At 62.8% G+C, this 230686-nt stretch carries 203 protein-coding genes (1 of these 203 cut by a window edge); 101 read left to right on the top strand and 102 right to left on the bottom strand.

Annotated features, from left to right (window positions below; genetic code table 11):
- Positions 1 to 448 carry the 3' portion of an enoyl-CoA hydratase-related protein gene (locus N6L25_RS10375; RefSeq protein ID WP_271979920.1) on the top strand. Its footprint begins 332 nt before the window's first position, so only the last 448 of its 780 coding nucleotides appear in the window; the start codon falls outside the window, past its left edge; its stop codon occupies positions 446 to 448.
- Between the two features lie 49 nt (positions 449 to 497).
- On the opposite strand, the gene N6L25_RS10370 is transcribed toward N6L25_RS10375, so the two are convergent.
- The 14 genes from N6L25_RS10370 to N6L25_RS10305 form a co-directional block, all read right to left on the bottom strand.
- Positions 498 to 2051 carry an acyl-CoA synthetase gene (locus N6L25_RS10370; protein ID WP_271979918.1) on the bottom strand — a complete coding sequence of 518 codons (1554 nt, stop codon included), beginning with the start codon at positions 2049 to 2051 and terminating at the stop codon, positions 498 to 500.
- 46 nt (positions 2052 to 2097) lie between these two features.
- On the bottom strand, positions 2098 to 2892 hold the full coding sequence (locus tag N6L25_RS10365; protein WP_271979916.1) for an enoyl-CoA hydratase/isomerase family protein: 795 nt from the start codon (positions 2890 to 2892) through the stop codon (positions 2098 to 2100).
- Positions 2893 to 2937: 45 nt separating this feature from the next.
- Positions 2938 to 4068, bottom strand: a complete 1131-nt coding sequence (locus N6L25_RS10360; RefSeq protein ID WP_271979914.1) for a CaiB/BaiF CoA transferase family protein — start codon at positions 4066 to 4068, stop codon at positions 2938 to 2940.
- A 49-nt stretch (positions 4069 to 4117) separates the two neighbouring features.
- Positions 4118 to 5347, bottom strand: a complete 1230-nt coding sequence (locus N6L25_RS10355; protein ID WP_271979912.1) for a CoA transferase — start codon at positions 5345 to 5347, stop codon at positions 4118 to 4120.
- Between the two features lie 13 nt (positions 5348 to 5360).
- Positions 5361 to 6218 carry a MaoC/PaaZ C-terminal domain-containing protein gene (locus N6L25_RS10350; protein WP_271979910.1) on the bottom strand — a complete coding sequence of 286 codons (858 nt, stop codon included), beginning with the start codon at positions 6216 to 6218 and terminating at the stop codon, positions 5361 to 5363.
- Positions 6219 to 6292: 74 nt separating this feature from the next.
- Positions 6293 to 7213, bottom strand: a complete 921-nt coding sequence (locus N6L25_RS10345) for an SDR family NAD(P)-dependent oxidoreductase (protein WP_271979908.1) — start codon at positions 7211 to 7213, stop codon at positions 6293 to 6295.
- A 69-nt stretch (positions 7214 to 7282) separates the two neighbouring features.
- Positions 7283 to 8995 carry an acyl-CoA dehydrogenase family protein gene (locus N6L25_RS10340; protein ID WP_271979906.1) on the bottom strand — a complete coding sequence of 571 codons (1713 nt, stop codon included), beginning with the start codon at positions 8993 to 8995 and terminating at the stop codon, positions 7283 to 7285.
- 60 nt (positions 8996 to 9055) lie between these two features.
- The gene (locus tag N6L25_RS10335; protein ID WP_271979904.1) at positions 9056 to 10255 is read right to left on the bottom strand and encodes an acetyl-CoA acetyltransferase; all 1200 of its coding nucleotides are present in this window, start codon (positions 10253 to 10255) and stop codon (positions 9056 to 9058) included.
- A gap of 29 nt (positions 10256 to 10284) precedes the next feature.
- Positions 10285 to 11730 (bottom strand): hydroxymethylglutaryl-CoA synthase family protein, encoded by a 1446-nt coding sequence (locus tag N6L25_RS10330; protein ID WP_271979902.1) that lies wholly within the window; start codon positions 11728 to 11730, stop codon positions 10285 to 10287.
- A gap of 31 nt (positions 11731 to 11761) precedes the next feature.
- The gene (locus tag N6L25_RS10325) at positions 11762 to 12901 is read right to left on the bottom strand and encodes an acyl-CoA dehydrogenase family protein (RefSeq protein WP_271979900.1); all 1140 of its coding nucleotides are present in this window, start codon (positions 12899 to 12901) and stop codon (positions 11762 to 11764) included.
- 5 nt (positions 12902 to 12906) lie between these two features.
- Positions 12907 to 13788: an HpcH/HpaI aldolase/citrate lyase family protein gene (locus N6L25_RS10320; RefSeq protein WP_271979898.1), complete on the bottom strand. Its 882-nt coding sequence runs from the start codon at positions 13786 to 13788 to the stop codon at positions 12907 to 12909.
- The gene (locus N6L25_RS10315; RefSeq protein WP_271979896.1) at positions 13785 to 14687 is read right to left on the bottom strand and encodes an FAS1-like dehydratase domain-containing protein; all 903 of its coding nucleotides are present in this window, start codon (positions 14685 to 14687) and stop codon (positions 13785 to 13787) included. The genes N6L25_RS10320 and N6L25_RS10315 overlap by 4 nt, the downstream gene beginning before the upstream one ends.
- Positions 14684 to 15820 (bottom strand): CaiB/BaiF CoA transferase family protein, encoded by a 1137-nt coding sequence (locus tag N6L25_RS10310; protein ID WP_271979894.1) that lies wholly within the window; start codon positions 15818 to 15820, stop codon positions 14684 to 14686. Before N6L25_RS10310 ends, N6L25_RS10315 begins: the two co-directional genes overlap by 4 nt.
- Entirely contained in the window at positions 15820 to 16977 is a 1158-nt protein-coding gene (locus N6L25_RS10305) for an acyl-CoA dehydrogenase family protein (protein WP_271979892.1), read from the bottom strand. The genes N6L25_RS10310 and N6L25_RS10305 overlap by 1 nt, the downstream gene beginning before the upstream one ends.
- A gap of 243 nt (positions 16978 to 17220) precedes the next feature.
- Here N6L25_RS10305 and N6L25_RS10300 point away from each other — a divergent pair, with 243 nt between their 5' ends.
- The 3 genes from N6L25_RS10300 (at position 17221) to N6L25_RS10290 (ending at position 21194) form a co-directional block, all read left to right on the top strand.
- Positions 17221 to 18198 carry a LysR family transcriptional regulator gene (locus N6L25_RS10300; RefSeq protein ID WP_271979889.1) on the top strand — a complete coding sequence of 326 codons (978 nt, stop codon included), beginning with the start codon at positions 17221 to 17223 and terminating at the stop codon, positions 18196 to 18198.
- A 195-nt stretch (positions 18199 to 18393) separates the two neighbouring features.
- On the top strand, positions 18394 to 19539 hold the full coding sequence (locus tag N6L25_RS10295; protein WP_271979887.1) for a DcaP family trimeric outer membrane transporter: 1146 nt from the start codon (positions 18394 to 18396) through the stop codon (positions 19537 to 19539).
- Positions 19540 to 19736: 197 nt separating this feature from the next.
- Positions 19737 to 21194: a tetratricopeptide repeat protein gene (locus N6L25_RS10290; protein WP_271979885.1), complete on the top strand. Its 1458-nt coding sequence runs from the start codon at positions 19737 to 19739 to the stop codon at positions 21192 to 21194.
- Positions 21195 to 21274: 80 nt separating this feature from the next.
- On the opposite strand, the gene N6L25_RS10285 is transcribed toward N6L25_RS10290, so the two are convergent.
- The gene (locus tag N6L25_RS10285) at positions 21275 to 22723 is read right to left on the bottom strand and encodes a rhomboid family intramembrane serine protease (RefSeq protein WP_271979883.1); all 1449 of its coding nucleotides are present in this window, start codon (positions 22721 to 22723) and stop codon (positions 21275 to 21277) included.
- 404 nt (positions 22724 to 23127) lie between these two features.
- Between N6L25_RS10285 and N6L25_RS10280 the strand changes: the two genes are divergently transcribed.
- Positions 23128 to 23577: an OmpA family protein gene (locus N6L25_RS10280; RefSeq protein WP_271979881.1), complete on the top strand. Its 450-nt coding sequence runs from the start codon at positions 23128 to 23130 to the stop codon at positions 23575 to 23577.
- 151 nt (positions 23578 to 23728) lie between these two features.
- Here N6L25_RS10280 and N6L25_RS10275 read toward each other — a convergent pair whose 3' ends face one another.
- From N6L25_RS10275 to N6L25_RS10255, 5 genes are all read right to left on the bottom strand, one after another.
- The gene (locus N6L25_RS10275) at positions 23729 to 24130 is read right to left on the bottom strand and encodes an MAPEG family protein (protein ID WP_271979879.1); all 402 of its coding nucleotides are present in this window, start codon (positions 24128 to 24130) and stop codon (positions 23729 to 23731) included.
- A 2-nt stretch (positions 24131 to 24132) separates the two neighbouring features.
- Positions 24133 to 24375 carry a GlsB/YeaQ/YmgE family stress response membrane protein gene (locus tag N6L25_RS10270; RefSeq protein WP_271979877.1) on the bottom strand — a complete coding sequence of 81 codons (243 nt, stop codon included), beginning with the start codon at positions 24373 to 24375 and terminating at the stop codon, positions 24133 to 24135.
- A 95-nt stretch (positions 24376 to 24470) separates the two neighbouring features.
- A complete protein-coding gene (locus tag N6L25_RS10265) occupies positions 24471 to 25175 on the bottom strand; it encodes a lysophospholipid acyltransferase family protein (RefSeq protein WP_271979874.1) in 705 nt (234 codons plus the stop codon).
- A 52-nt stretch (positions 25176 to 25227) separates the two neighbouring features.
- Positions 25228 to 25833 (bottom strand): class GN sortase, encoded by a 606-nt coding sequence (locus N6L25_RS10260; protein ID WP_271979872.1) that lies wholly within the window; start codon positions 25831 to 25833, stop codon positions 25228 to 25230.
- Complete coding sequence (locus tag N6L25_RS10255; protein WP_271979870.1) at positions 25830 to 27965, bottom strand: marine proteobacterial sortase target protein; 2136 nt, start codon at positions 27963 to 27965, stop codon at positions 25830 to 25832. Before N6L25_RS10255 ends, N6L25_RS10260 begins: the two co-directional genes overlap by 4 nt.
- A gap of 187 nt (positions 27966 to 28152) precedes the next feature.
- Between N6L25_RS10255 and pdsR the strand changes: the two genes are divergently transcribed.
- The 13 genes from pdsR to N6L25_RS10190 all read left to right on the top strand — a co-directional run bounded on the left by pdsR (position 28153) and on the right by N6L25_RS10190 (position 53340).
- Entirely contained in the window at positions 28153 to 28854 is a 702-nt protein-coding gene (gene pdsR, locus N6L25_RS10250; protein WP_271979868.1) for a proteobacterial dedicated sortase system response regulator, read from the top strand.
- A 3-nt stretch (positions 28855 to 28857) separates the two neighbouring features.
- Entirely contained in the window at positions 28858 to 30825 is a 1968-nt protein-coding gene (locus tag N6L25_RS10245) for an ATP-binding protein (RefSeq protein ID WP_271979866.1), read from the top strand.
- A 156-nt stretch (positions 30826 to 30981) separates the two neighbouring features.
- Positions 30982 to 32316 (top strand): DUF3422 family protein, encoded by a 1335-nt coding sequence (locus N6L25_RS10240; RefSeq protein WP_271979864.1) that lies wholly within the window; start codon positions 30982 to 30984, stop codon positions 32314 to 32316.
- A gap of 92 nt (positions 32317 to 32408) precedes the next feature.
- Positions 32409 to 32849 (top strand): methylglyoxal synthase, encoded by a 441-nt coding sequence (locus tag N6L25_RS10235; RefSeq protein ID WP_271979861.1) that lies wholly within the window; start codon positions 32409 to 32411, stop codon positions 32847 to 32849.
- A gap of 57 nt (positions 32850 to 32906) precedes the next feature.
- Positions 32907 to 33359 carry a DUF4124 domain-containing protein gene (locus tag N6L25_RS10230; protein WP_271979859.1) on the top strand — a complete coding sequence of 151 codons (453 nt, stop codon included), beginning with the start codon at positions 32907 to 32909 and terminating at the stop codon, positions 33357 to 33359.
- A 215-nt stretch (positions 33360 to 33574) separates the two neighbouring features.
- Entirely contained in the window at positions 33575 to 34546 is a 972-nt protein-coding gene (gene cysK, locus N6L25_RS10225; protein WP_271979857.1) for a cysteine synthase A, read from the top strand.
- Positions 34547 to 34600: 54 nt separating this feature from the next.
- Positions 34601 to 37318 (top strand): hypothetical protein, encoded by a 2718-nt coding sequence (locus N6L25_RS10220; RefSeq protein ID WP_271979855.1) that lies wholly within the window; start codon positions 34601 to 34603, stop codon positions 37316 to 37318.
- Positions 37319 to 37358: 40 nt separating this feature from the next.
- Positions 37359 to 37763: a response regulator gene (locus N6L25_RS10215; protein ID WP_271979853.1), complete on the top strand. Its 405-nt coding sequence runs from the start codon at positions 37359 to 37361 to the stop codon at positions 37761 to 37763.
- The gene (locus N6L25_RS10210; protein ID WP_271979851.1) at positions 37756 to 41004 is read left to right on the top strand and encodes a poly-gamma-glutamate biosynthesis protein PgsC/CapC; all 3249 of its coding nucleotides are present in this window, start codon (positions 37756 to 37758) and stop codon (positions 41002 to 41004) included. Before N6L25_RS10215 ends, N6L25_RS10210 begins: the two co-directional genes overlap by 8 nt.
- Positions 41001 to 43436, top strand: coding sequence for a hypothetical protein (locus N6L25_RS10205; RefSeq protein WP_271979849.1), 2436 nt, complete (start codon positions 41001 to 41003; stop codon positions 43434 to 43436). The genes N6L25_RS10210 and N6L25_RS10205 overlap by 4 nt, the downstream gene beginning before the upstream one ends.
- The gene (locus tag N6L25_RS10200; protein WP_271979847.1) at positions 43426 to 44319 is read left to right on the top strand and encodes a hypothetical protein; all 894 of its coding nucleotides are present in this window, start codon (positions 43426 to 43428) and stop codon (positions 44317 to 44319) included. Before N6L25_RS10205 ends, N6L25_RS10200 begins: the two co-directional genes overlap by 11 nt.
- Positions 44316 to 49223, top strand: coding sequence for a hypothetical protein (locus N6L25_RS10195; protein WP_271979845.1), 4908 nt, complete (start codon positions 44316 to 44318; stop codon positions 49221 to 49223). The genes N6L25_RS10200 and N6L25_RS10195 overlap by 4 nt, the downstream gene beginning before the upstream one ends.
- Positions 49213 to 53340: a hypothetical protein gene (locus tag N6L25_RS10190; RefSeq protein WP_271979843.1), complete on the top strand. Its 4128-nt coding sequence runs from the start codon at positions 49213 to 49215 to the stop codon at positions 53338 to 53340. The genes N6L25_RS10195 and N6L25_RS10190 overlap by 11 nt, the downstream gene beginning before the upstream one ends.
- Before the next feature lie 12 nt (positions 53341 to 53352).
- On the opposite strand, the gene N6L25_RS10185 is transcribed toward N6L25_RS10190, so the two are convergent.
- On the bottom strand, positions 53353 to 54633 hold the full coding sequence (locus tag N6L25_RS10185) for a peptidoglycan DD-metalloendopeptidase family protein (protein WP_271980007.1): 1281 nt from the start codon (positions 54631 to 54633) through the stop codon (positions 53353 to 53355).
- A gap of 334 nt (positions 54634 to 54967) precedes the next feature.
- On the opposite strand from N6L25_RS10185, the gene N6L25_RS10180 reads away from it, so the two are divergent.
- Positions 54968 to 55219 carry a thiamine-binding protein gene (locus N6L25_RS10180; protein WP_271979841.1) on the top strand — a complete coding sequence of 84 codons (252 nt, stop codon included), beginning with the start codon at positions 54968 to 54970 and terminating at the stop codon, positions 55217 to 55219.
- A 253-nt stretch (positions 55220 to 55472) separates the two neighbouring features.
- Positions 55473 to 55877: a DUF4332 domain-containing protein gene (locus N6L25_RS10175; RefSeq protein WP_271979839.1), complete on the top strand. Its 405-nt coding sequence runs from the start codon at positions 55473 to 55475 to the stop codon at positions 55875 to 55877.
- Positions 55878 to 55925: 48 nt separating this feature from the next.
- Here the strand turns inward: N6L25_RS10175 and N6L25_RS10170 are convergent, their stop codons facing one another.
- The 4 genes from N6L25_RS10170 to N6L25_RS10155 all read right to left on the bottom strand — a co-directional run bounded on the left by N6L25_RS10170 (position 55926) and on the right by N6L25_RS10155 (position 60687).
- Positions 55926 to 56207: a hypothetical protein gene (locus tag N6L25_RS10170; RefSeq protein WP_271979837.1), complete on the bottom strand. Its 282-nt coding sequence runs from the start codon at positions 56205 to 56207 to the stop codon at positions 55926 to 55928.
- Positions 56204 to 57112 carry an esterase/lipase family protein gene (locus N6L25_RS10165; RefSeq protein ID WP_271979835.1) on the bottom strand — a complete coding sequence of 303 codons (909 nt, stop codon included), beginning with the start codon at positions 57110 to 57112 and terminating at the stop codon, positions 56204 to 56206. Before N6L25_RS10165 ends, N6L25_RS10170 begins: the two co-directional genes overlap by 4 nt.
- Positions 57113 to 57289: 177 nt before the next feature.
- Complete coding sequence (locus N6L25_RS10160) at positions 57290 to 57898, bottom strand: DVUA0089 family protein (RefSeq protein ID WP_271979833.1); 609 nt, start codon at positions 57896 to 57898, stop codon at positions 57290 to 57292.
- A gap of 191 nt (positions 57899 to 58089) precedes the next feature.
- The gene (locus tag N6L25_RS10155; RefSeq protein WP_271979831.1) at positions 58090 to 60687 is read right to left on the bottom strand and encodes a mechanosensitive ion channel domain-containing protein; all 2598 of its coding nucleotides are present in this window, start codon (positions 60685 to 60687) and stop codon (positions 58090 to 58092) included.
- 283 nt (positions 60688 to 60970) lie between these two features.
- On the opposite strand from N6L25_RS10155, the gene N6L25_RS10150 reads away from it, so the two are divergent.
- The 10 genes from N6L25_RS10150 (at position 60971) to N6L25_RS10105 (ending at position 70879) form a co-directional block, all read left to right on the top strand.
- Positions 60971 to 61594: a LemA family protein gene (locus N6L25_RS10150; protein ID WP_271979830.1), complete on the top strand. Its 624-nt coding sequence runs from the start codon at positions 60971 to 60973 to the stop codon at positions 61592 to 61594.
- Positions 61587 to 62621 carry a TPM domain-containing protein gene (locus tag N6L25_RS10145; RefSeq protein ID WP_271979828.1) on the top strand — a complete coding sequence of 345 codons (1035 nt, stop codon included), beginning with the start codon at positions 61587 to 61589 and terminating at the stop codon, positions 62619 to 62621. Before N6L25_RS10150 ends, N6L25_RS10145 begins: the two co-directional genes overlap by 8 nt.
- A 246-nt stretch (positions 62622 to 62867) precedes the next feature.
- Entirely contained in the window at positions 62868 to 63440 is a 573-nt protein-coding gene (locus N6L25_RS10140; protein ID WP_271979827.1) for a hypothetical protein, read from the top strand.
- A 168-nt stretch (positions 63441 to 63608) separates the two neighbouring features.
- Positions 63609 to 65357: an ABC transporter substrate-binding protein gene (locus tag N6L25_RS10135; RefSeq protein ID WP_271979824.1), complete on the top strand. Its 1749-nt coding sequence runs from the start codon at positions 63609 to 63611 to the stop codon at positions 65355 to 65357.
- A 31-nt stretch (positions 65358 to 65388) separates the two neighbouring features.
- Positions 65389 to 66240, top strand: a complete 852-nt coding sequence (locus N6L25_RS10130; RefSeq protein WP_271979822.1) for a vWA domain-containing protein — start codon at positions 65389 to 65391, stop codon at positions 66238 to 66240.
- Position 66241: 1 nt separating this feature from the next.
- Positions 66242 to 67783 carry a phosphate ABC transporter substrate-binding/OmpA family protein gene (locus N6L25_RS10125; RefSeq protein ID WP_271979818.1) on the top strand — a complete coding sequence of 514 codons (1542 nt, stop codon included), beginning with the start codon at positions 66242 to 66244 and terminating at the stop codon, positions 67781 to 67783.
- 18 nt (positions 67784 to 67801) lie between these two features.
- Positions 67802 to 68608 (top strand): hypothetical protein, encoded by an 807-nt coding sequence (locus N6L25_RS10120; protein ID WP_271979815.1) that lies wholly within the window; start codon positions 67802 to 67804, stop codon positions 68606 to 68608.
- 81 nt (positions 68609 to 68689) lie between these two features.
- On the top strand, positions 68690 to 69871 hold the full coding sequence (locus N6L25_RS10115; RefSeq protein ID WP_271979813.1) for a toxic anion resistance protein: 1182 nt from the start codon (positions 68690 to 68692) through the stop codon (positions 69869 to 69871).
- 280 nt (positions 69872 to 70151) lie between these two features.
- Positions 70152 to 70637, top strand: coding sequence for a hypothetical protein (locus tag N6L25_RS10110; protein ID WP_271979811.1), 486 nt, complete (start codon positions 70152 to 70154; stop codon positions 70635 to 70637).
- A gap of 77 nt (positions 70638 to 70714) precedes the next feature.
- Positions 70715 to 70879, top strand: a complete 165-nt coding sequence (locus N6L25_RS10105) for a hypothetical protein (RefSeq protein WP_271979809.1) — start codon at positions 70715 to 70717, stop codon at positions 70877 to 70879.
- Between the two features lie 14 nt (positions 70880 to 70893).
- Here the strand turns inward: N6L25_RS10105 and N6L25_RS10100 are convergent, their stop codons facing one another.
- The 23 genes from N6L25_RS10100 to N6L25_RS09990 form a co-directional block, all read right to left on the bottom strand.
- Complete coding sequence (locus tag N6L25_RS10100; protein WP_271979807.1) at positions 70894 to 71760, bottom strand: DNA ligase; 867 nt, start codon at positions 71758 to 71760, stop codon at positions 70894 to 70896.
- An 86-nt stretch (positions 71761 to 71846) separates the two neighbouring features.
- Positions 71847 to 72512 carry a hypothetical protein gene (locus N6L25_RS10095; protein WP_271979805.1) on the bottom strand — a complete coding sequence of 222 codons (666 nt, stop codon included), beginning with the start codon at positions 72510 to 72512 and terminating at the stop codon, positions 71847 to 71849.
- 546 nt (positions 72513 to 73058) lie between these two features.
- Complete coding sequence (locus N6L25_RS10090; protein WP_271979803.1) at positions 73059 to 74222, bottom strand: hypothetical protein; 1164 nt, start codon at positions 74220 to 74222, stop codon at positions 73059 to 73061.
- Between the two features lie 14 nt (positions 74223 to 74236).
- Complete coding sequence (locus N6L25_RS10085; protein WP_271979801.1) at positions 74237 to 75235, bottom strand: hypothetical protein; 999 nt, start codon at positions 75233 to 75235, stop codon at positions 74237 to 74239.
- Between the two features lie 6 nt (positions 75236 to 75241).
- Positions 75242 to 78970 (bottom strand): hypothetical protein, encoded by a 3729-nt coding sequence (locus N6L25_RS10080; protein ID WP_271979799.1) that lies wholly within the window; start codon positions 78968 to 78970, stop codon positions 75242 to 75244.
- Positions 78967 to 79581, bottom strand: coding sequence for a DUF4123 domain-containing protein (locus tag N6L25_RS10075; RefSeq protein ID WP_271979796.1), 615 nt, complete (start codon positions 79579 to 79581; stop codon positions 78967 to 78969). The genes N6L25_RS10080 and N6L25_RS10075 overlap by 4 nt, the downstream gene beginning before the upstream one ends.
- Positions 79581 to 81800: a type VI secretion system Vgr family protein gene (locus N6L25_RS10070; RefSeq protein WP_271979794.1), complete on the bottom strand. Its 2220-nt coding sequence runs from the start codon at positions 81798 to 81800 to the stop codon at positions 79581 to 79583. Before N6L25_RS10070 ends, N6L25_RS10075 begins: the two co-directional genes overlap by 1 nt.
- Positions 81801 to 82113: 313 nt before the next feature.
- Positions 82114 to 82401 (bottom strand): type VI secretion system PAAR protein, encoded by a 288-nt coding sequence (locus N6L25_RS10065; protein ID WP_271979791.1) that lies wholly within the window; start codon positions 82399 to 82401, stop codon positions 82114 to 82116.
- Between the two features lie 72 nt (positions 82402 to 82473).
- Positions 82474 to 86064 carry a type VI secretion system membrane subunit TssM gene (gene tssM, locus N6L25_RS10060; protein ID WP_271979789.1) on the bottom strand — a complete coding sequence of 1197 codons (3591 nt, stop codon included), beginning with the start codon at positions 86062 to 86064 and terminating at the stop codon, positions 82474 to 82476.
- 36 nt (positions 86065 to 86100) lie between these two features.
- On the bottom strand, positions 86101 to 87522 hold the full coding sequence (gene tssA / locus N6L25_RS10055; RefSeq protein WP_271979787.1) for a type VI secretion system protein TssA: 1422 nt from the start codon (positions 87520 to 87522) through the stop codon (positions 86101 to 86103).
- Positions 87523 to 87549: 27 nt separating this feature from the next.
- Entirely contained in the window at positions 87550 to 88191 is a 642-nt protein-coding gene (gene vasI / locus N6L25_RS10050; protein WP_271979785.1) for a type VI secretion system-associated protein VasI, read from the bottom strand.
- A gap of 5 nt (positions 88192 to 88196) precedes the next feature.
- Positions 88197 to 89771, bottom strand: a complete 1575-nt coding sequence (locus N6L25_RS10045) for a sigma-54 interaction domain-containing protein (RefSeq protein ID WP_271980005.1) — start codon at positions 89769 to 89771, stop codon at positions 88197 to 88199.
- A 21-nt stretch (positions 89772 to 89792) separates the two neighbouring features.
- The gene (gene tssH / locus N6L25_RS10040; RefSeq protein WP_271979783.1) at positions 89793 to 92399 is read right to left on the bottom strand and encodes a type VI secretion system ATPase TssH; all 2607 of its coding nucleotides are present in this window, start codon (positions 92397 to 92399) and stop codon (positions 89793 to 89795) included.
- Between the two features lie 15 nt (positions 92400 to 92414).
- Positions 92415 to 93230, bottom strand: coding sequence for a type IVB secretion system protein IcmH/DotU (gene icmH / locus N6L25_RS10035; protein WP_271979781.1), 816 nt, complete (start codon positions 93228 to 93230; stop codon positions 92415 to 92417).
- A 3-nt stretch (positions 93231 to 93233) separates the two neighbouring features.
- Positions 93234 to 94568 (bottom strand): type VI secretion system baseplate subunit TssK, encoded by a 1335-nt coding sequence (gene tssK / locus N6L25_RS10030; RefSeq protein WP_271979778.1) that lies wholly within the window; start codon positions 94566 to 94568, stop codon positions 93234 to 93236.
- Positions 94568 to 95101, bottom strand: coding sequence for a type VI secretion system lipoprotein TssJ (tssJ, locus tag N6L25_RS10025; protein WP_271979776.1), 534 nt, complete (start codon positions 95099 to 95101; stop codon positions 94568 to 94570). Before tssJ ends, tssK begins: the two co-directional genes overlap by 1 nt.
- The gene (tagH, locus tag N6L25_RS10020) at positions 95098 to 96453 is read right to left on the bottom strand and encodes a type VI secretion system-associated FHA domain protein TagH (protein ID WP_271979773.1); all 1356 of its coding nucleotides are present in this window, start codon (positions 96451 to 96453) and stop codon (positions 95098 to 95100) included. The genes tssJ and tagH overlap by 4 nt, the downstream gene beginning before the upstream one ends.
- Before the next feature lie 27 nt (positions 96454 to 96480).
- Positions 96481 to 97503 carry a type VI secretion system baseplate subunit TssG gene (gene tssG, locus N6L25_RS10015; RefSeq protein WP_271979771.1) on the bottom strand — a complete coding sequence of 341 codons (1023 nt, stop codon included), beginning with the start codon at positions 97501 to 97503 and terminating at the stop codon, positions 96481 to 96483.
- Positions 97467 to 99239, bottom strand: coding sequence for a type VI secretion system baseplate subunit TssF (gene tssF / locus N6L25_RS10010; protein ID WP_271979769.1), 1773 nt, complete (start codon positions 99237 to 99239; stop codon positions 97467 to 97469). Before tssF ends, tssG begins: the two co-directional genes overlap by 37 nt.
- Positions 99240 to 99243: 4 nt before the next feature.
- On the bottom strand, positions 99244 to 99684 hold the full coding sequence (tssE, locus tag N6L25_RS10005) for a type VI secretion system baseplate subunit TssE (RefSeq protein WP_271979767.1): 441 nt from the start codon (positions 99682 to 99684) through the stop codon (positions 99244 to 99246).
- Between the two features lie 3 nt (positions 99685 to 99687).
- Complete coding sequence (gene tssC / locus N6L25_RS10000) at positions 99688 to 101169, bottom strand: type VI secretion system contractile sheath large subunit (RefSeq protein ID WP_271979765.1); 1482 nt, start codon at positions 101167 to 101169, stop codon at positions 99688 to 99690.
- A gap of 97 nt (positions 101170 to 101266) precedes the next feature.
- Positions 101267 to 101761: a type VI secretion system contractile sheath small subunit gene (tssB, locus tag N6L25_RS09995; RefSeq protein WP_271979762.1), complete on the bottom strand. Its 495-nt coding sequence runs from the start codon at positions 101759 to 101761 to the stop codon at positions 101267 to 101269.
- A 181-nt stretch (positions 101762 to 101942) separates the two neighbouring features.
- Positions 101943 to 102434 (bottom strand): DUF4442 domain-containing protein, encoded by a 492-nt coding sequence (locus N6L25_RS09990; protein WP_271979761.1) that lies wholly within the window; start codon positions 102432 to 102434, stop codon positions 101943 to 101945.
- Between the two features lie 209 nt (positions 102435 to 102643).
- Between N6L25_RS09990 and N6L25_RS09985 the strand changes: the two genes are divergently transcribed.
- The gene (locus N6L25_RS09985; RefSeq protein ID WP_271979758.1) at positions 102644 to 102907 is read left to right on the top strand and encodes an acyl-CoA-binding protein; all 264 of its coding nucleotides are present in this window, start codon (positions 102644 to 102646) and stop codon (positions 102905 to 102907) included.
- 137 nt (positions 102908 to 103044) lie between these two features.
- The gene (locus N6L25_RS09980; RefSeq protein WP_271979757.1) at positions 103045 to 103359 is read left to right on the top strand and encodes a site-specific integrase; all 315 of its coding nucleotides are present in this window, start codon (positions 103045 to 103047) and stop codon (positions 103357 to 103359) included.
- Positions 103360 to 103366: 7 nt separating this feature from the next.
- On the opposite strand, the gene N6L25_RS09975 is transcribed toward N6L25_RS09980, so the two are convergent.
- Positions 103367 to 103813 (bottom strand): hypothetical protein, encoded by a 447-nt coding sequence (locus N6L25_RS09975; RefSeq protein WP_334312394.1) that lies wholly within the window; start codon positions 103811 to 103813, stop codon positions 103367 to 103369.
- Positions 103814 to 104062: 249 nt separating this feature from the next.
- On the opposite strand from N6L25_RS09975, the gene greB reads away from it, so the two are divergent.
- Complete coding sequence (gene greB, locus N6L25_RS09970; RefSeq protein ID WP_271979754.1) at positions 104063 to 104539, top strand: transcription elongation factor GreB; 477 nt, start codon at positions 104063 to 104065, stop codon at positions 104537 to 104539.
- A 256-nt stretch (positions 104540 to 104795) separates the two neighbouring features.
- Positions 104796 to 105083, top strand: coding sequence for a hypothetical protein (locus N6L25_RS09965; RefSeq protein ID WP_271979752.1), 288 nt, complete (start codon positions 104796 to 104798; stop codon positions 105081 to 105083).
- On the opposite strand, the gene N6L25_RS09960 is transcribed toward N6L25_RS09965, so the two are convergent.
- From N6L25_RS09960 to ftsY, 8 genes are all read right to left on the bottom strand, one after another.
- Positions 105084 to 106568, bottom strand: a complete 1485-nt coding sequence (locus N6L25_RS09960; protein WP_271979750.1) for a HAMP domain-containing sensor histidine kinase — start codon at positions 106566 to 106568, stop codon at positions 105084 to 105086.
- The gene (locus tag N6L25_RS09955; protein WP_271979748.1) at positions 106555 to 107235 is read right to left on the bottom strand and encodes a winged helix-turn-helix domain-containing protein; all 681 of its coding nucleotides are present in this window, start codon (positions 107233 to 107235) and stop codon (positions 106555 to 106557) included. Before N6L25_RS09955 ends, N6L25_RS09960 begins: the two co-directional genes overlap by 14 nt.
- 89 nt (positions 107236 to 107324) lie before the next feature.
- Positions 107325 to 108125: a hydroxypyruvate isomerase gene (gene hyi / locus N6L25_RS09950; RefSeq protein WP_271979746.1), complete on the bottom strand. Its 801-nt coding sequence runs from the start codon at positions 108123 to 108125 to the stop codon at positions 107325 to 107327.
- A 3-nt stretch (positions 108126 to 108128) separates the two neighbouring features.
- On the bottom strand, positions 108129 to 109040 hold the full coding sequence (locus tag N6L25_RS09945; protein ID WP_271979743.1) for an NAD(P)-dependent oxidoreductase: 912 nt from the start codon (positions 109038 to 109040) through the stop codon (positions 108129 to 108131).
- Between the two features lie 127 nt (positions 109041 to 109167).
- Entirely contained in the window at positions 109168 to 110028 is an 861-nt protein-coding gene (gene rpoH, locus N6L25_RS09940; RefSeq protein WP_271979741.1) for an RNA polymerase sigma factor RpoH, read from the bottom strand.
- Positions 110029 to 110220: 192 nt separating this feature from the next.
- Positions 110221 to 111213: a permease-like cell division protein FtsX gene (ftsX, locus tag N6L25_RS09935; protein ID WP_271979739.1), complete on the bottom strand. Its 993-nt coding sequence runs from the start codon at positions 111211 to 111213 to the stop codon at positions 110221 to 110223.
- On the bottom strand, positions 111203 to 111895 hold the full coding sequence (gene ftsE / locus N6L25_RS09930; protein WP_271979737.1) for a cell division ATP-binding protein FtsE: 693 nt from the start codon (positions 111893 to 111895) through the stop codon (positions 111203 to 111205). The genes ftsX and ftsE overlap by 11 nt, the downstream gene beginning before the upstream one ends.
- 8 nt (positions 111896 to 111903) lie before the next feature.
- Positions 111904 to 113091, bottom strand: coding sequence for a signal recognition particle-docking protein FtsY (gene ftsY / locus N6L25_RS09925; RefSeq protein ID WP_271979735.1), 1188 nt, complete (start codon positions 113089 to 113091; stop codon positions 111904 to 111906).
- Positions 113092 to 113282: 191 nt separating this feature from the next.
- On the opposite strand from ftsY, the gene rsmD reads away from it, so the two are divergent.
- Complete coding sequence (gene rsmD / locus N6L25_RS09920) at positions 113283 to 113891, top strand: 16S rRNA (guanine(966)-N(2))-methyltransferase RsmD (protein ID WP_271979733.1); 609 nt, start codon at positions 113283 to 113285, stop codon at positions 113889 to 113891.
- 60 nt (positions 113892 to 113951) lie between these two features.
- On the opposite strand, the gene N6L25_RS09915 is transcribed toward rsmD, so the two are convergent.
- The gene (locus tag N6L25_RS09915; protein WP_271979731.1) at positions 113952 to 115133 is read right to left on the bottom strand and encodes a DesA family fatty acid desaturase; all 1182 of its coding nucleotides are present in this window, start codon (positions 115131 to 115133) and stop codon (positions 113952 to 113954) included.
- A gap of 298 nt (positions 115134 to 115431) precedes the next feature.
- Here N6L25_RS09915 and mutM point away from each other — a divergent pair, with 298 nt between their 5' ends.
- The 9 genes from mutM to N6L25_RS09870 all read left to right on the top strand — a co-directional run bounded on the left by mutM (position 115432) and on the right by N6L25_RS09870 (position 122681).
- Complete coding sequence (mutM, locus tag N6L25_RS09910) at positions 115432 to 116244, top strand: bifunctional DNA-formamidopyrimidine glycosylase/DNA-(apurinic or apyrimidinic site) lyase (RefSeq protein ID WP_271979729.1); 813 nt, start codon at positions 115432 to 115434, stop codon at positions 116242 to 116244.
- 160 nt (positions 116245 to 116404) lie between these two features.
- Positions 116405 to 116737: a hypothetical protein gene (locus N6L25_RS09905; RefSeq protein WP_271979727.1), complete on the top strand. Its 333-nt coding sequence runs from the start codon at positions 116405 to 116407 to the stop codon at positions 116735 to 116737.
- Between the two features lie 105 nt (positions 116738 to 116842).
- Positions 116843 to 117532: a GMP/IMP nucleotidase gene (yrfG, locus tag N6L25_RS09900; RefSeq protein WP_271979725.1), complete on the top strand. Its 690-nt coding sequence runs from the start codon at positions 116843 to 116845 to the stop codon at positions 117530 to 117532.
- A gap of 40 nt (positions 117533 to 117572) precedes the next feature.
- Positions 117573 to 117980, top strand: coding sequence for a ribosome-associated heat shock protein Hsp15 (hslR, locus tag N6L25_RS09895; RefSeq protein WP_271979723.1), 408 nt, complete (start codon positions 117573 to 117575; stop codon positions 117978 to 117980).
- A gap of 53 nt (positions 117981 to 118033) precedes the next feature.
- Positions 118034 to 118888 carry an Hsp33 family molecular chaperone HslO gene (hslO, locus tag N6L25_RS09890; RefSeq protein WP_271979721.1) on the top strand — a complete coding sequence of 285 codons (855 nt, stop codon included), beginning with the start codon at positions 118034 to 118036 and terminating at the stop codon, positions 118886 to 118888.
- 198 nt (positions 118889 to 119086) lie between these two features.
- Positions 119087 to 120622, top strand: coding sequence for a phosphoenolpyruvate carboxykinase (locus N6L25_RS09885; RefSeq protein WP_271979719.1), 1536 nt, complete (start codon positions 119087 to 119089; stop codon positions 120620 to 120622).
- A 334-nt stretch (positions 120623 to 120956) separates the two neighbouring features.
- Positions 120957 to 121532 (top strand): hypothetical protein, encoded by a 576-nt coding sequence (locus tag N6L25_RS09880; RefSeq protein ID WP_271979717.1) that lies wholly within the window; start codon positions 120957 to 120959, stop codon positions 121530 to 121532.
- A gap of 90 nt (positions 121533 to 121622) precedes the next feature.
- Positions 121623 to 122021, top strand: a complete 399-nt coding sequence (locus N6L25_RS09875; protein ID WP_271979715.1) for a VOC family protein — start codon at positions 121623 to 121625, stop codon at positions 122019 to 122021.
- Between the two features lie 294 nt (positions 122022 to 122315).
- Positions 122316 to 122681, top strand: coding sequence for a hypothetical protein (locus N6L25_RS09870; RefSeq protein ID WP_271979713.1), 366 nt, complete (start codon positions 122316 to 122318; stop codon positions 122679 to 122681).
- Positions 122682 to 122824: 143 nt separating this feature from the next.
- Here the strand turns inward: N6L25_RS09870 and N6L25_RS09865 are convergent, their stop codons facing one another.
- The gene (locus tag N6L25_RS09865; RefSeq protein WP_271979711.1) at positions 122825 to 124927 is read right to left on the bottom strand and encodes a TRAP transporter large permease subunit; all 2103 of its coding nucleotides are present in this window, start codon (positions 124925 to 124927) and stop codon (positions 122825 to 122827) included.
- Positions 124924 to 125985, bottom strand: coding sequence for a hypothetical protein (locus N6L25_RS09860; RefSeq protein WP_334312393.1), 1062 nt, complete (start codon positions 125983 to 125985; stop codon positions 124924 to 124926). The genes N6L25_RS09865 and N6L25_RS09860 overlap by 4 nt, the downstream gene beginning before the upstream one ends.
- A gap of 274 nt (positions 125986 to 126259) precedes the next feature.
- On the opposite strand from N6L25_RS09860, the gene N6L25_RS09855 reads away from it, so the two are divergent.
- Positions 126260 to 126532, top strand: a complete 273-nt coding sequence (locus N6L25_RS09855; RefSeq protein WP_271979709.1) for an HU family DNA-binding protein — start codon at positions 126260 to 126262, stop codon at positions 126530 to 126532.
- Between the two features lie 43 nt (positions 126533 to 126575).
- Here N6L25_RS09855 and N6L25_RS09850 read toward each other — a convergent pair whose 3' ends face one another.
- From N6L25_RS09850 to gshB, 8 genes are all read right to left on the bottom strand, one after another.
- Positions 126576 to 127595, bottom strand: coding sequence for a putative solute-binding protein (locus tag N6L25_RS09850; protein ID WP_442915229.1), 1020 nt, complete (start codon positions 127593 to 127595; stop codon positions 126576 to 126578).
- 242 nt (positions 127596 to 127837) lie between these two features.
- Entirely contained in the window at positions 127838 to 129130 is a 1293-nt protein-coding gene (locus N6L25_RS09845) for a dihydroorotase (protein WP_271979707.1), read from the bottom strand.
- Positions 129130 to 130143: an aspartate carbamoyltransferase catalytic subunit gene (locus N6L25_RS09840; RefSeq protein ID WP_271979705.1), complete on the bottom strand. Its 1014-nt coding sequence runs from the start codon at positions 130141 to 130143 to the stop codon at positions 129130 to 129132. Before N6L25_RS09840 ends, N6L25_RS09845 begins: the two co-directional genes overlap by 1 nt.
- Positions 130144 to 130175: 32 nt before the next feature.
- Positions 130176 to 130685 carry a bifunctional pyr operon transcriptional regulator/uracil phosphoribosyltransferase PyrR gene (pyrR, locus tag N6L25_RS09835; protein ID WP_271979703.1) on the bottom strand — a complete coding sequence of 170 codons (510 nt, stop codon included), beginning with the start codon at positions 130683 to 130685 and terminating at the stop codon, positions 130176 to 130178.
- A 58-nt stretch (positions 130686 to 130743) separates the two neighbouring features.
- A complete protein-coding gene (ruvX, locus tag N6L25_RS09830) occupies positions 130744 to 131196 on the bottom strand; it encodes a Holliday junction resolvase RuvX (protein WP_271979701.1) in 453 nt (150 codons plus the stop codon).
- Positions 131189 to 131740: a YqgE/AlgH family protein gene (locus N6L25_RS09825; protein WP_271979699.1), complete on the bottom strand. Its 552-nt coding sequence runs from the start codon at positions 131738 to 131740 to the stop codon at positions 131189 to 131191. The genes ruvX and N6L25_RS09825 overlap by 8 nt, the downstream gene beginning before the upstream one ends.
- Positions 131741 to 131751: 11 nt before the next feature.
- Entirely contained in the window at positions 131752 to 132615 is an 864-nt protein-coding gene (locus N6L25_RS09820) for an energy transducer TonB (protein ID WP_271979696.1), read from the bottom strand.
- A 49-nt stretch (positions 132616 to 132664) separates the two neighbouring features.
- A complete protein-coding gene (gshB, locus tag N6L25_RS09815; RefSeq protein ID WP_271979694.1) occupies positions 132665 to 133612 on the bottom strand; it encodes a glutathione synthase in 948 nt (315 codons plus the stop codon).
- A gap of 294 nt (positions 133613 to 133906) precedes the next feature.
- On the opposite strand from gshB, the gene pilG reads away from it, so the two are divergent.
- The 12 genes from pilG to N6L25_RS09755 all read left to right on the top strand — a co-directional run bounded on the left by pilG (position 133907) and on the right by N6L25_RS09755 (position 151425).
- The gene (gene pilG, locus N6L25_RS09810) at positions 133907 to 134299 is read left to right on the top strand and encodes a twitching motility response regulator PilG (protein WP_271979691.1); all 393 of its coding nucleotides are present in this window, start codon (positions 133907 to 133909) and stop codon (positions 134297 to 134299) included.
- Between the two features lie 33 nt (positions 134300 to 134332).
- The gene (gene pilH, locus N6L25_RS09805) at positions 134333 to 134695 is read left to right on the top strand and encodes a twitching motility response regulator PilH (RefSeq protein WP_271979689.1); all 363 of its coding nucleotides are present in this window, start codon (positions 134333 to 134335) and stop codon (positions 134693 to 134695) included.
- A gap of 20 nt (positions 134696 to 134715) precedes the next feature.
- On the top strand, positions 134716 to 135261 hold the full coding sequence (locus N6L25_RS09800) for a chemotaxis protein CheW (protein ID WP_271979687.1): 546 nt from the start codon (positions 134716 to 134718) through the stop codon (positions 135259 to 135261).
- Between the two features lie 81 nt (positions 135262 to 135342).
- On the top strand, positions 135343 to 137418 hold the full coding sequence (locus tag N6L25_RS09795; protein WP_271979685.1) for a methyl-accepting chemotaxis protein: 2076 nt from the start codon (positions 135343 to 135345) through the stop codon (positions 137416 to 137418).
- Between the two features lie 27 nt (positions 137419 to 137445).
- The gene (locus N6L25_RS09790; RefSeq protein ID WP_271979683.1) at positions 137446 to 138345 is read left to right on the top strand and encodes a CheR family methyltransferase; all 900 of its coding nucleotides are present in this window, start codon (positions 137446 to 137448) and stop codon (positions 138343 to 138345) included.
- 11 nt (positions 138346 to 138356) lie between these two features.
- Positions 138357 to 146258, top strand: coding sequence for an Hpt domain-containing protein (locus N6L25_RS09785; protein ID WP_271979681.1), 7902 nt, complete (start codon positions 138357 to 138359; stop codon positions 146256 to 146258).
- On the top strand, positions 146258 to 147310 hold the full coding sequence (locus N6L25_RS09780) for a chemotaxis protein CheB (RefSeq protein WP_271979679.1): 1053 nt from the start codon (positions 146258 to 146260) through the stop codon (positions 147308 to 147310). Before N6L25_RS09785 ends, N6L25_RS09780 begins: the two co-directional genes overlap by 1 nt.
- A gap of 11 nt (positions 147311 to 147321) precedes the next feature.
- Positions 147322 to 147792: a chemotaxis protein CheW gene (locus N6L25_RS09775; protein ID WP_271979677.1), complete on the top strand. Its 471-nt coding sequence runs from the start codon at positions 147322 to 147324 to the stop codon at positions 147790 to 147792.
- Between the two features lie 55 nt (positions 147793 to 147847).
- Positions 147848 to 148327: a Fur family transcriptional regulator gene (locus N6L25_RS09770; RefSeq protein WP_271979675.1), complete on the top strand. Its 480-nt coding sequence runs from the start codon at positions 147848 to 147850 to the stop codon at positions 148325 to 148327.
- A complete protein-coding gene (gene znuC / locus N6L25_RS09765; protein WP_271979673.1) occupies positions 148320 to 149105 on the top strand; it encodes a zinc ABC transporter ATP-binding protein ZnuC in 786 nt (261 codons plus the stop codon). The genes N6L25_RS09770 and znuC overlap by 8 nt, the downstream gene beginning before the upstream one ends.
- Entirely contained in the window at positions 149092 to 149904 is an 813-nt protein-coding gene (gene znuB, locus N6L25_RS09760; protein ID WP_271979671.1) for a zinc ABC transporter permease subunit ZnuB, read from the top strand. The genes znuC and znuB overlap by 14 nt, the downstream gene beginning before the upstream one ends.
- A gap of 87 nt (positions 149905 to 149991) precedes the next feature.
- Positions 149992 to 151425, top strand: a complete 1434-nt coding sequence (locus tag N6L25_RS09755; protein ID WP_271979669.1) for a PAS domain-containing protein — start codon at positions 149992 to 149994, stop codon at positions 151423 to 151425.
- A 6-nt stretch (positions 151426 to 151431) separates the two neighbouring features.
- On the opposite strand, the gene N6L25_RS09750 is transcribed toward N6L25_RS09755, so the two are convergent.
- Positions 151432 to 151692 (bottom strand): CDGSH iron-sulfur domain-containing protein, encoded by a 261-nt coding sequence (locus N6L25_RS09750; protein ID WP_271979667.1) that lies wholly within the window; start codon positions 151690 to 151692, stop codon positions 151432 to 151434.
- 147 nt (positions 151693 to 151839) lie between these two features.
- On the opposite strand from N6L25_RS09750, the gene N6L25_RS09745 reads away from it, so the two are divergent.
- From N6L25_RS09745 to arsJ, 3 genes are read left to right on the top strand one after another with little or no spacing between them, the layout of a single operon-like run.
- Entirely contained in the window at positions 151840 to 152622 is a 783-nt protein-coding gene (locus tag N6L25_RS09745; RefSeq protein WP_271979666.1) for a metalloregulator ArsR/SmtB family transcription factor, read from the top strand.
- The gene (locus N6L25_RS09740; RefSeq protein ID WP_271979664.1) at positions 152619 to 153629 is read left to right on the top strand and encodes an ArsJ-associated glyceraldehyde-3-phosphate dehydrogenase; all 1011 of its coding nucleotides are present in this window, start codon (positions 152619 to 152621) and stop codon (positions 153627 to 153629) included. The genes N6L25_RS09745 and N6L25_RS09740 overlap by 4 nt, the downstream gene beginning before the upstream one ends.
- Positions 153626 to 154834, top strand: coding sequence for an organoarsenical effux MFS transporter ArsJ (gene arsJ, locus N6L25_RS09735; protein WP_271979662.1), 1209 nt, complete (start codon positions 153626 to 153628; stop codon positions 154832 to 154834). Before N6L25_RS09740 ends, arsJ begins: the two co-directional genes overlap by 4 nt.
- Positions 154835 to 155193: 359 nt before the next feature.
- On the opposite strand, the gene N6L25_RS09730 is transcribed toward arsJ, so the two are convergent.
- Positions 155194 to 156276 carry a patatin-like phospholipase family protein gene (locus tag N6L25_RS09730; protein ID WP_271979660.1) on the bottom strand — a complete coding sequence of 361 codons (1083 nt, stop codon included), beginning with the start codon at positions 156274 to 156276 and terminating at the stop codon, positions 155194 to 155196.
- A 109-nt stretch (positions 156277 to 156385) separates the two neighbouring features.
- Here N6L25_RS09730 and N6L25_RS09725 point away from each other — a divergent pair, with 109 nt between their 5' ends.
- Positions 156386 to 157030, top strand: coding sequence for a TetR/AcrR family transcriptional regulator (locus tag N6L25_RS09725; RefSeq protein WP_271979657.1), 645 nt, complete (start codon positions 156386 to 156388; stop codon positions 157028 to 157030).
- Between the two features lie 59 nt (positions 157031 to 157089).
- Positions 157090 to 158115 carry a GGDEF domain-containing protein gene (locus tag N6L25_RS09720; RefSeq protein WP_271979655.1) on the top strand — a complete coding sequence of 342 codons (1026 nt, stop codon included), beginning with the start codon at positions 157090 to 157092 and terminating at the stop codon, positions 158113 to 158115.
- Positions 158116 to 158139: 24 nt separating this feature from the next.
- On the opposite strand, the gene N6L25_RS09715 is transcribed toward N6L25_RS09720, so the two are convergent.
- On the bottom strand, positions 158140 to 159060 hold the full coding sequence (locus N6L25_RS09715) for an alpha/beta fold hydrolase (RefSeq protein ID WP_271979653.1): 921 nt from the start codon (positions 159058 to 159060) through the stop codon (positions 158140 to 158142).
- A gap of 239 nt (positions 159061 to 159299) precedes the next feature.
- Between N6L25_RS09715 and folE the strand changes: the two genes are divergently transcribed.
- The 11 genes from folE to N6L25_RS09660 all read left to right on the top strand — a co-directional run bounded on the left by folE (position 159300) and on the right by N6L25_RS09660 (position 169633).
- On the top strand, positions 159300 to 159866 hold the full coding sequence (gene folE, locus N6L25_RS09710; RefSeq protein WP_271979651.1) for a GTP cyclohydrolase I FolE: 567 nt from the start codon (positions 159300 to 159302) through the stop codon (positions 159864 to 159866).
- 13 nt (positions 159867 to 159879) lie between these two features.
- Positions 159880 to 160260: a dihydroneopterin triphosphate 2'-epimerase gene (folX, locus tag N6L25_RS09705; protein ID WP_271979649.1), complete on the top strand. Its 381-nt coding sequence runs from the start codon at positions 159880 to 159882 to the stop codon at positions 160258 to 160260.
- 4 nt (positions 160261 to 160264) lie between these two features.
- Positions 160265 to 160714 carry a CoA-binding protein gene (locus N6L25_RS09700; RefSeq protein ID WP_271979647.1) on the top strand — a complete coding sequence of 150 codons (450 nt, stop codon included), beginning with the start codon at positions 160265 to 160267 and terminating at the stop codon, positions 160712 to 160714.
- Between the two features lie 105 nt (positions 160715 to 160819).
- Positions 160820 to 163072: a putative bifunctional diguanylate cyclase/phosphodiesterase gene (locus N6L25_RS09695; protein ID WP_271979645.1), complete on the top strand. Its 2253-nt coding sequence runs from the start codon at positions 160820 to 160822 to the stop codon at positions 163070 to 163072.
- An 85-nt stretch (positions 163073 to 163157) separates the two neighbouring features.
- Positions 163158 to 163493: a hypothetical protein gene (locus tag N6L25_RS09690; RefSeq protein WP_271979644.1), complete on the top strand. Its 336-nt coding sequence runs from the start codon at positions 163158 to 163160 to the stop codon at positions 163491 to 163493.
- Positions 163494 to 163593: 100 nt separating this feature from the next.
- Complete coding sequence (locus N6L25_RS09685) at positions 163594 to 164034, top strand: MerR family transcriptional regulator (protein WP_271979643.1); 441 nt, start codon at positions 163594 to 163596, stop codon at positions 164032 to 164034.
- The gene (locus N6L25_RS09680) at positions 164031 to 166553 is read left to right on the top strand and encodes a heavy metal translocating P-type ATPase (RefSeq protein WP_271979642.1); all 2523 of its coding nucleotides are present in this window, start codon (positions 164031 to 164033) and stop codon (positions 166551 to 166553) included. Before N6L25_RS09685 ends, N6L25_RS09680 begins: the two co-directional genes overlap by 4 nt.
- The gene (locus N6L25_RS09675; RefSeq protein WP_271979641.1) at positions 166550 to 166681 is read left to right on the top strand and encodes a hypothetical protein; all 132 of its coding nucleotides are present in this window, start codon (positions 166550 to 166552) and stop codon (positions 166679 to 166681) included. The genes N6L25_RS09680 and N6L25_RS09675 overlap by 4 nt, the downstream gene beginning before the upstream one ends.
- Entirely contained in the window at positions 166678 to 167124 is a 447-nt protein-coding gene (locus tag N6L25_RS09670) for a DUF411 domain-containing protein (RefSeq protein WP_271979640.1), read from the top strand. The genes N6L25_RS09675 and N6L25_RS09670 overlap by 4 nt, the downstream gene beginning before the upstream one ends.
- A 199-nt stretch (positions 167125 to 167323) precedes the next feature.
- Positions 167324 to 169321, top strand: a complete 1998-nt coding sequence (locus N6L25_RS09665; protein ID WP_271979639.1) for a ribonuclease R family protein — start codon at positions 167324 to 167326, stop codon at positions 169319 to 169321.
- A gap of 102 nt (positions 169322 to 169423) precedes the next feature.
- The gene (locus N6L25_RS09660) at positions 169424 to 169633 is read left to right on the top strand and encodes a hypothetical protein (protein ID WP_271979638.1); all 210 of its coding nucleotides are present in this window, start codon (positions 169424 to 169426) and stop codon (positions 169631 to 169633) included.
- A gap of 12 nt (positions 169634 to 169645) precedes the next feature.
- Here the strand turns inward: N6L25_RS09660 and N6L25_RS09655 are convergent, their stop codons facing one another.
- Entirely contained in the window at positions 169646 to 170551 is a 906-nt protein-coding gene (locus N6L25_RS09655) for an acyltransferase (protein WP_271979637.1), read from the bottom strand.
- A gap of 200 nt (positions 170552 to 170751) precedes the next feature.
- On the opposite strand from N6L25_RS09655, the gene N6L25_RS09650 reads away from it, so the two are divergent.
- From N6L25_RS09650 to N6L25_RS09620, 7 genes are all read left to right on the top strand, one after another.
- A complete protein-coding gene (locus tag N6L25_RS09650; protein WP_271979636.1) occupies positions 170752 to 171903 on the top strand; it encodes an alpha/beta fold hydrolase in 1152 nt (383 codons plus the stop codon).
- 52 nt (positions 171904 to 171955) lie between these two features.
- Positions 171956 to 172858 (top strand): LysR family transcriptional regulator, encoded by a 903-nt coding sequence (locus N6L25_RS09645; RefSeq protein WP_271979635.1) that lies wholly within the window; start codon positions 171956 to 171958, stop codon positions 172856 to 172858.
- Between the two features lie 138 nt (positions 172859 to 172996).
- On the top strand, positions 172997 to 174226 hold the full coding sequence (locus N6L25_RS09640) for a multidrug effflux MFS transporter (RefSeq protein WP_271979634.1): 1230 nt from the start codon (positions 172997 to 172999) through the stop codon (positions 174224 to 174226).
- A gap of 101 nt (positions 174227 to 174327) precedes the next feature.
- The gene (gene tpx, locus N6L25_RS09635) at positions 174328 to 174825 is read left to right on the top strand and encodes a thiol peroxidase (RefSeq protein ID WP_271979633.1); all 498 of its coding nucleotides are present in this window, start codon (positions 174328 to 174330) and stop codon (positions 174823 to 174825) included.
- A 178-nt stretch (positions 174826 to 175003) separates the two neighbouring features.
- Positions 175004 to 176296 carry an MATE family efflux transporter gene (locus tag N6L25_RS09630; protein ID WP_271979631.1) on the top strand — a complete coding sequence of 431 codons (1293 nt, stop codon included), beginning with the start codon at positions 175004 to 175006 and terminating at the stop codon, positions 176294 to 176296.
- A 140-nt stretch (positions 176297 to 176436) separates the two neighbouring features.
- On the top strand, positions 176437 to 178080 hold the full coding sequence (locus N6L25_RS09625; RefSeq protein ID WP_271979630.1) for an MBL fold metallo-hydrolase: 1644 nt from the start codon (positions 176437 to 176439) through the stop codon (positions 178078 to 178080).
- Positions 178081 to 178190: 110 nt separating this feature from the next.
- On the top strand, positions 178191 to 179642 hold the full coding sequence (locus N6L25_RS09620; RefSeq protein ID WP_271979629.1) for a succinylglutamate desuccinylase/aspartoacylase domain-containing protein: 1452 nt from the start codon (positions 178191 to 178193) through the stop codon (positions 179640 to 179642).
- Between the two features lie 30 nt (positions 179643 to 179672).
- On the opposite strand, the gene N6L25_RS09615 is transcribed toward N6L25_RS09620, so the two are convergent.
- A complete protein-coding gene (locus tag N6L25_RS09615) occupies positions 179673 to 180854 on the bottom strand; it encodes a MalY/PatB family protein (protein WP_271979628.1) in 1182 nt (393 codons plus the stop codon).
- Between the two features lie 169 nt (positions 180855 to 181023).
- On the opposite strand from N6L25_RS09615, the gene N6L25_RS09610 reads away from it, so the two are divergent.
- The 4 genes from N6L25_RS09610 (at position 181024) to N6L25_RS09595 (ending at position 185912) form a co-directional block, all read left to right on the top strand.
- A complete protein-coding gene (locus N6L25_RS09610; RefSeq protein ID WP_271979627.1) occupies positions 181024 to 181911 on the top strand; it encodes an AEC family transporter in 888 nt (295 codons plus the stop codon).
- 170 nt (positions 181912 to 182081) lie between these two features.
- Positions 182082 to 182459, top strand: a complete 378-nt coding sequence (locus N6L25_RS09605; protein ID WP_271979626.1) for a DUF4398 domain-containing protein — start codon at positions 182082 to 182084, stop codon at positions 182457 to 182459.
- A 23-nt stretch (positions 182460 to 182482) separates the two neighbouring features.
- On the top strand, positions 182483 to 183271 hold the full coding sequence (locus tag N6L25_RS09600) for an OmpA family protein (protein WP_271979625.1): 789 nt from the start codon (positions 182483 to 182485) through the stop codon (positions 183269 to 183271).
- Positions 183272 to 183401: 130 nt separating this feature from the next.
- On the top strand, positions 183402 to 185912 hold the full coding sequence (locus N6L25_RS09595) for an acyl-CoA dehydrogenase (protein WP_271979624.1): 2511 nt from the start codon (positions 183402 to 183404) through the stop codon (positions 185910 to 185912).
- A gap of 45 nt (positions 185913 to 185957) precedes the next feature.
- On the opposite strand, the gene N6L25_RS09590 is transcribed toward N6L25_RS09595, so the two are convergent.
- Both N6L25_RS09590 and N6L25_RS09585 read right to left on the bottom strand, forming a co-directional pair.
- On the bottom strand, positions 185958 to 186263 hold the full coding sequence (locus N6L25_RS09590; RefSeq protein ID WP_271979623.1) for a hypothetical protein: 306 nt from the start codon (positions 186261 to 186263) through the stop codon (positions 185958 to 185960).
- Between the two features lie 160 nt (positions 186264 to 186423).
- Positions 186424 to 187362, bottom strand: coding sequence for a LysR substrate-binding domain-containing protein (locus N6L25_RS09585; protein WP_271979622.1), 939 nt, complete (start codon positions 187360 to 187362; stop codon positions 186424 to 186426).
- A gap of 105 nt (positions 187363 to 187467) precedes the next feature.
- Here N6L25_RS09585 and N6L25_RS09580 point away from each other — a divergent pair, with 105 nt between their 5' ends.
- The gene (locus N6L25_RS09580) at positions 187468 to 188367 is read left to right on the top strand and encodes a DMT family transporter (protein ID WP_271979621.1); all 900 of its coding nucleotides are present in this window, start codon (positions 187468 to 187470) and stop codon (positions 188365 to 188367) included.
- A gap of 9 nt (positions 188368 to 188376) precedes the next feature.
- Here N6L25_RS09580 and N6L25_RS09575 read toward each other — a convergent pair whose 3' ends face one another.
- Together N6L25_RS09575 and N6L25_RS09570 are read right to left on the bottom strand one after the other, a co-directional pair.
- Positions 188377 to 189009, bottom strand: coding sequence for a MarC family protein (locus tag N6L25_RS09575; RefSeq protein WP_271979620.1), 633 nt, complete (start codon positions 189007 to 189009; stop codon positions 188377 to 188379).
- A 49-nt stretch (positions 189010 to 189058) separates the two neighbouring features.
- Positions 189059 to 189967 (bottom strand): DMT family transporter, encoded by a 909-nt coding sequence (locus tag N6L25_RS09570; protein ID WP_271979619.1) that lies wholly within the window; start codon positions 189965 to 189967, stop codon positions 189059 to 189061.
- A 109-nt stretch (positions 189968 to 190076) separates the two neighbouring features.
- Here N6L25_RS09570 and N6L25_RS09565 point away from each other — a divergent pair, with 109 nt between their 5' ends.
- Complete coding sequence (locus tag N6L25_RS09565; protein WP_271979618.1) at positions 190077 to 190985, top strand: helix-turn-helix domain-containing protein; 909 nt, start codon at positions 190077 to 190079, stop codon at positions 190983 to 190985.
- A 3-nt stretch (positions 190986 to 190988) separates the two neighbouring features.
- Here the strand turns inward: N6L25_RS09565 and N6L25_RS09560 are convergent, their stop codons facing one another.
- Positions 190989 to 191591 (bottom strand): gamma-glutamylcyclotransferase, encoded by a 603-nt coding sequence (locus tag N6L25_RS09560; protein WP_271979617.1) that lies wholly within the window; start codon positions 191589 to 191591, stop codon positions 190989 to 190991.
- Between the two features lie 468 nt (positions 191592 to 192059).
- Positions 192060 to 193640: a flavin-containing monooxygenase gene (locus tag N6L25_RS09555; protein WP_271979616.1), complete on the bottom strand. Its 1581-nt coding sequence runs from the start codon at positions 193638 to 193640 to the stop codon at positions 192060 to 192062.
- A 193-nt stretch (positions 193641 to 193833) separates the two neighbouring features.
- On the opposite strand from N6L25_RS09555, the gene N6L25_RS09550 reads away from it, so the two are divergent.
- A complete protein-coding gene (locus N6L25_RS09550) occupies positions 193834 to 194481 on the top strand; it encodes a TetR/AcrR family transcriptional regulator (RefSeq protein ID WP_271979615.1) in 648 nt (215 codons plus the stop codon).
- A 26-nt stretch (positions 194482 to 194507) separates the two neighbouring features.
- Here the strand turns inward: N6L25_RS09550 and bamE are convergent, their stop codons facing one another.
- The 3 genes from bamE to N6L25_RS09535 all read right to left on the bottom strand — a co-directional run bounded on the left by bamE (position 194508) and on the right by N6L25_RS09535 (position 197386).
- Positions 194508 to 194819, bottom strand: a complete 312-nt coding sequence (gene bamE, locus N6L25_RS09545) for an outer membrane protein assembly factor BamE domain-containing protein (RefSeq protein ID WP_271979614.1) — start codon at positions 194817 to 194819, stop codon at positions 194508 to 194510.
- Positions 194820 to 194877: 58 nt separating this feature from the next.
- Positions 194878 to 195771, bottom strand: a complete 894-nt coding sequence (locus N6L25_RS09540) for a DMT family transporter (RefSeq protein ID WP_271979613.1) — start codon at positions 195769 to 195771, stop codon at positions 194878 to 194880.
- A gap of 502 nt (positions 195772 to 196273) precedes the next feature.
- Positions 196274 to 197386, bottom strand: coding sequence for an NADH:flavin oxidoreductase (locus tag N6L25_RS09535; RefSeq protein ID WP_271979612.1), 1113 nt, complete (start codon positions 197384 to 197386; stop codon positions 196274 to 196276).
- 84 nt (positions 197387 to 197470) lie between these two features.
- Here N6L25_RS09535 and N6L25_RS09530 point away from each other — a divergent pair, with 84 nt between their 5' ends.
- Positions 197471 to 197926, top strand: a complete 456-nt coding sequence (locus N6L25_RS09530; protein WP_271979611.1) for a winged helix-turn-helix transcriptional regulator — start codon at positions 197471 to 197473, stop codon at positions 197924 to 197926.
- Between the two features lie 66 nt (positions 197927 to 197992).
- Here the strand turns inward: N6L25_RS09530 and N6L25_RS09525 are convergent, their stop codons facing one another.
- Positions 197993 to 199309, bottom strand: a complete 1317-nt coding sequence (locus N6L25_RS09525; protein WP_271979610.1) for a DEAD/DEAH box helicase — start codon at positions 199307 to 199309, stop codon at positions 197993 to 197995.
- 570 nt (positions 199310 to 199879) lie between these two features.
- Here N6L25_RS09525 and N6L25_RS09520 point away from each other — a divergent pair.
- The 3 genes from N6L25_RS09520 to N6L25_RS09510 all read left to right on the top strand — a co-directional run bounded on the left by N6L25_RS09520 (position 199880) and on the right by N6L25_RS09510 (position 202193).
- Positions 199880 to 200119 (top strand): hypothetical protein, encoded by a 240-nt coding sequence (locus tag N6L25_RS09520; RefSeq protein ID WP_271979609.1) that lies wholly within the window; start codon positions 199880 to 199882, stop codon positions 200117 to 200119.
- Between the two features lie 126 nt (positions 200120 to 200245).
- Positions 200246 to 200683, top strand: a complete 438-nt coding sequence (locus tag N6L25_RS09515) for a hypothetical protein (RefSeq protein ID WP_271979608.1) — start codon at positions 200246 to 200248, stop codon at positions 200681 to 200683.
- 619 nt (positions 200684 to 201302) lie between these two features.
- Positions 201303 to 202193, top strand: coding sequence for a hypothetical protein (locus tag N6L25_RS09510; protein ID WP_271979607.1), 891 nt, complete (start codon positions 201303 to 201305; stop codon positions 202191 to 202193).
- A gap of 8 nt (positions 202194 to 202201) precedes the next feature.
- Here N6L25_RS09510 and arfB read toward each other — a convergent pair whose 3' ends face one another.
- The 8 genes from arfB to N6L25_RS09470 form a co-directional block, all read right to left on the bottom strand.
- Positions 202202 to 202612, bottom strand: a complete 411-nt coding sequence (arfB, locus tag N6L25_RS09505) for an alternative ribosome rescue aminoacyl-tRNA hydrolase ArfB (RefSeq protein ID WP_271979606.1) — start codon at positions 202610 to 202612, stop codon at positions 202202 to 202204.
- Positions 202613 to 202627: 15 nt separating this feature from the next.
- On the bottom strand, positions 202628 to 203275 hold the full coding sequence (bluB, locus tag N6L25_RS09500; protein ID WP_271979605.1) for a 5,6-dimethylbenzimidazole synthase: 648 nt from the start codon (positions 203273 to 203275) through the stop codon (positions 202628 to 202630).
- A 23-nt stretch (positions 203276 to 203298) separates the two neighbouring features.
- A complete protein-coding gene (locus N6L25_RS09495) occupies positions 203299 to 203466 on the bottom strand; it encodes a DUF3012 domain-containing protein (protein ID WP_271979604.1) in 168 nt (55 codons plus the stop codon).
- 102 nt (positions 203467 to 203568) lie between these two features.
- Positions 203569 to 205602 (bottom strand): hypothetical protein, encoded by a 2034-nt coding sequence (locus N6L25_RS09490; protein ID WP_271979603.1) that lies wholly within the window; start codon positions 205600 to 205602, stop codon positions 203569 to 203571.
- Between the two features lie 78 nt (positions 205603 to 205680).
- Positions 205681 to 206955 carry an ATP-grasp domain-containing protein gene (locus N6L25_RS09485; RefSeq protein ID WP_271979602.1) on the bottom strand — a complete coding sequence of 425 codons (1275 nt, stop codon included), beginning with the start codon at positions 206953 to 206955 and terminating at the stop codon, positions 205681 to 205683.
- Positions 206956 to 207114: 159 nt separating this feature from the next.
- Positions 207115 to 207483, bottom strand: coding sequence for a thiol-disulfide oxidoreductase DCC family protein (locus N6L25_RS09480; RefSeq protein ID WP_271979601.1), 369 nt, complete (start codon positions 207481 to 207483; stop codon positions 207115 to 207117).
- Positions 207484 to 207555: 72 nt separating this feature from the next.
- Entirely contained in the window at positions 207556 to 207981 is a 426-nt protein-coding gene (locus N6L25_RS09475; protein WP_271979600.1) for an MAPEG family protein, read from the bottom strand.
- Positions 207982 to 208084: 103 nt separating this feature from the next.
- Positions 208085 to 208477: an acyl-CoA thioesterase gene (locus tag N6L25_RS09470; RefSeq protein ID WP_271979599.1), complete on the bottom strand. Its 393-nt coding sequence runs from the start codon at positions 208475 to 208477 to the stop codon at positions 208085 to 208087.
- Between the two features lie 541 nt (positions 208478 to 209018).
- Here N6L25_RS09470 and N6L25_RS09465 point away from each other — a divergent pair.
- From N6L25_RS09465 to N6L25_RS09450, 4 genes are all read left to right on the top strand, one after another.
- Entirely contained in the window at positions 209019 to 209420 is a 402-nt protein-coding gene (locus N6L25_RS09465) for a PA2779 family protein (protein ID WP_271979598.1), read from the top strand.
- Between the two features lie 6 nt (positions 209421 to 209426).
- Entirely contained in the window at positions 209427 to 210395 is a 969-nt protein-coding gene (locus N6L25_RS09460; RefSeq protein ID WP_271979597.1) for a PA2778 family cysteine peptidase, read from the top strand.
- Between the two features lie 418 nt (positions 210396 to 210813).
- Positions 210814 to 211449: a DUF1326 domain-containing protein gene (locus N6L25_RS09455; protein WP_271979596.1), complete on the top strand. Its 636-nt coding sequence runs from the start codon at positions 210814 to 210816 to the stop codon at positions 211447 to 211449.
- 10 nt (positions 211450 to 211459) lie between these two features.
- Positions 211460 to 212233: a DUF2182 domain-containing protein gene (locus tag N6L25_RS09450; protein ID WP_271979595.1), complete on the top strand. Its 774-nt coding sequence runs from the start codon at positions 211460 to 211462 to the stop codon at positions 212231 to 212233.
- On the opposite strand, the gene N6L25_RS09445 is transcribed toward N6L25_RS09450, so the two are convergent.
- From N6L25_RS09445 to N6L25_RS09435, 3 genes are all read right to left on the bottom strand, one after another.
- Positions 212230 to 212868 (bottom strand): MBL fold metallo-hydrolase, encoded by a 639-nt coding sequence (locus N6L25_RS09445; protein ID WP_271979594.1) that lies wholly within the window; start codon positions 212866 to 212868, stop codon positions 212230 to 212232. The two genes, N6L25_RS09450 and N6L25_RS09445, sit on opposite strands and share 4 nt — an antisense overlap.
- A 144-nt stretch (positions 212869 to 213012) precedes the next feature.
- Positions 213013 to 214806 carry a DUF4153 domain-containing protein gene (locus N6L25_RS09440; protein WP_271979593.1) on the bottom strand — a complete coding sequence of 598 codons (1794 nt, stop codon included), beginning with the start codon at positions 214804 to 214806 and terminating at the stop codon, positions 213013 to 213015.
- A gap of 148 nt (positions 214807 to 214954) precedes the next feature.
- Positions 214955 to 215986: a GlxA family transcriptional regulator gene (locus tag N6L25_RS09435; protein WP_271979592.1), complete on the bottom strand. Its 1032-nt coding sequence runs from the start codon at positions 215984 to 215986 to the stop codon at positions 214955 to 214957.
- Positions 215987 to 216109: 123 nt separating this feature from the next.
- Between N6L25_RS09435 and N6L25_RS09430 the strand changes: the two genes are divergently transcribed.
- Positions 216110 to 217009: an alpha/beta hydrolase gene (locus N6L25_RS09430; protein ID WP_271979591.1), complete on the top strand. Its 900-nt coding sequence runs from the start codon at positions 216110 to 216112 to the stop codon at positions 217007 to 217009.
- 90 nt (positions 217010 to 217099) lie between these two features.
- Here the strand turns inward: N6L25_RS09430 and N6L25_RS09425 are convergent, their stop codons facing one another.
- The 4 genes from N6L25_RS09425 to N6L25_RS09410 all read right to left on the bottom strand — a co-directional run bounded on the left by N6L25_RS09425 (position 217100) and on the right by N6L25_RS09410 (position 220351).
- The gene (locus tag N6L25_RS09425; protein WP_271979589.1) at positions 217100 to 218722 is read right to left on the bottom strand and encodes a hypothetical protein; all 1623 of its coding nucleotides are present in this window, start codon (positions 218720 to 218722) and stop codon (positions 217100 to 217102) included.
- A gap of 158 nt (positions 218723 to 218880) precedes the next feature.
- Positions 218881 to 219492, bottom strand: a complete 612-nt coding sequence (locus N6L25_RS09420) for a hypothetical protein (RefSeq protein ID WP_271979588.1) — start codon at positions 219490 to 219492, stop codon at positions 218881 to 218883.
- 41 nt (positions 219493 to 219533) lie between these two features.
- A complete protein-coding gene (locus N6L25_RS09415) occupies positions 219534 to 219977 on the bottom strand; it encodes a YtoQ family protein (protein ID WP_271979587.1) in 444 nt (147 codons plus the stop codon).
- Positions 219978 to 220195: 218 nt separating this feature from the next.
- A complete protein-coding gene (locus N6L25_RS09410; RefSeq protein ID WP_271979586.1) occupies positions 220196 to 220351 on the bottom strand; it encodes a hypothetical protein in 156 nt (51 codons plus the stop codon).
- Between the two features lie 1195 nt (positions 220352 to 221546).
- Between N6L25_RS09410 and N6L25_RS09405 the strand changes: the two genes are divergently transcribed.
- Entirely contained in the window at positions 221547 to 222416 is an 870-nt protein-coding gene (locus N6L25_RS09405; protein ID WP_271979585.1) for a PEP-CTERM sorting domain-containing protein, read from the top strand.
- Between the two features lie 228 nt (positions 222417 to 222644).
- Here N6L25_RS09405 and N6L25_RS09400 read toward each other — a convergent pair whose 3' ends face one another.
- Both N6L25_RS09400 and N6L25_RS09395 read right to left on the bottom strand, forming a co-directional pair.
- Positions 222645 to 223211: a protease inhibitor I9 family protein gene (locus tag N6L25_RS09400; RefSeq protein ID WP_271979584.1), complete on the bottom strand. Its 567-nt coding sequence runs from the start codon at positions 223209 to 223211 to the stop codon at positions 222645 to 222647.
- 299 nt (positions 223212 to 223510) lie between these two features.
- A complete protein-coding gene (locus tag N6L25_RS09395) occupies positions 223511 to 224071 on the bottom strand; it encodes a TetR/AcrR family transcriptional regulator (protein WP_271979583.1) in 561 nt (186 codons plus the stop codon).
- A gap of 126 nt (positions 224072 to 224197) precedes the next feature.
- Between N6L25_RS09395 and N6L25_RS09390 the strand changes: the two genes are divergently transcribed.
- Positions 224198 to 225439 carry a serine hydrolase domain-containing protein gene (locus N6L25_RS09390; RefSeq protein WP_271979582.1) on the top strand — a complete coding sequence of 414 codons (1242 nt, stop codon included), beginning with the start codon at positions 224198 to 224200 and terminating at the stop codon, positions 225437 to 225439.
- Between the two features lie 139 nt (positions 225440 to 225578).
- Here N6L25_RS09390 and N6L25_RS09385 read toward each other — a convergent pair whose 3' ends face one another.
- Positions 225579 to 226346, bottom strand: a complete 768-nt coding sequence (locus N6L25_RS09385) for an NYN domain-containing protein (RefSeq protein ID WP_271979580.1) — start codon at positions 226344 to 226346, stop codon at positions 225579 to 225581.
- Positions 226347 to 226813: 467 nt separating this feature from the next.
- On the opposite strand from N6L25_RS09385, the gene bla (N6L25_RS09380) reads away from it, so the two are divergent.
- The 3 genes from bla (N6L25_RS09380) (at position 226814) to bla (N6L25_RS09370) (ending at position 229123) form a co-directional block, all read left to right on the top strand.
- On the top strand, positions 226814 to 227794 hold the full coding sequence (gene bla / locus N6L25_RS09380) for a class A beta-lactamase (RefSeq protein WP_271979579.1): 981 nt from the start codon (positions 226814 to 226816) through the stop codon (positions 227792 to 227794).
- Between the two features lie 65 nt (positions 227795 to 227859).
- Positions 227860 to 228579 (top strand): transposase, encoded by a 720-nt coding sequence (locus N6L25_RS09375; RefSeq protein ID WP_271979578.1) that lies wholly within the window; start codon positions 227860 to 227862, stop codon positions 228577 to 228579.
- Positions 228464 to 229123, top strand: a complete 660-nt coding sequence (gene bla / locus N6L25_RS09370; RefSeq protein WP_271979577.1) for a class A beta-lactamase — start codon at positions 228464 to 228466, stop codon at positions 229121 to 229123. Before N6L25_RS09375 ends, bla (N6L25_RS09370) begins: the two co-directional genes overlap by 116 nt.
- Positions 229124 to 229275: 152 nt before the next feature.
- Here the strand turns inward: bla (N6L25_RS09370) and N6L25_RS09365 are convergent, their stop codons facing one another.
- Positions 229276 to 230109, bottom strand: a complete 834-nt coding sequence (locus tag N6L25_RS09365) for a hypothetical protein (protein WP_271979576.1) — start codon at positions 230107 to 230109, stop codon at positions 229276 to 229278.
- Positions 230110 to 230686 lie beyond the last annotated feature (577 nt).

Here is a 230686-nt window from a genome sequence, read left to right as displayed (position 1 = left end):
TTTCAGCCTGGCGCTGGCCGCGGATATGGTGGTCGCGGCGGAATCTGCGACCTTTCGGCTGGCGTTTTCACGGATCGGTGCCGTGCTCGATGGCGGCGCGTCCCATTTCCTGACACGTCGGCTGGGGACCAGCAGGGCCATGGCATTGGCCATGTTGGGGGAATCGCTGTCCGCCGCCGAGGCTCACGACCTGGGCCTGGTTTACCGGATCACCGCCGACGATGAGCTGGCACGCACCGCTGGGGAACTGGCGCAGACACTGGCCCGGGGCCCGAGCGTCGCGCTGGGGCTGATCAAGCAACAGCTGAACACCGCCGAAGCCCACTCCCTTGAGGATTCGCTGGCGTTCGAGGCCGTCTGCCAGGGTAAGGCCTTCCTGACCCAGGACTTCGAGGAGGGGGTGAGCGCCTTCCTGGCAAAACGCCCCCCTCGTTTTGCCGGCAAATAGCGCGGCCTAACCGGCTGCCGGCGTAGCGCCGGCAGTGCCCCCGGCCGGATCAGATATTGCGTCCGGCCTCCTGCCAGAACTTGTCCCGCAGGCGGCGCTTGAAGATCTTGCCGGAATCCTCCCGCGGCAAATCGACCCCCACCTCGATGTGTCGTGGCACCTTGAAGCCCGCCAGGTGCTGACGCAGGTAGAGCTGAATGCCGTCGGGGTTGAAATCGCTGTCGTTGTCGGCTTCCACCACCGCCATCAGCGCTTCACCAAATTCCCGGTCGGGGATGCCGAACACCGCACAGTCCTTGATGCCGGGGTACTTGTGCAGTACCTCCTCGATCTCGGCCGGATAGATGTTGACGCCACCGGAGATCACCATGTCTTTGATCCGGTCGGCGATGAACAGGAAGCCGTCTTCGTCCAGGTAGCCCATGTCGCCGGAGGTGATGTAGCCATCAATATCGATCTCCGCGCGGGCCTCGGGTTTGCGGTTGTAGGTGAAATCCATCACCTCGAAGCGGGAATAGATTTCACCGATCTGTCCCGGCGGCAGTGGCTGACCCTGCGCATCGAGAATCCGCACCTCGGCTTCCGGCACCACCTGGCCGACGCTGCCCGGCTTGGCCAGGGCCTGGCCGGAGTTGCAGGCGACTACCGCGCCGGACTCGGTGGAGCCATAGAACTCGTTGATCACCGGGCCGAACCAGTCGATCATCTGCTTTTTGACGTCGGCTGGGCACGGCGCCGCGGCATGGATGATGAACTCCAGGCTGGACAGGTCGTAGCGGGCACGAACCGGATCGGCAAGCTTCAGCAGGCGAATGAACATGATCGGCACCATGATGGCCCCGGTAAGGGCGTACTCCTCGATCAATGCCAGGAACTGCTCCGCCTCGAATCGCGGCATGAGCACCAGCAGATCGCCAATCTTCGACACCTGCATGCCGTAGCCGTTGGGGGCGCTGTGATACAGCGGTCCGGGCACCACACAGCGGCTGTGGGGCCGACAGCCGTAGACGCGGGAGCGGAAATCCATAAGTTCCTGGGACTGCTCCGGGGTCAGCGGGCTGCGGCGCACCCCCTTGGGATGGCCGGTGGTGCCGGAGGTATACAGCATCGACGACGGCCCCTGTTGCGGCGGCTCCGTGGTGGGCTCGGCGGCGGCGAGCCAGTCCGCCCAGTCCACCATGCCGGCGGGGACGGTGCAGCGTTGGGGGTCCAGTCCGTAGGCGTCGCGGAGATCGTCATGGGTCGCCACCACCAGCACCCGCACGCCCTCGGGGATGGCGTCCCGCACCTGGTGCCAGAGATCGGCGTGAATCACCAGCACCCGGGCGTCACAATCGTCCAGAATGTAGGTCAGCTCCGCCCCGGCCAGGTGCCAGTTCACCGGCACCGCATAGGCGCCCACATAGGCAGCGGCATGGGAGGCGGTCAGGAACGGGATATCGTTGCGCAGGAAGATGGCGACGCAATCGCCGGCGCCCACCCCCAGCCGTGTCAGTCCGGTGGCGGCGCGCCTGATGTCCTGCTGGAATGCCTCGTGGGAGAGATGGCGGCTACCGCAGACAATGCCGGTCAGGTCTCGTTGGTTCGCTGTTGTTGTACTCAACGTGTTATCTCCTATGAGGTCTACCTGTAAGGTTAGACTCTTGTTGTTAGTGCCCGTTGAATTCGGGGGTCCGCTTCTCATTGAACGCCCGCACCCCTTCGACCCAGTCATCGCTGGTGGCGCTGTCGCCGAACAGTTCCGCCTCGGCCTGGAGCTGTGCCTCCAGCGGGGTGTTGAGGGATTGCTGGAGCAGTCGCTTGGTATTGGCAAAGGCCCGGGTCGGTCCACGGGCGAGCCGTTCCGCCAGTTCCCGGGTGCGCGCCTTGAGTTCCGCGTTCGGCACCACCCAGTTGATCATGCCCAGTTCCCGGGCCTCGCTGGCACTGTAACGATCCGCCAGCAGGGCCATTTCCATGGCCTTTTTCGCGCCCACCACCCGCGGCAGGTAATAGGAGGCGGAGCCGTCCGGACTGGCGCCAATTTTCGAGTAGGCCAAGGTAAAGAAAGCGTCCTCGGCGGCAATCACCAGGTCGCAGCACAGAGCCAGGCTGACCCCGGCACCGGCAGCCGCGCCCTGCACGCTGGCGATCACCGGCTTGGCCAACCGCCGCATGGCGAACATGATCAGGTGCAGTTGGTGGATGCGGTGGGTGAAGGTGCGGCGCCGCTCCTCCGCCGTCAGTTGGGTAAACTCCATAAACGCGCGCACGTCCCCGCCCGCCAGGAAATGTTCACCAGCGCCACGCAGCACCACGCAACGCACCGAGTCATCGGCCTCCAGCTGCTCCAGCCGCTGGCACAGCTCGGTGCGCATATCCAGGGACAGGGCGTTGCGCGCCTCCGGCCGGTTCATGGTCAGGTAGGCTACGCCGTTTTCCACTTCGTACAATAACTGGCTCATGGTTGTTGTTCTCTCAACTGGCTTGCTAATGATTGGTGTGTGGTTTTAGCCACAGGCCCGCTCGGCTCGCATGTGCGCGATTGCCTGCTCGGAGTAGCCGATCGCCTGCAGTACCGCCTCGGTATCGGCGCCGTACGGGCGACCGGCAAACGCCACCCCGGCCTCGGTACGGCTGAATCGCGGCGCCGGGGCCGGTTGCCGAATGCCCCCCAGCTCGACGTACGTACCCCGGGCGACATTGTGGGGATGATGTTGGGCCTCTTGCATATCGAGCACCGGCGCAAAGCAGATGTCGGTGCCCTCCATCAGCTCACACCACTGATCCCGGGTCTTCTGACGGATCACGTCTGCCAGGGCCTCGCTGAGCTCCGGCCACTTGGCTCGGTCCAGCTGGTCGGCAAACCGCTCCGGCGACAGACCGGCCACCTCGATGAGCTGGGCGTAGAACTGAGGCTCGATGGAACCCAGCGAGATGTACTTGCCGTCCCGGGTTTCGTAAACGTCATAGAAATGGGCACCGGAATCGAGCCGGTTCGCCCCCCGTTCCAGGGTATGGCTGCCCCGCGCCAGCGCAGTGTGAAACATCGACATCAGCACGGCCGAGCCATCGGTCATGGCGGCGTCGATCACCTGCCCCTTGCCGGAGCTCTGCCGCTCCACCAGGGCACAGGCGATGCCAAAAGCCAGCATCATGCCGCCACCGCCAAAATCCCCCACCAGGTTCAGTGGCGGCACCGGCTTCTCACCCTTGCGGCCGATGGCGTGGAGCGCGCCGGTCAGCGAGATGTAGTTGATGTCGTGACCGGCGGCCTGGGCCAGCGGCCCGCTCTGGCCCCAGCCGGTCATGCGGCCGTAGACCAGGCGGGGATTGCGCGCCAGACAGGGCTCCGGGCCGACGCCCAGCTTTTCCGCCACTCCGGGGCGAAAGCCTTCCAGCAGCACATCCGCACCCTCCACCAGACTCAGCAGTGCGCCTAGCCCGGCCTCGGTCTTGAGGTTGAGGGCGATGGAGCGTTTGCCACGACGACTGCAATCCACTTCCGGCTGCGCCACCTCGGTGCCCACCCGCTCGACGCAGATCACCTCCGCGCCCAGGTCGGCCAGCATCATGCCGCAAAACGGCCCCGGGCCGATGCCTGCCAGTTCTATCACTCGAATGCCCTGTAAAGGCCCCATAGCTCACTCCCGCCTGATGGTTCCGCTCGCCGCCCCGGCCGGTGCGGGGTCAGATTTCCTGGTTGCTGGCGACAATGCCCTGATCGAACAGCCGGCCAATCTGGTGACTGTCCAGATTCAGGCAATCCGCCAGAATCTCTTCGGTGTGCTCCCCCAGCACCGGTGCCCGCCGTACCGGCTCCCGCGCCACCGAGGTGAACCGCAATGGGTGGTCCGGCATCAGGTAGCGACCGATACCGGGCTGCTCCACCAGATCGAACAGCGGGTTATCCAGCGAACATTCGGGATCGCCGGTCACCGCCTCGTGCACGGTCTGGTACTTGCCCCAGCACACCCCGCCACCATCCAGACTGGCGCGAACCTGGTCAAAGGTGCGGGCACCGAACCAGGGTTGTAACACCTCGGTGATCTGGTCCCGGCCCCGGTAGCGGTCACCCTCGTTGCTGAAATCCAGCCCAAGGCGCTGGGCCAACTCGGCCATGCGCCGCTCGGTGCCAGTGACCGTCAGGATCGCGCGCCACTGATTGCCGCTGACGCCAACAATCATCACCCGCTCGCCATCGGCGCACTGGAAGTCATGGCCGTAGCTGCCGTAGATGTGATTGCCCACGGCCTCACGCTGGTGATCGTTGATCATCGCCTCGGCGACGTAGCCAAGATTGCCCAGGGTGGCCCAAGCCACATCCGCCAGGGCAATTTTCACCAACTGGCCATGGCCGGTGCGGCCGCGGTGACGTTCCGCCGCCAGCAGGCCCAGCGCGATCTGCTGGCCGGTGATTACGTCCCAGGCCGGCAGCGGGTTGTTCAGCGGGCCCGCGTCCGGTTCGCCGGCCCGCCGGGTCAACGACGGGAACCCCACCCGACAGTTGACGGTGTAGTCCAGGGCGCTGCCGCCGTGGCGGTCACCGGTCAGGTTGAGGTAGATCAGGTCTTCCCGCAGCGCCTTCAGCCGCTCGTAATCCAACCAACCCTTGGCCGGGAAATTGGTCAGGAACAGCCCGTTCTGCGGGCCCGGTGCGGTGATCAGCCGGCTCAGCAACTCCTGCCCCTCCGGCCGGCGGATATCCACCGCGATCGACCGCTTGCCCTTATTGAGGCTGTGCCAGTACAGGCTGTGGTCAGCGTCGGTCACCGGCCAGCGGCGGTAATCGATGCCGCCACCGATGGGGTCGAAACGGATCACGTCGGCTCCCAGCTGCGCCAGGGTCATGCCGCCGGACGGTGCGGCGACGAAGGCGCTGCCTTCCACCACCCGCAGGCCCGATAACAGATTCTGCATAGCCTTCTCCCGTTTAGCCGACCTCGGCGTAACCGTTGTTGATCACCACCACATCCCGTTCCACAACACGGCAGCGGAACGCCACCTCGTTGCCGTTGCGCCAGATTTCGGTGCGGATGGTTTCGCCCGGATAGACCGGCGACGAGAATCGCACCCGCAGCCGCTGCAGCCGCGTCGGGTCGTAGTCGCACAGGGTCTTCAGCAGGGCATGGGTGGCCACACCGAACGTGCACAGGCCGTGCAGGATCGGCGCCTTGAAGCCGGCATCCCGCGCCACCGCCGGCGAGGCGTGCAACGGGTTGAAGTCGCCGGACAGGCGGTAGATCAGCGCCGCCTGGGCCAGGGTAGGCAGATCGCAGAGCAGATCCGGCTCGCGCTCGGGAATCGGGTCCGGTTTCGGCGAGGCCACGGCGGGACCTCCAAAGCCGCCATCGCCCCGGGCCATGGCAGTGGTAATCAGGGTACACAGCGCTTCACCGCTGTCCTGGTCTCGCACCACCCGTTCGGAGATGATCAGGGCGCCCTTGCCTTCGCCCTTGTCGACAATGTCGGTGATGCGGGTGGTCGCTTCCACCCGGCCGGTGGCCGGCAACGGCTTGTGCAGGATCACCTCCTGGCCGGCATGCAACAATTTGACCCAGTCGATGCCGGTGTCCGGTTCTTTGGCCCAGAAGCCGGGATAGGCCAACACCACGGCCATGCTGGGAAAGGCCTTCAGGCCATCCTCGTAGACGAACGGCAGACAGTCCTCGTCCAGCGGATCGATGCCCAGGCCCACGCCGAGGGCATACAGCATCGAATCCTTCTCGCTGTAGTGGTGTTCGATGGGTTCAAACTTGCGGTTCAGCAACTGCTGATAATTAATGGTCACGGTGGCTCTCCTGTTCCGATGTTCGCGCAGTGGTCTCCGGCCCCGGTGTCGAGGCCGGAATCGTCGTCAGGGGATCAGAACGGGTCCCAGCTGAAGACGTCGCCCGAGCGCTCAAGGGCAAAGAAATCCTGCTCGAAGGCCGGGATCACCCGACTGAGCACGGTTTCCGGGGTCCAGCCCTCGGCGGTGTGGGCCGAGCGGATCGGACGCGGCTGGCTGAACAGGAAGATCTCGTTGTTGCGCACCCCGAAGATCTGGCCGGTGACGTGCTTGGCGTCGTCGCTGCACAGGGTCACCGCCAGGGTGGCGATCTTGTCCGGGGTCATCTGCTGAATGCGGGCGACCCGTGCCTTCTCCTCCTCGGTGTCGGCCGGGATGGTGCCAATCAGCCGGCTCCAGGCGAAGGGCGCGATGCAGTTGGAGGTCACCCCGAAACGCTGCATGTCCAGCGCCATCGACTTGGACAGGCCGACGATGCCGAGCTTGGCGGCGGCGTAGTTGGCCTGGCCGAAGTTGCCGATCAGACCGGAGGTGGAGGTCATGTTGACGAAGGTGCCACTGCCCTGCTCACGGAAGTGGGGGGCGGCGGCACGGCTGACGTTGAAGCTGCCCTTCAGGTGCACCGCCAGCACCGAATCGAAGTCGGCCTCGGTCATCTTGTGGAAGATGCAGTCCCGCAGGTTACCGGCGTTGTTGATGACACCGTCGATGCGGCCGAAGCTGTCGATGGCGGTCTGGATGATCTGCTGGCCACCCTCCCACTCGGTAACGCTGGCGTAGGAGCTGACCGCCTCACCGCCGGCGTTGCGGATCTCCGCCACCACCTCGTCGGCCGGGCCCTGGCTGTTACCGGAACCATCGGCGGCGCCACCGATATCGTTGACTACCACCTTGGCACCGTGCTCCGCCAGCATCATCGCGGTGGCGCGGCCAATGCCCCGGCCAGCGCCGGTAATCACAAAGACTTTTCCGTCCAACAGTTTTTTCGTGCTCATAACGTTCTCCAAGAATTGTTGTTGCTTGCATCGGTTCTGCAGTGGGCTGGTTGCCACCACCGTTGGTACTCATTCGTCGCCGGCATTCCGGCCCGCACGGGCCACCAGTTCGCGGGCAATGACTTTCAGCGCCAGGGTTTCCTCGGCGCCCTCGAAGATCGACAGCACCCGGGCGTCGGCGAAGTAGCGGCTGACGGCACTCTCCTCCGCATAGCCCATGCCACCATGAATCTGCATGGCCTCCCGGGTGACCCATTCCGCGGCCCGGCAGGCGAACAGTTTGACCAGGCTTGCCTCCATCTGGCCGTCGCCCTGGTCCATCTGGCGGGCCACCGCATAGCTGAACTGCCTCGCCGCCGTCAGAGTGGCGAACATTCTGGCCAGCTTGATACGGGTGAGCTGGTAGCTGCCCACCGCCTGGCCGAACACTTGGCGTTCGCCGGCGTAGCTTAGGGCCTGATCGAACGCCGCCTGCATCACGCCGGTGGCACGGGCGGCGGTTTGGATGCGACCGCCGGCAAAGCCAGCCATGGTGAAGTAGAAGCCCTTGCCCCGGCCGGCGTCACCACCGATCAGGTTGTCCGCAGGCACGAAGTAGTCCTCGAAGAAGACATCGAAGGAGTGCATGCCGCGATAGCCCAGGGTGGCAATGGCCTTGCCGGACACGGTGCCGCCGCCCGGCTGGGTGTGGCTGAAGCGGTGGCCTTCGGCGGCCGGCTTCTCCACCAGGAACAGGCTCAGGCCCTTGTGCCCGAGCGCCGGGTCCGGCTCGGTGCGGGCCATGGTCACCAGCAGCCCGGCCTTGCCGGCAAAGGTGCACCAGGTCTTGCTGCCGTTGAGCAGCCAGCCACCCTCGGTGGGCGTAGCCCGCAGGCCCAGGGAGGCCACATCGGAGCCGTAGTTGGGTTCGGTGATGGCGATGGCGCACAGCGGGTCGCCGGCTGCCAGCCGAGGCAGCCAGGTTTGCTGCTGGGCCTCGGTGCCGCCGGTGAGCAACGCCTTGGCGGCGATCTCGGGGCGGGTGATCAGACTGCCGGCGGCCCCCAGCGAGGCCCGGGACAGCTCCTCGGTCACCACGATCATGCCCAGGCTGTCGGCGTGATCGTCCGGCTGCAGCCCACCGAAACGCTCGGGAATGCTGATACCGAAGCAACCCAGTTCCCTGGCCGGCGCCAGGATGGAGTCCGGGATATCCAGATCCTCGCGGTGGATGGTCTCCGCCTGCGGCCGCACCACGTCGTCACCGAAGCGGGCGAAGGTTGCCCGCACCAGATCCTTGTCGTCGCCCAGCAGGGCCGGCAAGTAACCGTTGCCCCGCTCCCGCAGCCGGTCACCGATGGCTGCCAGGCTGTCGGCGCTGCCCCAACCGTCCAGCAAGCGCACCATGTCGGGCCGGGCAAAACAGCCGTTGACCCGGTCACGACCCAGCTCCAGATCCGCGGCCCGGCTCAGCAGGCGCTGACCGACCGAATTGAGCGCGTCGGCGGTGAAGACCAGCGCTACCTCTATCGCCAGCTCATCCTGAGCACCGGCATCGGCGGCGTAACGGCACACCGACTCCGCGGCGGAGAGCTCAGCGACGCAGAACGCCAATTCGTAACAGACCAGCTGATGCTCGTCGAGCAGGCCGGCGCTCAGGCGCCCGTGTGCCAGACAGCGCCGATGCAACCGGCTCAGCGCCTGGTCCACCAGCGTGCGGGCCTGGCCCAGACAGCCCAGCGCCACCTCGAGATCGTTGACTTCAGCCGCGGTGACCGGCTGGGCGAGAGTATTGACAGTCATGATTCCGCTATCCTTTGTCCAAGCTGTGGGCGGCGCCCGATCGGCCGCCGCCCCGGCCCGCTACTCGTAGCGACCGATGATGGAAATACTGCAGATGTTCTGGTGCGGGAAGCCGCCCAGGTTGTGATTGAGCGCCAGCCTCGGGTCTGCCATCTGGCGATCCCCCGCCCGGCCCAGGAACTGCAGGTAGTTCTCGTAGATCATCCGCAGGCCGGAGGCGCCGATGGGGTGGCCGAAACATTTGAGGCCGCCGTCGATCTGGCAGGGAATACGGCCGCCGGCGTCGAAATCGCCGTTGAGCACGTCCCGCACCGCCTGACCTTCGTCCGCCAGCTGCAGGTCTTCCATGGTGACCAGCTCGGTGATCGAGAAGCAGTCGTGCACCTCGGTCATGCTGATCTCGGCCCGCGGGTGCTTGATACCCGCCTCGTTGTAGGCGCGCTGGGCGGCGATGCGGGTGGTCTTGAGGTAGGATCCGTCCCAGTCGCCAAAGCTGGCTTCGTTGCCGTTGGAGGCCGCCAGCTGCAGCGCCTTCACCGACACCAGGTCGCTCTTGCCCAGCTGCCGGGCGATTTCCGGCGTGGTGACGATGGCACAGGCGGAGCCATCGCTGACGCCACAGCAGTCAAACAGGCCGATGGGTTCGGCGATATAGGGCGCGTTCATGGCCTGCTCTTCGGTGATTTCCCGCCGCAGGTGCGCCTTGGGGTTCTTGGCGCCGTTGGCATGACTCTTCACCGAAATATGGGCCATGGCCCGTTTCAGGTCGCCCTTGTCGACCCCGTGCTTGGCGCGATAGCCGGACGCCAGCTGGGCGAAGGAGCCCGGTGCCGACAGATTGGGCCAGTACATGTCATTCTCCACGCCCCGGGTACGCTGGGGCAGGCCGCCGTAGCCGACGTCCTTGAGTTTCTCCACTCCCAGCGCGAGGGCGATGTCGCAGGCGCCGGAAGCGACGGCGTAAACCGCGCCACGGAAGGCCTCGGTGCCGGTGGCGCACATGTTCTCCACCTTGGTCACCGGGATGTTGGGCAGCCGCAGGGCCACCGACAGCGGCAGCGCGGAGGGGCCAACGTTGAAGGCGTCGATACCGGCGCCAAACCAGGCCGCCTCGATGCGGTCCTTGCCGATGCCGGCATCGGCGATGCATTCCTCGAAGGCTTCGCTCATCAGGTCGGCGGGGCTGGCGTCCCAGCGCTCGCCGAACCGGCTGCAGCCCATTCCGAGGATAACGACTTTATCTTTGATTCCACTGGCCATGATCTTTCACCTTGTCCTAGCTGGGTGCGTTACTGTTGCGCCGGAATGGCTTTCCAGAAGTACTTCCGGAATCCACGCTGGTTGTCGAACTGCTTGATGCGGAAATGGGTGGTGACCGCTACGCCGGACTCGATGGCGCCCTCTTCCACCTCGGTGAAATCCATCATCAGGCGACCGCCGCCCTCGAACTCCACCATCCCGAAGTAGGCCGGCGGGTTCCAGTCGAAGGTCAGCCGGTCGGCGGTCCAGGTTTTGACCCGGCCCGGCTTCGACGCCATGGGGTAGTCGTCCTGGCTGTCGAGGGCACCGCAGTCCGGATTCACGCAGTAGTTTTCGCGGGGAATCTGAATGGTGCCGCAGCTGCGACACTGACCACCGACAAAGCCGGTGAGAAAATCCTTGTGGCGGTGCATCGCCGGCAGGTAACTCTGCTTGTCCAGCTCGCCGCGCTTGCCAATCTCCCGATCCACCAGGTTGTTGAAGCTGAGGAAGCGGTTGTAGTTCTGCTCCACCCGCCGCCGCGCCAGCGCGCCGTTAAAGCCCAGTCCGGGCCGGCGTTGCGCCAGCGCATCGGTGACCCGCAGCAGGATGGCATCGGCGCCCTGGCCGAAGCCGGCCAGCAGCACCAGCTCTCCCGAGTTGGCCTGATCCAGTACCGAAGCCAGCAGCAACAGGGCGTGGGCGGTACCGGCAACGCCGCAGTCCTGAAGGTGGCTGTCCACCACCGCCTCGGCGTTGATGCCCAGTGCCTTGGCCACCACAGCCGGGGTACGGGCCTGATCCGACGGCAGCACGAAATGGTTGATGTCCGCGGCCTGGGTACCGGTCTGCTCCAGCAGCTCGTTCACCGCCGCCGGCACGCTCTTCAGGTAACCTTCGTCGCGGACCCAGCGCTCTTCCCAGTCGTAGTCGAGGGTAGCGTCTTCACCCCGATAGTGGTCAACGAAGTCGGTGACGTAGCTGGCGCTGCCCAGGTATTCGGCGATAACGCCATCGCTGCCGACACCCAGTGCCGCGGCGCCATCGCCCCAGAGCATTTCCTGACGCGAGCCGCATTTTGTGCGGCGGTGCTCGGAGGCGATCAACAACGCCGCCTCGCCTGCTTTTTCAGCGTCCAAAAGATTGATCAGGGCCGAGGTGGACGAGCGCTGGGAGGCGCTGATGTCCATGGTGCGCAGCCGGCTGCCCAGATTGAGCGCCTGGCTCACCACCACCGAATTCTGACGATCCAGGAACGGCAGGGTGGTGGAGGCCAGATACAACTGCTTGACGCTGCCCGGGTCCAGCACTGACAAACAGTCCTGACCGGCCTCAACGGCCATGGTGATGGTGTCCTCGTCCCAGTTGCAGACGCTGCGCTCCCCCTTGGCCAGGCCGCGCAGGCTGGCGTCAAACCAGGCATTGGCGTCGGCGATGGCGGACTTTTGCAGGCGACTGCGGGGGATGTAGGCGCCGTAGGCGGTGATTCCGAACATGTGCATTCCTTCCTTTAGGCAGAGACCGGCGTTACAGGGTCCGGCTGATGACCAATTTCATGATTTCGCTGGTGCCGCCGTAGATCCGGCGCACCCGGGCGTCGACAAAGGCACGGGAAATCGGGTATTCGCGCATGTAGCCGTAGCCACCAAAGAACTGCAGGCACTTGTCCACCACCTTGCCCTCGTTCTCGGTGGTCCAAAGCTTGGCCATGGCGCCTTCTTCCGGGGTCAGGGTGCCCTCGTCGATTTTCTTCAGGCACTGATCCAGGTAGGCCCAGCCCACTTCCAGGTCGGTCTTGAGTTCGGCCAGGGTGAATTGAGTGTTCTGGAAGTCGAGCACGGCGTGCCCAAATGCCTTGCGCTCCTTGACGTAATCCACCGTCATCTCGAACGCACGCTGGGCCTCGGCCTGGGCCCGGCAGGCGATGGTGATGCGCTCCCGCGGCAGCTCCTTCATCATGATGGCGAAGCCGTCACCTTCGTTACCCACCAGGTTGGTCACCGGTACCCGCACGTCGGAGAAAAACATCTCCGAGGTGTCGGCACCCTTCTGGCCAATCTTGTCCAGGTTGCGACCGCGTTCGAAGCCCGGGCGATCGGTTTCCACGATGATCATGCTGATGCCCTTGGCGCCCTTGCTGGGATCGGTGGTGCAGGCCAGCAATACGAAATCGCAGTTCTGGCCGTTGGTGATGAAGGTCTTCTGGCCGTTGATGACGTACTCGTTACCGTCCCGAACCGCGGTGGTGCGCAGCGCCTTGAGGTCGCTGCCGCAACCCGGCTCGGTCATGCCGATGGCGGCGATGCTCTCGCCGCTGACCATCCGCGGCAGCCAGTAGCGTTTCTGGTCTTCGTTGGCGGAGTTCAGCAGGTAGTAGGCGACGATGTCCGCCTGTACCGAGAAGCCGACGCTGGCACCGCCGATGGCGTAACCGGTCTCTTCCGACAGCACCATGTTGTAGAGGAAATCGGCACCGGGGCCGCCGTATTCTTCCGGCACTCCGCAGCACAGGAAGCCGTTCTCGGCGGCCTTGCGCCAGAATTCACGGGGCACCACGCCGTCGTTCTCCCATTGCTCGATGTTGGGTTCCAGTTCGGTCCGGAAGAAGCGCCGGACGTTGTCCCGGAACAGTTCGTGGTCGCTCGAATAGATGGCTCTGTTACGCATAGTGGTTACCTTCTCTCCTGTAACTGGTTGAGCAGTTGCTCGGCCCGGTCCACAACCGGCTTGTCGATCATTTGACCGTTGAGTGAGAACACCGCGGCGCCCTCACGCTGACTGACGCGGTAGCCATCCACGATGGCCCGTGCCTGTTGGATCTGCTGCGGCGATGGCAGGAAACCCTGGTTCATCAGGGTGACCTGGTTGGGATGCACCGCCAGCGCCCCGCGCAGCCCCAGTGCGCGGGCCTGGGCAAGGGTGGCGGCGAAGCGGTCCGGGTCGCTGTAGTCGGCGATGGAACCGGCGAAGCCGTAAGGGATGACACCCTGGCGACGGGCGGCAAAGACGATGGCCTGGCAGGGGGCCAGCAACCCTTGGGCGGTCGGTTCCATGCCCGCCTCGGCACTGAAATCCTCACTGCCCAGGGCCAACCCGATCACCCGGGGCACCGCGGCAATGGCATCCAGCCGGGGCAGCGCCCGCGGCGACTCGATCAATGCCAGCAGGGCCACGCTGCCCACCGCCAGGCCGCGCTCGAGTTCCAGCTCGGTGACGGTGTCCGCCAACTGGCGCAGGGCACCGGCGCTTTCCACCTTGGGCACCACCAGGGCGCGAACCCCTTCGATCACCGCCGCTTCCAGATCCGCTACCGCCAGCCGCAGGGGCTGATTGATGCGCACCAGCAGGTCGGCACCGGACTGGGTCAATGGCGCCACCAGCTCCGGCAATTGGCTGCGGGCCGCGACCTTGTCCGCCAGCGGCACGCTGTCTTCCAGGTCGACAATGAGGGCGTCGGCACCACGACGATGGGCCTGGTCAAGGAACCGACGGTTGTTGGCGGGCACAAACAGCAGTGATCGCCACACCGGGGGCGGCAGCTGACTCGACATCATGACCGGCCTCCTTGATCAGCCACCGGCGCCAGGGTCACCTCCATCGACATGGCCAGCTGGCGGCCGGCGGTCAGCGCCCACAGCGATACGGTGTCGCCGTCGCGGCGGCCGTGCAGGCTGAAGGCTTCGGTATCGAACAGCGGGTTGACGCCCCGGAAACGGATAACGTTGATGGCCACCGAGCCCAGTTGGCGATACATCAGGTCCAGCAACAGCGTGGCCGTCAGGGGGCCGTGGACCACCAGCCCGGGGTAGCCTTCCTGCTGCACCGCCCAGTCGCGGTCGTAGTGAATGCGGTGACCGTTGTAGGTCAGCGCCGAATAGCGAAACAGCATCACCGGATCCGGCCGCACCGTTCGATGCCACTGGGCCGATAGCTCCGGTTGGTGAACCGGCGCCACCGGGGCCGGGCCGGTCGGCAGATTGCGGTAGACGATGTCCTGGGTTTCGGTCACCGCCAGCTCATGGCGACTGGTGTAGATGCGATGTTCCACCGTCACGAACACCAGCGCTCCCTGCCGCCCCTGCTTGGGCGTCACCGAGGCCACCCGGGACTCGCAACGAAGGCGGTCGCCCACGGTGAGGGGAGCCTGGCAGCTCAGCTGACTGCCGGCCCACATGCGCCGCGGCAGCGGCACCGGCGGTAAAAAATCACCGGTGCGGGGGTGACCATCGGCGCCGGTCTCACTGGCTTGCGGGGTCGGGGTAAAGCACAGCCAGTGCCACGGCCAGGGCAAGGCCTGCCCGTCACGGCGGCTCGCGCCTCGGTCGTGATCCAGTACTGCCGCCAACTTCGCCACCAACCCCGCACTGACGGTATCGGTCAGCACCCGGGTTTTACCGACCCATTGCTGCAGGTGATCCAGACGGGTTTCCAGCGGTTGTTCGCGAATGCTCATGGCAGGGTCTCCGTGAAGGTGCGGCCAAATTCCTGGCGCAGAGCCAGATCGTGTTCACCCAGCGCCGGGACCGGCCGCAGGCTGGCTGCCGGCGCCGCCGGCGGCGCCACCAGACGCACCGGACCGGAGGGAGTGGCAACGCTGACCCGGCGTAACTGGGGGTGCTCGCCCAATCCGCCCACGGTCTTGACCTCACCGTAGGCAATGGCGGCCTGTTTCAACCGCTGCACCAACTCATCCCTGGAAACCCGGCCAATGACCGCCTCAATGATGCGGTTGAGTTCGGCCCGGTTGCCGCAGCGGGCGGCGTTGTCCCGATAACGGGCATCCTCGGTCAATTCCGGTCGTGCCAGTACCAGACCACAAAACCGCTGCCATTCCCGCTGATTCTGAATCGACACCACCACCTGGTGACCGTCCTCGCAGCGATAAGCCTGATAAGGGGTAATGGAAGGGTGGCGCAGGCCCGCCCGGGCGGGCTCCTGCTGCTGATGTTCGTACTGCAGCAGCGGTACCGTCATCCAGTCGGCAATCGCGTCAAACAGGGACACCTCGATGCCCTGCCCGCGCCCGGTCTGCTGACGTTCAATCAACGCCCTCAGCACCTCGGCGTGGGCGTACATGCCGCAGGCGATGTCGCACACCGAAACCCCCACCCGGACTGGCGCCTCGTCGCCGGTAATGGCCGCCAAGCCGGCCTCGCATTGCACCAACAGGTCGTACCCTTTCATCTCACGGTAGGGACCCTCGCTGCCATAGCCGGTGATATCGACGGTAATCAGGCGCGGATGCTCGGCCCGCAACAGGACCGAATCCAAGCCGGCGCGGGCACTGGCACCGGGCGCCAGGTTCTGGATGAAGACATCCGCCTGGCCGATCATCCTGAGCAGCAGTGCCAGGTCTTGCTGGTCCTTGATGTCCAGGCGCACGGATTCCTTGCCCCGGTTGAGCCAGACGAAGTAGGCGCTCTCGCCACCGGCGGCCTGATCGTAGTGACGGGCGAAATCGCCGTCGGGACGCTCCACCTTGATCACGCGGGCACCGGCATCCGCCAACCGGGAGGAGCAGTAAGGTGCGGCCACGGCCTGCTCCAACGCCACCACCAGGAGGTTATTGAGTGCTTGCTGAGCCATCAGAATGACCTCGGCAGGCCCAGGTCGTGGGTGGCCACATGGGACAGGATCAGATTGGTGGAGATCGGCGCCACCTGGTACAGCCGGGTTTCACGGAACTTGCGTTCGATGTCGTATTCCTCGGCAAAGCCGTAACCGCCATGGGTCTGGATACAGGTGTCGCCCGCCTGCCAGGACGCCTCCGAGGCGAGCAACTTGGCCATGTTGGCCTCGGAGCCACAGCGCTCGCCGGCCTCAAACCTGGCAATGGCCTGACGGACCATGGCGGCGGCCGCCTCGGTCTGGACGTGGGCCCGGGCAATGGGGAATTGCACGCCCTGGTTCTGACCGATCGGGCGCCCGAAGACACTCCGTTCGTTGGCGTAAGCGGTGGCCTTGTCAATGAAGTAACGGGCATCGCCGATACACTCGGCAGCGATCAGGATGCGCTCCGCATTCATGCCGTCGAGGATATAGCGGAACCCCGCTCCCTCCTCGCCGATCAGATTGGCCACCGGCACCCGCAGCTGATCGAAGAACAGCTCGGTGGTGGCGTGGTTCATCATGGTCTTGATGGGGCGGATGGTGAGGCCATTGCCAAGCGCATCCTGCAAATCCACCAGCAGCACCGACATGCCGTCGGTGCGCTTGGCGCAGGCCTCCCGGGGGCTGGTGCGCACCAGCAGCACCATCAGATCGGAATGCTGAGTACGGGAAATGAACACTTTCTGGCCGGTGATCACATAGTGATCGCCGTCACGCTCGGCGCGGGTGGTAATGCGCGTGGTGTCGGTGCCGCTGGACGGCTCGGTGACGCCGAACGCCTGCAATCGCAGCTCGCCGCTGGCAATCCGCGGCAGGTACTGCTGCTTCTGCGCCTCACTGCCGTGACGCAACAGGGTACCCATGGTGTACATCTGGGCGTGGCAGGCCCCGCCATTTCCGCCGGCCCGCTGGATCTCCTCCAGCACGGCACAGGCAGCGCCCAGCGGCAATCCGGCACCGCCGTATGCCTCGGGAATCATCACGGACAGGTAACCGGCCTGGGTCAGGGCCTGGACGAACTCCGTCGGATAACCGTCCTGCCGATCCAGTGCTCGCCAATAGTCCCCGGGAAACTGGGCACACAACTTGGCGACGGCGTTCCGGATATCGGAATACGAAGTCGTTGAGTACATGAAGCTCTCCTGCGTATAGGGCTGAAACTGATCTGCCGGCGATCACTGCAAGCGCCAGCCAATTCACCCTAACAGCAGGGAAATACTGCAACAATTATATAGTTTATATACAGCCGATACCTTTATGGCATAGATCGATAAAAGCGTCTTCCTCTTGCCACCCTCTACTTTTTGTATAAAGTCAGAAAACTGGATAACTTATTTATATATCTTGAATCGACTCACTTACCCAGGAGCAGCAGCATGGCCACCAACCTGAATGTGGACTTACGTCAGCTCAACACGTTTATTACGGTCGCGGACACCGGCAGTTTCAGTCGCGCCTCGGAGAAGCTGTTTGTGGCGCAACCGGCGTTGAGCCGGCAAATCCGCATGCTGGAAAGCGCCCTCAATGTGGAGGTGTTCGTACGCCACGGCCGCGGCGTGGTGCTGACGGCAGCGGGCGAGCTGCTGTACGAGCGCACCCGCGCCCTGTTCCAGGACCTGGAACGGACCCAGGCCGACGTCTCCGCGGTGGCCGGGGAAGTCACCGGCCAGGTGGTGCTGGGGCTGCTGCCCACCGCGGCCCACAACTTTTCCGGCGCCATCATCGAGAACTACCACCAGCTGTACCCCCAGGTGAAGCTGGCGGTGAAATCCGCCATGAGCGGCACCTTGCAGCAAATGGTGGTACAGCACCGACTCGACGTGGCCATCACCTACAACCCCAACTCCCAGCGCAACCTGCGCTACAAGCCACTGCTGGAGGAACCGCTCTACCTGATCGGTCCCGCCGGCAACCCCTTTGCCGAACGCGAGAACGTCAGCCTTTCGGAGGTGGTGACTCTGCCCCTGGTACTGCCGGAGGAGAAGCACGGTCTGCGCAAAATGATGGAACAGGAAGCCAGTAAGCTGGGCCGGGAAATCAACCTGGCCCTGGAAGTGAGCGCCTGGCCCATGCTCACCGACATGGTCCGTCGCGGCCTTGGCTACGCCGTGCTGCCGTCAGCCTCGGTGCATGACATGGTGGCCCGGGGCGAACTCACCACCACCCCCATCGTCGCCCCGGAAATGACCCGGACCCTGGTGCTGGTGACCCCTGCGGACCTGCCTGCGTCCGTGGCAACCCGCAAACTGTCCGATCTGATCATGCGTCAGGTCGCCGAACAGGTAAATCAGGGCGCCTGGAAAGGCCGCCTGCTGTTCGACCCCGCAGACCTTGAGCTGGAAAGTGGTGACTAGCGCCCCGGAGGTCGTCTGCAATCCATATAATTTCAGCATATATTCTATTTAATATAGATAATTGTTGGCACTCCTCGCCGCTGTTAGGGTGAATTCCGTCCATCCATGGCAACGCAGGCAGTCCTACGGCCCTGAGCCAGCAACTGCTCCGCCCGACCCATGCACAGTCCAATAACAATAGACGGAGTTTCATCTATGTCTCATGGTAAGTTCTCCACCCCGGGAAAGGTTGCCGCCTCGGTGCTGGCCTTGGGCCTGGTCAGCCAGGCCAGCGCCTTTGAGTTCCAGGCTGGCGATGTCAACGCCAAGGTTTACGGTTACGCGCGCCTCAACGCCACTTACGATATCGACGAAGACATCAGCACCTCCCGCGGCACCCGCTCAGGCGACTTCAGCAAGGTCAACACCGGCGACGCGGAGGACAGCGAAGTAAGCGGTCACTTCGGTGCCGACGCCTTCCAGTCAAGGATTGGCGTTCGAGCCACCACGCCAGAAGGGGTCGCGGTCACGATCGAAGGCGACTTCCGAAGCTTCAGCGGCAGCCCGGGCAACCTGCGCCTTCGCCACGCCTACGGTGAGTACAACGGCGTGCTGATGGGCCGGACCTGGTCCAACTTCAACAGCTTTATTGGCCTGGTACCGAACCTGGAATTCGATCCCCTCGCCGGCAGTGCCGGCTACACCAACCGAATTTCCCAGGTGCGCTACAGCACCGGCCCGGTCTCGATTGCCCTGGAAGACACCGTCAGCCGGATCGACGGTACCGATGCCGAGCAAGACCGCCTGCCCACCCTGACTGCCCGCTATGAAAGCCGCAGCGGGGGTTCCGGCTTTGCCGCCGCCGCCCTGGTGCACCAAGTGGGCTACGACGACAGCGTGAACGACGACACAGCGGTGGGTTATGCGGTGTTTGGAGCCGCCAAGCTGGCGCTGACCGATACCCTCTCGGTGATGGGCTCCATCAACTACACCGACGGCGCCAACGGCTACCTGTGGCGCTCCGGCAGCAACTTTTACGGCCAGGATGCCTACCTCAACGGCGACAGTGTCGAAACCATTGTCGGCTACGGCGGCACCCTGGGCGCCAGCCTGAAAGTGGGGCCCGGAGCCATCACCGCCGGTGTCGGCAGTGTCACCATGGACTGGGACGATGCCGAAGACGATGGCCTGGCAGTCGGCGACCAGCACGAGCGCAACAGCCACGCCATTCTCAACTATCAGTGGAGCCCGGTGAAGAACGTCAAACTGGGCGTTCAGTACAGCCACTACCGGGTGAAGCTGGTGAACGGCGACGATGGCGATGCCAACCGCCTGCACTTTGCCGGCCAGTACAACTTCTGACCTTGCCTGCCCCCAGGGCGCTCGCGCCCTGGGTTGCCCCAGCCATCCTTCCATCCTGCGATTTCTCTATCCCGCCACCCGCCCCAGCTCGCATTTTTGCGCGCCAACGCTGGCGACCCTGCAGCCCTTCTGCAATGATGAAAGCCATCATCGGCGTAGCGCCGTTCACCGACTGACCCAACGATCCCAACGCCACCGTGAAACACGACTGTCATTACCACCCCGCCGAGCCGGCCAAGTGGCACTGTAACGAGTGCCAAATCCATTATTGCGGCCGCTGCATGCCGAACGCCGACAGCCACCGCAAACACGGCCTCTGCCCCAAGTGCAACCGGGTCATGCGTTATCTGGGCGCGGCCACGGAAGCCGTGCCGTTCTGGAACCGGTTGGGGGCGTTTTTCCGGTACCCGTTTCATCTCGACCCGCTGCTGGTGATCGCCATCTGCACCCTGGTGCCGCTGGTGCTGTCGGCCAATCTGATCGGCCTGGCGATCAGTCTGGTGCTGTTCCTGGCCCTGCTCAAGTACACCTATGCGGTGATCAACCACACCGCCGAAGGCCATATGCGGCCGCCGCCATTGGCGGTGGCGTTTTCCGGCGAGGGCTTCGCCATTGCGCTGCAGCAGCTGCTGGTGTTCGTCCTGCTGGGCGCCTTGATCGGTGCCGCCGGCTTTGTTGGCGGGCCCTTGTTGGCGTTCGTGGCGATGGCGCTGGTGGTGTTAACGCTGCCCGCCAGCATCATGGTGCTGGCGATGGAACGGTCGGTGGGGGCCGCCGTCAATCCGCTCAATCTGATGACGCTGATTTCCCGCATCGGCTGGCCCTATTTCCTGCTCTACGGTTACCTGGTACTGCTGACGCTGGCGTCGGGAGCCGCCCAGGAGTTCGCCCTGCAGCACTTCGACACCTGGATTTCCCTGCCGCTGGCGGGCTTCCTCAACAGCACCTTCACCCTCATTCTCTTTCACATGCTGGGCTATCTGCTGTTCCAGTATCAGGAGGAGCTCGGCTTTGCCAGCGATCTCCAGGAAACCGGACTTGAAGCCGGGGAGGATGCGGCTCGCAACCGGGGCGACCGACTGGACGCCGATCTCGACATGGACCTCAAGGACGGCAACTACGACCGGGCCGAGAGCCTGATCAAGACCGCACTGAAGCAGGACCCCAACAGCCCGCTCCGACTCGAGCAACTGTACCGGCTGCTGAGCGCCCGCGGCAAGCACCGCGAGCTGCACCGCCACAGCCCCCAACTGCTCACCTGGCTGGCGGATCGCCACGACGCCGCCGGCATCACCGAGCTGCTGGACGCCATCGAATCGGTCGAGCCCAACTTCCGGCTCGACGATCCCGAGCTGGCGGTGCGCTGCGCCCGCTGCCTGTATGCCCGGGGCGAGTATCGCAAGGCGCTGATGCTGCTGAAGGAGTTCCACAAGCGTTATCCCGACAGCGAGCAGCTGGCCCCCGCCTACCTCCTGGCGGCCCAGGTCATGGCCAACGGCCTGGCTCAGTGGGAAAAGGCGACCGCGTTCCTGACCTTCGTCCAACGGCGCTGCACCGATCACCCGCTGCATCGACACGTGGCCGGCTACTTGCAACAGGCCGCCAGGCAGGAGCCCCTCAAGGAACCACGAGCCAGCTTCTCATTGGGTGATTAAGAGGGGGTGATTAAGAGGGGCTGATCACAAAGGCTGACTAAGAGGAGCTGAATAACGCCGCCGAGCGCACCACCCCAGGGTCAGTGCGCTTCCAGTAGCTCACGGTAATGACGGGCTTTCGGACCCATCTGCCGTTTCTCGAATTCCTCGATGATCAGATGGCCGGCCTCCTCCAGCAGCACCCGGTCGTCGCTGCTGCGGAGCCGTTCGAACGCTTTCTCCGCGGCCTTCAGATCCCCGGAGCGCAGACAGGCAAACAGAATCCGGCTGTGATCGTCCGCCGCCAGCGGGTGGTGGGTCTCGCCTTCCGCCAGATATTCCTGCCAAACCGCAACCATGCGCTCCGGCTGCCTGGCACTGAGGGCCGCCGCCATCAATTGCCGCGCCTGGTCACGATAATCCTCCTGATCGGGTCGGAGCTTGGCCAACTGGTATAGATGCTCCTGCAGAATAAGCCGGTCTGGGTAGCGCTGCTGCAGGACCTGGAACTGACGCCGGGCGACGGCGAAGTCCATGCGGCCGAGGCTCGTCATCGCCTGGGCATAGTCGCTGGTGAACTGCTCATCCTGCACGTCCACTTCCGGCTCGAAAAACGATTCCCGTACCTGTAGCCAGCTGCGGCCCAGCGCCAGGATGATCGCCGCTCCCGCCACCAGGCCACCGGCATGGGCCATGTAGGCAATGCCGGTGGCACCGGCGAACCAGTAGTCGTAGATTTCCTTGGCCAGCCATACCGGCAGCAGCGCCAGCGCCGGCGCCCGAAAGTAGTTGAAGTAGACCCCCACGAAGTAGAAGAACCGGATGCGCTGCGCGCCATAGATGGCGACGTACATGCCCATCAGCCCGGAAATGGCACTGGAGGCGCCCACCAGCGGCACCCGGCTGCCCAGCGAAAAGAGGCAAAACACCAGGCCAGAGACCACCCCGCACACCAGATACGCCAACAGGTAGCGCCCCGGCCCCAGGGCCTTTTCCACGGTGAAGCCGAGCAGGAACAGGATCACCAGGTTGCCGATCAGGTGCCCCCAACCGCCGTGGAGGAACTGGTAGGCAATCAGGGTGGCGGGGGATAGCTCTGCCGGCACCAGCCCCAGTTCGAACGCACTGAGCCGGGCGATCAACTCGTCCTGGATCGGCCTGCGCTGTTCCAGCCAGTGCTGGCGCGCGGCGCTGGGCCAGAGGATGGCCCGGTTCTCTTGTTGGTAATGATAGAACTCCGGATCGCTGAGCAGGGTCACGGCCATGACGAAGTGCTCGCCCCCCGCCCTGGCCTGCTGAAAGGCCTGCAAGTCATACACCCGGGCCGACTCGCCGTGCAGGCGCACTTCCCGCTGCAGGTAGTCCTCATAGACCGGCGCCTCCAGCTCAAGCAGATCCGCTGCCAGATAGCGCTCCACGGCCTGGGTCATCAATCGGGTGTCGCCGCTCTGGTAGAACACAAAGACCAGCAGGCAGGCCAGCATCAGGCCCAGGGTCATCCAGGGCGGCTGCTTCCAGTTAATGGCGTTTTCGGCGGGAATGATCAGCATCGGGGATCACAATTCATCACAATCGGTCAGGGTCAGTGAGTTTTTTAGCACAGTAAGGCCAACTTTTCGCGCTGAAATAGGTTCTGAGACTCACCCAGGTGAGCGCCATCACAGAACCGGAGTACTCAGTTATGGACCCACTGTCATACAATGTTCACAGCAATCACGTTCAATCAGTCCCGCCCCGTTGGCTTACCCTGTGCAGCGGATTGCTACTCGGGGGACTGGTCGGCTGCAGCAGTCAAACGCTAACGCCGGCGGTGGAGGTCTCCCAGACCCGAACCGAAACTACGACCGAAGTCACCCCGACTATCGACCAATCGCCTATTGCCTACGCTCCAGCGACCACCAATAGTGTGAGGCAACAACAAGAATTAGCGGAACCCCTGACGGAGGAAGCAGCAATGACCATTCTCGTACTGGACAATCCGGAATTGCAGGCCAAGGCGGCGCTGCTGGAAAGCCACCCCGTGCTGTCGGTCGAGACCATGGCGGAGGCCACTCGCCGCCCCCATCGACTGCGCTTTCACTACGGTTTCGACAAACATCAGCTAAATGAGGAAGACACCGCCATTCTGCGCCAGCACGCCGCCTACCTGATGGCGCATCCGGAAGTCACGGTGCGGATTCACGGCCACACCGACCGTTTTGGACCGCAGGACTACAACACCTTCCTGTCCCGGCTGCGGGCCAGCGCGACGGCGAAGCTGTTAAAGGCGGAGGGTGTGCGGGAGTCGCAGATTCAGGTTACCGGCTGGGGCAGCAGCCGGCCGTTGGCGCGCCCCGAGGATCACGCCGCCAACCGGCGCCTGGAGCTGGAATACCTCAGCGCCCAGATGGCCAAGGCGCAGTAACACCACCAGAGGCACCGGCCGCGGAGTGGGACTGCTCTCCGCGGCACCGGTTCGGACGCTGCCCCCCCAAGTCTTGGCCGTTCCCGAGAAGGCGCTCAGCCGTTACCGTAGAAGGGGCTTGGCAATTGCGTAGAAGTTGCGTGGCAGGTTCCTAGACGTTACTCAGAACGACATTCAGCAGCACCGCCACCGCCAGCGACAACAGCGCCAGCCAGCTCAGGATGGTGCCGTAAAATCGGCCCATGTGGGCGCCACCGCGACCTTGCACCATGCCCCAGGCATGCAGGATTCGCCCCAGCACGAACATCAGTCCCAGCCCATGAATCCAGCCCACGGCCACGCCGTTGAGCTCACCCAGGGCCAGCAGGATCAGCGCCATCGGGGCATATTCGGTAAAGTTGGCCTGAGTGCGCACCGCCGCCTCGAAATCCCGGTCCTCGTTCACCCCCAGACCCTGCTTATAGCGCCGCCGGAAGCTGGTCACCCGGTAGGACAAGATAATCAGCAAGATGGCGCAGACACTGGCATACACCGCAGTTACCGGCAGAATCATGGTTAACCCTTCTTCAGCTTACCGACAATGGCCAACAGCAACACCGCGCCGACGGTGGCAGTCACCAGTTCCCCCACCGCACCCTGGGAGGCCAGTCCTAGCAGGCGAAACAGAATACCGCCAATGAAGGAGCCAACAATGCCGATGCCGACATTGGCCAGCACGCCGAAGCCCCGGCCCTTCATGATCAGGCCTGCCAGCCAGCCGGCAACACCGCCAATGATCAAAAACAGAATCAGGTTCATTATCCTTATCCTCCACTCTATTCAACGGCCCGTGGCCAAATGCATTTCACCAGACGCGGTCACGACGCCACCGCGAGGGCTGCACTAACCGACTATCAATACGATAACGCCTCGATGGTCTCCTCCATCTGCTGACGGCACTGTTCCATCAGACGGGGGATATCGTCGATGCCAAGACCTTTGGTTTCAACCGGCGGCAGGACGCGCACGGCCACCGGCTCATGGCGACCGGCCGGGCCGTTGCACAGGCCACGGTAGACGCCGGCGCAGATCATGGTGATGGGGGCGCCGGAGGTGACCGCGGCGTGAAAGGCCCCCTTCTTGAACCGGCCCAGCTCCAGGCCATGACTGCGGGTGCCCTCAGGGAAGATCCACAAGCCCTTGTTTTCACGAGTAATGGCATCGCTGGTGGTCTGCATCACCGCCACCGCCTTGTGGGAGCGGGCACGATTGATCAGCACGTTGCCCGCCAACCAGTACACCTGGCCGAACACCGGCGCCCAGATCAGCGCCGACTTGCCGATGGTGACCGTACGCGGCGGCACCAGGTCACCAAAGACGAACAGGTCTTCATTATGCTGGTGGTTGGCGATGATGACCGTACGCCGGTCCCAGGGCAGGTTGTCACGGCCGGACAACGGCCGCTCCATACCCAGTACCCAGCGCCCGACCACAGCCAGCATGCGCCCGACGATGCGAGTGTTATCCGGATTGAACGGCCGGGCCAGACAGATAACCAGGCCGACCAGACAAAGCACCGGCACCATCAGCCAGGCCAGAAATTTGCGAAGGAATCCCATGGCGATAACCTGTTTCAACAACTCTGGGCGCCCAAGTGTACGCCAAATTGTCTCAGGTGTCCGTTGGCTTGTGCGCGCCCTTGGGCGGGCTCGGCGCCCACTGCGCAGCTACCCGTTCGGCCTCGACGACGTAGCGCAGCGGGCCATTGCTGTTGAGGCTGTCAAACGGGTAGCAGGTCACCAGCAAGAGTCGATCCGCTGGTAACCTGGCCAGGTCGATGCCCTCGCGGCGACTGTCCACCACCCGGATGCCGGAGACCCGGTACTGCTGCCATTGGCCATCTCGACCCTGCAGGTCCACCCGGGTGCCGGTGTCGATCCGTTCCAGGGCGCGGAAATGGGTATCCCGGTGGCCGGCGATCATCACCGGCCCCGATGCCGGGTCGGTCCCGGCCATCCGGCCGGGCCCGAAGGCGAGGCTCTCGCCGTGTACACCGTCCATCACGATCCAGCTATGCCCGGTCTCCGGCAGCGCCAGCCGCGCCACCGGCCAGGTATCGGCCCAGGGCCAAGGCCGGGCGGCGGATTGCCGCGCCTGGCTCTCGGCCCAGGCCAGTTCCAGCAGCTCCTGGGCCAACAACGCCTTGGCGGGAATCCACAGCCCCGTGGCCAGGGTCAACAGCGACGCCATTAAGGCCAGTCCGATCAACCGGTTCACCCCCGCGCCCTCCGCTGCCACAGCTGCGCCACCGCCGAGCCCATCAGCCCCAACAGCCCCAGCGCCAGTAGCAGCGGCGACCAGGTGGCGGTTTGCGGATAGCGCAGCATACCGGCGGTGGTGCCATGGGGCTTCAGTGTCGGCACCTGTTCTGTCGCCAGAGCCTCGTCCGGTGCTCGCACCGGGGTCTTGTCCACGGCGACGAAACTGGTGTAGGGGGTGACCAGTTGATGCCGCAGGCCCAATTCGATCACCGCCGCCCGGGTCGATTCGCCGGTCTGGCCAGACAGGCTCTCATCCAGCAGACTGTCGATCTTCTGCCGCGCCCAGTAACGGTGCAGTCCCCGGCCCGGCGCCGCCTGGGACAGCGCCAGGGTCTGCTGCCACTGGCTGCCATCCGCCAGCCGACCCGAGGCGGTGACGTCACCCTCCGCGCCCTGGCCACGGATCACCTGAATCAACGGCTCGCCCAGGAACAGGTCCCCGGGGCGTTGCGGCAGCACCGCCTGGGCTTCGGTGCCGGCCGGCCATTGGCTCTGGATCGCCGTCATCACCGGCGACTCCATCTTGCCGAACAGCTGGTCCAGCGGCTCCGACAGGGCGCCCAGGTCATTGATGGCGGTATAGCTGCCGCGACCGTAGCGGGCCGCTTCACGCATGAAATGCATATTGGGGGCGGAGCCGATGCCAACGGTAAACAGGCGGCTGTCGCCTAGCTGGTCACTGATCTGAGCAAACAACCGCTGCTCGTTGCCCACCGCCCCGTCGGTGATGAACACCACCTGACGCACCAGCTCCTGCGAGAGGTCACCGTGGTGAGTGGCCACCAGGGCCGCGGCCAGGGCCGGCGCCATTTCGGTGCCGCCGTTGGCCTCCAATGCCTGCACATAGCGCCGGGCCCGAGCCAGGTTGACCGCGTCCGCCGGTTTGGCCGAGGGGAACAGGGCCTGGGTCTGGCTGTTGAACTGGATGACGTTGAAGCGGTCGGCGGCGGTCAGAGTATCGAGGCCGCGCAGCAATGACGCCTGGGCCTGACGAATGGAGGTGCCGGCCATGGAGCCGGAGGTGTCGATCACGAACACCAGCTCCCGCGGCAGCGATTGTCGTGGCGCCTGCCCTGGCACCAGCATCGCCAGCAGGTAGTCCTCGCCATCAAAGCGCTCGTGAAACAGCGCCGCCGACGGCGCCTGCCCCCGCTGCGGGGACCAGCGCACCACCAGGTCTCGGTCCATCACCAAGGCCCCCTGTGCCGGCGTGACCAGGACGGTGTCGCCCTCCCAAGTACTGAGCAGACGGTGACTGGGGCTGGTGACCTGGGCGATGGGCAGACCCGCGTTCAGGGTCAGGGCAACCTGGGCCAGGTGACTGCCGGCACCGACCTCCTGCGGGCGCACCGTGAACGGACTGATCTTGTCGGCATCGGGCACCTCGGTGGTTGGCGTGGCCCAGCCGCCCTGCCAGCTTGTGGCGCGATTGGCCAGCGGCTGGCCCGGCATGTAACGGGGCGTCAGCGTGGTGGGCAGACGTAGCTCAAATTGCCCGGACTGATAACGCACCGCCTGCTGGTAGCGCAGCTCCACGGTCACCGCCTCGCCCGGCGGGATGTTGGCCAGGTACGTGGTGAACAGGTTGGCACGTTGCTGCTCCACCCTGGCGGCCTGGCGGCCTTCCGCCCGGGCCTGCTCGTATTGCCGGGTGGCGTCCTGGCGGGTGTGGATCTGCCCTTCGATCACCCGCTCGCCGGCGATCATGGTCAGACCATAGACACTGGCGTCTGCCGGCAGCGGAAACACAAACACCCCCTCCCGCCATTGCTGGCCGGTGTTGGCGAAGCGCTGGCGCAGCACGGTATCGGCGATCAACCCGCTGACCGTGACCCGGTAGTCGGTGGTCAACAGGGTGGCGGGCTCCTGCCATTGGCCATCGGCGCCGACAAAGTGGAAGGCGCCGGTGCCTTCCGTTTCCAGTTCCATCGCCTCCGCATACAGCGGATGAACAAACAGTAGCAGCAACACCGCCAGCCACAGGCTGATGCTCTCCAGCCATCGATGGACAGCCCGGTGCACCAAGCGGCGGGGGCTGGGGCGGGGATCGCGAGAGGGCACCGCAGACAAGCACATTGTGGGTATCATGGTCCGGTTCCTTGGGTTGAGATGGGATCTCCTCCCATTTCACCGCCCGGAAACGGCGTTGCAGTGACATAATCTGGCAACCCGCTCGCCAGAAAGTGATCAATTGTGGCAAATCGGCCCTCATTGCTTGTGGTGTCCGGCCGGCGTGGTTAAATAGAAGCCATTGAATTCAACGGGAAACCCGCTTATGAAGCGACACCTTGCCCTCATCGAAGACGAAGTGGCGATCCGCGAAAATTACCGCGATGCCTTCGAGCGTCGAGGCTACCGGGTCTCCGCCTACGGCGACCGCCAGCAGGCCTTTCGCGCCCTGCGTACCGGGCTGCCGGAGCTGGCCATCATCGACGTTGGCCTGGGCGAGGAAGCCGATGGCGGCTTCCAGCTGTGCCAGGACCTGAGACAGCTGTCGCCCACCCTGCCCATCATCTTCCTCACCGCCCGGGACAGCGATGTGGACACGGTCCACGGTTTGCGCCTGGGGGCCGACGACTACGTCAGCAAGGACATGAGCCTGGACCACCTGCTGGCCCGCATCACCGCCTTGCTGCGGCGGGCCGACGCCTGGACCGAGTCGTTACAGCAACCGGACGAGCTGCTGCAACGGGGCCGCCTGGTGATGAACGTCGACCGCATGACCGCCGCCTGGGACGGTCAGCCGGTGGAACTCACAGTGACCGAGTTCTGGATGCTGCACGCGCTGGCCAGACACCCCGGCCATGTGCGCAATCGGGACCAGCTGATGTCTGCCGCCAGTACGGTACTGGACGACAATACGGTGACCTCCCACATCAAGCGCATTCGCCGCAAGTTCCAGCACCTCGATCCCGCCTTCGACGGCATTCAGACCGCCTACGGCATGGGTTACCGCTGGAACGCCCATGAGGCCTGACCGTTGAACCTGAGACGCCAACTGCTCATCGCCAGCCTGTTGACTCTGCTGATCCCCTGGCTGGGCCTGCAGTTCGTACTGGAGCTGGACGCGGCCCTGCGCCAGCAGGCCCAGGGCCAGCTGCAGAACCAGGCACAGCGCATGGCCGGCGCTGCCCGCCCGTTGCTGTATGAGGTCATGGCACCGGGACCTGACACCGCCACCGTCTACGCCGGCAACCTGAGCCAGCGCCTGAACCTGGACGGCTACGCCGACGATTGGCCCGGTTACGAGGACGCCAGCAGCGACCGCGCCGCGCCTGCGGAACCGGTTAGCTGGCAAGCCGCGGTGGATCAGGATCACCTGTACCTGTTGCTTCAGGTCCAGCGTCACGCCCCCCGCTACTTCGATCCAAGCCGCCCCGATCATCGCCACGAGCAGGTGCGGCTGGCCTGGGACAACAACGGCCAACGGGTCGAGCGCATCATTCGCACCCCCGCGCCCGGGCCGGTGGTGGGCTGGCTGCCCACGCTCGCCCCCCAACCAGACTACCGCATCAGTGGCGTCTGGCAGGCCCACGGCCGTGGCTACCAGCTGGAACTTCGCCTGCCCCGACCCGAAGCTGGCGGCCGCTTCGGCTTCGCCGTGGAAACCGGCGAGACCGACGTACCCGCCAGCGGTCCCGGACTCGAACCGTTACCTATGCTGGTGACCCGGCTGCCCGCCGTGGAGCACCGGCTGACGCCCTACCTCGCCCCCGGCCAGCGTTTCGTGGTGCTCAATCCGGCCGGTTGGGTGGAAGCCAGCGCGCTGGTCGCCTCCACCGAGGCCGATCTGGATTTCGCCCGGCTGAGCCCACTGCAGATCGTCGAGCAGATCAGTCTCAACGGCCTGCGCTCCCTGGTGCGGTTTTACCAGCCCCCACCCCGGCCTTGGCCCATCGACGCCAGCCAGCAGCCGGTGGACAGGCTTCCCGAGGGCGGCCTGGTGCGAACCGGCGCCGGCTCGGGTCTGTTGGTGTCCGCACCGCTGCCGGATGGCCGCACGCTGCTGTTGCACCAATCCCTCGATCAGCTGCTCACCCTGGCGGGCTCGGCCCTGGGCACCGTCATCGCCCGCAGCACCTTGCTGGTGGTGATGTTGATGCTGGTATTGCTGGGTTATTCGAGCTGGCTGTCCTGGCGCATCACCCGGCTGCAACGGGCGGTCGACGCCAGTGTCGATGACGACGGCCGCATCGTCGCCGCGCTGCCGCTGTCCCGCGCCGGTGACGAGCTCGGCGATTTGTCCCGGCGCTTCAGCCAGATGATTGAACAACTTCAGGGCTATACCCAATACCTGGAGAGCTTCTCCCGCCGGCTGTCCCATGAACTCAAGACCCCTATCGCCATCGCCCGGTCATCGCTCGACAACCTCCGCCACAGCCAACCCAACGATGCCCAACAGGCCTATCTGGAGCGCATCCGCCAGGCCACCGACCGGCTCAGCCAGATCCTCCAGGGCATGAGCGAAGCGGCACGGCTGGAGCAGAGCTTCGATCGCGCCGAACACGAACGTTTCGATCTGGCGGACGTCGCCGCCCAGGCCGCCGGCGCCTATCAGGCGCTCGACCCGGACCACCGTATCGGCTATCGTGGCCCCGCCGCCGGCTGCCCGCTGGACGGTGCGCCGGAAATGCTGGTGCAGCTGCTGGACAAGCTGGTGGACAATGCCCGCGACTTCACCCCGAGCGGGGGACGAATCGAGGTGCAATTGGATGACCTGGGCAGCGCCTGGTCACTGTCGGTCTACAACGAGGGTTCCCAACTGCCTGACCACCTCAGTAGCGAACTGTTCAGCCCGTTTGTGTCCCTGCGGGCCGGCAGCGGCGAGGGCCATCTGGGTCAGGGGCTGTTGATCGTGCGACTGATTGCCGAACACCACCAGGGTCGCGCCCAGGCCCGAAACACCGACGATGGCGTGGTTTTCAGTGTGCGACTGCCCAAGACCTGAACCGGTGTTGGCGCTTGTCAGTCAGGAGGCATTGCCCTAGGGAGCCTCTGATCAACTCCGCCCTTGCCATAAAGTCTTACGACGGTGGTCGTCTTCAGGCCGCCACCGGGATCGCTTATGGTCGAAAGGATCACAACCAGCACAGGCCGTACCCCTATGTCCGACCTCAAGGAAGCCGGCATTTGCTCGCCGTCGCTACCGCCGACGATTCATCCATTACGCGACGAGCTCTATAACGAACTGCACTCGCGGCCGTTCCAGGTGCTGCCCTGCCCGGCCAAGGTGACCCACATCGCCCTGCTGACCACCACCGAGCAGAGTCGGGAACAGTTCCGCCACCTGCAGGAGCTGCACCTGTTGCTGGGTTTCCCGGCGCCGGAGGAGGAAGTCAGCTGTTTCGAGAAGACCTTCGGCAACCTGCGGGTGCGCCGCGAGTTGCACATGGAGTTCGCCTCCTACACCTTCATTGACCTGGCGCAGGGTAACGACCACCGCCCCTTCGAGCACACTGGCATCTCACCGCTGCCCGCGGGTTGGCTGGAGCGCCTGGCGGGCACCGTGGTGGCGGCGTTCCATCTGGACCTGCAGCGGGTGGACAACGGCCCGGACACCGATCTGGCGCTGGTGCGGCCCTGGTTTGAGGGCCAGCGTCTGGTGGGCAGCAGTCCGCAGGAAGGCAAGGCCCGGGTGTGGGGCAGTTTCAGGCTGCACAGCGACGGCTGCGGCCGTTTCATGGTGTTGAATCGCAGCCTGTCCGACAGTCAGCTGGGCCGGCTGACCCAGCGCCTGATCGAAATCGAGACCTACCGCTTGATGTCGCTGCTGGCCCTGCCCCGGGCGCGGGAGATCACCCCCAACCTGAACGACATGGATCAGCAGCTGGCGGTCATCACCCAGGCCCTGGCGGACAACCAGCAGCTCGACGAACAGCAGATCCTCGCCGAGCTGACCAACATCGCCGCCCGCATCGAGGCCTTCCGCGCCCATGCCAGCTTCCGTTTCTCCGCCACCCGCGCCTACCACCGGCTGGTGCTGACCCGATTGGAGGAGCTGCGGGAAGACGAACTCTCCGGCCACCTCACCATCACCGAGTTCATGACCCGGCGGCTGACCCCGGCGGTAAAGACCTGCGAGTCGGTGAGCGACCGCCTGGAAGACCTGTCCCGGCGGGTGGACCGCGCCTCCGACATGATGCGCACCCGGGTCGAGCTGGCAATCCAGAGCCAGAACCAGCAACTGCTCAGCTCCATGGATCGGCGCTCCAAGATCCAGCTGATGATGCAGCACACCGTGGAAGGCTTTTCGGTGGTGGCCATCAGCTACTACCTGATCAGCCTGCTCAAGCTGGTGATGGAGACCGCCCATGACGCCGGATTCCACTTCAACAAGTCACTGGTGCTGGGCATCGCCATTCCGCTGATCGTGATCGCCGTGTTCGTCGGTATCCGCGCCATCCATCACCGCTTCCTCAAGATGGCGCGACGGGAATAGCGCGGCGGCTGTTTCACCCCCCGGCCAGTTGTGAAACACTGGACTACCTGACTCAATCATGCATCGTCACCAATCGGGAGACTGTACCCTACATGGCCGTCAAGACCGTCGCCCTCGTGGCCCACGATAACAAGAAAAAGGAACTGGTGGACTGGGTTTGCGAGAACAACACCCGTTTTGCCCCGCTCACGCTCTACGCCACCGGCACCACCGGCCGCCTGCTCACCGAACGGCTGGGCCGGGATGATATCCAGTGCCTGCTGAGCGGACCGCTCGGCGGCGACCAGCAGATCGGCGCCAAGATCGCCGAGGGCGAAATCGACCTGCTGGTATTCTTCTGGGATCCCCTGGAACCCCAACCCCACGACCCTGACATCAAGGCGCTGCTGCGCATTGCCGCGCTGTGGAACATCCCGGTGGCCTGCAATCGCGCCACCGCCGAGTTCCTGCTGACCTCGGCCTACATGACCGACGACCAGCACCGCCCCAGAAAACCGGATTTTGCCGACTACACCGGCCGCAAGGTAAGCTAACGCCGCCTTAACTCATTTCTTTTCCCTTGCGCCCAAGGATTGGGCAGGAGACGCAGGATGCGCACTCATACTCCGGGCACCGCCGTCGCGGTGATTTGTGCCCTACTGATGTTACCCACCGTTTCGTCCGCCACCATCTACCGCTGCCAGCAGGACGGCCACACCGTCTTTGCCGACCACCCCTGCGGAGCCGACGCCGCCACGGTGACCGTGACGCCGGTGGTCACCGGCGGCCGGCTCGATACCGGCACCCAGGTCGAGTTCTACCAGCCGCCGCCGGCCACCGGCAACCGCAGCGCCACCGGCTGCCCGGCCGGCTACATCCAGTCTTCGGAGCTGCGTCGCCTGCGGGTACGCCGACAGGTTCGGAGCGGGCTGTCGGCCGATCAGGTCCGCTATATCCTGGGGGATCCGGATCATCACGACGGCCAGTGGTGGGTGTACCGGCGCCAGGGCCGGGAAACCGGGCGCTTTCTGCTCCTTGACGGTTGCCTTAGCCGCTGGCGCTGATACCACCGGCCGCGCCCTCGGCCGGCCGGCTCATCCATTTCCCGCTCCGCCACGTATACCTTCCGCTCGCCTTCGCTATTAACACGCTGACGGCATGGCCAAATTTGCCCGGCGCGCTAGATTTAAGTAGGCTCAGGACCGTTCCCTGCCGTACGCTGTGCCAACATCGGCCAACGCAAACCGCGCATCCGCCGCCACAACATTAGGAGACTTCGATGCCACGGATCTATGACGACAACTCCCTGTCTATTGGCAACACCCCATTGGTGAAACTCAACCGAGTGAACAACGGCGCCACCATCTGGGCCAAAATTGAAGGCCGCAATCCGGCCTACTCGGTGAAATGCCGGATCGGCGCGTCCATGATCTGGGCGGCGGAGAAAAGTGGCGAGCTCAAGCCGGGCATGACCATCATCGAGCCCACCAGCGGCAACACCGGCATCGCCCTGGCCTATGTGGCCGCCGCCCGCGGCTACTCGCTGGTGTTGACCATGCCGGCGTCCATGAGCCTGGAACGTCGCAAGGTGCTGAAGGCGTTGGGCGCGGAGCTGGTGCTGACCGAACCGGCCAAGGGCATGCCCGGGGCCATCGCCAAGGCCGAGGAGATCGCCGCGGCCGAACCGGGCAAGTACTTCCTGCCGCAGCAGTTCGACAACCCCGCCAATCCGCAGATCCATGAGCAGACCACCGGCCCGGAGATCTGGAACGACACCGATGGCGCCATCGATGTCTTCGTCGCCGGCGTCGGTACCGGCGGCACCCTGACCGGGGTATCCCGCTACATCAAACACACCCAGGGCAAGGCGATCACCTCGGTGGCGGTGGAGCCGGTGGAATCGCCCATCATCACACAGACCCTCCAGGGTGAAACACCCAAACCGGCTCCCCACAAGATTCAGGGCATTGGCGCCGGTTTCGTGCCCAATAACCTGGACCTGACACTGGTAGATCAGGTTGAAACAGTGAGCGCGGAAGACGCCATGGCCATGGCACACCGGCTGATGCAGGAAGAAGGCATCCTGTGCGGCATGTCCTGCGGCGCCGCGGTGGTGGCGGCGGTCAAGGTGGCCGAGCAGCCCCGGCATCAAGGCAAAAACATCGTGGTGGTGCTGCCGGATTCGGCGGAGCGCTACCTGTCATCACCGCTGTTCGCCGACCGTTTCGGTGATCAGGAAAACGTGCAGTGAGTCAGCCCCGCCCTGGCCCAGCCAGGGCGATTCATTACGGATGTAAACTGAGCCATGACCTATGTCCACAGCAGACGCATCATCACCCTGAGCCTCCTGATGCTACTGCTGCTGGTGGCGGCTTCCGCCACCGGCCTTTGGCGCACCGGCAACCTGTTGTACAGCGACTGGCTGTTTAACATCGGCGCCATCAGCGCCGAGCCGGTCGAGCAGGTGCTGCTGGTCACCACCGCGTCAGCGCCGCTCTCCGAGGAGCGGCGTCACGCCTTGGCGGCGGAACTCAACCGTCTCGGCGCCCACGAGGTCGTTCTGCTCCCCCCGTCGCCAGCAGCGGCGGCGTCTGACAACGGACGCAGCCGGACAGCCGGCGACCGGCTCATGGTGACCCACCCCGTCCAGGTCACCGGCCCGACCACCTTCAGCGCCAGCGCGCCGCTGGCTGATCCGGGCCGAACCCACTGGGTACTGCCGCCGAGCTTCGAAGCCGGTTATTTCCGGTCGGTGCCGACTCGGGCCACCCTGACACTGGGCGGTGAGCGCCACGAAATCCGGCCCTGGTTTGCCGAGCTGGCCGGCCTGCCCACTGCCGGCGCAGAGCCGCTGTACATCCACTTTGGATTTTTCTTCAACCGCTTACCTTCGGTATCGGAGCAGCAGGTGCTGGCCGGCGAGGTCGTCCGTGAGCTGGTGGAGCAGCGGGTGGTACTACTGGGCTCGCCGGAGTCGCAGAGCCAGCCCGGTTACCCGGTACCGGGCAACGCACGGCCGCTCAACCAGCTGGAGATGCAGGGCCTGATCTGGACCACCGCCGCCAACCAGGCCGGCCTCCAACTACCGTCCGGTGTCCTGCCGCTGCTGGCGGTCATCCTGGCGTTCACGATTAACCTGCTGATTTTTCAATGGCTGTCGCCGGCCTACGGGGCGGCCTATCTGCTGGCCAGCACGTTACTGATCGCAGCCATTGGCTGGGTATTGTTGCAATACGGGGCGCGGGTGATGCCGGTGGTGGACCTGGCGGTCACCCAGCTGGCGTCGCTGCTGTTTTTCTACCAGGCCAAGCGACAGAAGGAAGACCAAGCCATCTCCCGCATGTTGGCAGAAACCAATGCCACGCTCTTTGAACGCTACATTCCCGAAGCTTTTAATGACGCCGAATCACCCTGGCCCAAACTGGTGGTGTTCATCAATCAGCAGCTCAACCTTAATCGCTCCATCCTGCTGGAGCGGGTTGAAAAGGATCACCGGGTTCGGGAGATTCAGGCCCTCAACTGCAGCATCGACGACATTGGTGAGCAACGCCGGGACTACGAACGATCCCCCTACAGCGATGCGTTGCAGCGTCGCGGTCCCCTGCGGCCGCAACGACCGTTTTTCAACGCAACCGGCGAGCAGGAGCGGGAGTACCTGACGCCGCTGATCTACGCCGGCGACATTCTCGGGTTCTGGGCCTTAACGGTGACCCCCGAAGGCCAGTGGAGTCAGGAGGCGTTTGAGGCCAACGTGGCAAGTTTCGCTGCCCAGATCAGCGAACTGCTCTATCATCGCCAGCAGCTGCAAGAGCAGGAATTGCGCCAGAATCGCCTGGGGCGCCGGATGCTGGCGCTGGAAGCCGGGCGGGATCACCACGACCAGCTACGCTCGGCGCTGGATTTGCTGGATAACCGTTTGCTGACACTGGAAGCGGTGTTTGACAACCTCAATGCCGGCGCCATCCTGTACGATCTGTTTGGCCAGATCTTGCAGGCCAATGAACGGGCAAGGGACATCGTGGCGCAGAGCGGCCTGTCCCTCTACAATGTGACCGCCGTCGACCTGATTCGTGATCTGTGCGAACTGCCGCTGGAAGATGCCCGCAGCCAGCTGCGTCACGCAACCCTGAAACGCGCCGAGGTACGCCTGCCCATCAGGCCACTGGCGGGCTATCACAGTCTGCTTCTATACATTCGCCCGATCAAATCCGCGGACAGTGAGCTGGAGACCGCCGTGTCCCCCAGCCGGGTTACCCCCTTCAAGCTCCTGGGTCTGGCTTTCGAGTTCACCGATATCAGCCAGACCCGCAACGCACTCGGCTTCCGCGACGACCTGTTCGGCCAGCTGTTCAAGAATGTGCGCAACCAGATCTCCCGCATCACCCTAACCGCCCGGTTGACCGCCAACGAGGTCCAGGGGACTGCCGGTGGAGAACGCCTGCTGGACACTCTGGAGCAGACCGTGACCGGCATGGACAGCGCCATAAACCACATCGAGGACCAGTTGGGTGAAACCCACACCACCCTGGCGCTGAAATCGTCGGTGCCCATTAACCTGGTCAGATTGGTCGACGACGCCATCACCGACCTCGACAAGACATTGAATGAAAAGCGCCTCAAGGTGACACGGGACTGGCCGTTCATCGCCTCGTTGATTTGGGCCGACCCCGACGTGTTGCGCCTGCTGATCAGCCGGATGCTCACCCTGTTGAGCAACGATGCCATGCCCGGCAGCGAGATCCAGATCACTCTGGGTGAGTTCGCCGAGCCCAGGCACCTGATCGCATTGAGTGTGGAAAACGCTGGCTACGGCTTGCCCCAGGCAACGCTGGAGTCCATCCAGAGTAAGCCTGCCAGCGAACTGCTCAACAGTGACGATCCGGTGGAGGAAACCCTGGGCCTGCTCAAGGCGCTGGAACACTGGGGTGGTACCGGCTCGGTGTCCGCCGCCGTGGGCAAGGGTTTTAGCTTCCATCTGGAATTCATGCCACTGACGTTCAAGGATCACAAACCGGCGCCATAACGGTATCCTCTCTTTTTAACTCTGATCTTCGAAGGCCGATATGCACACAGATGAATACCGCAGAGCCCCTTCCGGCCAGCCCACCGTACTGGTGGTGGAGGATGACGAGCTGATCCGGGCGCTGTTGGAAGAGCTGGTGGCCACCACCGGCGCCAGAGTGGTCAGCGCAGCCGATGGCCTGCAGGCCAAGGCCGCCGTCAAAGCCCACCCGGACATCGACCTGGTGATCGTTGACCTGTTCATGCCGGTCATGGATGGCAGCAAGCTCATCGCTTGGCTGAACGCACATCGCCCCCAGTTACCGATAGTGGTGATCAGCGCCCTGCGTGAGGAGGAGATCCGCAAGGTACTCGGAGACCTCAAGTTCTCGGCAATGATTCACAAGCCGCTGACGCAGCAGGAACTCGACCGATTGCTCAGGATGCTGACCGCGCTGCATGATTGAGTCCCTGTTTCCACTGCAACTGTTTCCTACCGGAGGACTGTCCAGCTCGGTCATCACCACCGTCTGGGTCGGGGTCTGCGTGGTGGCCTTTCTCAACCTGCGCTTTGGTACCACCCTGTCCGGCCTGGTGGTGCCGGGCTATCTGATCCCGCTGCTGATCGTTCGCCCCATCAGCGGCTTCGTGGTGCTGTTCGAGGGGCTGGTGACTTACCTGCTGGCCCGGTTGTTGGCGCAGCAGCTGCCCAAGGCCCTGGGCTATGCCGAACTGTTCGGTCGCGACCGTTTCTTCGCCCTGGTGCTGCTCAGCATCATTGTCCGGCTGGCCTTCGACGGTGCGGCGTTTCCCTGGCTGGAGGAGCTGCTTGCCGAGCGGGGCTACGACTACAGCGTCCGCAATAACCTGCACAGCTTCGGGCTGATCGTGGTGGCGCTGATCGCCAACCAGTTCTGGAACGGCGGCTTGCGTTTCGGTGCCAGCGCCCTGGTCCTGTATCTGGGCATCACCTATGTGCTGGTGCGATTTGTGTTGATGGAGTTCACCAACTTCAACATCAACACCCTGAGCTACATGTACGAGGATCTGGCCAGCTCGATACTGGCGAGCCCCAAGGCCTACATCATCCTGCTGACCTCGGCCTTCCTCGCCTCCCGCATGAACCTGCGTTATGGCTGGGAATACAATGGCATTCTGGTGCCGTCACTGCTGGCCCTGCAGTGGTACCAGCCGGCCAAGCTGCTGGCCACCTTCGTGGAAACCTTCGTTATCTACTTCCTGGCCCGCCTGCTGCTCACCACACCGGCCCTGCGCCACCGGAACATCGAAGGTGCCCGCCTGCTGCTGCTGTTTTTCACCATCAGCTTTATCTACAAGATCGTACTGGGCTTCGCCCTGATCGAGTGGCAACCGGAACACAAGATCACCGATTACTATGGTTTTGGTTACCTGCTGGCGACCTTGATGGCGCTGAAAATGCACCAGAAAGACGTTGCCGCACTGGTCACCCGCGCCTCACTGCAAACCTCCCTGGTGGCGGTGTTGGCTGCCAGTGCCATCGGCTTTGCCTTGACCCTGCTCCCCTCAGGCCACGCCCTGATCGGCACCGATAACCTGGAACCCACCGTCACCCGGGTTCGCGTCGAACAACCGCTGAACTACGTCCATCAGCGCTACGCCGATTTGTACGATTCCGAACAAAACCGGGTGTTCAAGGCACCGTCCCCCATCGAGTTGGACCAGATCGAAACCGGGTTCAGAGCCTTGCGCGCGTTTACCCAACAGGGAACGGAGGCGGAGCTGCAGCGTGCCGCGTCCCTGCTCAACCCGCTTCAGTTCCATCTGGAAAGAGTCAACGAGCAGCTGCTGGCGGTTTACGACGCACAGCCTGAACGGGGCTGGGGTGCCTATTTCCTCCATTTGGAGCCCGACAGCCAGTTGCTGCTGCAAGTGCCCGCGCCGTTGGATGAGGGCACCGCCGCCGAAGCCGGCATCTGGATGTTCCTGCAGGATCGCACCCGCGCCCTCGCGATGCCGGGCACCAGGCGCTTCCTCAGTCCGGATGGCGCCGGCGATGCGCTGCTGAATCCGGCCACGGTGTTCCAGGCCTTCCATCGGGTGTTCGCCGAGGACAACGTGCTGCAGCTGAGGGGCTACACACCGGCGACCGCCCGACCGCTGTTCGGCCTGCGGGATACCAGCCTGGCCCTGGACGCACAGATTACCCTGTCCACGCTCTGGGTCACCCGGAGTCTACCCTCCGACCTCAATCTGAAAGGCATCAAACAACGCACCGAGCAGCTGGAAATCCACTGGCAACCGTCGCCACTGAATAATCGCCAGCGAGACGCCGTGCAGGGCGGTTTCGCCGAGCTATTCATCAGCGCGCAGGATCTACGCAGCTGGATCGCCTATGGCGATGTCTTCGAACTGACCACCCAGCGTCAGCAGGAACGGATTGACGGCTACCTCCAGCGTTGGCTCGGCGACAACAAGGCGCTGATTGCCGGAGCTGGCACCAATCGCTACGTCGCGCCAGATATCGGCACCCTGGTCTTTTTCGACCAACTGGTGCTGTCGCCTCTGTTCGAGCTGATTCACGCCGATTTGCCACAAGGCTGGGACGACCGCTTCGAACGGCGGCTGATTCGGCTTTCAATATTGGCTCGCAGCCAGGGCTATCGAATTTCGCGCTATCAGCACATCGAAACCGGCGCCAATTACCTGATCCTGGAGCCCGAACAAACTCCTGGCAAGCCAGCCCGCTACTGGGGTATCTACGTGTTCCGGCTCGGTCCGGCATCGCCGTTGATGGTGCAGGTCCCGCATCCGCTGTACGAACTCAATACCTTTGAATTCGGCTCCACCTTCTTCGAAGACAGTGGCGCGGGCGTGCTGATGATTTCCGGCACTCACCCCCATGCCAATGCCGATGGCAGCGCCGATGTCTCCCATCCCGCCAACCAGCAGAGCCTGTTCAACCTGGTCAGTCAGGTGTGGCAGCGGGAGCTGCGTGCGCAACCGATGGAAGTGGCACAGATCCGGGCATTGGGCAGTAGCTGGGTAATGGATCAGAGCTCCGCCGATGTGCTGGTATCCTCATATTACGGCCTGCACAATCAGCAGCGGCGCTCGTTGATTGAGTCCAGCTTGCGCCAGCTCGGACTGACGGTGGCGCCAGTGGAAGGCAAGCCCGAAACACTGGGTTATGAAACCTCGCTCAATGCCCAGAGCCTGTATCTCAGGGTGGCGGAAAACAAGGACGTTACCAGCCTTTGGCTGACACCGGATACCCGCCGCCTGTTCCGTTCCCAGGAAAACGATCGCCAGCAACTCGCCAAGTTCCGCGCCGCGAACATTGCCAGCCAGCAGGGTTCCCTGCCGGCCTTCGTCGAGCGCCACGGCTCAGGCCAGGCGTCGAGGCCCGCTCTAGACAGCCTGATGGCCACAATCCGGGCGTACCAGCACAGCGAAAACATTAGCTTCCTCCACACCCTCGGCAAGCAACACCCGGATTTCGAGTTTACCCGGCTGGTGGACCTCAATACCCAACAGGCCTTCATTACCGTGCACGGGCACCAGAAACGGGTAGTGCTGATCGCCAACCTGAGACCCAGCAGCCCGCAGATCCGCCACCTGCCAACCGCCACCGAGGCCGCAGCCGGCGACACGGTGCGGCAGGCTACCCGCGACTTCATCGGCGCGCGGGACGCCTTCCTGGTCACGCAAGAGGAGAAGCAGAAATGAGGGCCCTTGGCAGAGTACTGGCGCTGCTCCTGTTGCTGCTGGTTGGCTGGCCGCTGTATCAGGAGCATCTGGCGGCGTCGATCGGCCGCCTGACCCAAAACGGCAATGCCAATGCTTTGCTGCCGCACGAGGCCGAGCGCAGCACCGTGTTCTGGCTGGATTCCGAGCGCTGGCTGCGATTCTCCCTCACCGAGAACACACCAACCCTGCGGATTCTGTCCCATTTGCAAATGCGCCCGGAGCAAACCGGTGAAGGCGCGCTGAACCGCTTTGCGCTGGCCTATCGGCTGGTCGACGCCGATGGCAGCACGCTGAAAGACGGCAGCTATCATTACAAGGCGGTGGTCCTGCCGCACCGCGAGCTTCCCGACGGTGGCGAGTTTCCGCCCCGCTTTTACGACCAAACCGGGTTGATCGCCAGCGCGGCGGAAAACCTGTTCCTGGATCTCACCCAAACGCCGGCCGCCGCCACGCTGGAGCTGCGGGCCGAGTATCTCCCGGACTCGGACAACCGTATCGGGGTGCAGGTCAGCGCCCGGGAAATCCGGCCACGGGAGGCCGCCAGCCGACACTGGCAGCGGCTGTCCAAACCCACCAAAGAGCGCATGTTGCGTGGCCACATTTACCCCACGCACCTCATCAGCCCCTACGAGATCGAGAACGCCCTGATGGCACGCTGGTTACCCCTGGGACCCGACGGCATCAGCGGCGATGATTTTACCAGTGATACCCTCTACACCCTGAGTGTGCCACCCGCCCCGCCCCGGGATGCCAGCCTGGCCTTGCCCCCAGGTCTGTACGCGGACCCCCACAACTGGGTGACACTGGCGATCCCGGACGAGAACCCCGGCCGCTATCGGCTCGAGGTGGAACCGGTTGACCACGCAGCGTCCCGGATCACCGTCAATTTCAGCCATCAACGCAACTCGGATTTGCAGATTGAACAGCGACTGCTCAGCGCAGAAACGTCGACCCTGACCTGGTCGGGCACCCTCGATCCGGGCCTGGTGCAGATCGTCCCCAGTGCGCCGGTTAGCGTCCGTCTGCTCGATGACGAGACCGGCGCGGAGCTGACGCCACCGCAGAACTACCTGCGGGCAGACATCGCCGCGCCGCAGCAGCCGTTGCATTTCCAGCTCAATGCCGACAGTGCCGAGGTCCAACCGGTGCGTTTCGATTTTCGCACCCACCTGCACCCAGAGCTGGGTGATTCCGCCCCCGCCGCCGAAATCCAGATCACCGTCGAAAACCGCCAGGGCGAGGTGTTGGCACATTACCGGCAGCCGATCGACGCTCCGCCAAGTCACTACGTGCGATTCAGTGACCTGCCGTCGCAAAGCCGGGTTTCCGATCGCCAGAGCGTTTACCTGGATGCACCGGCACAGGCCCACCGGCTCCGGATCAGCAGTAACACATCGGTGCTGGTGACCGCTTATTCACGGCTGGACCAGCTGGCGCTGGAACGCAGACTTCCCGATGAACGCCGGCCGTGGCAGGACTACGAGGCACGCTTGCCCAGCTGGTTTTTGATGCAATCGCTCCGGCAACCGCAGGATCGGCAGCGGCAGGCGTCACTGCAGTGGTTTTTCCGGCCCATTGAGCGCAATCCCGCCCTGCTCAGTGGCGACTACGAGTGGCAGGCGCTGGCTACCGCAGAGCCAGCGCTGCAGCGGGAAGTACTGTTCCCACACCAGGTGCGGGGTCCCTTGCGCCAGACCGCGGTCGGCACCGTCTTCCGGGCACTGCCCAGCGGGCCGACGACGTTGACCTTGCAAGCCCCGGAGCCGGGCATTGGGTTCACCCCGGAGCTGATCTATCGGCGCGCCAGTGCCGAGCCGGAAACCGTCACCGTGTTCCGCGACGGGCAGATCTGGCTGCGGCGCGGCATCGCCGGCCGTTCCGGCCGGTTCTCCCTGCCCATGACCTCCGCAGGACGCCATACCCTAACCATCCAGGCATCCGGCCAGTGGTACATCAACCACAATCGTCCTGACCAAGGCTCTGGCTACCTGCAGCGCACCAGCTACCGCTTGCCGCCCTCTGGCCTGAGTTTCGTGATTGATAAGACCGACGAACGGGAAGTGGTGAACCTGGATCTGATCGCCCCACCCGGGGCAGCTCGTTACCCGGTGCAGGTTCGTCTTGACCGGGTACGGCGCAGCAACGCCGTACTGTCCGACTACACCATCCTCAACCGCCGCTTCGAACTCGCCATAGCGCAGCAGGAAACGCTTTTGCTGGGCACTCGCTCTGCGCTCTGGGGCACGCCGGTCACGGTGGCGGTGCCGCTCGGCGAAGATCTGCCCGCCGGTCGTTACCAGATCACGGTACGGCCGGAAACCGAGCAACCCGGACTCGTCGCGGCCTACACCATTCGCGAAGGCCAGCGCCAAAGCTATCGTTTCTTCCGGAGGTCCCTCGATGGCTATTAAGCCAATACCGCTCCTGGCCCTGCTGTTGGGGCTGTGGATAACGCCTGTCGGCGCCACCTCGCTCGACGTCGAGACCATCGCCACCAGCCTGCGGCAACCGGCGCAGCACTACCGGCCACTCAGCGCCAGCCAGCTGGCCCAACTGGAACAGGGCTTCGACGCGTTGCTGCGCGCGGACGCCGACTCCGATACCGCGGCGGTCCGCCAGAGCCTCGAAGCACTGGGCTTGCGCTGGCATGCGCTGGATGACGGGGTGCTGTTGCTCAGCGATGCCGAGGGCAACGGTATCGGTCATTACCTGATTCGACGCAACGCCAGCTCGTCATTGCTGCTGCAAGCGCCCCATCAGTTTTACGACCGTCACACCGGCGAGCTGGCCATTGAGCTGTTCCGCAATGGCGACATGGCGGTGCTCGCACTGAACAGTGCCCATCGCCGAACCGCCATCGACGGCCGCAGCGGCCACGCCGATATCGCCCACCTCAACGACACCCCGTTCGCCGCGCTGACCCGGGCGTTCGTGCGCCATCACCCCCAGGGCAGCGTGGTTCAGCTGCACGGCTTCGCGGCCGACAAACGGACCTCGGCGGCCGGCCGGTCGGCGGACATCATCGTCAGTAGCGGCCAGCGCTGGCTGCTGCCCGCGGCCCAGGAAGTGGCCAGCTGTCTGATGGAAAACGGGCCCTGGCAGGTGCGCCGCTACCCGCTGGAGGTGGGCGAACTCGGCGGCACCACCAACACCCAGGGTGCGTTGCTGCGACAACTGGGCCATGGCCGCTTTGTCCACCTGGAGCTGGCGCGGGAGGTTCGGGAACGGCTGCGGTCGGACCCGCAAACCCGGTCTCTATTCAATACCTGCTTGCACAGACTGGAAGGCCCATGAATCCAATGAGTCGCTGGCTCCTGACTGCCGCAGTCCTGCTGGTCACCGCTCCCAGCGCGGCCATCGTACCCGCTCACCAGAGCGGGGCGCCGTTCCCGCCGCCACCGCTGGTTTGGGAATGGGTGTCCGACCTTGCCGGTGATGACATCTCCACACATCCGGACACTTACCCCGGCCCCATCGTTACCCTGGAGCGGGGAAAAGGTATCCGCTTCCCGCTGGCGGCCGGCCGCTTTATCCGACTTCAGTCCGATCACGCGGTCAAAGCCTCACTTGCCGAGCTGGAGATACTGCAATCCGCCGATCGCGGCTGGTTCTATCCCCTCGCCCTGAGTCGACCGAACGCCGACGGCACCGCCGTGAGCCTGGTGCCCCTGGCCGGCGATCGGGACATCCTGATCCGCAATCAGGGCGAGCGGGCGCTGACCTTTGCCGTGGCCAGCGGCCACTATCAGACCACGCCGGAAGCGCTCGAATGGCACCCGATAGCCATCGACACGCTGCCTGCCGTCCACCTGCGCCAACACCCCCAGGCCCGGTTGCAGTCTTATCACCGCCTGCCCCATACCCTGCCACAGTCCTTCGAGGTGGAGGGCCCAGCCCTATACAGCCTGGCCTTTCGCCAAACCCGCAACACCCTGTCCAACACTCGACGCAACCGGGTGTCGGTGCGGCTGAACAATCAGCCGGCGGAGCGCCACTACCTGCACTTCACCAGTGACACTCGCCACCGCTACAGCGACGGCCAGGATCGACTGCTGCTGAGTCTGGAGGAGCAACGCTATCTATGGGTGCCCCAGGGTCGCCATCGCGTGACCCTGCGTAGTGACAGCGAGCTCTGGTTCCGCTTGCTGGAAGCCCGTCACGGCCGCAGCAGTTCCGTCAGCGGTGACCGGCGTGACTGGCCCCAGGCCCTGGCCCAGCTCCGCGACGGCCTGTTGTTGCTGCAACAGCAGCGCCAGTCGGCGGTGCAGGCGGTTCTGGACGGTCACCAAGGCGCCGCTCAGCTGGCGGCCGCCAGCTTCGACACCGCGGGCATTAGCCGCTGGCAGCAGGGCTTGGAGGACAACCTGTTCCGCCGACAGTATACCCAGGAGCGAAGCCTGTGGCCGGCCGGCGGCGCGCCGGAACGCCAGTTGCTGGGACTGGAGACCGAGCTGGCGCTGACGCCACGGGACGACACCCGGTTCCTGGCCGCCGACACCGGCCAGGCCGGCGCCGAACCATTCTTTGAGGTGGCGGAGGAGCCAGTCGATCTGGCCATGCCCGAGACCCAGGGTCCGACCGAGCTGGAACTCACGCTGTCCCGGCCGGAACGAGCGACGCACCTCTTCGTTGATTACGGCACCCAGCAACAGGTCCTGCGTTTTCAACCGGACCAGGCCCTCGGCCGCGGCGACTGGCGCTTTACGCCGCAGAGCCAGCAAGTCCTCCACCAGCCTGGGCGACCTGACCGGGCCCTGGTCAACCAGATCCGACTGCCACTGCCAGAGGGCGTCCGTAGCGTGCGGATCACCGCCAAAACCGGCAGTGCCTGGCTCAGGGCCTCGCTGCGGGAAGCGCGGCGGGCCCGGTTTACCGAGCAGGAGTTCTGGGACCATCTGCGGGAACTGGGCCCCGCCGCGTTTGAACGGAGCTGGCGGCAACCCGCCGACGACGATGCCGCTACGTTGCTGAGACAGGACAGCCAGTTCTTCCGGGATTGGCTGCACCTGCGTTACCGCAGTTTTATCGATGATCTGTCGCCGCCCCTCGGCCAGCTGGCCCCCGAGCAGGCACTGCAACGCCTCGACCAGCTGCAGCGGGAAAACGTTGGTCACCTGGCCCAAAACTACGCCCAGGGCCTGTATGTCTACGCCCGCGACGCGCGGGTTCGGCGTCAGGCCTTCGACTATCTGGTGCAGACCCTGGCCCACGCCGACAGCCCCTACCCGCTGCAGACCCTGCTGGCGACCGCCTATGTTCGCCACGGTGACCGCTCGGTGCTGCCGCAATTGGCGGATACCCTGTATCGGCTGGGCTACGACCGCGAAGCGCTCAAGATCGCCCTGGTGCTGCGGCAGTCGCCAGCCTCGCCCGAGCAAGCCGGCGCCATGACGGAGCTGGCCCTCAAGGCCGCCATCCAGGCCCGTTGGCCGCTCACCTTCAGTGAGCTGAGCGAACGTCTCGACGATCCCCAGCGTGAGGCCTGGCGGGCGCTCTACCGGAGCGAGGCCAACCAGGCAGAACCCCCGCAGGCCGACGAACCTGCGGCGGGACAGCCAGCGGCGCTGACCCGGCCGCAGCCGTCCCAGGCAACCGTCACGCCGTCGGCCTGGCTGACCAGTTTCAATGCCAGCTACGCCGGTCTCTGGCGTTGGCAGGACTGGCGCGCCGGCTTTACTGGCGAGGTCGACCGGGTTCAGGTCTACAACCCGGATCTTGACCGGTTCTACCAGCGCCAACGGGTACGCCCCGACGCCCCGTTGACGGTGACGGTCACCGGTCCGGTCCAGTTGGAGGTCAAGGTTGCGCCGTTGCATCGGCTGCGGGACCAGCGTCTGGATGACTGGCTCAACATCCACCACCATGGCCAGCGCTATCAGTTTCCGATCATCAACAACGGGGTATTCAACCGGCACGCGGTGATCGGTGCGGAGGAATACCCTGGCAGCGTGGAAACGGTGCGGATTACCCTGGGTCCCGGTCGCCACCAACTCGCCCTCAATACGCAACAGCACCCTGCCCTGGTGCAGCTCCAGCTCGCCACGCCGGAATGGTTCAGCGCGCCCTACTGGGCGGCACAGCACGCCCCGGCGCAGTGCCATACCCCGCTCCCACCGGCAGGGCCCAAACAACGGGCGTTACCCGAAGTGATCGCGCCACTCGCCCCGGCCTGGGCGCGGCCACTCACCGCCATCAGCGTTCCATGCGTCGACTTTGCCATCGAAGCCGACGGCGACACCGCGACCGTCACCGACGCCGACATCGGCTTCTCGCCGGCGCCGGCCCCCGGCGACATGGCCGGGCCCGCTCTCGAACAGCCCCTCCACCAGCCGCTCGAAGGTTCGGCGGCGGCGGTATCGGCGTTTCTGGCCCAGGTGTTGATGACGGAGGAGTTCGCCTCGCGGCCGGAACTGATCGCCCAGAGCAACGCGCTCGGCGCCCGCTATCCGGGGCAGCCCACCATTCAGCGGCGGCTGGCCAGGATCAACCACAGCCAATTTTGGGTCCGCGAAGAGTTGATCCTGGAGAGCGCCGGCACCCAACGCTTCGATGCCTCACTCTGGCCGCCGACCTCGCCGTTCCTGCGCCAGCGCTTCGACCTGCTGGGCCAGCCACCGGCTCCGAGCGAGCATCTACTGTCCGGCCTGGAACCGCTCACCATTTCGGTCAACAACGACAGCAGCCGTCAGTACCGGTTGCAACTGCGGCTGGATAAACCCGGCTTTCAGCGAGTGTCGCCGGTGGCGGTCGATGTCCGGGTCGATGGCCACCCACAGCTAAGCCGTCGCCTCAGCGAACACACACCGCTGCAGGAGACGCAATTCACCCTGCCCGCGGGCTCATCGCAGCTGGAACTGCAACTGGCGGACCCGACCAGCCGCCACTGGGTCTATTTCCGGCTCTGGGAGCGCCGCGATTCGCAAGGCGCCTGGCAACCGGTCAACCGACCGCAAACCCGCAGCTACTACGCGGTCACCCCGCAGCAGCCGCTCACGCTGTTCCTCGACCGGCCCGCCTGGCTGCGGCTTGAAAGCTACGACGGTCGGAGCTGGCGTCACCGCTATCATTATCAGCCGGCCGCCGGCTACCTCACCCTGCGGGCCGGGGACCTGGACGGCCCCTACGTGCGGATCTATTCGTTGCGCCATCAGCCCGACCGCCTGACCGCGCCAGCGCCCCACTCTACGCCAAGGCTGGCCCCCGCCATTGCGACACCGCAGCAGCGGGCCAACGCCAGCACGCCGGCGGCCTTCGTCTCCGACAGCCTGCAGGGCCAGACCCGGGATGCCGGTACCCAAGGCGCCTTCATCGAGTTGGTCCAGCGGCGCAACTTCGACAACCCCGATGACCGGGAGAGCGAGCGCTACCTCGAGCTGGGCTGGCGCTACCAGCAGCATCCGCTGTTCTCGCGGTTGTTCTGGCAGTCCGATGTCCTGGCTCGCCACCACAGCGATAGTCACCGCCAGGTGCTCGCCAGCCGGCAGTGGCTGACCTGGCGGCCGGACCGGCAACACTGGCGGCTCGGTCTGTATGGCGATGGCTACTGGCAACCGTCCCAGGACGCCGCAAGCGTCAGCGGTCGCGTGCAGCTGGCGGGCTACATGCCGCTGGGCCATCACCTGACCTGGGATCACGAACTGACCGCCTTTGGCCGCTGGCTGTCGGCGGACCGGCCCTCTCGGGATGGCGCCTTCGATGACGACGTGTTCACCAATTACAAGGATCAGCATCGCTACGGCTTGGCATGGCAGGAGTCGCTGGTGTATCGGCCCTGGCGGGACAGCCGCTGGCGCTGGGATGCCGGCGTGCGGACCAATGAAGACCTCAGTCCCGACCGGTTCAGCCTGGCCATGGGCTGGGACCAGTTCTGGCGTCGCGACACCCGCACCTTCCTGGGCCTGGAGCAACGTTGGCTGCTGGCGGATGACCACCGCCGCTCCGCGGACTCCCAGCAACTGCTGAGTGCCGGCATCGACTGGCGCTGGTGGAGTCCTCAGGGCCGGCGCTGGGAGGCGGGCCTGGGTCTGGGCATGGATCTGGACACCTCCGAGCCCTCGGTGAAACTGTCGCTGGAAATGGATCTGCCCGGTGCCAAACGATTTGCCGACTACCGCAGCGAGCGCTACCCGTTTTTTGATCTGCAACAAATCGATGCGGCGCACACCGTGACCAACAACGAGCTGAATTATGTCGAGTAATCCCACTGCATTATCCAGTCTGCAACACCTGCTGTTGGAACTGAGCGACGAATGGCGCGGCGTTTACCAGACCTTGGCGGAGCAACTTGACCGGGAATTCAAGTCATGGCATTCGAGTCGCAATCGGCCGGAGTCGATGAGTGCGCCACGCTGGCTGTCCCAGCAGATCTGTAATTTCCTGGAGTACCGCGCCGGTCAATCACTGACCTTGCTGGAGCAGCTCAATCAAGGCTACCGGGCCTTCAGCCAGCGCTACCAGAACGCCAGCAGCGAACAGGAACGACACCAGCACCAACTGGCTTATGCCAAGGAGCTGGGCCAGAGTCGCCGCGGCCTGAGGGCGGATCGTCAGGCCCTGGTGCGCTGGTTTGACGCCTCGGCCCTGCGAGATCGCTATCAGCGCCGCGCCAGCGAAGAGGAGCGCCTGATTGTCTTTATCGTAGACCGGCTCGGCGCCAACCTCTGCCATTACCTCCGTCACCACACCCCGGACCCGACGCCACGATCGGCGCTGAATGCGATCAGCCAGCAAACCTTGATCGAGCGGCTGATTTCCCGTCACCTCGACCACCGCATCACCGTGGCAACGATGACGTTGCTGGCTCGGCTGCTGGAGGTGACCAACGGCGCCATGGGCGCGTTCATCGAGCCGCAAGTCATTCACTACTGCTACCGACTCGGCAACGACCCCAACCAACCGGTCTGGCTCCAGTGCCACGCCCTTCAGATTTCCCTGCAGCTGGATACCGAGGCCTCGCTGCAGGGGTTACAGCAACGGTTCGAGCGTCAGGAAACGGGAGATCAGATCTTCTTCCGGGGACGGGCGCTGACGATGATGGTACCGGTACAACAGCACCCGCTTGCGCGCCGGTTGTACCGGCAGAGTTGTGCCGATAGCAGCGAACACGTACGCCAGTGCCTGGTGCAGGCGTTGCCACAGCTTGCTGCCGACCTGCGCACGACGATCGTCTCGAGCTTGATCCACGACGACCCTTGCGACCGGGTCAAGGCCCGGTTACTGCGTACCCTGCCACTGCTCGCCGGGGCCGAACCCCAGGACCCCAACCAGGCCTGGCCCCTGCTGCAACCCAGCCTGAGCCGGCAAACCCCGGCCCTGGTGGTCAAGGCGGCGCTGGCCGCAGTGACCGACATCTGGCTGACCGGCCCGGAGCCGGAGCCGGACACCAGCCGGGCCCTTGCACAGGCCCTGGCAGCGCTGCATACCGGCCATCAAGCCACGGCGGTGCGGCGGGCGGCGGCCCAGACCCGCGAGCGCATCTGGGCCAATCGACATCCTCTGGCCCGTACCGCCTCGATGTTCCGGCCGCTGACCCAAGCCCATTGGCAACAGCGAGCCCGCATCACCCTCGACCAGCCGGTCAGCAATGAGGAGCTCGGCCGTTTTTTTGCCAGTCTGGCCCGTGACAGCTACGGCTACGATATTGTTCGCCGTCGAAACCGGCTTACGGTCACCGCCGGCTCCCGGTACCAGTTTCGCAGTTGGCGATTCCTGCACGAGCTGAGAACCAGTGCCAGCGACAAGCGCCAGAATTACAATCACACCAAGGGTCGGGTCTACCACGGCACGCTCCAGGCCCCCGCCTGGCACCTCGCCGAGTTGAGCCAAACCACCGTGCCCGGCGAACCGCTCCATTTCGCCGACGACGGTGACTGGCGCCCCTACCTGCCCTTGCCTGACCAACTGCTGTCCGCCCTCGATCAGGGTTGGCCGACTCGCCCGGTCGAGCTGTTCACCGCAGAAGGGATCACCCGCATACATCCGCCCAGCGGGCTCTGGCCCCGTCTGCGCGCCCGGCTGGCACTGACCCTTCGGTTCGCCACCCTGAGCCGGCTACGCAACTGGCAGTCCTCCCACCAGCAGGGGCCGGAGGCGTACCTGGCGAGCCTGCAGCAGCTGGGCTTTCGCTTTGAACTGCTCGGCCATCAGGACGACAACGGCGAACGCCACCCGACCGACCCCCGGGTCACACGGTTTTTCCCCGGCTTTGCCAGCCTCGCCCCGCTGCCGGTGTTCTGGCAGGAATTCAAACACTATTTCTACTCGGTGTACGAGAACAACCTGCAACACCTGCTGATCTTCTTCACCGCCGCCATCACGCTGTTTTTCGGGCGCCATGCCTACCTGGGCCAGCAAATGAAAAAGGCCCGGGCGAGCCTGCCGCTGGTTATCGGAGGCTGGGGTACCCGCGGCAAATCCGGTACCGAGCGCCTCAAAGCCGCCCTGTTCAACGCCCTGGGCCTGAGCGTGGTGTCCAAAACCACCGGTTGCGAGGCGATGTTCCTGTACAGCCCGGCCCACGGCCAACTGCGGGAAATGTTTCTGTTCCGGCCTTACGACAAGGCTTCGATCTGGGAGCAGGTGGATCTGGTCCGGCTGGCCGCGCGCTTCAACAGCGACGTGTTCCTGTGGGAATGCATGGGGCTTACCCCCCGTTACGTGCAGATTCTGCAGGAACAGTGGATGCGCGACGACTTGGCTACCATCACCAACTGTTACCCCGACCATGAGGACATCCAGGGCCCGTCCGGTATCGAGATACCCCAGGTGATGCAAAAATTCGTCCCCAAGCGCAGCAAGCTGATCACCACCGAGCACAACATGTTCCCGTTCCTGCGTTCAGCGGCCCACGCCAAACGCTCTGAAATCCTCAAGGTGGAGGATTGGGAAGCGGAGCTGCTGCCGGCGGACATTCTGGCGCGATTCCCCTACGAGGAACATCCCGCCAATATTGCCCTGGTGGTGCGCATGGCCCGCGAGCTGGGCCTGGAGGCCGATTTCGCGCTCAAGGAAATGGCCGACCGTGTTGTACCGGACCTGGGCGTGCTCAAGATCTATCCGCGGGTCGAGGTGGAAGGGCGAGGCATCACCTTCATCAACGGCATGTCGGCCAACGAACGCCACGCCGCCCTGGCCAACTGGAAGCGGCTGCAGTTCGATAGCTACACCCTGGCGGACACGCCGCAGCATTGGGTGGCCACCGTCATTAACAACCGGGCCGACCGGGTACCCCGGTCACAGGTGTTCGCCCGGATGCTGGCACAGGAATTGAGTGCCGACCACCATTTTCTTATCGGCACCAACCTCGATGGCCTGCAATCCTATATCGATGGCGCCTGGCAAGCGCGACTCGATGAAGAGGGCCTCGGCAACCTAAGCGCCGACGAACTGCTGGACACCCTGGCCCGCTACGCCCGCCAGCTGAAAGTGGCGACGACCACCAGCGACGCCAGCGCCCGCACCACCGCCATGCTAGGCGGGTTGGGCCTGAATCCGGAAGGCCATTTCGCCAGTGCAGACGCCCTGCGGACGTTCTGTGCCGAAGCGGAGCTGGTCACCGCACAGACTGAGGCGGTGGTCCAGCGCTGGCAGGCGGATCATCAGGAACTCCAGGAATATGAGCGACAGGCTACGGCGCTGCGCGACCGAACCGACACCCGCGAGTCCCTGCGAACAACCCTGGACCGTTGGTTTGCCCGCCGCTTTACCGTGATCCTGGACAGCCATGCCCGCGGCGATGAAGTCCTGCGCACCATCATCGACCACACCCCGCCGGGGCTCGACGCCCATGTCATGGGGATGCAGAACATCAAAGGAACCGGGCTGGATTTTATCTACCGCTGGCAGGCTTGGGATCAGCATTACCATGACGGCCAGAAACTGTTGGCGGACGAACCGGAGCAAGCACTCATCGGCGCCCGAGGCCTGGCCGCAGTGGAAGACTTCGGCTGGCTGGACTTCGACTATCTCGCGCGGATTCTGGATCAGGCTGCCGACAGACCATCCAACCAGACCCAGGCGATCCAGGCTGAGCTGACCATCGTTCGCAGCCGGCTGGCGCAGGCGCGCGAGGCAATGGGACAAGCCGACGATCAGGCTGGCGCATCTTCCCGCCACTGGGACCGGCTACTGGACGCCGTGGAATCCTTACTGGACGCAGGTGCGGCGGTACGCAGGCGTAAACGAGCCAACCAGATCTACCGTGACCTGGCAGGACAACGCATCAGCCATGAGCGTGCTGCGCTGGAACTGAAAGACCTCAACCGTTCCCAGAAGGGCGGCTGGCTGAAGGCGCGTTTCCGCTCGGCCAAGCGGTGACGCGGTCCGCGACTACAGGGTCGACAGCAGCGATTGCAGCGGCAGCTGACTGACCAGCCCGCTGGCACAGTCGCCCCAGTGGCCACTGCGCACATTGCCCTGCACATCCGTCACCGAAGCGGTCAGGCAGACGCCCGCGAGCCCCCCCGCGCCAACCGCCACCGAGTCGACGGTGAAATCAAAGCGATAATGGCTGTCGCGCGCACTGAAGGGATGCGGGGCCAGGCGCTGGCCATTGAACAGCCCCACCGAGACATCCTCCTCGGTGGCGTGATCGAGGTGGACATTGGCATCGTAACTGGAACCGTGCTGATCGCCATGGGGGCAGTCGGCAAAAGATTCCCATGGATAAGTCGCCGAATCCTTGTGGGAGTAGGCAAAATTGTTGGTATCAAAATCGATGAACGTTGGGTTAACGTAATAGCCCCCGGCGGTCGGCGCATTGCCGGCCTGCGATACCGGCTCATAGTCGCCGGACAGCGGATCGTAGCGCGTCGCGCTCACTTCAATGCGCTTGACGTCCAGCCGCTGTTCCACCGTCGCCTGTTCCACTCGAACCGTCACCGTCAAGGTCTCTGCATCCACCGGTTGCACGTCAATGATGTTGGCCGTCAGGGAAGTCGGAGCGCCTTGGTCATAGGGCAAGACATGCAACGGATGAATGGCATCTCGCTGCCAGCGCGAGTAGATGTCCGCAGCATTGGCATTACGGATTTCAAAGTGCAGGTGTTCAAAACCGGACTCGCTGGCACCGGTATAGCCAAGCAGCTGTCCGCGACTGACCTCATCACCCGGCGCCACCACCCAATCGGACAGGTGCATATAATTACTGTAGTAGCAGCCGCCGCCGGATTTGCAGCCGTTCGCCCCCGGCCGCACGTGAGCCAGCTGCACCAGCGGATCGGAGTAGGCACTGTGATTGCCGGCAATCTTCACCTCGCCATCGGTCACCGCAAAGACCGGAGTCCCCGCTGCGGTGGGTATGTCGATACCACGGTGGTAATCGTAACGGAAGTTTTGCGATGCTTTCTGGCGGGGGCCAAAGGCTGACGACAACGGATAATCGCTATAGGCTGGATCGCCGTGACGCTGGGAGGGGCAGCCCTGGGTACTGTCCCAGCCGGCTGGGGGCGCTTCGCTGATACGGCCGCACAGCGGCCAGACGGCGCTTTCGTCGAACTCCGCTGCCATTGCCGCTGACGTCTGCAGGGCGAGGAGTACCACCGCGCCAAGGAACCAGCTGGGGAGTCTCTGAATGGCTCCGGAGTCGCGCTGGCTGCCAAAACCCTGCACAATCAAGGCGCGACTGTTAAGTCGTTCCGGGCTGGGACGGAACGCCAGGAGCTTGCAGAAAGTCGCAGCGAGGCGCGTGGCTGGCTCTGAATGCCCCGCAGGCCATGCTCTGAAGGCTGCACCTGCGGCGTTGCCGCGCCTGGCCGCGACAGCCTTCAGAGCGCGCAGAGACGATTCGGAGTGATTCAGAGGCACCCTGGGCTTCATACTTGTTTGTCCTGTGCTATGGATTTCTAGATCGGGGCCATGACCGATCTGGCGCGGTTAATGGCCTGCAAATGGTACATATGTGCAATTTATACCAGTGATTAGACGAATTCCAGGAGGTTACGCCATGTACCTGTCCGTCCAGCTCAGTTACTACCCGTTCAACGGCGACTTCAAGCCACCAATTAAAGAGGTGATTGCCCGCCTCCAGAGCAGCGGCCTTGAGGTATACCCCAATCGCATGAGTACTCAGGTGTTCGGTGAGTTCGATGCGGTGATGCAGGCACTGTCGGACACCATGAAATGGTCGTTCGAGCGATTTGGCAAGGCCGTGTTTGTCGCCAATTTCCTCGAAGGTGACCGCCGTCCGAAAGACTAAGCAGCGCGCAGAGATGAGTCAGTGTTATTCAGCGGCTGCCCAGGTTTCCGGTTGGCCCGACGTCGGCTAAATTAAAGGTATGCGGCAGTAGGCTGAGTGTGGTGCGCATCACCGGGCCGGGTTCGCAGTCTTGCCCAAGTGTGGTACTCGCTTCGCAGCGCCCTGAGCAGGGGGCGTGGCTCCCGTTGTGCCTAGGGCGGGCCTCCTCCCTCTGTAGCCGGGCGATCTCATTATTCGCTGGGAGGACACGACCATGACAAAACTGTCGCGCATCGAAGGCATTGGCGATGCCTACGCCGGCAAGCTGAATCAGGCAGGCATTAGCTCACTGGAATCACTGCTGAAGACCTGTTGCAACAAGAAGGGCCGCAAGCTGGCGGCGGCAAAATGCGGCCTGCCGGAATCACGCCTGCTGGAATGGGTCAACCGCGCCGACCTGACTCGTATCAAGGGCGTCAGCACCCAATACGCAGACCTGCTGGAGTGCGCCGGTGTGGATAGCGTACCGGAACTCGCCCATCGCAAGGCGGCCAATCTCCGTGCCAAGATGTTCCAGGTCAACCAGAGCCGTCACCTGGTGCGCCGGGTACCGTCGGAGATGTCGATCGCGGGTTGGGTCAGCCAAGCCAAAAACCTGCCCAAAGTGGTGACGCACTGAGCCCGGTCGACAGAAAATACGGACGCCACAGCCACCCCTCGGCACCGGTCAGGAACGGCCGGTGCTCCCCTCCTGCTCACACACCAGCGCCAGGCCGGTGGCCAGCGTCGCCACGACTCCGTAGGACAACCCGGCTATGCCGTGATGCACACTGCGCACGGGCTCGCTGACCGGTCGGGTCAACGGAATACGGGCCAGGATATTGAAAGTTTCATCGGCGATGGAGATATGGGCCCTTTGGGCCTTCCTGGCGCCATGGGCCAGCCCATGGGCCAACAGCTCGGCGACACCCCGCCACCAGTCCACTTGCGTTTGTTCCGTCGAGGTCATGACAGCCACTCCTCCAACTGTTGCGCCACCGCCTCATGGTGGGCGAGACGAATGTGATCGATCCCGGAAAAGGTCGCTGATCCCGTCAACGCCCAGTCGCCCTGACCTTGGCCCTGGGCGCTGGTTTCGTGGACCAACGCATCGCCGAACAGAAGATTCACCGGATTACCGGCCTTTCCGGCCAACAGCCCGCACACCACATAGTGCCGGGCATCCGGAACCAGCGCCGCCAGCTGCCCGTCACCGGCCAACACGTCGCCCCTGGACAAGTTGCGGATGCCTTCGCTGCGCAGGTCGATGACCTCTCCCACCACCCGCAGGTAATCCCGCGGCAAGGCGTTCAGCACACCCGCCGACGCTTGCGCCCCCTTTGCCAGCCAGGAGCCGTCGTGCGGGGAACCGATGTAGACACAGTCGCGCAAGGATTTCATCCAGCGATGGCTTTGGCTCAGGCCGTAGTGGCAGGCGCTGCGGATCAGCAGCCCGCCCATGCTGTGCCCCACCAGGATCAGCCGGTGTACCGGGACTGGCCAGGCCGCCACCAGGCGCTCCAGCTCTGCGGCCAGCTGCTGACCATTGCGGTGGATGGGGCGCCCGGTGTTGTAGCGCAGACTCAACGTGGTTGCGCCGCCGTCGAGCGCCTGATCGAGCCGGCTGCCGTAGTCTTCGTCGGGCTGGCCGGGAAAACTCCAGATCGACTCAAGTTCCATCAGTCCGTGGATCAGCACCACCATGGTGGATGCCGGTGCGGCGACCGCTGGCGCTGCCGGTGAAACGATCTGACCACGGTGGTGAAACTGCATCGGCACAGCCAGCGGATTGCGTCGGGCTTCCAGCCAATCACCGAGGAAACCGCTGGCGATGGCGGACAGCCGGTGCTGCCAATTTACATGGGCGGTGTTCATAACCGGGCTCCTGTCCGGGGAGAGTGCTCTGAACAGTGTATCCGGCTATGGGGTGGGAGAATTGGCCAGATCTGGCGGCAGCGACGGCGCTGCAATCAACTGCGGCCGCGTGGGGACAGAAACACCGCCGGTTGATCCGAAACCGCCGCAGGCCCCGGGGCCTGCGGCGTTGGGGGACTAACTCACGACTTTGCGGCGACGGCCACGCTGCAGCCCCAGGCCCAGCAGGCCCAGACCGAACAGGGCCGCGGTCCCCGGCTCGGGGACATCGACCGAATCATCCGGATTGGAGGCCGAATCCACACCGTCCAGCCAGACACTCCAGTTAGGACCCATGTCGCGGCCATTAGCCGGCTGATTCCAGTCGGCCAGGGCAATGGGGTCCTGACCATCGAAGGTGAACCCGTCGCTCAGCAGATTGCCCAGCGCCCAGTTGTTATAGGTGGCGACGGTGAACACGTAATCTCCGGCAGCCAGGAAATCGAAGGCGAAACCGGAGTCGTAGATGGTCTGGGTGGCGGGATTGATGGAGTCATCGTCGTCATTCTCAGCCAGCAGACTGCCGTCCGAGTGGTTCCACAACGCGGTGATGGGATCGAAGTTGGTACCGTCCTGGAAGGAGTCGGTCCAAACCCTGACGTTGGTGGCATCCTGCTCCAGGCTGAAGTAGGTATAGATCACGTCGTTGTGGTACTCGATGGATCCGGTGAAGTTGATCAGCGCGGCATTGGCCGTGGTACTGGCGGCCAGGGCGGCACCGGCTGCGAACATCAGTGCTTTGTTCATGTTTGCTCCCTGCGTATTGGTAGGCGAAGGCTTCCGTGTCGGAAAGCCTTGCCCGCCAGAGCAAAAATGGCACCAACCCTGTAACCACGGCCATCACAGCGATTTCCCGCTCGCCGAAAGAACAAAAGCGATAAATTTGCTGACGCATCAAGCGGATAATGTGATGGCCCGCACAAAAAAATCCGACACAATCACTCCACCCTGAGTTCCGCTGGCTCACTTCGGATATGAATATCCCGCTGCGGAAACGGAATCTCGATGCCTTCGCTATGGAAGCGCCGGGTAATACTGGCATGCAACTCATGGGACAACGGCATGATGTCGAGAATACTGCGCACAAACACCCGCAGCTCAAAGTTGATGCTGCTGTCCCCGAGCCCGACACAGAACACCGCCGGCACCGGGTCGTCCACCACCCGCTCGTTGTCGGCGACAATGTCCATTAGCAGAGCCTGCACCCGGTCCACATCCGAACCATAGGCGACACCCACGCGCACAATGACCCGGGTGATGGAGTCGGACAAGGTCCAGTTGGTCAAATCCTGGGTGACGAGGGTTTTGTTGGGAATGATCTGCTCCTTGCGGTCCCAGTCCACCAGGGTGGTGGCGCGGATGCGGATCTGCGAGACCTTGCCGGTAATGCCACCGATGGTGACGGTGTCGCCCACCCGGATCGGGCGCTCAAACAACAGGATGATGCCCGAAACGAAATTGGCGACGATTTCCTGCAGGCCAAACCCCAGCCCTACCCCCAGCGCCGCCACCAGCCACTGCAACTTGGACCACTGCGCCCCCAGGATATTGAAGGCGGCAATGACGCCGACGATCACCACCAGGTAATTCACCACGGTGGTGATGGCATAGCCGGTTCCGGGCGCCAGGTGCATGCGGCTGAGCAGGGCAACTTCCAGGGTTCCGGGCAGGTTGCGCGCGGCAAAGACGGTGGCCATGGCGATCAGCGCCGCCAAGGCAAAATCTGCCAGGGTGATATCGATGGATTCGGCCCCCTCCAGCACCGACCAGACAATGATTTCATCGAATACCCGCAAGGCCGGAATGACCGGCGTCCACAATAGCCACAGGCCGGCAACGGCCAACGCCAGGGTGATGACCCGCAGCGAGGCCTTGCTCTGGCTGCTGATGTTGTGCAGGTTCACCTCCGGCAGGTCCAGGGTGGCGGAACGCCCCTCACCGGACGAGCCTGCGGCCTCCAGAACCGCCTCCATTTCGTGCTCCAGCGCCCGCTGCTCCCGCAGACGTTCCAATCTGAGTCGGCGCTCCCGTACCGACAGTGCCCGCAATCCGAGGTAGCGCATCAACACCAGAACCACCAGCCAGCACATGGTGACAAACAGCGTCTCCCCCAGCTGCACTGCGGTGTAGTGGTAACCAAATAACGACAAGACGGCCAGGGCCAACGGCGCGGACACCAGCAGAAACTGCATCAGCTTGAGGCTCTTGGACGCCCGCCGTTTGTCGGTACAGTCGCGGAAGGCCTGAAACAGGTAATGGACGAAGTAGGCCAGGGCCAGCGAGGCCACCAGAAAGATCAAGCGCCCCAGACTCGACTCAAAGTCCGCGCCCACCGGCGACACCGTCAGTGGCGCCAGCACGGTGGCCGGCACCAGCACCGTCAATAACCGGGGAATCGCCTTGCGGGTGGCCAGCAGGGTCTGGGGCCGCCATTTGAAGTGGCGCTCCGCCAGCCCACCCGCACGACACACCTGGCGCACCAGCCCCAGCATGAACAGCAGCATTGCGCCATCGACAAAGCCCCGGGCCAAGGCCGCCCCCAGCGTCCCGGCATTGGCGACGGTGATCGCCAACAATACCAGCACGGTGGCCCCGGTGAGTGCCAACAGCGCGCTGTACCCCAACGCCTGAACGGTTAAACCGATGCGATCCAGGTTGACCTTGCCTATGGGCTCGCCGGTCGCCATCAGCCGCTGCCGGATGCCCCCTCGCGCCTGAACCAGCGCCACCAGAATCAGCATCAGGAACACCAGCAACGGGAATCTGGCCAGCAACGACTCCGGCACCCCTTGCACCAACTTGCCCCATCGCGCCGGGTCAAGAATGGCGGACACCGCTGCCACCAGCTCGGTCGGGGTCTCCCGCCCCACCGGCTGAGTGCTGGGCAGCCAGAACAGGCGGCGCCGGACCAGATTCTGGTAGGCCTTGATGCGCTCTTTAAGGGTGCGAATGGTGCGGAAGTACTTGTTCAGCAGGTCAATATGACCGCCCACGGCCTCCCGCAGCTGCGCCAGCAACTGGGCGCGCCGTTCCAGCAGGAAGTCGCTGGAGCCCTCGTCCGGGTCCAGGACCGCGCCGAACTCCTCCAGCTGGAACTGCTCCACCCGCGCCGCCTCCAGCTGCTCCTTGATGGCCGGCTCCAGGTCCTTGGCCAGATGCTGCTGTTGCAGTCGTTCCAGCCGGCGCCGCAGCTGGTTGGCATAGTTCTCGGTCAGGCCCAGGCCGGCAGTTTCCAGCCGCTGCTCGAGACTGCGGAATTCGCTGTCCAGGCGACTGAGCAGGGATTCGGCGAAGGCCTGACGCTCGCGGGTCTGGCTCAGGGCCGCCCGGCGCTGCTCCAGGGCGTTGGACAGATCGCGAACCTCCTGGCGGATGCCGATGTCGGATTCTGAGGGCAGGACGATGGGAAGGGGCGCCGGGGTTTCCGACTCGGGCGGCGCCTCAATGATCGGCTCGGCGGGTTGCTCCTCAATAGCCTCCGCGGGCTGCTCCGCTTCCCGAACCTGAACCTGGGCCTGGGCCGCCAGCAGTGGCAAAGACCAACCCACCAGCCACAGACAGACCGTGTATCCCCTATGTCTGAATCGTTGCCGCATTTTGCTGCGCCCCGGAAACCCGCAAACCTGAGTATGGTCCATCGCCACAGGATCTGCTGGCTGCCCCCGGAAAAACACCCTGGCTCGCCCAGCAACGCTTCTGATCGCCCTCCAGCCCTCAGCCGGTCGGGTGGCGATCGAATCTGGGAGCAAGGCCGTGGAAAACCCGGGGGAATTCTTCCAATATGATTCAATCCCTTGACCTGTTAAGGATCCAATCGCCATGTACACCCCATCGCCATCGGTACCGTCAAACAGCGGCAACGCCCACCTGGGGCTAATCGCCCTCGTTGTTGCCGTCGCCATTGCCGTTCCCTGGTACACCCACAACAGCCTCACCGGCAAAGACGAATCTGTGGCATCGGCGTGGGCCAATGTACAAAGCAATCTGCAACGCCGGGCGGACCTGATTCCCAACCTGCTGCAAACCGTAAGCCAGGCCATGGCGTACGAGAGTGAGACGCTCGAGGCGCTGGTCGAGAAGCAAACCGAAATGCTTGCCCGTCATCCGCAGCCACCAGCGGATGGCGCCGCGCTGCAAGATATTGCCAACCTGGACAAGCATCTGTCGGTCAGCACCCAGCACCTCCTCACCCGGGCGGCGGCGTTGCCGGAGCTGAAGGCGACCGACCAGTTCCTGCAACTGCAAGCGCAGCTGGAAGGCACGGAAAACCGCATCAACGTTGCCCGAATTCGCTATAACCAAGCCGTTCGCGACTACAACAGCGCCATTCGCGGCTTTATCGGCCGCCATCTGGCGGAACCCCTGGGGATGGCCCCGCGCGTCTACTTCGAGGCCAGCGACGGCGCCGAGCAGCCGGTCAAGGTGGTGTTTGGCGATGGCTGACGGCCGCTTGGACAAGCGGCTGGCCTGGCTGTTCGCCATCGTATGGATCAACCTGACCGCCGCGCTATTGCTGAGACCGCTGATCCAGTCAGCGCCACCACTGGTCGCCGACCGGGTCGGGCTGCTCTCGGACGATGATCAGGCAAAAATAGCCGAGGTCCATCACTTCCTGCTCCAAGACCTTGACCTGGACTATCGGGTGGTCATCGATCGCGACCTCGGCGATATCGACCTGTTTGCGGCCGACTATTTCCGAGACCAGGACGTCGGCACACCCAGCCACAGCGGCCGGGGCCTATTGCTGGTGCTCGATGTGAGTGCCAATCAGCTGCGGCTGGAAGTCAGCCACGCCCTCGAACCGGTGTATACCGACGCCTTTACCGCTTACATCGAACACCGCCAACTGACCGAGTTCTTCGCGGCCAACCGCATTGCCGACGGCGTTCTGGCGACCACGGAGTTATTGGTGACCCGGGCCACCAACGCCGCAGCCGGACTCGATCCCAGCACCGAAGGCTGGAGCGCCGGCAGTGGCGGAGGTGGTGCCCGAATGGCCGCACGCCTTGGCGAGGGTCAGGCGGAACGCAGCACCGAACACCTGGAGCATGGCAGTGCCGCCTCGCTCCAGGACACCCTGGAGCGCTACCGGACGACCATGGTCAACCGCAACAACAACCCGGCACTGGCGATCTATTCCCGCGTTACCCGCGACTTGCTGGCCCAGCGGGTGATGACCCCGGCGCAGATGGACAACGTCGCCCGCAGCCTGCGGGAATGCGGAATCGACAGCTCCTTCCGGAGCGGTAACCGGGCCGTGCTGCGCTCACCCATTGCCGAGCGCACCTGCCCACCGTATTTTTTCGTGCGGGAAGACAACCAGTGGCGACTGGACTTCACGGTGATGATCGAGGCCATCCGCTTCGGGCGGAACAACCAATGGCGGCTGGTGCCGGACTATGCCGGCCCCTACCAGTTTGGTTTCCTCGACCTGAGGTTCGACCAGAACGGCTACCCCTATCCGCCCTAGCCATCCCACAAGTGCTAGGGCGCCGTGGGCTCAGTGCCATGGATACGCAGGCGTCACTACCCCAGAGGATGGGTACGCTGCCGGGTTTCCCCAGATCGGATAGCCCTTGGCAAGAGCCGTAACGCCGCAGATGTAGCATTCAGAGGCTCCTTAAAACCGAATTCCATGCAAGGGGGACAATTAAGCTATTCAACGCTTTAGTATTGCAGTACGTTAATTCGACGATTTGATCGAAAGGAATCGATAATGGCACTCCCCGACCACGTTCGGAACTGGAACATCCCCCTCACCGATGACCAGATAACCCTGGGCTATGCCTTCGCGAAAATGCAGGACATCGCCCTGGAGCAGGAAGACATTCCGCTCATTATCCAGTTGGTGGAAAATCCCCGCTATGACCTGCCGGGCATCGATCTCTTCCGAGGCGCCACGGACCTGAAGACTCACGACTACATCCACCTGCTGCTGGGACGGGGTGTAATGCCCAAGGACGAAGCGTTCGTGTTGGGTTTTACCATGGGCAGCACCAATCGGGTGACGACCACTGAGAAACGCCTCTACGCGTTCGTGGCCAAGTATTTGTATCCCAAGGTCTATCGCATGAGCGATCAGGATATCGAGGTCTATAAGGACGCGGTCAAGCTTGGTTATGTGTCCGACTGCCAGCAACTCGATAAAGTGAAGTTTGAGGACTACAACCACCTGACGCTCGCGGAAGCTCGCAAGGCGATCGGTATCGAGGTGGATCTGCTGAAGGCCTACTACGCCATTGAAAAGAATCGCTATCCAGAGTCGCCGGAATCCCAACGGTTGATCTAGGGAGCCCCCGATTAACTCCGGATCACAGGTGCCCGTCCACCGCGGACTGCATCCCGCCTTGCCGGCATCAACGCCCAACGTCGGGCCCGGCAAGGCCAGCTCTCTAGGCTGTCGCCTATGAGCCACCGTTGCTTTATCTACGCGTCAACCGACAAGGACTTTAACAACATGGCGAACCATCCCACTTTCTACTCCTCAAGCCGAGCGCGCTGGTGGTGCCTGCCGATGATTCTGTGGTGCTTTGCTGCCCTCGGCACTGCCCAGGCGGAGCCTCAGTACATTGATTATGAGCCGCTCGATCAGGTGCTTTCCCTCAATATCGGTGAAGTAAACACTCGCAACCTCAAGGTCCCGATGATTACCTGGGGGGGCGACATTGCCACTGTGCTGGCTAATGGCAATCAATTGCGCACCACACCGGATTCCATCTTCGGTCGTAAAGGCCTCGACTACACTCTGTATCGTGAAGATATCTTCACCCGCCAAGTGAAAAGCTACATTAGCGGGGAAACGCCCTATCTCCGCGGCACCGTAGGCATGGTGAGCGCGGCAGCGGAACTGCTGAACCGGGACCCGCGCACCGCACCGGTGGTTATCTACCAGATGACCTGGTCCGCTGGCGGCGATGCCCTGGTGGTCAAACCATCAATCCGAAGCGCCGCCGACCTGAGGGGCAAGACCATCGCCCTGCAAGCCTACGGCCCCCATGTAGACTACGCCGTACGGATCCTCAAGGACGCAGGCCTCAGCTTCAGTGACGTTAACATCCGCTGGCTGCCAGATCTAACGGGCACCGACAACAGCCCTGCCGCCGCACTGCACCAGTCGGATGTGGACGCCGCCTTCGTCATCATTCCCGATGCCCTCGCCCTTACCTCCGGTGGAGCCGTCGGCACCGGTTCGGAAGACTCGGTAAATGGCGCACGGATTTTGCTCTCGACGCGTACCGCCAACAAGGTGATAGCCGATGTCTATGCCGTCCGGAAAGATTTTTACGACAACCATCGCGAACAGGTAGCAGTTTTTGTGGAGGGGCTGCTGGAAGCGGAAACCGCATTACGGGAACTGACCGCCGACAGAGCCAGCCAGGCCCGCACCTATGACCGCCTGCTGAGCGCCGCCGCCGAAGCCTTGTTCGACAGCGAACATGCCACCGCCGATGTTGAAGGCCTCTACGGTGATGCGCAGTTTGTTGGTGTGGTGGGTAACCAGCGGTTCTTCACCGATGCCAACTACCCTCGCCGCCTGGATGCCCTCAGTCGTGAGATCAATACAGGGCTTCGACAAGCCGGCATTATCCAGCACAGCGTCATTCTGACCAAAGCCGGTCTGGATTATGGCCGCCTGGCCAACAGCGGTGGAATCACCGCGGAAGCCTCCAGACCCCGGTTCAATGAAAACCAGGTTGCCCAACTCATGAGCCAGCGCCAACAGCAACAGAACCTTCAGGAGGGCGAGCTGTTTTCCTTTGAAGTGTTTTTCGCCCCCAACCAACGGTCCTTTGCCCAGGAGCACTACCAGGATGCGTTTAGTCGGGTGGTAGAGCTGGCCAACACCTACGGCGGCGCCATCATTACCGTCGAGGGCAATTCCGATCCGATGGAGTACCTGCGGGCCAACAAGGCCGGGCAGCCGCCGGTAGTGCTGGGCCGGATCAAACAGTCAGCGCGAAACCTTAGCCTGTCCCGTGCCCAGGAAGTGCGCGACAGCTTGATTCGATACGCCTCCGCCGAACAGATCAGCCTCGATCCTTCGCAATTCGCCGTGGTGGGGAACGGCATCGCCAATCCTAAGACCGGCATTTGTGGCCACGAACCGTGCGCCCCTACCACCGAACAGGAATGGCGCTCCAATATGCGTGTTGAATTTCGCGTCATCCAGGTGGAAGCCGAATCTAACGTGTTTACTCCTCTTTAAGTCGGCCTATCAAGCATAAGGAGCATGATTCATGAGCAATCGCAATCGGAATGCGTCCGCAGACCATCCGAGGGCTTCAGGCAAAGTCTGGCTGATTCTGCTCGCCCTCATCGTAGTCGCAGTGCTGGAATTTGGTGACCTGTTTTCAGATCCGGCTGGCACGCCAGCTACGACACACCAGCCCAGCACCGATCTCACCTCTGACTGGACGACATCAAACGCCAATGCGCACTCACCGTACTACGCGTTGCAATCGGCCAACTACAGTTGGCCGCCGAACAAGGCAGGCGAAATCAGCGCCAATCTCATGGCAAAGAATTACTACCTGGTATTCGACGGCTCCGGCAGTATGGGATTGAGGGATTGCGGCGGCCAGGACAAGCTCGTGGTCGCGAAATCCGCCGTATTGCAGTTTATCGATCGTCTTCATGCAGACGCCAACATCGGGCTTTTTGTATTTGATCGTCAGGGCGCTAGACAACGGGTCTCGCTGACCACTGGCAACCGGGCCCAACTCCAAAATGCCGTGCAAAACGTGATCGCCGGGGGGGATACCCCTCTGTCAAAGAGCATAGAGCACGGTTTCATCGCGTTGACCAACCAGGCGGAAAAACAGCTGGGTTATGGCGAATACCATCTGGTGATCATTACCGATGGTGAAGCCTCCTCCGGATTCCAACCCACTCTCAAGGTGGCGAAAATTCTCGAATCCAGCCCTGTGAACATTCACACCATTGGCTTCTGTATCGATGAGAATCACTCCCTCAACCAACCCGGCCTAACCTTCTACCGAGCAGCAGATGACCAGGAAGCGCTGACAGCGGGACTGAATGAAGTTCTGGCAGAAGCACCGGATTTTGCCGTGCTGGAGTTTGCCAACTGACATGAACACCCATACCCGAATTGCCACGGCGCTGTTGATCTTCGGTCTGATCAGCCTTGGCGGTTACAAGACTTATCTCGCCTGGTCTGAGGAGAGTCGCCAGCTGCAGGCCACTGATGCTCGCAACACCAAGGGCATGATCACCGTTGCCCGAGACAGTTGGGTTGGCTACTTTCCCCTGTGTTCGCCGGAAATGACCAACCGCTTGCGGCGTCAGGGCTATCTGCTCGAATGTGTGGACGATCAGGCCAACTATGAAGAGCGCTTTCGCAAGTTGGCCCGCGGCGACTACAGTTTTGTTGTGGCCACCGTGGACAGTTATCTACAGAACGGAGCGGCGCATAATTTTCCCGGTCCCATCGTGACGGTGATCGACGAATCCAAGGGCGGTGACGCCATTGTTGCGCGTGCGGACAAGTGGGCCTCGATCGATGCCCTGAAAAACTCCGATGAAATTCGGATTGCCTTTACGCCGGACTCCCCCAGCGAACACCTTCTGCGAGCATTACGCAGCCACTTCGATCTGACCACTCTGAACCAGAACGGACACTGGCGGGTTCCGGTCCAAGGCTCCCGCGAAGCGCTTGACGAGTTACTGCAACAGCGGGTTGATATAGCCGTGCTTTGGGAACCCGAGGTGACCATGGCCCTGGCGCAACCTGGCATGATCCGTCTGTTGGGCACCGAGGATACCCAAAAGCTGATTGTGGACGTACTCATTGCCAACCCGCGTGTGCTTCAGGATCAACCTGACCTGGCCAAGGCCTTTCTCAAGACATATTTCCAGGTCCAGCAGCATTATCGCCGCCACCCCCAGGAGTTGATCCAGGCGCTGCGGAATGAGTACCAGCTGACTCCGGAGCAATTGGAAAACCTGCTCGACGGCGTTTCCTGGAAAACCCTCACCGACAACGTCCACGACTGGTTCGGCGGTAGCCAGACCGGCGCTGCAGGGCACCAGCATCTGGTGGACGCCATCGACTCGGCCATTCATATCCTAACGGACGACGGTGTGTTCGACCGCTCCCCACTGCCCGGCAATGACCCGTACCGTCTGATCAATTCGTCGCTGACCAAGGCCCTGTATCACAGCTTGGCAACGGGAAATCTTTCAGGAAGCAGCCAAAACCCGAACCGTTTCAGGCCACTGGACAACGAAGAATGGGCGCAACTGAGGCCAGTGGGCTTATTAAAGGTCGAGCCCATCGCCTTCGCCAGCGGCACCGCGGAGCCCACTGCTGCGGGCCAACGGGAGATCGATAATCTGATGCAAAGCTTGCAGCACTACCCCAACTTTCGCGTCGAGATCCGTGGCCATACCGGCACCCGGGGTGACCAGGAGGCCAACCAGGCACTGTCGCAGGCTCGTGCCGATGCTGTGCTTCGTTATATCGACGCCAGCCGAGGTGCCGAGCCCCACCGCTTCCGTTCTGTCGGTTTCGGCGGCAGCCGCCCACTCGCACAGCTGCCAAACGAATCCTCTCGCGCTTATAGCTACCGCCTGCCCAGAGTAGAAATCGCACTGCTCAGCGGCGATCTATGACGAACAACGGAAACCCGCATGAAATTCGACACCCGCGCCATCAGACCCGACCAAATCAAAAAAGAGACGCTGAGAACCTCCCTGCAACAACCGGCCGCCGTTTACCCAACGGTCATGGGTATTCTCGGTGGCGCGGGGGTCACTCTGTTTGGCAGCTCCCCTGTAATGATGGCAGCTCTGGCGGGTTGCGCACTGCTGGCTGGCGTTGGCTGGGCGTGGGAATTTTTCGGCCGAGGCGACACCCATGCCAATCGTTACCTGGAGCGCTATCGAAAGGGCCTGGAAACCCAGCGCAAGGAGGCCATCAACCGTCTAAGACAGGAATTCATCAACCTTCAGGTTGACGAAGGCAGCGTGCAACTCACCCTGTTCCAACGCAAGTTCGAAAATTTTAACCACATTCTGAATCGCAAGTTACAACCTGGCGAACTGACCTACAATCGCTACCTGGCCACTGCCGAGCAGGTGTATCTCAACGGTCTGGATAACCTGGAAAAGGCCGCCTTGGCCCTGCAGTCCGTGGCCGCCATCGACAGCGGCATGCTGAACAACAAATTGCAGGCGCTACAGGCCCGACCGCACGAAGAAGTCCAGGAAACCAGGGACCAGATCGAGGAGCGCCTCATGCTTCACCAAACACAACATCAACGGGTTCGCCAGTTACTTGAGCAGAATGAGGCCGCCCTGACCCGACTGGATCAGGTCAGCACACAGCTGGCCAATACCGACCTGAACAGCGGCAAGGCTGCCATGGATATGGAACAGGCCATGGGTGAACTGACCCGGCTGATCGAAAATGCCCAGCAGTATGCATACAAGCAATAGCTTTACCGGCCACCGCTGGAATAGACCACCCACCGAAAGTCACGTCTTACAACAGCAACCACAGGGACGTAAGGAGCAACCATGAACCAGCTAGTCCTGGCCGATAAGGCCACACTCGAAACCGAACTGATGATCCCCACCGATAACACGGCTGTCGACCCAAAGCTCAAAGCCCAGGCCGATGATCTGGTCAAAAACCTGGTCGCTCTCGATATCCGGGATCTCGACAAACGCGAGCGCCAGGCCCGGTCAGTCACCACCCTCGGGAGCACGGTGGCACGGCAGCTGGCGCAACAGAGCGCAATACTCAAACAGCCGGTCACCAACCTGGTCAGGGATGCCGAGGATGGCGGCCCAGTCGCCAACGGCCTGTTGTCACTGCAGGAACAGGTCAGCGAGATCAATCCCAACCGGGTGGATTTCACCATGGGCTCAATGCGCCGCATCCTGGCCCGCATTCCCGGCGTGGGCACCCCGGTCAGCCGATGGTTCGCCCGCTACCAGTCGGTCGATGGCGTGATCCAGGACATCGTCACCAGCCTCAAAGATGGCAGGGCGCAACTGGAGCGTGACAACGTGACCCTGCGCAGCGACCAAAAGCGCATGCGTGAACTGACCTTTCAGCTGCAGGATTACGTCAAGCTCGGCCAGCTGATGGACCAGGCCTTAACCGAGCAAGTAGACCAAGCCACGGACGACGAACGCCGGGCATTTCTTGAGGAGGAAGTGCTGTTTCCGTTACGTCAGCGCATCATGGACCTGCAACAGATGCTGGCCGTCAATCAACAGGGCACCCTCTCGACGGAAATCATAATCCGCAACAATCAGGAACTGGTACGGGGCGTGGATCGCGCCGTCAACGTCACCGTTACCGCCCTGTCTACCGCCTCCACCCTGGCTCTGGCGCTGCAAGCCCAGAAACGGGTGCTGAAGGGCGTGCAGTCCGTCACCAACACCACCAACGATCTGATTGCCGGTACCGCACAAACGCTGCGAACCCAGGGTGTTGAGATCCAGAAGCAGGCCAGCCAAACCCAGCTGGACATGGATACCCTGAAACAGGCCTTCCTGGACGTCGAAGCCGCATTGCAGGACCTCGGCAGCTTCCGTCGCGAAGCCTTGCCCCAAATGGCCCATTCGATTGAGGAAATGGATAACCTGACCCAAAGCCTGGAGTCCTCCATTCAAAGCATGGAAGGGGCAGAACAGGCTCGGGGCGCATTGAAGGGTGCCATTGAGGTCATTGAAGTGCGCAACGACTAAAGCGACGGCGCAAGCCCTCGAGGCCGTTTCAAATCCAGCCCAAGATTTGTGCAATGCACTGGCGACTGGGGAGGAGCGGCCGCGGGGGAAAGTTCCTCGCAGCCCTAGCCCTGCCCTGATCCCAGGCCGATCGCTCTATTCCTACACGAAAGAACCGTCTCAGATGCACAGTTTCAGCCTGGTCACCGCCATTCGCAACCGGCTTAGCCCAATGTTCAGGTGCATGACGATGCTCTTGGCCAACATTGCGCCGCTGTCTCTCACAGGGTGCGCTCTGACCATGACGAATACGTTGAATGTGATTGGTGAGCGCGGGCAATCGGGCGAAGCCACGGTACCCTCGAATCGTGGTCTCGTCGCCGTCCCCATCACCGAATTTCATTATGATATGGAGAACAACTTTTTCTACACCCTGGAATTGGAATCGAGAGTCAATGAAGCCGGTCACACTGACGCGGGACACGCCATAATGACGCTTGACGGCCTCACAGGACGATGGCAGCCCGCCATAGCCATCATTCGCGGGGAGCCGGTCGAGGTCGAAGCCAATTTGAACACCTTGCCCGAAGGTGACTATAAGGTGCAGATTCGACGAGATTACAGCAGGTGGTATGCGCATCCGGCAGATGCCGCTGCCATCCTTGTTGCCCCAGTTGATTTGGCCAAGAACATCACCATTAATGCCGGGCTGTTATCCCTGCTCATGGTAGCCAGTCTGTTCATGGATGTTGGTTTCATTGCACCGACCGGGAGTGCAGGACTCTAACGACCGCGGGTAGCGTTCCAATACTGCTTTGACAGCTGAATCCCATTGCCGAACGCACCTGCCCACCGTACTTTTTCGTGCGGGAAGACAATCAGTGGCGACTGGACTTCACGGTGATGATCGAGGCCATCCGCTTCGGGCGGAACAACCAATGGCGGCTGGCACCGGGTTATGCCGGACCCTATAAGTTCGGGTTCCTCGACCTGAGCTTCGACCAGAACGGCTACCCCTATCCGCCCTAGCCAACCCTCACGCGCTAAGGCGTGTTGGGCTCGTCATCGCGAACGCGGAGGAAACTGGCGAACCGTGGCAGGCCGGTCGAAGTCAGACCGAAATACTTGTAGGTCACTATGATACCGAGGGCGGGCGGCGTCTCCCGCTCGGCGTCCGAAAAGCCGGTACCGATGCGAAACCGCCGCCCATCCTGCCGTTCTACCAGCAATGCGCCCAACCGCCCTTCATGACGCCCCTCCCCGGGTACATGGCCAATCACCACCGCTTCCGCATCCTGGTGGCGCTTCACCTTCAGCAAATCGTCCGAGCGCCCGGCGCGATAGAGGCTGTCACCATGGTGCAGCATCAGGCCCTCGCCACCGCCGGCCACCACACGGTCCAGCCTGGTCATCAACGCCTCGTGGGACGAGGCGGGATGCTGTGCCGTCAGGGCCAGATAGGGCGAGGGTGACGGCTCCAGCAGGCTGCGCAGTTGCCTGACTCGCTCACTGAAAGGGCTATGACTCGCCGGCAAATCAAACACCATAAAACGAATCTGCCGCCATTCTTGTGGATCGGGCAAATACCGCCGCACGGCGGCGGACAGCTCGGAGAACCGCTGCCGCCCCATCCACAACTCACCGTCCAGCGGTTGATCTGGAAACCCCGCTATAAACCAAGCCGGGGCGTTGAATACATGGCCCTGGCGGGACTGCAGCTGTTCGCCATCCCAGAAGGCGCGGACACCGTCCAGTTTTTCGCTGATCCAATAGCCTTCGAGCGACATGCCCTGTTGGTAGGTTTCGGCGAGGAGGAGTGGGGGTGGGGTTTGAGCAAATACTGTGCTGCCGAGGACAATCATCATCGCAGCGGCAAACAGGTGTGGCGACAATCCGTATCGTTTGAACATCCGTGTGCGTCCCTTGCGATGACGTTCAGGTCTGCCAAATCGGGATATTGTGGCTCCGTGATCAAGCGCCTGAATGTATGAATCTATTAAACCAGACGAACACTTTCCCCTGACTTAGCCCGACTCTGGCGACTATCACAACGTCCACGGCCATAGGCGAGCATGTCTTCGGGCGTCATGTGCGCATAGCGAACCTTCTTTGCCATCAGGTTCGGGCGTTGTTCGGTGTTGATACGCAGGACCCGGTTATACATCTCGTCTTCTTTTTGCTTGAACGTTGCGTCGTCCATATCCCGCCAGTAGCGTTCCGGCCGGCCGGTCTTGCGGTCGTGTTCGGCGGTCACCGGATCCTTGTGCCGGTGGGGTTCCAGCACGGGAAACTCCGGCAGGGGCCGGGTCACGTCCATGTAGTTCTGGAGGAAATCCCAGAAGGCGTAGCAGGGACGGGATACATGGTGCCAACCCAACATGACATCCCCCAGATGCACCTCCAGCTTGCTGTAGCGGTGGCACAATATGAAATCGAACCTCGGCCCATACTGGGTCGCACCACTCGCCACCCAGCCGTCGAACTCGTAAAAGGGGGCCTCGATGACCGTCGCTTTACGCCGCCCAAGGAACGGGATCGTCCGGCGGTAGCGCCACACCCGGACCAGACCGGTACGGCGGTTGAGTTCCCATTCAGGCCCCCGTCCAGCCTTTACGCACCATCGCGGGAAGAATTTGAAAACGATCGTGGAGGACAGCCACATAAGGCCTGGAACCCCTGCGATCACGAAAAGTACCGGCCAAACTTCAAATAATACAGTCAGCCAGGTTTCGTCAGGCCCAACCCAAGACACACCTATCAAATACATAACCAGCGCAACTGGTAACCCGATACAGAAGAACCCTTTGCCATACATTCCAAATCCGTTGATCAACCTGGATCGCAAGGCTAACGGTGCGAAACAAATGCATTCATGGTCCTGTTGCCCCTGATCTCCTGTTCCAGCGAGCAGGTCCCCTCGCTTTTCAATTCTTCGAAGAGCCTCCGGTCGCCAGCGAGCAAAGAGGTTAGACGGCATCAATTCTTGCGTGCCGCCCCAGGGCAACCGGAAACCGGCTGAGCGTCCTAGTTTTGAGTGACTGAAATCCTGGCTCTGGATGGGTTGGTCGGGTATCGAGTCAGGGCGGTAGGCACCGAGGCCATAGTAGTTCATGCCGTCAGGCGGAGTCAGGCTGGTCATTCAGGCTTACCTTGTCGTCGAACCAGAAAGGCCGGTTTTCCTCGCTCAGATGGGCTTGTTTTTATCTCCTCAAGCATTACCAATTGGCTGTCTACGTGCTCCGGACCTGGAGCGACCTTGACGAGACTCCCGTGAACCACGGCCATAGGCGAGCATGTCCTCTGGCGTCATGTGCGCATAGCGTACCTTCTTTGCCATCAGGTTCGGGCGTTGCTCGGTGTTGATGCGCAGGACCTGGTTGTACAGCTCGTTTTCCTTTTGCTTGAACGTTTCGTCGTCCATATCCCGCCAGTAGCGTTCCGGCCGGCCGGTCTTGCGGTCGTGTTCGGCGGTCACCGGATCCTTGTGCCGGTGGGGTTCCAGCACGGGAAACTCCGGCAGGGGCCGGGTTACGTCCATGTAGTTCTGGAGGAAATCCCAGAGCGCGTAGCAGGGACGGGAAACGTGGTGCCAACCCAACAGGATATCCCCTATGTGAACCTCCAGCTTGCTGTAGCGGTGGCACAATATGAAATCGAACCTCGGCCCATACTGGGTGGCACCACCTGCCACCCAGCCGTCGAACTCATAAAAGGGGGCCTCGATGACCGTCGCTTTACGCCTCCAAAGGAAAGGGATCGTCCGGCGGTAGCGCCACACCCGGACCAGACCGGTACGGCGGTTGAGTTCCCATTCAGGCCCCCGTCCAGCCTTTACGCACCATCGAGGGAAGAGTTCGAATACGAGCAAGGACGATAACCACATGAAAGCCGGTGTGCCTGATATCACCAAGAAAAATGGCCAGACTTCTTTTAGGGCAATTAACAAAGTTGAGCCAGTAAGGTAGGCATGCATCAAATAAGTAACAAGCCCAAGAGGTAAACTAACCCAGAAGAAACCTTTGCCGTATACCTCAAACACATTGATCAACTTCGACCGGAAAGCCAGCGGCGCATAACAAATACTTTCATGATCCAGTTGCCCCTGGTCTCCCGTTTCAGCCAGCAGATCCCCGCGCTTTTCAATTCTTCGAAGCGCCTCAGGTCGCCAGCGAGCAAACAGGTTGGATGGCATCAGTTCTTGCGTGCCGCCCCAGGGCAGCCGGAAACCGGCTGAGCGTCCCAGTTTTGAGTGATTGAAATCCTGGCTCTGGGCGGGTTGCTCGGGTATCGAGTCAGGGCGATAGGCGCCGGTGCCATAGTAGCCGCCGGAAGTGGTAACCAGTTTTGGTGGGATTTCGACAGAGGAGTGCATCACAACCTACCCAATCACGCCAACATAGCCCCTCGTGGTTCGTCCGGCAGCGGCAGCCCCCTTCCCTGGATGCGGGCATCCAGAATGCAAGGGTGGTGGAAGTTCGTCTCCTGTAGACGGTTTTTCCAGCGTAGTTCGTGGTCCTTACGCCAGGACTCCCGGGTGACCTTGCGCCACTTGAACGGGTCCCGCCCGGTGTGTTCATCGTATGCGGCGGTTACCGGGTCCCGGGCACGGAAAGGCTCGAAGATAGGTACGTCCGGCAGGGGGCCGCTCACGTCCATGAACTGCTGAATCATGTCCCAGTAGGCATACACTTCCTTCTGGTTCATAGCATCGGTAAGCAAGCCTTTCATCCACAGTTGGTGTTTGCTGTAGCGATGCTGCAACACCAGGTTGAAGTAGCGGCCGCCCCGGCCGGAAGGGGTGTGTACCAGGTAGGCGTCGAACTCGATGAAGGGGGCCTCGAAGACGGTCTTGCCTTCCTTGACCCGAACCAGCCCTTCCCGGCGATACAGGCCCGTGGGATTGGCTCGCTGACGCTTGTCGGTGAGGTAAATCAGGAGTAGGCGGCCGTACTTGCCTCCGAAGTAGCCTATAGCTATGAGTAAGTAAATGACCTTAAAAGTATCATATATCCACAGCACACCTTTGATGGATGGTTCTGTAAATAAGACTTTAAGAATTAAAAGGCCCAAGGGGAAAAAAGAGATAAAGAAAGCGAGCCAAGAACACATATACAGCATGTACAAGAAGCCCTGCAACCCACTCAGGAAACCCTTGCTGATAGAGAACACCGCCCCCCCCCAGGGATAACCGTCCTCCACATCGTTTTCACTCTCAAACAAGCCAGCGTAAGCTAATTGCGCCTCCATGGTGTTGGGCACTATTGGATTCTGGTTGTGCCCCCAGGGCAGACGCTGAAAAGCCTTGTCCATGTCCGCGTGCCCTCCCGGTGGCAAGGCCGGGATGGCGTCGGAACGGTAGGCGGTGGTTTGATAGACATCATTCATAACGGGTCAACTCGTTATCGTGAGCCAGCGGGGGTTATCCCCGGTGCATTCCGGTTCGCCCACTGTCGGTACCAGCGGCTGGTCCAGGTCACTGGTCGGCAACAGGCCGCCGTTGCCCAAGGCAACCTGTACCTTGGCTTTTAGCTTTTCCAGGGAACGGAACCGGCCCATGCCCCGCCATTGAGGTTTGGGCACATGGAAGCGCAACATCTGGCGTTCGGCGTCGTAGTACACAAATTCAGGTGTGAGGGGCTTCACCGTGCCACCAAGATTCCAGGTCATCCAGAAATGGGCCTTGAACTGCTCTTCGGGCCTGTCCACCAACAGGAAGGCAGCGGAGCTGATGGCAATCACATGCCCTTCGGTGCGCTGGTTGTCCTGCAGCCAGTCCTTTTCCTCATTGGACAGCAGGCCCTGGTCATTAAACTCCGCCAGGTTACCGCTGGCCCCGGTTAGCGGGAACAGGGCGCCCACCAGGAACTGGAAGGCGTCCTCAGGTGCGTCGTAGAGATGCTGGAACTGGCTGGCAGGGTCCACCTTGCCAAAAGGTCCGTTCTTGAGCCAGGTCTCCAGGGTGTCGTCGGTGCGGACAATGGCCCAGACCAACGCCGCCAGGGCTACAATCAGGGCGACGGCCGCCAGGGCCGCCGCGAAGCTAATACCCAAGATCGGCACCAAACTCGTCCCTGCCAGATGGGAGAACATGAACACACCGAAACCGGTCGCCGCCACAAAGTACCCCGCCGCAGCATCATGGTCGTTGGCCTGTACCCGCTGTATTCCTTCCCATAGAGCCAGGACCACCTCCAGAGCCGCGCCTGCGACACCTGCGAACTTAGCAATGGACAGCACTTTATCAGTAAATAGCCTCCCGGCGGCCCACTTTAGCTTCTGGTTGGGGATTTTATCTATCTCTAGCAACGGCCTGGTGAGCCAGGACAAACGAGTTTCCCTCGCCAGGTTCTCGGCCTCAACGATATGCCCAAGCCAATATAGGAGATTGGCTACCCCATAAAAAATCGAGGTTACTTCTTTTACTGGAATACCCTTATCAAAGTCTGAAGAAAGGAACGCGTGGGCGCTATTGATGACGTTAAACCCAAACACCCCCAACATCCCCGGCGGTGCCCAACGCATCAAGGCATTGCTGGCCCGGCTCGTCAAACCCTGTGACATTCTGGCGGCCACGCTATCCTTATGGGCCATGAGAATCTCCACCTGCACGGCCGCGGTCGGAGTACCGCCTTGGATACCCGCCACCGAGGCGGTATTGGCGATCATCTTGCCATTGCCATTGCGGATAACGGCGTAATTCCCCTCCATGTCGGGCCCTACCCGGTTGACCACACCGCCCTTGGGGCGAACAATCTGGCTACCACTGGCCTGACGCAGGGCGTCGTTGATGGCCTCGGTTGAGAAGCGGGCAAGGCCGGCTTCCTGATTACCGAAGCGGATGCCCAAAGCCACCATCTCCGGATTGGGGTTGGCCAGCAGGGGGTTGGCATGGCCCACCACAAGTCCCCGCAAGAACGGGTTGCCCAGCTTCATGTAGCGGGTCGGTATCTGCAGGGTGTCGGCGACCTGGTAGATCGGGCCATCACCGATCTTGCGCAGCAGCGCCCGCTGGACGGTGAGGTAGAACTCGCTGCTGAGGTCGGCCATGAGCTGGCCCAGGGTGGTGTAGGACACCTGGGCCCATTGCAGTAGGGCCGGATCCGACATACGGGCGATGTTGTCGACGACAGCCTGGCGTTCCTGCTGGCTCAATTCGTACTGCTCCCGCAAGGGTTCCGGCAAGTCGCCAACCTCCGGCCGCTGGGCCTGGAGCCATTGCAAGAGTCCCGGCCGGGGCTTGCCGGAACCGTCGTTTGGTTCAACCTGGCATTCACTGATGTCGTCACCCAACGCTTTGTCGAGGGGCGCCTTATCCGCGTCTGCGCTCAGGTAGGTAGCCAGCCCGGTTTGTCCCCGCGCCAGTTTCTCGATAAAGGCGGCACCAGCCTGGTCTCGGTATGCCTCCCGATCCCTGGTAACCTTGCCCGCCAGGGGATCGAACTGGAATACCGACGTCTCCAGGTGGGCGAGCAGTGGATTCAGGGTTTGCAAGGCAATGGGGTAGCACAAGCCATTGAGGGCAAAAAGATCGTTGAACACGGGAATGGCGTTGTTTTCCAGAAGCTCGATTCGGCGCTGGATCAACTCGTAGCAGGTAGCACGGCAGGACTCACGCTCCTCCTTGCGAAGTGCCTGGTCCAGTTTCTCTGTATCCACAGCGTGGCGGTAATCATCAAAGGGGCCACGCTCATAGCCATTGTGGTCAAACATGGCCGAGTGCACCAGCATGGCACTCTTGAAATGAGGGTGATCCTGACTAGCCTCTGCGACTGTCTTCAGGTGAATAAGGTGCAGTCCGGTCTGGCTGGTGAGCCATTCCAGTTCAAACAGTACATCCGGCAACGGTACAGCGGGGATGTGACGTTGCCTCAATGGTGCAAGCTGATCCTCTTCCCCAATAGCGGACGCCAGACGCTTGCGGACTTCATCCAATAGCTCCTTGCGGGCGACCTCGGCCTTGTCTGCCAGCAGCTCATCGCCGACGCCCGCTTGACCATCAGTTTGGGCCCGCCAGTCTTCCCCAACCAAATCATCCATCCAGCGATTCAGGCCACTGGCGACGTCAACAGCCTCCGCCGCCTTGCAGACGTAGCCTTCCTGTCGTTCCAGCTCGCCCTGAATGTGGTGAAGCACCGTGTTGTCCCGGTCCAGACCACCACCGTCCAGGGACTGGGTCACCCGGAATGGGTTGGAAGCGTCCTTTTCCCGTCCCGGATCGCGACGGCGGCAGGGGACGGTCTGGTCTAGCGGCATCCAGCCGAAGCCGGCATGGGCTTCAGGACCAAACCGGCGCCGGTGCTCATACCCGTCCAGCCCTCCCAGGTTCTCACAGCGCGTCTGTCGACGGGCATCAATGGCGCGGGCCCCTTCCTTGCCATAGGCGGGGATACCTGTCAGTTCCCGGTAGCTGGCAGGCAGGTGAATGATATCCTGGCCGGATTCCAGTGACTCAATGTAGTCCCAGCTCCACTGCTGTTCTGACCAGGCCAGTTCGACGTCGCCAATGGTCCATTCGGCCCTGGCAACGCCCTGGAAGCGGGCCGGCACCCAAAGCGTGTCCAGGGCGACACTCACGGAAGGTCTATCATCCAGACTGACCCGGTCCTCGGGCGCGGTAGCCAGCTTGGCCCGCTCTCGCCAATGGGCCAGGTCGACATCCCTGAGCTTGCCATTTTCGTCGGTTTGGAGTTCCCGCCAGAGGATGCCTCTCCAGAACACGTACAGGTAACCGGGACGCAGCAGTGCGTGGCCCCTCTCTCCGCCCACCCAGGGCAGGCTTGCCAGCGGGTACACCGGAAATAACAGGTTTGGCTGGGTACGGGCTGCAAGCCGTGTTGGCTGCACATCGTCAAGCAGGGGCAGTCGCAGTTGTCCTCCCTGCTCCGTATCAATCGTCATCGTCAGCGTGTGATCAAAACGCTCGGCACGGCCCACTGCGTAGTCGCATTCGTAACGCTGGTGCCATTGCTTCTGCGCCATGGTGAGCGCATTAACAACTTCGCCGTTCTTCTCCAGTACAAGTCCGTGACCTGGGTGAACGTCCGTGCCCGCCACTTCCACATAGAGCCGCTCAGGCTCCTTGCAGGGGGCCGCAGCAGTAATGTCGCCGGTGTCTGTCATGCGTGAGTATCCTTCCAATTCCGTTTGGCCGCCAAACCTTCCCGAATGGCATCCAGTTTTACTGTATCCAGGTGCAACCAGCCTTCCTCCAGCTGCTCGTCATCAGATGAATGGTCCATCCCTGATTCACCGAGGACAGCTTTATCATCAAGGAGCCATAACCACTTGGTTATAGGCCCATGGAGCTTGGTACGTTCGGAAACCTCTAAAGTGGGGTACAGGGCTCTCATGATCCAGGCGTCATAAAACCGGAACAGCGCATCTGCTCCGTCCCGGACACGGGCCGACACCAGTGTACGCATGTGGCAACCGACGCCAGCCAGATCCTGCTCCGATCCAACCAACGATCCTGCCAGGCGAGGAAAGTCTGTCCGCCAATGCCTTATCCAGCTACCTGGCTGATCAAGCTTGAGCAAGATCGGGCCCACCTTCGCCAATTCAGTATAGGAACCGCACTGGTAGAGGGATAACCACTCCGGATTCGGAATCGACGCGTATATCAGTTGAAGGGTGTCATAGCCAGGATCGGCCCCTTCAAGAACGGCGTACCAGTTCAGGCTATCGGTAAGGGCATGGCCACTGGTGACCTCATTCAGAGCAAATTGACGCATCAAGCGCTCTCCCGACAGTGGCAGTTCTCAAGTGGGCAGCTGCCATCGGGCTGTTCCATACATTTCTCGACCAGGGCGAGGTCTTCCACGGCCGCCACTTCCAGGGCGGCAATCATGTCATCGGGCTTGCCAATTGATCTGAGACCAACCGTTGCCAAAGCCACCGGCGCCACCGCCCCGCCATTGGCATCCACCAACCCCGGCAGCCCCGGTACCTGCACGCTTTGCCCTGATCCGCTGCCCGGCGAGCCGCCGCCGTTAAGTTTGACGGTGGGTCCACTCAGGGCGACGCCGCTGGGGTCGATTTTGACGAAGCTGCCACCGGCTTTGAGGGTGATTTCGGCGCCGGCTTCGATGATGGCTTTCTGGCCGGCCTTGATGTGGAGTTCGGTGCCGGACTCGCTGAGCCAGGCGGTGCCGGCTTTGAGGTGGAGGGTGCCGGTGACATTAAAGCTGTGGTCCTGGCCGATCTGTTCACGGCGCTCGCCATTCACCGTCAGGTGATCGTTGGCTTTGATATGACCGATGCGATCGTTTTCCACCGTCAGGTGGCTGTCGTGTTTGATCACTTCGGTGCGGTCGTGTTCGGTGAGCAGATCCAGGTCCCTCTGGGCGTGGAGGTAGATCTGCTCCTGGCCCGCTTCGTCCTCGAAGCGCAGCTCGTTGCTGCCCTCGCCCTTGTGACTCTGGGTCTTCAGCACGGTGCGGGTCTTGTGTTCCGGCAAGGCGTAGGGCGGCGTGTTGGTGGCGTGGTAGTTGCGGCCGGTGATGATGGGCTGGTCCGGGTCGCCATCGAGGAAGCTGACGATGACCTCATGGCCAATGCGCGGCACTGCCATGAAGCCGTACTGGCCGCCGGCCCAGCCCTGGCTGACTCTGAGCCAGGCACTGCTGTGCTCGTCATCCTTGGAACTCTCTACCTCGCCTGACAGCAGGCGCCGATCCCAGGGAAAACGCACTTTCACCCGGCCGAGTTCGTCGCAGTGGATCTCCTCGCCCGCCGGGCCGGTAACGATGGCGATCTGCGGGCCGTCCATCAATGGGCGGTGTTGAACCTGAGGGCGCCAGGTCCTATCCGCCGGGATGGCCTCGAAGGTGTTGTGGTAGGTGGTGGGATCGCTACTACCCTCCTCTTCCAGCGCCTGGGGCTGCTTGCCGGTGTGGACGATGCCGGTCAGCAGCCAGTCCCGGTTGAGCGTGTCCTGGCTGTGGCCACTCAGGGGCAGCTTGGCACCGGCGGCGAAGTCCGGGCGGTTGCTGCTGCCGCGGGCGACGCTGGCGTCGTTGCGCAGGGCGTCCAATCTGGTCTGGCTGAAGGCACTGCCGCTGGCGTCGGTCTTGAAGCGGCCGGGGTAGTCGTAATATTGATAATCGTCGCGCTGGTGGTCGATGCCGGAGGCGGCCTGCTCATGCATCAGGGCGTAGGCCGGGTTACGGAAGGTGTAGTCCTTCATCGCCACCGAGGCAACGCGGACCCGCTCCCGGTACTCAAATCTAAAGACCGCCGGCTGCCGGCTGCTGCCGCCGGCGCTGGCGTTGTAGGTGGCCTCGGGCAGCGTCACAGTGTCGCCGTGGTGGTCGGAGAGCACCAGCGGCTGGTTAACCGCTTCCGCATCAAACCGCCCGTCAACGTCAAATCGAAAGTGCCAGCCTTCCTCGGCGGCGAGCCGCTGCAGGAAGTCGAGGTCGCTCTCCCGGTGCTGAACGCAATACTCCCGTTCCTGCGGGGCGCGCTTGAGGTCGAACACCGTGTCGGCGATGCCGCGCTCGTCCAGCAGGGTCTTGAGGATGGTGTCTGGGCTCTGGGCCTGGAAAATGCGGCTGTTGTGCATCAGCCCCAGCCGCCACAGCGCCGGCTCCACCACCAGCTGGTAGCGGGTGCGGCGGTGGCCGCTGTCGCCGCGGGCGAATTCGGAGACAACGCCGGTGAAGCGGCGCAGCAGCTGGCCATCCTGCCATACCGCCAGTTCCACGGGTTGTTCAAGGACTTGATCCAGGGAGGGAGACACACTCAAGGAGGGGGACAGACTTAAAGTCTGTCCCCCGGAGACCATGCCGATACCCGGATCGCTGCTGGCCAGCTCCAAGGTGCCATGGAACAGCTCGGACAGGGCTTCGGTGAAATCGAAGCCGACCACCACAAACAGGTCGGCGGGGAGAGTGCCCACGCGGGCGGTAAACTGCAGTCCCCTCGCGAGGGAAACGGAGGCCTGGGGCATGTCTTCGATCCTTGAAGAAACAGGTTCCTCTACCGGGAACAATAAGTTGGGCTCATCCTGAGCTCACGCTTGATTATAACCACCACTCTCCAGAAGGAAACCCTGAGGCCAATGCGAAGCACTGGAACTGAGAGGTTGACCAAATAAATTCTCCGGCCCGCCAAGCTGATTTCATCAGACAACTGGTGAGAGTGAACGAACACCAAGGGAGCCATACTCAAGAAATTATCGCCACCCGGAGGGTATCCCGCCATCGGCCACGGAGTGGAACGGCCCCCAACGTGCGGTGAATCACTCCGCCTGGAAGTGGTCTTCAATCGCTGACGCCGGTTCCACTGCCGATCAGGGTACCGCCGCAGGTGACCGCGTCGCCGGTCAACGCCACCGGTTTGCCGTCGACCAGCACCGTCGGGTTGCCGGCCGCGACGAACCGGGGATGGGGCGGATGCTTGGGTTTGGAGTGAATGGCCAGCGGATCGCCCAAGCGAGCGATGGGCTTGCCGTCCAGCAGCACCGTGGTGCTGCCGGCAATGACCGGCGTCGGCGGGAAACCTTCGTGATCGGTGCCCAGGTCGCCTAGCAGAACCAGTTTCTTGGCCATAAATTACCTCCTTATGTGTGACAGGGCCCCGCACCATCCCGGTCGGGGCGCCTTGGCTTTGTGGTGGGCGGTCTAGTACAGGCTGCGGGGTATCCGGTACCCGGCCAGTAACTGCTGGGTAAACGGGTTGGTGTTGCTGCCGGCATGCAGGCGGTACCGCATCTCGCCGCCGTCCAGGTTGAACCTGACGTCCACTGCGCTGGCACTGACACCGGTGATATCGGCCTGGTCCAGCAGTCGGAACAGCGCCCAGGGCCCGGAGGCCGACAGGCTGCGGGGCGAGCGGTTAACCTGGGTCGGCACCAGGGTGATCCGGCTTTCCACGGTCTCCCGCAGGGTATTGGGCCAGACCAGGGGAATGCTCTGACGCGGGCCATGGCTGAACTCCACCAACTGACCGTCGACATTCACCACACTGCGTCGCTTGTTCGATGACAGGTTCAGCGGCTCCATCGAGAACTCCACATCCAGGGTGCCGCCACGAGTGAAGAACGCCTGCCGAATCAGATCCGCACCTTCCAGCGCCGCCAGCACGTCGCGACGAACCAGCGACGCCCGCCGGGACACCAGCACATGCTCAGGATGATCTTCCAGGAACAACTTCAGGTTGTCCTGGTAGAAGCGATTGAGCAGCCCTTCCGGTCCGAAGAATCGCTCGAAGTCCTGCAGCGCCGCATCCCTGCCGGCGTCCGGATTGAACGGATAGTGCCGGGCGAGGGTCTGCTGGAACGGCTGATACACGTCCCGGTACCACTGCCGCTCCAGCTGGGCCACCGCCTGGTCGAGGATGACGCGCCAGCTCTCGGTGGCCAGCTTTTCCAGCATGCGATTGAGGGGTGCCGGCTGGTGGTCGGCCAGCCGTTGCAGGGTAAAGATCGGGTCCGCCCCCTGCAGCGCCATGCGGGCACGAGCTGCCGACAGGGCCGCCTTGCCACGGTCGGGCGCTTCCTGAATTCCCCGCAGGTAGCTGTGCAGGTTGCTGACCACCTCCGTGATCTGTTCCAGACCGCTCGTTTGATCCTCCCCTTTCGCCAACAGCTGATTGAGATCGGCAAACTGGCGCTCAATCTCCTGCGCCATGCGGTCATGGGACGACGGTGCCAGTGCCTGTTGCGCCAGCGCTGCACCCGCCGCCGGCCGGGGCAGCAAGACGGTGTTGTGGTGCACCCTGCGCAATAGCTGGGCCAGTGGTTCGTGGCCGCTGGTAAGACTCTCCAGAATCCGCACGCCGTGATTCAGGTCCTGGAATCGCTGGATATCCAGATGACTGAGGGCCTGGCGCCAGGCGGCCACGTACTCGTCGGCATAGCGATCCTGCAGCTGGGTTCGCAGCCGTTCTTCGTCCGCCTCACTGAAGTCCACATTATCCCGGCGTCCCAACACCCAGGCGTCGATCAACGCCAGCTCTGTCACGGCTCCGGACCGACTCATGAAATAGCCTTCCAGGCCCTCCCGGGTCAGCATGCCGGGGATGACCAGCGGATCGTCCTCCCCCCGCAACTCCATGGGCAGTGGCTGGCCATGGCGGTCCAGACGGCTGAATACCACACCAAAGGCTGGGCCCGATTCTCGTCCAAGATCCAGCGGAGCGCGGAAGGATTCGCCCGCGGCTTGCTGCAGATCCTGGTACACCCGCTCCGAGGTGGGCACCCGGCCCAACTCGTCCTGGGCCCACTGTACGCTGCTGCGGAACGGTGTCAGGGTCAAATCGGCGGTGCGATCTCCGGCGGCAACCATCGCCGCCAGATCCGTGTGCGCCAGGCTGTAATCGAGGTGACGCAGCAACCGCTCCTGCACGCTACGCTGACCGGGGAAGTACCTTTGCCAGTAAGCGCTCATGTAATCGGTCACGATGTCTTCCCGGCGGCCACTGCCGTCGTAGAGCATGCGCAGTACCCGCAGATGATGCAGCCGCTCGGAGCCGTGGTCCGCCGCCCGGCTCATCTCCTCCATGACCCCCAGCATCAGCGCCGGCATGAACTGGTAGGCCAGCATGTCGAGATAGGAGGCTTCCACTTTCGGTCCCACCCGGTCACCCTGGTACAGGCCCATGTCGGAAATCAGCGGCCATCGGTCCCGGTAATCCCCAAACGCCAGGGTGGCGTCCCGCAGTTGGTCCAAGGGGCCCAACAGCTTACGACCGGTGGTGTCAGGCTCATACCCCAACGGCCGCCAATTGGCGATGAAATGTTCAACCCCGGCGTCCACCCGGGACGCCGCCTCTGCGTTCTTGATAAAGTAATGTTGCCAACCGGCCGTCATACCCAGGCCCGCCGCCAGGAAAACCACCGCCGCAACCGCCATCCGGCGGCGACGGGAACGAACCACCCGGCGGTTGTCCCCCGCCAGCCCAGCCTCTGGGTACACCACACTGGGAAACAGTGCTTCACTGAAATAGCTGATGGACTGGCCCTGTCGCTGCGCCGACTGAATAGGCGCGGCCAGGCCGTAGCCGGCGGCGGCGGCGGTCACGAAGGCATCCTCCGGCACCCCCTCCTGGTACACCGAAGTAAAGAACGCACCACGAACCAGGGCCGGGGTGGAAAACGCATCGGCACAGAGAAAATCCGTCAGGAACTGAGACAATGCCGGCCCTATGCCGGCCATCTGACGGGTAAAGGAGTAGATCGCAGCCCGTTCCTCGCCATCCCGGGTTTGCGCCAGGGTATGGGGCAAACGCTGGTTAAGCCGTTCCAGCATGGCCCGATACTGGGCGTCGAACTCATCCAGCCATTCATCCGGGTCGCGGGCACCGTCCACCCGGAACGTGAAACCGAACGGCTGCTGGCGCTCGGCCTTGCTGAGCTGGCGAAAGCACGGGGCAAATCCGTAGAGCAGGTCCATCTTGGTGAAGCTGACGTACACCGGTAACCGGCAGCCCAGCTGCTCCATCAGTTCGCGCAGCCGGGCCCGCAGAGTAATGGCCTGGGACCGTCGCTGCTCCGCCGAGGCGGTAGTGAGCTGGGCCAGATCCACCGTGACCACCACGCCATTGAGCGGCCGCCTAGGGCGGTTCTGCTCCAGCCAGCCCACGAAGTGCTGCCACAACCGCTGCGGCATCTCGCCGCGACCGTCAGCGCCGGCCTGGCTCAGCAGCTCGCCGTCCGGGTCAATCAGCACGCCGTTGTCCCCGATCCACCACTCGAAACCGAGGGGGTTGCGTTCGGTACGGGCATTGCGGGTGACGTTGCTGAGCGTGTAGCTCTGGCCGGCCCGCTGGATCAGGCTCGACTTGCCCGCGTTCTCCAGGCCGATGACCAGATACCAGGGCAGCCGGTAAAGGCCGTTGCGTCCCGTCACGCTTTCCTTCAGCGCCTTAAGCTGACGGTCCAGCAGCCGCTGCTGACGTCGTTCGAACACCAATATGGGGTCTTCTTGCTGACGTTGCTGATCCGCCTTGTCCCGATTGACCCGCCCCAACCGGCGGGCCATCACCCAGCCCCACACCATGACCACCAACAGCACCACCGCCAGGGTAACCAGCGCCCGCATCTGCCAGGCCGCAAGCGGATACTCGTGGTTGATTTGCCAGCGTGGCCCCAGCCACCAGGTGACCACCAGAACTGCGATCACCGCCAGCATCAAGGTGACAGGCGCGGCATTGCGCAGATAGGGCCATAGCCATCGACCAACCAGTAACGCATTTCTCCACATGGTTTCCATTCCTGTATGTCCTGTTGTTCCGTGCGTGCGCCGTTGTCAGGCGAGTCGTTCCAATCGGGCCGTCAATCCCGGCTCCCAGTGGTCCAGGTTGAGTTCTCGGGTTTGTTCCCGCAGATCATGAACCTGCTGATTGGCCAGGGTGCTCAGACCGCTTTCCCGCAGCAGTTCGGCCGCCATCAGTCGCCAATAGAACCGCGTCCGGGGCTCGTTGGCGGCGGCTAGGCCCGCTTCCATCCGTTGCATGGCCGGGCCTAGCCCCTCCTTGGCCAATTGTTCCCGAGCCTGTTCATAGGCCTGTTCCCAGGATTCCGCACCACCGCCCCGGCTTTTGCCTGGCGCGGTCAATAACCAGTCCGCCACGGCCTTGGGCAAAAACGGTGTACCGTCATTGAAGGTGAGGGATTCCAACACCGGCAGGCGCTCGATAAAGCCTCGCAGGGCCGACCGTATGGCGTCACTGCATTCGCAGTGGCCCAGAGATTCGGCCACCTGGGCGCTGAGCGAATGCCCCTCCAGCCAGAACGGACTGACCGACAGGCTCTGTTCGATGCGTTGCCACAGCGCCCGGTCCGGCGCCTTGGCCAGGGCCTCCCGGTAATCCGAGACCCGATCGGCACTGACCGCCGCCAGGTCGGTTCGGCCGCCATCCCGGCTCGGCGGCGCGGCGGTAATGCTGTACCAGATGGCGTACCGGCGCAGTTGGTAGCCCAGTGGATCGGAGGGCGTCAGCTCGGTCAGCAGCTCCGCCACTTTCAGCAGGCTCTGACGGGTTGCCCGTTCGTCGCCGGCATCCAGGGTCAGGCTGCCCAGGCTCGGCGCAGGTCGGGACGCGGCCGTGTCGCTGGTGTCGGCGGACACTGGCGACGCGGGTTCCGGAGTCAGGGTCGGCGCCGGTGCCTGGCTGGCGGCGGGTAACCGCTCGATATGCCCCTTCAGCTCGTACAGCAACTCCTCCGGCAACTGCTGCTCTCCGGCCAGCACCAGCAACTTGGCCAACAGATCGAGGCTGTAGCTACGTCCGTCACCGACTCCGGCATCGAAACTGAGTTGCTGCACCTCGCCCAGGGCCCGCTGCAATATCTGCTGAAACAGCCGCTTGCGAGCCCGTTGACCCCGATCCCCGGGATAGGGCCAGGCCTGCGACCACCAACTGGTCAGCGCCCGCTGCAGCAGAAACAACGACAGCGCGAAACGCTCGCCATTGCCGCCCCGTTGCAGGCACAGCAGCAGGAAGCCCAGCAGCTTGAGGTCTTTGCTGCGATCCGCCAGCAACTGCAGCGAGTCACGCTCGATTCGGGGCCAGTCGATACCGGTGTGTGCCAGCGAGCCCACCTTCATGATCTCGTCGTCCAACCAGGCCAGGGTGGCGTCTTCCTGCAGCGACTCGCCCATGGCCGAATGTCCGGGCAGCGGGTCGAGCACCTGATCGGTATAGGGGTGCTGTTCTACGGCTTGCATGTCATCTCCTTCCCTGCTGTTCCAGAATTACCAGCCACAGGCTTCCCGCAGCGGACGGAGTCCGGCTGCCAGGCCGGCCAGGTCGAACATCAGCCCGTCGACTTCGGCTTCACTGGAATGCAGCTGAGTCTGAGACTGGCGGGCCAACGCCTTCAGGGTGCGAATGGCGGGCAACCCTCGTCCCGCGCTAACCACATAGCCATTGTCCCGCACCCGCCAGAGCTGAGAGTCGCCGGACGCGAAGGTCAACTCCACCCGCTCTCGAGCCAACGGCTCCGCCAACATCAGCGCCAGTTCGGTGATGTTGTTATGGCACTGCACCGTGAGTAACGGCCTGGGGGGCACCGCACCCAAGGCGGCGAGCGTCAGCAGGTGCCCGGCGGCGGCACCGGTGTCCCGGTAGATGACGGCATCCTCTGGAGTCCGCGCCTGTTCCTGGGCGTAGGCCGCCAGCCAACGGAGCGGTTGTGGCGAGGCCTGAACCGGCCGTTGTGACGTTGGCAGGGGAGTGCCGAACACGGCGTCAAAGCAGGCCAGACGGGCCAGACGCTGCGGTTCCTCGGTGCAGCTGCGGGCTGCCTGCAGGGCATCATCCCCGGCTTGGGCACAGGCCGCGACCAGCATCCACACCAGCCCCAGCAGGGCTCGCCATTCCATTCGCTTGATCATGGGCATCAAGCCTCCGATACGTTGTATTTCTGGCACTTGTGGGCCAGGGTGCGCTTCGGTAAACCCAGGCTGTCCGCCGCCAGGGCCCGATTACCGCCAAACGCCCGCAAGCGGTCGGCAATCACCGCCGCCTCGAACGCCTGGGCGGCTTCGCGCAGGTTGTCGATGTCCCGAAGCATTGGTACGCCCGTCGGCGTATCCGTAATCCCTTGAAAGCCAATGGCGCCCTCGTCCGGTTCCGGCGCGCAGAGCAGATCCAGCCACAGCGCCTCCGGCTGGATGTCGTCTCCCGGTGGCGTCTGCAAGCAGGCGTACTCGATGACGTTACGCAGCTCCCGGACATTGCCGGGAAAGCGGTAATCCGCCAGCTGGCGCAGCGCCTGGCTGCTGATGCCCATGGGTCCCTGTCCCTCCCGCTGCTGGTAGAGCCGGATGAAATGTCGGCACAGCGGCTCCAGATCGGCGATCCGTTGCCGCAGCGGGATGACCTTGAGCGGCACCTGGCTGAGGCGGTAGAACAGGTCGCGGCGGAAATGCCCCTCGCCGATCCGTGCCTGCAGGGGCTGGTGGGTGGCCGCCACCAGACGAAAATCGGAACGCTCCTCCTGTTGGGCGCCCAGCGGCCGGAACTGGCGGGTTTCCAGCACCCGCAACAGCTTGGACTGCAACGCCAGCGGCATGTCGCCAATCTCATCGAGGAACAGGGTGCCGCCATTGGCCTGGGCCAGCAGCCCCTGCTTGCTGCGGTCGGCGCCCGAGAAGGCGCCCTTGGCATGTCCGAACAGCTCGCTCTCCAGCAAGCTATCGGGAATGGCCGCACAGTTGACCACCACGAAGGGGCCACTGGCACGAGCGGAATAGTCGTGCAGGCCACGGGCCACCAGATCCTTGCCACAGCCGGTTTCGCCCTGGACCAGCACCGACAGTTGACTGCCGGCGGCGCGGACGATCTGCGCCCGCAGCTCGCTCATCGGCTCGGAGGGCCCCACCAGGGTAGCGGCCAACTGCTCGCTACGGCTGCGGACCGCCTCGCTGTTGTGGAGCTGGTCCAGTGAGCGTTTGAGATAGCGGCGTTGCCAAGCCTGGTCGCTCTGCTCCAACGCCTGCTGCCAGCGGCATCCCAACAGGTTCAACAACCCCCGGAACAGGGGGCGGGCCAACACCGATCGCCAGTGGGTAGGGTCGCTGGCGCACAGCATGGCGACACCCAGCAGTCGCTCGCCATCCCCGAACACCGGCTGCAACCAGATCGAGCGCGGACGCCGGCTCACCTCCAGCAGGGCCTGAAACTCCGGCTGATCCAGGCGGTAACAGGCGTCCCGGGACAACTCACGCCCCTGCCCCTGTTGCAGAACATGAGCGAAGGGATGACTGAAGTCATCGCAAGCAAAGCTTCGGTCGACCGCGTCCCCCACACCGTTCAATGCCCGGCCGCTGGGCTCCAGCGCAAACAACCAGCAACGACTGACGCCAAAGGCCTGTTCGATTTGTTTCGCAGCCGTTGCCAGCAGCGCCCCCAGGTCCGCCTGGCGTACCAGTTCTAGCGCCAGTTCGATGTCGGAATGCAGTTCCGTCTGCATCTGTCCCATGGTGATGTCCCGTTAGCTGACCTGGCCCGAAAACTGTCCGTCCGTCACACCCAGGCGCACCTCTGTCACTGCCTCGCGACGGGCCAGCTTCTCCAGCAATCCCTGCGAGACCGGCGGCAACAATTCGCCCTCAATGATGGACTCCAGCATCCGGGCGCCGTTTTCACTGCGCTTGGCCCGGCGGCGAATCGCCTCCACCAGGCCATCTTCAAGCACCACCTCGGTGTGGTAGCGGCGCTGGATTTGCTCCGCCAGGTGCGCCAGTTTGTCGGACACGATGCGATTCAACGTGTCCTCGCCCAAGGGCAGGTACGGCACCACTTCCATGCGGGCCAGTAGGGCCGGCTTGAAGAAGTTCGCCAGTTCCGGGTACAGAGCATCCGCCAGCGTCTCCGGCGCGTCGGCCCGGTCCACGATGGTCTGGTAGCCGAGGTTTGAGGTCAGGAAGAACACCACGTTTTTGCAATCGATCAGGCGGCCTTCGCCATCGGCCAGTTCACCCTTGTCAAAGGCCTGATAAAACAGGTTGAGCACGTCCGGGTGTGCCTTCTCCACCTCGTCCAGCAATACCACCGAATAAGGCTTCTGGCGGATCGCCTCGGTCAGGAGGCCGCCTTCGCCAAAGCCGACGTAGCCCGGGGGCGAACCTATCAGCCGGGAGACGGTGTGCTTTTCCTGATATTCGGACATGTTGATGGTGGTGAGGAACTGGCGCCCGCCATAAAGCAGCTCGGCCAGCTGCACCACGGTTTCGGTCTTGCCGACCCCGCTCGGCCCCACCAGCAGGAAGGCCCCCAGCGGGCGGCCAGGGCGGCGCAGGTCGGCACGGGCGGTCAACAGATGCCGGTGCAGGCTGTGGATCGCCAGATCCTGGCCTTTGATGTGGCGATTCAGGTGATCCGGCAGGTGGGTAATCTTCTCCAGTTCATCGGCGGTCATGCGGTTGACCGGGATTCCGGTCCAGTCGGCGATCACCTCCGCCACCTGGCGGGCATCGACTCCGGCGTGGACCAGCGGCTCGTCCTGCTGCAGGCCGGCCAGTTCCTGTTCCAGGGCCGCCGCCTGTTGCTGCAGCGACCCGACATCCGCGATTTCAAGCTCGGCGTCCGAGTCACTCAGCAGTTGTTCACGTACCGCAACCAGTTGCGCCACCAGGGTGCGCTGGGTCTGCCAGCGGGCGTCCAGCTCCTGCGCCTCCGCTGCCAGATCGTCGATGCGCGCCTGCAGCACCTGCCGGCGCTCGCGGTCACCGGCCTGACCGATGCGCTGTTCGCGCACCAGCAACTCGTCTTCCATCCGCAACTGGTGCAGTTCGCTACGGACATGACTGAGCCGCCGCGGCGGCGTCGTAAGGTTGAGGCTGACCCGGGCACTGGCGGTGTCGAGTACGTCGATGGCCTTGTCCGGTAACTGCCGGCCGGCCAGGTAACGGGCCGACATCTCGGCGGCGGCCTGCAGGGCGCTGTCGGCAATCAGCACCTGATGGGCCGTCTCGTAAACGCTGCGCAGACCACGCAGGATGTGCAGCGCCTGCTGCGGGCTGGGCTCGTCCAGGGCCACCGGCTGAAAGCGGCGACTAAGTGCCGGGTCCTTCTCGAAGTACTTCTTGTACTCGCGCCAGGTAGTGGCAGCGATGGTACGCAGCTCGCCACGGGCCAGCGCCGGCTTGAGCAAGTTGGCGGCGTCGGAGCCACCCTCGCTGTTGCCCGCACCCACCAGGGTATGGGCCTCATCGATGAACAGAATGATCGGCGTCGCGGCGCCCTTGACCGCCTCGATGACGCCCTTCAGCCGCTTCTCGAACTCACCCTTGACCGACGCCCCCGCCTGCAGGGCACCCAGGTCAAGGGTCCACAGCTCGACCTTGCGCAACCGCTCCGGCACCTCGCCGGCGACGATGCGCTGCGCCAGGCCTTCGACCACGGCGCTCTTGCCGACCCCGGCATCCCCCACCACGATGGGGTTGTTCTTGCGGCGGCGGCAGAGGATATCGATCAGCTGGTCGATTTCGCCGTCCCGGCACAGCACCGGGTCGAGCTGGCCGTCCCCGGCCATAGCGGTGACATTGCTGGCGTAGCGCCTGAGCGGATCGAGGTCGGCGGGCGCCGACACTGGCGGGCTGCGGCTGTCATCGGCCGGGAGCTGCTCGACCGAACCCTCGGTGAGACGATCGAACTGTGTGCGCAGCTGTTCCCGGTTGATGCCCCTTAGCCGTTGGCTGAGCTGGGGCAGTAAATATCGGTCAGCGTTCAGCAGCAACGCCAGCAGCACGGCCCCGGAGCGCAGCTCACGGTGGCCCAGCTCGGTGGACGCCAGCAGCCAGGCGTCTTGCAACAACTCAATCAGTAGCGGCGAGAACGACGGGTAAGGCTCGGCGGTCTGCCGCTCCCCCTCCAGGCTGTCGCCCACCAGCGGCTGCAGCGCCAGGGCATCCACCCCGGTGTGCTCCAAGATCTGGCGAACATCGGAGAACGGCGTTTCCAGCAGTTTGAAGAGCAGGTGCGCCGGCGTGATCTCCGCGCCCTGGCGACTGATACACAGCGCCGCGGACGATTCCAGGCCCTGGCGGCAAATAGCGTTGAGGCGCTCGACCAGCGCCGGTAGTTCAACCCGAACCATAGTGATCTCCTTATCCTATTTCGGCAGCTGTTCCAGCACACGGAGCAGCTCCCCGATACGCTCGTTCAGTGCCAGGTGGAAGAGCTTGTAGACCCCGGCCATGGCAACCACGAACAGGCTACCGATTCCCCACACCGGCAGCCCGGACCGGAATCGGTTCCGCGCCGGCGCGACGTGGCTCAACGGCTGGGTGAGCGGTTCCAGGACCGACTCGCCAGCCTCGCTCAGCAACCGTTCCTGCAGGCCGCGGATAATCTGCTCATACTCCTCGCGGCCGTTGGCCATGACCTTGTAGCGACCCTCAAAGCCCAGGCACAGACACAGATGAATGAGCTCCAGCATGTCCCGGTAGCGCTCCGGCTCCCGTTCCATTCGGGACAGGATGGCAAACACCTTTTCGCCGCCCCAGGTCTCATTGTGGAAGCGCGACAGTAGCGACTGCTGCGACCAGACGCTGTGGGCGCCCCAATCGGTGCCCAACACCGCTTCATCAATAAAGGCGCACAGCACATAGCGGTAGGCCACCAGCACCGGGCGCTCATAACCCTGCTCCAGCAGCGTACGGTCCAGCTCTGCAATCTCCTCCACCACTTGCTGATACAGCGCCGCTACCTGCTGGAACGCCGCCAGCCGGCGCACCCGGATGACCAGGCCCAACAGCGGATTGGCGGCATCAATCAACCGATTGTTATCCACCCCACGCAGCTGGAATGAGGGATCGACGGCGGTCTCGACCGAACCCGCGCCCTGACGCTCGGTAAATAGCATCTCGCTGAAGGACGGGTTGCCGCGGCGCTCGTTCGCGGTCTCCGTTACCGGTGCCTCTGCCATGGCTTAGCTCCTGATCGCCCAGAATTGCATTTCCATGCCGGGGAAGTCCCCCGCCACGTGGAAGGCGAAGCCGCTGGCGCTGTCCAGCATTTGCCAGGCCTGGCTTTGCTCGTCCAGCCGGAAGTAAATGAATCCGGCGTGATAGGGCAGCTGGCGGGGGGCCACCGGCAACGGCGACAGCGGCACCCCGGGCAACTGCAGGCTGATGAGATCGCGGATTTTCTCCACTGAGGCCACCTTGCATTGCTGGATGAAGCGCTTGCGGAGGTCGTCCAGTGGCATGTCCGCCTTCACCGCCAGGATGAATTCGGCCTGGCCCATCAACTGCCGATCCTGGATCGGCGCCACCGTCAGACCGTACTGACGCTGCTGCAGCTGGATCGACAGCGCACGGGGTTCCAGCACCGTGCTCAGGGCCTGGCGCAGGGTCTGCATCAAGGGCGCAAAACACGCGGCCGGCAGGTCGTGGTCGTAGGGGCTGTGCTCCTGGGGCAAACGGCGCTCGTCGGTGAAGGTGACCAGCTCTCCGCATACCGCCAGCAGGGCCTCGTACAGTCGTTCGGGGTGGAGCTGACGGAGGCGGGCCAGGTGCATGAAATGGGGGTGAACCCGGTTGAGCATCTGCAGCAGCATGAAATCCGCCACATCCGCGACCCCGCCCTGCCCCGGCGCGCCGACCCGATCGGCAATGTTGCGTGCCCGCTCCCGCATCAGCCCGGCCATTTCGCCGACAAACCGTTGCAACTGGGGCGCCGCCCGGACACTGAGCATGGTGGGCAGGAAGTGGGGGTCCATCACCAGACTGCCATCGGGCCGCTTCTCCAGAATCCGGCCAATCGCCAGGCAGGCGTAGGCGCTGCGGTCGTCACGTTCCAGCAGCAGCCGTGGCGCCACCTTGGCGACGTCGATGCTGTGGGCATCGCCATCGATGGAGTGCAGGTCCCGGATTTCCGCGCTCTGGGCGCGGAAGCGTCCGGCCACACCGGCCTCGGGCCACTCGACCTCGGCCAGGCTGTCGCTACCCAGCGGCAGCGCCAGGTACACCAGCTGATTGGCTACCGAGGCCTCCTGAATTTCCAGGGGTTCCGGCATCACATCGTCCTGCGGCAGGCCGAAGCGGGTGCCGTCCGGAAACAGGCCGTGGGCCCGCACCAGCCCGATGCGCCCGAAACTCAGGTATTCGGCGTTCAGCTCCAGGCTGGCGAAGCCATAGAGGTAGTCCGACAACGCCAGCCCGCGCTCGTGGAGCTGGTGCTCGAAATAGCGTTGCTGCTGCTGAAAATGCTGAGGCTTGATGAACAGACCGTCACTCCAGATCACCCGATTGTTCATGGCCATCAGGATTCTTCCGATTCACGCAGATGAACTTCCCGGTCCCTCAGGTTGACCAGCAGGTGGTAACGCTGGCCGATGGGGGCAACCCGGAACACTTTTTTCCACTGGGACAGGTTGGGGTAGGCATAAAACGCAATGATGCCGACAAACCGGGTGTCCTCATGAATCTCAAACGGTTCAACGAACTTGAACTGTCCGGGCACCAGGGTGTAGTCGCTGTGGTCGATGTAGTTGCGTCCCAGGGACGCCTCCAGATCGCCCAGCAACTGGTCAAAATCCGCCGCCATGATCCGCGAACTGTCGCGCATCTCGATCACCTGGAAGGCAATGGGGGTCGGCGCCAGGGCCTCATTGGGGTTAACGTCCGGCTCCGCCAGCATGGTGAGGTCCACCCGGCTGGGCAGGTCTTCCGGGTAACCGACCGGAATATCCGGATCCCACAGCACCTTCGCGGTCTTGGTCACCGCGTTGTAAGGCGTGCTGCACCCGGCCATCAGCACGATGGCAACCAGCAAACTCCCTTTGCAGTACTTCACGTTAGGCTCTCCCTTTGCAGTTGACGCAGGTAGTGGTCGTAGGCCTGTTCGAACACCTCCTGAAACAGGCGTTCAAACCCTTGCTGACGACTGGAGCTGAGCTCCCGGTAATAGTGTTGGTACATCTGCCAGGCCCATTGGTCCTCGTTCTCGTCCGTCCCCAGCCCCCGCCGGTAACCGTGAAAACGCTTGAGCAACGCCGCCGGCGACAGTGCCTGCAGAATCGCCTCCAGTGCTTCGGCAATGGCCGCCTGGCTGGCGCGCTGATGCTGCCGCAGGCTGTCCAGGCTCTCCCGCACTGCCGCCGGTGCCGACAGGTGCACAGGGCTACGCTGGCCGGCAAACAGGGTCTGCACCGTATCGCCATACTGCTGGTCCAGCCGCAGCGGGTTATCCTCTATGGGTTGCAGCCGGGTCCGCAGGGCCCGGTGGCGACGGTCCTCGCTCTGGTGCAGCGCCAGCAGCCCCTCGACGGTAGCTTTTAGGGTCTGTCCCGCTTCCTCCAGGAACAGCCGCATGTCGTCACTGTCGGTGAACTCCAGCTCGCTCGCCATGCCCCTCAGCAACGGCGCACCGCTGATATGGCGGCGACTGTGCTGATCCAACGAGGGCCGGTCAGGTGGCTGACTTGGGGATTGGTGTGGGGGGTGGTGTGGGGATTGTTTCGACATCGTATTCAAGCCTCCTTGCTGCACCGGCAAGCCCAGTGCCACGTCCCGGTTGTCCCGGCATTCATCGGTTACGGTAGCGGCCTCGGCCTGCCACTGAGCCGGATTGGCCAGCATCGGTTCCGGCTCCAGCGCCTCCGCCTCGCCCGGCAAGGCCCGGAAACCGGCCAGCGGATCACTGCTTACCGGCTCGGCCGGCCCGCTGCTCAGCTCAGCCAGGGGTTCCTTTGCACCGCTCGGACCGGCACCCTTGTCGGCGCCACGCCACAGCTCGCCTTCTTCGCCAGCCAGCAGGCGGTCATCGGAGGGTGCGCCGGTATCAATCGTCAACTCGCTGCTCGCAATCGAGCCACTCAGTTCGGCTCGCAGCTGGTAGCGGCCAATGCTGATCTCGTCGCCGTCGTTCAACCGGGCCCGACGACCGCGGCCAACCGGATGCCGGGCACCATTGATGTAAGTCCGGCCGCAGCGATCGATCAGACAAAAGCTGCCATCGATCAGGCGCACCTCGGCATGTCCGGCGACAACCCCGGTTCGGTGAGACGACAGCTGCCAGCTGTCGTGCTGCGCCGAACCGATGGAACCTCCCTCGATCCCGAACAGGTGTGCTCTGGTGCCGCCCCGGCCAGGACCGACGGTGTTGGTAACGGTGATTTGCAACCGTGGAGCCTGTTGCTCGTCCATAACGGAAATCCTTTGCCTGCGTGAGCGTTAACGGCGTATCTGAATGCGGACTGCGGCCCGGTTACCACCGGCCTCGGCGGCCGGGTCTACAAAGGAATTCCAGCCCAGGCGCACGTCCTGCCCCAATTTCAGCGGCCGTATGTCCTGGGGCCGGATCATCAGCTCCAGGTCGTAGGCGAGCTGGTCCCGGGTGGCGAACTCCACCAGTTTGACCAGCCGCAGGTGGTCCCGACCGTTGGGCAGGAAATCGGCGAACCGTTCCTTGCTCAGATCCCGCAGCCGCAGCACAAACTTGCCGCTGCGATCCTGAATGGAGCCGCCGACCAGTGTGCTCTCCCCCAGCACCGCATTGCTGGCCCCCAGGCGGGTTTGCTGATCCTGGGGGATGTCGACCTTGCGCAGCACCCACTGTTCGATTTCAACCCGCTCCAGATCGAAGCAGTGGGCGACGATGCCGCTGACCACCTCCGGCGAACGGCTGCGCCCGGCCATCAGCCCGGCGTAGGCGAGCATTTTTGACCAGTTGATGGGGGTCTCGCCCCGCAACCGGCGATCCCCCAGCCCAACCAGGGCGAACACCAGCTCAGAAAAACCGTCACTGGCACCGGACTGGAAGCGCACGTAGTAGCGGTACTTGCGCCAGCTGCGGTGGAACAGGGTCAACAACCGGTGATTGAAAAAATCGAGAAAGTGCCGGCGGATGCCGGTCTGCTGGCCGGACTCCCAGGCCAGGTCTTCCAGGTAGTATCCCGGCAGCGGCGACTGCGATCCGTGCAGACCGAGAAAGCTCACCTCCATCTGATAGGGGGCGTGCTCATGTTCCGGCGACAATGCCGATACCACGTCGCTGCCGGGAAATCCCAAACCCGCCGAGGCCGAGAACCGGATGCGTTCCTGGCTCGGCTGCAAGTCCAGTGCCCGCTCCAGGTCATCACCGTGATGACGATGGATCAGGTCCACCAGTTGAAAAAAGCTGTAGCGACGTGCGTTCCCGAGAACGGGCTGCAGTTCCGCTACGTCAGAGGCTGCTGCCCTTGCTGTAACGTCCATGTGTACCGTTCCTGATTGTCCGTATTCACCACTTCCAGCAGGTGAAAGGCATTGATGCTGGCGTAGAGCGAGAAGAACTGGCTCAGTACCGTGCCAAACAGGTAGAGATCGCCTTCCGAGGCAAACGCCTGCCGATCCAGCCGCAGCACCGACCGGATTCCCCGCACCGGCAGCCCCCTCACCATCCGGTCCACCGGCTCGGTCTCGATGCCCTCGATACCGGCCAGACGTTTCTGGGACACCCGCTCGGCCTGCCGGTCCACCAGAGCCCGGAAGTCGTACACCCGCAAAACCGTGCGCAGGGCATCTTCCTCCAGCAACGACAGGTAATTGAGCGACAGGTTGGAGATCAGGGTCCACAACAGACTGCCGTCCAGCGTCGGCCTGAGCGTGGCGGTGGGCCGGGTGACGTTGTGAAAGGTGGCGAAAGCCGGAGTGGATTCGGTCGCCATGCAGACTTCGCCCACCGCAAGCTGGTCTGGCAACTGGCGATTGGTGCAAGTCAGCGTCAGCGACACCGCCTCGTGCCGGTTGAGGCATGCCCTCTCATCGCCGCGAACAAAGGCAATGTCATGGTCGAAGCCATCCCCCCGCACGCTCTCCCGAACGCGGGTGCGGAAATACAGGGCGGTGCGCCCCTGGTCCCGCTCCACCTCGTGCTGGAACGACTCAAACGCGGTGTACAGGCGGGATTCGCCTCGGCCGGAACGGCCTTCCAGCCAGCCCTCGACCTGATCGACACTGAATACTTCAAAGTGATCGGGGGCACGACTGGACGGGGAAATCCGGTACTCGGTCTGACGCCCGTTCAGGTCCACCGGGTCTGCCTCGTGACTGAACAGATTGACCGCCGGCGTGCAGTACAGCTGGAAATGCTCTGGCCGCACCTTGAGCTCCGGCGGCAAGATTCGGTTGAAGCGGAAACGCAGCCGGACCTCATCGACCACCGCCGCCGGCAGCCGCCCCGCCAGCCCAGCCACATCCACGAAACGGAACGCCTCCGGAAAGCTCAGGTATTCCTGCAGGATGCGGTAGCCTGGGTAGGCATTCTTGGGATAAGGCAGCATGGCTTCATCGCCGGCAAAGCCCACAGGCTGCAAACTGCGGACGGGAATCGATACCACCTGGTCTGCCAGCTCCAGATCGATGGCCTGCAGATAATGGTTCAACCACAGGTACAGGGTCTCGCCGGTGTGGCGGTCGCCACCCAGGTAGAAACGCAGCCGATCGAGACCAAGGGCCGACAGCGGCTGATCGCTATGCAGGGCCAGGTCGACGCTGATCACCGACACTTCACGGGAATGCTCGGCACCGGCGTCCGCAACACTGACGGGATACACCGCCACCTCCCGGCAGGTGCGGAAGCGGCACTGGGTCTGACGGCCAGCCGCCCCCACCGGACGGCTCTTGATCTCGGTATGCCGCGGCACCCGCTGGCCCCCACTGATGGCATGCAGCTGCGGATCGAAGCGCATGATGGTGCAACTGGGCACCGGCCGCAGGTAATTGGGCCACAGCATGTTGAGCAACGAGTGGGTCAGTTCGGGAAACTCATCCTCGACCTTTTCCCGCAGCTTGCCGGTAAGGAACGCAAAGCCTTCCAGCAGCCGCTCCACGTCCGGATCGGTGCTCTGCTCCGACAGGAAGCGGGTCAGCTGAGGGTGTGCCTCGGCAAACTCCCGCCCCTGCAGCCGCAGGAAGCTCAGTTCATCTCTATAAAATCTGTTTACCTTCACGACGTTACACCACGCGATAATAGCGTTTGTCGTCCAACAGCAGGTCGATGGTGGTCTTTTCGTCGACAGAGCCCACACGCAGGTAAACCGTCACCTGGAACCGCAGTTGCAACGGATCCGGCCCCTGGGGCAGAGCAACCACATCCACCCGGCTGACCCGGGGCTCGAAGCGCTCGATACAGTGGCGGATGGCACTGCGGATACGGATATTCAGATCCTGGGTCCCGAGGGTGGCGTCGTTGAAATCCAGCAAGCCCAGATCGGGTGCGCTGGCGCTGTTGCCCGGATGGGCATTCAGCAACCGCACCAGATGGCGCTTGATGGACTCCACCACATGGGTCACTTCACCCACGCCCTGCCCGGTCGGATCGGCCGCCTGCTCCAGTCTTTCGAACAGGCTGCCGGCCATGGTCTGAACACCGTCCGATGCGGTGTGCCTGAACACGGCTTACTCCTTGTCGAGACGACCGACCAGCGACAGCTCGAAGTTGGCTCCCATGTACTTGAAGTGCGGACGCACCGCCAGCGACACCTGATACCAGCCCGGATCGCCTTCCACATCGGATACGGTCACCTGCGCCGCCCGCAACGGACGGCGACTGCGCACGTCCGCGGGCGGGTTCTCCTGGTCGGCCACGTACTGGCGAATCCAGGTATTGAGTTCCCGCTCCAGATCCTGACGTTCCTTCCAGGAGCCGATCTGCTCCCGCTGCAGCACCTTGATGTAGTGAGCCAGGCGATTGACGATCATCATGTAGGGCAACTGGGTGCCGAGCTTGTAGTTGGTCTCGGCCTCTTTGCCTTCCTTGGTGTTGGGGAACTGCTTGGGCTTCTGCACCGAGTTGGCGGAAAAGAACGCCGCGTTGTCACTGCCCTTGCGCATGGTCAGGGCGATGAAGCCCTCGTCCGCCATTTCGTACTCACGGCGATCGGTGATCAGCACCTCGGTGGGGATCTTGGCTTCCAGCTGGCCGAACGACTCGAACAGGTGCACCGGCAGGTCCTCCACCGCGCCCCCGCTCTGGGGGCCGATGATGTTCGGACACCAACGGTACTTGGCGAAACTGTCGGTCAGCCGGGTCGCCAACAGATAGGCGGTGTTGCCCCACAGATAATGCTCGTGGTCTGCGCTGACGTCTTCCTTGTAGTTGAAACTGCGCACCGGATTCTCGATGGGGTCGTAAGGGGTGCGCAGCAGGAACCGAGGTGCAGTCAGGCCCAGATAACGGGCGTCCTCGGACTCCCGCAGCGACCGCCATTTGGCATAACGAGGCCCCTCGAACACCGCCTTCAGCTCCTTGATGGCCGGCAATTCCTGGTAGCTGTCCACGCCGAAGAACGACGGCGCCACCGACGACAGGAATGGCGCGTGGGCCATGGCGCCGACGGAGGACACGTATTGCAACAGCTTCATGTCCGGGGTGGACGGGCTGAAGGCGTAGTTGCCGACCACCGCGCCGACCGGTTCGCCGCCAAACTGACCGTACTCGTCGGAATAGATGTGCTTGTAGAAGCCGGACTGAGTGACATCCGGAGCAAACTCGAAATCCTCCAGCAGCTCCGCCTTGGTGGCGTGCAGGATGTCCACCTTGATGTTTTCCCGGAAGTCGGTGCGTTCGACCATCAATTTCAGGCCGCGCCAGGCTGACTCCAGCTCCTGCAGCTTGGGCGCGTGCAGCACCGCGTCCATTTGCGCACTGATTTTGCGGTCCAGCTCGACCACCATCTGGTCCACCAGGGCCTTGTTGACCGGCTGGCCCTGGCCATCGCTCTTCAGCAGGTTGGCAATGAAGGTCGCCACGCCCTTGCGGGCCACATCGTAGCCCTCGTCGGCCGGCGCCATACGGCTGTTGGCCATGATCTGGTCAAGCAGGGAAGCTTCACCCGTGGAATCGGAGACAGCCGATTGTTGTGCAGCAGCATCAGACATACCACATCCCTTTAGCATGTGTTTGACGATTAGTACGTGTTAGACAGTTAGCACGTGTGAGGCTCGCCACCATCCTGGCGGCAAGGACGGAGGCGACCTATTCGCTGTCGCCAGTCGCCAGATCGAGTTCCTGCAGCAGCTGGTCGCGGGCAGCCTCGCTATCCAGCAATTCCTGCAGCTTGGCGCGGAACGATGGCACATTGCCCAGCGGTCCCTTGAGGGCGACCAGCGCCTCACGCAGCTCGATCAGCGTGCGCACTTCCGGCACCTGACGGGCAAGGCTGTCGGGGGAGAAATCGTCCAACCCATGAAATTCCAGATTAACCGGTAATTCCTCGGCTTCCTCGTCGAGCTGGTTGGGGACGATGGTGGATAGGGTCAGGCCGGCCTCTTTCATCACCGACTGGAAATTGTTCTTGTCGACGGCAATGGACTTGCGGTCTTCGAGCGGGGTTTCTTCGGGCTGTCCCTTGAAGTCACCAACTACAAACATCTTCAGCGGCAGCTCGGTTTCTGCCTGCTGATCACCGGTGGCGGGGACATACTTGATATTGATGCGCTCTTTAGGCGCGACGGAACCGTCCTTAGACATGGCCTTGCTCCCTTGATCCTTTAGGGCTGATAACAATCCTTTGACGTGCCTTCCTGGCACGCGACGGCAAGACTGTACACAGGAAAGACTGACCTCTCAAGCAACAGATGGCCAGTTTTATGAACTCGGACGCATTCTGGGGCAAAAACTTGCCCCAGTAATTCTATCTATACCGGCCGCGTTACCGCTTCTTCGGCGTCCAGGCCCAGACCATCTCGATCTCGATGGGCTGCTTCTGTTCGCTGTCGTGGATGGTCACGGCAACCGCGGTCTCGCCCTTCTCTTCGGTGCGCATGCGCTGTTTTTGCTCCTCGGTGAGGTGCGCCTCCACCCTCATGTCACCCTTCGCCCGCTTGGTGTATTCGGCGTGAGCGGTCTTGATCACCGGTACTTTGTCATCGGGCACGTTCAGCCCCACCAGGAACCCGGTGGCGGATTCCGCCAGCAGCAGCGAGGCTACCGCATGGACGCCGCCGATGTGGTTCTGCACACGACGCTTGTTGGCAATGCTGATGACACAGCGGTCCTGATCCAGGGATTCGATGCGGATGCCGGCGGTTCCGGTGAACGGCACCGCCTTGCCAAAGAACAGCGACAGCGCCCGGGACCGGGCAAAATCCGGCAAGGCATTAATTTTACTGACGATGCCAGCGAGACGATTGGTAGCTGCCATGTTTCTCTCCAGTTAGCTTATAATCTGGCGCAGGACAATAACCCATTCGTCGGAGGAATGGAACGCGAAGGCAATGACGCCCGCTAGCACGGCTACTATGCTACCCCGACAGCGTCAGGAAGCCACGTGACGGAGCGCTCGGCCCCCGGGCCCAGGGTTTCGCGAAGGGTTCCCCATGAGACACACCAACCGATAAAAAGGACATAACCATGAGTGACCTGAAAGCCAAATTCGATGAGGCGGTCAACTTCATCCAGACCGGCGAAGGCGACGTCAAGCCGTCCAATGAACTGAAGCTGGAATTCTATGCCCTGTACAAACAGGCCACCGAAGGCGATGTCAGCGGCAAGCGCCCGGGCATGATGGATTTTGTGGGCCGCGCCAAGTACGACGCCTGGGAACAGCTCAAGGGCACCTCCACCGACGAAGCGATGCAGACTTACATCGACCGTCTGGAAGCGCTGAAAGGGTAATATCGCCCGCACTTCGCCCTGACCGCCGGCGGCGCTGGTCTGGGCGAACCGGCAAGCGGATGAAATTTTGCGACTTTCAAACGATTGTCATATGATGCCGCCACCATAACAAAAACAATGTATCTGGAAGACTCACCATGCATTTGATCGAAGCGCTGGAGCATTCACAGCCCGGCCTGCTGAGCCGTGTGACGCTCGCAATTCACAAACACCAGCTGAACCAACGCACCGAACAGAACTACCTGCACTGGATCACCCGCTTTGTGCTCTTTCACGACCAGAAAGACGTCGAGATGCTGGAACAGGATGACCGCCAGCAGTTCCTCAGTTATCTCCGTGACCGCATTCAGGTGTCTCGGGCGCGGCTGAACCAGGCCCGTCAGGCGTTGACGTTCTTCTACGAGGACGTGCTGGGCAAGAATGACCAGACCACCGCCCACGCCGCGGCCTGAACGAAGATCAGCGCTCGGAAATCGAGGCGCCGTAGGCCTGATAGGCGCGGTTGGCGGGCGGCTGGATGCTGTAGGTATTGCTGTGAGTCTGACCGGGGATGGCGCGTGGATTGCTGAACCGGATATCCACCGGAATTTCGGAACGGCCAAGGTCAGTGCGACCGTCATTGGGCTGTAGCGCCAGCGGATCCAGGTAATAATCCTCCTCGCCCTGAGGGGCCACCGCCACTCCGGAGGCTGGCGCTTCGAGCCCGCCCTCGATCACGGTATTGGCCAACGATTCCTCCGCCAGCGACCGCAACCGAATGGTGTCCATGGTCGAACGTTCGCGGAATTCGAACACCTCCGCCCCGGCTTCCTCAGCCTGCGCAACCACCGGCCCCAGCAACCCGGCCATCATCCCTAGCAGGCCCATCAACCCTCTCAACCCAACAGGTCTGGATACGCGCTCCATCACTTCCACTCCGGCATGGCCAGCCTATCCGGCCGCCTCATTTTGGCGGTACCGGGTGTATCGACTGACCGGACATGACAATTTTCGAACAGTTTATCGCCAGCGGACTCAAAGCGGTCACTTTTTCGCCAGATTTGTGACAACCATCACTGCTCCGCAGGGGCCGTTCCGGTCACTCGGCCATCGACCAACGCCAATAACAACTCTGGTATGCTGTAACCACTCTTTTAGCCATTCCTTGACCACCCCATGCGCGCAAAACTGATCACCCGAGACGGCTTTGAAGCCCTGAAGAAAGAACTGGATTACCTATGGCGGGAACACCGCCCGGAGATCACCAAGAAGGTGCAATGGGCCGCCAGCCTGGGCGACCGCAGCGAGAATGCCGATTACCAGTACAACAAGAAGCTGCTGCGCCAGATCGACCGCCGGGTGCGCTACCTGCGCCGCTGCCTGGGCGAACTGACGGTGGTGGACTATGCCCCAGAACAGGATGGCCGGGTGTTCTTTGGCGCCTGGGTGGAGATCGAGAACGACGACGGTGAAACCAAACGTTTTCGCATCGTCGGTTACGATGAGATCTTCGATCGCAAGGATTACATCTCCATCGACACGCCGATGGCGCGGGCGCTACTGAAGAAGCAGGTGGACGACGAGGTGGAGGTGCAGACGCCGAACGGGCCGGCGTATTGGGTGATCAACGCCATCGACTATCCGCAGGCATAAAAAAACCCCGTTGGGACGGGGCAAGGCTAGCGCTGTGCTGGAGGGACCAACACGCCGGATGGATGGCCTCGGCATGTTCCCTAACTACTTGACCAAGTATCCATTCTCGCCGTTACTGAGAGGTGGCCACGGCATTACCCTTTCGACAGCTTGCGCCAACCCCGGCGCGAAATTAGGTTGCGCACCCTAGAAAGGGCGATTACCGTTGGCGCTACTCAAAATTTAACCCATTTCCTTGATCACGACGGGCTCCGCCATGAACACAAAGCAACTGATCGATACCGCATTGAACGGCCTGGACAGCGTTGGCTTCCAGCTGGACCAGCTGGGCATCACCAGCAAGGTCAACCGCCACAACCTGGCGGCCTTTGTCATGAATGAACAGAAGCATCTGGAAGGTGAGTGGGACAGCATCCAGGCCCGCATCGACCGCCGCAAATCCCAGATCGAGGCCCTGGTCAACACCGTTGAAACCCGCGCCGACGCCCTGCTGCGTCCGGTGATTGCCCGTCTGGAGCAGCTGCGCGGCTCCGTTCGCGGCTGATTAGGCCTGCGGCCGGCCTGCCGGAGACTCGGTATCCGGGTCTCCGCTGAGTTCGGCCTCCTCCCGGCCGGCAACCACTTTGACACGCTTGCTGGTGGGCCGATAGGCCGGAATCGCTACCGCCACACACAGACCGGGAAAGTCCCGACCCGGGTGCCGGTCCCTCAGCACAATCCGTCCCTGGTGAATCTCCGCCACCGCACTGACCAGGCTCAAGCCAAGGCCATTGCCCGGCAGTGAGCGGCTCTTGCCAACACGGTAGAACCGCTGGAAGACATTCTCCTTTTCCTCGTCGGGTATCCCGATGCCGCTGTCGCTCACCTCAAACACCGTGTCGTTGTCTTCGGCGTAAACCGCCACCCGGATGTCGCCTTGCTCCGGCGTATACTTGATGGCGTTGTCGATGAGGTTACTGACCATCTGGAACAGCAAGTCGCGATCTCCCTCGATCATCACCTGGTCGTCCAGCGATTGCTCGAAGCGCTGCTGCTTGTCCTCGGCCACCGCTTCGTAAAGCTCGCAGGCATCGCTTACCAGCAGCCCCAGCGACACCGGTTTCATATCGGCGGTATTGCCGCGGGTCTCCAAACGGGCGATCCGCAGCAGCGCATTGAAGGTGGCCAGCAGCTGATCGGCCTCGGCGACGGCCCGCCCGGCCTGCTCCCTGGCCTCCTCGTTATCCACCGCCATCAGGGTGTTCTCGAGCTGGTTGCGTAACCGGGTCAACGGGGTGCGCAGATCGTGGGCAATGCTGTCGGAAACGTGACGAATGCCTTCCATGAGGTAGACGATGCGATCGAGCATCTGGTTGAGATTCTCGGCGAGCTGGTCGAAATCGTCGCCGGTGCCCCGGGTGGGAATGCGCTGGGACAGATGGCCGTTCATGATCTTGCGGGAGGTGTTATTGATCACCTCGATCCGGCGGGTGGTGCTGCGGCTGAGCATGAAGCCGCCGAGCAGGGCCAGCGCCAGGGTAATGCCCATGCCCCAGTTGATGGCGGTTTCAATCACCCGCTTCAGCGCAGTCAGATCGTCGACATCCCGCCCCACCAGCAGACGAAGTCCGCCCTGCACTTCAAAGATCCGGGCACGGGCGAGCCTGGGCGGACCAACCCAGCCAACCCGGTCATCCAGGGTAAAGTTGATCCAGCCACTCTGGGACTGTGTGCCCTCCGGCCAGGCGGTGAGATTGCCCGCCAGCTTCATGTAGTCTTCGGTGGTCACCAGGTACAGTGACTTGGCGTTGGGGTCTCGCGCCACCCGTTCACGGATGATGGTGATCAGGCCATTGATGCCGCGGCCCCGGTACTGCTCGGCCAGGCCGGCGATCTCAGCCTCGATGGTTTCGTCGGTCTGAGCCGTCATGAAGCCGGCGGTACGCCAGTAGATGAACGCCAACAACAAAAACACCGAGGTGGCGAACACCACCATGTACAACAGGGCCAGCTGAAAGGTGGAGGTTCGCAGTTGGCTAAGCAGTTTCACGCAGCATGTATCCGGCACCCCTGATGGTTTGCAGCAACGGGGTATCGAACTCCTTGTCGATCTTGGCTCGCAAACGACTGATGTGCACATCAATCACATTGGTCTGGGGATCGAAATGGTAATCCCACACCTTCTCCAGCAGCATGGTGCGGGTCACCACCTGGCCGGCGTTCCGCATCAGGTACTCCAGTAAGCGGAATTCCCGCGGCTGGACATCGATATTCTGGCCGGCGCGCTTGACGGTACGGGCCAGCAGGTCCATTTCCAGATCCGCCACCCGCAGCACGGTTTCGGTCTCCACCGCCTGGCGGTTGCGGCGAACCAGGGATTCGATCCGGGCCAGCAATTCGGTGAAGGAAAACGGCTTGGTGAGGTAATCGTCGCCACCGCCGCGCAGCCCTTCCACCCGGTCATCCACATCCCCCAGGGCGCTGAGGATCAGCACCGGCACCTGATTACCGGTAGCGCGCACCGTCTTGATGATGGACAGCCCGTCCATGCCCGGCAACATCCGATCAACGATCATGATGTCATAGTCTTCGCTGGCCGCCATCATCATGCCTTCCTTGCCCTCCGCCGCATGGTCAACGACGAAGTCGGACTCCTTGAGTCCCTTGATCAGGTAGTTTGCCACGTCCTGATCGTCTTCAATTACCAGCGCTTTCACCTAACAGCCTCCAAGTTTCGGATGGTTCGAAAACAGATTACGGACAAGGCCCGGTCACGGCCAGTTACGATCTTGTAAGAGGGTGTCGCCTAAGGCGACGGTCTGCCGGTCGACGAAAACTCCTGCAACCACCCCAGCCCGGCCTCGGTTTCGGTTGCCGGCCGGTACTCGGCGCTCAACCAACCGTCATAGCCCAACCGATCCAGCGCCGCAAACACGTTGGCGAAATGGATCTCGCCGCTGCCCGGCTCGTGACGACCCGGGTTGTCGGCAAACTGGATATGGCCAATGTGCGGCAGCAGACGCTCCAGGGTACGAATGAGGTCGCCCTCCATGATCTGCATATGATAAAGATCATACTGCAGTTTGACGTTGTCGGAAGCCACCGCCGCCATCAATGCCATGGCCCGGGCCGAGGTATCCACCAGGAAACCGGGCATGTCGACCCGGGAATTGATCGCCTCGACGCACAGGGTGATGCCCTCCCGCGCCAGCTGCTGGCTGGCCCAGTCCACGTTCGCCACCAGCTGCTCCCAGGCCCGCTCCGGCGCCAACCCCTGGGGTGGAATCCCCGCCAGGCAGTTGAGTCGCGGGCAAGCCAGGGCCTGGGCGTACTCGATGGCCTGCGCCACGCCGCGCCGGAACTCGTCGACCCGATCCGGCAGGCAGGCAATGCCGCGCTCGCCGGCGTCCCAGTCTCCGGGCGGCAGGTTAAACAACACCTGCTGCAGGCCCTGATCCTGCAGCCAGAGCTTGAGCTGGTCCTTGGCCCAGGGGTAGGGAAACAAATATTCCACACCACTGAAACCGGCGCGACGGGCGGCGGCAAAGCGCTCCGGGAACGGAAGTTCGGTGAACAACAGGGTGAGATTGGCGGCGAACCTGGCCATGGCTTACTCCTTGGGTCCGGGACCGACGCGGCCCAGCCGCACCCCGTTCAGATGCTCCAGTTCCAGCAACAGGCCGCTGTGATCCACCTCGCTGTGGCCATTGGCCAGCAACGACAGGTATTCGTGATGCACCTGCTGGGTCAACGGCAGGGTCAGGCCCTCGGCCCGGGCCTCATCCAGAATCATGCGCAGGTCCTTGAGCTGGATGCGCGCCGGTGCGCCGGGGGCAAAATCACGCTCAATCATGCGCTGGCCGTGTTGCTCCAGAATCTTGCTGCCGGCAAAGCCACCCAGTAGGGCTGCACGCACCGCGACCGGATCGGCGCCGCCCTTGGCCGCCAACAACAGCGCTTCGGACACCGCGCCGATGGTGATGCCCACGATTGCCTGGTTGGCCAGCTTCGCCAACTGGCCGGCACCCACCGGGCCAATCCGGGTCACCGAACCCAGCACCGACAGCACCAACTGGGCCTCGGCCACAGCCGCCTCGTCACCGCCCGCCATGATAGCCAGGGTGGCCGCTTCGGCACCGCGGGTGCCGCCAGAGACCGGGGCATCCAGATAACGGCCCTGGCGGGCCGCCACCAGCTCGCCATGGCGGCGCGCCAGCGAAGGCCGTACCGAACTCATGTCGATCACCAGCGTCCCCGGCCGCAGCGCGTCGACCACCCCCTGCCTGACCAACACCTCCTCAACCACCTCGCCGTTCTCCAGCATGGTTATCACCACATCGGCGCTGGCCACCGCCTGAGCAGGGCTGTCGGCAATGGCGGCGCGATCGGCAAAGGGATCACACTTGCTGCGGGTGCGGTTCCATAGGGTCATCGGGAAATCGGCGGCCAGCAGGTTGCTGGCCATCGGGGCTCCCATCAGGCCGATCCCCAAAAAAGCGATGTGCGGGCGGGCGGTGGTCATGATTAGGCATACTCCGTGCAATCGGTGAAGCGGGCGGGGCTAGGCCGGCGGATTCCGGGACAAACAAAAACGCCACCAGCCGGACAGGTCTGGTGGCGTCAGTGGCCAAGGCTGGAGGCCCCGGAGGTCAGGCCGCCTCAGTCATCTGGGCGCGAATCTTCTTCATGGCGTTCTTCTCCAGCTGCCGGATTCGCTCGGCGGAGACGCCATACCTGGCGGCCAGCTCATGCAGCGTGGATTTACTGTCAGACAGCCAGCGCTCCCGCAGGATATCCTGACTGCGCTCATCCAGCGTGTTCAGCGCCTGCATCAGGCGGCCATTGGAGTCCTCGGTCCAGTCGGACTGTTCCAGCTGAACCGCCGGATCACCGCGCCGATCTTCCAGGTAATAGGCCGGTGCCTGATAGCTGCTGTCGTCATCGTCGTCCATCGGGCCATCGAAGGAGGTGTCCTGGGAGGCCAGGCGCCCTTCCATTTCCCGCACCACCTGCGGCTCGACGCCAAGATCGCTGGCCACCGCCTGCAGTTCCTCATGATTCAACCAGGCCAGGCGTTTCTTCTGGCTACGCAGGTTAAAGAACAGCTTACGCTGGGCTTTGGTGGTGGCCACTTTGACAATGCGCCAGTTGCGCAGGATGTATTCGTGGATTTCGGCCTTGATCCAGTGCACCGCAAAAGACACCAGGCGCACACCGTACTCGGGATTGAAGCGTTTGACCGCTTTCATCAGGCCGACATTGCCCTCCTGGATCAGATCAGCCTGGGGCAGGCCATATCCGGAATAGCTACGGGCTATGTGAATGACAAATCGCAGATGCGACAGCACCAGCTGACGGGCGGCCTCCACATCGTCTTCGTAGTGCAGCCGCTCAGCCAGGTGGCGCTCCTCATCGGCTGTAAGCACCGGAATCCGGCTGGTGGCCTGGATGTAGGCCTCCAGATTGACGCCCGGAACCAGCTTGTCAGCCAACTGTAAACTTGTACCCATGCTTTCCCTCCTAACTGGGGCCTTGCAAATATAGCAACTAATAACCAGACCGCCAAGACCCCGAAAAGTTCCCGGAAAATACCGACTTTAACCAACAAAAACAGAGCGTTAGCTTAATTTCCGGGCAATTCGCCTGAGATTGAACTTACGCCAGCAGCCGGTTCCGGGCTATAAGTTGTTTCCGCAATAGGCTCAACTGCCCGCGGGTACGCCGGGCTCAATGGCGTCAAGGTGCCGCTTGACGGCCAGCCAGGCGCCGAGCCAGCCCAACATCATGGCGCCCACCAGCAGCGCCAGGGCACCATCAAACGGGAGCCCGTTCAGCGTAAAGTCACTGCGATACAGGCCTGCCAGCCGCTCGACCGGACCGTTCAACCACCACAGGGACAGTTGCAACAGCAGCCAGGCCACAACGCCGCCACCGAGCCCAAACCACAGCCCGGTGTAAAGGAACGGCCGACGCACAAAGGCGTCGGTACCGCCCACCAGCTTGGCCACCAGAATCTCATCGCGGCGACTCTCGATGGCCAGCCGAATGGTGTTGCCGATCACCAGCACCACCGCCGCGCCCAATAGCACGGCCAGCACCCAGGTCGCCCGTCCCAGTAGCTCGGTCATGCCGTTCAGCCGCTGCAGCCAGCCCAGATCGACCTGCACCCGGGCGACGCCGGCGAGCGCCTCCAGCTCGGCGGCCAACCGCTCCACCCCGGAAGCGTGACGATTCAGCTCCACCGGCGTCACCAGCAAGGTGTGGGGCAAGGGATTGTCATCGAGGTAATCGAGGGCGTCGTTCAGACCCGAGCTGACACGGAACTCCGCCAGCGCCCGGTCCCGGTCAATCAGGTCCACCTCCGCGGTATCGCCCCGGGCGCCCACTTCCAGCTGCAACTGCCGCGCCTGCGCCACGGTCAGGGTCTGCTCCAGATAAGCGGTGATGCGGGCGCTGCTCTCCCAACCGGCGCTCAGCCCCTGCAGACTGCCGAGCAGCAACAACAGCCCCACCGGCAATGCCAGCGCCACCCCCATCACCATCCAGGTCATCAGACTGGCCAGCGGGGTTCGCCACAGCCGCTGCGCGCTGTCACGGGCGACCTTGCGATGATGGGAAAGATAGCTTTCGGCGGCATCCCGGGTCGCACGGCGGGTGTGATTGGCACCCCGCGACCGGACAGAGTCATCGGCCATGGCCACCTCCCTGCGCCAGCGGCTGACCACCGGCCACCAAACGGCCATGATCCAGCGCCAGCGTACGCCGCCCCAGGTCGTTAATCAGCGCGATATCGTGACTGGCGATCAACACGGTCACGCCGACCTGGCTGAACTGCTCGAACAACTGCATGATGTCCGCCGACAGTTCCGGGTCCAGGTTGCCCGTGGGCTCGTCCGCCAGCAGCAATGGCGGCTTATTGACCACCGCTCGGGCGATGCCCACCCGCTGCTGTTCCCCGCCAGAAAGCTGCACCGGATTCATTTTTTCCTTGCTCAGCAGGCCGACCTTGTCCAGGGCCGCCCGCACCCGTCGTCCGATATCACGCGCCGGCACCCCCATCACCTCCAGCGGCATCGCCACGTTGTCGAACACCGTGCGATCGAACAGCAATTGATGATTCTGGAACACCACGCCGATGTGACGCCGGATGTAGGGAATCTGGCGCCGGGGCAGCGTATTGAGCACCTGCCCGCCCACCACCACCTGGCCGGCGCTGGGCCGCTCCATCAGCATGATCAGTTTCAGCAGCGTGCTCTTGCCGGCGCCGGAGTGGCCGGTCAGAAACGCCAGCTCGCCACGGTCGAGACTGAAATTCACCTGCTTCAGGGCCAGATGGTCGCCGTCGTATCGCTTACTGACCTGCTGGAACTCGATCATGCCGGCACTTACTCGTCAAACAACGCTTCAACAAAGGTTTCGGCGTCAAAGGTGCGCAAGTCCTGCGCCTGCTCGCCCACACCAATATAGCGGATCGGCAACTGCAGCTGGCGGGCAATGGCAAACACGATGCCGCCCTTGGCGGTGCCGTCCAGCTTGGTCAGAGTAATGCCGCTGACCCCCACCGCCTGCTGAAACACGGTGGCCTGGCTCAGGGCGTTCTGGCCGGTACCGGCATCCAGAACCAGCATCACCTCGTGGGGCGCGCTGTCATCCAGCTTCTTCATCACCCGGACCACCTTTTCGAGCTCGCTCATCAGGTTGTCCTTGTTCTGCAATCGACCGGCGGTGTCGGCGATCACCACATCCACCCCCTTGGCCTGGGCCGACTGGACCGCGTCGTAGATCACCGAAGCGCTGTCGGCGCCGGTATGCTGGGCAATCACCGGCACCTGGTGACGCTCACCCCACACCTGCAGCTGCTCGACGGCAGCGGCCCGGAAGGTGTCCCCGGCCGCCAGCATCACCGACAGGCCGTCATCCTGGAACTGCTTGGCCAGCTTGCCAATGGTGGTGGTCTTGCCGACACCATTCACCCCGACCATCAGGATCACGTAGGGTTTGTTGTCCGCCTTCACCGTTAGCGGCCGGGTCACCGGTCGCAACAGACCGTGCAGCTCCTCACGCAGCGCCGCCTGCAGGGCGGCGCCATCTTTCAGCTGGTTGCGTTCCAGCTTGTCGGTCAGCGAGTCGATGATTTCGGAGGTGGCGGTGACGCCGACGTCGGCCATCAGCAGGGTGGTCTCAATTTCCTCCAGCAGATCCTCGTCGATCTTCTTGCCGACCGCGAACAGGTCCGCCAGACCCGACGTCAGATTGGCGCGGGTCTTGCCGAGACCACTGCGAATCCGCTCGAAGACGCTGAGCTGCGGTGCGGCTTCCTCCACCACCGGCTCAGGCTCGACCACCGGCTCGGGCTCGGGGGCGACGGGAGGCTCAACCGGGGTCTCGGCAGGTGCTGGCGATACCGGCTCAACCGCCTTGTCCTCAAGCGGGGCAGCGCCAGGCCGCATTTCCGGCTTCTGCTGCGGCACTGGCTTGGGCCGAGGTAGCCGGCGGCGGTTGCCGGCCAACTCGCCGACAAACAACAACACAAGAAGGGCCAGCAGGCCAATTGAAATCCACTCTGCCGTCATAGTCTTACCATTTATCTGGAATGGGAGGGAACCGGAAAGCGCTCATTCTAGCGGAGGCAGAGGCCGGCTCCAAATCCGACATCATGTGCGGCCGCACTTTTTCCGCTACCATGGTTTTCCGCTACTATGGGCGGCTTGTGCCGCGCGAAGCCGCACCTGCACCTTGACCAACATCCGGAGCCTGATCTGACATGGGCCGAAAACGTCCGCCCCCAAGCAACCGTGGCAACCAAAGCGCGGAGGGTGAACTGCGCATCATCGGCGGCGACTGGCGCAGTCGCAAGCTGCGCTTTCCCGATGCCGGCGGCGTCCGCCCCACCCCGGCCCGCACCCGGGAAACCCTGTTCAACTGGCTGAGCTTCCACCTGGCCGGCAGCCACTGCCTCGACCTGTTCGCCGGCAGCGGCGCCCTGGGCCTGGAAGCGCTGTCCCGTGGCGCCGCCAGTGCCACCTTCGTTGAGCACCACCCCGAGCTGGCACAGGCACTGCGCCAAAACCTGCAGGCGCTGCAGTGCGCGAGCGCCACCGTAAGCTGCCAGGGCGTCGAGTCTTACCTCGCCACCGCCCCCCAGGCCTTCGATGTGGTGTTCATGGACCCACCGTTTCGACAGGACTGGCTGGCACGGCTGTACCCCCTGCTGAATCAGCACCCCTGGCTTAAGCCCGGCAGCTGGGTGTACGTCGAACATGAGAGTGAACTCAGCCCACCGGCACCACCGGCCAACTGGCACCTGCACCGGCAGAAGCGCGCGGGCCAGGTCTGCTACAACCTGTTCCGGGTTGACCCGCCGGCCGATTGATCGTCACAACGAAAAACCCCGCCGGGATGGGCGGGGTCAAAATCGGACAGAGTACGGCGGTCAGGCCGCGACCGGTCTCAGCGAGTAGGCCTTGAGATGCGCCGCGAACTCTTCCAGGTGACGGATACCACTGGCTTCCGCTTCTTTACACCATTGCATCAGCGCCTGGATTTTTTCCTGCGGCTTGACGCCTCGACGACGCCACAACGCCTGCAGCTCCTGGCTCTTGTCGTAGAGCTGGCGCAACACCGGGTTTTTCTCCAGCACCTTATCCAGCTGCGCCTGCTCCTTGGGCTTGATCAGGGTAATCTCCCGTGACAGCAGCTGCTTGACCTTGCGGTAGCGGGACTTGATGCCATCTTCCAGCAGCTCCTTTTGCTGCCGCAACGCCGGCTCCATCACCCGCTTACGGTACTGACGCATGATGTCGAAGCGATTGTTGGCGATGGCCTGCAGTGTCTCTACGTCCACAACCTGCTTGCCCGGCACATAGTGGGCAATGGGGCGGTAGCCCTTGGGTGTGGCCAGCCCGAACAGCTGGAACAGGCGAATATAACCCCAGCCAATGTCCACTTCGTACCAGCGGCGGGACAGCTTGGAGGAGTTGGGATAGGTGTGATGATTGTTGTGCAGCTCTTCGCCGCCAATCAGGATGCCCAGCGGCGAGATGTTGCGGGCATTGTCGGTGCACTCGAAATTGCGGTAACCCAGGTAATGACCAATGCCGTTGACCACGCCGGCGGCCCACACCGGAATCCACATCATCTGCAGCGCCCAGATCCAGATGCCATTGACGCCGAACAGCAGCAGGTTGATGGCCCCCATCAGGATAACCCCGAGAACGCGGTAGCGGCTGTAGACGTTACGCTCCACCCAGTCTTCCGGGGTACGCTGGCCATAGCGCTCCAGGGTTTCCGCGGTGGCGGCGTCGGCATACAGCTCGGCTCCCTCGAGCAGCACCTTCTTGATACCCTTGACGACCGGACTGTGGGGATCGTCCTCGGTTTCGCACTTGGCGTGATGCTTGCGATGGATGGCGGTCCACTCCTTGGTGTTCTGCGCCGTGGTCAGCCACAGCCAGAAGCGGAAGAAGTGCGCCAGCGCCGGATGCAGATCCAGCGAGTTATGTGCCGAGTGCCGATGCAGATAGAGCGTCACACTGACGATAGTGACGTGGGTCAGGCCCAGCATCACCAGAACCAACTGCATCACTGACAGGTCGAGAAGACCGTTGTACCACATACCGAATTACCTCAGAGAGCCAGCGGGGCCGACTTCACCCCTTCTTTCAGGGCTTCCACTCTAGCTTACGGGTGTGCGCCAAACAAGCCGATTTGCTTTCAGTTTTGTTACCTATTATACACCGATCGGTAAAGGCCGGCACCGGCCAAAACCGGCTTACCGATCCCGCCACGCTCGCCAACCCTCTATCGCCACTGCATTTCCCCGCCGGAAGGCCAGTTCAGCCACCGCCAGGGCGCGTTGACATTCTGTTGCCAAACACGACAATCTGCCTCAAACGTCACATTCAGGAGCCGACGTGCCGGAACTACCGGAAGTGGAAACCACCCGCCAGGGCATAGCGCCGTTCTGCGAAGCGCAGGTCGTGGATCAGGTGATCGTTCGCAACCCCAGCCTACGCTGGCCGGTGCCCGAGCACCTGCCCGAGCACCTGACCGGGCAGCGCATAGTGACGGTGGAACGGCGCGCCAAGTACCTGCTGATCTGGGTGGCAGCGGGCGCCGCCATTGTCCACCTCGGCATGTCAGGCAGTCTGCGCATCATCACCGACGACAGCCCCCCGCAGGCCCACGACCATGTCGAGCTGGTCCTGGAGTCCGGCGTACGGCTGCGCTACAACGACCCCCGCCGGTTTGGCTGCTGGCTGTGGACCGACGACCCCGCACAGCACCCGCTGCTCGCGAGCCTGGGGCCGGAGCCGCTGGCGCCCACCTTCAATGGCGGCTACCTGCACCGGCTGTCCCGACGGCGCAAGACGCCCATCAAGGCCTTTCTGATGGACAACCACGTGGTGGTCGGAGTCGGCAACATCTACGCCAACGAAGCGCTGTTCAAGGCCGGCATCCACCCGCAACGACCGGCGGGGCGGATCAGCCTCGACCGTTACCTCCGTCTGGCCGAAGCGGTTCGCGAGACCCTCAGCGCCGCCATCCTGATGGGCGGCACCACCCTGCGGGATTTTGTCAACAGCGACGGCAAGCCCGGCTATTTCGCCCAGTCACTGCTGGTGTATGGCCGCGGCGCCGAGCCCTGCAGCCAATGCGGCAACCCGCTGCGGGAAATCCGCATGAGCCAGCGCACCACCGTCTATTGCACCCGCTGCCAGCGCTAGCACGCCGGGCAATAGCTGTTTGAATTTACGTCAATATGTTTCATAGTTAAGGAGTCTCTGAACAACGGCACACCCGGAACACTGCGCCGCACGAAATTCCGGCCGCCAGGCCAAGGGTCGCCGTTACACCGGCCGACCCGACCGAACCAGGAGAAATGTCATGACCGCTAAAGTTTCCCGACTGCTGACCATCACCGTGGCCGCGTGCCTGCTGGCGTTTGCCTCCATCGGCCACGCCCGCGCTGTCGAGGAGTCACCCTCGGCGCTGGCCATGACCGCCGACGCCTTGTTTGCCCGCCCGGTGCTGTTTGCCACCACCATCGTGGGCACCGCGGTCTACGTGGTGTCGCTGCCATTCTCGCTGCTCGGCGGTAACGCCGGTGAAGCCGGCGAGGTGCTGGTACTGGGCCCTGCGGAAGCCACCTTTGTGCGCTGCCTGGGCTGCGCAAAGCCGGGGCGCAAGGAGCCACCGCTCGATCAGGACGAGTACTGAGCCCCTGGCTCCGGGTCCGTATAAACCGGAGTTGCGCCCCGACGCAAACTCCGGCAGCCTGATGACTCAAGGAGCCTTCTTCTCATTAATCAGGCTGTTTTCGTTATGGTGAACTGGACCAAGCTCGACACCGTGTTCCTGGATATGGACGGAACACTGCTGGATCTGCACTTCGACAATCATTTCTGGCTCGATCACCTGCCCCGTCGCTACGCCGAGCAAAACCGACTCAGCCCGGAACAGGCCCGTGCCGAAATCTTGCCGATGATCCAGGCACAACGGGGCTCACTCAACTGGTATTGCACCGATTACTGGAGCCAGCGGCTGCAGCTGGACATCACCCGCCTCAAAGCCGAAGTCGGCGAGCGTATCGGCTATCGCCCCCACGCCCGGGAATTCCTCGCCCGGTTGCGCCAATGCGGGCTGCGAACCGTCATCGTCACCAATTGTCACCCCGACCCGCTGGCGCTCAAGTTTCGCCATACCGGCCTGGACCGGCTGGTGGACGACGTGGTGTCCAGCCATCGCCTGGGCAAACCCAAAGAAGACGTCAGCTTCTGGCACGATCTGCGCGCGATCCAGCCCCACCATCCCGACACCACCCTGATGGTGGATGACAGCTTTCCGGTGCTGGACAGCGCGGTCGCCGCGGGTATCGGCCAGGCCCTGGCCATCCTTGCTCCGGACAGCCAGCAACCCGACCGGGAACGCCATCCCCAGCTGCCCTCCATTCACCATTTTGACGAGGTGCTGCCCGCATTGACGGCTCACCGCTCTCTGCCATCCGCCCACTGAAGCCGTTATAATGGAAAGGCACATTCGCCAGGTGGGAGACATGGCAACACAAACCCAGCAAGATCAACGCGTCCGCCTCGACAAATGGTTGTGGGCCGCACGACTCTTCAAGACCCGATCCCTCGCCAAAGACGCCATCGAAGGCGGCAAGGTCCACTACAACAACCAGCGCTGCAAGCCCGGCAAAATGGTGGAGGCCGGCGCCGAGCTGAGGCTACGTCAGGGCTGGCAGGAACGCATCGTGGTGGTGGATGGCATCAGTGATCGGCGTCGGGGCGCACCCGAAGCCCAAAAGCTCTACCACGAAACCGCAGACAGCGTACGCAAACGGGAGGACCTGGCCTGGCAGCGCAAGACCATGCAGGCCGCCCAACTGCCCCCGGCGCGCCGACCGTCCAAGAAGGACCGGCGCGACATCAAGCGGTTCCAGGAACAGAACAGCTGCTGATCGCACCCCGCTATTACCCATCGATCCGATATCGCCCATTCAGGAGACCGCACATGGCGTCCCAGGACCAGTTTCAGCGTTTTATTTTCGAGCACAGCCAGATTCGAGGTGCCTGGGTGCAACTGAGTGACAGCTATAGCGACGTCACCAACCAGGCCCCCTACCCCTCTTCGGTACGACAACTGCTGGGCGAATCCCTGGTTGCCAGCGTGCTGATGAGCAGCACCCTGAAATTCGAGGGCACGCTGTCGCTACAGGCCCAGGGCGAAGGCCCGCTGCGCACACTGATGGCCGAATGCAGCCATGACCGCCAGATTCGCGGGCTGGCCCGCTTCGACGCGCCGGCGACGGCGGAATCCGGCCTCAACGCACTGCTGGGCGAAGGCCGCATGGCCATCACCATCACCCCATCCCAGGGCCAGCGTTACCAGGGCGTGGTGCCCCGCGAGCACAACTGCCTTGCCGAGTGCCTGGAAGACTACTTCCAGCGCTCGGAACAAATTGCCACCCGGCTGTTCCTGTTTGCCGATGATCAGTGTGCCGCCGGCCTACTGCTGCAACGACTGCCTGGCAGCAGCGACGCCGACAATGAACTGTGGGAGCGGGTATCCCAGCTCGCGGCCACCGTGACCGCCGAGGAGCTGCTGACCCTGGATAGTGAAACCATCCTCCATCGGCTGTTCCACGAGGAAGAGGTGCGTCTGTTCGACACCGACCCGGTCGCGTTCAGCTGCAGCTGTTCCCGTGAACGCACCCTCGGCGCGCTGGAGTCCATCGGCAAGGACGAGTGTTACAACATTCTCGAGGAGCAGGGCAGCATTGAAATGGACTGCCAGTTTTGCCATGCCCACTACGAGTTTAATCGCAACGACATCGACCACCTGTTCACCGGTCATTCGCTGCACTAGGCGGTCGCTCGCGGTTCCGTCGATTGACCCGGATCCCGCTGCTGGGGCGGCTTTTCGGGCAGTCGTTTTTTACCGGCGTCTCTGGCATAATAGCGCGCCTGAATTGACCCGATTGTTCAGAAATCCGCCAGTTGCGCACCTTGGCAACCGCACCGACATTTCTGACAGTCACGAAGACACCCTGAGGGCGAGGTCGAAGTGAGTAACACTTATACTGATCTGAGTTCAGCACGACTGGTCGAGCTGGCACTGGAAAGAGGCGAAGGCCAACTGGCAGCCAATGGTTCACTGGTGGTCAAGACCGGCAAGCGCACTGGCCGTTCTCCCATGGACCGCTTCATCGTGGAAGAGCCGAGCACCGCCGACGCGATCCACTGGGGGCCCATCAACCGTCCGTTCGACAGCGACAAGTTCGACGCCCTTTGGGACCGCGTGGAAGCCTACATCACCGAGAAGGACCAGTTCCTCTCTCTCGTCCACGTCGGCGCTGACCCGGAACACTACCTGCCGGTGCGCATGACCACCGAGACCGCCTGGCAGAACCTGTTCGGTCGCAACCTGTTCATTCGCCCGGAGAGCTACAATCCGGCCGACAAGCAGGAGTGGCAGATCCTCAACGCCGCCGGTTTCGAATGCGTACCCGAGCGTGACGGAACCAACAGCGACGGCTGCGTGATCATCAACTTCGCCAAGCGCAAGGTGCTGCTGGCGGGCATGCGTTACGCCGGCGAAATGAAGAAGGCCATGTTCTCGGTGCAGAACTTCCTGCTGCCGGAAAAAGACGTGCTGCCGATGCACTGCTCCGCCAACGTTGGCGAGAACGGCGAAACCTGCCTGTTCTTCGGCCTGTCCGGTACTGGCAAGACCACCCTGTCCGCCGATCCCGCCCGCTTCCTGATCGGTGACGACGAGCATGGCTGGGGCCCGGGCACCGTCTTCAACATCGAAGGCGGCTGCTACGCCAAGTGCATCGACCTGAGCCAGAAGAACGAGCCGATCATCTGGGACGCCATCCGCTTTGGCGCCATCGTTGAAAACGTGATGATCGACGAAGACAGCCGCGAGCCGGATTACACCGACGTTTCCCTGACCGAAAACTCCCGCTGCGCCTACCCGCTGGAGCACGTCGAGAAGCGGGTCCTGGAGAACCGTGCCGGTGAGCCGTCCCACATCGTGTTCCTGACCTGCGACATGACCGGCGTACTGCCGCCGGTGTCCATCCTCAGCAAGGAAGCGGCCGCTTACCACTTCCTCAGCGGCTACACCGCGCTGGTGGGCTCCACCGAGATGGGCTCTTCTTCCAAGCTGAAATCCACCTTCTCCACCTGCTTCGGCGCGCCGTTCTTCCCGCGTCCGGCCGGCGTCTACGCCGAGCTGCTGATGAAGCGGATGGACGAGTTCGGCAGCAAGGTATTCCTGGTCAACACCGGTTGGACCGGCGGCGCCTACGGCACCGGCGAGCGCTTCAGCATCCCCACCACCCGGGCGATCATCAGCGCGATCCAAAACGGTGACCTCGACGACGCGCCCACCGAGCGCCTGCCGGCCCTGAACCTGGAAGTACCCACCAGCGTTCCCGGCGTCGACAGCAAGCTGCTCAACCCGCGCAACACCTGGAGCAACGGCGAAGAATACGACGCCAAAGCCCAGGAACTGATTGGCCAGTTCGTCGACAACTTCAAGAAGTTCGACGTCTCCGACGCCATCATCGCGGCCGGACCCAAGCTGGGCTAACCCCCGGCTGGCTCAGAAAGGCGACCTGCGGGTCGCCTTTTTTATGCCGGCTATCCAGCCTCCCCGCGACCGAAACACCGCCGTCGCCTCATCCTCCCGGCCCTTCCGCACAGCCCCTCGTTTAACGTCTACTGTGATCCCATACAGCAACCGGGATATTACGCCCCCAGCCGCCTTCCACGCAGCCTGTCCCACCTGTGCTGGCTAACCGTTTGCCGGGATTAGATTTTCTGTGTAGGTTATTGGAGAAACACAGCGGAGAATTACGTCACATGACGTGTTTAAACACGTTATGTGACGTTGAATCAATGCTAAGTTCCAGAGAGTAGGGATAATGAATTACACAACTGTAGTTGCTCTATCTGGACCATTGCTATCTGGTTTAGGGTATTGGTCGGGCTATGAATGGCTGTTCTGGGTTGGGGTTGGGCTTAGCGCGGTTAATCTGGCTCTAAATTTACTAACCGGAGCAATGAAACTCCCAATATTGCCCCTCATTTCAATTCTAATTGGCTCTGTCGCATTTCCGCCTTGGTATTTTGGAGCCGGGATAGGACTGCTTGTTTGGACGCTAATAGAGGGGCTTGGCGATTTATTTGGCCACGGTAAATTCGAGGATAGAACTAACTTACCACCAATCTACGGAGGGAATGGCTATGATGCGGACGACCCGGTTGTCATTAACTGTGCCAGCATGGGCATGGCGAATATGCTAATCGATCGATTCATATCCGAGCGGCATGGTCGGAAAAATGAAGAATGGTGTCGAGGAGCGGAGTTTTTCGTACAAGGAGAAGTGGCTGAGCCGATCCGCTGTATTTGTGTTGAGGTTTCAGGGCAACCTCATGCTAAGTATTTTTTCGATGTTTCCAGGCCAATGCAGGTGACTAAAGGCATGCTGAGCCTATGAGCGATTCGATAACGATCAAACTTAACCAGCGGCTTCAAACCGGCGCGTGTACCGGGCATTAGGCGGCAAAACCAGCTTTGGAGATATGTGATGGCAACAGCTCGACCATTTCTTATGTTTCAAGGTGGTGCTGCGCAGGCGGCATTAGATCTGTATTTCTCTGCTTTCCCGGAATCAGGCATAGTGCGTGTCGAGAGGTACACCGAAGGTGAGCCCGCCCCGACCGGCAGTATCAAGGTGGCGGTGTTCACGCTTTGCGGGCGTGAGTTTATGTGTTCCGACAGTCCAATTGAGCACGCATTTTCATTTACTCCGTCGAGCTCCACGTTCGTAGAGTTTGATTCGGTAGAGGAGCTTGAGCGCGTATTCAGCATTCTGTCCGAGGGCGGTGACGTATTGATGCCACTCGACAATTACGGTTTTAGCCAACAGTTCGGCTGGCTCAATGATCGGTTTGGCGTGTCGTGGCAACTCAACGTCACCGCCTAACAAGTGACGTTGGTGTCGATTGATATATTTCAGCCAGTTTTTCCCGCCACGGCTCCTGGTTTTTCACCATGGTATTGAGCACCACAATCAGCTTTCTCATACACGCGATGAGGGCCACTTTCGGCAGTTCTCCCAGGGCCTTCAGAGTTCGTGAAAATCCTTAGGAGCCGAAAAGGCGTTAGAAATATCTCAAAAAGTGCGCACTTACGCTAAAACCCAACTAAAGTGTGGTAGTTCCCACTCTGCAGCGACGCGATTGCTGCAGCCCCCCTCAATCAAATGGAATGAAAAGTTATGGAAGCAGAAGAACCTACATATGTAGCCTTCTTTGGCGTGATGGGAGCCACCTCCGCGATGGTCTTCTCTGCCCTAGACGCAGAAGGTGGCACCACAAAAACACTGAGCGAGACACAGATGCCAACGGTCTATGCCGACGCTGGCTACAAAGGTGAGTCGGGAATACTAAACGAGGGCGAGTTCAGCCTCGAGAGCGAGGTCTTGAAAGGAATCAGCTCCGTGAAAATACCGGACGGCTGGAAAGTAACCCTCTACACCGCACCGGGCTTTCAAGGCGAAGCGCTGACGCTCACCTCTGATACGGACTATGTGGGTGATAGCTTCAATGATCGGACTGCTTCGCTCAAAGTTCAGCGAACCTGAATACTCTTTGAAAGGCTTAAGAAGAAGGCCCTGTGAAACGCAGGGCTTTTTCATTTAGTGGAGATGGTGCGATGAAGCTCACACTCCACAGAACCAAAAAGGCGCCCAGCGGCGCCTTTTTGGTTCAGCACAGACTGGCATCCTCAGCCGGCGTAGAACAGCAGGGGCACAAACGCCACCAGTACCAGGGAGATGCCCATGGCAATCAGCGGCATGATGATGCGTTCGTGGCGCTGGTAGAAGGTGCCGCCTTCCTGCTGGGCGGCGAGCACTTCGGCCTCACCGACCACCTGACGGGTCAACAGATGGTTCAGCGCCACCGGCGGACTGAGGTAGCCCAGCTCGAAGGCCACCAGGGTCACCATCCAGAAGTGCACCGGGTGGATGCCGCTGGCGTAGGCAATGGTGGCCACCGTGGCGGACACCAGGATCACCGCGCCAAAGGCGTCCATGATCATGCCCAGCACCACCAGGATCACCACCATCAGCAGCATCGCCGACCAGGCGCTGTCAAACGCCTGTGGGAAGGCCTCCATGATGTGGGAGCGTTCGATGACGCCACCAATGCTCACCGACAGCCCCAGCAACAGCAACAGCGCACCGATTTCCGCGGTGGTGTCGGTGGTGGCGCCGCGCAAGCTGCGCTCCAGGCCCTGATGGTTGATCGCGCCCTGGCTATTATCCTCCTGGTGGCGCCGCCGCTTCAGGCTGACATGCTCGAACAGCAGGATCGCCAGCATGATCACCGGCAACAGCCGCGGTGCCGAGAACTCGTCCACCCGCACATCCAGCGCCCAGCGATAGAACAGCAGCACGGCGATGATCACCAGCACGTAAGGCAGCAGCGGCCGCAGCGCCGCCAGCATCGCCGGCATCGCCTCACCCGCCGGCGCCAGGTCGAACTTGCTCTGGCGGTTGACCGCCAGCGCCACCATCGTAAACATGGCGGCGGTGAGCACGAACACCCAGATGCCCCAGCCGAATAGCTCGTCGGTGGTCACTTCCCGATTGAGGTAGGCGATCACCACCACCAGCAGGCAAGGACGCAACACCACCCCCAATGAGCCGGACATGGCGGTCGCCGCCAGCGCCAGTTGGCGCCGGGCGCCGGCCGCCCGCAGCTCGCTGTAGATGACCGCACCGGCGGCGATCACGAAGATGCCGGAGGCGCCGGTGTAGGCGGTGGGCACCGCCGCCACCAGCACTGCCACCACCGCCAGCAACTCCGGCGGCATGCGCCAGGGCCGGAAGACGTTGAACACCAACGTCGCCAACCGGGTCTGCTTGAGCATCATGCCCACCCAGACGTACAGGGCGACGTTGAGGAACATGTCCGCCAGCTCCATCATCTTACCGAGATAGATGCCGATCCCGGAGGCATGACCGATCAGCGCAAAGTAGGTACCCGAGATCAGGCACATCACGGTGTACAGCGGCACCGCCAGAAACGCCTTGTTGAGCGAGCCCCCTTCCTTTAAGCCCTCCGGCACTCGAATCAGCCGGTACAGGCTGCCCAGGGTCAGGAACGCAAAGCCGGTAATCCACAGGTTGTGGAGAATCATTTCTTCCGGATCGATGGCCGCATCCGCGCCCAGGGTGGTCTGCCGGAAGATGAAACTGGACCCGAACAACATGGCGTTGGCGATGGTCTGCAGGGTCAGCGATACGGTGTGATCGAGCCGGGTTTCCATGGCACGCATGGCAATGTGGTGGCGGGTCAGGGTAGCGGTGGCCGCACACAGCATCACCAACACGATCAGGATGTAGCGCTGGGACTCCAGACCAAGCGCAATCAGGTCGGCGATAAACAGCTCCACCGCTCGATACGCCCGGACCGCGGGCGTTAGCTTGTCTTTGACTTCCTGATAGCTGGCGTGGCTCGCCCGGCAGTCGGCGAGTGCCCGCTCGATGGAACGGCGGACATCCGCCGGGTTCTTCTCCACCTCCCCCAGCAGAGCGGCCATGGCACCGAGATCACTCTCTTTCGCCAACTCCGCCGCGACCGCGGCGTCGACGTCACGATTGGGGTTGCAGGAAGGCTCTACCGGGTCCGCCCGCAGCTTGTAATAGCCGCTCCAGAGCTGTTCGCCGCCGCGCAGCATCTGGTTATGGACGTCACTGGAGGTGGAGAAAATCACCACCGCCAGCAGCAAGATGCAGGCCGGCAATGACGACAGCCACTCCCGGACACTGCGATTAACGGGGAACCAGGGCACGGCGGCGGATCCGGATACGCGTTGGTTCACAGCAGGCCTTCCAGGTCCATGACTTCCGCGTCGGACTGGTCATCCCAGAAGGTGCCCAGCCGTCCGAATGGGGTACGGTGGCCGGTGTTCTCCATCCACATCCGGTCGGAGATCGAGACGATCATCTGGGTCGCAATTTTGTCCACCATGGTCCACTCCTGGTTGGACGGAGTCGCATCGAGGGAGTCGGCGTGGTTGCGGATCACCCCCCGCAGGCGCTCGCTGTCGCCTTTGTTCATTGCCGCCATGGCGTGAAACACATGGCTGAGGCGGACACCGGCTTCTTCGCCCTGACGGTCAGCCATTTCCAGGCGCTGGAAGGCATCCTCGCCCTCAGGCAGCGCGCCGGGAATCATCGCCCAGACGGTTGCGCGCAGGGCCATCGGAGCGCCCCACCATTTCTCGTTGTTCAGGCAGCTGGTCGCCCGCGCCACCACGGAGCCGATGTTCTTGGGTACACCGATGGACGAGGTGGACTGAATCTCGGCCGCCAGCGCCTGCAATCCGGTGAGCAGGCCGGCCATGTAGACAAATTCATCCATGTCCGCATCGAAATCCGGGCATTCGGATTCATCGGGATGGCCATAGAACGCGTTGTGATGCTGCCAGGCCTGGAAGTAACGCTGGGCAGCGAGGGCATGGGCGCGTTTCTGGCGAATCATCGCATCCTGCGCCATCTCCGATTCCAGTGACCGCAAGGCCATCAATCCCTGCAATTCGTGCTCACGGGCCTCTTCCTCGGCGCAGCCACCCGCGGTGAGGTAGAGCATGACCGCCAGCTGGTCCGGATCGGCGGTGACCCGGCCGAATGACAGCAGCAACGGCGAGGTGGCTTCGCTCATCGCGCAGCCCATCGCCAGATCACCGGATTCCAACAGGTAAGGCATGGTATGGGACTTGGCGAAGCCCTGCATAACGTCGCCGGTGGTCTTGTACACCATGTGGTTGACGACCCCGCAGCCGCTCAGGGCTACGCTCACGGCAACCCCCGCCGCCACGCCACGAAAACGCTGGAGCTGCTCACCGGTACGCTGAAAGATCTGCTGGATAGCGGTCATAGAACCTGTCACCTATTTGCTTGTTTTTGTGGGTGGGCCGACCCCAGCACCGCCCTATTGTTACCGTTTGTAATCGGGCGGTGATTATCACCGGAATTCAGCCTATTTTGTGAGACCGGTCCCTCAAAGCCATGGACCGGCCTGAAATCCGGCCCGCCATCAATTGACTTTGCCGGAGAAACTACTAACTCTTTTGTCAGTGGCGCGGCCTGCCGTCAGCCCATCCAACGTACAACAATCAGCCCAGTCAAGGTACAACAACAAGGAGCATTTGATGCGTAAACCAGAGCTTGCTGCAGCAATCGCAGAACAAACCGGCCTGAGCAAGGAGAAAGCCAGCGAGGTCATCACGGCGTTCACCGATCAGGTCTCCGCCGCCACCGCCCGGGGCGACGACGTCACCCTGATCGGCTTTGGCACCTTCAACGTCCGTCAGCGCGAAGCCCGTACCGGGCGCAATCCGCAAACCGGCGCCAGCATGCAGATCCCCGCCAGCAAGACCGTGGGCTTCAAGGCCGGCAAGGCGCTCAAGGACGCCATCAAGTGACCCTTTGGGCCCATCCCCGGGATGGGCCCGCTAACCGCTTGCCTCAGGAAGAACACTCGGCCCGACTGCCGTCGACCCGACAGCGGATGGCCTTCATCAGGCGAATGGCGCGTTCGTCGTAGACGCCATCGTCCAGCAGCGACAACCGTACTTCCCGCAGCATCCGGTCATACTCGGCGACGTCGTCCGCCGGCGGCGTCATCCACACCTCAGCGGGGATCTCCGATTCGGCCTGGGCGATGATGTCGTAGGCCTGATCGATCCGCTTGATGGACTCGTCCCGCACCATCTGGCCGGCATCATCCGGGAAACGGTCGCGGTGAATGATGACCTGGAAGTTCATGTAGGCCAACGCGAACTTGAACACGCCGCCGTCGGGACTGACGCCCTTGTACAGTTCCAGCGGGGTGTAAGCCACCGCAGGCGCATAGGCCAGATCGACACTGCCGTTGTTGAACTTGCCAGCGAAATTGGCGGAATTTGAGCCCACCACCGAGGCCCCGACGTGACGCACCATCCGCAGTGAGGCATCGTCAAAGTCCAGGGTGGCGATCTTTTTACCCTGAAGCTCCTCCACGGTGTCGATGGAACGGTCACGGGTATGCAGGTAGACCGCACCGCCCGGGAACACGCCAGCCACCTCATAGTTGCCGTCGACCAGGAACTGGCGGGCATTGGGCTGGGCAAGGGTGTTGTAGAGCAGGCGCATTTCCTCTTCGCCGGGGACCGCGCCCATGGCCTCGAGACTGCCGGTAAAGCGGTTGAACTCCCGGGCCCGGGTTCCGGTCAACAGGACCGCGTCGCATTGACCGGCCTTGAAGTCCTCGGCGGCGACTTTTTCATCGGTATAGGCGCGCAGGTCCAGCTTGATGCCCTTACTCAGGGCCACCGGCTGAAAGGTCTTGGTAATGGCGAACAGGGGGCCGTTGGCACCCACGGGATCGAACACACAGAAGCTGCGTTCCAGCGGTTGTTGTTCGGACTGTGCCTGGACAGGCAGTGCGAGACTGGCCAGCAGCGCAGTCGCTGCCGCCGCCCGACGGAGGGCATTCGGTGATTTCACGGGATAACTCCTGGTGTTATTGTTGTTGGACGCCGGCAGACGCTACCTGAAACCGGTGTCCGACATCCTTTGACTCGAGCCTAGAACGGCGTCGGTTAGAATACGTTGGCACAGGTGCCTGGTTTCAAGGGCGTTAAGGCAAAAAAATGAGAATCTGTGACAAACTCGACAGGCGTCTCGCAACGCCTGCCACATTGTGCTGCCAATAACCGTGGCGCCGATCAGGCGGTAAGCGGGACCTGTCAGCCTTCGTGATTCCAGACCTCACGGCCCTGGCACCAGACCTGGCGCACCAGTCCTGGCAGGTCGCGGTCACGAATCGGCGCATGCTTACCCGCCGACAGCAGGGTCTGATCGTTGGCCTGCCAGCTGGCCGCCGGATCAAAGACACACAGGTCTGCGGCCTGCCCCTCATCCAGGGTGGCGGTGCGGTCAAGCACCGTCGCCGGACCAGCAGTCAACGCCCGCACCACTTGCTGTTCGCTCAGCTCGCCGGCGCGCACCAGGATCATACCCATGGCCAGCACGCTTTCCACCGTCGACAGTCCCGGCTCGGTAGCCCCCACCGGCGCTTGCTTGGCCGCCGAATCGTGAGGCTGGTGCTGGCTGACGATGGCACTGATGACACCGTCGCGAACGCCAGCCAGCAGCGCCTGGCGATCGGCCTCCGCGCGCAACGGCGGCCGGACGTGAAAACGGCTGTCGAAACCGGCCAGAGCCTCTTCGGTGAACAGCAACTGGTGCATGGCGACGTCCGCCGTCACCGCCACACCGCGGCGCCGGGCATCGGCCACCATGCTGACGCTGCGAGCGCAGGACAGCTGATTCAGGTGCAGACGAACCCCGGTTTCCTCCGCCAGCAGCAACAGCTCCATCACCGCGGTGGTCTCAGCCACCTCGGGGATGCCCAACAGGCCGAGCCGGGCCGCCACCAAACCATCGTGGGCGTAGCCATCGGCGGTTAACGCCTCGTTCACCGGCGCCAGCATCAGGGTGATGTCGTGGGTACGGGCATAGGCCATGCAACGGCGCAGGATGCGGGCATTGCGTACCGGCGCCATGCCATTGCCCAATGCCACGCAGCCAGCGGCGGACAGCGCCGCCATATCGCTCAGCAGTTCGCCTTCCAGACCGCGGGTCACCGCCCCTACCGGCAACACCCGGATGGGCGACTGGGCCTGGGCCACCTCCCGGATCATCCGGGTAACGGCGCTGGAATCGTTCACCGGGGACGTCTGTGGTGACGAGCACACCGATGTGAAACCGCCCCGGGCGGCGGCGCGGCTCTCGGACGCGATGTTGCCTTTCTGGCCATTGCCGGGCTCACGCAGGTTGCAATTCAGGTCGACAAATCCGGGCGCCACCACACAGCCGCTGACATCAATGACCCGCTCCGCCTCGCCCTGCTCCGCCGCCTGTCCCAGCGCGACGATTTGACCGTCGCGGATCAGCAGCGCCTCAGCCTGCCGGCCCTCACGACCCCCATCCACCAGTCGACCGCCGACCAGCCGGATACTACCCTGTTGTTGCGTCATCACGCCGCGTCTCCCCCCTGCTGGCCGCGGCCGCGCTCGGCCACCTGTCCGCTCATGGCCATGGACATGACCGCCATCCGCACCGCGATGCCGTTGGTCACCTGATTCAGGATCACCGATTGCGGGCCGTCGGCCACCGCCGATTCGATTTCCACGCCCCGATTGATGGGGCCCGGGTGCATGACGATGCAATCCGGTTTGGCCAACGCCAGCTTGTCCTGGCTGAGGCCGTAGAGACGGTAGAACTCCCGCTCGCTGGGCAGCAGGGCGCCTTCCATGCGCTCCTTCTGCAGGCGCAGCATGATCACCACATCCAGATCCCGCATGCCCCTGGCCATGTCGTATTCCACCCGACAGCCCAGGCTCTCGACATCGGCCGGCAGCAGCGTACCCGGCGCGATCACCCGTACCTCGGCCGCGCCGAGGGCGTTGAGGGCACGGATCTGCGAGCGCGCCACCCGGGAATGGAGAATGTCGCCGACGATCGCCACCTTCAGGCCGTCAAAGCGGCCCTTGTGCTGACGGATGGTCAGCATGTCCAGCATGGCCTGGGTGGGATGGGCGTGGCGGCCGTCACCGGCATTGATGATGGCGACGCCGGGGGTTACCGACTCGGCGATAAAGTGGGGCGCGCCGCTTTGGGAATGCCGCACCACAAACATATCGCTGGCCATGGCCTCCAGGTTGAGCAGGGTGTCGGACAGCGACTCGCCCTTGGAGGTGGCGGAGGTGCTGATGTCCAGATTGAGCACATCGGCGGACAACCGCTTGGCCGCCAGCTCAAAGGTGCTGCGGGTGCGGGTACTGGACTCGAAGAACAGGTTGACCACGGTCTTGCCCCGCAGCAGCGGCACCTTTTTGATGGTCCGTTCGCCCACTTCGATGAAGGAGTCCGCGGTGTCGAGAATATCGGTCAGCAGCGTCTTGCTGAGCCCATCGAGGGTAAGGAAGTGTTTCAGCTGCCCGTCACCGGTCAGCTGCAAGGACTGGGAGGAGGGGTTGTGTGCCGTCATAGTTCGCCTGTGTCAGTATCGTAATGCCGCGCTCAGGATTGCGTCTCCCGCATTTCCACTCGCAGCGGATCCGGCCCTTGCAGCTTGACGCGTTGGGTCGCCGTCAGCGACAGCGACTGCGCCACCACATCGGGTTGGATCGGCAGCTCGCGGCTGCCCAGGTCAATCAGGGTGGCGAGGATAATACTCGCTGGGCGACCATAATCGAAGATTTCATTCATGGCCGCGCGTATGGTGCGGCCGCTCATGATGACGTCGTCCACCAGAATGATGTGGCGGCCTTCGGTTTCGAACGGCAGATGGGAGGGCTTGACCTTGGGATTGAGACCGATGCGACTGAAGTCGTCGCGGTAAAAGGAGATATCCAGCTCCCCCAACGGCTCGGCCAGGCCAAGCCGTTTATGCAGCAAATCGGCGATCCAGACCCCGCCGGTGCGGATACCGATCAACACCGGGGCCTCAATCTCGCGCTCGCGCAGCTGGCTGCGCAGCCCCTGCTCCAGTTCGTCCAGCAACACGTCCATATTCAGCAGTGCAGTCATTGCGTCCTCGCTTCAGCGTTCCTCTGTCTTGGTTTGCCCGTGACGCCGCCGGCGGCCCTCAGCGATCGGCGGAACGGGCCCGGTCCTGCTCCTGATGGAACCAGGTCTCCAGGATCAGTACCGCGGCCAGGTCATCGATGCCGTCGCGGCCAAAATCCCGCGCACCCTGGTCGGCCAACACCTCGCCCTTGGCCTCGAAGCTGGTGAGGCGTTCGTCCACCATGGTCACCGGCAGATGAAAGCGGCCGTGCAGGCGGTTGCCAAACTTGCGCGCCCGGGCGCACATCTCATTCTCGGTGCCGTCCATGTTCAGCGGCAGCCCCACCACCACCTGGTCGGGCCGCCACTCCTCCAGCAGGCGACCGATCTGCTGCCAATCGGGAATACCATCACGGGCAGACAGCATGGTGACCGGGCGGGCGGTGCCCAGCAGCTCCTGACCGAAAGCCACGCCAATCCGGCGGGTTCCGAAATCGAAGGCCAGTACTTGCCGATGGGAACGCTCAGGCATGGCCCACCGACTCACTGAGCTGATTGAGGTCGATGCCCATGCCCGCCAGCACGGCCGCGTACAACTCCTGCCACTGGGTGTGGAACAGCAGCTCCGCGCTGGCCGGGCAAGTCAGCCAGGAATTACTGGCCAGCTCTTCCTCCAGCTGACCTTCGCCCCAGCCGGAATAGCCCAACGCCACCAGGAAATCCTCCGGGCCGGTGCCATCGCCAATCGCCTTGAGGACGTCGCGGGACGTGGTGAGGGTGACATCGCCGCTGACCGGGGTGGTGCTTTGCCAGGTGGTGCCCGGGTTGTGCAGCACAAAGCCCCGCTCGGGCTGCACCGGCCCGCCCAGGAACACCGGCAGCTGAAGCTCGGTGCCGTCCAGGTCCAGCTGCTCCAGAATCTCGCCGAGCTGGATGTCCAGCGGCTGATTCAGCACCAGGCCCAGGGCACCTTCTTCGGAATGGTCGCACAGGTAGATCACCGAGCCGTGAAATCGGGGATCTTCCAGGTACGGGGAAGCAATCAGGAAATGATTACGCAGGCTGTTCTGGCTCATAGTCGCCACCATCATCCGGAACTCAGACCGCGGGGCTGGAAGGACCAGGTACGAATAATCTCGATCTCATCGTTCTGCTCCCGCATTTTCTCGGTAAAGGGCGCAAACGGCGCGGCCAAGCGCACGATGCGGATGGCCGCATCGTCCAGAACCGTGCTGCCGGACGACTCCAGGATGGCCACTTCCTTAATTGTGCCATCCTTGCGCAGAGATACCAGCATTCTCAGCGTTCCATGTATCGCGCTGCGCCGGGCCTCGGCCGGGTAGTTGATGTTGCCCACCCGGGTGACCTTACTGATCCAGTTTTGGACGTACCAGGCATTATCCGAGCGCAGGGTGGTGGCGGCCGTCACCCGCAACACCCGGGGCTTGCGCGCATAGGCCTGACGCTGGGCATCCAGCCGCGCTTCCAGGCTGGCAATTTCCAGGCTGCGCTCCATCAGGCTCCTGCGCTGGCGCACCGGCACCTGGGCGTCGACCTCCCGAGCCTGCTCCGGCTGCGCCAGCCGACGCGCATCGCGGGCCTGGGTCTGCACCACCGCGCGCTCGGAGCGCGCTGCCGGCTGGGTCTGCGCCGGCGGCACTGGCTGTACCGGCTGCTCGGCGCTGGCCGCCAGGTCGGCCGGATGAGGGCTGGTCAGTTCACGGGCCTCAGCTTCGCTACCGCTGCCCTGCTGACTGGTCTGGGCCAGAAAATCCGCCTGTTCGGGATCGACCTGGTCGTCGAACTGGGACAGGGTAATTTCCATGGTCTGCGCCGAAGAGCTGGGCGGCTCCGGCGCGAAGGTAATCCCCAGCACCAACACCGCATGCACGGCCAGCGCCATGAACAGGGTAAAGGAAAAACGGTCGAAATCACTGACCTGAACTGCCATGGCCGTTAGCTATCCCGATGTCGCAAAGTGCATTTCCGCCTTGATCCGGTCAGCGCAGCCGGCGCTCGATGGCGTCCAGCAACTGGCCGGCGATGTCGATACCAAACGCCGCGTCCAGTTCCCGAATGCAGGTGGGACTGGTGACATTGATCTCGGTCAGATAGTCGCCAATGACGTCGATACCGACGAAGATCAGTCCCTTGTCCTTGATCACCGGTGCCACCCGCGCGCAAATTTCGCGATCCCGGGCGGTCAGCTCACGGCCCTCGCCGCGCCCGCCAGCCGCCAGGTTACCGCGGTTCTCGCCTTGCGACGGGATGCGTGCCAAGGCGTAAGGCACCGGCTCGCCATCGATCAGCAGAATACGCTTGTCGCCGTCGCGGATCTCGGGGATGAACTTCTGCGCCATGGCCTGGTGGGCGCCATGCTGGGTCAGGGTTTCGATGATCACCCCGAGATTGGCGTCCCCTTCCCGTACCCGGAAGATGGAGCGCCCGCCCATGCCGTCTACCGGCTTCATGATGACGTCGCGGTGCTCGGCATAAAACTCCCGCAGGCGACTGGCGGAACGGGTCACGATCAACGGCGGTGTCAGGTCCTCGAACTGGGCGGCGAACAGCTTCTCGTTGCAGTCCCGCAGCGCGGCGGGCGGGTTGACCACCAGCGCACCCTGTTGCTGGGCCGCGTCCAGGATGTAAGTGGCCATCAGGAACTCCCGATCCACCGGCGGATCCTGACGCATCAAAATTACGTCCAGCTCGCCCAGTGCCCGCTCCTGGCTGGCGCCGAAGCTGAACCAGCTGTCGGGGTTCATATGCACGGTGAGGTCACGGGTGCGGGCCCTGGCCTGGCCACCGGCCAGGTACAGGTCCGGCAGCTCCATGTACTCGATTTGCCAGCCTCGCTGCTGGGCCGCCCAAAGCATCGCCAGCGAACTGTCTTTCTTGAAGTGGATGGCCTCAATGGGGTCCATCACGATCCCGAGTCGGACTGTCATAGCGCCTCGTCAATTGGATTATCAAAAACACGAACCGGTCAGCAGAGCGCAGATCAGGTTAAGTGCTATGCTGGGAACAACAGATGGTAGTTTACCCGCATTTCGATTGCACTGGGTGAATGACCTTATCGGGAACGCGAACCACAAGGCATGGGTACATTTAGTCACAAACTTGTGCTTTCTCTCCAGCCATCGATACTCTATAAATGAGCGTGGTTTATAGAACATCGTTAAATTGTGTGTTAAAACCCAGACCCAAAATAATGACATTTTCGAGCGCAAGGCAGTTGCACAATGGATGACAACTTCGAAAATCTGAAGATCATGGTGATCGACGACAGCAAGACCATTCGTCGCACCGCCGAGACCCTTCTCAAGAAGGTCGGCTGCGAGGTCATTACCGCAACTGACGGATTTGACGCTCTTGCCAAGATCGCCGACTCCCAGCCCGACATCATCTTCGTTGACATCATGATGCCGCGTCTGGACGGCTACCAGACCTGCGCACTGATCAAGAATAACTCCGCATTCAAGAAAACACCGGTCATTATGCTCTCCAGCAAGGACGGACTGTTTGACAAGGCCAAAGGCCGCATTGTCGGGTCGGACCAATACCTGACCAAACCGTTCAGCAAAGACGAGCTGCTTAACACCATTCGCCAGTTTGTTCCCCAAGCGGAACAATAACGCCGACTGACGCCTAGAACTATTGAGGAAAACATGGCCCGCATTCTGATCGTTGACGATTCGCCAACCGAGGTTAAGAAGATTTCCAGCATCCTTGAGAAACACCAGCATGAGGTGCTGACTGCCGACAATGGCGCCGACGGCGTTGCCAAGGCCCGCTCGGACACCCCGGATCTGGTGCTGATGGACGTGGTCATGCCCGGACTCAACGGCTTCCAGGCCACCCGACAGCTGACCCGGGCACCGGAAACCGCCGCCATTCCCGTCGTTATCGTCACCACCAAGGATCAGGAAACCGACCGGGTATGGGGCACCCGCCAGGGCGCCAAGGGTTACCTGGTCAAGCCTGTGAACGAAGACGACCTGATCAAGACGATCAACAGTCTCATCGCCTGACCCCTCACCGTGGAGTAAGCATGTCCGCCCAGGCCGCCCCCTTTGCCGTTCTGACGGATATCGCCCAGCGCAGCCGAGCCATGGCGGCTGGCCTGCCGGAACAGCAGGAAGCCATCGAGCTGTGGAATGGCATCGGGTTTGTGCTGGCCGGACAGAACTACGTCGCCCCAATGGGTGAAGTTGTCGAAATCCTCCACCTCCCCCGCTACACCCATGTGCCAGGGGTTCGCTCGTTTATGCTGGGGGCCGCCAACGTGCGTGGCCGCCTGCTGCCGCTGATTGACCTGGCGCATTTTTTCGATCTGCCTCGCAGCTCCCGCAGCGCACGGGAACGGCGGGTGCTGGTGATCGAACAGGACGACATTTTCAGCGGCCTCGTGGTCGACGGTGTCGCCGGGATGCAGTACTTCGCGGCGGACAGTTTCGTACCCGAGCCCCAGGGCGTACCGGACATCGTCCGGCCCTTCGTCCAGGGAGCCTACGAACGCAACGAAGAAAACTGGAAAGTGTTCTCGACCGAGCAGCTGGTCACCGATGAACGTTTTCTGGATGTTGCCCAATGGTGATGACAATGGCAGGTGCATCGCCCTCCTCTCTTGCAATCCTCTGAACCTAACTTGCCGCGATAAAAGGCCGGGAGCCAGAAAATGAAAAAAAGAGCCGGAAGTATCAGCATAGGTCAGGGCGGCAACAAGCTCGTCGCCGGCCTGATCGCCGCGCTGATCGCATTTACCGTCCTGCTCGTTGTGGTCCTGTTCATCATCAACAGGGACAGCCAGAACGACCAGGAGTACATCGCCCACACCTCTGAGCTCAGGGTGCTCTCGCAGGAGATCGCAAAGAACGCCACTGAGGCGGCCGGAGGCACCGAGGAAGCCTTCGATCAGTTGCGACGCTCCCGTGACGAATTCGCCAAACTCTGGGACTACCTGATTGCAGGCAACCCGGAAACCGGCCTGCCGCCCAGCGAACTGGCCACCAACAGCGGTGTCCAGGCCCACTGGGTGGCGGTGCGCAGCAACGCCGACAGCATCCTGTCCACCCAGGACGCGGTCCTCGGCCTGCACGAAGTGGCGCAGACCCTGAACGAGACCATCCCCCAGCTGCAGGTGGAATACGACGACATCGTCCAGATCCTGCTGGATAACAATGCGCCGGCGGAACAGATTTCCCTGGCCCAGCGCCAGTCGCTGCTGGCAGAGCGTATCGTGCGCTCGGTCAACAACGTACTGTCCGGTGATGAAGACGCGGTGATCGCGGCGGACCGCTTCGGTCGTGACGCCAGCCTGTTTGGCCGGGTCCTGCAGGGCCAGATGGAAGGCAACCCGGGCATGGGCATCTCCCGGGTTAACGATGAGGACGCCATTTACGGCCTGGAAGCGGTGTCCGAGCTGTTCGAATTCGTGTCCCAGAACGTCGACGCCATCCTTGAAGCCTCTCCCGACCTCTTCAAGGTGCGTACCGCGGCCAGCGACATCTTCCAGAACTCCCAGACCCTGCTCGACGACATTTCCCTGCTCTCCAGCCAGTTCCGCGGTCAGGCCGGCTCCCGCCTGGTGGGCCCCACGCTGGCCTTCATCATCCTGGCGGCGATGGTCGGCATCGTGATCCTGATCGGTATCACCATTTACCGTGAGGCACAGGGTCGCCTGAGCACCACCCAGGAGCAGAACGAGCAAAACCAGAACGCGATCCTGCGACTGCTGGACGAACTCGCCGACCTGGCGGACGGTGACCTGACCACCGAGGCCACGGTTACCGAGGACTTCACCGGCGCCATCGCCGACTCCATCAACTACGCGATCGACCAGATGCGCGGTCTGGTACAGGCGATCCGGGGTACCGCAGTACGGGTTTCCTCGGCGGCCCAGGAAACCCAGGCCACGGCCATGCACCTGGCCGATGCCTCCGAGCACCAGGCCCAGGAAATCGCCGGCGCCTCCGCCGCGGTGAACGAGATGGCGGTGTCCATCGACCAGGTATCCTCCAACGCCGCCGAATCCTCCGCGGTAGCGGAACGGTCAGTAGCAATCGCGAAGAAAGGCGCGGAAGTGGTACAGAACACCATCCGCGGCATGGACAACATTCGTGAGCAGATCCAGGAAACCTCCAAACGGATCAAGCGACTGGGTGAGTCCTCCCAGGAAATCGGTGACATCGTATCGTTGATTAACGACATTGCCGACCAGACCAACATCCTGTCCCTGAACGCCGCCATCCAGGCGAGTATGGCCGGTGACGCCGGTCGAGGCTTCGCGGTGGTTGCGGACGAGGTTCAGCGCCTGGCGGAACGCTCCTCCGCTGCAACCAAGCAGATTGAGGCCCTGGTTAAGACCATCCAGTCCGACACCAACGAGGCGGTTATCTCCATGGAACACACCACCGCCGAGGTGGTCCGTGGTGCCCGTCTGGCCCAGGATGCCGGTATCGCCCTTGAGGAGATCGAGAACGTATCGATGAACCTCGCGGAGCTGATCCAGAACATCTCCAATGCCGCCCGACAGCAGTCGTCATCGGCATCCCACATTTCCAACACGATGAACGTCATCCAGGAAATCACCTCACAGACCTCATCCGGCACCAACGCCACGGCCAAATCCATCGGCAACCTGGCCGAGATGGCGTCCGAACTGCGGTCCTCGGTGGCAGGTTTCACCCTACCGGAAGAGGAGCTCTTGCACAGCGAGGTGGAGGAAGACAGCGACGTCCCGGTGGTGACCTGATCGTCGGGCGGAGGCAGGTGACGGTTTATGGCCGCAACACGCAACGACCAGGCAACCGCCTCCGGCAGCTGGTCCCTGCGCCAACTCCCCGATATGGACGAGGCGCAGTTTAACCAGTGGCAAACGCTGCTCGAACACCGGACCGGGATCACCCTGGTCGCCGAGCGCAAATCGTTTCTCGAAACCAACCTCGGGATCCGCATGCGCGAAATCGGCTGCGGCAGCTATCAGGCTTACTATGAAAAGGTCGTGTCCAGCCCGGACGCCATTGTTGAGTGGTCCACCCTGGTGGATCGGCTCACGGTTCAGGAAACCCGGTTTTTCCGCGACCCGGACGCTTGCCGTCTGGTGTCCGATTACGTCCTGACCCGTCCGCGGGAAGTGTTGCGACGGCGTCCACTGGAAGCCTGGAGCGTGGGTTGCTCCAGCGGCGAGGAACCGTACACCCTGGCCATGCTGTTAAACGAGAGCATGGAGCAACTGAGACTGCCGCCGCTGTTTGGCGTCACCGGATCAGACATCAGCAAACCGGCCATCGAACGGGCGCAACGGGGCCTGTTCAATGCGCGCAAGCTACTGGGTATGGACGACGCGCTGAAGTCGCGGTATTTCCGCCCAGCCGAGCAGAATTCCGTGAAAATTATTGCAGGCATTCGCGAGCGGGTGTGTTTCACCAGGCTGAACGTACTGGACCTCAAGCACGCTCCGATGCATGGCATGAACATCATTTTCTGCCAGAACCTGCTGATTTATTTCCGTCGCTGGCGGCGACGCGAAATTGTGAAGCATCTTGCAGAGCGACTGGCACCCGGGGGACTCCTGGTCCTTGGCCAAGGTGAGCTGACCGATTGGCAGCCACCGGAGCTACAACGAGTCCCCTCGGAGAAGGTACTGGCGTGGATACGACGCCAGTCTGACGAAGAATAACCGGAGTGGTTATGGGCAATCACCATGACAGTATCGCCCTGGACTGGGTGCGCGGAGAAATACAAGACACGCTGATTCAGGGTCAGCAGGCACTGGAGGCGTATGTCGAGAATCGCGACGACAGCGCCCGCCTGCGCTTCTGCCTGAACTATCTCCACCAGATCCACGGCACCCTGCAGATGGTCGAACTCTACGGTGCAGCCCTGCTCACCGAAGAGATGGAGAAGCTCACCCAGGCGCTGCTCAACGAGTCCGTCGCCAACACCGACGACGCCATCGAAGTGCTGATGCAGGCCATACTGCAGCTGCCCCAGTACCTGGAGCACCTGGGCACCAGCAAGGACGACTTCCCGCTGGTATTGCTGCCGCTGCTCAACGACTTGCGGGCCGCCCGCGGGGAATCGCTGCTGTCCGACACTTCCGTGTTCAAGCCCGACCTGACGTCAGCCCAGATCTCACCGACCCCCGCCGCTTCGCAACGACTCCAGGACCCCAAGGTGCTCGGTCACCTGCGCAAGCTGCGTCAGATGTACCAGTTTGCCCTCGCCGGCATCGTCCGGGAAGACGACCTGCGGGCCCACTTCGACTACCTGCAGAAGGTGGTGCTACGCCTGATCAAGCTGTGTCAGGGCACGCCCCGGGAGCAGTTCTGGCGCGCCGCGGGCGGGTTTGTGGAGTCGCTGCAAAGTGGCGACAACCCGGTAAACACCGCGGTCAAGTCGATCCTGCGCAATCTCGACAGCGAATTGCGCCGGCTGATCGACGAGCACGTTGACATCCTGCAGCAGGACATCCCCGAAGCCCTCTTCAAGCATTTGCTGTACTACGTGGCCAGGGCCCGGGACCTGGACAGCCCCTATGTGCGGGAATTGCGAACCCTGTATAAACTGGACCAGGCGCTGCCCTCGGATGCCGACGTGTCGGAGGCCCGCAGCCGCGTGGCCGGACCGGGCAAAGAAGCCATTCAGTCCGTGGTGGCGGCACTGAACGAAGAGCTGGCCAAGCTCAAGGATCAGCTCGACCTGTTTGTGCGGGCGGAATTCCGCCAGAACGACGAACTCGAGGAGCTGCTACCGGGCCTGCGCCAGGTTGCCAACACCCTCGCCGTGCTGGGCCTGGGCATACCGCGTCAGGTGGTGACCGAACAGATCGAACTGGTGGGCAAACTCAGCCGTCAGGCCGAGGCGGTGGATGACGGCACGTTGATGGATATTGCCGGCGCCCTGCTCTACGTGGAAGCCAGCCTGGCCGGACTGGAGAACGATCAGCGGCAACCGTCCACCAGCGGCGAGCCCCCCGCAGGCCCTGACTTCAGCAGCCAGGAGCTGAGCCAGGCCAACAGTGCCCTGCTGAGGGAATCCCGCAATACCCTTGAACAGGTCAAGACCGCCATCGTCAATTTCATCGCCTCGCAGTGGGACCAGCGCGAAATTGAGCATGTACCCGGCCTGTTGCACAGCATCTGCGGTGGCCTCAGCCTGGTGCCGCTGGAGCGGGTGGCCGCCCTGCTGACCGCTGCCGAACGATACATCTCCGAAGTCCTGCTGGACGCTCAACAAGTCCCGGACTGGAAGCAACTGGACGCCCTGGCCGATGCCATCACCAGCATCGAGTATTACCTGGAACGGCTGGCGGAAGACTCCGGCAGCAGTGACAGCATTCTCCAGGTTGCCACCGACAGCCTGGCGAACCTGGGCTTTCCGGCCGGCGCCGAACCGACCTGGTCGGCCTCCGACGATACCGCCGCTGACGCAACGGCCCCGGCCAGCTCGTCCCTGGCGCCCCAGGATACCGCCACCAAGGTTTCCGATGCCGAGCTGCTGGACGACGAAATTCTCGACATCTTCATCGAAGAAGCCGAAGAGGTCCTGCAGACCATTCACGACTACTACCCCCGGCTGCAGCACCAGCACGACGATCACGAGGCGCTCACCGAAGTGCGCCGTGCCTTCCACACCCTCAAGGGCAGTGGCCGTCTGGTCGGCGCCAGCAGCCTGGGCGAGCTGGCCTGGGCGGTGGAGAACCTGCTCAACCGGGTCATCGATCAAACCGTCAAACTCAATGACGACATCTTTGCGCTGGTGGATGCGAGCAACTTACGCATTCCCGAGCTGATAGGGGACTTTCGCCAGGGTGTTGCCGACAGCCCGGTGGACGAACTGGTTGCCCGGGCCGAAGCTCTGGCCACCACCAGCAAGGTGACCGGCGAAGCGGCCAGCGCCGACGCCGAACCCGACACGTCCATGCAGGCGGACGCCGTCGCCGCCAGCGAAACGGCAGCGATGGATGACGAGCTTGACGATCTGATCGACGACGAGATTCTGGAAATCTTCGTCGAGGAAGCCGGTGAGGTCCTCGACACCATCCGTGGATACTTGCCCATGCTGCTTCGCCAGCATGACGATCGCAGCGCGCTGACCGAAGTACGGCGCGCCTTCCACACCCTCAAGGGCAGCGGCCGGATGGTGGGCGCAGAGGTGATCGGGGAGCTGGCCTGGGCCATCGAGAACATGCTCAACCGGGTGATCGACGGCACCATCCTGATGAACGACGACGTCGCGGCACTGCTGGACGACGTCACCGGCGTACTGCCGGCGCTGGTCAACGATTTTCAGCAGCGACAGCCGTCGAGCCTCGACACCGCAGCTCTTGAGGCTCGCGCCAACGCGCTCGCCAATGGCGAGATTCCCGATGCCGCCACCATGCTCAAGGCCGATGTCGAGCCGGAACTGGCGACCGATTCGCTGGCCGGGGACGAGCTGGTGGACCCAGTGTTGCTGGACATTTTCGAGAGCGAAACCGAAACTCACCTGCAAACCCTCGAAACCTACCTCCGTCACGCCAGCGACAAGACCTCGGTGGCCTACACCGACGATGTCTCCCGCGCCTTGCACACCCTCAAGGGCAGCGCCCACACGGCGTCCATCGACCCCATTGCCAAGGTCATCGCACCGCTGGAGCACTACGTCAAGGATGCCCGGGCCGTCGGCCTGCGTGCCGATCAGGACGCCCTCGGTCTGATTCGCGACGCCTGCGGGTTCGTCTCCCAGGGGCTGGGCCAGATACGCGAAAACCCGCAAGCCGACCTGGCCGGCACTGACCAGTTTCTCGAACGCCTGGCCACGCTGGCGGCACGGACCCTCGGCAACCGCGCCGGCACGGCTTCCAGCGCGGCCAAACCGCAAACCGACCCGCAGCTGGTGCAACTGTTTCTCAACAGCGGGCTGGACACTCTGCTCGATGCCGAGCAGATCCTCGATCGCTGGGCTCAGCAACCGTCACAACGGGAGCAACTCGATACCCTGGTGCCGGAACTCCAGCAGCTCAACGACGGCGCGCAACAAGCCGGGCTGCCGGACGTTGCCGAGCTGGCCGCCGAGCTGGTTGAGCTCTACGACGCCATCCGGAGCAGCGGCGCGGATCCCGACCACGACACCTTTAGCACTGCCAAGGCCGGCCATGAGCACCTGATCAACATGATGGATCAGATTGCCGCCGGCCTGTCCACAGCCGCTGACGAGGCCGTGATCCAACAGCTGCAGGCGCTGGCCGAACGCTACGCCGCAGTGCCACGGCCCGATGCCTTCAGCGAGGAGTTCAGCGGCGATCTCGAGGTCATCGATTTCAGTCTCGATCAGGAGCTCGCCGGCGACCAGGAGCCGGAGACGGAGCTGCCGGTGGCGGAGGTGTCCGAGGCCGAGCACGAAGACGACGATCAGGCGCTGGTGGACATCTTCCTGGAGGAAGCCCGGGAACTGATCGACAGCACCGTCGAGGCCCTGCAGAGCTGGAGCGAGACGCCAGACAATACCGACCTGCTGCGATTGCTGCAGCGGGATCTGCACACCCTCAAGGGCGGCGCACGGCTGGCGGACTTCGGCGCCCTCGGTGACCTCGCCCATGAACTGGAAACCTTACTCGAAGGCCTCAGCGAGCAGCGCCTGGCCATCACCGAGCCCTTGTCAGACCTGCTGTTCCGCTGTCACGACCGGCTCGTGAGCATGGTCGAATCCCTCGAACAACAGCACCCCTTACGGCCCGCACCGGATCTGATCGGCGAGATTCAAGCCTATGCCGCAGCGGCCAGCGGCAGCCGGCCGGTGACCGAAGTCCATCAGCCAACACCGGCGGAACAAGTCGCCCCCAGTGGACCGGACCGGGAGCCCGCCAGTGTCAGCACCGAGGCGCTGGATCCCGAGCTGGCGGAGATCTTCCTGGAGGAGGCCGGCGAGATCATCAACACCACCGCCGAACAGCTCCACCAGTGGCAGGAAAATCCGAACCAACCAGATCTGGTCAAGGAGCTGCAGCGGGAGCTGCACACCCTCAAGGGTGGCGCCCGCATGGCGGAGATTGCGCCGGTGGCCGACATTGCCCATGAGATGGAAACCCTGTTCGAACGCATCGCCGATGGCCGGCTGGCCGCTACCGGTGCCCGCACCGACTTGGCACTGCAGGCCCACGACCAGCTCGCCGCCATGATCGAGAGCATTGCCGATACCGGTGAGTGCCTGGCCGTGCCCGAGATGGTGCAGGCGCTGCAGGCGGCACTTGTTGACGCACCCGCGTTCGAGTCAGCTCCCGACGAGTCCGAACCCGAGGTTGAAGCCAGCGCCGACAGCGACACTGGCGCCATCGTCCCTGAGGCTGAAACCGCGGCGGAACCTGAGACCGAAACCGAGCCCAGGGTCGCAGCCAGCGAACCGGCCGTTCACGCCCTGGAGCTGGCCGACCTGGACCCGGAACTGGTGGGCATTTTCCTCGAAGAAGCCTACGACCTGATCAACTCTACCGGCAGTTCGCTGCACACCTGGAGCGAAGCGCCGGACAACCGCGAGATTGCCGCCGAACTCCAGCGTGACGTGCACACCCTCAAGGGGGGCGCACGCATGGCGGGTGTTGACGCCATAGGCGATCTCACCCACGTGCTGGAAGACCTGTTCGAGAAACTCGCCGAAGGTCAGCTGGCGGCCTCCCCGGCCATGATCAACCTGCTGTTTGGCTGCCATGACCGGCTGGCACAGATGGTCGAGCAAGTGGCCACCCAGAAGCCCTGCCCAGCGGCAGACGAGCTGGTGGCGGAGGTCAAGGCCGCTCTCACCGCACCGGCCGGCGCAGAGGCGCCAGCCCACCCCGAGGAACCGGCCGCAGCCCCCATCACCGAGGATCTGATTGGCATCTTCCTCGACGAGGGTCTGGAAATCCATGAGGCCATCGAGGAGTGCCTGGCGCAGTGGCGGGAAGACCCGGAGGAACTGGCGGGTATCACCCAGCTGCAGCAGGAGCTGCACACCCTCAAGGGCGGCGCTCGCCTGGCCGACGTCGATGCCGTCGCCGACCTGGCGGACGCCTGGATTACCGCCCTGGATCGCCTCATCGCCGGCAGCCCCATGCAGCAGCAGGTGCTCAAGCTGAGTGATCAGGCCAGCCAGGCGGTACAGCGCATGCTGAGCACCCTGGAAACCGGCGAACCACTGAGCCCGGCCTCGGCGTTGATCGAGGAGTTCAGCCAGATCACCAAAGCAGCCCCGGGCGAGGTCGTGGACGACCACGAGCCCAGCGCCGAACCGGTGGACGCCGAGGTGATCGAAATTTTCCTGGAAGAAGCCCGGGAACTGCTGGATCAGCTCGAACAGTTGCTCGCAGACTGGCGCAAGGAACCGGACAACCACCCTTTCAACCGGGAAGCCCAACGCGCCCTGCACACCCTCAAGGGCGGCGCTCGGCTGTCACAGCTGACCGCCCTGGGTGACCAGGCCCATGGCCTCGAAACCCGGCTCATCGATCTCGGTGGCAATGCCCCGGACGAGGCCGCCTGGCAAGCCATCACCGCCGACTACGACACCCTGGTGACCAGCGTCGCCACCGTGCGCCAGCAATTCGAGGCCAGCACCGAGACGGCCGCGCCGGCACAACCGCCGACACCGCAGGCTGCGCCCGCGGAGCCAACGGTGGCCGCCCCGGTGAGCAAACCGGAACCGTCGGCACCGACACCCTCGGTGCCGCCCGAATCCGTGCCGCCCAAGGCCGACCAAGCCAAACCGGCGAGCAAGAAGGCCGGCGCCGGACGGACGCCCACCCAGGAGTCGATTCGAGTCAGCGCGCCGCTGCTGGATGAGCTGGTGAACCTGGCCGGCGAAACCAGTATCACCCGCGGCCGCCTGGAGCAGCAGAGCAGCGACTTCGGCCACACCCTTGAGGAGATGGCGGCCACCATCGAGCGTTTGCGGGAACAGCTGCGGCGCATGGACATCGAAACCGAAGCCCAGATTCTGTTCCGTGCCGAACGCGAGCATGGCCCCGATTACGGCGAAGATTTCGACCCCCTGGAGATGGACCGTTACTCCTCGATCCAGCAGCTGTCGCGCGCCCTGGGCGAATCCGCCTCGGATCTTGCCGACTTGCGGGAGACCCTGACGGACCGGGTGCGGGATACCGAGACCCTGTTGGTGCAGCAATCCCGGATCAACACCGAGCTGCAAGAGGGGCTGATGAAAACCCGGATGATTCCATTCGCCTCCATGGTGCCGAGGCTGCGAAGGATCGTCCGTCAGATCAGCGGCGAACTGGGCAAGAAGGTGGACTTCGACGTCCGTAACCCGGAAGGCGAGATGGATCGCAACATTCTGGAACGGATGATCGCGCCGCTCGAACACATGTTGCGCAACGCCCTCGATCACGGCATCGAACAGCCCGAGGTTCGCCGCCAATCCGGCAAGCCGGAAACCGGTGAGGTGACGCTGTCACTGACCCGGGAAGGGGGCGACGTGGTACTGCGGATGATGGATGACGGCGCCGGCATTCCGTCACAGGTCATCCGCGACAAGGCCATTCGCCAGGGCATGCTGCGCGAGGACGAGGAACTCAGTGATCGCGAAGTGCTGCAGTTCATCCTCCAGCCCGGCTTCTCCACTGCCCAGCAGGTCACCCAGATCTCCGGTCGTGGTGTCGGCATGGACGTGGTGGCCAGCGAAATCAAACAGCTCGGTGGCAGCCTGGATATCGATTCGACCCTGGGCCACGGCACCACGTTCACGCTGCGGCTGCCGTTCACGGTGTCGGTCAACCGGGCGCTGATGGTGTCCACCGGCGAAGACTTCTACGCCATCCCGCTGAACACCATTGAGGGCATCGTGCGGGTCAGCACCTACGAGCTGGAGGAGTACTACCAGCCGGATGCGCCGTTGTATGAGTACGCCGGCCAGCAATACCGGCTGCAGTACCTGGGCAGCCTGTTGCACAGCGATCATCATCCCAAGCTCCAGGGCCAGGCACTGCCGCTACCGGTCATTCTGGTCCGGGGCTCCGAGCAGCCCATGGCGCTGCAAGTGGACAGCCTGATGGGCAGCCGCGAAATCGTGGTGAAATCCCTCGGCCCCCAGTTCAGCTCGGTTCGCGGCGTCTCCGGCGCCACCATCCTGGGTGATGGTAACGTGGTGGTGATTCTTGACCTGCCGGCGATGATCCGGTCCGACATCCTGTCCGAACGCCAGCGCCTGGCCGACCAGGCCAGCAGCCAGGAGACCTTGCGCCGGGAGGCCCGTCCCACCGTGGTGATGGTGGTGGACGACTCAGTCACCGTGCGCAAGGTCACCTCCCGCCTGCTGGAACGCAACGGCATGGAAGTGGTGACCGCCAAAGACGGCCTCGACGCCGTGGCGCAATTGCAGGATCACCGCCCGGACGTCATCCTGCTGGACATCGAGATGCCACGAATGGATGGCTTCGAAGTGGCCAGTTTCGTGCGCCACGACAGCAGCCTGAGGGACACCCCCATTTGCATGATCACCTCGCGGACCGGTCAGAAGCACCGCGAGCGGGCGCTGTCCATCGGCGTCAACGAGTATCTGGGCAAGCCGTTCCAGGAGTCGCAATTGTTGGCCACCATTGAACGGTTAGCCGGTAATCGCTGATGCCGGCAACAACGGGGCGGCCATCGGTCGGTATCGTGTCTGACGATGTCCTGCAGCGTCACCGGTTGCAGGAGGCCATCGCCCGATTCGGGCTGGAAGGCTGCTTTAGCGGTGATCCGGAGCGCCTACTGGGCTACCGGCAACTACCCGAAGCCCGACTCTGGCTAGTCACCCTGCAGGACGAAACCGATCAGGCGGCGCTGTTTGAACACCTGCTCGAAGGCACCGACGCACCGGTACTGTTCGGGCTCGATAGCGCCCCCAAGCCCGGCAGCACCGACTACATCCGCTGGGAACGGCGGCTGCAGGACAAGTTGGAACGCCACCTGGGTGTGCTCGAAGAACTGGACACCGAAGCCGACCTGGAACAGTTGGCGGTACGACTGCCGGAGGCCGACGCCGCTCCCGGCCTGCCGCGCTGGATTCCGCCAGCGGCACCGGACGCGCCCGCCGATGAGGTCTGGATTCTGGGCGCATCGCTGGGCGGACCCGCGGCGGTGAAGGAGTTTCTCGACCACCTGCCGCCCGGCCTGCCCGTGGGCTTCATCTACGCTCAGCACATCGACGGCAATTTCACCGATGTACTGACCCGGGTACTGGGCCGGCACGCCCATTACCAGCTCCGGCACGCCACCCCCGGACTGCAGGTGGCCAACGGTGACGTGGTGTTGCTGCCGGTGGAGCACGAATGGACCCTGGCCAAAGACGGTGCTCTGGAGGAACAGGCCAACCCCTGGCCGGGGCCTTATGGCCCCTCCATCGACCAGGTGCTGCTGAACGTCGGCGAGCACTACGGGGCTCGCAGCCACGCCATCCTGTTTTCCGGCATGGGCAATGACGGCGCCATCGCCGCGCCGCTGTTACGGGCCTATGGCAGCCGAATCTGGGTTCAGGACAGCGCCAGCTGCGCCAACAGCTCGATGCCGGACTCGGTGGCCAAGACCGGCTGCGTCAGCTTCACCGGCACGCCACGGCAATTGGCCAGCGAACTTGTCAAAACCATCGAGGAATCCTGTTTGCTGAAGAACCGTCAGCAACGGAATCCTGCCTGAGGAACCGAATGATGAATGAGAGCAGCCAACTCCTGCCCTGCGTGCTGATCCCGATGCACGATCGCCACCTGCTGTTACCCAACGTTTCGGTGGCGGAAATCGTCGACCGCGCCGCCGTGGAACCCCGGACCGAGGCACCCGCGTGGCTGGTCGGCGATCTCAACTGGCGCGGCCTGCAGCTCCCGGTCATCTCTTACGACGCCGCCAATGGCAGCGCCGCCGCCCCGGCCGCCAATCGCGGCCGCATCGCGGTGTTGAACAGCATTGGCCAACACCACAACGAGTTGCCGTTTCTGGCGCTGCTGACCCAGGGCATCCCCAGCCAGACCCGGTTGGCCGAAGAGCAAATTCGCCGCTTCGAGGGCGAAACCGGCCCCGCCGACCTGATGCTGGTGGACGTCGAAGGCGAAACCGCCTGCATTCCCGATCTTGAGTACCTGGAGTCGCTGGCCCTGGAAGCCGGCACTGACAGAGCACGGTGACGCCCGCCCGGGCGAATGTTATAATGTTGCAAATTTTCACCGTGACCATGGCCACATGTCCAGCAAGGCATTGCCCTACCGCCCCCATAACCATGCGGCCTGCGTCCAGCAGGCACTGGCCGGCGCCCGCGCCGTCTGCAAGGCGCAGAACGCCCGCCTGACCCCCACCCGGGAGCGGGTGCTGGAGCTGATCTGGCAATCCCACAAGCCACTCGGGGCCTACGATGTGCTCGCCGCCCTGGCTGAAGATGGCCACAATGCGGCACCGCCCACGGTGTACCGGGCGCTCGATTTTCTGTTGCAATACGGACTGGTGCATCGCATCGCCTCACTCAACGCCTTCATCGGTTGCACCCACGCCGGCGAACATCACACCAGCGTGTTCCTGATCTGCCGCAGTTGCCGCAATGCCCTCGAACTGGCCGCACCGAGCGTGGCCGACGCGGTCCGTGAGGCCGCGGCGGCGCAGGCGTTCACCCCCGAAGAAACCACCATCGAGATCGCGGGCCAGTGCCCCAATTGCCGCCATGACTGAACGACTGGTCACCCTCAACGACGTGTCGGTGCGCTTCGATGGCCCGCCGGTGGTCGACCGGATCAACCTGACGGTCAACCGCGGCGACATCGTCACCATCATCGGCCCCAATGGCGCCGGCAAGACCACGCTGATCAAGGCGGTACTCGGCATCCAGAAAGTGAGCAGCGGCGATATCTGGCGCCAACCCGGTGCCCGCATCGGCTACGTGCCACAGCACCTGATCCTGCAGCCAACCTTGCCACTCAGCGTACGTCGCTTCCTGATGCTGACCGGTGAACCGGAGTCGGCGTGTCGCGAGGCCCTCGCCCAGACCGGTGTCGCCCACCTGTTCGGGGCCTCGGTACATCACCTGTCCGGCGGCGAGAAACAGCGTTTGCTGATCGCCCGCGCGCTGGCCCGGAAACCGGACCTGCTGGTGCTCGACGAACCGGCCCAGGGCGTCGATATCAATGGCCAGGCCGCGCTGTACGAGCTGATTCGTGGCTTGCGCGACCGGCTCAACTGCGGGGTGATCATGATTTCCCACGATCTGCACCTGGTCATGGCGGCCACTGACCGGGTTATCTGCCTGAATCAGCACGTCTGCTGTAGCGGCCATCCGGCGGACATCTCCACCGACCCCGCCTTTATCGAAACCTTCGGTCAGCGGGTCGCTGAGAGCCTGGCCGTGTACCACCACCATCACAATCACCAGCACAACCTCCACGGCGACGTGGTCGGCGCCGCAGGCGATTCCGCTGGCCATGAGGACTGCGACCACCATGGCGTTCATTGACTCCGTACTCGGCGATTTCTTTTGGCGCGCACTGATCGGCGGCCTGGGTGTCGCCCTGGTCGCCGGACCACTGGGCTGTTTCGTGGTCTGGCGCCGGATGGCCTACTTTGGCGACACCCTCGCCCATTCCGCCCTGCTGGGCATCGCCCTGGGCTTTCTGCTGCAGCTGCCGCTCAACCTGACCATTGCCGGCACCTGTGTCGCTCTCGCACTGATTCTGGTGGTGCTGGCCCGCAGCCGCACCCTGGCCACCGACACCCTGCTGGGCATTCTCGCCCACAGCGCCCTGGCCATTGGCCTGGTCACCCTGAGCTTCATGCCGGAAGTGCGGGTCGATCTCAGTGGCTACCTGTTCGGCGACCTGCTGGCCATGAGCCGTGACGACCTGGCCTGGATCTACGGTGGCGCGGCGGTCATCCTGGCGTTGCTGTTCAAGCTGTGGCGGGGGCTGCTGATGGCCACCATTCACGAAGAACTCGCCCGCGTGGAGGGCTTTCCGGTGGAACGCCTGCGCTTGTTGCTGATGCTGATGTTCTCGCTGGTCATCGCGGTGGCCATGAAGATTGTCGGCGTGCTGCTGATTACCGCGCTGCTGATCATACCGGCGGCAACCGCCCGGCGCCTGGCACGCACCCCGGAGCACATGGTCTTGCTGGCGGTGGTCCTCGGCATGGTGTCGGTGGCCGGCGGTCTGAGCCTGTCCTGGTACGGCGACAGCCCCGCCGGGCCCTCGGTGGTGGTGACCGCCTTCGGCCTGTTCCTGCTGGTCTACGGCATGGTAAGGCGGCCCCACAGCTGAGCCGCTTTCCCAACTCCCCAGCGGTGGTCTAAAGTGAATCTGAGACCGCCGGGCCCCTGAACCTGCCCGCCACCGCCGGAGACCACCATGCCCCTGCCCAGGCCATCAGGCCGATTCCTCGTACTGTTCTGGCTGCCCCTGTTACTGCTGGTGCTGGGCCTGGGCTTGACCTGGCGCAACACCAAGCTCGCCGCCGACAGTGTCCAGGCCCAGGCCGGGCAGATGCTGGCGGTACGGCAGCGGGCGCTGGCCACCTTGCTGGAGACCCAACGCGTCCTCCTGCTGGAAAGCAGCCGCTTGCTGGTCGCCAGTCCGCTGCAGGATGTCAGCCAGTTCCGAGGCCGGGCCAGTGCCTTGATGGCGCGCCACCCCATGCTGCAAAGCGTGGAATTGATCCGCCGGGTGCCGGAGCACCGCGGGCCCGATACCGAAGTCGGTATCCCCGCACCTCACTCTGGAGCCAGCCAGTTTCATCGCTGGGGTGAGAATCCGGCCGCCGAGCCCGTAGAGCCACGGCCCGGCGACCTGATCGTCCAATGGAGCCTGGGCCGGGACGGCATCGGTGAGCCCGGAGTGGGCATGGGACTGCTGGCCACCTCGGTGCCCCACTGGCAGCAAGCCCTGGCCGGCGCACACCGGCAGCAGACGGTGACCGCGACGCCGGCGCGTGCGGTGGCGCTCGGTACCGGCAGCGATCAACTGATTCGGCTGTTTCTGCCGGTCACCCGCAACGAACTGCTGAGCCTGTCGTTCCCGCCGGAGCGCTGGCTAGGAGCCTTGTACGGCGGCTATTACAGCCCGGACATCCAGCTCACCGTGCATGACCTCAGCCAACACACCAAGACCCCGTTGTACCAGCAGCTGGTGGAGGGCGAACCGATGGCGGACCAGGCCCTGCGGACCGAGGTGGCCATCGGCGACCGCTATTGGATGCTGGCCAGCGTGCCGACCCGCAACCTGTTCGGCCGGGCCAGCGCCGGGTTGCGCCAACAACTGTGGTGGTCAGGACTGGGCTTTGCGCTGCTGGTTTCACTGCTGTTGTGCTGGCCCATCGTCCGCGGATGGCAGCTCAGGCAGACACTGCGCCAGTGCCAGAACGAGCAACTCCAGCTGGCGCAGAATTTCGCCAACCTGGAGGTGGAAAAAACCATTCTGCACCAGGCGCTGGAAGAAAGCGGGCAACGCAGCCGGGACCTGATCGGGCTGGCGGGCGGTTTTATTGCGGAAGTGGACGAACAGCTGCGGATTGGCTTTATCTCTGACCAGGTCGCGGAATTGCTGGACCAGGCCCCTGCCGAGATGGTCAATCAGCGGTTCGATGAACTGGTGACGCCGCCTTACCGGGATAATTTCCTGGCCACGCTGAAGGCCTCGCGGGAAGAGCGCGGCTTTGCCCGGATCGACCTGGAGCTGCAGGGCAACAACGCACCGCCATTGCCGGTGTCATTGCGGCTAAAGGCGTTGGCCAATCCGGTACACGGCTGTGTCGGTTATCGCATCAGCGCCCTGCCCAGACACTGAGCGGCGCTAACTGCCGGCCGATAGGCGCTTGTGGCTGCCGTCACAAAACGGTGGCGTGGCGGTCTGCTTGCAGGCGCAAAACCAGATCCATTCCGTTTTTTCCGCACTGAAGCGTACGGGCCGCAAGCCACTGCCTTTGTGGGAACCGTCGCAAAACGGCTGGTTTCCGCTGCGCCCGCAGGCACACCAGAAATAGTCCTTGCCCGCTTCGACCAAGACGGAACAGGGAGTGGTACGGGCAATTTGGGGCTGGGCCGTTTCAGACATACGAATTACCTCCTTCTGGTCACCCAGCAGTATAGCCAGCTTCCGCGTGGGGGTATTGTGCAACCAAGCATATGCCCTTATCATTATATTCCTTTTTCGTTATGCGCCGTTCCGTAAACGCCATTTTCATTACATGAGAGCATCCCCATGTCTGAACGCCGCCGCGTGCTGTTTGTCTGTTCTGCCAACAGCGCCCGATCCCTGATGGCCGAGGCCCTGCTAACGACTATGGCGGGCGATCAGTACCTGGTCGCCAGCGCCGGCAGCCAACCCACCGCACCGCACCCGCTGGCCCTGCAATGCCTGGCCGAGGCCGGCATCGATACCGACGGCCTGCGCAGTAAACCGCTCAGTGAGGTGGCCGATCAGCACTGGGATTATGTCATCGCCCTGTGTGACAAGGCCGCTCTGGAATGCCAGACCCTGGCGACGTCCGGGCAGCGCATCGCCTGGGATTTTCCCGATCCGGCCACCACCCATCGCCTCGCTGCGTTTGCCAGGGTGATGAGTGAACTGCGCGAGCGGCTCAAACTGTTCGTGACGGTGCATCAGAAGGCCCCGGCCATCCCGCTGCATCATCACCCGGCGAGCGTGTTCAAACTGCTCGGCGACGACAACCGGCTGGCCATCATGCACCTGCTCCAACGCCAGGGCGAACTGTGCGTGTGCGATCTGACCTCCGCCTTGCAGCTATCCCAGCCACGGATCAGCCGGTTCCTGGCGCAATTACGGGAACAGGCGCTGGTCGCGGACGAGCGCCGTGGCCAGTGGGTCTACTACCGGCTCCACCCGGCGCTGCCACACTGGCTTCATGAGGTGCTCGCACACACCGCCGCTGCCAACGGCGACAACCTGACCCCAATGATCGAACGCCTGGCGGCGCTGGCCGTCCGCCCCGAAGATCGCTGTACCACGGAGACTGAATCATGAGCACCATCAAAGTGGGTATCAACGGCTTTGGCCGTATGGGCCGGCTGGCACTGCGGGCCGCCTTCGACTGGCCGGACCTGGAATTCGTGGCCATCAACGATCCCGGCGCCGGGGCCGAGACCCTCGCCCATCTGCTGAACTTCGACAGCGTCCACGGCCGCTGGCACCACGACGTCGAAGCCGACGGCGACCACCTGGTCGTTGCCGGGCAACGCATTGTCGTCACCACCAACAGCGCCATCGCCGACACTGACTGGTCCGCCTGCGACGTGGTCATTGAGGCCAGTGGCAAGATGCGTAAGGTAGCGCTGCTGAACGACTTTTTGGCGCAGGGGGTCAACCGGGTGGTGGTCACCGCCCCGGTCAAGGAAGCCGGCGTCAAGAACATCGTCATGGGGGTCAACGACCAGGAGTTCGATCCCGGCCAGCACCGCATCGTCACCGCCGCCTCCTGCACGACCAACTGCCTGGCGCCGGTGATCAAGGTGATTCACGAGCGGCTGGGCATCCGGCACGGCTCCATCACCACCATCCACAGCCTCACCAACACCCAGACCATCATCGACGCCCCTCATAAGGACCTGCGTCGGGCCCGGGCCTGTGGCAGTTCGCTCATTCCCACCTCCACCGGCTCCGCCACCGCCATCGTCGAGATCTTCCCCGAGCTCAAGGGACGGCTGGATGGCCATGCCGTGCGCGTACCGCTGACCAACGCCTCGTTGACCGATTGCGTGTTCGAGGTGGCCACCGCCACCGACCGCGACACCGTCAACCGCTTGCTGCGGGAAGCCGCCGAGGGCGAGCTCAGCGGTATCCTGGGTTACGAGGAGCGACCACTGGTCTCCATTGACTATCAGACCGACCCGCGCTCGGCCATTATCGACGCCCTCTCCACCCTGGTGGTCAACGGCACCCAGGTAAAACTCTACGCCTGGTACGACAACGAGTGGGGCTACGCCAACCGCACCGTGGAACTGGTGCGCAAGGTAGGGGCCGCCGACGCATGAGCCCGGAGGTTCGCCAGTACCTGGTCATCACCGGCAACTACTGGGCCTTCACCCTCACCGACGGCGCCTTGCGGATGCTGGTGGTGCTGCATTTCCACCAGCTCGGTTACTCGCCGCTGGAGATCGCCCTGCTGTTCGTGTTCTACGAGTTGTTCGGGGTGGTGACCAATTTGGTGGGCGGCTACCTGGGTGCCCGTCTGGGGCTGAATCGGACCATGAATCTGGGCCTGCTGTTGCAGGTGGTGGCACTGGCGATGCTGGCGGTGCCCGCCACGATGCTGACCGTGCCCTGGGTGATGGCCGCCCAGGCGCTGTCCGGCATCGCCAAGGACCTCAACAAGCTGTCCGCCAAGAGCGGCATCAAGCTGCTGGTGCCGGGGGCGCACCAGGGCCGGCTCTATCGTTGGGTGGCGCTGCTGACCGGTTCCAAGAACACCCTCAAGGGGGTGGGTTTCTTCCTCGGCGGCGCACTGCTGATGTTGGCGGGATTCAAGGGTGCGGTATTACTGATGGGCAGCGCCCTGGTGTTGGTCTGGCTGGCCAGTCTGGCACTCCTGAAAGCGGAACTGGGTAAGAGCCGGGCCAAGCCCAGGTTTACCGATGTGCTGTCCAAGAGCCGGGCCATCAACGTGTTGTCCGCCGCCCGGCTGTGCCTGTTCGGCGCCCGCGATGTCTGGTTCGTGGTGGCGTTGCCGGTGTACCTGCACACGGTGTTCGGCTGGGACTTCTGGACCGTGGGCGGTTTCATGGCGCTGTGGGTCATCGGCTACGGCTTCATCCAGACCATCGCGCCCGCCCTGACCGGCCGCTCCCACGGTGCTGTCCCTGGCCGGCGGGCCATCGTCGCTTGGGCGGCGCTACTCGCGACGGTACCGGCACTGATCGCCGTTGGCCTGATGACCGACCTGCCCGCACCGCTCATCCTGGTGGGAGGTCTGTTGGTGTTTGGGGGTCTGTTCGCCATCAACTCTTCGCTGCACAGCTATTTGATTGTCAGCCATGCCCGCGAGGATGGGGTGTCGCTGGATGTGGGCTTCTACTACATGTCCAATGCCGCCGGGCGGCTGCTGGGGACGGTGCTGTCCGGCTGGGTGTATCAACAGTACGGGCTGGAGGCGTGTTTGTGGATTTCAGCGGCATTGGTGACGGTGGCCGCGCTGTTTGCGGCGTTGTTGCCGGAGCAGAAGGCAACGGCGCCGGCCTGATGTCCCTGGGGCTGGCAATCGTGACCAGGATCTCCCCCAGACACGCCCGCAAGTACATCCCTGTAGGGCTCGACTGTGGCCATCCCTGGCCACAGACGGTCTGGGGGAGATCCTGGCCACGCTCGCCGCTCTAGCCGCTCAGCAGTTCCTCAGCCCCTCAAAGACTCAGACTCACCGGAGAACAGCACGATGCTGACGCCGGTATTGGGTGGAGCTTTTCCAGACTGTCTGAGGCCAGGGATGGCCGAAGCCAAGCGCACATGGATGTGCTCGCAGCGAGTCTGGAAAAGCTTCACCCAATGGCGGCCGCCTCAAGGCCCTCAGTCCTTGGGCGAAATCAGACTCAATCCGCCTTTACGTTACAACGGCTGCAACACATCCCTCAGCCGCCCGCTCTCCACCAGCTCCAGGAACTCATCCCCCAGCTGATCGCTGGCGGCCACCGCCGCCCGCCAGGCCTTTTCGCGACCGGCATCGTCGCCCAGATAACGCTCGAAGTCCTTGCGGTCCGGCAACTTCCTGTCCGGTAGCGACTCCAGGTAGGCCTTCGACGGCGCCACCAGCACCACGTCCTGCAGCCGGTTGGCATCGCCGCGACGCCAGGGCAGCGACTTGTCGAACCAGCCGGGGATCACCTTGTCGGTGAAGTGGGGATACAGCACCACGCCCGGCTGCTCGTAGGGCAGATCCAGGTGGTAGTCCAGCAGGCCGCCGTCCCGATAGACCCCTTCCGGTGCGCCGGGAATATTACGCACACCCGCCATCACCAGCGGAATTGACGCCGACGCCAACAGCGCCGGCAGCAGGTTGTCCCGGGTCAACGACACCTGGTGGCTGGGAAAATCCACCAGCTTGGCCACCGGGGTTGGCAAACGGCGGTCATGAATGATACCCCGCTCCATAAACCGGCCCAGATGCCGGCGACTGACCATGTTGGCGCTGATGGCATTCATCAGCCCCAACCCCAGCCGGCCGCGACCATCGTGCTGCAGCAAACCCAGGCTCCGCACAACCACGATGTTGAGCCGATAATCGGGATGGTTGAGCAGGTAGTCCTCGCGTCCCGCCAGCAGCTCTTCCAGGAACAGCACACTCTTGCGACTGACTTCGGCCGCACTGACCCCCTTGGCGAAGCGCTGGGCGGTGTACAGTTCCGCCAACCTGGTGAGTTGGGCCTTGGGATCGTCACCCGATGCCACCGCGGCAAACCGCCAGCTGCCAATGGACGAACCGATCAGCGCCCTTTCCTGGGGCGCCTGCGGTAGCCAGTCACCAAAAATGGCCTTGTCCAGCCCGGTCAGACCCAGGGCCTTGGGGCCACCCGCTGCGCCGGGAATGACATGAACATCTTGCGGCCTCAGCGGGTTGGCTTGCAGGCGTTCAAGAGCGCGACGCCCTGCCCGCACGGTCAGTGCCGGGGCCCGGGTGTGAATTGCGGTCATAGTAGGTTCTCCGAGTTGACCCGCGAGTGTAACCAAGCGCGCTGGCGCTGGCCACTTGTCGCAGCGTTGTTGTGGTACGCTTGCAAGACACGTTCCCGGCTTCAACGTTATGTCTGCGATTCACCAACCCGATTCCACCCGTCAAAAGATTCTGCTCACTGCCCTGGAGCTGTTCGCCGCACATGGTCTCGATGGCGTGTCGTTGCGCACCATCAGCGCGGAGTCGGGCACTCGCAATTCGGCAGCCGCGCACTACCATTTTGGCAACCGGCTGGGCCTCATTGACGGCATTCTGACGATGATCACCGATTATCTCGAACCCCAGTTCGAGAGTGCCTTTCAGGGAGTTGAGCAGGCACCAGGCCCAACCCTGCGCGATGTGGTCAAGGCCATGTGCGCGCCCTACCTGTCACTACTGTCCGGCACCCCGCCCTGGGGATCGGCGGCATTACGGTTCATGGCCCACCTTCACACCGACAACACCCAACCGGTGATCCGGCTGCTCAACCAGCACTTCCGGGCCGATCTGGAACGGATCGAGCTCCAGCTGCATCGGGTGTTGCCACAGACCGACCGCGCCACCCTGCGGCTCCGGCTCGGATTCACTCTGGTGAATCTGATTCACGGCGCCGCGGAGATCCATCTGCTGGCCACCTCGCCCTTTGGCGACATACGCCCCGACGATGCCACACTGTTCCACCAGTTTGTGGACTATGTCGAAGGCGGACTCGGCTTTAACAGCCCGGACCGATAATTTCCTAGCCGCTCCTTGCGGCCATGCTAGACTGATTCAAAGGCACTAGGGAGCTAGCAGTGGATTCTCTGTCCTCGCCGCTCAAGCAATCCGCAACCAATCCCACCCTGGTGGTGCTCGGCTTCCGACGGCGGATCATCTACCACCTACACTTCTGGGCGCTGATCGCGGTGGTGCCTCTGGTGGTGGTGCAGTGGCGTCTGCAAAATTACCTGCTGTCGTCACTGCTGGTGGCGTTCTGTATCAACGCGGTGCTGGTGATCGGTTTTCTGCGCTGGCGGCGGATCTATTTTCTCCAGGGCTGGGCGTTTGTGGTGTTGGCGATGATGTCGTCGGCCTACTCCATGCTCATCAATGGCCACGCCGGTCTTTACTGGGCCTACCCGACGGCCGCTGCGACGTTTTTCCTGCTGCCACTCAGGCAAGCCGCCACCAGCAGCAGCCTGTTCGTCACCACCATCGCCGCCATCACCTTTCTGACCTTTGCACGCCAGGATTTTTGGCGCATCACGTTTTCGCTGGGTCTCACCTGCATCTTCGTGATGGTGTTCGCCTGGCTGGTGGGACGGCTGAAGGAGGAACTGACCCGACTGGCCACCACCGACCCGCTCACCGGCTGCCTCAACCGCTCCCAGCTGGCCGATCTCCTCAACAGCCAGATTCAGATGCGGGAGCGTTACGAACGGGTGTCCAGCCTGGTCCTGCTGGATCTGGATCATTTCAAGAACATTAACGACCGATGGGGGCATGTCGCCGGTGATCGGGTGCTGAAAGAAATGGTGCTGCGCGTCCGCAAACGGCTGCGGGAGAGTGACCGGCTGTTCCGCATCGGAGGCGAGGAGTTTATGGTGATGCTACCGGAAACCCGACAGCGCGACGCCGAACAACTGACCCAGGAGCTGTTGAGTAACATCAGTGCGACCCCATTCGTGGACGACATCCCGCTCACCGCCAGTGCCGGAGTCACCGAAGTGGTCAAGGGTGAAACCTGGTCCACCTGGCTCAACCGGGCCGACCAGGCACTGTTCAGCGCCAAGCGGCAGGGTCGCAACCGGATGGTGAGTGTTACCGGAAGGCCGCAGTGAGCAGCGAATTGACCGGCCGGGACACTAGCTCTTGAGATGGGACTGGAAGGCCTGGAACGCCTCGAACACCAGTTCTGGTGCCTCATAATGGGGGTAGTGCCCCGCCCGCTGCAGCCCGACCAAATCCGCGTCCGGTATCATTTCATTGAAACGCCGGGCCATGGCCACGCCTGAAATCGGATCGACCCGCCCATAAATCACCCGGACCGGCTGCGCGGCCCGCTGCAGAGCCCCCACCCAGCGATTGCGGTGACACCGGCGCTCCTCCATGAAGCGGATCAAGCGGTGCAACACGCCACGGCCATTGTTGTAGGTCAACAGCTGCCAGAACTGATCCAGTTCCTGGACGGACGGCCAACGCATACCGCCAAACAGGCGCCGGAACTGGGTTTCAAACAGCCGTCGCGACAGGCCTCGACTGACCAACCCGCCCATCGGACCACCGAGCAGTTTCTGGATCAGTAGCGGCCGGTGCACCTCCGGGAACAGGGCGCCATTGAGAAAGCAGACGCTGGCGATGGCAAAGGGCAACTCACCCTCCTGCTCCCGCGCCATCAGCTCCTGGGCCACGCTACAGCCGTAGTCATGGACCAGCAGGTGCACCCGTTTCAGACCCATCTGCTCCAGCCAGCCCTGGTGCAAATCGGCCTGATCCTCGATGCTGTACTTGTGCCGAGGGGGCTTGTCGGAGAAGCCAAAACCTAGCATGTCCAGGGCCAAAACCCGATAGTGCCGCGCCAGCATGGGCCAGAGTCGGCTCCAGTCCCAACTGGCAGTGGGGTAGCCGTGAATCAGCACCAGTGGCTCACCCTGACCTTCCATACGGCAGAAAATGGCGTGGCCCTCATAGCGGAACCACTTACCACCCTGCTGCCAGGCATCCAGGGTCATCGGCCGGATAAGGGACCTTACATTACCCGCCACGGCGGGATTGACCTGTTCCATTGTCGAATGTTGTCTCACGTTGCTCGGATTGCATCAGCATAGCTGGCTACTTTAGTTCATGGATCGCCATTCGACCATCTTCGCTGAGGCCAAAACCGTAAATAACGTTATGATTAACCGGATAATTTGCGCTCGATCAAGTTGAGCCATGGAGCCTGGCCGCGGTTTAGCATAAAGTAATCGACGAGGGGCGCTCCGAAAGCGTTCCTCGGGTACACCGAATAACGAGCGATGAGTCTATGGCCGACGACCTGACAGCACTGAGCACTCACTATCAACAGATTCTCGAGCGGCTGGGCGAAGACCCGCAGCGAGAGGGGCTGGCGAACACGCCGCTGCGGGCGGCCAAGGCGATGCAGTTTCTCACCAAGGGCTACCAGCAGACCCTGGAAGAACTGGTCAATGGCGCCATCTTCGAGTCCTCCATGGACGAGATGATCGTGGTTCAGGACATTGAGCTGTACAGCCTCTGCGAACACCACATGCTGCCGTTCATCGGTAAATGCCACATTGCCTATATTCCCAAGGGCAAGGTGCTGGGATTGTCCAAACTGGCCCGAATTGTCGACATGTACGCCCGGCGCCTGCAAATCCAGGAGAACCTGACCCGGGAAATTGCCGAGGCGGTGGAACAGGTCACCGACGCCAGTGGCGTGGCCGTGGTGATCGAGGCGCAACATATGTGCATGATGATGCGCGGCGTCGAAAAGCAGAACTCATTGATGAAAACCTCGATGATGCTCGGCTCCTTCCGCTCATCCCAGGCAACCCGCAACGAATTTCTGACCCTGATCCATCGACGCTGAACCAGGAGTTTCCATGGCCGCCCCCCATAACAGCCGACAGGCGACCGTTCGCATCAAGAACCTGATACTGCGAACCTACATCGGAATCAAGGATGAGGAGATCAACAACCAGCAGGATGTTCGCATCAACGTCTGCCTGCGCTACGATGCCGGCAACGCCATCGACCGCAACGACATTGAGTCCGCGCTGAATTACCGTACCATCACCAAACAGATCATTCGCCACGTCGATGGCAACCGGTTTGCGCTGTTGGAACGCCTGACTCATGAGGTGCTGGCCATCGTCATGGACCACCAGCCGGTGCAATGGGCACAGGTGGAAATCGACAAGCCCCACGCCCTGCGCTATGCCGAGTCGGTATCAGTCACGCTCGAAGCCAACCGGGACGCCTGACGCCATGCCACTGCACGACCCGGATGCCATCCGTCAGTTGCTGGAATCCACCACCAACATCGCCCTGGTCGGTGCCAGCGACAAACCCCAGCGCCCCAGCCATGAGGTGATGGTGTTTTTGCAGCAGCAGGGCTACCGGGTGATCCCGGTCAACCCCAGACTGGAGGGGCAGACCCTGCTCGGTGAGCGGGTCTACGCTACCATCACCGACATCCCGGACCCCATCGACCTGGTGGACGTGTTTCTCGCCCCGGAACGAACCGACCCAGTCATTGACCGAGCCATCGACCGCGGCGTTCCCGCGGTCTGGCTCCAGATAGGAGTGATCAACCACCCCGGCGCCGACCGGGCAGAGCAGGCCGGGCTGGCGGTGGTGATGGATCGTTGCCCCAAACGAGACATCCCTAGCCTGGGCATCCTCGGCCCCGGGCGCCGACCGGCCTCCGCGCACTGACAAGAATTTAGCTTTACCGTATCTTATTGATTAGACCTACAATAATAATATCGATCCTAACTAGCACCTGCCCCCGAATTACGGGATCAGGTATCGGAGCCTTCAGTGCCAGCATCCAAACCGGCAACCCGACAGATCGTGGCCGCCCTGCTCAGTCCGGCGTTTCCGGCGCTGATCCTGTTGGCGTTCCTGGGCATCGCCATCGCCCTCAAACTCGGCGCTGACAACCAGCACAACCATCAGCTCCAGGCCACCCTGGCGGCAGAGGCGCAGGCGTTGGCGCGGGACCTGGAGCGACGGTTCGACAACCATGTCCAGGCCCTCACCCGCATGGCCAATCGTTTGGTTGTAACACCAGACACGCCAGAAGACGCCTGGCGGGCGGATGCCCGCAACTATCTGGCAGACTTCGGCAGCTATCAGGCGATCGAGTGGATCGACGGCGATTACCTCATCCGCTGGCTGGAACCCGTCAATGGCAACGGACAGGCCGCAGGCTTCAACGTCGCCTTTTCCAGCAGCCGACGACAGGCGCTGGCCCGTGCCGCCGCCACCGGCGATCTGGACACCTCGGGAGTGATTGAGCTGGCCCAGGGCGGCACCGGGCTGGTGATCTACGCCCCGGTGGGCGCCGGCGACGCCAACCGGGGGTTTATTGCCGGCGTGTTCAAGATGGCGGACCTGGCCTCCTCACTGATGACCGAACGGGCTCGCAACGTCTTCCGCATCGACATCCACGAGAACGGCAGGCTCGCTTACCGGCTCGGCCCGGAGGCGGCCGGCCAGGATGCATACCGTCAGCAGGTGACCGTCAATCTGCCGAACATCGAGTGGCGAGTCACCCTCGCCCCGTCGACGGCCTGGCTGGCCAGCCGGCACAGCAACCTGCCCTGGATCGCCTTCTCGGTACTGCTGGTGGTGGGGATATTGGTCAGCCTGTCGACCCTGCTGATCCAGTTGGTGCTGAAACGACACCAGGACCTGCTCAAGACACGCTCAGAACTGGACCAGGAAATCCGTCAGCGTCAGCTGATCCAGCAGGATCTGGCCCGTCTGGAGTCTACCGACACCCTGACCGGCCTGGCCAATCGCCGGTTCTTCATGGAAGACCTGAGCCATGCCCTCAGCCTGGCCGACCGCCACCAGCGCCAGCTGGCGCTGATCATGATCGACCTCGACCGTTTCCAGATGCTCAACGACTCCCTTGGCCATCAATTCGGCGATGAGTTGCTGATCAAGGTCTCCGAGCGACTCAATGCACTCAGCGATGAACGGGTACTGGTGGCCTATTCCGGCGGCGACGAGTTCATGGTGTGTCAGCAACACGTGGACGCCATCGACGACGTCATCCACCTGCTGGGCCAGCTCCAGAAGTGTTTCGCCGAGCCGTTTTCGATCCAGCGCCAGATCCACGGCATCACCGCCACCATGGGCATCGCGGTCTACCCTCAAAGCGGCCTGGACGCCGACGAGTTGCTGCGCAACGCCGATATCGCCCTGTACCGGGCCAAGGAAAGCGGCCGTAACACCTATCAGTTCTACACCGAGGGCATGCAGGACCGGGAGGTGCGGCGCCTCGAGCTGGACAAGGACCTCAACCTTGCCCTGGAGCAGGACCAGTTCCTCCTGCACCTGCAACCCAAGCTGGACCTGGACACCCTGAAGATGGACAGCGTGGAGGCGCTGATTCGCTGGCAGCACCCCACCCGGGGACTGGTGCCGCCGTTCGAATTCATCCCGCTGGCGGAAGAGAGTGGCCGCATCACCGACATCGGGCGCTGGGTGGTGATGGCCGCCTGCCGCCAGCTGGCGGCCTGGAGCCAGGGACCGCTGGCGCACCTGCGCATTGCCGTTAACCTGTCTGGCCGGGAGCTGGACGATGAACACCTGATCGACAACATCCAGCAGGCCCTGGCCGAGCACAACGTGCCCGCCAACCGCCTGGAAGTGGAGTTGACCGAGGAGATCTTCATCCAGAACATCGAGCGCAACCGCAATCAGCTGGTGCGACTGCATGAACTGGGCGTGCACCTGGCCATCGACGACTTCGGCGTCGGCTATTCGTCGCTGGCCTACCTGCGCGATTTTCCAGTGGACCTGCTGAAAATCGACCGTTCCTTCATCACCAACGTCACCGATCGCCACGACGACGCGGTGATCACCCGGGCGGTGATCAACCTGGCCCACAACCTAGGCGTCAAGGTGGTCGCCGAGGGCGTGGAGACCGAACAGCAACTGCAGTTCCTGCGGCAACACCGCTGCGATTACGCCCAGGGCTACCTCATCAGCCGCCCGGTCAGTGCCGAACAACTGGAGAAGCTGCTGCTGGACGACTACTCGCCGCTGCGCCAGGATTGAAAAGCCCCGGTCAAGACGACACAATGCCAGCCAGCCGGTCAGTCCCGCCTGCCCGGCATCCTCCAACGATGAAAGCGATGCCGCTATGCCAAACCCCTCTCCGAGCCACTACCTCACCCCCGAACAGGACCGCCGCCTCCGGCGCTGGGAAAACTGCAACCGCGGTTACTTCATCTTCGCGTTCTTTGCGCTGATCGTGGTGCTGGTGTTCAGCAGCCAGCTCGGTCTGTCCAGTGGCGACAGCTGGGGCCCACTGGGGGTGCTGCTGGCCCTGCTGGTCAGCCCCATCATCGTCCTCCAGCTCCGCCTGGCCTGTCCGGCTTGCCATCACAAGATCGGCTGGCAGGCCAAATTGATGGCGCCCGACCAGTGCAGCCATTGCGGCGTGTTCCTGCGGGCCAGAGAAAAACCGTCCGCCTGACGCTTGACCTGTGAGTTACTCACAGGTTTTAGACTATCCTCATGGTCAGGAAACCCTCCCGGTTCCCGTTCGCCAGACGCCAAAATGAGGAAACCCCGTCATGAAGGTCAACGAGCTAGCCAAAGCCGCCGGCACCAGTCCGGATACGGTGCGTTTCTACACCCGCGAGGGCCTGCTGGCGCCCAGCCGCGATCCGGCCAACAACTACCACCAGTTCACCGCGCAGGATCTGCGGCGACTGAGATTCGCCCGCAAGGCGCGCCAATTGGGCTTCTCGCTGCCGGAGGTGAAGGACATCCTGGCCCAGGCCGACGACCATCACTCCCCCTGCCCGATGGTGCGCGAGGTGTTCGAGCAGCGTCTGCGCAGTGTGGAGCAGCAACTTGCCGAGCTCAGCCAACTGCGTGATCGCATGCGAGCGGCGCTGACCACCTGGCAGGCCATGCCCGACGGCACGCCGGACGGACACACCATTTGCCAGTTGATCGAACATTGGGAAGACCCGGACAGCGGGCCATCCCAGGAGGAGCATCACGGATGACCGATGGCAACCAACCAGGCCCGAAACTGACCATCTCCGGCGCCTCCTGCCAGGGCTGCGTCAAGAAAATCCGCACCGCACTCGCATCCCTGGTGGCGGACGCCGAGCAGATCGCCGTCGACCTGCCGACCCAGACCGTGCGGCTGCCAACCGGCGTCGACGGCGCGACCGCCGCGCGGCTGCTCAGCGAGGCCGGCTATCCGGCGCAACCGGCCGACCCGGTGTCGGCCACGCCGGAGCCGCGCGCCGACGCCAGCTCCGCCACCACGCAGCCGTCACCGCCAGCCGGCCAGGCGATTCACCTGGCCATCAGCGGTGCAACCTGCGCTTCCTGTGTCCGCACCATCGAGCAGGCGCTGCTCGCCGTGCCCGGGGTCGACGCCGCCCAGATGAACCTGGCCGACAGTAGCGCCACGGTGTACGGCAACGGCGATGCCAACGCCCTGGCGGCGGCGGTCGCCAGCGCTGGCTACGGCGCGCAAGTACTGGAAGACCCCGAGCAGGCCGACGAACGCCGGGCCCTCGACGAGCGCCGTCAGTACCGGCAACTGCTGGTCAAAATGGCGCTGAGCCTGGGGCTCGGTCTGGGCCTGATGGTGTGGGGCATGGGCTTTGGCACCATGATGGTCACCCCCGCCAACCAGACGCTGTGGCTGGGCCTGGGTGGACTCACGCTGCTGGTGATGGCCGCCACCGGCGGCCACTATTTCACCGGCGCCTGGAAAGCCTTCCGCCATCACAACGCCAATATGGACACCCTGATCGCCCTGGGCACGGGGACCGCCTGGCTCTATTCCATGGTGGTGGCCAGCGTGCCGGGCGCGCTGCCGGAGCTGGCCCGCCACGTCTACTTCGAAGCCTCCGCCATGATCATTGGCCTGATCAACCTGGGCCAGGCATTGGAGTTGCGGGCCAAGGGCAAGACCTCCCAGGCCATCCGCCGACTGCTGGATCTGCGGGCCAAGACCGCTCGCGTCATCCGTGACGGCGAGGAACGGGACCTCCCCGTGGCACAGGTCCGGATTGGCGACCAGGTTCGGGTGCGGCCGGGCGAGAAGCTGCCGGTGGACGGCGAGGTCCTCGACGGCGAGAGCCGGGTCGACGAAAGCATGCTCACCGGCGAGCCCATGCCGGTCGCCAAGGGCCCCGGCGACACGGTGGCCGCCGGCACCCTGAACAGTCAGGGCTCGCTCCTCTATCAGGCCACCCGGGTGGGCAGCGAAACCGCCCTGGCGCAGATCATCCGGCTGGTGAAAAAAGCCCAGGGCTCCAAGCCCGCCATCGGCCGCCTGGCGGATCGGATTTCGGCGGTGTTCGTGCCCACCGTGATGCTGATCGCCGTCGTGGCGGCGCTGGTCTGGTATAACCTGGGGCCTGAGCCGGCGGTGGTCCACATGATGGTGGCGGCAACCACTGTGTTGATCATCGCCTGTCCCTGCGCCCTCGGTCTGGCCACCCCCATGTCGGTGATGGTCGGTGTCGGTAAGGCCGCGGAGTTCGGCGCGCTGATCCGCCAGGGCGACGCGCTGCAAAGCGCCAGTAAGCTCAACCTGGTGATTCTGGACAAGACCGGCACCATCACCCGGGGCCAGCCCACGGTGACCCGGGTGCAGGCCCTCGACGGCAACGAACACGAGTTGCTGGCACTGGCCGCGGGCCTGGAACAACATTCGGAACACCCCCTGGCCGCCGCTGTGCTGCAGCAGGCCCGCGAGCAAGGCATCGAGGCGGCCACAGTGACCGGCTTTCAGGCCCACAATGGCCACGGCGTCAGTGGCGAACAGGCGGGGGCGACCCTGCGCCTCGGCAACCGGCGCTGGCTGGAGGCCGAAGGCATCGAGCTGGCGGCGCTGAGTGATGCCGAGCAAGGCATCAGCCGCGACGCCGGCACCCCGCTGTTCCTGACCCGCGGTGATCAGCCGTTGGGGGTGATCGGCGTGGCCGACGCCATCAAGCCCGATTCGGCCGCCGCCATTGAGCGTCTGCAGCAATTGGGAATCCGGGTGATGATGGTAACCGGCGATGTCGAGGCCACCGCGGCCGCCATCGCCCGGAACGTCCACATCGACGAATTCCGCGCCGGTGTGCTACCCGCCGACAAGGCCGACCTTGTTCAGGCCATGCGCCAGCAGGGCTACCGGGTCGCCATGGTGGGCGACGGTATCAACGACGCGCCAGCGCTGGCGGCCGCCGATGTCGGCTTCGCCATCGGCACCGGCACCGACGTCGCCATCGAAAGCGCCGCCATCACCCTGATGCGGGGCTCCCTGCACGGCGTCGCCGATGCCATCGAGGTGTCCCGCGCCACGGTCCGCAACATTCACCAGAACCTGTTCGGCGCCTTTATCTACAATACCCTGGGGATTCCGGTGGCGGCCGGCCTGCTCTTCCCCTTGTGGGGCATCCTGATGAGCCCGATCCTGGCGGGCGCGGCCATGTCGCTGTCATCCGTCACTGTAGTCGGCAATGCCAATCGGCTGCGCCTGTTTCAACCCCATTCCGCGAGGATCGCGCCATGACCGATCTGTTGATCAACGCCGGCGGCCTGGCGCTGATGGCCGCCATTGTCTGGTGGTTCTGGCTCGCTCCCGGCCCGTCCGGTTCAGCCAATCAATCCCAACACACCCAACAGGAACGACGCCCATGAAACATCTGATACTGGCCCTGGGCCTGACCAGCAGCCTCACCGTTGCCACCGACAGTTACGCCGACGAGACAGCGGCGATCACCGTGTACAAGTCACCCACATGCGGTTGCTGCACCGACTGGGTCCGCCATCTGGAAGACAACGGCTTCGCGGTGCAGGCCATCAACACCCAGGACCTCCACACCATCAAGGCCGAAGCGGGCCTCACCCCCGCCCTGGCCAGCTGCCACACCGCCTTTGTGGGTGATTACGTGATCGAGGGCCACGTCCGCGCCAGCGATATCCGCCGCCTGCTCGCCGAGGGCCTACCCGCCCGCGGCCTGAGCGTTCCCGGCATGCCAGTGGGCTCTCCTGGGATGGAGATGGGCGACCGCCAAGACGCCTACCAGGTGCTGCTGTTCAACGACCAGGGCCAGACCCGGGTCTACGCCGAGCACCCCTGAGCCGCGCCCAATGCCGGCGGGCCCTGGCGATTTCATCAGGCGCCTCGGCGTAACTCCGGACCATCTCTGGCACACAGCGGTGAATCGGGGTGAATCGGGGTGAATCAGAGGCCCGCAAGCCGGGAAGTCTGACGCTGGCCGTTGAACGCGGTATACTGCCGAGCCAAACATTCATTGCCATTCCAGTCAGGTTCGCTCCATGCTCAATGCCGACGCCCTCACTCAGTTGCGCCAGCTCAAATCCGACATCAAAGAGAACAAGGTAGTCTTTCCCGGCACCGTCAAAGCCACCAACGGCCGTTTCGGATTCGTGGTGCTGGACGAAGGCCGCGACGTGTTCCTGCCACCGGAGGAAATGCAGAAGGTCCTGCCCGGTGACCGGGTCAACGTCACCGAGCAAACCGACGACCAGGGCAAAACCCAGGGCCAGGTGGACGAGCTTCTGGAGAGCGCTTTGACCACCTTTGTCGGCCGCTACCTGGTGAAGGGCAAGGGCCACTTCGTGGTGCCGGAAACGGCGGGCATCAACCGCTGGATTTTCATTCCCCCCAAGCATCGCCAGGGCGCCGAGCCGGACGACCTGATCTACTGCCGTATCCATAAGCACCCGTTCAAGGACGGCAAGGGCCAGGCCCGCATCGAGCAGGTGATCGGCAAAGCCGGTGAACCCGGCGTCGAACGCGCCTTCACCCTGGCCAGTTTCGACCTCAGCGAAGCCTGGCCCCAGCCGGTTCAGAACCAGGCCGACGATCTCAGCGAAGATGCCGTGGCAGCCGCCGGCAGTGATCGCGAAGATCGCACTGCCGCCCCCTACGTCACCATCGACAGTCCCAGCACCCAGGACATGGACGACGCCCTGCTGGCCGAGGCCAACGCCACCGGCTGGAAGGTATCGGTCGCCATCGCCGATCCGACCGCGCTGATCGCGCCGGACAGCCCGGCCGAACGGGAAGCCCTGAACCGGGCCACCGCCATCTACTTCCCCGGCGAGCCGCGGCCGATGCTGCCGGATGCCATCAGCACCCGCTTGTGCTCGCTGCTACCGGACACCCAACGGCTGGCTTTGGTGTGCGACCTGCAGGTCAACAACGACGGCAGTCTGGGTGACTACAGCTTCCAGCTGGCAAACGTTCGCTCCCAGGGCAAGCTCAGCTACGAGCTGGTGGCGAGCGTCATCGACGGTCGTGAAAACGACGACGCCAAGGCGCTGCCGGAGGCGGTAACCACCAGCCTGGACCAGCTGCACCAGGCCGCCACCGCGCTGCGACGCTGGCGCGAGCAGCACGCCCTGCTGAGCAACGACCGCGCCGAATACCGTCTGCGCCTGGATGAACACAAGCGCATCCGCCAGATCGAGCCGGCCACCCAAAACGAGGCCCACCGGCTGGTGGAAGAGTGCATGGTGGCCGCCAACCGCTGTGCCGCGGATTTCCTCAGCCAGCAGGCGTCCGGCCTGTTCATCACCCACCCGGGCCTGCGCGACGACCGCCAGGACAACATCCGCACCTTGCTGGCCAGTTTCGCGCCGGCGCTGGCGGAGCTGGACCCGGCCACACCGGAGGGCTTCCGCGCCCTGATGCAACGCAGCGAGGGCCTGGTGGCCGAGGTGCCGGTGAAAGCCATCGTCTCGCGTCAGCTGGCGCGGGTGGAGCTGGCGTTCCAGCCAGCGCCGCACCAGGGCATGGGCCTGACGGCCTACACCACCTTCACCTCGCCACTGCGCAAATTCAGTGACTTCTACGTGCACCGGCTGATCAAGGCGGCGTTGTGGCAGCAACCGATGCAGGCGCTGTCCGCCAGCCAGCTGGAAGCGTTGCAGGCCGCCCAGATCCAGGCCCGCCAGGCCGCCAGCAGCCTGGAGAACTGGCTCAAGTGCCAGTTCGCCCCCAGCCTTGGCCAGGACCAGTTCACCGGCACCATCACCCGCACCGTGTCCGCCGGCTTCTACGTCCGCCTCGACAGCAATGGCCTGGAGGGCTTTGTCAGCAGCAAGTCCCTGGCGGGCAAGTTCAGTTTCGACCCGGTCACCCTGCGTCTGACCCACACCAAGAACGGCCGCACCTTCCAGCTCGAACAGCCGGTCACGGTCACCCTGGCGGAAGTGGACAACGACCGCAAACAGATCCTGTTCACGCTGGTGGAAAACGCCGCCAACGCCGACACCAAGCCGGCCGAGGACACCCAGGCCAACGCTTGAAATTCCGCCGACGGGGGCGCAAGGTAGGAATTGGAAGCCAAGACACCGCTGAAGGCACGGCCCCGCCGGTCTTCAGCGGCGCACGATCTGGAGGTGCGCCCTATGCCGATCAGCCCTGACGAGTTCCTCAGAAAGTACGGTTTCGACGAGGACAACGAGGACCGGGACCACAGCCTTCGCCATAATGCCCTGGAGCACGCCCGCCACCTACGGCGTCCCAATGCCGGTACGCCGTTTGATTGGGAGGACTGGGAGCGCTACAAGCGCGAGCACCCGGATGACGTCGAGGAAGACGACGTCGAGTCCCGCTGATCCCTCGCCCGGCTAGCTGGACAGGCCCGAGTCGAGCAGGTTCAGCAGTTTCCGGTCTTTGCTGGACCACAGCGCCTGCAGCCAGTCCTTGACCTGGCGCCGATGCGCGGCATCCGCAGTGTAGTCCTTGCCTTTGAGTTCCGCCGGAATGGTGACGGTGTCAATCTCCAGGCGAACCTCGCTGACCCGGCCACACAGGAAGTCCCAGAAGGTCGGCGACCCGCCGGGATAGGCGATGGTCACATCCACCAGGGTCTGGATGGAATCGCCCATGGCATCCAGCACGAACCCCACGCCGCCGGCCTTGGGGGTCAGCAGATGCTGGAACGGGGACTTCTGGCGCTGGTGCTTGACCGGCGTGAAGCGGGTACCCTCCACGAAGTTCATCACGCTGACCGGGGTGTAGCGGAACTTTTCGCAGGCCTTACGGGTGGCTTTCAGATCCTCACCACGCTTCTCCGGGTGCTTGAGCAGGTATTCCCGGGAGTGGCGTTGCATAAACGGGAAATCCAGTCCCCACCAGGCCAGCCCGATCACCGGCACCCAGATCAGCTCCTTTTTCAGGAAGAACTTCAGAAACGGCGCGCGTCGGTTGAACACCCGCTGCATGGCGAAGATATCCACCCAGCTTTGGTGGTTGCTCAGCACCAGATACCAGCCTTGCCGCTGCAGCTTATCGGCACCGCTCACATGCCAGCGGGTGCCGTGGGTCAGTTTCATCCACCCGGTGTTGCAGGCCACCCAGGACTCCGAGATCCAGATGATGACGCGGGTACACAGCACCCGGAAGCCCTCGATGGGGACGATCAGTTTCAAAAGCGCGGGAATGTACAGCAGAATACACCAGAAAAGCGTGTTGATTCCCAACAGCAGGGCATTGAGCACGCCGATCACCGGCGCGGGCAGAAAGCTGAGCATGATGGTTGTCCGTGTTATTGTCGATTTGGGCTGGCCCGCATGATAACAACGGTGCTGACGAATGGCAGCATCCCGAGGTGACATATCTGCCAACGGAATTGGACGGTTTTGCCATGTGCCATCGGGCAGCGCCCGTATACCCTGTCACCTTTGCAAACCCCATGTGCTGTCCCTTTGAGTAACGAGTGATGAACCCGGCTATGCCAAATCCCTTTCTGTCCGTGATCAATAAGGCCTCCGGCCTCACCCGCCAGACTGCCCTTTACGCCGGCAACGCCTTCGACCGGGTATTCCGCGCCGCCAGCCTGGTGCAAGCGGGCCAAACGCCGTTCGAAACCCTTCACAGCGATGGTCTGGTGAGTCTGCGCTACTACCCGCCACTGGCGGAGGACTTCATCGACCTGGACGGCGAAGAAATCCCGGTCCAGCGCCGGAGCCACAAGACGCCCATTGTCATCGTACCGCCGCTGGCGGTGAACATGCTGATTTACGACCTGTTCCCGCAACGCAGCCTGGTGCGCTTCCTGCGGGCCAAGGGCTTTGAGGTCTACCTCATCGACTGGGGCATTCCCACCCGCGAGCACACCCACTACAACATGCACACCTATGTGGCGGAACTGCTCCCGCAATACCTGAACCGAGTGCGTCAGCACAGTGGCGAGCAGGAGCTGTCGCTGCACGGCTGGAGCATGGGCGGCATGTTTACCCTGTTCTATTCGGCCCTGAGCAAGGACCAGCACATCCGCAACGCCATCGTGCTGGGATCGCCCATCGACAGTCACGCCTCGGGCTTGATCGGCCTGATGTACCAGCGCATCTCCGAGGTCGCCGAATTCGTCCGCACCCGCACCGGCTTCAAGCTGCACAGCCTGCAGCCGGGCTGGTTCCACACCCCGGGCTGGGCCAACACCCTCGGCTTCAAGCTGAGCAATCCCATCGGCAGTGTGATGGGCTACTGGGAGCTGGTGGTCCGCCTCGGCGATCGGGAGTTCGTCACCAGTCACGCCACCACCTCGGCGTTCCTGGACCGCATGGTGGCCTACCCCGGCGGCATCATTCAGGACACCGTGGTGCGGATCTGGATCGACAACCAGCTGTCCGATGGCAAGATCCAGATCGGCGACGACTGGGCCCGGCTGGAAAACGTCAACGCCAACCTGCTGGCCATTGCCGGCGAAACCGATACCCTGGCCACGCCCGATGCCGCCCAGCGGGTGATGGACCACGTCAGCTCCACCGACAAGAGCTTCCGGGTGATCCCGGGCGGCCACATGGGCATCCTGGCCGGCAGCAAAGCCCCCCGCAGCAGCTGGCTGGAACTGGCCGAGTGGCTGGCAGAACGCTCCAACTGACGGCGCACCACCGTGGTTCTAGCGGCCACGGTTTTGCCCTACACTGGGATTCATGAATCCCATCGATACGTTCAATCTCGATGCCCGCGCCCTGCGGGTGTTCCTGGCGGTGCTCGACGAGGCCAGCGTGTCCCGGGCCGCCGTTAAGCTCGAACTGAGCCAATCCGCCGTCAGCCATACCCTGGACCGGCTGCGGCAGGTGCTGGCCGACCCACTGTTCGTCAAGTCCGGCCGCGGCATTAGCCCCACCGACTATGCCCTACGCATCGGCCCCAACGTGCGGCAGATCCTGGACGATCTGCGGGCCTTGTCGGCCGGGCCGCCGTTCGTGCCCGCTAACGCCGAGTTCAGCTTTACCATCGCCGCCAACGATTACCAGCGTGACCTGCTGTTACCGGGCCTGGCCGCCAAGTTACGGGCGCAGGCACCGGGCATCCGGCTGCAGGTGATCCCTTCCGGCATACCCAGTGCCGACATGCTGCGCAAGGAGGTGTGCGACCTGATCATCTCCCCGCATCCGCCGTCGGCCAGTGACGTCATGCAGCGGCGGTTGCTGGACGACCAGATGGCGGTGTTCTTTGACCCGGCCCAACGCACGCCCCCCACCACCTTGGCGGACTACCTCCAGGCCCAGCACATCGCCATCCTGTTCGGCACTGGCGAACGCACCGCCCTGGAGGGTTCGCTCAGCGCCCGTGGCCTGGAGCGCAAGGTGGTGGTGACGGTGTCCAATTTTTCCGGCCTGCCCGGTTTTCTCCGGGGTACCGACTTGCTGGCGACCGCGCCCCGCGGCATGAGTAAGCACTTACTCAGGGATTTCGCTCATGCCGACCTGCCGTTCGACTACAAGCCGTTCACCCTGCTGATGCTGTGGCACCGGCGACACCAGGACGATCCCGCCCATCGCTGGCTGCGCCAGCAGCTGGTCGCCGTAGCGGAAAATCTGGGGGCGTGATTCCGCTGCTGTGCTCCACTGATTAGCCCGGCTGATTCATCACTTTTGTTCATGGATGCTATGCAACCGGCGGCCGTTATCTCGGCCCCCCGGTCGCGTAGACTGAGCGCTTCAATCCCCAACCGCTTCAGGTTCCCCATGCTCGCGCTCACCAGTGTCTGGACCACCGTCCTGCTCGCCGCCGCCGTCGCCCTCGGCCCGCTGGCGACGGATATGTATCTGCCGGCGCTGCCCGCCCTGGCGGAGGCCATGGCGGCGGGCACCGATCAGGTCCAGCTCACCCTGAGTTTGTACATGGCGGGGTTTGCCCTGGCGCAGCTGCTGTGCGGGCCGCTCGCCGACCGCTTCGGCCGCAAGCCGATCATGCTCGGCGGCTTTCTGCTGTTCGCGCTTGCCAGCCTCGGCTGCGCCCTGGCCACGGACATCGAGACCCTGATCGTCTGCCGCTTTCTCCAGGCCATCGGCGGCTCCGCCGGGCCGGTGCTGGGCCGTGCCGCCATCCGCGACATCTACACCCCGCGGGAATCGGCCCGGATCATGGCGCTGCTGGCCAGCATCATGGCCCTGGCCCCGGCCATCGCCCCCACCCTCGGCGGGCTGATGCTGAACAGCCTGGGCTGGAACGCCATCTTCCTCGTGCTCGCCGGCTACGCCCTGGTGGTGACCCTGGTGGTGGCCGTGGGCGTGCCCGAACCACTGGCGCCACAACACCGACAGCCGCTGAAGCTGTGCTCACTGCTGGCCAACTATCGCCGCATCGGCAGCGATAAGAGCTTCATCGGTTATACCCTGACCAACGCGCTGATCTTTTCGGCGCTGTTTGCGTTCCTGTCGGGTTCGTCGTTTGTATTGATCGGGTTTCTGGGGGTGGCGGTGGAGTATTTCGGCCTGCTGTTTGCGTTCATCGTCGCCGGCTACATCCTCGGCAACCTCTCCGCCATGGCGCTCGGTCGGCGGCTAATGCCGGATCAGGTGATGCTGCGGGGGCTGCTGCTGGCGGTGGCCGGGGGCAGCCTGATGGCTGCGCTGGCGCTGGCTGAAGTGTTCTCGGTGTGGGCGGTGGTACTGCCCCAGGGCCTGGTCATGGTGGGCGTGGGCATGGCCCTGCCCCAGACCATGGCCGGGGCGCTGGCCAACTTCCCCCGTATGGCGGGCTCGGCCTCGGCGCTGTTCGGCTTCGTGCAGATGGCGGTGGCCGCCAGCCTGGGCGCCCTGGTGGGCCAGTTCGACACCGGCACCTCGCTGGTGATGGCGCTGGTGATCGCCGCGGCCACCGTCAGCGCGCTGGCGGCTTACCTGCTACTGGTGCAGCGCTATCCGGCCCCGGGATTCGACCCGATTCCCGAGGCCCGCGCCGGATCTTCGTGACGTAGCGACGGGAATGGACTAAACAAAATGGACTAAACAGTAATAATTCAATCCATCAGAAATACTCGCCCCATTTACCGAAAGCGAGCAAGGAGCAGGCAATGAGCAAGGTCACACTGGGCGGCGACCCGATATCCATCAGCGGCACTTTCCCCAACCCCGGTGACACCGCCGCCGACTTTACCCTCACCAACCAGGGCCTGGAAGAGGTCTCGCTGGCCAGCTACGCCGGCCAGCGCAAGGTGCTCAACATCGTACCCAGTCTCGATACCGGAGTCTGCGCCGCCTCCACCCGCAAGTTCAACGAAAAGGCCAGCGGCCTGGACAACACCGTGGTGCTGGTGGTGTCCGCCGACCTGCCCTTCGCCGCCGCCAGGTTCTGCGGTGCCGAGGGCCTCGACCAGGTAATTCCGCTGTCCACCTTCCGCAACTACAGCTTCCAGCAGGATTACGGCGTCGCCATTCAGGACGGACCGCTGGCCGGCTTGTGCGCCCGCGCGGTGGTGGTGCTCGATGAGAACAACCAGGTGCTGCACAGTCAGCTGGTGCCGGAGATCAAGCAGGAGCCCGACTACGACGCCGCGCTCAGCGCACTCTGAGACGGCGGTGTTGAAACCACCGCGTTAGCCGGGCACCGTTAACCCTGGGCCACCGCATCAGCCGGTGGCCTTCTGACACGCCAGCCCCTACAATCACTGACCCATATCCTGACTCGGCCGCCCTCAGACCGTGAACGCTCCTGAGCCAACCCCCAGCCTGCCACGCCAGCTCTTCACCATGACCTGGCCAATGCTGTTTGGCGTGCTCTCGCTGATGACCTTCCAGCTGGTGGACAGTGCCTTCATCGGCCAGCTGGGCCGGGATCCACTGGCCGCCCTCGGCTTCACCCTGCCGATGTACCAGCTCATCATCGGTCTGCAGGTGGGGCTCGGCATCGCCACCACCGCCATCCTCTCGCGCACCCTGGGGGCCGGCGACGAACGCCGGGCCGAACGGCTCGGCGGCCTGGTGGTGCTGGTGGGCGCCGGCCTGGTGCTGGTGCTGTGCCTGCTGCTGTGGCTGCTGCAGGTGCCCATCATGTCCATGCTGGGGGCCGACGCCAGTTTGCTGCCGCTGATCCGCGGCTACTGGATTCCCTGGCTGGTGGCGGCCTGGTTGGGGGCCACCCTGTATTTCGGCTACAGCGTGTGCCGCTCCCACGGCAACACCAAGCTACCGGGCACCCTGATGGTGGTCACCAGCCTGCTCAACATCGCCCTCGATCCGCTCTACATCTTCGTGTTCGGCTGGGGCCTGCCGGGCGCCGCCCTGGCCACCATCACCGCCTTCGGTCTCGGCTGTCTGATCATCTATCCGCGCCTGCTGGCCCGGGGCTGGGTTCGCTTCGACCTGGGCGCCCTCGACCTCGGCCCGGCGCTGCGCCAGCTCGGCAACATCATGGCACCCGCCATGGTCAGCCAGCTGATGCCGCCGCTGTCGGCGATGCTGGCCACGGCCCTGGTGGCCGGGTTCGGCTCGGCGGCGGTGGCCGCCTGGGGCCTGGGAACCCGGCTGGATTTCTTCTCCATCGTGGTGGTGCTGGCGCTGACCATGTCGATGCCGCCGATGATCGGCCGCCTGCTGGGCGCCGGCGACATCGACCAGATCGCCCGCCTGGTGCGGCTCGGCGTTCGCTTCGTGGTGATCTGGCAGCTGGCGGTGGGGCTGCTCTGGCTGGCCCTGTCAGGGCTGGTGTCGGAGCTGTTCAGTACCGACATCAGCGTGCAACAGGTGCTGCGGGATTATCTGCTGCGGGTACCACTGAGCTACTGCGGCTTGGGGGTGTGCATGTTGCTGGTGTCTGTGTGCAATGCCCTCGGCCTGGCCATGCGGGCGCTGCTGGTGTCCACCCTGCGGCTGTTCCTGTGCTTCCTGCCGCTGCTGTGGCTGGGGGGCCAGCTGGCCGGGATGACCGGCTTGATGACCGGTGCCCTCCTGGGCAACCTGTTCGCCGGGGTGATGGCCTATACCTTCTACCAGGCCGGCATGGCGCGGCTCGCCAACCCGGCCGGCCGGGTCAAGACATCGTGAGTGCCAGCGGCTTCAGCGCGGCTCTGGGTCAGTGGGCAGAGGGTGCCAGAACGAGGCGGGTGTGGTAAAAATAGATTGCTAGCTAACAAAGCTGGCCGCCGCACCCCGGCTCAACAACAAAATCATCGTCACGGTGCCCTATGGAAATTCGTCCCGCTGCCACCCTCACCCTGTTACGCACCGGCTCCCGCGGGCTGGAAGTGCTGCTGCTGCAACGAACCTGGGAAGCCGCTTTCCTGCCCGGTTACTACGTGTTTCCCGGTGGTGCGGTGGACCCCGGCGATGAGGCCGTACAGCGCCACCTGAGGGGGGCCGACGACCGGAGCATCAGCCACACCATGAGCCTCGACACCGGCGGCATCCACTATCTGGTTGCCGCCGTGCGCGAATCCTTCGAGGAAGCCGGGCTGCTGCTGGCCACCCAGGACAACGGCGCCGCCCTGACCGAGTCGCAACTGGCGGCCGTTCAGGCCGACCGGGAAGCGGTGTTCCGGGGCGAGCTCGATTTCGACGCCTTATGCCGCAAGCACCGGCTGTCACTGCCCCTGGACCGGCTGGCCTACCTCAGCCACTGGATCACCCCGGCCGGCGCCCCCCGGCGCTTCGACACCCGCTTCTTCGTGGCGATCAGCCCGGAGCACCAGCAGCCCCGACACGACGGTGTGGAGACCATCAACCACGCCTGGCTGAGCCCCCAGCAGGCTCTGGCGGACCACCGTGACGGCCGCCGCCTGTTCGGCGCGCCCACCCTGGGGACGTTGCGTTTTCTCAGTGACTTCGACAGCCCGGAGGCGGTGCTGGCCTACGCCCATGCCAATCCGCCACCGGCCAGGCCGACCCGGCCGTGGCCGGCGCGCAAGGGCGACCAGGCCATCTCGGTGGCGCCGGGAGCGCCGGCCTACGGCGAGGTCGCCAAGCTCGATCCCCAGCGTCAGGGCCACGCCAGCGCCACCATCAGCCCCGGCCTGCCGGTCACCATCGGCCAGGGCGTGGTGCGCCTGACCGCCAACAACGGCGGCCTGATGACCGGACCGGGGACCAACTGCTACCTGCTGGGCGGCCCCGGCGACTACACCGTCATCGACCCCGGTCCCGCCCAGCCGGACCACCTGGAACAGCTTCTGGCGCTGACCGGTGGGCAGATCCGCCAGGTGCTGGTGACCCACACCCACCGTGACCATTCGCCCGCCGCCACCGCCCTCAAACACCGTACCGGGGCCCGCCTGGTGGGCCTGCCCGCCCCCGAGGGCGCGGCCCAGGACAGGGACTTCGTGCCGGACCACCAGCCGGTCGACGGCGAACAACTCGACACCGGCGCCGGCCCGCTCAAGGTGCTGCACACCCCCGGTCACGCCTCCAATCACCTCTGTTTCCTGCTGGCGGGGGAACAAATGCTGTTCTCCGGCGATCACATCATGCAGGGCTCGACGGTGGTGATTAATCCCCCTGACGGCAACATGAAGGCCTATCTGGCGTCGTTGGCGCGGCTGTTGTCGGAACACATCTGCTACATCGCTCCCGGCCACGGTTTCCTGATGGCCGAACCGCAGGTGGTGGTGGATGTTCTGACCACCCACCGGCTGGCGCGGGAGCGCAAGGTGATCCGGGCGCTGCGACAGTTGGCCCCCGCCACCCTGGAGGCACTCACCCCGGTGGCCTACGACGATGTGCCTGCCGCCATTCACGGCCTGGCGGCCCGTTCGCTGCTGGCGCACCTGGAAAAACTGCGGGAGGATGGCAAAGCCCATCATGAGCGCCAACACTGGGACTGGGTAGCAGACTGATTCTGACGGCGGCATTAAAGGTTGGTCACAACCGTACCCAGCCGACGGCAGCCCGATTATGCTTGGCACCCAGTGACATCTAATTCAAGTGGCACTATTCGAGAGGCCCTATGCACCGTCGTCCGACTCCCGCCAGCTGGCTCCTGACCGTCGCCCTCCTGCTGTGGCTGCCCCCGGCCGTGATCACGCCGGCGCTCGCCCAGGACGAGGAAGACCTGGTCGAGGCTGAAACCATCGCCGAAGACGAGGAAGTCACCGATATCGAGGCGTCGCAGCCGCGCCAGGACGACCCCGCAGCGGTCTCAACACCAGACTCTGCAGCCGAAGCGAACCCTGCGCCCGATCCGGCCCGCCCCGAGCAGAACGCCACCGCGCCAACCGCCGGTGACGAAACGCCGGTGGCTGGTGCCGCCAAGGTAGTCGCCCCCAATATCGATCTCAAGGACGTTGCGCCGGTGCCCGAGGCCCCGGTCGCGGAGCCGGAAGCCGCCGGCACCACCGCGGATACTCTGCCGACCGCGACGCCAACGGTTACCGGCGGCGCGAGCCCAGCGCCCGCCAGCCCGCCGGTGGCCACCAGCCTGACCCTGCTCAATGCCGAGGTGCTGCCGGGCACCGCCACCCGGCTGGTCTGGGCGCCCGGCATCCAGATTGCCGGGCTGTCCCAGCCGACCCCGGTGCTGGTGGTCAATGGCGTCAATCCCGGCCCCACCCTGTGCCTGACCGGCGCCATCCACGGTGACGAACTCAACGGCATCGAAATCGTGCGCCGGACCGTCTACGACCTGGACCCGGAGGAACTGTCCGGGCGGGTCATCGGCGTGCCCATTGTCAATCTGCAGGGCTTCCAGCGGGGCTCCCGCTACCTGCCGGATCGCCGCGACCTGAACCGGCATTTTCCCGGCACTCCCACCGGCAGTCTCGCCGATCGCATCGCCTACTCGTTGTTTACCCAGGTCATCAAACACTGCGACCTGTTGGTGGATATCCACACCGGCTCGTTGCGGCGCACCAATCTGCCCCAGTTAAGAGCCGACATGAACGTCCCCAGCGTCGCCGATCTGACCCGCGGCTTCGACCGCATGGCGGTGGTTCACAGCACCGGTGCCGAAGGCATGTTGCGCACCGCCGCCGTCGCCGTCGGCATCACCGCGGTCACCCTGGAAGCCGGCGAATCCCTGCGCATCCAGGAGCACCAGATCGAGGCCGGAGTGCACAGTATCAACAGTCTGATGGAAAAGCAGGGCATGATCTCGCGGATGTTCGTCTGGGGCGATCCCGAGCCGGTGTACTACAACTCCTATTGGATACGGTCGGAACACGGCGGCATCCTGTTCAGCGACATCGAGCTGGGCGACCGGGTCAACAAGGGTCAGATCCTGGGCTATGTGGCCGATCCCATCACCAATGCCCAACACCCCATTCGCGCCATCAACGATGGCCGGGTGATCGGCATGGCGGTCGACCAGGTGGTGATGGCGGGCTTCGCCGCCTATCACGTCGGCGCCCGGGCGGCGACCCCGGAAGAAACCTCCAGCGACGACTCGCCGGAGGACCAGTAATCGAGTCTGGCCCCCGTCAGACCGGCGCGGTTATTGCGGTAACTGTGCCACCGCTTCGGCAAGGTTGCTCAGGGCGGCTTCCAGCACACCTCGCGGGGCCCCCAGATTGAGCCGCATGAAACCGGAGCCGGCCGCGCCGAAACTGAGCCCCGGGTTGAGGCCGATGCTCGCCTGGTGCACGAAAAACCGCTTCAGCTCGGCATCCGTCAGCCCCAGCCGTCGACAGTCCAGCCACAGCAGGTAGGTGCCTTCCGGTGTCTCCGCGCCCAACTGGGGCAAGCGCTCCGCCAGGTACTGGCAGGCCCAGTCCCGATTGCCCTGCAGGTAGCTCAATAGCTGGTCCAGCCAGGGGCCGCCGTGGCGGTAACCGGCCTCGAAGGCGGTGGCGCTGAACGGATTGCAATGCACCATGTGCATGCTGTCGAGGGCCCGGCGCAGGGCTTCCCGGTGGCGGCGGCTGGGTACCACCAGCGCCGATAGGCCCAATCCGGGAATGTTGAAGCTCTTGCTGGGCGCCACCGCCGTCACCACCACCTCAGCCGCGCCCGGGCGTCGGGCCAACATAGTATGGGCGTGGCTGTCGGGGTACACCAGGTCGGCGTGAATTTCATCGGACAGCACCACCATGTCGTGCTGTCGGGCGATGGCCAGCACCGCGTCTAGCTCCTCGGGACGCCACACCCGACCGACCGGGTTGTGGGGCGAACACAGCAGCAGCAGCTTGGCGCCGGCCTCGGCGCAAGCCTTGAGGTGGTCCAGGTCGAACTCGTAACGGCCCTGCACCGATCGCAGCGGGTTCTCCACCACCCGGCGGCCGGTCTTGTCGGCGGCGGCATAGAACGGCGGATACACCGGCGGCTGGATCACCACCGCCGCGCCCGGCTCGGTGAACGCCACCGCCGCGGCATGCAACGACGGCACCACGCCCGGCGCCATCAGGATCCACTCCCGTTCGATGGTCCAGTGGTGGCGCTGGGCAAACCAGTCGATCATCGCCTGGTAGAGGCTGTCGGGAAACAGGGTGTAGCCATAAACCGGGTGCTGCGCCCGCGCCACCAGGGCCTCGGTGATGGCCGTCGGCGCGGCGAAATCCATGTCCGCCACCCACAGCGGAATCACGTCTGGACGACCGAACACCGCTTGGCGGGCGTCGAACTTGACCGCCCCGGTCTGCTCCCGCTGGATCTGTTGATCGAACTCTGTCGGTGCCATGTTTCCTCCCGGCTCAGTGCTTGTCGACACCTTACCACGACCGCACTGATCCGACCGCCAGCGTACGCGCTGCAACGCCAAAAGTCGCAGTGACAAGGGCGCCGGAGTTGCACACACTGAGGGTTGCTTGCGAAGCTGCTCATTTCCCCCACGCCAACGACCGGACCCTATGCTGATCCAGATCCTCGCCACCCTGCTGCCGGTGTTCCTCATCGCTTCCTGCGGCGCGTTATACGGTCGTTTCCGTTCCCCCGACATCCAGGGCCTGAACACCCTCAACATGGAGCTGTTCGTCCCTCTACTGGTGTTTGGCGTGCTGGCGGACCAGCAGGCCCCGTTGCAGGACTATGCCTGGCTGGCGCTGGCTGCGGTGGTGGTGGTGCTCGGTTCCGGGCTGCTGCTGTGGCCCGTCGCCCGGCTGCTGAAGCTGGACCTGAAAACCTTTCTGCCGCCGATGATGTTCAACAATTCCGGCAACATGGGCATACCGGTGATCGTGTTCGCCTTTGGTGAGGCGGCCCTGCCGGCGGCGGTGGTGCTGTTCGTGGTGGAGATGCTGTTGCACTTCACCGTGGGCCTGCACATGCTCAACCCCCATGCACCCCTGCGCCACCTGCTGCGAATACCGGTGGTACTGGCCACCATCGCCGGCCTGGTCCTCAACCTGTCCGGCCTGGCTCTGCCGGCCTGGCTACTGGAGTCGATCAACATGCTCGGCGGCGTCTGCATACCCTTGATGCTGTTCACCCTCGGGGTGCGCATGCTGGAGGTGGATTTCAGCGACTGGAAGCTGGGACTGCTGGGCGCCATCGCCTGTCCCGCCAGTGGGCTGATCCTGGCCTGGCCTCTGGTGGTGGCGCTGGACCTGCCCGGACTGCAGCTGGCGGCCCTGTGGGTGTTTGCCGCCCTGCCGCCGGCGGTGCTCAACTACATGGTGGCCGAGCAGTACCGACAGGAACCCCATCGGGTGGCGTCCCTGGTGCTGATCGGCAACCTGGGCAGTCTGGTGGTGATGCCCATCACCCTGGGCCTGGTGTTCGCCTCCCCGCTGCTGTAGCTCTGGCGCACTTTGGTCCGTCCCGGCAGCGCTCTCACAAAGGCCTGCTATAGTAATTCTTAGCCGTCTTCCTGTTCAGTCCGCCGCGATCTGTCCTGCGCCTCAAGCGCCATTGCGGGGCAACCGGCGAGTGGTGGTCACGGATTCAACCAACACCGAGGAGTCAGCACATGAATGTCTTTTGCTGTGTTTGGCGCACCATCCTGGTCATGGCGACCGCAGCCCTACTGACCGCCTGCGCCAGCCAAGGCCCCAAACCCGATTCCCAATTGCTTACCGCCGCCTCGGCCATCGAGCAGGCCGAGGCCATCCAGGCCCGCCAGTACGAGCCGGTGCTGCTCAACCAGGCCCAGAACAAGGTGGCGGATGCCCGCGAACTGATCGAACGCGAGGAGTACGACCGCGCCCGCCTGCTGCTGGAACAGGCCACCGTGGATGCCCAGCTGGCCGGCGCCCGTACCGAAACCACCAAGGCCCGCCAGGCCGTCGAGGAAATCAACAAGAACATCGAGTCGCTGCGCATGCAGATTGACAACGGTACCCGGTAAGGACCAGAGCAGGAGATCGCACCATGAGGAATCATCCATTGGTCACCGGCTTGACGCTGGGGCTGACATTGGCCCTGGCCGGATGCGCCGGTGATCCCAAACAGAATGCGTTGCTGACCGAGGCCCAGGTGGTCTATGACGAGATCAAGGACGATCCCAGCGTCGCCCGCAGCGCCGCCACCCAGTTACGCAGTGCCAGCAAGAAGCTGGAGGAAGCCAAGGCCCTGCTGGCCGACGATGCCGATGGCCCGGCGGTGGATCATGCCGCCTACCTGGCCAAACGCCACGGCGAGATCGCCCGCGAACAGGGTCGCCGCTCCCAGTTCGAAGCCGAGGTGACCACCGCGGAGGAACGGCGCAAGCAGCTGGAACTGCAGCAACGCACCGCCGAGGCGGACGCCCTGCGCCAACAGATGGAAGCCATGCAGGCCCAGCAGACCGAGCGCGGCATGGTCCTGACCCTGGGCGACGTGCTGTTTGACGTGGGCAAGGCGGATCTGAAACTGGCCGCCGAGCGCACCATCGGCCGGCTGGCCCAGTTCATGCTGGAATACCCGGCGCGGCGGGTGCTGATCGAGGGTTACACCGACAGCACCGGCGATGACGCCTTCAACCAGATGCTGTCGCTGCAGCGTGCCAATTCGGTACGGGACGCGCTGGTGGTCCAGGGCGTCACCGGTAACCGCATCGATACCCGCGGTTACGGCGAGTCCTACCCGGTCGCCAACAACGACAGCGCCGCAGGCCGCCAGCAGAACCGGCGGGTGGAGATCGTCATCTCCGACGAGTCCGGCAATATCGACAGTCGCTGACCCTGCACAATCCGGCCCGGGCAGGTACTGACATCCGGCCTGGAGCCGGATTCCCGGCTGCTTTCACCTTGTTGGTCAGCTCTATGACCGGCACGGCATTTTTGACGCTAAAGGAAACAGGAGGTCCCTTATGAGTGTACTGCTTTGGCTGCTGGCCGCACTGGTACTGATCTACCTCGGTATTGGCGGCACCACGGCAGCCGCGGTCCTCGTCGCTGCCACTGCCATCGGCCTGTTCTACGACCACTGGCACCTGCTCAGTGTGCTGGTCGGGCTCGGCCTGCTGGCGCTCAGCCTGGTGCTGCTGTTTCCCGGCGACCTGCGCCGGGACCGGCTCAGCCGGCCACTGCTGTGCTGGGTTCGCAGCAAGCTGCCGAAATTGTCCGACACCGAAGCCGAAGCGCTGAAGTCCGGCACCGTGGACTGGGATGGCGAGCTGTTTTCCGGTCAGCCCGACTGGTCGAAACTGCTGGATGCCCAGCCCGGCCATCTCAATGCCGAGGAGCGGGCCTTCCTGGAAGGGCCGGTGGAAGAGCTGTGCGCCATGCTCAACGACTGGGCCATCACCCATGAGGACTACGACCTGCCGGCGCCGGTGTGGAAATTCATTCGCGACAACGGCTTCTTCGGCTTGATCATCCCCAAGGAGGACGGCGGCAAGGGCTTTTCCCACACCGCCCATTCCGAGATCGTGATGAAAGTCTCCACCCGCAGCGTCTCCGCGGCGGTGACAGTCATGGTGCCCAACTCCCTCGGCCCCGGCGAGTTGCTGATGGCCTATGGCACCGAGGCCCAGAAGGCCCATTACCTGCCGCGCCTGGCCAGTGGCAAGGAAGTGCCCTGCTTCGCCCTCACCTCACCGGTGGCCGGCTCCGATGCCGGCGCCATCCCCGACAAGGGCATCGTCTGTAAAGGTAACTGGCAGGGCGAGGAGGTGCTGGGCCTGAAGGTGACCTGGAACAAGCGTTACATCACCCTGGCACCGGTGGCGACGCTGATCGGCCTGGCCATCAAGGTGTACGATCCGAACCGGTTGCTGGGTGGCGACGACGAGATCGGCGTGACCTGCGTGCTGGTGCCCCGGGACGTGGACGGCGTGAACGTCGGCGCCCGCCACCTGCCGATGAACACGGTGTTCATGAATGGCCCCACCTGGGGTACCGACGTGTTCATCCCCATGGACCAGATCATCGGTGGTCAGGACATGCTCGGCAAGGGCTGGACCATGCTGCTAGAGTGCCTGTCCATCGGCCGCTCGGTGTCGCTGCCAGCACTCGGCACCGGCGCCGGCAAGGTCGCCTGTCTCGCCACCGGTTCCTACGCCTACGTACGGGAACAGTTCGGCCGTCCCATCAGCCAGTTTGAAGGCGTGCAGGAGGCCCTGGAGCCCATTGCCGGCTACAGCTACATGATGGACGCCGCCCGGCTACTGACCGCCAGCATGCTGGATCGCGGGGTGCGGCCGTCGGTGCCCTCGGCGGTGCTGAAGTACCGCAACACCGACCTGATGCGGGAGGTGATCAACCACGCCATGGACGTGGTGGCGGGCCGCGGTGTCATAACCGGGCCGCGTAATTTCCTCGCCCGCGCCTATCAGGCGGTGCCCATCGGCATTACCGTGGAAGGCGCCAACATCCTGACCCGCAGCCTGATGATCTTTGGCCAGGGCGCCATCCGTTGTCATCCGTTCATCGTCGAGGAAATCGAAGCGGCGGGGATGGCGGACCAGGACGCCGCCACGGATATGTTCGATGGCATCTTTTACCGCCACCTGGCCCACACCACCCGCAACGCCCTGCGGGCCTGTGTACTGGCGCTGACCCGCGGCCATGGGGTGGAGACGGTGCCCAGGCTGGGGGACATCCGCCCCTGCTACCGGCAACTGGCCCGGTTCTCCGCCGCCTTCGCCCTGCTCACCGACGTCACCCTGTTGTCGGTAGGAGGTGGCCTCAAGGCCCGCCAGCGGCTATCCGGCCGCCTGGCGGACTGTCTGGTGCAGCTCTATTACGCCTCCGCCATCATCAAACAGTGGCATGAGGAAGGCTACCCACCCGACCAGCGGCCGTTGGTGGAATGGGGCCTGAAGACCTGCCTGCGGGATCTACAGGCGAGCATGCGGGCAGCCATCCTGCAGTTTCCGGTGCCGCTGCTGCGTTGGCCGTTGCGATTACTGGTGTTTCCGCTGGGGGCCACCGGGCTCAACGGCCCCGACGATGCCCTGGGCGCGGAGGTGGCCGCCAGCATTGTGCGCGATGCCCCCATCCGCAAGCGCCTGAGCCGGGGCTGTTACGTCAACGAGAGCCCGGACGATTCGCTGGGACGGGTTCTCAATGCCTACCGGCTGGCCAACGAAACCCACGACATGCGGGAAAAACTGCACGCCGCCATTCGCAGTCGCAACGAGGATGAACTGGACGCCATCGCCCTGCTGATGGGCCACCAGCGCAAGGAACTGGTGGACTGGGCCTGCAGCCAGAACATCATCCAGGGGGAGGAATGTGACAAACTGCTGGAGGCGCTGGAGGCGCTCTATGACGTGATCCGGGTCGATGCCTTCGACGCCGACGGCATCAAGAAGCTGGCGCGCTGCGCCAAGGGCAAACGGCAGGTGGTGGAACGGCCACCGAAAGAGGAAGACTGAGCCGGCCGGTCGAGCGGGGGCCACCCCCGGTCGACCGGCGGCCGCTCAGAGATTGAGGATATCGACAATTTCCAGGGTGTTGCGCAGCACAATGTAGACCTTGTCTTCCACCGCGACCTGTTGGTGACGACGATCCAGGTCGACCACCCGGCGATCCCGGTACAGATAGTCCGGCAGATAGTCGCCGCGGGCCAGGTTCAGCTTGCGTTGCCATCCCGGCGGCAGGGGCTGCCCCTGGGCCACTTTCTTCTGCAGTCCTGGCGGTAGGCCGCCGTGGCTGGGGTTGGCGAAAACCGAGGCCGAAGCCGCCAGCAAGGCGAGCGAGAAAAAACCCGTTAGCAATGTGTTCATTGGACGTCTCCGGTGAGAAAACCTACCTCTCACGCTACCACGTTCCCACCGGGGCAACCGTTACCACTTTGTAAATACCCGGTAAGGATGCTTCCAACCCGGCAGCGGCGACAAGCCAGGCCCTTGACACCAAAGTGTTTCACCGTCACCAGCGCTGGCGTTAGCGCAGGCCATCCCGCGCCGCCTGACTCAGCAACCACTGACGCAGGATCTGGATACCGGCCTCGCGGCGGCGGCTGGTTTTCCAGGCGAAGTGGAAGCGGTCGCCGGTCACCAGGTGATGGCACGGTAACCGGACGAAATCGTCCGCATCGTCGAGATTGCTCAGCATGTAATCGTTGGTCAGTACAATGCCCTGGTGATAGCGGGCCGCCTCCAGCGCCAGCAGCATGTGACTGAAGTGCTGCAGCCTGGCCCCGGCCGGCAGCGGCAGACCCACCGCCTCGTACCAGGCCCGCCAGTCACCGCCTTCACGGTTATAGATGGTGAGGGTGGACAACAGCGGGAACTGTGCCAACTGCGCCGGGGTCAGCTGCTGCCCCTGGGCCAGTTGCGTACCTTCCAGGCCCAGTTCCCGAGTCAGGGTTTGCCAGTAGCGGGCGCTGCAGACCGGGAACAGCCGTTCCTGATACAGCAGGTCATAGCTGAACGCGGGCGACTCGGTGCTGATGGTGATGAAACAGTCCGCCACCCGGTCCGACAGCTCCGGGTTCTGGATGGTCATCTCCAGCGCCAGTTCCAGTTGCGGGTGTTCCCGTTGCAGGACCGGCAGTCGCGGCACCAGCCAACGCACCGCAAAGGAGCTGAAGCAGGCCAGCCGCAGGCGGGACTGCTCCCGCCCCAGCACCTGTTCACTGGCCCGTTCGATCTGTAACAGGGCGGAGCCCACCGCTTCCAAATACTGCTGACCCTCGTCAGTCAAGCTCAGGAAACGGCCCGCCCGCAGGAACAGCGGTTCCCCCAGGTAGGTTTCCAGCTGTTTGATCTGGTGACTGACCGCGCTCTGGCTCACCGCCAGTTCTTCGGCCGCCAGCGAGAAGCTGTTGAGTCGAGCAACGGCCTCAAAGACCGGCAACGCTTTCAGGGGAGGCAGTTTCATTATCTAATTTTCTAATAGACCAAAAACAAACATCATTTTATCCAATAAATAGGCCATCCTACACTCAGGGTCCAGTCAATTCACTTGTCGATGGAGACCCCAACCATGTCTGGAACAACCGTCAGCAGCGCGATCCTGCTTCTGGTGATCGGCAACGCCCTGGCACTGGTGTCCGACGTCTTCATCAAGCTGCTGGAGCCGGGCGCGCCGCTGTTCCAGTTTGCCTTTCTGCGCTGCGTGCTGACCCTGCTGCTGTTGCTGCCGCTATGGCAGCACATCAACCACCGCAAACTGTTCGAAGGTGGCCGGATACACTTGGTCCGCGCCCACATTCATCTCGGCGGCATTCTGTGCATGGTGGTGGCCCTCGGCACACTGCCGCTGGCCACCGCCAACGCCGTGTTCTACGGTGCGCCGCTACTGGTGATGGTGCTGTCGGTGGTGATCTTCCGGGAGAAACTGACCCGGTTGAGTGTCGTTGCGGTGGTGAGCGGATTTATCGGCATTCTGGCCATCCTGCGGCCGGTGGAATTCAACTGGGGCGCCATCGCCGCCTTGGGATCGGCCGCCGCGCTGGCGATCAACGCGGTGATGGTGCGCAAACTGCCCAGCGAACAATCCACCGTCCACAAGCTGTTCCTGACCTATCTGCTGATCCTGCCCGCCAGTTTTGTGCTGATGCTGGTGGAAGGCGCCGCCTGGGATCCGTCCATTCTGGCCAGCGCGCTCGGCTCCGCCCTGTTCATCCTGGGCTACAACATCACCGTGCTGCTGGCCTACCGCCAGGTGGACGCCAACCAGGTCACCAGCGCCGAGTACACCGGACTGATCTGGGCGGTGGCCATCGGCTGGATCTGGTTCGGCGAAGCGCCGGATTGGTGGTTTGTCGGCGGCAGCGCACTGATCGTGGTGCCGCTGGTGCTGATCGGCCTGCAGCAGCGTCGTCTGGCCCGGGCCCAGAGCCACTACGTGGCGGACAGCAAGTACCACGGTGCCTCCGGTTGAGGCACCGCATCACCCCAATCCGGATGCCCGGACAAATCCGGTAATCCCCGACAGCACGATCTCCGCCGCCATGGCGGAGAGAATCAGCCCGCTGACCTTGGACAGGATATTGAGTCCGGTCCTGCCCAGCACCCGTTCCAGGTATCCGGACAGGTACAGTAGCAGCGCCAGAAACAGCAGCCCGGTGACCAACCCCAGCACCCCGCCGGCCACTTCCGGGACGGTCTTCAACTCCGCGCCATAGACCAGAATGGCACCGATGGTGGCCGGCCCGATCATCACCGGAATCGCCATCGGCACCACCGCCACGTCGTCCCGGTCCTCCTCGGGTAGGCCAGTGGCGTGATGGCGGGTGCCGCTGTTGACCAGGCTTACGGCGGTGAGAAACAGCAGACAGCCGGCGCCGATACGAAACGAGTTGAGGGTGATGCCAATGGCCTCGAACAGCACCGGGCCGGCAAAGAACAGCACCAGCCCGAGAATGAGCGCCGACAGGCTGGCGCGTCGGATGATGGAGTTCTTCTCCGCCGCCGGCTGGCCCCGGGTCAATGCCAGGAACATGGTCACCACGAAGAACGGTGCCAGCAGGAAGATAAAACGTACGGAACTGCTCAGGTAAGTGGTCAGGAACTCGGATAGCATGGCTCGGCTCGGATTCTCCGGAATCAAAAGCCGGCATGCTACTCCGCCATCAGGATTCTGTCCGTAAGGACCTAGACCTATGCCCGGCCTCCGGGCCTGTCGGCTTGCGGAACAGCACGTAGTTGCCCAGGATCGCCAGGATGGCACCCAGCACCGCCGTGCCGGTCCACTGGAACCCCTCCAACCAGGTGGAGACGCTCAGCGCCACCAGCGGGAACAGCACCGTGGCGTAACCGGCCTTGTCCGCGCCCAGGGTCTGGATAACGGTAATGTAGCAATAGAAGGCGACGATGGAGCCGGGAATGGCCAGGAACACCGTCGCGCCCCAGAAGCTGGTCGCCGTCGGCAACAGCCAGTCCACGCCCTGGATCAGACACCAGATACCCAGAATCGCCGCGCCATAGACCATGGCCCAGGCATTGGCCGCCAGCAAGGGGATGCCGGCCTGGCGCACCTTGATGCTGATCAGGTTGCCCATGGAGAACCAGAAGGTGCCCGCGGCCGCAAACAGGATGCTGGCCGCGCTGGCATTACCCATCTGCAGGTCGTGCCAGAACAGCAGCGCCACCCCGCTGATGCCCAGCGCCACCGCAGGATAGAGTCGCGCCGACGGTTTCAGCCGCAACCACAACCAGCCGTTGAAGGCGTTGAACAGTGCCGCCAGCGAGAACACCACCGCCAGCAGGCCGCTGGTCATGGACTCGGCGGCACGGTAGATCAGCAGGAAATTGATGCTGTACAGGGTCGCCCCCTGCAGCACCAGCCAGCCATGCTGCTTCAGGCTCAGCTTCGGCAACCGTCGCAGCAGCGCCAGCAGGCCCAGGGCCACGGCGGAGGCCATGACGAAGCGGTAGAACACCGAGATATCCACCGGCGCCGATTCCACCTGCAGGCGGATGGCGGTCCAGGTCAGGCCCCAGATCAACACGGTCAGGCCATAGTGCACGGAAATGGGCATAGTGGGATTTTCCAGAGGCAGGTTAGACAGGCTATCAGGATACGAAGACCGCACCGACAAAACTTGTCAGATCCTGCGCAACGGTGGATGATTCTTGCGGAGGCCCGCTATGCAGACTGAACCGCATTCCCCAACGAACCCGACACCGGAACGCCGCGACATCATCGATGCACTGCAGGCCGTCGGCGTGGCACCGCAGCGACTGCTGGAACTGGACCATGGCCGGGCCCTGGCGCTGTGGCAGAATCGCCGGGGCGAGGTGCGCTACGAACGACCCCGGCACCATGCCCTCAGCATCTACACCCGCGAGGGCGACAAGGCCAGCCGGATGGTCAACGGCCGTGCGGTGAGCAAGGGGTTCCCGGGCGCGGTGTGCCTGTTCCCCGCCGGCAGCCAGTCGACCTGGCGCATCGGCGGGGAGTTCGAGTTCTTCCACCTCTACTTCAACGACCTGGACCTGGCACGCTGTGCCGAACAGACCTGGGATTGCGAGCCGGACTTGGTGCAACTCGCCGAGCTGTACCACGCCAACGACCCGGTGCTGGCCCAGGCTGGCCAATTGCTGGCGCTGAGTGACTGGCAGGCCCCCGGTCAGGCCATGGCCATGGACCACCTGGCGCAATGGCTGTTGCTGCAGATCGTCTCCCGTCACGCCACCGTGCAGAAGGTGGCACCGGAGGTCACCGGCCAGCTGTCCCGGCGCTACCGCCGGTTGTTGCAGGAACGCATCGAGGTCGAACTGGCGCAGCCGCTGACCCTGGCCGAAATGGCCGGCTGGGTGAACCTCAGCCCCTACCACTTCGCCCGCCTGTTCCGCGCCACCTTCGGCTGTGCGCCCTACCAGTACGTCCAGGAACAACGGCTGACCCGCGCCCGCGACCTGTTGCGCCAACCTAACAGCAAAATCACCGCGGTGGCGCTGACCTGCGGCTTCAACGACCCCAGCCAGTTCAGCCGGGCCTTCCGCAAACGGTTCGGGATTGCGCCCTCGGCCTATCGGGCCGAAACAAAGAAGTAATACTCAGCTCTGGAAGCCTTCGATGGCACCTTTGATGGCGCTTTCGATAGCACTTTCAATGGCACTTTCGATGGCAAAGACGTGGGGATCGTCGTCGCCCAGGTGACGCAGGGCCTCTGCCAGCTTCAGCAGGTACTCGTCGTTGCGGCCGCTGGGGCCGCAGGAAACCGCGATCTGGCGGGCAATGTCGGAGTCGTGGGCCGGTCCGAGGAAGGCGGCGTTGTCCTCGGTGGCGATGTACACCAGCCCCTCAGCCCGCGACTCGTCGTCGAAGATCAGATCGGTGGCGAAGCGTAGGTAGCCGTTCTTCTCCCGCACATCCAGCTGCTCGAACACCGCCGGTGCTATGCGGTAGGCCATGCCCTTGCAGCGGGCCCCTGGCTGTTCCACCAGCGTCACCACCCGTCCCGGTGCCTCCGGGGTACCACGATGGTCGTGGGAACCCTGCCAGAACCGCCGCACCCAGCCCTCGATCGTCGCCGGACGCTGCTCCAGGAACGGGAAATCCACCTTGTAGATCAGCGAGCCGTAGCCAAACAGCCACACCGACTCGATGCCGTCGAAGCAGAAACGCTGGCGGTTGTGCTCTGTGGTGTCAAAGGACATGGGGGGTGAACCAGGCAAAATCACAAAGTCTGATGATAGATGCCTAAGCACGGGGCTGCCAATGGCTTTCACCAGGCGCTGTTCAATTCAGGTCTGACTGCTTGACCTCAAAAGCGGACATCAAACCGGACAAAATAATCCGGATTTCCATACACATTCATACAAAATTCTTTTTTTGATATACAGTTAAGAGATCATAAAAACGGACATCAAACCGGACAAAGGCATCGATATTCCGATGACCAAAGCCTCCATAATGGACTTCGCGTTGCGAATTTTTGCAAGGTCCAGACGTTCCTGCAAAGTCGTGCATTGCTTGTGAGTGGCTCTGAATGCCAGAGAGGATCTGGAGTTATTCAGAGGCGGTTCTGGTCTTCTTCCTTTGCAGACTGGGTTTGATCGGGTCAAAAAAAAGCCGGGGCAAGCCCCGGCAAGTCAGCACTCGTCATTGCAATGCGTTAAGGCGCCTCAGGCGGGCACCGCGTCGGTAACGTCGATCGCCACCTCGGCGGACTCACACAGATACTGCTCGGCGTCGAAGCGCCGGGTCTGTTGGCGGAACTGCCAGGTAAAGCCCGCCCACAGCGTGGTGTTCTTGCCGTTCTCATTGACGTACCAGCTCTGACAGCCGGTCTGCCACACCGAGTCCCCCAGCTTGGCCTGCAGCGAGGCGTTGTACTGGCTCTGGCTACCGGCCTTGACCTCGACCGTGGCCCAGTCCTGGCGGTCCATTTTCTTCACTGCGTCCAGCACGTACTGGACCTGGGATTCGATCATGAACACCATGGAGCTGTGGCCCAGACCGGTATTCGGCCCCATCAGCAGGAACAGGTTGGGGAAGCCCGCCACGGCGGTACCCTTGTAGGCCTCGGCACCGTCCTGCCAGGCCGCCAGCAGGTCCTGGCCGTCACGACCGAAGATCATGCCCTTGGGAATCGGGTCCTGTGCCTTGAAACCGGTGCCGTAGATGATGCAGTCCACTTCCCGCTCGACGCCATTTCGATCCACGATGACATTGCCGCGCACCTCGCGGATGCCATCGGTCAGGACATCCACGTGGTCCTGGTCCAACGCCGGGTAGTAGTTGTTGGAGATCAGAACTCGCTTGCAGCCAAAATGGAAGTCCGGGGTCACCTTCTTGCGCAGCTCCTTGTCCTTGATCTGGCTGCGGATATGGCGACGGGCCTGGAGCTCGCCCAGCTTGAGGATGCGCGGGTTGCCAACGAAGCCCAGCACCCGTGCCTCCAGGAACCAGTAGATGCTGCTGCGCAGGGCGTTCAACGTCTGTGGCACCTTGCGGAACATCATCCGCTCCAGCGGGGTGATTTCACGGTCCGGCTTGGGCATGATCCAGGGCGGGGTGCGCTGGTACAGGTCCAGATGGGCGGCGTCCTTGGCCACCTCCGGCACGAACTGGATGGCGCTGGCGCCGGTGCCGATCACGGCTACCCGCTTGCCCTTGAAGTCGTAGTCATGGTCCCAGTCCTGGGAATGGAAGGCCTTGCCAGTGAACGTCTCGATGCCCTTGATGTCGGGATAGGCCGGGGTGCTCAACCCGCCCATGCCGGACACCACCACCTGGGCCTCAAACCGCTCGCATGCCGGCAACGCCTCGTCGCTACGGTCCAGCTCATCGCCGGGCTTCACGCCTTTGTCCTGCATGTACTGCCACAGCGCCGGGCTGTCGCAGGTTTCCAGGGTCCAGCGCTGGCGGCGTTCGTCGTAGCGGGCGCCTGTCAGGTGGGTGTTGAGGCGAATGTGATCGGTCAGGCCGTACTTCTCGGCGCAGTGCTTGAGGTAGGCCTTGATCTCGGGCTGCGGGGCGAACATCCGCGTCCAGTTCGGGTTCTGCTCGAAGGAGAACGAATACAGCGCCGATTGCACATCACAGGCACAGCCCGGGTAATGGTTCTCGTGCCAGGTGCCGCCGATGTCGTCGCTCTGCTCCAGAATCACAAAATCGTCATAGCCGGCCTCTTTGAGCTTGATGGCCATACCCAAGCCGGAAAAGCCGGTGCCGATGATGGCAATCTTGGTGCTGTTATCCATAATCCAACCTCGTTGTCTGCAGTGGCCACCGTCTGGGGGTGGCTCGGAATCCTGATTGTTACCGGCGGCGAGACCGTCGGAGACTGGCATTTGTCAGTCGGTAGACAAATGTATACACCGTCAGGTAGACGACTGTATACTTCAAATCATCGAACAACGGCCCGTTGGCCCCCAATGACACAAAGGCGTCCCCATGAGCGTGATGACTGGCGGAAAACTGAAACTGGTACAGGCGGCCCTGCGGCTGGCCACTGAACGCTGCAACCTGACCTCACTGGGGCTACGGGAACTGGCGCGGGAAGCGGGACTGAACCCCAACACCTTCTACCGCCACTTCAAGAGTCTCGACGAGCTGGGGCTGCAGGTGCTGGGTTACATTGCCGGCGAGATGAAGACCGGGGTGCGGGAGCTGCGCATGGTGGCCGAAACCTCGGAACAGGCCGCCGCCAGCACGGTGGCCTTCGTGTACAACTACTTTCTGGAGAACAAGGCCGCCACCACGGTGGCGGTGCGGGAACTGTACGGCCCCTCCCCGATCCTGCGTCGGGCGCTGGAACAACAGCTCAATGCCAGCGCCCGGGAGATGGCGGAGGACATCCTGGCGCGAGGCCTGATCCCCAAGAGCCTGGACGAGGCGACGGTGCAGGAAATCTCCCACATGACCATTCGCTACATCCTGTTCCGGGCCATGGACTACATCGAGAAGCCAGAGCAGCGCCAGGCCATCCGGCAGGAGACCGAACGCTTCATCAACCGTCAGTTTCGCGGCGCCCTGCTGGACCCCCTCTCCGACGACGACATCGGCGCGCTGACGGCCAAACTGGCAACGACCACCAACTGAAGCGGAGCAGCCAGTGTCACCGTGGTTTACTGGGTGGTGTTGTAGACGTAAGACGTCACCACGCCGCTGGCGTCGAAGGTGATGACCAGATCTGTGGTCTCCGCGTCATTGAACGCCGACCAGCGGTACTTGCCGTAAGTCCAGGTGCGCTGGCCGTCCTTGATCCCGGTGCGCCAGGGCTCGCCAAACATGCGCTGGACATCTTCACGAGTGGTTTCCCCCAGGCGGATCTGATCCACGTTGTGGGTGGCAAAATCCTGGCCCACGGTAGCGCAGCCTACCAGCGTCGCCAGCAGGGCGGCCATCAGCAGCGCTTTCATCCGGGTGGTCACAGTCATGGAATGCTCCTTCAGTGAGTGATCGCCTCTATGATACCGATGGCCAGCCTGGCGACGATTACGATGCCGCAACCTTTGCCACCGGCCTGAGCCGGGCACCAAAGAAGAACAGCCCCAACCCCAGCAGGATCAGGCCGCTACCCTGCAGCATCGCCACCGTCAGCGCTTCGCCGTTAAACCAGAACCCCAGATACAGGGCGAACACCGGGGTGATCAGGGTCACCAGCGCCACGGTGGTGGCAGACAGGTGCCGCAGCACGTGGTAGTAGCTGACAAAGCCCAGCAACGAACCGAATACCGCCAGGTACAGTACCGCCCAGGGCGACGGGCTGGCCCAGTCCACCGTTGGCACGGTACCGTCCAGCAGCCACCAGGTCAGGGCAAACAGCGGCAGGCTGAGCACCAGGGTGCCCACCGTCTGGGCCAGCGGATGGCACTGGGCGTCGGTCTTCTTCACCATCACCGCACTGAGGCTGAACAGCAACACCGCCGCCAGCAGCATCAGCAACCCGATCAGGCGCTCCCCGGCCACCGTCAGGTCGTCCTGGAACAGCAGCACCAAACCGGTCAGCGCCACGCCACAGGCCAGCCACTTGTGACGAGGCATAACCGGCTCGTTGAGCAGCCACTGGCCCAGCACCGCCGACAACATCGGCGACAACCCGTACAACACCGAGATGAGTCCGGACGGCACGAACTGGGCGGCGGCGTAGCTCAGACTCAGCGCCGCGTAGACCCCCAGCAACGCCCAGCTGTAGCTCTTCAGCGCCGCTCCGCGCCAGCGCAGGGGAATGCCCAGCACCCGAATCAGCACCAGGCCCAGCACGGCGGCAATCAGCATTCGCACGCCGGCGGCCAGGATGGGGTGCAGGGTGGCACCGCTAAAAGCAATGCCCAATGGGGTGGTCGTCCAGACGACAACCACGGTGAGGTACGCGGCAGGGATGTGCATGAGACTCCTTCTCCTGAGTGGGCCTCCCCGGAGACCACCGCCCCACGCACAAAAAAGGCCGCAGGGCGATTGCGCTGCGGCCTTTGGGGAATTCGGTTAAAACGTCAGTTGTCCGTTCCCTCTGCCGCAGCCACAGGCACACGAATCCACTTGGCCACCAGGGCCAGTCGGCGCATTGCTTTCGGGGCAACGGAACAGTGAGACACCAGAAACGATCCTTTCAAGGGTTCAGAATCAACAACTAACGAATCTGCAGCATGCCGGGATTGAGGGAAGGCTGTCAAGACTTCAAATTAGAGCATTCTTGCCATCCCGCGCTGAGCGACGCCGGGTTACTCGTAGGATGTTGAGAGGCGTAGCCGAACCGCTTCATTCGCGCCGGTTCCGGGATAGAGCTGATGCGATTCGCTCTGCTCATCACATCCTACGAAACCAAAAAAGCCCCGCACCAGGCGGGGCAAAGAGGATCGTCACTACTCGATTGCGTCAATTCGGGGCAGGCTCAGTACAGCTTGGCCAGGGACTTCCTGGCGAACGCCTCCACGTCGTCCAGCCGGCCTTCCTTCACCTTCACCAGCCAGTCCGGGTCCTGCAGCAGGGCGCGGCCAACGGCGATCAGTTCGAACTCGTGATTGTTCATCCGCTCCACCAGCTCGTCGATGCCGGATTGCTCCACCGCTTCCTGCTTGCTGGCGAAGGTGCCGCTGATGAAGTCCTCGGTCAGACCCACGCTGCCGACCGACATGGTGGGCTTGCCGGTGAGCTTCCGGGTCCAGCCGGCCAGGTTGAGGTTGGAGCCCTCAAATTCCGGCTCCCAGAACCGGCGGGTGGAGGCGTGGAAGATGTCGACGCCGGCGTCCGCCAGCGGCGTCAGGAACGCCTCCAGCTGTTCGGGAGTGTCCACCAGGCGGGCGTCGTAGTCCTGCTGTTTCCATTGGGAGAAGCGCAGCATGATGGGATAGTCCGGGCCCACCCGGTGACGCACCGCCTCGATCAGCTCGACCACGAAGCGCTGACGGTTGGCCATGGAGCCGCCGTATTCGTCGTCCCGCTGGTTGGTGCCTTCCCAGAAGAACTGGTCGAGCAGGTAACCGTGGGCACCGTGGATCTCGACGCCGTCAAAACCGATGGCCTTGGCATCCTGGGCGGCGTCGGCGAAAGCAGTGATCACATCCTCGATGTCACCCTTGCTCATGGCCTTGCCGTTGGGCTTGCCGGGCGCAAACAGACCGGAGGGGCTGTAGCCCGGCACGCTGGCGTCAGGCTCGACGCCTTCCTTGCGCACCGCGCCCACGTGCCACAGCTGGGGAAAAATCTTGCCACCGGCGGCGTGAACCGCATCCACCACCTGCTGCCAGCCCGCCAGCGCCTCGGCGCCATGGAACGCCGGCACGTTGGGGTAGCCGTTGGCGGCGACATGATTGACGAAGGTGCCCTCGGTGATCAGCAGGCCCACCCCACCCTCGGCGCGGCGACGGTAGTAATCCACCACGTTCTGCCCCGGCACACCGCCGGGTGAAAAGTTACGGGTCATCGGCGCCATGGCCACCCGGTTGGCGAGTTGCAGGTTGTTCAGCTCAAACGGCTCAAACATCGGCCCCAGATTCATGGTCATGATCGGTTACTCCAATTCGGTTTCGTAACGCAACCCTATTTAATCTGGTTTTAAAATGCAACCCTTTTAGGTAGACTGACGGACATGGCAAGAAAACGTTTCGATGATTCCAATTGCTCGGTGGCCCGCGCACTCAATGAAGTGGGGGACTGGTGGTCGCTGCTGATTGTGTTGCAGGCAATGTACGGCACTCGCCGCTACGTGGACTTTCAGCAGGAACTGGGCATTGCCAAAAACATTCTGTGCGACCGGCTAAGCCGGCTGGTGGACAATGAGGTACTGGCCAAGGTGAACGTCGGCGAGCACGGCGCTCGGTACGAGTACCGCCTCACCGACAAGGGCCGGGATCTGTTTCCGGTGGTGATTGCGTTGCGTCAGTGGGGTGACAAGTGGAACCCGGCGCCGAACGGCTCTGCCCTCGACCTCCGCGATCGCGCCACCGGCCGCCCGATCGGCCAAATGCACGTCAGCGACGCCGACGGCAAGCCGTTGACGGTGCGTGATGTGTTCCTGCCGGAGCCGGCCGACGACGCCGGCTGAACCGCCAGCGCTGATGGGCACTGCCAGCGGCCCCAGTGACGGCGGCGCTGGCAGCTGATCGTCAACTCAGCGGCTGGATGAAGTCCGGCCCTGGTTGCCAGAAGCCGGCCGTGACCGGCGTCGGCCCGGATTGCCGCCATTTCCTGACTCACCGCCGCCACTGCGTGCCGATGGGCTGCGGCCAGCGCCCTGACCCCGACCCTTGCGAGCCCGACTGGGGTCCGCCTTGGCCTTGGGCTTGAGCGGCAGATTGTTGATCGGCTCAAAGCCTTCCACCGTCTTGCGGGGAATCTGCTGGTTGATCAGCCGCTCGATGCCCGCCAGCAGCTTGCCCTCATCGGCACTCACCAGCGACAGCGCATGGCCGCTCTCACCGGCACGGCCGGTACGGCCGATACGATGGACATAATCTTCCGGCACATTGGGCAACTCGAAGTTGACCACTTGCGGCAACTGCTTGATGTCCAGCCCGCGGGCGGCGATGTCGGTGGCCACCAGCACCCGGATGTCACCCTGCTTGAAATTGCTGAGCGCCCGGGTGCGAGCACCCTGGGACTTGTTGCCGTGGATCGCGGCGGCGGTGATGCCGTCTTTTTCCAGCTTCTGGGTCAGCCGGTTGGCGCCGTGCTTGGTGCGGGTGAACACCAGCACCTGCTGCCAGTCATGCTGGTTGACCAGCTTACTCAGCAGCGCGGATTTCTGCTTCTGGTCTACTGGGTAGACGGTCTGCTTGATGGTCTTGGCGGTGGTGTTGCGGGCCGCCACTTCCACCTGCACCGGCGCATCCAGCAGGCCCTGGGCCAGCTTGCGGATCTCACCGGAGAAGGTGGCGGAGAACAGCAGGTTCTGCCGCTGCTCCGGCAACAGCGCGAGGATCTTGCGAATATCGCGGATAAAGCCCATGTCCAGCATGCGGTCGGCCTCATCCAGCACCAGGATGTCGAGGGCGTCGAATTTCACCGCGTTCTGCTGGTACAGATCGAGCAGCCGGCCCGGCGTGGCGACCAGCACATCGACGCCTTTATGCAGCTTGCGCATCTGCGGATTGATCTTGACGCCGCCAAACACCACGGCGGAAGAAGTGGACTGGTACTTGCTGTACAGGGCGACGCTGTCACCCACCTGCGCCGCCAGCTCCCGGGTCGGCGTCAGGATCAGCGCCCGCACACCGCGGCCACGACGGGGTAACTCCGCCAAACGCTGCAACAGCGGCAGGGTAAAGCCGGCGGTCTTGCCGGTACCGGTCTGGGCAGCGGCCATCACGTCCTTGCCGGACAACACCGCGGGAATGGCTTGGGACTGAATGGGAGATGGGGTGTCATACCCCTGATCGGCGGTCGCACGGACCAACGACTCGGACAAACCGAGGGAAGAAAAACTCATAAAGGATCAACTCAGTAAAGACTCCCGGCTTAGGCGGGAGCGGCCATGAATTGGGCATGGCGAATAAAGACGACTACGGCCACGCGCCTGATAATCAGGGGGCCGTCCTCAGACAGGTCGTATCGGATAGGTGGGCAAACCGGCGTGTGGCCGTGAACTGCACCGTCCTTCGAGGCAGGATAGCGGGCACCTTAACAGAGCTGTGCCGCAATAGCCAGAAATCCCGGTGCGACCGGAAGCCTCCCAGAACCGGGGCTGCTGCTGGCTGGACCGGCAAGCAGCGGCCCTCCTGCTTCCACCTCGGTATCCCAAGGTGCTGCGGTTATTATCTGAATTCAGGATCAATCGGTCGTTAATGTGGATCTGCGCCCAACTATTGATATTCTTAGATTGTCGTGGAAACGAATCTCCAAGCCTGGGTCAAACCGGCGTTAAATCTCCCCAGCCATACTCAAAAACGTAACGGTTGGAGCAAAGGAGGATGCTCGTTGTGCCAGCGTTGAAATAGGCTTTTATTTCGGCCTTCAAGACAAAATTCTTGGACCACCAATAAAGGTGAACTTGCCAATAATGGAATCTGACAAGTTGATGTTCTGGGTTTTATTTTTTATTGTGGCTGCATTTAACTTTTGGTTTGATCTATATGCAAGCCATCGTGTAACTGATAAAAGAAAACAAAAAATTTTACTTGCCAATCCGTTATGGTTTTTAGTTCGGGGGCTGTTTTCAAAAGAACATGTGAGAATAAGATTTATCGGTGGTGGGGCAAAGCTCTTGTTATTGGTACTTTTTTTTGGTGGCATTTGGTAGCAAATCTAAACAATTGGGGTCAGATTGGACTAGCCCTGGTTATTTTTCAACCTTGAAATAGCTGACTGTATTCAATAGACAGTATGGACCTGAGACCAATTATTTCAGAATATCGGGACTAAAGACATGAAACCCGGCCAGAGCGGACACAGCACCGTTATTGAAAAGTCTTACATTTTATTTTTCTTTTCAGTACCACTATCACTAATGGGCTGGCCAGTTATATCGGAGCAAACTAAGTACCTGATTGCATGGATTGGATTTTATGGGTACATACCATTTTACATTCTCACCATTCTGTTCTTGGCTTTATCAAAAAGAAGGATATTGAAGGCCTATATAATATTTTCACCAGCAACATACTTAATAATTCAACCGCTTGGACGCCCAATCCATTTCATCCTGAATGGCGACCTAGAAAGCGCTCTGATGGCACTCAAGCCTAACTACGGCTACGTTTTATTTTACGGATATATATATTTTGTTTTAGGTTATTTATTAATGGGAATGGCATGGGTACTCTGGCGATGGTTTTTAGCAGGTAAATTTTCTGGCATACGGTAAGGCGCCTGGAAATTGGGGGAACCAATAATTAATAACCGGGGTCATGAATAACCGGGAATAACCGGGGTCAGATACAAATTCCTAACCAATTTACGTAAGCCGCTAAATCCTATTCACCACCAAAGCACACTTTTCTATTATTCCCTCGCTGCACCACATGCTGCGGAAAACCAACCGGACAAAACCGTTGTTGCCGCGCCATATTTCCTCCTTGAAATTGATGGCTTGTATTCGATCACTCGTTAATGTGGATCTGATTCCAATTGTTGAATGTAGCTGTCGGAGTATTCGTATTGCATCAATGCACCAATTTTAGACCATAAACCAGGCAATTCAGGAATAATGGCCTAATACTAATGCATTACTATAAAACATCAATAATGTAGTTATTTTGAGCCATTAAACGAAAACCCAAGGGTTATTGGCTTGTCTTCAAACCAATACTTTGTCTTTGGTGCTTTTGGAATGATTAGGGAGCCTTTGGCTAACCTCTCGAGCCCTGGTGCCTCGCTGTTCCTTGGCCGTCGCCTTCAAACCAGGCCAGCACCGGCCCGAGCGGCTATATTGAAGTCACGGTGCCGCAGTTAAACTACCAGTGTATACGACTCGAGTCCTAACCATGTTACGCACCCTTACTTTCCTGCTGATGTTGCTGTTGCCCACGATTGGCGTGGCGGCGGAATTTCGGGTTGGCCTATTGCATGGCGACGCCGAGATTTTTGATTATGAGCTGTCGGTGCTGCGGCTGGCGTTGGCGCACGCCCCGGGCAGTCACAGCCTGAGCGTGGTGCCGCTGCCAGGAACCACCCAGGAGCGGGTGTTCAGCATTCTCGATGCCCCCAGGGCGCCGATCAATGTGTTCTTCAGCGGCTACAGCCCGGAGCGGGAACGGCGGTTGTTGCAGGTGAATGTGCCGCTGACGCGGGGGCTGCTGGGGTACCGGCTGTTCCTGGTCAAGGCCCAGCGGGCGCAGGAATTGTCGGCCATCACCAGCCTCAATACGCTGCGCCGCTACGCCATCGGTTCCGGCATCGGCTGGCCCGACAACGACGTTTTTGCGGCCAACGGCCTGAAGCTGGTCACCAGTCGCTACGACAACCTGTGGCGGATGCTGGACATGGAGCGTTTTGATCTGTTTCACCGCGGGGTGCAGGAAATCTTTACCGAGCTGGATCGCCCCGAGCACAGCCACCTGGCGGTGCTGCCCGACGTTGCCGTGGTGTTCCCGTTCGACTACTTCTTCTACGTCTCCCGGCAGCAGCGGGAGTTGCACGACATCCTGCTCACCGGCCTGCGCAACGCTTACCAGAGCGGCGCCTTCATGGCCCACTTTCAGAGCCATCCCGCCATCACGGCAGCGCTAGGGCGGGCGCGGCTGGACCAACGGACGCTGATCCAGCTTGAGCTTCCGGAAACCTACCACAGCCTGACCACTATCCCGGCGCGCTACTGGCACCACAAGCAGCGAGTGCTCCAGTCGCGGCAGCGGGCGCTGGCCCTGGGGTACTGAGAGGCTCCCTAGACCACCTTGCCCCGTAGCGCCTTGACCTTGCCGCGCTGGTTCTTGTGGTCCATCCGGCGCTGACGGGCGGCGCGGGAGGGCTTGGTGGGTCGGCGCGACTTTTGCGTCTTGACCGCCGCCAGGATCAGCTCTTTCAGTCGCGCCAGGGCGTCGTCCCGGTTCTGCTCCAGGGTGCGAAAGTTCTGCGCCTTGATCACCACCACGCCGTCCTTGCTGATGCGCTGATCCGGGTAGGCCAGCAGCCGTTCCTTGTAGAACGGCGGCAGACTGGAGCGGCGGATATCAAACCGCAGATGCACCGCGCTGGCCACCTTGTTGACGTTCTGGCCGCCCGGCCCCTGGGCGCGGATCTGGGTGATCTCGATTTCCCAGCTGGCCAGTTCCACGGCGTTGGAGAGTGTCAGCATGGCGGCCTCACCGTCTCAGTCAAAATGGTCCCGGTGCAGGGCGACATCCAGCGGCTTGCGCTGCTCCCACTGCAGTTTTTCCAGCTCCGGCTGGTCGTAGAACTGCTTGACGTAGCCCAGACACAGCCAGGCCACCAGCTTGCGATCCGGCGGTGCCCGCAGGATGTCCTTGACCTCGCCGGGATCGAGGATGCTGACCCAGCCCATGCCGACGTTCAGCGCCCGGGCCATCAGCCACATGTTCTGGATGGCGCAGACCACGCTGTACTCGCCGGTCTCGCGGATGCTGGTCTGACCCAGCACCGGTGCCGAGGACGGCTTGTAGAACACCGCAACGTTGAGCGGCGCCTCCAGGATGCCCTCCAGCTTGAGCCGGGAGTACAGCCGGCGACGGTCGTCGCTGAACTGCGCCTCGGCCTTGCGGTTCTCCGCCTCGAAGCTGTCCGCCACCCGGCGCCGAACGGTGGGATCCCGCACCAGCACGAATTCCCAGGGCTGGGAGAAGCCCACCGAGGGCGCCAGGGTGGCGGCCCGCAGGATCTGCTCCACCACCGCCTCGGGCACGGCCTGGGGCAGGAAGTTGTTACCCCGCACGTCCCGGCGGTGCAGCATGATCTCGGTGAGCAGCCGCTGATCGGCTTCGGTGAAGGTTCTATTGTTCATGGCGTTCGGCAAGGCCGCGACGATCAGCGGAACACGCAGTGCTTGGCGTAGTCACCGGCCTCATTGACGCTCCAGTCACCCTTGGGTTTTTCCTCCATCGCCACACACCAGGCTTCGCTGCCAATCTCGGGGGCACAGCCCGCCAACAGCACACCAACAACCAACATCAACAGCGCTTTCTTGACCATCATACGACACCTTTCAAACCGGGGGCCCCTGGGCCCGAGTAAGTGCGAAACAAAGCCCGGATCATACGCGAGCCGGCGCCAAGTCTCGACCCCGGCAGGACCCCGTCAGGCCTCGGGGGGCTCGCCCTCCTCTGCCTGCAGCTCGGCGGCGGGCAACCGCCCGATACCCCAGCTACCACGGATGCGCTCAATCACCGCCTGCAGTTCCTCGGCGGGCACGTCGGCCAGAGCGCCACGCTCCAGGGGGTCGAAATGGAAGATGTACAACCGCGAGGCGAACTGATCGAACGGCAGCGACGCCTCGCCGAAGCGTTCACCCTTGCCGGCGGTATTGACCACGATGCCATGGCCCCAGTTCTGGCCGCTGTCGTTGTTGGGGTTGAAAAAATACACCCGCATCTGGTCGCTGGGGTCCAGCGCCACCCGCAGGATGGTGATGGCGTGCCAGCCGATGAACCGGGCGGCGCTGTCGGTGACGGCGATGCCCGCCGGCTGGGGATGGATCACCGGCTGGTTGCCGTTGTAGAAGGGATGGTAGCTGGCGTAGAAGTGGCGCAGGAAACCGTCCAGGTCATCCATCAGTCCGGTGCTGACATCGACGTTAATGCGAAAGCCGCGACCCGACCACCAGCCATGGAATTCCGGGTTGATCCACTGGTGCGGATCGCCGTCGCGGCCGGCGCAGCGTCGGCCCATCTCGGCGTAGATCCGATCCAGGTGCGGCACCACCACCAGCGACACCGGGTCCAGGTCCGGGGCAATTTCCGCCGCCAGTCCGGACAGGCTCTCCCGGGAGGAGATCGGCTGGCCCTCGAAGTGAATGATGATTTCATCGTCCCGCGCCGCCCAGGCCACCATCTGCAGCAGATAGTCCGGGTCGTTGTAGGCCCACATCGACAGCGCCCGGGCCGACTGGCAGGTGGGGTTGTTGCCCTGCCCTACCCCCAACGGCAGGCCCAGCATGCACAACACCCCCTCCATCAGCCGGGCTTCCGCCGACGGCGATTGGCCATACAGCAGCGACAGCCGCTGACGACAGCTTTCGGAGATTGGCAGGGCCAGCTGTCGCCACAGCCCCGGCGCCACCGGCGGCTGGTACAGAATGCCCCGCTCCAGCATCAGGGCCAGGCCGTAAATGGCCTGGGCGGTTTCCGGGTACACACACCTATCGATGATGGCGCGGATCAGCTGGGCGTAGCACAGCAGGCAGTCCCGACCGGTGCTGGAGACTCCCAGCGCCTCCGCCAACAGATGATCGCTGTGGTCCAGTAAGTGGCGCAGCAGCACCGGATGGTAGGGTGACACCAGACCGGTGTCGTGCATCGAGCGGGCAAAACCGGTGGCCTCCGATTGCAGTGCCACCTGGTCCATGGCTCGTAGCCGCTCCCGGTAGACCCCCACCCCCGGGTCTTCCCGACAGGCATCGGTGGGGCCAAAAAGGCTGCTCACCAAGCGGTCCGCGCCCTGGCCACTGGCGCCGAGATCGATGGTGGGATCGGCCCGGCAGACGGCGATCTGGGTGACCATTTGCTTGATGTCGTCCACCTGGATCGGCCGCTGGCGCAGCATGCGCCAGATTTCGCCGATCAGCCGGTCGATGATGTGTTCGTAACCGATGCGTTCGGCCAGGTGCCGCACCAGCGCCCGGCTGGCCAGGGCCAGACGCCCTTGCTGGGTGCGCTCGGCCTCGCTGGGGACGCCGAACAGCAGGTCGAGGTTGATGGCCAGCACCTGGGTCAGGTAATGGTGGGCCTGCTCGACGGAGACGCCGGGGTGCTCATAGTGACCCAGCGCCACCGCCAACAGACGCAATTCACTGAGCGCCTCGACAACCACGGTGTCCGGCTCGGCACTCTTGAGGGAGTAGGGGGTAAGCGACGGTACCAGGATCTGCGGGCAGGCCCAATCGGAGCCGGCAAAAATACCGGCCGCTTCCAGCGCCTGAGCCTGGCATTCCAGCACCTCGCAGCCACCCTCCACCAGCAGCAGCCGCTTGGCCGTATCCAACACCCGCCGCACCTTGCCTGGCTTGGCAAACGACGGGGCCTGGGCCATCAACCGTACCGCCTCGTCGAGCTGGACCGACAGTGTGTTCAGCTTGCCGTCCCTGTTACCGGGATGGGTCTCGGGCGTAGTCACAGCGACTCCTCCTGGGGGCGGCGCAGACCAGGGAACCAACCCACACGTTGACGGGCGCCCGGGCGGCGGATTCAGTCATTATACATAGAAATCCAGCTCCTCCTGGCGCTTGAGCAGGTCCCTCATCACGTGGGGGTCGTCGCCGAAGAAATACACCAGACCCCAGTGGGTGCCGAAGGCGGTGCGCTTGGTCACGGTTTCCTCCAGTGGCGGCGTCAGTTCGTGGGACTCGAAGTAGTCGTGGTCCTCGGTCTCCTCCGGCAGCTCCAACCGGCTCACCACCCGCCGACGCGGATAGACCCCGAAACAGCCGGCATGGCCCTTGGCATCCACCACCTCCCTGGGGAAGAAGGCGGTGATTTCCTCCTCCGTGGTGGTCGGATCGAATGCCAGGATCAGCCCCTGGTAGGCGTTGAAGCCGTAAGCTCGTTCCAGCAGCTCGAACACCTTGAACCCGGGCGGCCGGTACGCCACCTCGCCGAAATACATCTCGCCATCGCTGGTGACGAAGTACTCGGGATGGACAAAGCCGAACTCGATGTCGAAGGCCTTGATCAGCTTCTCGATCTGGGCCCGGATCTGGGACCGGTATTGCTCCAGCTCCGGGGTCGCCGGCACAAACACCGAGTAACCCAGGGTGACGTACTCGGAAATATTGAGAAAACGGATCTTGCCCTGGTGAATCCAGGCCTCGACCGCAAACTCCCAGCCATCGAGGTGGGATTCCATCAACACCGGGAACTCCTCGTCGGGGATGGAATCCACCTCATCCGGAGTGCGAATCACCCGGTGGCCGAGGCAGCCGGCCTTGTCGAAGGCCTTGAGGTGAATGGGGTCGTTGGGATCGCCGTCGAGCTTGAGCAGGGTCTGGTTGACCCGTTTGAGAAAGCGGATGACGTCTTCCTTGTCGTGAGCCTCCTCGAAGATGCCCACCCGAATGCCCCCCAGCTGGGCCCGCCGCTTCATCAGTGCCTTGTCCCGCAGCAGCATGGCCTGGCCCAGCAGGCGGGGGTTATTGAGCAGCACCGAGTTGATGGCGCCGGCCCATTCCACCGTCTCCTCGAACAGCGGAATGGCGACATTGACGCCCATGTCCTTGAGGGTGGTTGCGATTTCCAGCGAGCGGTCGTTGAGCCGCTCGAAATTCCAGGACACGTAAGGAATGCCGTGTTCCTGGCAGTAGGCCTCGGCCCAGTCCGGCGCCACCACCACATAGCGCCGATCAAAGTTTTCCGCGGCTTCCACCGCGTTCAGGCACCATCCCAGCAAGGCGACGTAGCCCTTGTCGGGATTGCGCGGCCGGGTTTGCCAACGGGTTCCCGGTTCGTCGGGTGTTGCCTGATACTGTGCCATACGCAAGCCTCCTGGCTAAAAAGGGTTCTGCTCACCCTACAGGGGTAGCTCAGGAGCGCGCCGACAGCAACCGCCGGCGACAAGCATGAACGGGCCGCAAGGCCAGAGCCCGCCGGGGCTTGCGAAGTCCTTAGATCGTTTGGGAATCAGAGAGCAGTTTTAGATCCGGCCAGAAATTTTCAACCGCCGCAGTACCCAGTTCCGGTAGAGCCAGGACAACAGCGGGCGAATAACCGGCAGGCCCATCAGCCGCGCCAGCGCCCGGTACCGGGGCAGGCGGGCCAGCAACAGAATGTAGGCGTCCAGCTCCCGATGGAGCCGGCCGGCGGCGTCCCGCACATGCAGTTGACGCAACGCGAGTTCAGGGTCCACCCCCGCCGCCTGCAGTTCGGCCTCGCGGCCGGTGATGTCGAACCAGACCACATCGTCACCGGTCACGCCGGCCCGGCGCCGGTACCAGTCCCGGTCCTCGACGCAGCGGGGACAGGCGCCATCGTAGTAGACGGTTAACGTCGGTTTATTGCCCATGGCGGAATTCCGGGTGGCGAGCCGCGCTGGCTCACCCCCATGGTGATCCAGACCGGGTGACCGCGACAAGCCTCAGAATACGGCGCGGGCGGCGTTGACCGTCAGGCCCACCAGCATCAGCGACGACACCGCAAAGATCAGGAAGCGCACCTCGATCTTGTTCACCAATGCCTGCACCAGGCTATGCACTACCCGCAGGCCCACGTACGCCCAGGCCAGGACCAGGTTCGTGCCGGTGCCTTCACCCAGCAGCGCCAGGGTCAGGGCAAGGGCGTAGAAGATCGTCGGCTGCTCCATCAGATGGTTGTAGTTGTCTGCCTTCCAGCGCACCTTAGCAGGCAACTGGTTCATCTGCTCGCCCCGGGGCGCCTGGGGATCCGGCACCATGTGCGCCTGTTTCATCGCCGGCAGCCGGGTCACATACATCCACAGCCACATCACCAGGGACCAGGCGACCAGGGCGACGACGGGAGCAAGAATCGGACTGGATACCGACATGAACGTACCTCGCTAATATTTTATCTGGAGATCGCCGACGTTAGCCGAATTTAAAGACAATTCATACAATTCATACAGTTCATCCGATATTTACCTTCGCTTTCTAAGCCGACTGGTGTTCCGCCAGGCGAGCCCGGATGGCGTCCGGGATCGGCATCGATTTCTCGGCCTGGTAGTCAAAGTAGATCAGCACCGCCACCCCGGCGGCCACTTCCTTGCCGTCCTGGAAGGCCCGCTGCACCACCTGGCAGGAGGAGTTGCCCACCTTGCCAATGGTGGTTTCGATGTCGATGGGCTTGCCCCAGTAGCTCTGGGCCTTCAGGTCCAGCTCAACGCGCGCGAGGATGATGGGCCAGGTTTTGACGTCCAGCGAGGGGTGGAGCAACTCGAACACCGGCGTACGGGCCTGCTCGAACCACACCGGATAGGCGGTGTTGCTGATGTGGCCAAGGGCATCGGTGTCGTTGAACCGGGGTTCGATCTGGTAATGGAACATGGTTCGGGTTCCTGCGGTGTGTTGGCAACTGTTCACGGTTATCGGCATTGACCCGCCATCAAACCACGAAGTCCCGACACTGGCAAAACGACTTTGGTGGCACGGTCCCGGGCCACGGTCACTTCAACAGGAAATTGTCGATGCCGGCAGGGTGTTCGAGGTTTGCAGCACCAGTCGCTGCCGCGAGGCCTCATCCAACCGTCGGGTCGTTGCAGGTAGGTGGTGCGATCGCTCGCCTGGCTGTGCGGTACCAACGGCGTTGCAAACTCCGCTCGCACCTGGACCTGCTGCAGTTGTCGGTGCAGGGCCGGTACGTCCAGTGGCTGATGCGATGCTGATCCCTCCCGGACGGTCTCTCGCCAGCAAAAACTTGCACCGTGGCGGTGCGCCGCGAGCAAATTACCAACCGGTAACCCACCGGCCGAGGTTCCGTTAACGCCAAAAGCGCTACACTGTTGTTATTACTAACACCATGGCGGTTGCCACTGCCGTCGTCGCCGGCCCGCGCCGGTTCGATCTAACAAATCAAAGGAGTTTTGTGATGTTCGGTTCCAGAACCCTGTTGCGCCCCGTCGCTTCGGTGATGGTTGTGATGATGATGTTGTGTTCGCTGGCTGCCTTGCCGGCTTCCGCGGCCATTGTCGGTACCGGTGATCTGTTGACCGAGCAGCGTGCCGACCTCGACCGCCAGGAGCTGCTCAACCTGCTGGCGCAAGACGAAGTGCAACAAACCCTGGCCGACCTGGGGGTCAGCGACGATCAGGTTCGCGACCGCATCCAGAGCCTGACTCCGGCAGAGCTGGCCTCGTTCAAGACCCAGCTGGCCGAGGCCCCGGCGGGCGAAGGGGTGGTGGGCATCATCGTGCTGTTCCTGCTGGTGTTTATCGTGACCGACATGCTCTGTGCCACCGACATTTTCAGCTTCGTCAACTGCATCCGCTAACGAGCCATGGTGCACCGACGTCTGGCCCTGACGGCCACCCTGGCGGTGCTGGCACTGCTGCTGTCCGGCTGTGCCAGCCAACCGCCCTGGCCGGAGGCATTCCCGCCCTCTGGCCAGGAGCCGGTGCTGCTGGCCGATGTGCCGTTTCATCCCCAGGAACGATACCAGTGCGGGCCCGCGGCGCTGGCGATGATGCTCAATGCCCAGGGCATCGCGGTGCATCCGGACGACCTGGTCAAGCGGGTGTATCTCCCTGAACGCCAGGGCTCGCTCCAAATCGAGATGGTCGCCGCCGGCCGGCAGCTCGGCCTGCTGGCCTACCCGCTGGCGCCCGAACTGTCCGCCCTGCTGACGGAACTGGACGCCGGGCACCCGGTGCTGGTGCTGCAGAACCTGAGGTTCGGCTGGTGGCCCCAGTGGCACTTTGCCGTGGTGATCGGCTTTGACGCCCAGCGCCAGGAACTGATCCTGCATTCCGGCACCCGGGCCTACTACCGGCAGCCGCTGGCGGCGTTCCAGAACAGCTGGGCCCGGGCCGAGCACTGGGCCCGTACCCTGTTGCCGCCGGCACAGCTGCCGGCCACCGCCGAGCCTCTGCCGTTTCTGGGCGCCGCCCACGACCTGGAAGTGACCGGACAGCTGCAGGCGGCGGCACAGGCCTACCAGGCTGCCGTCGTACGTTGGCCAGACCAGCCCGCCGCCCGGCTGGGGCTGGGCAATGTGGCCTGGCAACAGCAACGCTGGCAGCAGGCCAGTGAGCACTACCTAGCCCTGACCCGCCGCTTCCCCGAGCTGGCGGCCGGCTGGAACAACCTGGCCGAGGCGCTGGCCAAAGTGGACTGTCCCATATCGGCCCGCACCGCCGCCCGCTGTGCCCACCACCTGCAACCCGGACGCTTCCCGGCCGCCAGTGCCACCCCCACCGGCACGCAACCCACCCAATGCCCTCAGCTGCAATGCCCCCTGCCCGACTAATCCCCTGCCGATTCTGACCATCCTGTTCAAAACGAATATGTAAAGATTTCTTGCGCAACATAGGTCTAAACAACCGGCGCCGGAGCCGCCGGCGCCAGGAGCCCACTGGCTATACTGTTCAGGAGCCTCTGAATAACTCCGAATCGTCTCTGCGAGCTCTGAAAGCTGTAGCTGCAAGGCGCGGTTCGCCGCCAATGGTCGTAGCCCTTGGCAAGAGCCGCAACGCCGCAGATGCAGCTTTCAGAGCTCGCCCTTCGGGGCATTCAGAGCCATCCACACTCCGCGTTACGACTTTTTGCAAGGTCCAGACATTCCTTCAAAGTCGCGCCTTGATTGTGAATGGCTCTGAACGCCAGAGATGATCCGGAGTTATTCAGAGGCTCCTTAACACCCTTTCCGCACGTTAGGGAGACCGACCATGAACAAGGTAGACTGGCGTATCCAGGGCTTTGAATTCGTTAACTGTAACTGCGATTTCGGCTGTCCCTGCCAATTCAATTCCCTGCCCACTCACGGCAACTGCCAGGCGCTCGGTGCCATCAAGATCGAGCAAGGCTATTTTGGCGATACCCGGCTCGACGGGCTGGCCTTCGCCATGACCCTGAAGTGGCCCGGGGCGATTCATCAGGGCGATGGCCAGGCCCAGGCCTTCATCGACGAGCGTGCCGACGACCAGCAACGGGAAGCCCTGCTGGCAATCCTCTCCGGCGAGACCTCCGAGCCCGGGGCGACGTTCTTCAACGTGTTTGCCAGCACCCTGACCAAGATGCACGATCCGGTGTTCTGTCCCATCGAGATCGAGGGCAATGTGGAAAACCGCCAAGCCACGGTCAAGGTCGCCGACCTGATCGAGGCCAGCGGCAAGCCCATTGTCAACCCGGTCACCGGCGAGGAGCACCGGGCACGGATCGATCTGCCCCACGGCTTCGAATACGCGGTGGCGGAAGTGGCCGACGGCAGCACCCGGGCGCACAAGGACATTCCCCTGGAGCTGACCGGCACCCACTGCCACATGACGCATCTGGACATCGGACCGCAGGGCGTTCATCACTAAGGTCCGCCGGATGAAGACACCGCACGGCCAGCCTCAGCACCTGCTGTCACCGGATACCGCAACCACGCTGTTTGCCCTGGCGGCGATTACCGCGCTGTGCTGGTGGTATCTGGTGGACCTGGCCATCGATATGCGCCATCTGCCCATGAGTGAGCTGATGGCGTTCCAGACCTGGACACCGGCCTACTTCTTCATGATGTTCCTGATGTGGGCCATCATGATGGTGGGCATGATGGTGCCCAGCGCAACCCCCATGATCCTGCTCTATCGCCGTGTCGCCCGGTACAACCGGGTGCCCCATGTCGCCCTCGGCACCGGGTTGTTTGTCGCCGGCTACCTGACCGCCTGGTTCGGTTTCAGCCTGGTGGCCACAACCGCACAATGGTGGCTGGAAGAACTGGCGGTGCTGACGCCAATGATGAAGAGCCAGAACGTCGTGTTCAGCGGCTTGGTGCTGATACTGGTCGGACTGTACCAGTGGTCGCCCCTGAAAGAGGCCTGCCTTCGCCGCTGCCGTGGTCCGTTGGCGTTTATCACCCAGCGCTGGCGCCCCGGGGTTGGCGGCGCCTGGCGCATGGGGCTGGAGCACGGCGGCTACTGCGTGGGCTGCTGTCTGCTGCTGATGGCGCTGTTGTTTGTGGGCGGCATCATGGATCTGGCGTTGATTGCGCTGATCGCCGTTCTGGTGCTGCTGGAAAAGCTCCTGCCCGGCGGGCCGCTCCTGGCCAGGGCGCTGGGCAGCCTGGCCATGGCACTGGGCGTCGGGTTGCTGGTGTGGGGTTAGCCGCCCGTTAATCCGGCCACAGCCCGATCCACCTGGTGCGGCCAGTCCCGCGGAGTCATGGCCTGATAGCCGGCAGGCCCGGTAAAGGCACTGGAGATCACCAAATGCGGCGCTAATTGCCGCAGGACTGCAAGGCTTGCCAACAGCGCCTCCCGGTTGCTGATGCCCTTGATGAAACCGGCCCGCCACTCGTCGCCATCGGCCAGATAGAGGGTATCCCCGGTGAACAGATAACGCTTGCCGGTGACCGATTCCACATAGAAACAGGTACTGCCGGGGCTGTGTCCCGGAGTCGGGATCACCTCGATATTGCCCATGTGCATGTCCCGCTCGTCAAACAGGATGTCCGGGCGACAGACCCGGGCGAAGTCACTCAGCTCGGCGACGTGGCCACCCAGGTGGGCGTTGAAGCGGCGACGGATGAGGTTGATGGAATCCCCCAACTCGTCCCGGTGGCTGAGGTACTGGCGCTCGACACCACCGAGCTGGGCCATGCGGTCCAGCTCGTAGGCGTGCCCGGTATTGTAGAACAACACATTGCCTTCCTTGCGGGTCAGCAAATAGGCGTGCGTGGTGAGGCCAGGCGCGGGGTTTTCCAGCTCCGTTTGCCAGAGATCGGGTTGGATCTGCTGCATTGCCCTGTCCTGTTCAGCAACACACGAGGGTGTATGGGATGTCTACAGATTAGTCCATTGGCCGCAAACCGTACGCAACCTCGCTTTTGCAGGCCCGCTAGCACCCGAACAGCGAAGGCGGAACGGATGCAGCGACGGCCGCGGCTAATCCGCCGGCGCCGAGAGCAGGCCCTGCAGGTAGTCTTTGTCGGGACTGATCAGGAAGAAGCACTTGCCATCGGTCAACACGTCCCGGTGTCGGCCCACCGGCTGCAGTGGCTCGTCACCACGCACTCCCAGAGGCTGGTCATCCAGGCAGCCCGGGCTTGAGAACCGCCCCAGCCGGATTGGCCCCGATGCCGGATTGAGATAGACCGGCCCCGACACGTAGCGTGCCAGCGGCTGCGTGGCCACCAGCCAGTACGCGGAATCCGGGTCTGGCTGGGCCCGGATCACCGTGCAGTGTTTGGGAATACTCAGACAAGCCAGCTCTTCCCGCGCAATCTGGCGCAGCAGCCCATCGGGCACCTTGGTGCCCTCCGGGACGACGACAAACATGTCGGCAACCGCAGCAAGATCGCCAACGTTAACCGCGGCAATCCGCAGCCCGCGCTGGGTCTGCTTGAGGATGGCATCGATACGATCGGCCATCAGGGTGTTACGGCCCGCCAGCTCGGTGTCCCGCAGCCGCCGCAGTTCGCGCACGCCGTAGGCACCGAGCTCGAAGCGCAGATAGGCGTAGTCGAACTCCTCGGCGCTGACCGCGCCGGCCTCCAGCCGTTTGCCCTGGCTGGCGGCGGCCCAGGCCCGCATGTCCGCCAGCGGCGTGTTGACCAGCACCAGCACCGCCGCCACCATCCACGCCATGCCCTTGTTAGCACCCTGGATGGCGACTGCGGCCCGTTGCCGTTTCCAGATCACCAGCACGGCGTAACTTACGGTAAACCCGGCAATCAGCAACTGGAGGGTGGCCGCCCACAGCCGATCCACCGTCACCCCGTACTGGCCGATGCGCAGCCCCAGAGCCCAGGCGGCCAGCAGGGACAACAGCGGTAACAATGCCATCGCCAGCAGTACCCCAGCCCACAACCAGGCCGGGTAAGGCGGGGGGTCCGGGCGATCCGCCACGGCGGCATTGAAGAAAAACAGCACCACCAGGGCCAGCCACATCATCAGCAACGCCGCCTGCCCGGTCTGCCAAATCTTCTCCAGCCCGGTGAACGGCAAGGCCGCCAGAAACAGCACCATGATCAGCGCGGCCAACGGCAGCAAGGCCCGGATCAGTGCCTCGCACATGGCCTGCACGGTGGCGATCAGGCGGATGCGTTCGCGCACCAGCACCAGGCCCCAGCCGCCGACCAGGGCGGTGACCGGATAGACAAACAGCGGCTCTTCAAACAGCTGGTCAAAAAACTCGATGCCGATCACCTTGAACAGCCCGGACCACAAGAACAGCAGCCCCCAGAACACCATCAGGAACAGCCACAGCTGGGCCAGGGTCAGGGCGTTCTGCCAGGACAGCGCCAGCAGCTGGCGGTACTCGAACCGAGCCTGACCATTGATGCTCCAGACCCGGAAATACAGCGCCAGGATAAACAACACGACACCGATACTGACGGCGAGGGCAAAGCTGAAAAAGGGGTCCCTGGGCAGCGGCAGCCCCCCCGCCCAGCTCAGCCAGCCCAGATGCCAGCCCACCCCGCCCAGCAACACCAGCAGCGGCACCAGCACCCGGACATTGCGACGGTCGTCCCAGCGCTCCAGGCCCAGGTAGTAGAACAGCGGCACGCCAATGGCGAGACTGTAGAACAGGAACATCCAGCGGGCATCGGTGGCGGGCCAGACATCGTGATCCACCGCCAGGTGCAGGAAATAGAGGGCAAAGCCCTGGCACAACGCCAGCAGGATCAATCCATAGCGGAGCCCGGGAGCCAGTCGGAAATCATTAGCCGGGTTCATCGTGCCTCCATTCAATGAGAGCGGGCGATTCAATGCGGCGGGCCAGCCGTGCCAATCGCCCGGGCCAGACCTTGAGAATAGCGGAAGCCCGGTCGGTCGCCACCCTCTTGTACCGATGAGTCCTGGCCGTGTCACGGCCCAGGACTGGCTATGGGGCGTCGACGGTTGCCGACGGATGCCGCTCCAGCGGCGCCACGTAGCTGAAACGCTTGCGGTACTGCTCCATGGTGCAGCCCACCGTGCGCTTGAACAACCGGCGAAAAGAGCTGGCGTCCTCGTAGCCCACCTGCCAGATGATCTGGCTGGTCTGCTCTCGACTCGACTCCAGCAGCTGCTTGGCAGCCTCGATCCGCAATTGTTGCAGGTAGGCCAGTGGTGTTTCGCCGGTGGCGTCCTTGAAGCGGCGTTTGAAGGTGCGGTCGCCCAGACCGGCAATGGCCGCCACCTCATCAATCGTCACCGGCCCGGCGAACTGCCGTTCGAGCCAGTCCTGGGCCTTGTGGATGGCATCGTCCGGATGGGAGCGGTGGCCATAGCGGCTCATGTAGGGGGTCTGCTCGCCACGGCGGTGGTCCAGCACCAGCAGCTTGCTGCAGGCCAGCGCGAGCGCCGCCGAGGACAACCGCTCAACCAGGTACAGACACAGGTCGACAAAAGCGGTGGCGCCGCCGGCACAGATGATCTGGCCGTTGTCCACCAGCAGCTGGTCAGCCGCCAGCCGCAGCTCGGGATAGCGCTGGCGAAAGGCCTGGGCGGCGCGCCAGTGGGTGGTGGCCACCTGGCCCCGCAACAGCCCGGCGTCGGCCAACACGAAGCTACCGGTGCAGACGCTGGCAATCAGCGCCCCCCGCTCGAAGGCTGCCCGTAACCAGCCGTGGGCGGAACGAAGCTGCGCCAGATACCGATCCAATCGACGCGGCGATACGATGGCCTCCACTCCCGAGCCGACCACGATCACGTCCGGCGCAAAGCCGTCGTGGGCCATCGTCGGCACCACCAGCGCACCACTGTAGCCGGTCACCGGTCGGTTATCAGCGGTGACGATCTGGCAATCGAACAGGGCTTCGTGCCGGCCGCCCGGCACCTGGGCGCAATAATTGGCGGTGGCAAAGAAATCCATCACGCCGTGAATGCCGGAGGCGTGGCATTGGGGCAAGGCGAGTACGGCGACCTGGATCATGGCTATGTCCTTTTTCGCATCTACTGTGTCAAATATGACACTCCCCGGAGCTTCCGACAACCCCTAATCTGGAGCTGTCATCCACCAAGGCCCGATCCGGCCACCCTCTGGGAGGCGTTCTCTATGAACCTGCCGATTAGCACTGACACCACCACTCTCGCCGTGCCTCAGCCAGCCCCCAAGGCACGGGATTTTCAGCACCGGGCCCTCAAGCTCGGTCTGCAGCTGTATGCCCGGATGTCCCGGGACGGGGCCGCCCGGCTGGTGGAACGACTGGCGTTCACGCCACAGCGCTTGCCCATGCCGTCACGCTATGAGTACCTGCTGGATGAAGCCGACAGCCATACCCAATTCCACCACGGTAGCCACACCCTGCCGGTGTACAGCTGGGGCGAAGGCCCCACCGTGCTGGCGGTTCACGGCTGGTCTGGCGCCGGCATCCAGTTCGGCGCCTACGTTAAACCGCTGGTCAAGGCCGGCTACCGGGTGGTGCTGTTCGACGCCCCGGCTCACGGCCGGGCTCAGGGGCAGCGTACCGACCTGTACGAAATGACCGAGGTGGTGAGCCGGGTGGGCCAGCAGTTCGGCCCCATTCACGCCCTGCTGGCCCATTCCCTGGGCTGCATTGCCGCGGGCCGCGCCCTGGTGGACGGCTTGCCGGCCAGACACCTGGTGATGCTGGCACCGCCAGCCAGTTTGTCGGAGGTGGTCAATGGACTCGGCGCCCAGTTGGGGCTGACCGACACTGCCCTGGCCGAGCACCGCCGCCGCATGGAGCAACGATTCGGGGCGACGGTGTGGGAACGGCTGGCGTTGGAGGATCTGGCGCCCCGATTGAGACAGCGAGGCCTGGTGGTGATTGACGGCGCCGACACCCTGGTGCCGGAGTCCGACAGCGCCCGGGTCTACCACAACTGGCCGGATGCCGGCCTGCTGCGCACCCAGGGCCTGGGCCACTACCGCATGCTGTCCCATCCGACGGTGGTGGAACCGGTCATCGAGTACCTCACCGGGGCCATCTGACGAGTCACACTCTACCCATCCCACCTTGCCGCGACTCTCCGGTCGCGGCCTTTTTGGTGTCGATTGGCTCACCCACTTTGCCGAGGCGCGCTAACGCCCCGCCAGTGTCTTGATACGCCTGATCGACTCACGCTCGGTTCCCGGCGCGGTCTCCAGTAGCCGGCGGGACCACAGCGCGGCGGATTCGCTATCGCCGGCGGCATCGGCCGCACGGGCCGCGCCGTCCAGGGTGTTGTAGCGTTGCGGCCAGGTGCGATCGGACTGCTGATACGCGGCCAGCGCCTCTGCCGGGCGATCCAGGGCAAGCAGGACATCGCCCAGGGCTTCATAGGGCGGCAGCAAGGCGCCCGGGGTGACCGGGTGCTTCTCAACGGTGGCTTCGAGTTTTCCGGCGGAACGCATCAGTTCAATGGCACGCTCCGGGTCCGCTTCGGCGTTCGCGATCCAGCCGGCCAGGATCCGGCGATCCACCTCAATGTAGGTTGAAAAACGCTGATCGGCCGCAGACTTGGCGTTTTCCGCCAGGATGGCTAACCGCTGTTCCGCCTGCCGGGCCGCCTCCAGGTCACCCGTATGCACGCCGCCCAGGCCACGGGCAAACCAACTCAGGGCCTCTGGCCAGGCGAACTTGTCCCAGTCTATGTAGTCCACGGCCCGTGGTGTAATGGCGGCGGCCGCCTCCCAGTTGCGCATTTCAACGGCAAGCCGAGCTGGAATGGAGGCCAGGTGAAAGGCCCCCGGGAAATTGCCCTGGTGCGGACCGTTGGCCTGCGCAGCGTCCCAGACGCCCTGCGCAGCGGTGTCTTCACCACGCTGGAGATGACCGTAGACCAGATAGTCCGTGGCATGAATGTAATGGAACGAGGTCGCCCCCTCGTCCTTGTGTTCAACGGCCACCTTTGCCGATTGCTGGTTCCAGTCAATCGTGCGGGGCCAATCCCCCAGGCGCACATAGATGTGTGACGGCATGTGCAAGGCATGGGGCACACTGGGGGCAATCTCGGTATAGGAATCCACGATTTCCGTCGCGTTTGCCGCGCGACCATCGGCATCGGTGGCGTGGATGCTGTAATGGATTGCCCCCGGATGGGTCGGCTCGCGCTCCCAGGCGCCACGCAGCACCGCTTCTGCCTCGTCGTGCAGCGCCTTGCGGTCTTCGGCGGACAGCGCCAATGTCAGGCGCGAAAGCGCATAAAGCGTGGCAACGTTCAGGTCATCCGGGAAGGCCTGATAGGCTTTGGCCATGCCCTCGATCCAGCCGGCCAGACGCTCCCGGAGCTGGTCGGTGTCGGGCTCGAAGAAGGCGGCGCTGGCGTCGATCAGAAGACGCTCCCGCTCGTTATCGGCAGTCTTACGCGCATTCTGCACCGACTGGCGGCCCTGGCTGATATCCGCCGCGCTGGGCGTGGTGCCCCATAACGGCTGGAACAGGGTCGTCGCAATGCCCCAGTGGGCCATGGCACAGTCAGGATCGGCCTGGGTAATGGCATCGAATTCGGCTCGGGCCTGGGTGTACATCATGTGATGCATCAAACCCAGCGCGTGGTCGACATCCGCACGCACATCGTCCTGGCAGTTTGCCTGGAAATTGATGGTACCAATGGCATCGCCGCCGGCGGACATTTCCGCGTTGCTGTGCGCCTGATCCGCCGAGGCAGAAAGCGGGAGTGTCAGAATGGCGACAAGCAGTGATAATCGAAACTTTGTGTTCATGACAGGACTCCAGTGAACCGTTATACGGACGGAGCCGGCATGTCATACACCGGTCAGGAACTGAATACACACTGCCAGTAACTGGCCTTGCATGCGCAGCTTATAACCATGAAATTAGCCTATCCCGCCCGGTTTGCCAGGGCTGGATGGGACGAGGATCAAGGGTTGGGAAACTGGGGGGCATGGGGCTGCGCGCTGACAATGCGCTCCAGCAGGCTCCGCCACCGCTGTTGCGTTGGCGAGTCGGTACAGGGCAATTCACCCAGTACCACCAGCGAATTCAACGCCTGCTCAGGCACGACCTCCTGCGCGAGCCAGTATTCGGCCACCCGGATACGGTAGCCCGCAAACCGGCACCCTTGCGCGTCCTCGGTGGCGATGTCATCGAACATCGGTACCGTAATCTCACGGGCCTGCTCCCAGCGGGGCGGGGCGAGGGTGGCGGTGCCAGCCACCGCGTCCTGATAGGCCTGGTGACGCACCACCCAGTACTCGTTTCTCATGTGGCTGGCCGGCATGGCGATGTAAAAGTCGGTGCTGACACGGGACTCAATGGCAAACTCGCCCGTCGCTCCGGTGCTGGCGGTAATGTCGGCATTGTCCATATTGACCACCTGCGCCCCAACCACCGGCGTGTCGCCTTCGGCGGCGAATACCCGCCCGGTTACCGGCTGCACGTGCCACATGTCCGTAATCATCGGCACGCAACCCGAAAGCCAGGCCGCCGCCAGCACCAGTCCCATTCGCCATCCCTGCCCTGCTCGCGCCATTACGCTATACCCCTTATGGTTAGTCTGGAACGTCCAGCCGCTTAGCGGGCGGTGGTCACGTACTTGAGCACCTCAACCACCTGCTCTGGCGACTGCGCCCAGGCCATGGCCGCCGCATCCACTTCCTTCAGCGGATGGACGATATCCTCGTGGTGAAGCGTGATGTAAGGGGTACCCATCGCGGCACAGAAACCGGCATCAAAAGCGGCGTTCCACTGCTTGTACTTGTCACCAAACCGGATCACCGCCAGATCGCACTGCTCCAGCAGGGTCTTGGTGCGGATACCATTGACCTTGGACGACTGGTGATCGCGCCAGAACGGCGCATCCGGCTTGCCCAGGATATCGCCAGCCGCATCACTGGCATCGTGATCGGTTACCGGCGCGGTAAATTCCACCGGCAGGCCCGCCGCCTCGGCCCCGGCCTGAATCTGCTCACGCCAGTCGGTATGAATTTCGCCAGACAGATACACGGTCCAGATCATGGGGTTCTCCTCAGTTGTCATCAAAATGGTTGCTTTCAAATCGATTGTTTTCAAAAACATGGCTATTAAAACGCGCTGACCCGCCGCCACGGAAACAGCAAAGCGCCATCATACGCGAGCGGGTGGCCGAGTTCATGGATGGGGAGCCAGCGCAGGGTGCGGGCAACAACGGGAAAGCGGAATCAAAACGGGAACGAAGACTTGCGGAAACCAGCTGCTCAAGCTGCCTTTCGCAAGTCCTCGGATCTGACCGCCTTGTCCCGCTTGCGGTTATAGCGGGTTTTGTCCTTCACCACCTGCATCTGATACAGCGGCGAACGCAGATCACGCTGGATTTGGCTGTGTTGAGTGGGTGTTCGTTTCTTCCGGGCCATGTTCAGACTCCCTTGTGGGTTGAGCCAGCATAATAGTGGGTTGAGCCAGCATCATAGTCCCGGCCCCACCTCCTTGCCAGCGGTTGGGTGAAAGTACTTACCTCGCGACATCTGCCCGCATCCAACGCTTCAAAGTGCCTGCACTGCTGATAAGCCACTGGACTATCTTCGTCTGGTTATCGAAGGACATATCGAATTGCTAGGGAGCCTCTGATTAACTCCGGATCACCTCTGGCATTCAGAGCCATTCACAATCAAGGCGCGACTTTGCAGTAATGTCTGGACCTTGCAAAAAGGCGCAACGCCGAGTGTGGATGGCTCTGAACGCCCCGCAGGGCGCGTTCTGAAGGCTGCACCTGCGGCGTTGCGGCTCTTGCCAAGGGCGACGGCCATTGGCTGCGAACCGCGTCTTGCATCTACAGCCTTCAGATCGCGCAGAGGCGATTCGGAGTTAATCAGAGGCTCCCTAGAAAGGACAAAGCGCGGGGAGGAGGCGATCATAACCCTGCTGGGCCCCGACAACTGGGTTACATGGCTCGGCTGATTTGACGACCGCCCCTCAAAATATGACTTCTACAGTTCGGCCAACTGCCCAGTCATAGCGATTCCCTGCCCACGGATGCGTCAGGATTCTGACAGGTATCCGATTCGGTATCGACTGATCATTGGGGCGATCGGTGACCGGTTCCGGTTGCAGATGGAGTGGACATCATCCTCCCCCCTGCTGGATCAAGAGCGCCGAGTCGCCAAACTGCTGTACATGGTCTCCCGGCAGAACAAAGACTTATCACCCAGTCCCACTGTCCATTACACTCAGGATAAACTCGCCGTTCTAGTCCGGTGAACCCGGCAAACCATGAGTCTCTCACTCAAGAAACTGGAGCAAATGGGACTTATCGTCCAGAAATACAAAAGGATAGAGATTGTTCAACCGGACTGACTGAAAATGTTTTCAGAGCAAGGAGATACCTCGCCAGACGCAGCGCGGGAGTTGTAAATCGACGTTGACTACACCAATGCGTACCAGCGTTAACAAAGACAGCCGGGACAGGCAGGCTGTCTATTTTTTATACAACTATCTTCCCCCCATTCTGAAATGCCATTAAAAACAGAGTCATAGATTCTGGCCCAATTTATGCCTTTACCTCGGTCGAAAGAGAAGCTTAATGCTTCTTTGCAAGCATGGAGAACGATCATGTTTGGTAAAACGGCAAGTATATTGAAAGCAGCTTTGATCTCAGCGTTAGTTGCTGTTGGAGCGGTAGGTGTTGGCAGTGCTCAGGCCCAGCTAATCAATATTTGGTGTACTGCCACCGAACCCTGCGGGAGTTCATCCGGGACTACTGCAGACGGCACGATATTTGAAGCAGAGGCGAACCCAACGACACCATCCACCGGCACTGGTGTATTTCAACCCTTTGTTCGGATCCAGGACAGCACCGGCACACAAAGCGGTTATAACACTGATACTGGCGAACCGGACATAAACTTCGATACCAAGGCAGGCATATGGACTCACTCGGTGTTATTTGGAGATCTCGGCACTGTCGACATTGGAGGCCTTTCCTATTACCAGTTTTCCCTTGATGCCAACGAAAACGGGAGTGCAGGAAGCGACGCCAATAAAATTGATCTGACCGCGATACAAATTTTTCTAGGAGACGCAACATTAATGACTCCTGAAAGCACGGGCGGATACACAGGCACCCAGTTTGACGGCAGCGCTGCCGATAACCAACTTTCCGGTTTCTCACCGGTCTGGAGTCTCGACAACGCAACCAACGGAGATGTGACTGTCAATCTGCAAGCCAGCATCTGCGATACGGCCGGTCAGTGTGGAAGTGGGAAAGGTGATCTAAACGTGTTCATCTTGGCGAGTCTTATTCAAGGCGCACCGGACGATTACTTTGTTTTCTACACCGAATATGACAACGTCGGCAGCGGATTTGAAGAGTGGAGGTACCTTGCCAAGAGCGTACAAGTTTCTGAACCCGGCACACTTGCCTTGCTTGGCCTGGGGCTTGCCGGCTTGATTGCTGCAAGGAAGAGAGCACAACTCTGCTAACCACGTAATGTCGAAAAAAATTACACTCTTTCGACAGGCCCCTTTCTTGGGGCCTTTTTTTGTAATTGTGTCCGGTCCTGAATAAGGTTTACACCTTCTGAACGATTTTCGTCTGGATTTCGCCTGACAGATACACGGTCCAGATCATGGGAATCTCCTCAGTTGTCATCAAGACGGCTGTCGTATCATCCCGGCCCCACCTCCTGGCCAGCGGTTGGGTGAAAGTACTTACCCGGTCAGAAGCAAGATCCGGTTGTATGAGTTGGACGACATCAATGGTGGCGTACTCCCCTTTCTCCAGCGGATAGGTCGAGATGATGCAGCAGACACCCGGGGCGGCGATGTCGATGGTGTGGCGCCAGTTTCTGAAATCGGCCTGGGTGTGTCGTCCTGGTCACTGCGGCAAGTAGCGGTGCCATTGCCGCCGGAACGACCATCAAAATCCGTCAACGCCGAGACTGTCACCACATGATCCAGTCCGGTCGGGGTGATTTGATCAAACGGCTGTACTGGGTCATCCCGCTCCAGGTACTTGATGCGACCATCACGCCGAAGCCCGGACAGCGTCTGTGGAGGAAGCGCAATGGAGAACCCCTGCAGCGCATGCTGGTAGACAAACCCCACTTGGCCGTTATGCCTGCGGGCAAGCGCTTCGGCCACCGCAGCGGGCGCCCCGGCATTAGGATCGAGAACCACGATGTAACGATCACGCTCCGGCGGTTGCGCCATGGCGCCCACGGTAGCGCAAGCCACTAACAGCCCCACTACCAGCCCCAATACAATGTTGCGCGTCATACTGTCTCCCCACGTGGCTCCCTGTCCCGGCTTTCATGGCCGCAGACGTCGGAGTGAATTCCGGTCAGACGGGTACCCACAAAGCATTGCAAGATCGGTGTCATCCTGGAACTTTTTCTGGCTATTTAAGGGGTTACTGAATCCAGTGAACTGCAGGCCGTTCGAGACTGTATAATTATTCGACGCTATTTTGGCCCGCTGTTCCAAAAAAGTAGCAGATGTTGGAACGCGGTTTGGTGATGGATCAGAGCGTTGCGCGATGCCGGCGCCGCCAGCAAGACCGGCCAAATCCTCAGGTGTCAGCGCTGCACCCAATTGAGCAATACCTGGGTAATCTCGGCGTTGCGGTCGTCCTCGAACCCCACCTTTTTGGCCCAGTCATGCCCGATGACGGTACACATCAGGGTGTAGGCGATGCGTTCGGGATGTTCGATTCCGGAACTGGCCAGGTAACTGGCGATCTGCTGCAGGAAATGGCTGTACAAGCCGATCAGCTTGGCCTGGGTTGCCTCGCTGTGACCGCCCTGGGCAATAAGGGCGAAGAACACACCGTTGCGTTCGCTGACCCGATGAAACTCCGCCGAACAGAGAAAGCTCAGCAAGCGCTCCAATGAGGGGGGCTCCGAGTTATCCAGGAACTGGTGCAGGGCGGTGGTGTATCGCTCCACCACCCGCTCGAGCATGGCATCCAGCATCGCGTCTCCGCCGGAAAAGTAGTGGTGAAGCATGGGCTGGTTGACCCCCGCTTCGCGGGCAATCTTCCGTTGCGACGCGCCGGCGTAGCCATCTCGCAATACCACGCGCTCGAACGCATCGAGAATCTGTCGCCGTCGCTCGTCGGATTTACTCTGTCGCGCCATGCGATTTTTGCCCCCACCTAAAGCCTGGACGCCGATTATAGACAGGTTCGTTAACTCCCGATATGATCCAAAATATATCGATCGATAAATATAAAATTAACATGGAACGTGTAAAAGGAAACCTCAATGAAGCGACTGCTGACCTATCTCATCCCCGGACTGCTTGCCCTGTCGGTTGTTGCAGCGGCCCTAAACGCCCCCACCCTACAGCGCCTTTACCACACGGTTACCCTATTCGACGACGATGTCATTGTGAGCAACTTCTCCAATATGGACGAGATCTTCGAGACCGTTGCCATGCCGGCTTCAGGCCCCGCCAGCACGTTCGGCGAGAACCCCCAGCCGTTACCGGCTCGGTTTAGCCACGGCGGTGAAATCCGCGACACCAAACACTTCCTTGAGACCACCAACACCACCGCACTGTTGGTCGTGAAGGACGGCAAGGTGACCTTTGAGGAGTACTTTCTGGGCACTCAGCCGGAAGACCGCAGAATTTCCTGGTCGGTGGCCAAGTCCTTCCTGTCTGCCCTGTTCGGGATTGCGGTCGCCGAGGGGGATATTGCCAGCCTGGACACGCCCGTCAGCGACTACGTACCCAGCCTGAACAACACCGGCTACGATGGCGTGGCCATCAAGGATGTGCTGCAGATGTCCAGCGGGGTTCGGTTTGATGAGGACTACGCGCGTTTTAACTCCGACATCAACCGGTTCGGTCGGTTGATGGCGCTGGGCGGTTCCCTGGACGAATTTGCCACCACCCTGGAGCGGGAACGGGAGCCGGGCACCTATCTGCATTACGTCAGCATCGATACCCATGTGCTCGGTATGGTGTTGCGAGCGGCGACCGGTCGGGAGCTGGCCGAGTATTTCAACGACAAGCTCTGGTCCCGGCTGGGTTCGGAAGACAGCACCCTGTATCTGGTCGACTCCTTTAATGAGCCGATGGTGCTGGGTGGCCTGAACATGCGTACCCGGGATTTTGCACGCTTTGGTAGCCTTTACCTGAATCAGGGCTACTGGAACGGGCAACAGATAGTTCCCGCCCAATGGGTAACGGATTCCGTCACCCCGGATGCCCCTCACCTGGTGCCCGGCGAACGGGATAGCGCTGACCTGACCCTGGGCTATGGCTACCAGTGGTGGATTCCAGAGAACGCCGATCAGGAGTTTATGGCCATCGGCATCTATGACCAGTTCATCTACGTGAACCAGAAACTCGGCATGGTGATCGTCAAGAATTCGGCCAACACCCGCTTTACCGAGGACAATTTCGAATCCATGCGGACCACCGTGTCAATGTTCCGGGCGATCGCCGCATCACTGACCAGCGGGGGGTATCCGGAGCAACCCGCGGTAGGCGTGCGCTAGGAGTCAACAACGGCAGGGGCGAGTTGCCGCTCAAAACACAACACGGGGTCCGCCAGGATCGTGGGATGAGCGCTCTGGCACCGATGTTTGGGTGACCGGTTATACGATCCTCGAGAGAAATCCGGTCATTTTGGGAGACTTAGCCACTCCAATTACGAGCTTCTGGCTGGCGTATAAACGTGGCGTTCTTCTCGCCGCGCTTGATTTCAAACAGCTCGCTGACCCGGATAAGATCACTCAGTTTCTTGTAGCCGTAGTTCACTGGCGAAAACGAGCTGTTATTGGAAATGTACTGCCCCACTCGTCCCAGGTGTGCCCAGCCATCGTCCTCGGAGACCTGCTCCACAGCCGTGCGCAGGGTTTTCACCAGGCGGGAATCGCCCCGCAGCTCGTTGCGGGTGTATTTGTGGCTGACGTCCTGATCCGCTTTGCGCGCGGTAGCAGCCGGTTCCGCCGCCGCTTCTTCCTCCTCCACCTGCAGGTTCTCGGTGTAGATAAACTGCGAGCAAGCATCCACAAACGGTGAGGGTGTCTTCTTCTCGCCAAAGCCGAACACCGGCAATCCCGCCTCCAGGATTCGCATAACAAGCGGAGTGAAGTCACTGTCGCTGGTCATCAGCGCAAACGCAGTGACGTTGCCACTGTACAACAAGTCCATGGCATCGATGATCATGGAGGCATCGGTGGCGTTCTTACCCGAGGTGTAAGCGAACTGCTGGACCGGCCGGATGGCATTGCCGTGCAACTTCTCAATCCAGCCTTTGAGCTGGGTGCCGTTCCAGTTGCCGTGAGCGTGGCGTACATTCACTGCGCCGTACTTGGCCAGTTCCTGCAGCACGCCTTCGATGCCTTGGTGGCTGACGTTGTCGCAGTCAATGAGTAGGGCGATTTTATAGTTAGTGTTCATCCGTGAAAGTCTCAATTGGGGGTATTTTGCGCGGTTCTTGCTCGATTCGTTTCAGGCAATCTTAGCTCAACCTCGCCTGCATCTCCCGCAAAACGATGTGCCTGATTACAAGCAGTACTTTTGCGTCCATGCCCCATTGGCGATCACACGTTTTAGCCCAACGCCTTGCCGCGGCCTATTTATTCAGGGCAAACGCCGGGCCGGGGAAAAACAGGGCGCCAAGCCCCAATCCAGCCCATTTCACTCCGATCATGCCAGCCCCCGACTCTTGGCCCGATACTGCCCTGATTCAATCGAATGCTGCAACTCGTGTCCAGCCCAGACGGTGACGTTGGGGTACTGCGACCACATTTGGAACACATTTCATCACCTTTGTGTCCCGCTTTGGTCCAGCGCTAGGTCTAGAATGTCATCCCAGTCCCATTCCACTTTGACCGGAACATTCACTGTTCAAGGAGAAGAACGAGATGATACCCCGACTGGCTCACGTACTGACCCCGGTGCTTGCCCTGGTAATCTTGAACAGCCCCGCGGCGGCGCAGACCCTCACGGCCCGCGCAGAGGCATTCAGTGAGTCGATGGCGGCACTGGAGTCGGCCAATGGTGGCCAACTTGGCGTGGCCGTACTGGATTCGTCGACAGGCGAGCGCTTTGGCTATCGCCTCGACGAGCGTTTCGCCATGACCAGTACCTTCAAGTGGGTGTTAGTGGCTGCGGTGCTATCCAGAGTAGACGCTGGTGAAGAGTCGCTGGATCGCGCCATTCGTTACGACCAGAGCGACATTTTGGCCTACGCACCCATTGCCCGCCAGCACCTGGCGGCAGGCGAGATGACCGTGGCGGAGATGTGCGACGCGACCATTCGGTACAGCGATAACACCGCCGCAAACCTGCTTCTGGAGACTCTCGGGGGGCCAGAGGGACTGACGGAATTCATGCGTTCGGTGGGTGATGACGTCTCCCGGCTGGATCGTTACGAACCGGCGCTGAACACCAACCGCCCCGGCGACGAGCGCGATACCACCACGCCCTCCGCCATGGTTCAGACCATGCAGGCCGTGCTATTGGGTGACACCTTGTCCGAGCCGTTGAAAAGACTGTTGCACACTTGGCTGATTGGCAATACCACCGGCGACACCAAGCTACGAGCCGGACTCGATCCGGACTGGATCGTCGGCGACAAGACCGGCGCCGGCGAGCGGGGTGCGAGCAATGACGTGGCGATTGTCTGGCCGGAACACGGCGGACCGATCCTGATTGCAGCCTACTACACCGAATCGACTCTCCCCGCTGCGGCACGCGATGCGATTCACGCCGAGATAGGACGACGGGTGGCCCAAACCCTTCGAGGCGGAAATGATCAATGGATCAATGGGGTCAGGGGATCAATGGGGTCAGGGATCAATGGGGGATCAATGGGATCAATGGGATCAATGGGGTCAGAGTAATTTGATCCCAAAACATTATCTCCATATCATCCCCCGTGGATTCAATCTCGGAAAAGGACTTCCAGATGGCTCGCCTACCACGCCCTTATCTGCCTGAGTGCGCTCAGCACATCATCCAGCGCGGCAACAACCGCGCTGCTTGCTTCTACGAGGAAACCGACCACAGCGTCTATTTGGCCTTCCTTAAAGAGGCTGCTGTGAAATACCAGGTCGCCATTCATGCCTTTGTGCTGATGACCAATCATGTCCATCTCCTCGCCACCCCTCAGAATGAAACCGGTACTCCCCGGATGATGCAAGCGCTGGGCAGGCGTTATGTTCGCTACTTCAATCATATCCATTGTCGGACCGGCACACTGTGGGAAGGCCGCTACAAATCGACCGTGGTGGATACCGAAACCTACTTGCTGACGCTCTATCGCTACATCGAACTTAATCCCGTTCGGGCAGGAATGGTGGAGCATGCCTCCGAGTACCCCTGGTCAAGTTACCAACACAACGCCGTTGGAAAGGAGGTGCAGCTGATTACTCCCCATGCACAATACCAGGCTCTGGGAAACACGCCCTCAGAACGCCAGGCAAACTATCGATCGTTATTCAGGGGAAGAATGTTGGATCGCGACCTCACTGAGATCCGGGAAGCGACAAACAAGGCGTGGGTGCTGGGTAGTGATTCTTTTAAACGACATTTTGAGGTTGTCAGCGGAAGGCGTGCCATCGCTGGGAAGCGGGGCGGTGATCGGCGATCCGCGGCATATAAATCGGCCATGGACCAAGGACTCTGACCCCATTGGTCGCGCTGACCCCATTGGTCGCGACGCGACCATTCGGTACAGCGATAACACCGCCGCAAACCTGCTTCTGGAGACTCTCGGGGGGCCAGAGGGACTGACGGAATTCATGCGTTCGGTGGGTGATGACGTCTCCCGGCTGGATCGTTACGAACCGGCGCTGAACACCAACCGCCCCGGCGACGAGCGCGATACCACCACGCCCTCCGCCATGGTTCAGACCATGCAGGCCGTGCTATTGGCTGACACCTTGTCCGAGCCGTTGAAAAGACTGTTGCACACTTGGCTGATTGGCAATACCACCGGCGACACCAAGCTACGAGCCGGACTCGATCCGGACTGGATCGTCGGCGACAAGACCGGCGCCGGCGAGCGGGGTGCAAGCAATGACGTGGCGATTGTCTGGCCGGACGAGGGCGGACCGATCCTGATTGCAGCCTACTACACCGATTCGACTCTCCCCGCTGCGGCACGCGATGCGATTCACGCCGAGATAGGACGACGGGTGGCCCAAACCCTTCGAGGCGGAAATGATTGAGGGAGCTTTCAGAACATTTGAGCGAACATTTGGGGTCAGATCCATGAACATTTCAGAACATTTGGGGTCAGATCCACATTAACGACTGATTGGGTCCACCATGAATTCAGATGGCCATCCACTTCCCCGGGCGCCTGGAGCATCACATCAGCCTATGAGGCTGGCTGGTTGACACAGAGTTTTGAACACCCTCGACGATGCTGGAAATGTGGATCTGACCCCAAATATTGGCGGGTGGTTTCCACCAGCTGGTTGCGGGCGTCGTAGCTGTAGCGGGTCACCTGGCCGTCTTCGGTCTCGGTCAGGGTGTTGCCGTTGGCGTCGTAGCGGTAGCTCACCCCGCCCTGCTGGGTCAGGCGGTCGTTGGCATCGTAGCTGTACGCCGTGTGCACGCCATCGACGATGCTGTAGCTGCGGTTACCCACCTTGTCGTACTGGTACTCGGCGCTGTAGCCGCCGTTATCCGGATCGGTGACGGTCTCGCCAACCAGTCGGTACAGCTCGTCGTAGGAATAACCGGTGCCGCGACCGTTGTGGAGCTCCTGCACGCCGCTGCGGCGGCCGGTGGGCTCCAGCTCGTAGCGGTAATCCGCCACCACGGTGTTGGAGGCATCGGTGGTGGTCAGGGCCACCAGCCGGTTGAGGGCGTCGTAGCCGTAGCTGGTGACGTTGCCGTTGGGGTAGCTCACGCTGGCGCGGTTGCCCACCTGGTCGTAGCCGTAGGCAGTCTCGCCCAGGCCATCGTCCACCCACGCCAGGCGGTTGAGCTGGTCGAAGCCGTAGCGGGTGCTGCGGGTCTGGTCGTCGGTAGAGACGTCCAGCTGCACCCGGTTGCCAGCGCTATCGTAGCCGTAGGACAGCACTGATCCGTCGGGCTGGACCTCTTCCACCAGCCGGTTCATGGCGTCGTAGCGGTAGCGGGTGGTGCCCTCCGGCGTGGTGGCGGTGAGGCGATTGCCCACCGCGTCGTAGCTGAAGGTTTCCACTGGACCAAGGACTCTGACCCCATTGGTCTCATTGGTCTCATTGGTCTTACTGACCTATTTTGGCCAGCAGGTACCCACTTCAAAGAAACTGTTCCAGGATAATTTCTCGGCCCCCTTCTCTAGTTTTAAAGAATGGGTATTCATCACAGTCATATCCAGATGGGCCTGGAAGCTTACATCCGCCTCGCCCCCCACGTGTAGCATACCAACGTCGATTTCCAGATTGGTTTGACTTATAAGTCAACATCAATATTTTGGTCCAATATTTGGAGTCAGATCCACGTTTCAAGCGGTAAGTCCGCTTCCATCGCTACTTTCCTTCCTCGTAGCCATTATTCAAGGCCCATTCATACCCTATTTGCAAGTCTTCAGGCACACAATCCTGCGTTCCAAATATTTCGTTTAACGTCATCTCCAGCAATTCGCCGTTATGCACTTCTTCGTAGAATTTTAGGGAAGCTCTGAATAACCGCTGATTTTTGCCGATCTTGGTTTTAGCCGGCAAAAATCGAAGATTCAGACGCTATTCTCCCGTTATTTGTGTGTTTTTTTGCCCCTCTCCCGCCATCTTGACGGA

This window comes from Marinobacter sp. SS21, from assembly GCF_028369065.1.
In the GTDB taxonomy this organism is placed as follows: domain Bacteria; phylum Pseudomonadota; class Gammaproteobacteria; order Pseudomonadales; family Oleiphilaceae; genus Marinobacter.
The sequence above is the reverse complement of the archived record's forward strand: the minus strand, read 5'-3'. Positions and strand labels throughout refer to the sequence as shown.

Bases quoted from the DNA above. Each gene is read 5' to 3' on its own strand.
- rpoH (WP_271979741.1), bottom strand. From the start codon at position 110,028: ATGGGTACAAGTTTACAGTTGGCTGACAAGCTGGTTCCGGGCGTCAAT.
- N6L25_RS09435 (WP_271979592.1), bottom strand. From the start codon at position 215,986: ATGATCCAGGTCGCCGTACTCGCCTTGCCCCAATGCCACGCCTCCGGC.
- pilG (WP_271979691.1), top strand. From the start codon at position 133,907: ATGGATGACAACTTCGAAAATCTGAAGATCATGGTGATCGACGACAGC.
- N6L25_RS09555 (WP_271979616.1), bottom strand. From the start codon at position 193,640: ATGGATAACAGCACCAAGATTGCCATCATCGGCACCGGCTTTTCCGGC.
- N6L25_RS10070 (WP_271979794.1), bottom strand. From the start codon at position 81,800: ATGCCCCAGGCCTCCGTTTCCCTCGCGAGGGGACTGCAGTTTACCGCC.
- N6L25_RS09780 (WP_271979679.1), top strand. From the start codon at position 146,258: ATGCCGGCAACAACGGGGCGGCCATCGGTCGGTATCGTGTCTGACGAT.
- N6L25_RS09405 (WP_271979585.1), top strand. From the start codon at position 221,547: ATGTTTGGTAAAACGGCAAGTATATTGAAAGCAGCTTTGATCTCAGCG.
- N6L25_RS09550 (WP_271979615.1), top strand. From the start codon at position 193,834: ATGAGCGTGATGACTGGCGGAAAACTGAAACTGGTACAGGCGGCCCTG.
- N6L25_RS09465 (WP_271979598.1), top strand. From the start codon at position 209,019: ATGTTCGGTTCCAGAACCCTGTTGCGCCCCGTCGCTTCGGTGATGGTT.
- N6L25_RS09790 (WP_271979683.1), top strand. From the start codon at position 137,446: ATGGCCGCAACACGCAACGACCAGGCAACCGCCTCCGGCAGCTGGTCC.
- N6L25_RS10275 (WP_271979879.1), bottom strand. From the start codon at position 24,130: ATGATTCTGCCGGTAACTGCGGTGTATGCCAGTGTCTGCGCCATCTTG.
- N6L25_RS10215 (WP_271979853.1), top strand. From the start codon at position 37,359: ATGCACACAGATGAATACCGCAGAGCCCCTTCCGGCCAGCCCACCGTA.
- N6L25_RS09615 (WP_271979628.1), bottom strand. From the start codon at position 180,854: ATGGCACCGACAGAGTTCGATCAACAGATCCAGCGGGAGCAGACCGGG.
- N6L25_RS09860 (WP_334312393.1), bottom strand. From the start codon at position 125,985: ATGACCGCTATCCAGCAGATCTTTCAGCGTACCGGTGAGCAGCTCCAG.
- N6L25_RS09685 (WP_271979643.1), top strand. From the start codon at position 163,594: ATGAAGGTCAACGAGCTAGCCAAAGCCGCCGGCACCAGTCCGGATACG.
- N6L25_RS09375 (WP_271979578.1), top strand. From the start codon at position 227,860: ATGGCTCGCCTACCACGCCCTTATCTGCCTGAGTGCGCTCAGCACATC.
- tssH (WP_271979783.1), bottom strand. From the start codon at position 92,399: ATGGTTCGGGTTGAACTACCGGCGCTGGTCGAGCGCCTCAACGCTATT.
- pilH (WP_271979689.1), top strand. From the start codon at position 134,333: ATGGCCCGCATTCTGATCGTTGACGATTCGCCAACCGAGGTTAAGAAG.
- N6L25_RS10300 (WP_271979889.1), top strand. From the start codon at position 17,221: ATGGCCACCAACCTGAATGTGGACTTACGTCAGCTCAACACGTTTATT.
- N6L25_RS10085 (WP_271979801.1), bottom strand. From the start codon at position 75,235: ATGAATGATGTCTATCAAACCACCGCCTACCGTTCCGACGCCATCCCG.
- N6L25_RS09585 (WP_271979622.1), bottom strand. From the start codon at position 187,362: ATGAAACTGCCTCCCCTGAAAGCGTTGCCGGTCTTTGAGGCCGTTGCT.
- N6L25_RS09630 (WP_271979631.1), top strand. From the start codon at position 175,004: ATGACCTGGCCAATGCTGTTTGGCGTGCTCTCGCTGATGACCTTCCAG.
- N6L25_RS09450 (WP_271979595.1), top strand. From the start codon at position 211,460: ATGAAGACACCGCACGGCCAGCCTCAGCACCTGCTGTCACCGGATACC.
- N6L25_RS09975 (WP_334312394.1), bottom strand. From the start codon at position 103,813: ATGGAGCGCGTATCCAGACCTGTTGGGTTGAGAGGGTTGATGGGCCTG.
- N6L25_RS10075 (WP_271979796.1), bottom strand. From the start codon at position 79,581: ATGCGTCAATTTGCTCTGAATGAGGTCACCAGTGGCCATGCCCTTACC.
- N6L25_RS09775 (WP_271979677.1), top strand. From the start codon at position 147,322: ATGAATGAGAGCAGCCAACTCCTGCCCTGCGTGCTGATCCCGATGCAC.
- folX (WP_271979649.1), top strand. From the start codon at position 159,880: ATGGCCGCCCCCCATAACAGCCGACAGGCGACCGTTCGCATCAAGAAC.
- N6L25_RS10295 (WP_271979887.1), top strand. From the start codon at position 18,394: ATGTCTCATGGTAAGTTCTCCACCCCGGGAAAGGTTGCCGCCTCGGTG.
- N6L25_RS09880 (WP_271979717.1), top strand. From the start codon at position 120,957: ATGAATTACACAACTGTAGTTGCTCTATCTGGACCATTGCTATCTGGT.
- arsJ (WP_271979662.1), top strand. From the start codon at position 153,626: ATGAGCCCGGAGGTTCGCCAGTACCTGGTCATCACCGGCAACTACTGG.
- N6L25_RS09840 (WP_271979705.1), bottom strand. From the start codon at position 130,143: ATGACGGCACACAACCCCTCCTCCCAGTCCTTGCAGCTGACCGGTGAC.
- N6L25_RS09800 (WP_271979687.1), top strand. From the start codon at position 134,716: ATGTCCGCCCAGGCCGCCCCCTTTGCCGTTCTGACGGATATCGCCCAG.
- arfB (WP_271979606.1), bottom strand. From the start codon at position 202,612: ATGCTGACACTCTCCAACGCCGTGGAACTGGCCAGCTGGGAAATCGAG.
- N6L25_RS10045 (WP_271980005.1), bottom strand. From the start codon at position 89,771: ATGCAGACGGAACTGCATTCCGACATCGAACTGGCGCTAGAACTGGTA.
- N6L25_RS09440 (WP_271979593.1), bottom strand. From the start codon at position 214,806: ATGAACCCGGCTAATGATTTCCGACTGGCTCCCGGGCTCCGCTATGGA.
- znuB (WP_271979671.1), top strand. From the start codon at position 149,092: ATGGCGTTCATTGACTCCGTACTCGGCGATTTCTTTTGGCGCGCACTG.
- N6L25_RS09730 (WP_271979660.1), bottom strand. From the start codon at position 156,276: ATGACCGCAATTCACACCCGGGCCCCGGCACTGACCGTGCGGGCAGGG.
- N6L25_RS09395 (WP_271979583.1), bottom strand. From the start codon at position 224,071: ATGGCGCGACAGAGTAAATCCGACGAGCGACGGCGACAGATTCTCGAT.
- N6L25_RS09625 (WP_271979630.1), top strand. From the start codon at position 176,437: ATGGAAATTCGTCCCGCTGCCACCCTCACCCTGTTACGCACCGGCTCC.
- N6L25_RS10265 (WP_271979874.1), bottom strand. From the start codon at position 25,175: ATGGGATTCCTTCGCAAATTTCTGGCCTGGCTGATGGTGCCGGTGCTT.
- tssM (WP_271979789.1), bottom strand. From the start codon at position 86,064: ATGGAAACCATGTGGAGAAATGCGTTACTGGTTGGTCGATGGCTATGG.
- N6L25_RS09460 (WP_271979597.1), top strand. From the start codon at position 209,427: ATGGTGCACCGACGTCTGGCCCTGACGGCCACCCTGGCGGTGCTGGCA.
- cysK (WP_271979857.1), top strand. From the start codon at position 33,575: ATGCCACGGATCTATGACGACAACTCCCTGTCTATTGGCAACACCCCA.
- N6L25_RS09985 (WP_271979758.1), top strand. From the start codon at position 102,644: ATGAGTGACCTGAAAGCCAAATTCGATGAGGCGGTCAACTTCATCCAG.
- N6L25_RS10210 (WP_271979851.1), top strand. From the start codon at position 37,756: ATGATTGAGTCCCTGTTTCCACTGCAACTGTTTCCTACCGGAGGACTG.
- N6L25_RS09475 (WP_271979600.1), bottom strand. From the start codon at position 207,981: ATGTCGGTATCCAGTCCGATTCTTGCTCCCGTCGTCGCCCTGGTCGCC.
- N6L25_RS10220 (WP_271979855.1), top strand. From the start codon at position 34,601: ATGACCTATGTCCACAGCAGACGCATCATCACCCTGAGCCTCCTGATG.
- N6L25_RS10270 (WP_271979877.1), bottom strand. From the start codon at position 24,375: ATGAACCTGATTCTGTTTTTGATCATTGGCGGTGTTGCCGGCTGGCTG.
- N6L25_RS09660 (WP_271979638.1), top strand. From the start codon at position 169,424: ATGCCGATCAGCCCTGACGAGTTCCTCAGAAAGTACGGTTTCGACGAG.
- N6L25_RS09665 (WP_271979639.1), top strand. From the start codon at position 167,324: ATGCTCAATGCCGACGCCCTCACTCAGTTGCGCCAGCTCAAATCCGAC.
- ftsY (WP_271979735.1), bottom strand. From the start codon at position 113,091: ATGACGGCAGAGTGGATTTCAATTGGCCTGCTGGCCCTTCTTGTGTTG.
- bla (WP_271979579.1), top strand. From the start codon at position 226,814: ATGATACCCCGACTGGCTCACGTACTGACCCCGGTGCTTGCCCTGGTA.
- ftsE (WP_271979737.1), bottom strand. From the start codon at position 111,895: ATGATCGAGTTCCAGCAGGTCAGTAAGCGATACGACGGCGACCATCTG.
- tagH (WP_271979773.1), bottom strand. From the start codon at position 96,453: ATGGACGAGCAACAGGCTCCACGGTTGCAAATCACCGTTACCAACACC.
- N6L25_RS09415 (WP_271979587.1), bottom strand. From the start codon at position 219,977: ATGATCTGGACCGTGTATCTGTCTGGCGAAATTCATACCGACTGGCGT.
- N6L25_RS10205 (WP_271979849.1), top strand. From the start codon at position 41,001: ATGAGGGCCCTTGGCAGAGTACTGGCGCTGCTCCTGTTGCTGCTGGTT.
- N6L25_RS10230 (WP_271979859.1), top strand. From the start codon at position 32,907: ATGCGCACTCATACTCCGGGCACCGCCGTCGCGGTGATTTGTGCCCTA.
- greB (WP_271979754.1), top strand. From the start codon at position 104,063: ATGCGCGCAAAACTGATCACCCGAGACGGCTTTGAAGCCCTGAAGAAA.
- yrfG (WP_271979725.1), top strand. From the start codon at position 116,843: ATGGTGAACTGGACCAAGCTCGACACCGTGTTCCTGGATATGGACGGA.
- tssA (WP_271979787.1), bottom strand. From the start codon at position 87,522: ATGCAAGCCGTAGAACAGCACCCCTATACCGATCAGGTGCTCGACCCG.
- N6L25_RS09675 (WP_271979641.1), top strand. From the start codon at position 166,550: ATGACCGATCTGTTGATCAACGCCGGCGGCCTGGCGCTGATGGCCGCC.
- hslO (WP_271979721.1), top strand. From the start codon at position 118,034: ATGGCGTCCCAGGACCAGTTTCAGCGTTTTATTTTCGAGCACAGCCAG.
- N6L25_RS09645 (WP_271979635.1), top strand. From the start codon at position 171,956: ATGAATCCCATCGATACGTTCAATCTCGATGCCCGCGCCCTGCGGGTG.
- N6L25_RS10065 (WP_271979791.1), bottom strand. From the start codon at position 82,401: ATGGCCAAGAAACTGGTTCTGCTAGGCGACCTGGGCACCGATCACGAA.
- N6L25_RS09785 (WP_271979681.1), top strand. From the start codon at position 138,357: ATGGGCAATCACCATGACAGTATCGCCCTGGACTGGGTGCGCGGAGAA.
- N6L25_RS10090 (WP_271979803.1), bottom strand. From the start codon at position 74,222: ATGCACTCCTCTGTCGAAATCCCACCAAAACTGGTTACCACTTCCGGC.
- N6L25_RS09770 (WP_271979675.1), top strand. From the start codon at position 147,848: ATGTCCAGCAAGGCATTGCCCTACCGCCCCCATAACCATGCGGCCTGC.
- N6L25_RS10315 (WP_271979896.1), bottom strand. From the start codon at position 14,687: ATGAGCATTCGCGAACAACCGCTGGAAACCCGTCTGGATCACCTGCAG.
- N6L25_RS09965 (WP_271979752.1), top strand. From the start codon at position 104,796: ATGAACACAAAGCAACTGATCGATACCGCATTGAACGGCCTGGACAGC.
- N6L25_RS09580 (WP_271979621.1), top strand. From the start codon at position 187,468: ATGTCTGGAACAACCGTCAGCAGCGCGATCCTGCTTCTGGTGATCGGC.
- N6L25_RS10255 (WP_271979870.1), bottom strand. From the start codon at position 27,965: ATGATACCCACAATGTGCTTGTCTGCGGTGCCCTCTCGCGATCCCCGC.
- N6L25_RS09745 (WP_271979666.1), top strand. From the start codon at position 151,840: ATGTCTGAACGCCGCCGCGTGCTGTTTGTCTGTTCTGCCAACAGCGCC.
- N6L25_RS09990 (WP_271979761.1), bottom strand. From the start codon at position 102,434: ATGGCAGCTACCAATCGTCTCGCTGGCATCGTCAGTAAAATTAATGCC.
- N6L25_RS09510 (WP_271979607.1), top strand. From the start codon at position 201,303: ATGTTACGCACCCTTACTTTCCTGCTGATGTTGCTGTTGCCCACGATT.
- N6L25_RS09620 (WP_271979629.1), top strand. From the start codon at position 178,191: ATGCACCGTCGTCCGACTCCCGCCAGCTGGCTCCTGACCGTCGCCCTC.
- N6L25_RS09390 (WP_271979582.1), top strand. From the start codon at position 224,198: ATGAAGCGACTGCTGACCTATCTCATCCCCGGACTGCTTGCCCTGTCG.
- N6L25_RS10145 (WP_271979828.1), top strand. From the start codon at position 61,587: ATGGCTGACGGCCGCTTGGACAAGCGGCTGGCCTGGCTGTTCGCCATC.
- N6L25_RS09655 (WP_271979637.1), bottom strand. From the start codon at position 170,551: ATGCTCAGCTTTCTGCCCGCGCCGGTGATCGGCGTGCTCAATGCCCTG.
- N6L25_RS10125 (WP_271979818.1), top strand. From the start codon at position 66,242: ATGAACACCCATACCCGAATTGCCACGGCGCTGTTGATCTTCGGTCTG.
- N6L25_RS10175 (WP_271979839.1), top strand. From the start codon at position 55,473: ATGACAAAACTGTCGCGCATCGAAGGCATTGGCGATGCCTACGCCGGC.
- icmH (WP_271979781.1), bottom strand. From the start codon at position 93,230: ATGGCAGAGGCACCGGTAACGGAGACCGCGAACGAGCGCCGCGGCAAC.
- N6L25_RS09795 (WP_271979685.1), top strand. From the start codon at position 135,343: ATGAAAAAAAGAGCCGGAAGTATCAGCATAGGTCAGGGCGGCAACAAG.
- N6L25_RS10335 (WP_271979904.1), bottom strand. From the start codon at position 10,255: ATGGCCAGTGGAATCAAAGATAAAGTCGTTATCCTCGGAATGGGCTGC.
- N6L25_RS09420 (WP_271979588.1), bottom strand. From the start codon at position 219,492: ATGGCGCGAGCAGGGCAGGGATGGCGAATGGGACTGGTGCTGGCGGCG.
- N6L25_RS10140 (WP_271979827.1), top strand. From the start codon at position 62,868: ATGGCACTCCCCGACCACGTTCGGAACTGGAACATCCCCCTCACCGAT.
- N6L25_RS10345 (WP_271979908.1), bottom strand. From the start codon at position 7,213: ATGAGCACGAAAAAACTGTTGGACGGAAAAGTCTTTGTGATTACCGGC.
- N6L25_RS09520 (WP_271979609.1), top strand. From the start codon at position 199,880: ATGGAATCTGACAAGTTGATGTTCTGGGTTTTATTTTTTATTGTGGCT.
- N6L25_RS09820 (WP_271979696.1), bottom strand. From the start codon at position 132,615: ATGGCAGTTCAGGTCAGTGATTTCGACCGTTTTTCCTTTACCCTGTTC.
- N6L25_RS10240 (WP_271979864.1), top strand. From the start codon at position 30,982: ATGTCCGACCTCAAGGAAGCCGGCATTTGCTCGCCGTCGCTACCGCCG.
- N6L25_RS10280 (WP_271979881.1), top strand. From the start codon at position 23,128: ATGACCATTCTCGTACTGGACAATCCGGAATTGCAGGCCAAGGCGGCG.
- ruvX (WP_271979701.1), bottom strand. From the start codon at position 131,196: ATGCCTGAGCGTTCCCATCGGCAAGTACTGGCCTTCGATTTCGGAACC.
- N6L25_RS09595 (WP_271979624.1), top strand. From the start codon at position 183,402: ATGAGTGTACTGCTTTGGCTGCTGGCCGCACTGGTACTGATCTACCTC.
- N6L25_RS10325 (WP_271979900.1), bottom strand. From the start codon at position 12,901: ATGCGTAACAGAGCCATCTATTCGAGCGACCACGAACTGTTCCGGGAC.
- N6L25_RS09565 (WP_271979618.1), top strand. From the start codon at position 190,077: ATGCAGACTGAACCGCATTCCCCAACGAACCCGACACCGGAACGCCGC.
- N6L25_RS10305 (WP_271979892.1), bottom strand. From the start codon at position 16,977: ATGTACTCAACGACTTCGTATTCCGATATCCGGAACGCCGTCGCCAAG.
- N6L25_RS09515 (WP_271979608.1), top strand. From the start codon at position 200,246: ATGAAACCCGGCCAGAGCGGACACAGCACCGTTATTGAAAAGTCTTAC.
- pdsR (WP_271979868.1), top strand. From the start codon at position 28,153: ATGAAGCGACACCTTGCCCTCATCGAAGACGAAGTGGCGATCCGCGAA.
- N6L25_RS09570 (WP_271979619.1), bottom strand. From the start codon at position 189,967: ATGCCCATTTCCGTGCACTATGGCCTGACCGTGTTGATCTGGGGCCTG.
- N6L25_RS10130 (WP_271979822.1), top strand. From the start codon at position 65,389: ATGAGCAATCGCAATCGGAATGCGTCCGCAGACCATCCGAGGGCTTCA.
- N6L25_RS10285 (WP_271979883.1), bottom strand. From the start codon at position 22,723: ATGCTGATCATTCCCGCCGAAAACGCCATTAACTGGAAGCAGCCGCCC.
- tssK (WP_271979778.1), bottom strand. From the start codon at position 94,568: ATGGCCATGAACAATCGGGTGATCTGGAGTGACGGTCTGTTCATCAAG.
- N6L25_RS10100 (WP_271979807.1), bottom strand. From the start codon at position 71,760: ATGTTCAAACGATACGGATTGTCGCCACACCTGTTTGCCGCTGCGATG.
- N6L25_RS09750 (WP_271979667.1), bottom strand. From the start codon at position 151,692: ATGTCTGAAACGGCCCAGCCCCAAATTGCCCGTACCACTCCCTGTTCC.
- N6L25_RS09445 (WP_271979594.1), bottom strand. From the start codon at position 212,868: ATGCAGCAGATCCAACCCGATCTCTGGCAAACGGAGCTGGAAAACCCC.
- vasI (WP_271979785.1), bottom strand. From the start codon at position 88,191: ATGATCAAGCGAATGGAATGGCGAGCCCTGCTGGGGCTGGTGTGGATG.
- bluB (WP_271979605.1), bottom strand. From the start codon at position 203,275: ATGAACAATAGAACCTTCACCGAAGCCGATCAGCGGCTGCTCACCGAG.
- N6L25_RS10135 (WP_271979824.1), top strand. From the start codon at position 63,609: ATGGCGAACCATCCCACTTTCTACTCCTCAAGCCGAGCGCGCTGGTGG.
- N6L25_RS10115 (WP_271979813.1), top strand. From the start codon at position 68,690: ATGAACCAGCTAGTCCTGGCCGATAAGGCCACACTCGAAACCGAACTG.
- N6L25_RS09845 (WP_271979707.1), bottom strand. From the start codon at position 129,130: ATGACGCAACAACAGGGTAGTATCCGGCTGGTCGGCGGTCGACTGGTG.
- rsmD (WP_271979733.1), top strand. From the start codon at position 113,283: ATGGGCCGAAAACGTCCGCCCCCAAGCAACCGTGGCAACCAAAGCGCG.
- N6L25_RS09535 (WP_271979612.1), bottom strand. From the start codon at position 197,386: ATGACCATGAATCTGGGGCCGATGTTTGAGCCGTTTGAGCTGAACAAC.
- N6L25_RS09560 (WP_271979617.1), bottom strand. From the start codon at position 191,591: ATGTCCTTTGACACCACAGAGCACAACCGCCAGCGTTTCTGCTTCGAC.
- N6L25_RS09875 (WP_271979715.1), top strand. From the start codon at position 121,623: ATGGCAACAGCTCGACCATTTCTTATGTTTCAAGGTGGTGCTGCGCAG.
- N6L25_RS10330 (WP_271979902.1), bottom strand. From the start codon at position 11,730: ATGTTCGGAATCACCGCCTACGGCGCCTACATCCCCCGCAGTCGCCTG.
- N6L25_RS10160 (WP_271979833.1), bottom strand. From the start codon at position 57,898: ATGAACAAAGCACTGATGTTCGCAGCCGGTGCCGCCCTGGCCGCCAGT.
- N6L25_RS10120 (WP_271979815.1), top strand. From the start codon at position 67,802: ATGAAATTCGACACCCGCGCCATCAGACCCGACCAAATCAAAAAAGAG.
- N6L25_RS09870 (WP_271979713.1), top strand. From the start codon at position 122,316: ATGGAAGCAGAAGAACCTACATATGTAGCCTTCTTTGGCGTGATGGGA.
- znuC (WP_271979673.1), top strand. From the start codon at position 148,320: ATGACTGAACGACTGGTCACCCTCAACGACGTGTCGGTGCGCTTCGAT.
- N6L25_RS09690 (WP_271979644.1), top strand. From the start codon at position 163,158: ATGCCAAACCCCTCTCCGAGCCACTACCTCACCCCCGAACAGGACCGC.
- N6L25_RS09540 (WP_271979613.1), bottom strand. From the start codon at position 195,771: ATGCACATCCCTGCCGCGTACCTCACCGTGGTTGTCGTCTGGACGACC.
- pyrR (WP_271979703.1), bottom strand. From the start codon at position 130,685: ATGACTGCACTGCTGAATATGGACGTGTTGCTGGACGAACTGGAGCAG.
- N6L25_RS09980 (WP_271979757.1), top strand. From the start codon at position 103,045: ATGCATTTGATCGAAGCGCTGGAGCATTCACAGCCCGGCCTGCTGAGC.
- hyi (WP_271979746.1), bottom strand. From the start codon at position 108,125: ATGGCCAGGTTCGCCGCCAATCTCACCCTGTTGTTCACCGAACTTCCG.
- N6L25_RS10360 (WP_271979914.1), bottom strand. From the start codon at position 4,068: ATGGGGCCTTTACAGGGCATTCGAGTGATAGAACTGGCAGGCATCGGC.
- N6L25_RS09680 (WP_271979642.1), top strand. From the start codon at position 164,031: ATGACCGATGGCAACCAACCAGGCCCGAAACTGACCATCTCCGGCGCC.
- N6L25_RS09905 (WP_271979727.1), top strand. From the start codon at position 116,405: ATGACCGCTAAAGTTTCCCGACTGCTGACCATCACCGTGGCCGCGTGC.
- N6L25_RS09755 (WP_271979669.1), top strand. From the start codon at position 149,992: ATGCCCCTGCCCAGGCCATCAGGCCGATTCCTCGTACTGTTCTGGCTG.
- N6L25_RS09430 (WP_271979591.1), top strand. From the start codon at position 216,110: ATGAACCTGCCGATTAGCACTGACACCACCACTCTCGCCGTGCCTCAG.
- N6L25_RS10150 (WP_271979830.1), top strand. From the start codon at position 60,971: ATGTACACCCCATCGCCATCGGTACCGTCAAACAGCGGCAACGCCCAC.
- N6L25_RS10195 (WP_271979845.1), top strand. From the start codon at position 44,316: ATGAATCCAATGAGTCGCTGGCTCCTGACTGCCGCAGTCCTGCTGGTC.
- N6L25_RS09700 (WP_271979647.1), top strand. From the start codon at position 160,265: ATGCCACTGCACGACCCGGATGCCATCCGTCAGTTGCTGGAATCCACC.
- N6L25_RS10180 (WP_271979841.1), top strand. From the start codon at position 54,968: ATGTACCTGTCCGTCCAGCTCAGTTACTACCCGTTCAACGGCGACTTC.
- N6L25_RS09715 (WP_271979653.1), bottom strand. From the start codon at position 159,060: ATGGAACAGGTCAATCCCGCCGTGGCGGGTAATGTAAGGTCCCTTATC.
- bamE (WP_271979614.1), bottom strand. From the start codon at position 194,819: ATGACTGTGACCACCCGGATGAAAGCGCTGCTGATGGCCGCCCTGCTG.
- N6L25_RS09825 (WP_271979699.1), bottom strand. From the start codon at position 131,740: ATGAGCCAGAACAGCCTGCGTAATCATTTCCTGATTGCTTCCCCGTAC.
- N6L25_RS10320 (WP_271979898.1), bottom strand. From the start codon at position 13,788: ATGATGTCGAGTCAGCTGCCGCCCCCGGTGTGGCGATCACTGCTGTTT.
- N6L25_RS10365 (WP_271979916.1), bottom strand. From the start codon at position 2,892: ATGAGCCAGTTATTGTACGAAGTGGAAAACGGCGTAGCCTACCTGACC.
- N6L25_RS10110 (WP_271979811.1), top strand. From the start codon at position 70,152: ATGACGAATACGTTGAATGTGATTGGTGAGCGCGGGCAATCGGGCGAA.
- gshB (WP_271979694.1), bottom strand. From the start codon at position 133,612: ATGACAGTCCGACTCGGGATCGTGATGGACCCCATTGAGGCCATCCAC.
- N6L25_RS09600 (WP_271979625.1), top strand. From the start codon at position 182,483: ATGAGGAATCATCCATTGGTCACCGGCTTGACGCTGGGGCTGACATTG.
- N6L25_RS09670 (WP_271979640.1), top strand. From the start codon at position 166,678: ATGAAACATCTGATACTGGCCCTGGGCCTGACCAGCAGCCTCACCGTT.
- N6L25_RS09400 (WP_271979584.1), bottom strand. From the start codon at position 223,211: ATGACGCGCAACATTGTATTGGGGCTGGTAGTGGGGCTGTTAGTGGCT.
- N6L25_RS09610 (WP_271979627.1), top strand. From the start codon at position 181,024: ATGCTGATCCAGATCCTCGCCACCCTGCTGCCGGTGTTCCTCATCGCT.
- tssB (WP_271979762.1), bottom strand. From the start codon at position 101,761: ATGTCTAAGGACGGTTCCGTCGCGCCTAAAGAGCGCATCAATATCAAG.
- N6L25_RS09485 (WP_271979602.1), bottom strand. From the start codon at position 206,955: ATGGCACAGTATCAGGCAACACCCGACGAACCGGGAACCCGTTGGCAA.
- N6L25_RS09725 (WP_271979657.1), top strand. From the start codon at position 156,386: ATGTCTGCGATTCACCAACCCGATTCCACCCGTCAAAAGATTCTGCTC.
- ftsX (WP_271979739.1), bottom strand. From the start codon at position 111,213: ATGGCCGATGACTCTGTCCGGTCGCGGGGTGCCAATCACACCCGCCGT.
- N6L25_RS09425 (WP_271979589.1), bottom strand. From the start codon at position 218,722: ATGAACACAAAGTTTCGATTATCACTGCTTGTCGCCATTCTGACACTC.
- tssG (WP_271979771.1), bottom strand. From the start codon at position 97,503: ATGGACGTTACAGCAAGGGCAGCAGCCTCTGACGTAGCGGAACTGCAG.
- N6L25_RS09640 (WP_271979634.1), top strand. From the start codon at position 172,997: ATGCTCGCGCTCACCAGTGTCTGGACCACCGTCCTGCTCGCCGCCGCC.
- N6L25_RS09385 (WP_271979580.1), bottom strand. From the start codon at position 226,346: ATGAACACTAACTATAAAATCGCCCTACTCATTGACTGCGACAACGTC.
- N6L25_RS10200 (WP_271979847.1), top strand. From the start codon at position 43,426: ATGGCTATTAAGCCAATACCGCTCCTGGCCCTGCTGTTGGGGCTGTGG.
- N6L25_RS10080 (WP_271979799.1), bottom strand. From the start codon at position 78,970: ATGACAGACACCGGCGACATTACTGCTGCGGCCCCCTGCAAGGAGCCT.
- N6L25_RS09590 (WP_271979623.1), bottom strand. From the start codon at position 186,263: ATGAACACATTGCTAACGGGTTTTTTCTCGCTCGCCTTGCTGGCGGCT.
- N6L25_RS09740 (WP_271979664.1), top strand. From the start codon at position 152,619: ATGAGCACCATCAAAGTGGGTATCAACGGCTTTGGCCGTATGGGCCGG.
- N6L25_RS10310 (WP_271979894.1), bottom strand. From the start codon at position 15,820: ATGGCTCAGCAAGCACTCAATAACCTCCTGGTGGTGGCGTTGGAGCAG.
- N6L25_RS09480 (WP_271979601.1), bottom strand. From the start codon at position 207,483: ATGGGCAATAAACCGACGTTAACCGTCTACTACGATGGCGCCTGTCCC.
- N6L25_RS10095 (WP_271979805.1), bottom strand. From the start codon at position 72,512: ATGTGGCTGTCCTCCACGATCGTTTTCAAATTCTTCCCGCGATGGTGC.
- N6L25_RS09525 (WP_271979610.1), bottom strand. From the start codon at position 199,309: ATGAGTTTTTCTTCCCTCGGTTTGTCCGAGTCGTTGGTCCGTGCGACC.
- N6L25_RS09530 (WP_271979611.1), top strand. From the start codon at position 197,471: ATGGCAAGAAAACGTTTCGATGATTCCAATTGCTCGGTGGCCCGCGCA.
- hslR (WP_271979723.1), top strand. From the start codon at position 117,573: ATGGCAACACAAACCCAGCAAGATCAACGCGTCCGCCTCGACAAATGG.
- N6L25_RS10355 (WP_271979912.1), bottom strand. From the start codon at position 5,347: ATGCAGAATCTGTTATCGGGCCTGCGGGTGGTGGAAGGCAGCGCCTTC.
- N6L25_RS10340 (WP_271979906.1), bottom strand. From the start codon at position 8,995: ATGACTGTCAATACTCTCGCCCAGCCGGTCACCGCGGCTGAAGTCAAC.
- N6L25_RS09495 (WP_271979604.1), bottom strand. From the start codon at position 203,466: ATGATGGTCAAGAAAGCGCTGTTGATGTTGGTTGTTGGTGTGCTGTTG.
- N6L25_RS10170 (WP_271979837.1), bottom strand. From the start codon at position 56,207: ATGACCTCGACGGAACAAACGCAAGTGGACTGGTGGCGGGGTGTCGCC.
- tpx (WP_271979633.1), top strand. From the start codon at position 174,328: ATGAGCAAGGTCACACTGGGCGGCGACCCGATATCCATCAGCGGCACT.
- N6L25_RS10165 (WP_271979835.1), bottom strand. From the start codon at position 57,112: ATGAACACCGCCCATGTAAATTGGCAGCACCGGCTGTCCGCCATCGCC.
- N6L25_RS09605 (WP_271979626.1), top strand. From the start codon at position 182,082: ATGAATGTCTTTTGCTGTGTTTGGCGCACCATCCTGGTCATGGCGACC.
- N6L25_RS09945 (WP_271979743.1), bottom strand. From the start codon at position 109,040: ATGACCACCGCCCGCCCGCACATCGCTTTTTTGGGGATCGGCCTGATG.
- tssC (WP_271979765.1), bottom strand. From the start codon at position 101,169: ATGTCTGATGCTGCTGCACAACAATCGGCTGTCTCCGATTCCACGGGT.
- N6L25_RS09470 (WP_271979599.1), bottom strand. From the start codon at position 208,477: ATGTTCCATTACCAGATCGAACCCCGGTTCAACGACACCGATGCCCTT.
- N6L25_RS09855 (WP_271979709.1), top strand. From the start codon at position 126,260: ATGCGTAAACCAGAGCTTGCTGCAGCAATCGCAGAACAAACCGGCCTG.
- N6L25_RS09455 (WP_271979596.1), top strand. From the start codon at position 210,814: ATGAACAAGGTAGACTGGCGTATCCAGGGCTTTGAATTCGTTAACTGT.
- N6L25_RS09575 (WP_271979620.1), bottom strand. From the start codon at position 189,009: ATGCTATCCGAGTTCCTGACCACTTACCTGAGCAGTTCCGTACGTTTT.
- N6L25_RS10190 (WP_271979843.1), top strand. From the start codon at position 49,213: ATGTCGAGTAATCCCACTGCATTATCCAGTCTGCAACACCTGCTGTTG.
- N6L25_RS09410 (WP_271979586.1), bottom strand. From the start codon at position 220,351: ATGGCCCGGAAGAAACGAACACCCACTCAACACAGCCAAATCCAGCGT.
- N6L25_RS09650 (WP_271979636.1), top strand. From the start codon at position 170,752: ATGCCAAATCCCTTTCTGTCCGTGATCAATAAGGCCTCCGGCCTCACC.
- N6L25_RS10235 (WP_271979861.1), top strand. From the start codon at position 32,409: ATGGCCGTCAAGACCGTCGCCCTCGTGGCCCACGATAACAAGAAAAAG.
- folE (WP_271979651.1), top strand. From the start codon at position 159,300: ATGGCCGACGACCTGACAGCACTGAGCACTCACTATCAACAGATTCTC.
- N6L25_RS09915 (WP_271979731.1), bottom strand. From the start codon at position 115,133: ATGTGGTACAACGGTCTTCTCGACCTGTCAGTGATGCAGTTGGTTCTG.